This is a genomic window from Bombella favorum (assembly GCF_014048475.1).
Taxonomy (GTDB): Bacteria; Pseudomonadota; Alphaproteobacteria; order Acetobacterales; family Acetobacteraceae; genus Bombella; species Bombella favorum.
On sequence record NZ_NWUS01000001.1, the window covers coordinates 460,014 to 690,699 of the forward strand.

Annotated in this window: 196 protein-coding genes and 3 tRNA genes (2 of these 199 only partly in view); 73 read left to right on the top strand and 126 right to left on the bottom strand. The window is 56.4% G+C overall.

Annotation, left to right across the window (positions count from 1 at the left end):
* Positions 1–297, top strand: partial view of an RlmE family RNA methyltransferase gene (locus CPA57_RS02185; RefSeq protein WP_182081110.1) — the 3' portion only. The gene continues 495 nt to the left of window position 1, outside the view; 297 of the gene's 792 nt are visible here — the last part of the coding sequence; its start codon lies off the left edge, out of view; the stop codon is at positions 295–297.
* Positions 263–1,150: a glycosyltransferase family 32 protein gene (locus tag CPA57_RS02190; protein ID WP_182081112.1), complete on the top strand. Its 888-nt coding sequence runs from the start codon at positions 263–265 to the stop codon at positions 1,148–1,150. Before CPA57_RS02185 ends, CPA57_RS02190 begins: the two co-directional genes overlap by 35 nt.
* Before the next feature lie 14 nt (positions 1,151–1,164).
* On the opposite strand, the gene CPA57_RS02195 is transcribed toward CPA57_RS02190, so the two are convergent.
* Positions 1,165–1,623, bottom strand: a complete 459-nt coding sequence (locus CPA57_RS02195; RefSeq protein WP_182081770.1) for an RrF2 family transcriptional regulator — start codon at positions 1,621–1,623, stop codon at positions 1,165–1,167.
* 220 nt (positions 1,624–1,843) lie between these two features.
* Here CPA57_RS02195 and hmpA point away from each other — a divergent pair, with 220 nt between their 5' ends.
* Positions 1,844–3,058: an NO-inducible flavohemoprotein gene (gene hmpA, locus CPA57_RS02200; protein WP_182081114.1), complete on the top strand. Its 1,215-nt coding sequence runs from the start codon at positions 1,844–1,846 to the stop codon at positions 3,056–3,058.
* A gap of 85 nt (positions 3,059–3,143) precedes the next feature.
* On the opposite strand, the gene mfd is transcribed toward hmpA, so the two are convergent.
* A complete protein-coding gene (gene mfd / locus CPA57_RS02205) occupies positions 3,144–6,638 on the bottom strand; it encodes a transcription-repair coupling factor (protein WP_182081116.1) in 3,495 nt (1,164 codons plus the stop codon).
* 114 nt (positions 6,639–6,752) lie between these two features.
* Here mfd and recG point away from each other — a divergent pair, with 114 nt between their 5' ends.
* Entirely contained in the window at positions 6,753–8,855 is a 2,103-nt protein-coding gene (gene recG, locus CPA57_RS02210; RefSeq protein ID WP_182081118.1) for an ATP-dependent DNA helicase RecG, read from the top strand.
* A 280-nt stretch (positions 8,856–9,135) separates the two neighbouring features.
* Entirely contained in the window at positions 9,136–9,831 is a 696-nt protein-coding gene (locus CPA57_RS09025; protein WP_326831333.1) for a cold-shock protein, read from the top strand.
* An 87-nt stretch (positions 9,832–9,918) separates the two neighbouring features.
* Here CPA57_RS09025 and smpB read toward each other — a convergent pair whose 3' ends face one another.
* The 4 genes from smpB to CPA57_RS02235 all read right to left on the bottom strand — a co-directional run bounded on the left by smpB (position 9,919) and on the right by CPA57_RS02235 (position 13,013).
* Entirely contained in the window at positions 9,919–10,422 is a 504-nt protein-coding gene (smpB, locus tag CPA57_RS02220; protein ID WP_182081122.1) for an SsrA-binding protein SmpB, read from the bottom strand.
* Positions 10,423–10,433: 11 nt separating this feature from the next.
* Positions 10,434–11,333 (bottom strand): 4-hydroxy-tetrahydrodipicolinate synthase, encoded by a 900-nt coding sequence (gene dapA, locus CPA57_RS02225; RefSeq protein WP_182081124.1) that lies wholly within the window; start codon positions 11,331–11,333, stop codon positions 10,434–10,436.
* A gap of 100 nt (positions 11,334–11,433) precedes the next feature.
* On the bottom strand, positions 11,434–12,273 hold the full coding sequence (locus CPA57_RS02230; RefSeq protein WP_182081126.1) for a prephenate dehydratase: 840 nt from the start codon (positions 12,271–12,273) through the stop codon (positions 11,434–11,436).
* Complete coding sequence (locus CPA57_RS02235) at positions 12,264–13,013, bottom strand: 3-deoxy-manno-octulosonate cytidylyltransferase (protein WP_182081128.1); 750 nt, start codon at positions 13,011–13,013, stop codon at positions 12,264–12,266. The genes CPA57_RS02230 and CPA57_RS02235 overlap by 10 nt, the downstream gene beginning before the upstream one ends.
* A 66-nt stretch (positions 13,014–13,079) precedes the next feature.
* Between CPA57_RS02235 and CPA57_RS02240 the strand changes: the two genes are divergently transcribed.
* From CPA57_RS02240 to CPA57_RS02250, 3 genes are all read left to right on the top strand, one after another.
* A complete protein-coding gene (locus CPA57_RS02240) occupies positions 13,080–13,874 on the top strand; it encodes an inositol monophosphatase family protein (RefSeq protein WP_182081131.1) in 795 nt (264 codons plus the stop codon).
* A gap of 82 nt (positions 13,875–13,956) precedes the next feature.
* The gene (serA, locus tag CPA57_RS02245) at positions 13,957–15,222 is read left to right on the top strand and encodes a phosphoglycerate dehydrogenase (RefSeq protein ID WP_182081133.1); all 1,266 of its coding nucleotides are present in this window, start codon (positions 13,957–13,959) and stop codon (positions 15,220–15,222) included.
* 94 nt (positions 15,223–15,316) lie between these two features.
* Complete coding sequence (locus CPA57_RS02250) at positions 15,317–16,813, top strand: YifB family Mg chelatase-like AAA ATPase (RefSeq protein WP_182081135.1); 1,497 nt, start codon at positions 15,317–15,319, stop codon at positions 16,811–16,813.
* A gap of 2 nt (positions 16,814–16,815) precedes the next feature.
* On the opposite strand, the gene metC is transcribed toward CPA57_RS02250, so the two are convergent.
* A complete protein-coding gene (metC, locus tag CPA57_RS02255; RefSeq protein WP_182081771.1) occupies positions 16,816–18,048 on the bottom strand; it encodes a cystathionine beta-lyase in 1,233 nt (410 codons plus the stop codon).
* A gap of 526 nt (positions 18,049–18,574) precedes the next feature.
* On the opposite strand from metC, the gene CPA57_RS02260 reads away from it, so the two are divergent.
* Positions 18,575–19,246, top strand: a complete 672-nt coding sequence (locus tag CPA57_RS02260; protein ID WP_182081137.1) for an endonuclease/exonuclease/phosphatase family protein — start codon at positions 18,575–18,577, stop codon at positions 19,244–19,246.
* On the opposite strand, the gene CPA57_RS02265 is transcribed toward CPA57_RS02260, so the two are convergent.
* The 12 genes from CPA57_RS02265 to hpnA all read right to left on the bottom strand — a co-directional run bounded on the left by CPA57_RS02265 (position 19,243) and on the right by hpnA (position 33,903).
* Positions 19,243–20,664: a phospholipase D-like domain-containing protein gene (locus CPA57_RS02265; protein WP_182081139.1), complete on the bottom strand. Its 1,422-nt coding sequence runs from the start codon at positions 20,662–20,664 to the stop codon at positions 19,243–19,245. The two genes, CPA57_RS02260 and CPA57_RS02265, sit on opposite strands and share 4 nt — an antisense overlap.
* Before the next feature lie 87 nt (positions 20,665–20,751).
* Positions 20,752–22,962, bottom strand: coding sequence for a DNA topoisomerase IV subunit A (gene parC, locus CPA57_RS02270; protein WP_182081772.1), 2,211 nt, complete (start codon positions 22,960–22,962; stop codon positions 20,752–20,754).
* A gap of 40 nt (positions 22,963–23,002) precedes the next feature.
* Positions 23,003–23,773 (bottom strand): DNA repair protein RecO, encoded by a 771-nt coding sequence (gene recO, locus CPA57_RS02275; RefSeq protein ID WP_182081141.1) that lies wholly within the window; start codon positions 23,771–23,773, stop codon positions 23,003–23,005.
* Positions 23,774–23,851: 78 nt separating this feature from the next.
* Positions 23,852–24,763, bottom strand: a complete 912-nt coding sequence (gene tsf, locus CPA57_RS02280; RefSeq protein WP_077395349.1) for a translation elongation factor Ts — start codon at positions 24,761–24,763, stop codon at positions 23,852–23,854.
* Between the two features lie 150 nt (positions 24,764–24,913).
* The gene (gene rpsB, locus CPA57_RS02285) at positions 24,914–25,681 is read right to left on the bottom strand and encodes a 30S ribosomal protein S2 (protein WP_077395348.1); all 768 of its coding nucleotides are present in this window, start codon (positions 25,679–25,681) and stop codon (positions 24,914–24,916) included.
* Between the two features lie 175 nt (positions 25,682–25,856).
* On the bottom strand, positions 25,857–26,495 hold the full coding sequence (locus CPA57_RS02290) for a phosphorylase family protein (protein WP_182081143.1): 639 nt from the start codon (positions 26,493–26,495) through the stop codon (positions 25,857–25,859).
* The gene (shc, locus tag CPA57_RS02295; RefSeq protein WP_182081773.1) at positions 26,495–28,468 is read right to left on the bottom strand and encodes a squalene--hopene cyclase; all 1,974 of its coding nucleotides are present in this window, start codon (positions 28,466–28,468) and stop codon (positions 26,495–26,497) included. Before shc ends, CPA57_RS02290 begins: the two co-directional genes overlap by 1 nt.
* Positions 28,469–28,524: 56 nt before the next feature.
* On the bottom strand, positions 28,525–29,829 hold the full coding sequence (gene hpnE, locus CPA57_RS02300) for a hydroxysqualene dehydroxylase HpnE (protein WP_182081144.1): 1,305 nt from the start codon (positions 29,827–29,829) through the stop codon (positions 28,525–28,527).
* On the bottom strand, positions 29,826–30,710 hold the full coding sequence (hpnD, locus tag CPA57_RS02305; RefSeq protein WP_182081146.1) for a presqualene diphosphate synthase HpnD: 885 nt from the start codon (positions 30,708–30,710) through the stop codon (positions 29,826–29,828). Before hpnD ends, hpnE begins: the two co-directional genes overlap by 4 nt.
* 119 nt (positions 30,711–30,829) lie before the next feature.
* On the bottom strand, positions 30,830–31,693 hold the full coding sequence (gene hpnC, locus CPA57_RS02310; protein WP_182081774.1) for a squalene synthase HpnC: 864 nt from the start codon (positions 31,691–31,693) through the stop codon (positions 30,830–30,832).
* A 23-nt stretch (positions 31,694–31,716) separates the two neighbouring features.
* Entirely contained in the window at positions 31,717–32,871 is a 1,155-nt protein-coding gene (locus CPA57_RS02315) for a glycosyltransferase (RefSeq protein ID WP_182081148.1), read from the bottom strand.
* A 24-nt stretch (positions 32,872–32,895) separates the two neighbouring features.
* Entirely contained in the window at positions 32,896–33,903 is a 1,008-nt protein-coding gene (gene hpnA, locus CPA57_RS02320) for a hopanoid-associated sugar epimerase (RefSeq protein ID WP_182081150.1), read from the bottom strand.
* 119 nt (positions 33,904–34,022) lie between these two features.
* On the opposite strand from hpnA, the gene CPA57_RS02325 reads away from it, so the two are divergent.
* Positions 34,023–35,048, top strand: coding sequence for a lysylphosphatidylglycerol synthase domain-containing protein (locus CPA57_RS02325; protein ID WP_229709187.1), 1,026 nt, complete (start codon positions 34,023–34,025; stop codon positions 35,046–35,048).
* 45 nt (positions 35,049–35,093) lie between these two features.
* Positions 35,094–35,984 (top strand): prephenate dehydrogenase/arogenate dehydrogenase family protein, encoded by an 891-nt coding sequence (locus tag CPA57_RS02330; RefSeq protein ID WP_182081152.1) that lies wholly within the window; start codon positions 35,094–35,096, stop codon positions 35,982–35,984.
* 124 nt (positions 35,985–36,108) lie between these two features.
* Here CPA57_RS02330 and pyk read toward each other — a convergent pair whose 3' ends face one another.
* The 3 genes from pyk to guaA all read right to left on the bottom strand — a co-directional run bounded on the left by pyk (position 36,109) and on the right by guaA (position 40,564).
* Positions 36,109–37,473 carry a pyruvate kinase gene (pyk, locus tag CPA57_RS02335; RefSeq protein ID WP_077395340.1) on the bottom strand — a complete coding sequence of 455 codons (1,365 nt, stop codon included), beginning with the start codon at positions 37,471–37,473 and terminating at the stop codon, positions 36,109–36,111.
* Between the two features lie 24 nt (positions 37,474–37,497).
* Entirely contained in the window at positions 37,498–38,340 is an 843-nt protein-coding gene (locus tag CPA57_RS02340) for an SH3 domain-containing protein (RefSeq protein WP_182081154.1), read from the bottom strand.
* A 628-nt stretch (positions 38,341–38,968) separates the two neighbouring features.
* Positions 38,969–40,564 carry a glutamine-hydrolyzing GMP synthase gene (gene guaA, locus CPA57_RS02345; protein WP_182081156.1) on the bottom strand — a complete coding sequence of 532 codons (1,596 nt, stop codon included), beginning with the start codon at positions 40,562–40,564 and terminating at the stop codon, positions 38,969–38,971.
* 162 nt (positions 40,565–40,726) lie between these two features.
* Between guaA and CPA57_RS02350 the strand changes: the two genes are divergently transcribed.
* The 5 genes from CPA57_RS02350 (at position 40,727) to CPA57_RS02370 (ending at position 45,545) form a co-directional block, all read left to right on the top strand.
* Positions 40,727–41,104 (top strand): hypothetical protein, encoded by a 378-nt coding sequence (locus CPA57_RS02350; protein ID WP_182081158.1) that lies wholly within the window; start codon positions 40,727–40,729, stop codon positions 41,102–41,104.
* A gap of 100 nt (positions 41,105–41,204) precedes the next feature.
* A tRNA-Arg gene (locus CPA57_RS02355) sits at positions 41,205–41,281 on the top strand.
* Positions 41,282–41,312: 31 nt separating this feature from the next.
* A tRNA-Arg gene (locus tag CPA57_RS02360) sits at positions 41,313–41,389 on the top strand.
* Between the two features lie 152 nt (positions 41,390–41,541).
* Positions 41,542–42,867, top strand: a complete 1,326-nt coding sequence (gene lysA, locus CPA57_RS02365; protein WP_182081160.1) for a diaminopimelate decarboxylase — start codon at positions 41,542–41,544, stop codon at positions 42,865–42,867.
* 5 nt (positions 42,868–42,872) lie between these two features.
* Positions 42,873–45,545 carry a DUF4175 family protein gene (locus tag CPA57_RS02370; protein ID WP_182081162.1) on the top strand — a complete coding sequence of 891 codons (2,673 nt, stop codon included), beginning with the start codon at positions 42,873–42,875 and terminating at the stop codon, positions 45,543–45,545.
* Positions 45,546–45,661: 116 nt separating this feature from the next.
* Here the strand turns inward: CPA57_RS02370 and CPA57_RS02375 are convergent, their stop codons facing one another.
* The 3 genes from CPA57_RS02375 to CPA57_RS02385 form a co-directional block, all read right to left on the bottom strand.
* Positions 45,662–47,173 carry a Ppx/GppA family phosphatase gene (locus CPA57_RS02375; RefSeq protein ID WP_229709188.1) on the bottom strand — a complete coding sequence of 504 codons (1,512 nt, stop codon included), beginning with the start codon at positions 47,171–47,173 and terminating at the stop codon, positions 45,662–45,664.
* A 2-nt stretch (positions 47,174–47,175) separates the two neighbouring features.
* Positions 47,176–49,308 carry an RNA degradosome polyphosphate kinase gene (locus CPA57_RS02380; RefSeq protein ID WP_182081777.1) on the bottom strand — a complete coding sequence of 711 codons (2,133 nt, stop codon included), beginning with the start codon at positions 49,306–49,308 and terminating at the stop codon, positions 47,176–47,178.
* Positions 49,309–49,544: 236 nt separating this feature from the next.
* On the bottom strand, positions 49,545–50,249 hold the full coding sequence (locus CPA57_RS02385) for a DnaA/Hda family protein (RefSeq protein ID WP_182081778.1): 705 nt from the start codon (positions 50,247–50,249) through the stop codon (positions 49,545–49,547).
* Between the two features lie 166 nt (positions 50,250–50,415).
* Here CPA57_RS02385 and purM point away from each other — a divergent pair, with 166 nt between their 5' ends.
* On the top strand, positions 50,416–51,474 hold the full coding sequence (purM, locus tag CPA57_RS02390; protein ID WP_182081164.1) for a phosphoribosylformylglycinamidine cyclo-ligase: 1,059 nt from the start codon (positions 50,416–50,418) through the stop codon (positions 51,472–51,474).
* An 8-nt stretch (positions 51,475–51,482) separates the two neighbouring features.
* On the top strand, positions 51,483–52,067 hold the full coding sequence (purN, locus tag CPA57_RS02395; protein ID WP_182081166.1) for a phosphoribosylglycinamide formyltransferase: 585 nt from the start codon (positions 51,483–51,485) through the stop codon (positions 52,065–52,067).
* Between the two features lie 99 nt (positions 52,068–52,166).
* Here purN and ndk read toward each other — a convergent pair whose 3' ends face one another.
* Positions 52,167–52,589 (bottom strand): nucleoside-diphosphate kinase, encoded by a 423-nt coding sequence (gene ndk, locus CPA57_RS02400; RefSeq protein WP_182081168.1) that lies wholly within the window; start codon positions 52,587–52,589, stop codon positions 52,167–52,169.
* 113 nt (positions 52,590–52,702) lie between these two features.
* Between ndk and CPA57_RS02405 the strand changes: the two genes are divergently transcribed.
* Together CPA57_RS02405 and CPA57_RS02410 are read left to right on the top strand one after the other, a co-directional pair.
* Positions 52,703–54,616 carry an ABC-F family ATP-binding cassette domain-containing protein gene (locus CPA57_RS02405; RefSeq protein ID WP_182081170.1) on the top strand — a complete coding sequence of 638 codons (1,914 nt, stop codon included), beginning with the start codon at positions 52,703–52,705 and terminating at the stop codon, positions 54,614–54,616.
* Between the two features lie 70 nt (positions 54,617–54,686).
* Positions 54,687–55,865: an AI-2E family transporter gene (locus CPA57_RS02410; protein ID WP_182081173.1), complete on the top strand. Its 1,179-nt coding sequence runs from the start codon at positions 54,687–54,689 to the stop codon at positions 55,863–55,865.
* Between the two features lie 37 nt (positions 55,866–55,902).
* Here the strand turns inward: CPA57_RS02410 and CPA57_RS02415 are convergent, their stop codons facing one another.
* The 4 genes from CPA57_RS02415 to CPA57_RS02430 all read right to left on the bottom strand — a co-directional run bounded on the left by CPA57_RS02415 (position 55,903) and on the right by CPA57_RS02430 (position 59,488).
* Positions 55,903–56,313, bottom strand: a complete 411-nt coding sequence (locus tag CPA57_RS02415) for a hypothetical protein (RefSeq protein ID WP_182081175.1) — start codon at positions 56,311–56,313, stop codon at positions 55,903–55,905.
* A complete protein-coding gene (locus CPA57_RS02420; protein ID WP_182081176.1) occupies positions 56,297–57,451 on the bottom strand; it encodes a DegT/DnrJ/EryC1/StrS family aminotransferase in 1,155 nt (384 codons plus the stop codon). Before CPA57_RS02420 ends, CPA57_RS02415 begins: the two co-directional genes overlap by 17 nt.
* 4 nt (positions 57,452–57,455) lie before the next feature.
* Positions 57,456–57,857, bottom strand: coding sequence for a MarR family transcriptional regulator (locus CPA57_RS02425; RefSeq protein WP_077395833.1), 402 nt, complete (start codon positions 57,855–57,857; stop codon positions 57,456–57,458).
* A gap of 239 nt (positions 57,858–58,096) precedes the next feature.
* The gene (locus tag CPA57_RS02430) at positions 58,097–59,488 is read right to left on the bottom strand and encodes a leucyl aminopeptidase family protein (protein WP_182081178.1); all 1,392 of its coding nucleotides are present in this window, start codon (positions 59,486–59,488) and stop codon (positions 58,097–58,099) included.
* A 99-nt stretch (positions 59,489–59,587) separates the two neighbouring features.
* Here CPA57_RS02430 and CPA57_RS02435 point away from each other — a divergent pair, with 99 nt between their 5' ends.
* From CPA57_RS02435 to fdxA, 3 genes are all read left to right on the top strand, one after another.
* Complete coding sequence (locus CPA57_RS02435) at positions 59,588–62,170, top strand: helicase-related protein (RefSeq protein WP_182081180.1); 2,583 nt, start codon at positions 59,588–59,590, stop codon at positions 62,168–62,170.
* Positions 62,167–62,454: an RNA-binding S4 domain-containing protein gene (locus CPA57_RS02440; protein ID WP_077395324.1), complete on the top strand. Its 288-nt coding sequence runs from the start codon at positions 62,167–62,169 to the stop codon at positions 62,452–62,454. Before CPA57_RS02435 ends, CPA57_RS02440 begins: the two co-directional genes overlap by 4 nt.
* A gap of 102 nt (positions 62,455–62,556) precedes the next feature.
* Entirely contained in the window at positions 62,557–62,889 is a 333-nt protein-coding gene (gene fdxA, locus CPA57_RS02445; protein ID WP_077395831.1) for a ferredoxin FdxA, read from the top strand.
* Between the two features lie 166 nt (positions 62,890–63,055).
* Here fdxA and cyoD read toward each other — a convergent pair whose 3' ends face one another.
* The 5 genes from cyoD to CPA57_RS02470 form a co-directional block, all read right to left on the bottom strand.
* Positions 63,056–63,394 carry a cytochrome o ubiquinol oxidase subunit IV gene (gene cyoD / locus CPA57_RS02450; protein WP_077395323.1) on the bottom strand — a complete coding sequence of 113 codons (339 nt, stop codon included), beginning with the start codon at positions 63,392–63,394 and terminating at the stop codon, positions 63,056–63,058.
* Positions 63,394–64,008: a cytochrome o ubiquinol oxidase subunit III gene (cyoC, locus tag CPA57_RS02455; protein WP_077395829.1), complete on the bottom strand. Its 615-nt coding sequence runs from the start codon at positions 64,006–64,008 to the stop codon at positions 63,394–63,396. The genes cyoD and cyoC overlap by 1 nt, the downstream gene beginning before the upstream one ends.
* An 18-nt stretch (positions 64,009–64,026) precedes the next feature.
* Positions 64,027–66,024 carry a cbb3-type cytochrome c oxidase subunit I gene (locus CPA57_RS02460; RefSeq protein ID WP_077395322.1) on the bottom strand — a complete coding sequence of 666 codons (1,998 nt, stop codon included), beginning with the start codon at positions 66,022–66,024 and terminating at the stop codon, positions 64,027–64,029.
* 14 nt (positions 66,025–66,038) lie between these two features.
* Entirely contained in the window at positions 66,039–67,031 is a 993-nt protein-coding gene (cyoA, locus tag CPA57_RS02465) for a ubiquinol oxidase subunit II (protein ID WP_229709190.1), read from the bottom strand.
* A 432-nt stretch (positions 67,032–67,463) separates the two neighbouring features.
* Positions 67,464–68,228 carry a Bax inhibitor-1/YccA family protein gene (locus CPA57_RS02470; RefSeq protein ID WP_182081184.1) on the bottom strand — a complete coding sequence of 255 codons (765 nt, stop codon included), beginning with the start codon at positions 68,226–68,228 and terminating at the stop codon, positions 67,464–67,466.
* 152 nt (positions 68,229–68,380) lie between these two features.
* On the opposite strand from CPA57_RS02470, the gene CPA57_RS02475 reads away from it, so the two are divergent.
* Positions 68,381–68,971 (top strand): 2'-5' RNA ligase family protein, encoded by a 591-nt coding sequence (locus CPA57_RS02475; protein WP_182081186.1) that lies wholly within the window; start codon positions 68,381–68,383, stop codon positions 68,969–68,971.
* Here CPA57_RS02475 and CPA57_RS02480 read toward each other — a convergent pair.
* Both CPA57_RS02480 and CPA57_RS02485 read right to left on the bottom strand, forming a co-directional pair.
* Positions 68,968–71,010: a lysylphosphatidylglycerol synthase domain-containing protein gene (locus CPA57_RS02480; protein ID WP_182081188.1), complete on the bottom strand. Its 2,043-nt coding sequence runs from the start codon at positions 71,008–71,010 to the stop codon at positions 68,968–68,970. The two genes, CPA57_RS02475 and CPA57_RS02480, sit on opposite strands and share 4 nt — an antisense overlap.
* 5 nt (positions 71,011–71,015) lie before the next feature.
* A complete protein-coding gene (locus tag CPA57_RS02485; protein WP_182081190.1) occupies positions 71,016–72,644 on the bottom strand; it encodes a lysine--tRNA ligase in 1,629 nt (542 codons plus the stop codon).
* Positions 72,645–72,751: 107 nt separating this feature from the next.
* Here CPA57_RS02485 and CPA57_RS02490 point away from each other — a divergent pair, with 107 nt between their 5' ends.
* Entirely contained in the window at positions 72,752–75,745 is a 2,994-nt protein-coding gene (locus CPA57_RS02490; RefSeq protein ID WP_182081192.1) for an ATP-dependent DNA helicase, read from the top strand.
* 105 nt (positions 75,746–75,850) lie between these two features.
* Here the strand turns inward: CPA57_RS02490 and groL are convergent, their stop codons facing one another.
* Positions 75,851–77,512: a chaperonin GroEL gene (gene groL, locus CPA57_RS02495; RefSeq protein ID WP_182081194.1), complete on the bottom strand. Its 1,662-nt coding sequence runs from the start codon at positions 77,510–77,512 to the stop codon at positions 75,851–75,853.
* A 48-nt stretch (positions 77,513–77,560) separates the two neighbouring features.
* Positions 77,561–77,851, bottom strand: a complete 291-nt coding sequence (gene groES, locus CPA57_RS02500; protein ID WP_043560528.1) for a co-chaperone GroES — start codon at positions 77,849–77,851, stop codon at positions 77,561–77,563.
* A gap of 320 nt (positions 77,852–78,171) precedes the next feature.
* Here groES and CPA57_RS02505 point away from each other — a divergent pair, with 320 nt between their 5' ends.
* Entirely contained in the window at positions 78,172–78,960 is a 789-nt protein-coding gene (locus tag CPA57_RS02505) for an SDR family oxidoreductase (protein WP_182081196.1), read from the top strand.
* Positions 78,961–79,034: 74 nt separating this feature from the next.
* Here CPA57_RS02505 and CPA57_RS02510 read toward each other — a convergent pair whose 3' ends face one another.
* On the bottom strand, positions 79,035–79,931 hold the full coding sequence (locus tag CPA57_RS02510) for an S-methyl-5'-thioadenosine phosphorylase (RefSeq protein ID WP_077395314.1): 897 nt from the start codon (positions 79,929–79,931) through the stop codon (positions 79,035–79,037).
* 261 nt (positions 79,932–80,192) lie between these two features.
* Between CPA57_RS02510 and hemF the strand changes: the two genes are divergently transcribed.
* Positions 80,193–81,098, top strand: coding sequence for an oxygen-dependent coproporphyrinogen oxidase (gene hemF, locus CPA57_RS02515; RefSeq protein ID WP_182081198.1), 906 nt, complete (start codon positions 80,193–80,195; stop codon positions 81,096–81,098).
* An 89-nt stretch (positions 81,099–81,187) separates the two neighbouring features.
* On the opposite strand, the gene galE is transcribed toward hemF, so the two are convergent.
* The 8 genes from galE to CPA57_RS02555 form a co-directional block, all read right to left on the bottom strand.
* The gene (galE, locus tag CPA57_RS02520) at positions 81,188–82,177 is read right to left on the bottom strand and encodes a UDP-glucose 4-epimerase GalE (RefSeq protein WP_182081200.1); all 990 of its coding nucleotides are present in this window, start codon (positions 82,175–82,177) and stop codon (positions 81,188–81,190) included.
* 48 nt (positions 82,178–82,225) lie between these two features.
* Entirely contained in the window at positions 82,226–83,023 is a 798-nt protein-coding gene (locus CPA57_RS02525) for an ABC transporter ATP-binding protein (RefSeq protein ID WP_182081202.1), read from the bottom strand.
* A 1-nt stretch (position 83,024) separates the two neighbouring features.
* Entirely contained in the window at positions 83,025–84,071 is a 1,047-nt protein-coding gene (locus tag CPA57_RS02530; RefSeq protein WP_407647559.1) for a FecCD family ABC transporter permease, read from the bottom strand.
* A 37-nt stretch (positions 84,072–84,108) separates the two neighbouring features.
* Positions 84,109–85,293 (bottom strand): ABC transporter substrate-binding protein, encoded by a 1,185-nt coding sequence (locus CPA57_RS02535; protein WP_229709191.1) that lies wholly within the window; start codon positions 85,291–85,293, stop codon positions 84,109–84,111.
* A gap of 112 nt (positions 85,294–85,405) precedes the next feature.
* Positions 85,406–85,981 (bottom strand): Smr/MutS family protein, encoded by a 576-nt coding sequence (locus tag CPA57_RS02540; protein ID WP_182081206.1) that lies wholly within the window; start codon positions 85,979–85,981, stop codon positions 85,406–85,408.
* Position 85,982: 1 nt separating this feature from the next.
* Positions 85,983–86,828 carry a DNA-methyltransferase gene (locus CPA57_RS02545; protein ID WP_182081208.1) on the bottom strand — a complete coding sequence of 282 codons (846 nt, stop codon included), beginning with the start codon at positions 86,826–86,828 and terminating at the stop codon, positions 85,983–85,985.
* Positions 86,825–87,994: a murein transglycosylase A gene (gene mltA, locus CPA57_RS02550; RefSeq protein WP_229709251.1), complete on the bottom strand. Its 1,170-nt coding sequence runs from the start codon at positions 87,992–87,994 to the stop codon at positions 86,825–86,827. Before mltA ends, CPA57_RS02545 begins: the two co-directional genes overlap by 4 nt.
* A gap of 166 nt (positions 87,995–88,160) precedes the next feature.
* Positions 88,161–88,856, bottom strand: a complete 696-nt coding sequence (locus tag CPA57_RS02555; RefSeq protein WP_182081212.1) for a Tim44/TimA family putative adaptor protein — start codon at positions 88,854–88,856, stop codon at positions 88,161–88,163.
* A 275-nt stretch (positions 88,857–89,131) separates the two neighbouring features.
* On the opposite strand from CPA57_RS02555, the gene secB reads away from it, so the two are divergent.
* Complete coding sequence (secB, locus tag CPA57_RS02560; protein WP_077395820.1) at positions 89,132–89,650, top strand: protein-export chaperone SecB; 519 nt, start codon at positions 89,132–89,134, stop codon at positions 89,648–89,650.
* A gap of 41 nt (positions 89,651–89,691) precedes the next feature.
* Here the strand turns inward: secB and CPA57_RS02565 are convergent, their stop codons facing one another.
* Positions 89,692–90,393 carry a uroporphyrinogen-III synthase gene (locus tag CPA57_RS02565; RefSeq protein WP_182081214.1) on the bottom strand — a complete coding sequence of 234 codons (702 nt, stop codon included), beginning with the start codon at positions 90,391–90,393 and terminating at the stop codon, positions 89,692–89,694.
* Positions 90,394–90,396: 3 nt separating this feature from the next.
* Entirely contained in the window at positions 90,397–91,446 is a 1,050-nt protein-coding gene (hemC, locus tag CPA57_RS02570; protein ID WP_182081216.1) for a hydroxymethylbilane synthase, read from the bottom strand.
* A 69-nt stretch (positions 91,447–91,515) separates the two neighbouring features.
* Between hemC and tsaD the strand changes: the two genes are divergently transcribed.
* Genes tsaD through murJ form a run of 4 tightly spaced genes read left to right on the top strand, consistent with a single transcriptional unit; the run spans position 91,516 to position 95,720 of the window.
* Positions 91,516–92,643 carry a tRNA (adenosine(37)-N6)-threonylcarbamoyltransferase complex transferase subunit TsaD gene (tsaD, locus tag CPA57_RS02575; protein ID WP_182081218.1) on the top strand — a complete coding sequence of 376 codons (1,128 nt, stop codon included), beginning with the start codon at positions 91,516–91,518 and terminating at the stop codon, positions 92,641–92,643.
* Complete coding sequence (locus CPA57_RS02580; protein WP_182081220.1) at positions 92,640–93,611, top strand: NAD(P)H-dependent glycerol-3-phosphate dehydrogenase; 972 nt, start codon at positions 92,640–92,642, stop codon at positions 93,609–93,611. Before tsaD ends, CPA57_RS02580 begins: the two co-directional genes overlap by 4 nt.
* 52 nt (positions 93,612–93,663) lie before the next feature.
* Positions 93,664–94,161 carry a glutathione peroxidase gene (locus CPA57_RS02585; RefSeq protein ID WP_077395303.1) on the top strand — a complete coding sequence of 166 codons (498 nt, stop codon included), beginning with the start codon at positions 93,664–93,666 and terminating at the stop codon, positions 94,159–94,161.
* Between the two features lie 2 nt (positions 94,162–94,163).
* Positions 94,164–95,720, top strand: coding sequence for a murein biosynthesis integral membrane protein MurJ (murJ, locus tag CPA57_RS02590; RefSeq protein WP_182081222.1), 1,557 nt, complete (start codon positions 94,164–94,166; stop codon positions 95,718–95,720).
* Here the strand turns inward: murJ and CPA57_RS02595 are convergent.
* Positions 95,717–96,184 carry a GAF domain-containing protein gene (locus CPA57_RS02595; protein ID WP_182081224.1) on the bottom strand — a complete coding sequence of 156 codons (468 nt, stop codon included), beginning with the start codon at positions 96,182–96,184 and terminating at the stop codon, positions 95,717–95,719. The genes murJ and CPA57_RS02595 overlap by 4 nt on opposite strands.
* Positions 96,185–96,375: 191 nt before the next feature.
* Between CPA57_RS02595 and mutS the strand changes: the two genes are divergently transcribed.
* The gene (gene mutS / locus CPA57_RS02600; RefSeq protein ID WP_229709192.1) at positions 96,376–99,099 is read left to right on the top strand and encodes a DNA mismatch repair protein MutS; all 2,724 of its coding nucleotides are present in this window, start codon (positions 96,376–96,378) and stop codon (positions 99,097–99,099) included.
* Positions 99,089–101,968 carry a [protein-PII] uridylyltransferase gene (locus CPA57_RS02605; RefSeq protein ID WP_229709193.1) on the top strand — a complete coding sequence of 960 codons (2,880 nt, stop codon included), beginning with the start codon at positions 99,089–99,091 and terminating at the stop codon, positions 101,966–101,968. The genes mutS and CPA57_RS02605 overlap by 11 nt, the downstream gene beginning before the upstream one ends.
* Positions 101,969–102,020: 52 nt before the next feature.
* Here CPA57_RS02605 and CPA57_RS02610 read toward each other — a convergent pair whose 3' ends face one another.
* Positions 102,021–104,255, bottom strand: coding sequence for a TonB-dependent receptor (locus tag CPA57_RS02610; RefSeq protein WP_182081225.1), 2,235 nt, complete (start codon positions 104,253–104,255; stop codon positions 102,021–102,023).
* Positions 104,256–104,458: 203 nt separating this feature from the next.
* Here CPA57_RS02610 and CPA57_RS02615 point away from each other — a divergent pair, with 203 nt between their 5' ends.
* The 6 genes from CPA57_RS02615 (at position 104,459) to CPA57_RS02640 (ending at position 112,478) form a co-directional block, all read left to right on the top strand.
* Entirely contained in the window at positions 104,459–105,913 is a 1,455-nt protein-coding gene (locus tag CPA57_RS02615) for a PepSY-associated TM helix domain-containing protein (RefSeq protein ID WP_182081227.1), read from the top strand.
* Positions 105,910–107,268, top strand: a complete 1,359-nt coding sequence (locus tag CPA57_RS02620; RefSeq protein ID WP_182081229.1) for a hypothetical protein — start codon at positions 105,910–105,912, stop codon at positions 107,266–107,268. The genes CPA57_RS02615 and CPA57_RS02620 overlap by 4 nt, the downstream gene beginning before the upstream one ends.
* Positions 107,269–107,295: 27 nt before the next feature.
* Positions 107,296–108,702, top strand: coding sequence for a threonine synthase (gene thrC, locus CPA57_RS02625; RefSeq protein WP_182081231.1), 1,407 nt, complete (start codon positions 107,296–107,298; stop codon positions 108,700–108,702).
* A gap of 164 nt (positions 108,703–108,866) precedes the next feature.
* On the top strand, positions 108,867–110,135 hold the full coding sequence (locus CPA57_RS02630; RefSeq protein ID WP_182081233.1) for a M16 family metallopeptidase: 1,269 nt from the start codon (positions 108,867–108,869) through the stop codon (positions 110,133–110,135).
* Positions 110,132–111,481, top strand: coding sequence for a TldD/PmbA family protein (locus CPA57_RS02635; RefSeq protein ID WP_182081235.1), 1,350 nt, complete (start codon positions 110,132–110,134; stop codon positions 111,479–111,481). The genes CPA57_RS02630 and CPA57_RS02635 overlap by 4 nt, the downstream gene beginning before the upstream one ends.
* A 4-nt stretch (positions 111,482–111,485) precedes the next feature.
* Positions 111,486–112,478: a Tim44 domain-containing protein gene (locus CPA57_RS02640; protein WP_407647560.1), complete on the top strand. Its 993-nt coding sequence runs from the start codon at positions 111,486–111,488 to the stop codon at positions 112,476–112,478.
* A 221-nt stretch (positions 112,479–112,699) separates the two neighbouring features.
* On the opposite strand, the gene CPA57_RS02645 is transcribed toward CPA57_RS02640, so the two are convergent.
* From CPA57_RS02645 to CPA57_RS02655, 3 genes are all read right to left on the bottom strand, one after another.
* Positions 112,700–113,665, bottom strand: coding sequence for a heme o synthase (locus tag CPA57_RS02645; RefSeq protein WP_182081239.1), 966 nt, complete (start codon positions 113,663–113,665; stop codon positions 112,700–112,702).
* An 11-nt stretch (positions 113,666–113,676) separates the two neighbouring features.
* Positions 113,677–114,921, bottom strand: a complete 1,245-nt coding sequence (locus CPA57_RS02650) for a heme-copper oxidase family protein (RefSeq protein ID WP_182081241.1) — start codon at positions 114,919–114,921, stop codon at positions 113,677–113,679.
* Between the two features lie 64 nt (positions 114,922–114,985).
* Positions 114,986–115,642 (bottom strand): class I SAM-dependent methyltransferase, encoded by a 657-nt coding sequence (locus CPA57_RS02655; RefSeq protein WP_182081243.1) that lies wholly within the window; start codon positions 115,640–115,642, stop codon positions 114,986–114,988.
* Between the two features lie 184 nt (positions 115,643–115,826).
* Here CPA57_RS02655 and CPA57_RS02660 point away from each other — a divergent pair, with 184 nt between their 5' ends.
* Positions 115,827–116,114, top strand: a complete 288-nt coding sequence (locus CPA57_RS02660; RefSeq protein WP_182081245.1) for a hypothetical protein — start codon at positions 115,827–115,829, stop codon at positions 116,112–116,114.
* Between the two features lie 74 nt (positions 116,115–116,188).
* On the opposite strand, the gene gshB is transcribed toward CPA57_RS02660, so the two are convergent.
* Genes gshB through uvrB form a run of 4 tightly spaced genes read right to left on the bottom strand, consistent with a single transcriptional unit; the run spans position 116,189 to position 120,766 of the window.
* A complete protein-coding gene (gene gshB / locus CPA57_RS02665) occupies positions 116,189–117,175 on the bottom strand; it encodes a glutathione synthase (RefSeq protein ID WP_182081247.1) in 987 nt (328 codons plus the stop codon).
* A gap of 59 nt (positions 117,176–117,234) precedes the next feature.
* Positions 117,235–117,735 carry a transcription elongation factor GreB gene (gene greB, locus CPA57_RS02670; protein ID WP_182081249.1) on the bottom strand — a complete coding sequence of 167 codons (501 nt, stop codon included), beginning with the start codon at positions 117,733–117,735 and terminating at the stop codon, positions 117,235–117,237.
* Between the two features lie 5 nt (positions 117,736–117,740).
* Positions 117,741–118,646 carry an aldose 1-epimerase gene (locus CPA57_RS02675; protein WP_182081251.1) on the bottom strand — a complete coding sequence of 302 codons (906 nt, stop codon included), beginning with the start codon at positions 118,644–118,646 and terminating at the stop codon, positions 117,741–117,743.
* Between the two features lie 2 nt (positions 118,647–118,648).
* Complete coding sequence (gene uvrB, locus CPA57_RS02680; RefSeq protein WP_182081253.1) at positions 118,649–120,766, bottom strand: excinuclease ABC subunit UvrB; 2,118 nt, start codon at positions 120,764–120,766, stop codon at positions 118,649–118,651.
* A 180-nt stretch (positions 120,767–120,946) separates the two neighbouring features.
* On the opposite strand from uvrB, the gene CPA57_RS02685 reads away from it, so the two are divergent.
* The gene (locus CPA57_RS02685; RefSeq protein WP_182081255.1) at positions 120,947–121,303 is read left to right on the top strand and encodes a hypothetical protein; all 357 of its coding nucleotides are present in this window, start codon (positions 120,947–120,949) and stop codon (positions 121,301–121,303) included.
* Positions 121,304–121,372: 69 nt separating this feature from the next.
* Here CPA57_RS02685 and CPA57_RS02690 read toward each other — a convergent pair whose 3' ends face one another.
* The 4 genes from CPA57_RS02690 to CPA57_RS02705 form a co-directional block, all read right to left on the bottom strand.
* Entirely contained in the window at positions 121,373–122,731 is a 1,359-nt protein-coding gene (locus CPA57_RS02690) for an ABC1 kinase family protein (protein ID WP_182081258.1), read from the bottom strand.
* Positions 122,732–122,802: 71 nt separating this feature from the next.
* On the bottom strand, positions 122,803–124,662 hold the full coding sequence (locus CPA57_RS02695; protein ID WP_229709194.1) for a M3 family oligoendopeptidase: 1,860 nt from the start codon (positions 124,660–124,662) through the stop codon (positions 122,803–122,805).
* A 96-nt stretch (positions 124,663–124,758) separates the two neighbouring features.
* On the bottom strand, positions 124,759–129,318 hold the full coding sequence (gene gltB, locus CPA57_RS02700; RefSeq protein ID WP_182081260.1) for a glutamate synthase large subunit: 4,560 nt from the start codon (positions 129,316–129,318) through the stop codon (positions 124,759–124,761).
* On the bottom strand, positions 129,318–130,748 hold the full coding sequence (locus CPA57_RS02705; protein WP_182081783.1) for an NAD(P)-dependent oxidoreductase: 1,431 nt from the start codon (positions 130,746–130,748) through the stop codon (positions 129,318–129,320). Before CPA57_RS02705 ends, gltB begins: the two co-directional genes overlap by 1 nt.
* Before the next feature lie 364 nt (positions 130,749–131,112).
* Between CPA57_RS02705 and CPA57_RS02710 the strand changes: the two genes are divergently transcribed.
* The 6 genes from CPA57_RS02710 (at position 131,113) to lptB (ending at position 135,321) form a co-directional block, all read left to right on the top strand.
* Positions 131,113–131,199 (top strand) — tRNA-Leu (locus CPA57_RS02710).
* Positions 131,200–131,260: 61 nt separating this feature from the next.
* Positions 131,261–131,911: a ribonuclease D gene (locus CPA57_RS02715; protein WP_182081262.1), complete on the top strand. Its 651-nt coding sequence runs from the start codon at positions 131,261–131,263 to the stop codon at positions 131,909–131,911.
* A gap of 12 nt (positions 131,912–131,923) precedes the next feature.
* On the top strand, positions 131,924–132,901 hold the full coding sequence (locus tag CPA57_RS02720) for a KpsF/GutQ family sugar-phosphate isomerase (protein WP_182081264.1): 978 nt from the start codon (positions 131,924–131,926) through the stop codon (positions 132,899–132,901).
* Positions 132,898–133,638: an LPS export ABC transporter periplasmic protein LptC gene (gene lptC / locus CPA57_RS02725; RefSeq protein ID WP_182081266.1), complete on the top strand. Its 741-nt coding sequence runs from the start codon at positions 132,898–132,900 to the stop codon at positions 133,636–133,638. The genes CPA57_RS02720 and lptC overlap by 4 nt, the downstream gene beginning before the upstream one ends.
* Positions 133,639–133,645: 7 nt before the next feature.
* Positions 133,646–134,578 (top strand): LptA/OstA family protein, encoded by a 933-nt coding sequence (locus tag CPA57_RS02730; RefSeq protein WP_229709195.1) that lies wholly within the window; start codon positions 133,646–133,648, stop codon positions 134,576–134,578.
* Complete coding sequence (gene lptB / locus CPA57_RS02735) at positions 134,575–135,321, top strand: LPS export ABC transporter ATP-binding protein (protein ID WP_182081268.1); 747 nt, start codon at positions 134,575–134,577, stop codon at positions 135,319–135,321. The genes CPA57_RS02730 and lptB overlap by 4 nt, the downstream gene beginning before the upstream one ends.
* A 323-nt stretch (positions 135,322–135,644) precedes the next feature.
* On the opposite strand, the gene CPA57_RS02740 is transcribed toward lptB, so the two are convergent.
* Both CPA57_RS02740 and CPA57_RS02745 read right to left on the bottom strand, forming a co-directional pair.
* On the bottom strand, positions 135,645–135,908 hold the full coding sequence (locus CPA57_RS02740; RefSeq protein ID WP_229709196.1) for a DUF1150 family protein: 264 nt from the start codon (positions 135,906–135,908) through the stop codon (positions 135,645–135,647).
* Entirely contained in the window at positions 135,895–136,377 is a 483-nt protein-coding gene (locus CPA57_RS02745) for an Hsp20 family protein (protein ID WP_143280649.1), read from the bottom strand. The genes CPA57_RS02740 and CPA57_RS02745 overlap by 14 nt, the downstream gene beginning before the upstream one ends.
* A gap of 205 nt (positions 136,378–136,582) precedes the next feature.
* Here CPA57_RS02745 and def point away from each other — a divergent pair, with 205 nt between their 5' ends.
* From def to truA, 3 genes are read left to right on the top strand one after another with little or no spacing between them, the layout of a single operon-like run.
* A complete protein-coding gene (gene def, locus CPA57_RS02750; protein WP_077395814.1) occupies positions 136,583–137,134 on the top strand; it encodes a peptide deformylase in 552 nt (183 codons plus the stop codon).
* 5 nt (positions 137,135–137,139) lie between these two features.
* Positions 137,140–138,072, top strand: a complete 933-nt coding sequence (gene fmt, locus CPA57_RS02755) for a methionyl-tRNA formyltransferase (protein WP_182081272.1) — start codon at positions 137,140–137,142, stop codon at positions 138,070–138,072.
* On the top strand, positions 138,065–138,856 hold the full coding sequence (gene truA / locus CPA57_RS02760) for a tRNA pseudouridine(38-40) synthase TruA (protein ID WP_077395273.1): 792 nt from the start codon (positions 138,065–138,067) through the stop codon (positions 138,854–138,856). Before fmt ends, truA begins: the two co-directional genes overlap by 8 nt.
* A gap of 14 nt (positions 138,857–138,870) precedes the next feature.
* Here the strand turns inward: truA and CPA57_RS02765 are convergent, their stop codons facing one another.
* Positions 138,871–139,746: a sulfotransferase family protein gene (locus CPA57_RS02765; RefSeq protein WP_326831334.1), complete on the bottom strand. Its 876-nt coding sequence runs from the start codon at positions 139,744–139,746 to the stop codon at positions 138,871–138,873.
* A 181-nt stretch (positions 139,747–139,927) separates the two neighbouring features.
* On the opposite strand from CPA57_RS02765, the gene rfaE2 reads away from it, so the two are divergent.
* Positions 139,928–141,412, top strand: a complete 1,485-nt coding sequence (gene rfaE2, locus CPA57_RS02770) for a D-glycero-beta-D-manno-heptose 1-phosphate adenylyltransferase (protein WP_182081276.1) — start codon at positions 139,928–139,930, stop codon at positions 141,410–141,412.
* A 2-nt stretch (positions 141,413–141,414) separates the two neighbouring features.
* Positions 141,415–142,548 carry an AGE family epimerase/isomerase gene (locus CPA57_RS02775; protein WP_182081278.1) on the top strand — a complete coding sequence of 378 codons (1,134 nt, stop codon included), beginning with the start codon at positions 141,415–141,417 and terminating at the stop codon, positions 142,546–142,548.
* Positions 142,549–142,556: 8 nt separating this feature from the next.
* Here the strand turns inward: CPA57_RS02775 and CPA57_RS02780 are convergent, their stop codons facing one another.
* From CPA57_RS02780 to rpoZ, 28 genes are all read right to left on the bottom strand, one after another.
* Positions 142,557–144,335: a chloride channel protein gene (locus CPA57_RS02780; RefSeq protein ID WP_229709197.1), complete on the bottom strand. Its 1,779-nt coding sequence runs from the start codon at positions 144,333–144,335 to the stop codon at positions 142,557–142,559.
* Positions 144,336–144,441: 106 nt separating this feature from the next.
* Entirely contained in the window at positions 144,442–145,587 is a 1,146-nt protein-coding gene (gene dapE / locus CPA57_RS02785; protein WP_182081280.1) for a succinyl-diaminopimelate desuccinylase, read from the bottom strand.
* Between the two features lie 8 nt (positions 145,588–145,595).
* Complete coding sequence (gene dapD, locus CPA57_RS02790) at positions 145,596–146,426, bottom strand: 2,3,4,5-tetrahydropyridine-2,6-dicarboxylate N-succinyltransferase (RefSeq protein WP_182081282.1); 831 nt, start codon at positions 146,424–146,426, stop codon at positions 145,596–145,598.
* 59 nt (positions 146,427–146,485) lie between these two features.
* Positions 146,486–147,424 carry an acetylglutamate kinase gene (argB, locus tag CPA57_RS02795; RefSeq protein ID WP_182081284.1) on the bottom strand — a complete coding sequence of 313 codons (939 nt, stop codon included), beginning with the start codon at positions 147,422–147,424 and terminating at the stop codon, positions 146,486–146,488.
* 25 nt (positions 147,425–147,449) lie between these two features.
* Positions 147,450–148,103 carry a ribosome biogenesis GTP-binding protein YihA/YsxC gene (gene yihA, locus CPA57_RS02800; RefSeq protein WP_407647561.1) on the bottom strand — a complete coding sequence of 218 codons (654 nt, stop codon included), beginning with the start codon at positions 148,101–148,103 and terminating at the stop codon, positions 147,450–147,452.
* Positions 148,103–149,881 carry a membrane protein insertase YidC gene (gene yidC / locus CPA57_RS02805; RefSeq protein ID WP_182081286.1) on the bottom strand — a complete coding sequence of 593 codons (1,779 nt, stop codon included), beginning with the start codon at positions 149,879–149,881 and terminating at the stop codon, positions 148,103–148,105. The genes yihA and yidC overlap by 1 nt, the downstream gene beginning before the upstream one ends.
* Positions 149,882–150,006: 125 nt before the next feature.
* Positions 150,007–150,159 carry a membrane protein insertion efficiency factor YidD gene (gene yidD, locus CPA57_RS02810; protein WP_326831353.1) on the bottom strand — a complete coding sequence of 51 codons (153 nt, stop codon included), beginning with the start codon at positions 150,157–150,159 and terminating at the stop codon, positions 150,007–150,009.
* A gap of 74 nt (positions 150,160–150,233) precedes the next feature.
* Positions 150,234–150,584: a ribonuclease P protein component gene (rnpA, locus tag CPA57_RS02815; RefSeq protein WP_182081288.1), complete on the bottom strand. Its 351-nt coding sequence runs from the start codon at positions 150,582–150,584 to the stop codon at positions 150,234–150,236.
* Between the two features lie 2 nt (positions 150,585–150,586).
* A complete protein-coding gene (gene rpmH, locus CPA57_RS02820) occupies positions 150,587–150,721 on the bottom strand; it encodes a 50S ribosomal protein L34 (protein WP_018979184.1) in 135 nt (44 codons plus the stop codon).
* A gap of 174 nt (positions 150,722–150,895) precedes the next feature.
* Positions 150,896–151,291: a lactoylglutathione lyase gene (gloA, locus tag CPA57_RS02825; protein WP_077395263.1), complete on the bottom strand. Its 396-nt coding sequence runs from the start codon at positions 151,289–151,291 to the stop codon at positions 150,896–150,898.
* 15 nt (positions 151,292–151,306) lie between these two features.
* A complete protein-coding gene (locus CPA57_RS02830) occupies positions 151,307–152,146 on the bottom strand; it encodes an LpxI family protein (protein WP_182081290.1) in 840 nt (279 codons plus the stop codon).
* Positions 152,143–152,997, bottom strand: coding sequence for an acyl-ACP--UDP-N-acetylglucosamine O-acyltransferase (gene lpxA, locus CPA57_RS02835; RefSeq protein ID WP_182081292.1), 855 nt, complete (start codon positions 152,995–152,997; stop codon positions 152,143–152,145). The genes CPA57_RS02830 and lpxA overlap by 4 nt, the downstream gene beginning before the upstream one ends.
* A 5-nt stretch (positions 152,998–153,002) precedes the next feature.
* Positions 153,003–153,422 carry a 3-hydroxyacyl-ACP dehydratase FabZ gene (gene fabZ / locus CPA57_RS02840; RefSeq protein ID WP_195805412.1) on the bottom strand — a complete coding sequence of 140 codons (420 nt, stop codon included), beginning with the start codon at positions 153,420–153,422 and terminating at the stop codon, positions 153,003–153,005.
* A 171-nt stretch (positions 153,423–153,593) separates the two neighbouring features.
* Complete coding sequence (gene lpxD / locus CPA57_RS02845) at positions 153,594–154,625, bottom strand: UDP-3-O-(3-hydroxymyristoyl)glucosamine N-acyltransferase (RefSeq protein ID WP_182081787.1); 1,032 nt, start codon at positions 154,623–154,625, stop codon at positions 153,594–153,596.
* Between the two features lie 11 nt (positions 154,626–154,636).
* Complete coding sequence (locus tag CPA57_RS02850; protein WP_182081294.1) at positions 154,637–155,572, bottom strand: OmpH family outer membrane protein; 936 nt, start codon at positions 155,570–155,572, stop codon at positions 154,637–154,639.
* An 83-nt stretch (positions 155,573–155,655) separates the two neighbouring features.
* The gene (gene bamA, locus CPA57_RS02855) at positions 155,656–158,151 is read right to left on the bottom strand and encodes an outer membrane protein assembly factor BamA (RefSeq protein WP_182081296.1); all 2,496 of its coding nucleotides are present in this window, start codon (positions 158,149–158,151) and stop codon (positions 155,656–155,658) included.
* Positions 158,152–158,375: 224 nt separating this feature from the next.
* Positions 158,376–159,461 (bottom strand): RIP metalloprotease RseP, encoded by a 1,086-nt coding sequence (gene rseP / locus CPA57_RS02860; RefSeq protein WP_182081297.1) that lies wholly within the window; start codon positions 159,459–159,461, stop codon positions 158,376–158,378.
* Complete coding sequence (gene dxr, locus CPA57_RS02865; RefSeq protein WP_182081299.1) at positions 159,454–160,638, bottom strand: 1-deoxy-D-xylulose-5-phosphate reductoisomerase; 1,185 nt, start codon at positions 160,636–160,638, stop codon at positions 159,454–159,456. The genes rseP and dxr overlap by 8 nt, the downstream gene beginning before the upstream one ends.
* Positions 160,639–160,733: 95 nt before the next feature.
* Positions 160,734–161,504 carry a phosphatidate cytidylyltransferase gene (locus CPA57_RS02870; protein ID WP_182081301.1) on the bottom strand — a complete coding sequence of 257 codons (771 nt, stop codon included), beginning with the start codon at positions 161,502–161,504 and terminating at the stop codon, positions 160,734–160,736.
* Positions 161,501–162,238: a polyprenyl diphosphate synthase gene (uppS, locus tag CPA57_RS02875; protein WP_268235200.1), complete on the bottom strand. Its 738-nt coding sequence runs from the start codon at positions 162,236–162,238 to the stop codon at positions 161,501–161,503. The genes CPA57_RS02870 and uppS overlap by 4 nt, the downstream gene beginning before the upstream one ends.
* A gap of 11 nt (positions 162,239–162,249) precedes the next feature.
* On the bottom strand, positions 162,250–162,816 hold the full coding sequence (gene frr, locus CPA57_RS02880) for a ribosome recycling factor (RefSeq protein ID WP_182081303.1): 567 nt from the start codon (positions 162,814–162,816) through the stop codon (positions 162,250–162,252).
* Positions 162,817–162,887: 71 nt separating this feature from the next.
* Positions 162,888–163,625 (bottom strand): UMP kinase, encoded by a 738-nt coding sequence (gene pyrH, locus CPA57_RS02885; RefSeq protein WP_077395807.1) that lies wholly within the window; start codon positions 163,623–163,625, stop codon positions 162,888–162,890.
* Positions 163,626–163,718: 93 nt separating this feature from the next.
* Positions 163,719–164,621 carry a GTPase Era gene (gene era / locus CPA57_RS02890; RefSeq protein WP_182081789.1) on the bottom strand — a complete coding sequence of 301 codons (903 nt, stop codon included), beginning with the start codon at positions 164,619–164,621 and terminating at the stop codon, positions 163,719–163,721.
* Positions 164,622–164,646: 25 nt separating this feature from the next.
* Positions 164,647–165,399, bottom strand: coding sequence for a ribonuclease III (gene rnc / locus CPA57_RS02895; protein ID WP_182081305.1), 753 nt, complete (start codon positions 165,397–165,399; stop codon positions 164,647–164,649).
* On the bottom strand, positions 165,399–166,238 hold the full coding sequence (lepB, locus tag CPA57_RS02900) for a signal peptidase I (RefSeq protein WP_229709198.1): 840 nt from the start codon (positions 166,236–166,238) through the stop codon (positions 165,399–165,401). Before lepB ends, rnc begins: the two co-directional genes overlap by 1 nt.
* Before the next feature lie 121 nt (positions 166,239–166,359).
* The gene (acpS, locus tag CPA57_RS02905; RefSeq protein WP_182081307.1) at positions 166,360–166,770 is read right to left on the bottom strand and encodes a holo-ACP synthase; all 411 of its coding nucleotides are present in this window, start codon (positions 166,768–166,770) and stop codon (positions 166,360–166,362) included.
* Positions 166,771–166,774: 4 nt separating this feature from the next.
* On the bottom strand, positions 166,775–169,096 hold the full coding sequence (locus CPA57_RS02910) for a RelA/SpoT family protein (RefSeq protein WP_182081309.1): 2,322 nt from the start codon (positions 169,094–169,096) through the stop codon (positions 166,775–166,777).
* A 104-nt stretch (positions 169,097–169,200) separates the two neighbouring features.
* Positions 169,201–169,566, bottom strand: coding sequence for a DNA-directed RNA polymerase subunit omega (rpoZ, locus tag CPA57_RS02915; protein ID WP_077396630.1), 366 nt, complete (start codon positions 169,564–169,566; stop codon positions 169,201–169,203).
* A 310-nt stretch (positions 169,567–169,876) separates the two neighbouring features.
* Between rpoZ and CPA57_RS02920 the strand changes: the two genes are divergently transcribed.
* The 3 genes from CPA57_RS02920 (at position 169,877) to CPA57_RS02930 (ending at position 172,242) form a co-directional block, all read left to right on the top strand.
* Positions 169,877–170,479: a LabA-like NYN domain-containing protein gene (locus CPA57_RS02920; protein ID WP_182081311.1), complete on the top strand. Its 603-nt coding sequence runs from the start codon at positions 169,877–169,879 to the stop codon at positions 170,477–170,479.
* A gap of 116 nt (positions 170,480–170,595) precedes the next feature.
* Entirely contained in the window at positions 170,596–171,468 is an 873-nt protein-coding gene (locus CPA57_RS02925) for an NAD(P)-dependent oxidoreductase (protein ID WP_182081313.1), read from the top strand.
* A gap of 165 nt (positions 171,469–171,633) precedes the next feature.
* Positions 171,634–172,242, top strand: a complete 609-nt coding sequence (locus tag CPA57_RS02930) for a superoxide dismutase (protein WP_182081315.1) — start codon at positions 171,634–171,636, stop codon at positions 172,240–172,242.
* Between the two features lie 101 nt (positions 172,243–172,343).
* Here CPA57_RS02930 and yajC read toward each other — a convergent pair whose 3' ends face one another.
* Positions 172,344–172,694 carry a preprotein translocase subunit YajC gene (yajC, locus tag CPA57_RS02935; RefSeq protein WP_182081317.1) on the bottom strand — a complete coding sequence of 117 codons (351 nt, stop codon included), beginning with the start codon at positions 172,692–172,694 and terminating at the stop codon, positions 172,344–172,346.
* Positions 172,695–172,780: 86 nt separating this feature from the next.
* Here yajC and CPA57_RS02940 point away from each other — a divergent pair, with 86 nt between their 5' ends.
* The gene (locus CPA57_RS02940; RefSeq protein WP_182081319.1) at positions 172,781–173,656 is read left to right on the top strand and encodes an ATP-binding protein; all 876 of its coding nucleotides are present in this window, start codon (positions 172,781–172,783) and stop codon (positions 173,654–173,656) included.
* A 58-nt stretch (positions 173,657–173,714) separates the two neighbouring features.
* Here CPA57_RS02940 and CPA57_RS02945 read toward each other — a convergent pair whose 3' ends face one another.
* Positions 173,715–176,273, bottom strand: coding sequence for a TonB-dependent receptor (locus tag CPA57_RS02945; protein WP_229709199.1), 2,559 nt, complete (start codon positions 176,271–176,273; stop codon positions 173,715–173,717).
* A 214-nt stretch (positions 176,274–176,487) separates the two neighbouring features.
* Here CPA57_RS02945 and mutT point away from each other — a divergent pair, with 214 nt between their 5' ends.
* Complete coding sequence (gene mutT, locus CPA57_RS02950) at positions 176,488–176,907, top strand: 8-oxo-dGTP diphosphatase MutT (RefSeq protein WP_182081321.1); 420 nt, start codon at positions 176,488–176,490, stop codon at positions 176,905–176,907.
* A 72-nt stretch (positions 176,908–176,979) separates the two neighbouring features.
* On the opposite strand, the gene CPA57_RS02955 is transcribed toward mutT, so the two are convergent.
* Positions 176,980–177,900, bottom strand: coding sequence for an SMP-30/gluconolactonase/LRE family protein (locus CPA57_RS02955; protein ID WP_229709200.1), 921 nt, complete (start codon positions 177,898–177,900; stop codon positions 176,980–176,982).
* Between the two features lie 110 nt (positions 177,901–178,010).
* Between CPA57_RS02955 and CPA57_RS02960 the strand changes: the two genes are divergently transcribed.
* Positions 178,011–178,772, top strand: a complete 762-nt coding sequence (locus CPA57_RS02960; RefSeq protein ID WP_182081323.1) for a competence/damage-inducible protein A — start codon at positions 178,011–178,013, stop codon at positions 178,770–178,772.
* Between the two features lie 70 nt (positions 178,773–178,842).
* Here the strand turns inward: CPA57_RS02960 and CPA57_RS02965 are convergent, their stop codons facing one another.
* The 3 genes from CPA57_RS02965 to CPA57_RS02975 form a co-directional block, all read right to left on the bottom strand.
* A complete protein-coding gene (locus CPA57_RS02965; RefSeq protein WP_182081325.1) occupies positions 178,843–179,811 on the bottom strand; it encodes an acetyl-CoA carboxylase carboxyltransferase subunit alpha in 969 nt (322 codons plus the stop codon).
* 81 nt (positions 179,812–179,892) lie between these two features.
* The gene (locus CPA57_RS02970) at positions 179,893–180,852 is read right to left on the bottom strand and encodes a tyrosine recombinase (RefSeq protein WP_182081327.1); all 960 of its coding nucleotides are present in this window, start codon (positions 180,850–180,852) and stop codon (positions 179,893–179,895) included.
* Positions 180,853–180,863: 11 nt separating this feature from the next.
* Complete coding sequence (locus CPA57_RS02975) at positions 180,864–181,070, bottom strand: hypothetical protein (RefSeq protein WP_077396618.1); 207 nt, start codon at positions 181,068–181,070, stop codon at positions 180,864–180,866.
* A 155-nt stretch (positions 181,071–181,225) separates the two neighbouring features.
* Between CPA57_RS02975 and aroB the strand changes: the two genes are divergently transcribed.
* From aroB to CPA57_RS03005, 6 genes are all read left to right on the top strand, one after another.
* Positions 181,226–182,902 (top strand): 3-dehydroquinate synthase, encoded by a 1,677-nt coding sequence (aroB, locus tag CPA57_RS02980; RefSeq protein WP_182081329.1) that lies wholly within the window; start codon positions 181,226–181,228, stop codon positions 182,900–182,902.
* Between the two features lie 213 nt (positions 182,903–183,115).
* Entirely contained in the window at positions 183,116–184,270 is a 1,155-nt protein-coding gene (locus tag CPA57_RS02985; RefSeq protein WP_182081331.1) for an OmpA family protein, read from the top strand.
* 214 nt (positions 184,271–184,484) lie between these two features.
* The gene (locus tag CPA57_RS02990) at positions 184,485–184,901 is read left to right on the top strand and encodes a GtrA family protein (RefSeq protein ID WP_182081333.1); all 417 of its coding nucleotides are present in this window, start codon (positions 184,485–184,487) and stop codon (positions 184,899–184,901) included.
* A 121-nt stretch (positions 184,902–185,022) separates the two neighbouring features.
* The gene (alaS, locus tag CPA57_RS02995; RefSeq protein WP_182081334.1) at positions 185,023–187,662 is read left to right on the top strand and encodes an alanine--tRNA ligase; all 2,640 of its coding nucleotides are present in this window, start codon (positions 185,023–185,025) and stop codon (positions 187,660–187,662) included.
* A 302-nt stretch (positions 187,663–187,964) separates the two neighbouring features.
* Positions 187,965–188,657 (top strand): carbonic anhydrase, encoded by a 693-nt coding sequence (locus CPA57_RS03000; protein WP_182081336.1) that lies wholly within the window; start codon positions 187,965–187,967, stop codon positions 188,655–188,657.
* 151 nt (positions 188,658–188,808) lie between these two features.
* A complete protein-coding gene (locus tag CPA57_RS03005) occupies positions 188,809–189,585 on the top strand; it encodes an endonuclease/exonuclease/phosphatase family protein (protein ID WP_229709201.1) in 777 nt (258 codons plus the stop codon).
* A 65-nt stretch (positions 189,586–189,650) separates the two neighbouring features.
* On the opposite strand, the gene CPA57_RS03010 is transcribed toward CPA57_RS03005, so the two are convergent.
* Complete coding sequence (locus CPA57_RS03010) at positions 189,651–191,192, bottom strand: peptide chain release factor 3 (protein ID WP_182081340.1); 1,542 nt, start codon at positions 191,190–191,192, stop codon at positions 189,651–189,653.
* A gap of 90 nt (positions 191,193–191,282) precedes the next feature.
* Positions 191,283–191,900, bottom strand: a complete 618-nt coding sequence (gene rpsD / locus CPA57_RS03015) for a 30S ribosomal protein S4 (protein ID WP_077396611.1) — start codon at positions 191,898–191,900, stop codon at positions 191,283–191,285.
* A 333-nt stretch (positions 191,901–192,233) separates the two neighbouring features.
* Here rpsD and CPA57_RS03020 point away from each other — a divergent pair, with 333 nt between their 5' ends.
* Positions 192,234–193,436, top strand: a complete 1,203-nt coding sequence (locus tag CPA57_RS03020; RefSeq protein WP_182081342.1) for an MFS transporter — start codon at positions 192,234–192,236, stop codon at positions 193,434–193,436.
* Positions 193,437–193,455: 19 nt separating this feature from the next.
* Here CPA57_RS03020 and CPA57_RS03025 read toward each other — a convergent pair whose 3' ends face one another.
* From CPA57_RS03025 to CPA57_RS03045, 5 genes are all read right to left on the bottom strand, one after another.
* Entirely contained in the window at positions 193,456–195,204 is a 1,749-nt protein-coding gene (locus CPA57_RS03025; protein ID WP_182081344.1) for a TolC family protein, read from the bottom strand.
* The gene (locus tag CPA57_RS03030; RefSeq protein ID WP_182081346.1) at positions 195,204–197,084 is read right to left on the bottom strand and encodes an FUSC family protein; all 1,881 of its coding nucleotides are present in this window, start codon (positions 197,082–197,084) and stop codon (positions 195,204–195,206) included. Before CPA57_RS03030 ends, CPA57_RS03025 begins: the two co-directional genes overlap by 1 nt.
* On the bottom strand, positions 197,062–198,114 hold the full coding sequence (gene mdtN, locus CPA57_RS03035; RefSeq protein WP_077396607.1) for a multidrug transporter subunit MdtN: 1,053 nt from the start codon (positions 198,112–198,114) through the stop codon (positions 197,062–197,064). Before mdtN ends, CPA57_RS03030 begins: the two co-directional genes overlap by 23 nt.
* Before the next feature lie 10 nt (positions 198,115–198,124).
* A complete protein-coding gene (locus tag CPA57_RS03040; protein WP_182081348.1) occupies positions 198,125–198,424 on the bottom strand; it encodes a YtcA family lipoprotein in 300 nt (99 codons plus the stop codon).
* 295 nt (positions 198,425–198,719) lie between these two features.
* Positions 198,720–200,117 carry an MATE family efflux transporter gene (locus tag CPA57_RS03045; RefSeq protein ID WP_229709202.1) on the bottom strand — a complete coding sequence of 466 codons (1,398 nt, stop codon included), beginning with the start codon at positions 200,115–200,117 and terminating at the stop codon, positions 198,720–198,722.
* Between the two features lie 92 nt (positions 200,118–200,209).
* On the opposite strand from CPA57_RS03045, the gene cysS reads away from it, so the two are divergent.
* From cysS to CPA57_RS03060, 3 genes are all read left to right on the top strand, one after another.
* The gene (gene cysS, locus CPA57_RS03050; RefSeq protein WP_407647553.1) at positions 200,210–201,598 is read left to right on the top strand and encodes a cysteine--tRNA ligase; all 1,389 of its coding nucleotides are present in this window, start codon (positions 200,210–200,212) and stop codon (positions 201,596–201,598) included.
* Positions 201,599–201,606: 8 nt separating this feature from the next.
* Complete coding sequence (locus CPA57_RS03055; protein WP_077396605.1) at positions 201,607–202,389, top strand: RNA methyltransferase; 783 nt, start codon at positions 201,607–201,609, stop codon at positions 202,387–202,389.
* A gap of 69 nt (positions 202,390–202,458) precedes the next feature.
* Complete coding sequence (locus tag CPA57_RS03060; RefSeq protein ID WP_182081350.1) at positions 202,459–203,442, top strand: ion channel; 984 nt, start codon at positions 202,459–202,461, stop codon at positions 203,440–203,442.
* 29 nt (positions 203,443–203,471) lie between these two features.
* Here CPA57_RS03060 and gltX read toward each other — a convergent pair whose 3' ends face one another.
* From gltX to CPA57_RS03080, 4 genes are all read right to left on the bottom strand, one after another.
* Complete coding sequence (gltX, locus tag CPA57_RS03065) at positions 203,472–204,809, bottom strand: glutamate--tRNA ligase (RefSeq protein ID WP_182081352.1); 1,338 nt, start codon at positions 204,807–204,809, stop codon at positions 203,472–203,474.
* 77 nt (positions 204,810–204,886) lie between these two features.
* The gene (locus tag CPA57_RS03070; protein ID WP_182081795.1) at positions 204,887–205,300 is read right to left on the bottom strand and encodes a hypothetical protein; all 414 of its coding nucleotides are present in this window, start codon (positions 205,298–205,300) and stop codon (positions 204,887–204,889) included.
* A 140-nt stretch (positions 205,301–205,440) separates the two neighbouring features.
* A complete protein-coding gene (locus tag CPA57_RS03075; RefSeq protein WP_229709253.1) occupies positions 205,441–206,520 on the bottom strand; it encodes a nicotinate phosphoribosyltransferase in 1,080 nt (359 codons plus the stop codon).
* A 150-nt stretch (positions 206,521–206,670) separates the two neighbouring features.
* Positions 206,671–208,050: a class II 3-deoxy-7-phosphoheptulonate synthase gene (locus CPA57_RS03080; protein WP_182081356.1), complete on the bottom strand. Its 1,380-nt coding sequence runs from the start codon at positions 208,048–208,050 to the stop codon at positions 206,671–206,673.
* Between the two features lie 281 nt (positions 208,051–208,331).
* Between CPA57_RS03080 and CPA57_RS03085 the strand changes: the two genes are divergently transcribed.
* Complete coding sequence (locus CPA57_RS03085) at positions 208,332–208,763, top strand: hypothetical protein (RefSeq protein ID WP_182081358.1); 432 nt, start codon at positions 208,332–208,334, stop codon at positions 208,761–208,763.
* Positions 208,764–208,841: 78 nt separating this feature from the next.
* Here the strand turns inward: CPA57_RS03085 and CPA57_RS03090 are convergent, their stop codons facing one another.
* From CPA57_RS03090 to CPA57_RS03100, 3 genes are all read right to left on the bottom strand, one after another.
* Complete coding sequence (locus CPA57_RS03090) at positions 208,842–210,929, bottom strand: FUSC family protein (protein WP_182081360.1); 2,088 nt, start codon at positions 210,927–210,929, stop codon at positions 208,842–208,844.
* Positions 210,930–210,956: 27 nt separating this feature from the next.
* On the bottom strand, positions 210,957–212,348 hold the full coding sequence (gorA, locus tag CPA57_RS03095) for a glutathione-disulfide reductase (protein ID WP_182081362.1): 1,392 nt from the start codon (positions 212,346–212,348) through the stop codon (positions 210,957–210,959).
* Between the two features lie 194 nt (positions 212,349–212,542).
* Positions 212,543–213,436, bottom strand: coding sequence for a ferredoxin--NADP reductase (locus CPA57_RS03100; protein ID WP_077396597.1), 894 nt, complete (start codon positions 213,434–213,436; stop codon positions 212,543–212,545).
* Between the two features lie 193 nt (positions 213,437–213,629).
* On the opposite strand from CPA57_RS03100, the gene CPA57_RS03105 reads away from it, so the two are divergent.
* On the top strand, positions 213,630–216,122 hold the full coding sequence (locus tag CPA57_RS03105) for a helicase-related protein (protein WP_182081364.1): 2,493 nt from the start codon (positions 213,630–213,632) through the stop codon (positions 216,120–216,122).
* A 67-nt stretch (positions 216,123–216,189) separates the two neighbouring features.
* Here CPA57_RS03105 and CPA57_RS03110 read toward each other — a convergent pair whose 3' ends face one another.
* The 9 genes from CPA57_RS03110 to CPA57_RS03150 all read right to left on the bottom strand — a co-directional run bounded on the left by CPA57_RS03110 (position 216,190) and on the right by CPA57_RS03150 (position 226,090).
* On the bottom strand, positions 216,190–217,296 hold the full coding sequence (locus tag CPA57_RS03110) for a hypothetical protein (RefSeq protein ID WP_182081365.1): 1,107 nt from the start codon (positions 217,294–217,296) through the stop codon (positions 216,190–216,192).
* 196 nt (positions 217,297–217,492) lie between these two features.
* Positions 217,493–218,758: a serine--tRNA ligase gene (gene serS, locus CPA57_RS03115; protein ID WP_182081367.1), complete on the bottom strand. Its 1,266-nt coding sequence runs from the start codon at positions 218,756–218,758 to the stop codon at positions 217,493–217,495.
* Between the two features lie 75 nt (positions 218,759–218,833).
* The gene (gene tatC, locus CPA57_RS03120) at positions 218,834–219,622 is read right to left on the bottom strand and encodes a twin-arginine translocase subunit TatC (protein WP_182081796.1); all 789 of its coding nucleotides are present in this window, start codon (positions 219,620–219,622) and stop codon (positions 218,834–218,836) included.
* A gap of 127 nt (positions 219,623–219,749) precedes the next feature.
* Entirely contained in the window at positions 219,750–220,364 is a 615-nt protein-coding gene (gene tatB / locus CPA57_RS03125; protein WP_182081369.1) for a Sec-independent protein translocase protein TatB, read from the bottom strand.
* Between the two features lie 16 nt (positions 220,365–220,380).
* Positions 220,381–221,013, bottom strand: a complete 633-nt coding sequence (gene scpB / locus CPA57_RS03130; RefSeq protein ID WP_182081371.1) for an SMC-Scp complex subunit ScpB — start codon at positions 221,011–221,013, stop codon at positions 220,381–220,383.
* Positions 221,006–221,767 carry a segregation and condensation protein A gene (locus CPA57_RS03135; RefSeq protein ID WP_182081373.1) on the bottom strand — a complete coding sequence of 254 codons (762 nt, stop codon included), beginning with the start codon at positions 221,765–221,767 and terminating at the stop codon, positions 221,006–221,008. The genes scpB and CPA57_RS03135 overlap by 8 nt, the downstream gene beginning before the upstream one ends.
* A gap of 18 nt (positions 221,768–221,785) precedes the next feature.
* Complete coding sequence (locus CPA57_RS03140; protein WP_182081375.1) at positions 221,786–222,943, bottom strand: SPOR domain-containing protein; 1,158 nt, start codon at positions 222,941–222,943, stop codon at positions 221,786–221,788.
* Positions 222,944–222,946: 3 nt separating this feature from the next.
* Positions 222,947–224,758, bottom strand: coding sequence for an arginine--tRNA ligase (gene argS, locus CPA57_RS03145; RefSeq protein WP_182081377.1), 1,812 nt, complete (start codon positions 224,756–224,758; stop codon positions 222,947–222,949).
* Between the two features lie 156 nt (positions 224,759–224,914).
* Complete coding sequence (locus tag CPA57_RS03150; RefSeq protein WP_182081797.1) at positions 224,915–226,090, bottom strand: deoxyguanosinetriphosphate triphosphohydrolase; 1,176 nt, start codon at positions 226,088–226,090, stop codon at positions 224,915–224,917.
* 149 nt (positions 226,091–226,239) lie between these two features.
* Between CPA57_RS03150 and erpA the strand changes: the two genes are divergently transcribed.
* Both erpA and xth read left to right on the top strand, forming a co-directional pair.
* A complete protein-coding gene (gene erpA, locus CPA57_RS03155) occupies positions 226,240–226,575 on the top strand; it encodes an iron-sulfur cluster insertion protein ErpA (RefSeq protein WP_182081379.1) in 336 nt (111 codons plus the stop codon).
* A gap of 31 nt (positions 226,576–226,606) precedes the next feature.
* Complete coding sequence (gene xth, locus CPA57_RS03160) at positions 226,607–227,377, top strand: exodeoxyribonuclease III (protein WP_182081798.1); 771 nt, start codon at positions 226,607–226,609, stop codon at positions 227,375–227,377.
* On the opposite strand, the gene CPA57_RS03165 is transcribed toward xth, so the two are convergent.
* The 3 genes from CPA57_RS03165 to CPA57_RS03175 form a co-directional block, all read right to left on the bottom strand.
* Complete coding sequence (locus CPA57_RS03165; RefSeq protein WP_182081381.1) at positions 227,374–228,189, bottom strand: nucleotidyltransferase domain-containing protein; 816 nt, start codon at positions 228,187–228,189, stop codon at positions 227,374–227,376. The genes xth and CPA57_RS03165 overlap by 4 nt on opposite strands.
* Positions 228,190–228,359: 170 nt before the next feature.
* Positions 228,360–230,180, bottom strand: coding sequence for an aspartate--tRNA ligase (gene aspS, locus CPA57_RS03170; protein WP_182081799.1), 1,821 nt, complete (start codon positions 230,178–230,180; stop codon positions 228,360–228,362).
* 192 nt (positions 230,181–230,372) lie between these two features.
* Positions 230,373–230,686, bottom strand: the 3' end of a protein-coding gene (locus tag CPA57_RS03175; protein ID WP_182081383.1) for a GNAT family N-acetyltransferase. 637 nt of this gene lie beyond the right edge of the window; 314 of the gene's 951 nt are visible here — the last part of the coding sequence; its start codon lies beyond the right edge, outside the window; its stop codon occupies positions 230,373–230,375.

The following is a 230,686-nucleotide window of genomic DNA, read 5'->3' on the forward strand; positions in this document are numbered from 1 at the left end:
CTCGGCGGGCGGGCTGATCTTGTCATGTCCGACATGGCCCCCAATACGACCGGCCATGCCGCAACGGACCATATCCGCATTATGGACCTTGCTGAAAATGCCCTTGATTTCGCTCTGAAAATCCTTGCCGAAGGTGGTGCCTTCATCGCCAAGGTCTTTCAGGGTGGTTCTGAAAAAAGCATGCTAGACCTGATGAAGCGTAACTTTGCGGTCGTCAAACACGTTAAGCCGCCCGCCTCCCGCAAGGAATCGAGTGAGCTGTATGTCATTGCCACAGGGTTCCGTGGTGAGTCGTAATTTTTCCGATTACCCGACTCTATATTCTGACCTATTTAATGGCGCCCTAAACGGTGATCAGGGCGCCTGCTTCAACCTGCTACCACTGGGTATAGAGGAACGTCTGTTCCCCAATATGCCCCGCTGTGTTCCGCAAGATTTCCCTCACACCATTCCCAAACATATCGTGCAGTTTTGGGACAAACCTGTCCCACCGGGGGATGTCCGCACAGCGATGGAGAGCATCCGGCGGGATCACCCGGACTTCACCTACTATCTGGAATGTGATGAAACAGCCCGTGCCTTCATTCAGGCCCATTATGGTGCGGAAATCACAACACTTTATGACGCCTGCCCTCATCCCGCCATGCGGTCGGACTTCTGGCGGCTTTGCTATCTGCACGTAAAAGGTGGGGTTTATATTGATGCTGACGTCATCAGCCGGGCCCCACTGACGGAGATCACCAAAGGGACATCCTTCAAGGCACTACTGTCCTATTCCATCGGGCAGCCATGGTGTCTTGATAATGATGTCCTCATCTGTGAGGCGGGCAACCCCCTGATGCAACACATCATGGAAACCATGTTCCAACGGGTCCAACACATTCTGGACACGGGATATTTTGAAAATATCTGGGTCTCGACCGGCCCGGGGGCCATGGTTGTTGGCACAATGCGTTGGATCGCTGGGATGCTAAAAGAACAAAACATCCCCTTCAATATGATCAACACCGCCCTATCCGATGCGGGACTCGCCTTCATACACCATCATCAGGTTGAGCAGGTGCTAGATACATGCTCACGGTTTGCCTATCAGGGCACATGGGCCAACTGGCGGTCCCTTTTACAATGGCCTAGCCGCCCGGCGGGCTAAAACCGCTCTTACCGCTACGGTTTGCTACTCAGCTCCTGCACCGCCTGCATCAGTACCTTACGCTCATGTGGGGCCGTGACATCAGCCAGCGTGACCTCATCCAGCACGTTCATAAAGGCAAAGCGAGCTTTCAGGAGGGTCTGTTTCAGGCGGCACCCTCCCACAAGAATACAGCCTGAAGCCTCCTCATCCTTCCGCATACAGCCGACAAGAGCGAGATCATCTTCTGTGCAGCGGACGATGTCGCCAAGATAAATATCTTCCGAATTTTTCCCCAAACGAAGCCCGCCATTGCGCCCACGCAGCGTCTTGATGAAACCATGACGCCCTAGCCGATGCACCACCTTGACCAGATGATTCTCCGAAATCCCATAAACACGGGCTATTTCCCCAATGGAAACAAGGCGGTCCTTCTGCGTTTCCAGATAGATCAGGGATCTAAAAGCATAATCGGTATAGAGGGTCAGACGCATTCCGGGAGCTTCCTTCCGGTCGTAACTCAAATGATCCGGCGTCACTCCGAACCAGCCTGCAAGACAGGCGGTATAACGGCAGCGGCTCCTCCTCCAAAACTAACAGAAAGATGACCATTGCCAACCAATTTCCTCACATCTTCTCCCCCGGCTTGACAGCATCGCCTACTGACCTATCATAAACATGTATTTTTTATACATGTTTTAGGAATATTACCCAATGCCTGCTTCCCTCTCCCCGCAAACGCGCTCCATCGTCAAAGCTTGCATCCCCGCACTGGAGGCCCACGGCCTCGCCATCACGCAGGAAATGTACCGGCGGCTTCTAAGTGACGAAGCCATTCGTGATCTCTTCAACATTTCTCACCAGAAAAGTGGCGACCAACCCAAGGCTCTGGCGTTTGCCGTCCTCGCCTATGCACGCCATATTGATGATCCCACGCCCCTGAAGGACATGATTGAACGCATTGCCGAGAAACATGTTGGGCTGAACATTCTGCCGGAACATTACCCCTTTGTCGGCACGGCTCTCTTGGGGGCTATTGCCCACGTTCTAGGGGATCAGGCCACACCCGACATCATGGAGGCCTGGAAAGAAGCCTACGGTTTTCTCGCTGATGTGCTGATCAACCGAGAGCAACAGATTTACCATGCCCATACCGCAGAAAAAGGCGGCTGGACGGGATGGCGTCCCTTCCGCATCGCTAGCCGGTCAATGGAGACGGCTGATACCGCCTCCTTCACCCTCACCCCTGTGGATGGCCAACCCGTCATGAAACATCGGCCGGGCCAATATCTCAGCTTCCGGCTAGACATACCCGATGTTGGGTCAGAGCGGCGCAATTACAGCATTTCCTCCGCCCCGGCTGATAATCATTACCGCATCACCATCAAAAAGCGTGAAGACGGTCTGGTCTCTCGCTGGTTCCATGATCATGCACAAGAGGGAGATATACTGGAAGTCTCTGCCCCGGCAGGTGATTTCTTCCTAAACCCTTCCTCCGAGAGGCCTCTGTGCTTCATCTCCGCCGGTGCAGGCATCACCCCCATCATGTCCATGATGGAGACACTGGCTGCACGCAATGATCGCCGTTCCATCCATTTCATTCACGGCACACAGTCCACACAGACAACAATCTTTGCCGATAAGATTTGCACTCTGGCGGCTAATGGCACCATCAAGGCAGACCTGTTCTATAGCCAGATGAACAGCCTCCCCCCGCAGATGAAAGGGGTGGACCTCCATACCGGACGTATCTCACCATCTTGGCTGAAAACTCATGAGGACAAACAAGCAGATTTCTACATCTGCGGTCCAACAGAATTCATGCTCAGCATGATCCACACACTGAAGGAACAGAATATTCCTATGGAGCGAATCCATTATGAAATGTTCGGGTCCGCTGCTGACCCCTCTCTTGTTACACAGGCCTGAAGAGGGCTCATCCAATAGCATCACGCACATGGGGCGGCTTCATTATTGCCGCCCCATGTCTACGTCAGGTTATAAACCGTGATCATCAACCTGCGTCTGCCGGGCGGACCTTATCCAACAGTTTGGTCAGGGAGGCCAGAATCTTCCGGGCCATGCTGATCCGCACAGCATTGGTCATTTCCCGCACCATAGCCAGCTTATGGTCAGGCCGTATCTTAACCCCGGCCTTCTCATTACGGGCAGCCCAGCGGATCAGACCATCCGGATTACCGAACTTATTCTTACGGAACTGGAGGACCATGCCTTTCGGCCCGGCCTCCAACCGTTCCACGCCCGTCTCACGGCAAAGCTTCTTGATCATCACAACATCCAGAAGATTCTCTACCTCCTGCGGCAGAGGGCCGAAACGGTCCACCAGCTCGACCCGCATGGCGTCCACATCCGCCTCATCCTTCAGAGCGGCTATGCGGCGGTACAGGCCGAGACGGACGGGTAGGTCCTTCACATACTCTTCCGGCAGTAGCACCGGCAGGCCGAGAATGATGTTCGGCGTCCAGCCCGTATCTTCCTCCTCACTCTCATTCCGCATCCGGCGCAGGTCCGTCACAGCGTCCTGAAGCATTTGCTGGTACAGCTCGATGCCGACTTCCTTGATATGGCCGGACTGCTCATCGCCCAGAAGATTCCCGGCCCCCCGCAGGTCAAGGTCATGGGATGCCAGCGTGAAGCCTGCCCCGAGAGAATCAAGCGTCTGCATGATCTCCAGCCGTTTAACGGATGAGGCGGACAAAACATGCGTTTGTGGCCATGTCAGATAGGCATAACCCCGCTGCTTGGCCCGCCCGACACGGCCCCGCAACTGGTAAAGCTGCCCCAGGCCGAACATATCAGCCCGGTGAATGATGATCGTATTGACCCGGGGCATGTCCAGCCCACTCTCCACAATGTTGGTGGAGAGCAGAATGTCGTATTTCCCTTCCGAGAACTCCGTCATCACCGTTTCCAGCTCGGTAGGGGTAAGGCGGCCATGAGCCTCCGTGATGCGGGCATCGGGTACGATCTCCCGCAGCCGGTCGGCCATGTGCCGCATGTCCGTCAGACGAGGTACCACGCAGAAGACCTGCCCACCCCGGAAGCGTTCCCGCTGGATGGCCTCATGAATCATCACCCGGTCAAAAGGCGTGATGAAGGTACGCACGGACAGGCGATCAGTCGGCGGGGTAGCGATCAGGCTCATTTCCCGCACGCCGGAAAGGGAAAGCTGAAGTGTCCGTGGTAGAGGCGTGGCAGACAGCGTCAGCACATGTACGTCTTCCCGCAGGGCCTTCAGCTTCTCCTTATGGGACACACCAAAATGCTGTTCCTCATCAATGATGAGCATTCCCAGCCGCTCGAAGGACACGGCTTTCGAGAGCAACGCATGGGTACCGATGACGATATCTACCGTCCCATCGGCCAGCCCTTCCCGCACTTTCGTGGCTTCCTTGGCCGTGACCATGCGAGAAAGCTGCTCCACCTTCACAGGCAGCCCCTCGAACCGCTTCTTAAAGCCGATATAATGCTGCCGGGCCAGAAGGGTCGTAGGCACGACAACCGCCACCTGCATCCCGGACATGGCCGCTACGAAAGCAGCCCGCAAGGCCACCTCCGTCTTGCCAAAGCCCACATCACCACAGACGAGCCGGTCCATCGGTTTGCCGCTGCTCAGGTCCTCCAGAACATCCGCAATGGCCCGTGACTGGTCTTCTGTCTCCATAAAGGGGAAACGAGCGCAGAATTCATCCCACATCCCTTCTGCCGGGGCCATGATGGGAGCTTCCTTCATGGCACGGGCCGCCGCTGTGCGGATCAGCTCTCCGGCCATTTCCCGCAGGCGCGTCTTCATCTTCGCCTTACGGGCCTGCCACGAGCTGCCACCCAGACGGTCTAGCTGCACGGTTCCCTGCTCGGAGCCAAAACGGCTCAGCAGGTCGATATTTTCCACGGGCAGAAGGAGACGCTGCTCACCATCATACAGGATGGAGAGATAATCATGGGCCACACGCCCTTCCCGCACCGTCTCCAACCCAACATAACGGCCAATACCATATTCCTCATGCACGACGAGATCGCTTTCTGAAATCTCGCCGATCTGCGTGATGAAGTCATTACCCTTGCGCCTGCGCCGGGGTGGACGGGCCAGACGTTCCCCTAGCAGGTCCTGCTCGGACACAAAGGCCAGACGCTCCCCGGTAAAGCCCCGCTCCATACCCAGCACGACAAGCCCGACAGCCCCACGGGCCATACCCGCCGCCTGTGCCCAATCATCGAAACTTTCGCAGGGAATGTCATGATCCCGCAGCAAAGTGCTGATGCGCTCCCTAGAACCATTGCTCCAGGCCGTCAGATAGGTGCGCCGCCCCTGCTTCGCCCAGTCCTGCACATGGAGAGAAAACTGCTGGAAAACCCCTTCCCGTCCAGCACCACCCATACTCGCAAAAACCGGCCCCGGCCTGTACCCGGCATCTACGCCCTCGGCACCATCAGGCTGAGCAAAAGGTGACAAAAGAACTGTAGGATGCCCCTGCAACATCCCATCCCAGCCATGACGGTTCAGATAAAGCCTGTGCGGTGGCAGAGGTCGATAGGGCAGCTCCCCCTCATGCCCCGCAGCACAACGGGCCTGATAATGATCGGCGATCATGTCCAGCCGTGCCGTCAGGATGTCCGGCGTATCCCGCTCGAAACTCAGGGCAGCATCCGGCAGATAATCCAGCAGGGTTTCCATATGCTGACCATCGCCATCATGGAACAGTGGCAGATAATGTTCCGCTCCGCTGGCCCTGCGTCCTTCCAAAAGCTGGCGGTAGAGAACATCCTCCATCGCCCCGACACCAAACACATCCCGCCAGCCTGTCTGAAACCGGCTCAAGCTGGATTGATCCAGCGCATATTCCGAAACAGGCGTCAGGCTGAAACCTGTCCGTTTATCCGTGGAACGCTGGGTAGCCGCATCAAAACTGCGGATATTGTCCACCTCATCACCGAACAGATCCAGCCGGACAGGCTCACCTGCATCCGCAGGATAAAGATCGAAGATGCTGCCCCGCATGGCGAATTCGCCACGCTCCATCACCGTATCTACACGGCTATAACCGCTGGCAACGAGCTGTTCTGCCAATTTCGCTACATCCAGCGTATCGCCAACCTTCACATGAATAGTCTGTCCCGCAAAAGCCGCACGAGGTGGCACACGCTGAAGCATGGCGTGTACGGTCGTCAGGACGATGCGCCCCGTTTCTGGTCGTGGTTCTAGCAGGTGGCTCAGCGTGGAGACACGTTCAGCCACGATGGAAGGGTTAGGCGAAATACGGTCATAAGGCAGACAGTCCCATGCCGGGAAACGTAGGACAGAAACCTCCGGCACCAGCCAGCCCAGCATGTCCGCCAGAGACGCAAGGGCGGCATCATCATGGGCCACATGCACCAGCGTCCCCTTATGTTCAGACAAACGCTGACGAAGCAGAAATGCCACCGCACCATCAGGCACCCCCCAGACTGTCGGACCAAAGGACGCAGTGACGGAACGATCGGCAGGCATCAGCGCAAGCTCTCCACTCGTGAAAAGGACATTTTTATTATTAGCCGGTTTTGCTACCCTATAGCCCTCCCTAAGCCCCCTGTCAGCCCAGAAGCCGCTACACCTCTCGATGCCATGCCCCTAGCTCCCCCTTCCGCACGGATCGCCCCCCTTCTGGCTCCCATAAGCAGTTTGCCAGGGATAGGGCCACGCCATGCCACAATGCTCAATAAAATCAGCGGCGGGAAACGAATTATCGACCTGCTCTTTACCCTACCGGAAAAGCTGATCGACCGGCGCAGGCTCATGACCCTTGCCGAGGGCAAAACATTACTGGCAGGCGATATCCTGACAAGCCATGTGCATGTCGTTGGCGTCCGCCGCCCTACCCGTGCCTCCCAGCCAACCATCCTAACCACCCGAGACAATACCGGCACACTGGAAATCACCTTCTTCCAAAAAGGACGTCTTTTCCTACCACCAGAGGGGACGGAAATCCTCGTCTCTGGCCGGGTAGGCCATTATCACGACCGGCTAACCCTTTCCCGCCCGGATCACATCATGGCTTGGGAGAAGAAAGACAACTTCCCATGGCTGGAACCGGTATGGCCCCTAACGGCAGGTCTGTTCCCTTCCACTGTACGACGGGCCATGCAGGCAGCTTTAGCCCTAGTCCCTACTGATCTACCAGAATGGCTGGACCCACCTCTTATAAAAAAGCGAGATTGGCCTGATTTCGTCACAGCACTAGGATTGATGCACTTTCCCGAAACTCTCCCTGCGGACCAAGACCCCACGCCCATTCTTGAGCGTGCCCGTGCTCGGCTGGCAGCTGATGAAGTTCTGGCAGACCAGCTCTGCTTGGGGCTGGCCCGTATGCAGGCTAAAACACGGGCAGGCCGCTCGCTGGGGGGCGATGGCTCCTTACGTCACGCTTTACTGGAGCATTTCGGCCATAAACCAACCCCGGCCCAACATCGTGTCATGGCCGAAATCGCAGCGGACATGGAACGTCCCGCCCCCATGATGCGCCTGCTACAGGGCGATGTCGGAGCTGGAAAAACCCTTGTTGCCATGATGGCCATGCTCCAAGCTGTCGAAGCCGGAACACAGGCCGCCTTCATGGCCCCAACGGAAATCCTGGCCCAGCAACATGCCAGTACGTTCGAGGCCCTATGCCCCGTACCGTTCGTGTTTCTCAGCGGGTCTGTCAAAGGGAAAGCACGGCGGGTTGCATTAGCAAAACTGGCCGATGGTCATGCAAAAATCGCTATCGGCACCCATGCGCTTTTTCAGGATGGCGTCACTTTTGCCGATCTTGGACTCGCTGTGATTGATGAGCAACACCGCTTCGGGGTGGAGCAGCGCATGAAACTAGCCAGTAAAGGCCCCGCTACGGACCTGCTTGTTATGACCGCCACTCCCATTCCCCGTACTCTCCAGCTTACAGAATGGGGAGAAATGGGGGTAAGCCGACTAGATAGCAAACCAGCCGGACGCCAGCCGATTCATACAACCGTGCATAATATGGGTAAGCTGGATGATATTTTTGCCGGGATAAAACGGGCATTGGATCAAGGAAAACAGATATTCTGGGTCTGCCCACTCATAGAAGAAAGTGAGACCCAGAGTGCCGCAGCAGCAGAAGAACGCTGGGCCGAGCTGACAAAACGTTTTGGCTCCATCATCGGGCTAGCGCATGGCAAACAGGACATCGACACACGGCAAAACGCCCTGACGGCCTTCCAGAAAGGACAGACCCGCCTGCTGGTCGCCACGACAGTCATCGAGGTCGGCGTGGATATTCCTAACGCCACCATCATGGTCATCGAGCAAGCTGAACGCTTCGGCCTTGCCCAGTTGCATCAGTTGCGTGGCCGTGTCGGCCGGGGGGCGCAGAAGTCCTTCTGCCTGCTACTGCACAGTGAGGGCACCAGCTTCACGGCTCAGCGGCGGCTCCACCTCCTGCGAGATACAGAAGATGGCTTCCTTATTGCCGATGAAGATTTCCGCATCCGTGGTGGGGGAGACCTGACGGGGAACCGTCAATCCGGCATGCCCGGGTTTCGTTTGACGGATCCAACCCGCCTCTCCCTGCTTCTAACAGCCATGCGGCAGGACAGTCAGCGTGAGCTAACCCGTGACCCTGAGCTAACCAGCCCCAGAGGGCTGGCCCTTCAGGACCTTCTACATATATTTGACCGGGCCATGCCCAGCAGGCTGCTTGTATCGGGCTAAACAACCCGAAAAATACATACAAATCGTTAATTACTATCAGTACAGCTACAAACTTACATTATCACTATCTGCAAAACCGACTTCCGGACAAATATTCCTTAGAATACAGCCCACAATAACGACGGAAAAAAATTATCATAATTTCATCTTTTTCCTTATGGCGTAATTAGAAAAACATGCTACCGTCAGCAATGGAACATGCAGGCATGTTTCAACATAAGACCCCGAGGGGGCAGACCAACTGCTCCCTCCCTGATGACCCCAGTACGGGACGAGACCCTTGAGAAATAATAGATCCGACCGCAGCTCCTTTTCCTCTCGCCGCGGCGGCTTTGACCGCGATTTCATGACCCAGCCTTCTTACTTTGACGATCGCGGCAGTTACGATGCACCGCGCGGTGGTGGTAATTTTGGCGGTGGTGCACCCCGCCGTGGTGGTGGCCGTGGTGGCCCGCAGATCACCCCGACAGGCCCGGAGATCACCGGCACTGTTAAATGGTTCAACACAGAGCGTGGCTTCGGCTTCGTAGGGTTGAGCGATGGCAGTGGTGATGTGTTCCTCCATGCCAACACTATCAGCGCCCTCGGCCATGCCGAGCCAGCACCGGGTACGACGGTCGTCGTCCGCGTTGGTCAGGGCCCCAAAGGCCGCCAGGTGGCCGAAGTGCTTTCTGTCGATGCCAGCACAGCTACAGCAGAAGCCCCCCGCCGCCAATCTGCTCCTATGCGCCAGGAGCGTTTTAGCCCCGCTCCCGACCTCTCCCAGGCTGAAGAGATGCGCGGGATCGTCAAGTGGTACAACACCACAAAGGGTTTCGGTTTCATCACGCCGGAAACTGGCGGCAAGGATGTGTTCGTTCACGCCTCCGCTCTGGAGCGTTCCGGCCTTCACGGCCTCTCTGACGGCCAGCCGGTCGGCATGAAGGTTGTTCAGGGACATAAAGGCCCTGAGGCTGTACAGATTACTGCCGAATAAAATAGCGGTATAAGCTGTTCAAAGAAAAACCCCACGTTCTTATTAGAGCGTGGGGTTTTTCATATTGGCTACTTTGCCAGCGGGGAATCAGTAATCCCCCCGCCCTTTATTTCTCAGAAGACGGGCCTTGTCCCGCTGCCAATCACGGTCGGCGATGGCGTGCCGCTTATCTTCTTTCTTACGCCCCTTACCAAGACCAAGCGTTACCTTGGCCATACCACGGGCATTGAAATGAATATCCAGCGGTACCAAAGACGCCCCCGCTTTGGTGATCTCCCCGATATATTTCGCCAGCTGCTTACGGTGCAGCAAGAGTTTGCGAGGGGCCCGTGTATCAAACCGGGACAAAACGCCCCCCTGATATTCAGGAATATACGAGTTGATGAGCCACAACTCACCATCCCGCTCGATAGCGTAAGCCTCACTCAAGGTCGCACGCCCCATGCGCAGACTCTTGACCTCTGGTCCTTTGAGGACGAGCCCCGCCTCCACAGTTTCCAAAATACTATAATTAAAACGGGCTTTACGATTCTGTGCGGCAATGCCGTGCGAAATCAGCCCGCCTTTTGTCTTTTTCTTGCTGGCTGCCATGACGTTACGTCTTAATCCAGAAGGCCAAGTGAATGCAGGGCAGCATCCACACGCTTCTTTGTGGCTTCGGTAGGCTCCACCATAGGCAGACGAAGCGTTGATTCGCACAACCCAAGACGGGACATCGCATATTTAGCCGGGGCCGGGCTGGTCTCGGCAAACAGGGCATCATGCAGTGGCATCAATCTGTCCTGAAGGGCGATAGCTTCCTGCACCTTCCCCTCCTGCCACAAACGATGCATCTGCGAGCAGAGGTCCGGCACCACATTAGACGTCACACTAATGCACCCATGCCCACCGGCGGCCAGGAAAGACAGAATCGTCCCATCTTCACCTGAAAGCTGATTAAACTCCGCACCAGCTTCACGCCGTACGGCGATCGGGCGTGTCAGGTTGGCCGTGGCATCCTTCGTCCCGACGATATTCGGGTGCTTAGCCAAACGGCCCAGCGTCTCCGGGGTTAGGTCCACAACGGAGCGACCTGGGATACAATACAGCCAAAGCGGCAGCGGTGTCGCATCAGCTACCGTCATGAAATGACGATACAGCCCTTCCTGTGTCGGCTTGTTATAATAAGGAACAACCACCAGCAGAGCATCCGCCCCCACCTTATGGGCGTGGCGAGCCATACCTACGGCCTCATGCGTGCTGTTGGAGCCTGCACCGGCCATCACCAGGGCACGGCCAGCGGCCACCTCCACACAATGTTCAATAACCCGGCCATGTTCTTCATGAGAAAGGGTCGGGCTTTCCCCTGTCGTGCCAGAAGGAATGAGACCTGTCGTGCCCCCCTGAATCTGACGTTCAATCAGCCGGGTGGCGGCCTGCTCATCGAGCGTGCCATCCTTCTTCATGGGAGTGATTAAGGCGGTCAGTGAACCGTGGTAACGCTCATTAATAGTCCGTGCCATTTCTTTACTCTCCGCCCTCATCCCTGCGCGTCAATCTCATAAGTTGGCCTAACCAACCAATATCTGACTATTATAGTGAGACCTCCTCTTTGGAGAAAGGTCACATATCATTCCGAAACGAGCTCCGGGGGTACGTCCCCAGAACGTGATACCCCTGACTGGCTTCAGCCAGTGCCAAAAGAGCATCCTGCACCCGCTGGTCATTCAACGCTCCTTCAATATCCATCAGGAAGCGAGATGCCTCGAAGGAGCCCCCCAGCATATAGCTCTCAATCCGTGTCATGTTGACCCCATAGCGGGCAAAACAGGTCAGCACATCACACAACGCCCCCGGAACATGACGGACATGGACGATCAAAGTCGTCATCATAAGGTGTCCTGTTTCAGGTTCCACGACAGCTTCAGGCGGTGCAACACGGTAAAAACGGGTCGTGTTATGGGCGGCATCCTCCACATTGCGGCGAAGAATCTCAAGCCCATTCAGCTCTCCAGCAAGAGAGGAAGCAACGGCGGCATCTTCCTTGCGCCCCCAGCTTGCTACCAGCTCAGCAGCCCCTGCCGTGTCGAACTCCGTCACCGGCTCCAGGTCATATGTTTCCAAAAGGCCCCGCACCTGTGCCATGGCAACAGGATGGGTATGGACACGCTTTACATCCTCAATCCGTGCCCCTTTTACTCCCAACAAACAATGTTCCACCCGCTGAAAATGCTCTCCCACAATTTTTAGCCCTGCCTCTGGCAAAAGAGCATGAATCTCCGCCACACGGCCGGCAAGTGAGTTCTCACAAGGCAGCAGAGCTTCATCTGCCAGCCCATCCCGCACGGCTTCAATCGTTTCGGCAAAACTGCGGCAGGGTAATGTCTCCCAGCCCGGACGTGTCGCCCGACAGGCAAGGTCAGAATAGGCCCCCGGCCGCCCTTGAAATGCAATTACTGGCATAATGCCTGCTCCCTGACACTCGCTCTGACCCGTGCAAGGTCCTCTGGCGTATCCACACCCAGCGGGGCGGTTTCAATCCGAGCACAACCGATCGTCATGCCAGCCTCCAGCGCACGAAGCTGCTCCAGCTTTTCCCGTACCTCCAACCCGGATGGCGGCAATGTGACAAACCGAGCCAGCGCCTCGCAACGCCACGCATAAACACCCACATGGTGCCAATATGCCCCCTCCCCCCACGGAATCACGGACCGGGAAAAATAGAGTGCCCTCGCCACATCCTCATCATTCCGAAAGGTGCACGCGACCTTCACGACCGAATCGGCATCTCGTTCTGCCGGGCTCTGCACTGGGGCTACTAATGTCCCAATATCAAACTGCCCTTCTTCCAGCGGGCGTAGGGCCTGCCGGAGAGTGGTCGGCTCCACAAGGGGAAGATCACCCTGCAGATTGATAACACAATCATAGTGCCCCTGTGGGTCATAGGCTTTCAAAGCCGCCTGCACCCTGTCCGACCCGCTAGGCAGAGCGGGGTCTGTCAGAAGGGCTTCCACACCCGCCATACCGGCTACGGCCTGCCGGATTTCCTCATCACCTGCGGCAACGAGAACAGGCCCCAAACCAGCCGCCACAGCCCGGCGGGCGACATGAACGACCATGGCTTCACCATCAATCTCGGCCAAAGCCTTGCGTGGAAGCCGTGTGGAGGCAATTCTGGAGGGAATGACAATAATCGGTCGCATAACTTCCTGATTGCCGTGTGGACTCGCCTGCGTCAATCAGCCCATCAGGAAAAAGGCGTAATCCTCATGAGTCGGTCTAATCTTTCCTCCTACCTGGCCCTTGCCCAACATTGCGCCGATGCGGCCCGGCACGTCATCCTGCCTTACTTCCGCCAGTCCCTGACCATCCTCTCCAAAGAAGATGACAGCCCCGTCACGCGGGCGGACCGAGAGGCCGAAGCAGCCATGCGGGCTATTCTGGAAGAGCATACCCCCCATCATGCCATTCTGGGTGAAGAGGCCGGCGCTTCTGGTGCGTTAGGGAAAGACTGGCTCTGGGTGCTGGACCCCATAGATGGCACACGCTCCTTCGTCACCGGGCGGCCGAGCTTTACAACGCTAGTATCCCTTTTCCATGAAGGCCGCCCTGTACTAGGGCTGATCGACCAGCCTGTTACCAACGAACGCTGGCTCGGGCTGGTAGGAGAGCCCAGCCGCTACATCGCCCCTCATCTACCCGGTACCATCGGCACCCGGCAGGATGTTCCTCTCAGGGAGGCAGAACTCTCCTGCACGGCACCAGAAATCTTTCGCCCTGTGCAATTCCAACAATTCCAGAGGCTTCAGAAAAAGGTCCGCCGGACATCATGGGGTGGTGATGCCTATGCTTATGGATTGCTGGCCCTTGGCCAGATCGACCTCATTGCTGAAGATACGCTCAAACCGTGGGACTGGGGGCCACTCTCACCCATCATCACTGGGGCCGGTGGTAGCCTGACAGACTGGTCCGGTACTCCCCTGACACTAGAAAGTGAAGGGGCCATTCTGGCCTGTGCCAATGCAACCCTGCGTGATGAGGCCATACAGGCCCTTTCCTCTTAACGATCTGTCCGTTACAGATAAATAACGATTCTTCATGCGGTCACATCTGCTGGCCCGGTTACCACGATGAGGTTACCTGAACATGCCCCTCTCCCTCGCCAAGAACAGAATCAAGATTCTTCTGCTGGAAGGCATTCATGACAGTGCTGTCAATTATCTGGAGCAGCAGGGCTATGCCTCTGTCACCCGTCTAAAAGGTGCACTGGAAGGTGATGCCCTTAAAGAGGCCCTTGATGGTGTCCACATAGTCGGCATCCGCAGCCGGACACAGCTTACAGCCGATGTCATCAACTCCGCCAACCGCCTCATGGCCATTGGCTGCTTCTGCATCGGCACTAACCAGGTGGACCTCAAGGCTGCCCGGATGGCTGGTATTCCTGTCTTTAATGCACCTTTCAGCAACACCCGTTCCGTAGCTGAACTGGTCATGGGCGAGATCGTGATGCTGCTACGCCGCATCCCGTCCCGCTCCGATGCCTGCCACAAAGGTGGTTGGGAAAAATCTGCCAATAATGCATGGGAAGTCCGTGGCAAGACGGTCGGTATTGTCGGCTATGGTTCCATCGGGTCGCAGCTTTCCGTTCTGGCCGAATCCTTTGGGCTGCGGGTTCTCTATTACGATATCGCCCCCCGCCTTCCGCATGGTAACGCCATTGCCGTCAACTCTCTGGAAGAGCTGCTAGGTCAGTCCGATATCGTGACGCTGCATGTTCCCGAAACCCCGGAAACACAGAACATGATCGGCGAAGCCGAAATCCGGGCCATGAAGCCGAACTCCATTCTGCTCAACAATGCCCGTGGCACCGTTGTGGACCTTGAGGCTTTGGCCCGTGCCCTGAAGGACGGCCACCTGATGGGTGCCGCTATTGATGTCTTCCCCGTGGAGCCAAAGAGCAGCCAGGAACGCTTCACCACCCCGCTTCAAGGGCTGGAGAACGTGCTGCTGACCCCGCATATCGGTGGGTCCACAATGGAGGCGCAGGAGCGCATCGGCGTGGAAGTCGCTCAGAAGCTGGTCGATTATTCTGATGTCGGTTCCACTGTTGGGGCGGTCAACTTCCCGCAGGTTCAGCTCGGTGAACGCCCCGGCGGGATGCGCTTCATGCATGTCCATTCCAACCAGCCGGGCATCCTTGGTCAGATCAACGACATTTTCGCTAAAGCTGCCTGCAACCTGACAGCCCAGTTCCTTCAGACAGATGGTGAACTTGGCTACGTTGTGACAGAAGCCGAAGCACAGGAAGGCCAGAACATCCCCGAGCTTGAAAAAAACCTGCTGGAGCAGCTGCGCAGCCTGAAGGGTACCCTGCGTGCCCGCTCCATCCGTCCCTTGCCGACCGAAGACTGAACCTCTACGGCTCTATTCGGTTCGCCTCTGACAACCGCCCGGCAGTTCCACTGTCGGGCGGTTTCGCATCCGGCCCATAAGGATTCCTGAAAGCATGGCCGCTCTCCCGCCCACTCTTGCCCGCATCCAAAGCTTCACCTTCTCCGGGATAGACGCCCTGCCTGTCATGGTAGAGGTTCAGATTTCCAGCGGCCTGCCCTCCTTTATCATTGTCGGTATGCCGGCCCGAGCCATTGCCGAATCACGCGAGCGCGTCAGAGCTGCCCTTTCTGCTATGGGGCTAGCCCTGCCGCCCAAACGGATTCTCGTTAACCTCACACCGGCTGACCTCCCTAAAGAAGGAGCACATTTCGATCTCCCCATCGCCCTTGGTGTGCTAATTGCCATGGGCGTCATCCCTGCCGAAGCCATAGCCAATCTGGCAGCTCTGGGTGAAATCGCTCTTGATGGGACGATCAACCCCATCAATGGTATTCTCTGCGCTGCCCTGACGGCTTCCACACAAGGACAGGGGCTGATATGCCCCGCTTCGCAGGGAGCAGAAGCACGCTGGGGCCATCCTGACCTAGAGATTGTTGCCACGCCGTCCCTCAAAGCCCTGATCGGCCACCTCCGCAAAGAGCAACCCCTGCCTGATGAGCCACCACCCGCTCCTCAGCCTCCCGATTACGGCCCGGACCTACGAGATGTAAAAGGCATGATGCAGGCCCGCCGTGTATTGGAGATCGCCGCTGCGGGGCGTCACTCTCTGCTCATGTCCGGTCCGCCGGGGTCTGGCAAGTCCATGCTCGCTAGCCGCCTACCCGGTATCCTGCCCGACCTCACCGCCGCAGAAATACTAGAAACCAGCCGCATCCACAGCATCGGCGGCCTGCTACCTGCTGGACAGCTCGTCAATCGGCCACCCTACCGTGCCCCACATCATAATACGACTCTTCCCGCCTTAGTCGGTGGTGGCCCCAAGGCCATGCCCGGCGAGGTTAGTCTTGCCCATAATGGCGTGCTGTTTCTGGATGAATTCCCCGAGTTCCCCCGCAATTGCCTCGAGGGGCTGCGCCAGCCTGTTGAATCAGGCGAAGTCACGATCTCCCGTGCGGCACGCCATACGCACTATCCGGCCCGCTTCCAGCTTGTAGCGGCCATGAACCCCTGTCGCTGCGGCTATGTTCACGACACCGAGCGAGCCTGCAACCGGGCACCCCGCTGTGCGCAGGACTACACGGCCCGCATCTCCGGCCCGATGTTAGATCGTATGGATTTATGCGTGCACATCCATTCTTTATCCCCGCTGGCTATCAGCCGTGCCCCTACGGGAGAAAGCAGTGCGGACGTCCGGGCCAGAGTGCAGAAAGCCTATGACCGGCAGATGGAACGGCAGGGAGCCTGCAATGCCGTAATGCCTCCCGAAGGTTTCCATTTCGAACCCGATGCTCTGACCCTTGCCGAACAGGCCGCCTTACGCATGAAGCTCTCTCATCGAGGCATCACACGCATGTTCCGTGTCGCCCGCACGATTGCCGATCTGGACGGCACGGAAACGGTAAAGAAACACCATGCGGCAGAAGCTCTCTCCTACCGCACACCTCTCTGATCTCAGCGTTTCAGCCCATCCAACCCACGGGTTAGATCAGCCTTCAGGTCCGCTACGTTCTCCAACCCAACCTGAATACGGAAGGCCGCCCCCTTGGGCAGGCCATCCTTATGATGGCGTGTCAAACCACCAGATGTAGGCAGAACGAGACTTTCATACCCGCCCCAACTGGCCCCAATGCTGAACAGGTGCAGCCCATCAAGCATAGCAATCATCGCTTCCTGCGTAATTCCTACATCTAACTCCACACCAAAAAGGCCACTGGCATCGGTGAAATCACGCTTCCATATTTCATGGCCTGGACAACCGGGCAGAGCTGGATGCCGCACATGGGCTACTTCTGGCCTGCTTTCCAACCACAAGGCCAGCTCATAAGCAGAACGGGCCTGCTGAGAGAGACGGACCGCCATCGTCTTCAACCCCCGCAGGGTTAGCCAGCAGTCGTCTGGGGCACCACACGCCCCTAGCTCAATCGCCGTACGCCGTAAGGCCTGCCAGTGTTCCTGCCGCTGAACCGTAATCGAGCCCAGAATAACATCTGCATGACCGCTGGGATATTTTGTCAGGGCCTGAATGGACACATCCACCCCAGACGTAAAAGGCTGAAAGGCCCCAATCCCCCATGTATTATCTAACAGCACCCGTGCCCCTGCTCCATGAGCCAGCCTCGCAATCATGGGAATGTCCTGAACCTCAAATGTGTGGCTTCCCGGACTCTCCGCAAAGATCACAGCTGTATTGGGCCGAATGTGCGCCCGCAACGTAGCTTCATCAGCACGAGGCGGGTAGAAGCTCGTCTCCACCCCAAAACGGGCCAGTGTACCAAGTGCGAAACGCCGGGTTGGACCATAGACCGAATCAGGTAAAAGCAGATGGTCGCCCCCTTTAAGAAAAGCCAGAAGGGCAACTGTACAGGCCGCCAAACCGGAATTGACAACCTGCGTATGGCTTCCCCCTTCCAAGGCCGCAATCACTTGCTCCAGTCTATGCTGAACGGGATTACCCATAGCCCCATAGACGAGCTGATGCTCGTAAGCATGCCCGCCCTGTGCTCCCATATCCTCAACGGTTGGGAACACGACCGTTGAGCCACGCTCAACCGGCATGTTGACAAAACTGCCCCGTTTATCCGGCTGCTGCCGGCCTGCATGTGTTAGAAAAGTTGCGAATTTCTGCCATCCTGCACCAACGACAGGCCCTACTGCTGCCTCTTTATCCTTATTACCTTTGTGCATATGTTTCATACCCGTCACTCCTACTGCATTACATTAACCATACTGACTAAAAATAACGATATGTAGATATTTGCTTAGGATATTCAAAAACTTCCATCCAGCACATTAAGTGTCTATCGCTGGATAGGGAAAACTTGAGAGGAATTTCCAATCAAATAAATTTCTAACAAGAACAGAGCGATTCACCATTCTCATTTAGCGAGACTCTAACATCTTTCTCCTCAACCCAGAGGCATTTATAGTCTTATTGTGCAAGAGTACGCCACATATACAGCGAATGATATTAATATTTATAATTAATTTTAATAACAAAAATAGGATTATTTTAAAAATGATATTTATATCCTCCCATATTAATTCCAAAAATACCTCACATTTATGTATATAATTAAGGACTATACATCCTTAATCTCCATCTCACTCTCAACCACGATATGCTTTTGCATCGGGATTCTATATAATAGAATCCTTCTCTCGACCCGTACTGACAGGTCCCATCTCTGTTTCTCATCAGGTTCTTCCAATAATGTCGGCCCCGCTATCATCATCTCCTCTTCCTCATAGTCTCCGGCTTGTAAGCTGGAACCTCTTCCATGAGGATGGCGCTACGCTGGAAGATATCCGTCTTCTCATGCGGGTTACAAAACCTGATATTCTGCTCATGCAAGAATGTCGCCTGTTTACCAACCGGCTTCCCGAACTTGTGGGGGGGCATTTCAGCCGGTTAGCATCAGAAGGACGTGTCCATGGCACCGCCTGTTGGAGCCGCCATCCGTTTCTGTCACCACCACGACTGCAGATGCTCCCCCCGGGGTTAGCTGCACATCGTTCCGCTCAGATTCTGGAATTTGATACAGGGTTCGGGCCGTTCAGTCTCGCCAACGTCCACCTATCCCACGGCCCTATCCTCAACCGCCGCCAACTGCGTCTCATCCGGCAAACCCTATCGGATCGAGCCATCATTATTGGAGACTTCAATCAGGTTGGCCCTGCTATGCTACGGGGCTTCGAGGATGTCGGCCCACGGGAGCAGACCCACCGTATGTTGGATAAAGTCCCCCTTCGGCTGGACCGCTGTCTTGTCCGTGGTTTCTCGCTGCTGGACAGACGAGTCTATCCCCGTTTCGGCTCCGATCACCGCCCCATTGCTGTTACTTTGCAACCGGAACTATCGGACAACGCCTCCCTTTCCGTTTAAAGATAAGGCAGGAAAAGACAGTAGACCGCATTCCGCAGTCGAACCGGCAATGACCATGAATCAATCTCCTCTAGCGTCAACTGCTGATTGCAATGGCTAAGGATGAATTCTTCCAAATGTTCTGTTGTCTCTGCATCATGCAGGGTCATGTTACATTCAAAATTGAGACGCAAGGAACGCCTATCTAGGTTAGCACTCCCTACAAAGCTCCAGACCTGATCCACCGTCATAAGCTTAGAGTGATTGAAAGGCGGCTCCCCCAGCCAGACACGACATCCCGCCTGCACGAGTTCTTTCAGGCAAGCATTACGGGCATAATCTGTCACCGGATGGTTGCTATGCTGCGGCACAACAATATCCACCCTCACCCCCCGCAACGCTGCCAATCCGAGTTCTGTTGCGAAGCGATTATCTGGAATGAAATAGGGCGTCATGAAGCAGACATGACTACGAGCCAGAATGACCGCTTGAAGAATAGTATATTCAATCTTCTCTACGTCCATATCTGGCCCTGAGGTCACAACACGGGCCGGGATGGTTCCCCCCGCCACAGGTGCCGGAAAATAACGCTCTCCCTCCAATGTCTCCCCTGTCGTGAAAGCCCAATCCCGCACGAAGACCTCAGAAAGCTGCTGGACCACCGGGCCTTCTAACCGAAAATGTGTATCCGCCACCGGGATGCGTCGCCCTCTGGGTCGATTAAGTAGATTTTCCGCCCCGATATTCAACCCACCCATGAAGCCTATTCGACCATCAACAACCAATATCTTGCGATGATCCCGCAAATTGATAAATGGCATCCGCCACGGCCAGAGAGAATGCATGAAACGGGCACAGGGTATGTTCTCACGCTTCAGCCTCTGGATGATCGGGCTATAGAGATAGCCACTCCCGATACCATCCACCAGCACGCGGACCTCAACCCCACGCTGCCGGGCCTCTACCAGAGCCGCCACAAACTGCTTGCCGATCTCATCATGTCGAAAAATATAAGAGCACAGCAGAATGGACCGCTCCGCCTGAGCAATGGCCTCCAGCATCTTTGGGTAAGCACGGTCGCCATCATGCAGACAATCCACACTGTTCCCCTTGAGCAGGGGCAGGCCTGTCAGCTCATCCAGCATCTTAACCAGAGGTGCCATGAAACTATCCGAAGCATCATGAGACCATGTCGCCAAAAAGGTGGTCTCCTCCGGGCTGACATCCTCCCGCAGCTTCTGCGCCCGACGATGGACACGATTGATCCCCAAGCAAAGATAAAGCAGCGACCCAAAATAGGGCATGACCCAACAAAAGCCGATCCAGCCCGCAGCGGCGGCCGTATCCCGTTTCGTCAGCAGGATATGGGCTGTGACAAGAAGGGAAAGACCGACATGCAGCGTTCCCAACAGGAACGTCTGCCAAACAAGTGCCTCCATCTCCCCTCCTTCTCATACGACCATACCAGACAGCCCACCACACCCTACCCACTGGGAAGGAAGGTAGGCCGCCCATAAGCATCCACCTTATTTACGCAACATCCATTGTGGAGCTACCCGCCCGACTGCACCACGCCGCCCTTCCAGCTGGGCCAGATCATCAGGAGAACGGGATCGCTGCCCCTCCCGCCAGATGAGGCCATCTTCCAAGCGGAAAAGGCGTATCTGGCTAATCGTTACACCCTCTCCCAACTTCTGGAGACTAACGCCACCACCCTTGGCTACCTCAGCAACTTGTTCCAACGGGAAGATAAGGGCCCGCTTAGCCGTTGTCAGACAGAGAACATGTGTCCCCTCCGCAGGTAGGACAAGCTGCACCTGCGCCCCATTACGCAGATTAAAGACCTGTCGCCCTGTCCGCTTTTCAGCCGCAAGGTTCCCAGCGGCAACCTGCATCCCCCGACCATCTGTGCTGGCCAGAAAATACCGTGCGTTATCATCACCAAAGGCAAAGAAAGCCACGACCTGATCATCCTGCGCCAGATCAGCCAATGTCCGCACGGGCTGACCAAAACCACGCCCACGGGGGAGGTCCGCTGCCTTTAATGTGAAAGCCCGGCCCCCAGCGGCCATCAGGCAAAGACGGTCGGTACTCTGACATTCCACATGATAGGCCAGACCATCCCCTTCCTTGAAGCGGTGGTTCTCCACATCATGCCCATGCCCCTTAACGGCACGGATCCAACCTTCCTGCGAGAGCAGGACTGTCACTGGTTCACGTTCTACCGCCAGAGCGGCAGACGTATCAATGCTGGCCGGTGCCTCACCCATGATCGTACGCCGCTGCCCATACGGGCCACCTTCGAACAGAGCCTGCATCTTCTGAAGGTCTTTGCCGATCCGGGTCCAGCGTCGCTTTTCGGACCCCAAAAGAGCTTCGAGTGATGCCTGCTCCTTGCCCAGTCCGTCCCACTCCTTGCGGATTTCCATTTCTTCCAGCCGCCGCAGGGAGCGCAGACGCATGTTCAGCACATAATCCGCCTGAAGCTCACTCAAGGAGAATGCCTTCATCAGGGCAGGTTTCGGTTCATCCTCTTCCCGGATGATACGAATAACCTCATCGAGATTCAGATAGACCTTCAGAAAGCCTTCCAGAATCTCCAATCTTTTCAGAACGGCATCCAAACGGTGCTGCGTACGGCGGACCAAAACGTCATGTACATGCTCCAACCATGCCCTCAATGCGTCCTTGAGAGACAACACACCGGGGATTTTCCCCTGGGTGAGCACATTCATGTTCAGGCTGAAGCGGCTCTCCAGCATAGTGTGCTTAAAGAGCGTCTCCATGAGCACTTCCGGCTCGCAGCTACGGGTTCTAGGTTCCAGAACCAACCGAATATCCGTTGTACTTTCATCACGCACATCAGCCAGAAGAGGCAGCTTCTTCTCCTCCATCTTTTTGGCGATGTCTTCGATCAGCTTGCCCTTCTGCACCTGATACGGAATTTCCGAAACGATGATAGTCCAACTGCCGTTACGGCCTTTCTCGACCGCCCAACGTGCCCGGATACGAAAACTGCCCCGCCCCGTCTCATAAGCCTGAACGAGCGTCTGCCGATCTTCCACCAGCAGCCCACCTGTGGGAAAATCAGGCCCCGGCACAACATCCAGAAGCTCTTCCGTACTGCATTCCGGCTTCTCAATCAGTAGACGGGCAGCCTGATAAAGTTCGGCGGCATTATGGGGTGGGATACTGGTCGCCATACCTACAGCGATACCAGCAGCCCCATTAGCTAAAAGATTAGGGAATAGTCCCGGCAGGACAACCGGTTCCTGATCCTCGTTGTCGTAGGTCGGGCGGAAATCAACCGCATCATCGCTGATGCCTTCCAGCATGATGCGGGCCGTGTCTGTCATGCGGCTTTCGGTGTACCGCATGGCAGCCGCACCATCACCATCAATCGACCCGAAATTGCCCTGCCCTTCCACCAGCGGATAGCGCACGGCAAAATCCTGCGCTAAGCGCACCAATGCATCATAAACGGACGCATCACCATGGGGATGGAACTTACCGATAACATCACCCACCACACGGGCACATTTCTTGAAACCGGAACTCGGGTCCAGCTTCAGTTGTTGCATGGCATAGAGTAAACGACGATGTACTGGTTTAAGGCCATCCCGCACATCCGGCAGAGACCGTGACGTGATGGTGGACATAGCATAGGCCAAATAACGCTCACTAAGCGCCTCAGCCAGCCGTGTATCTTCAATATGCCCGGCGAGATCGCCCGTCATAAGGTCTCCTGATTCATAATCGCCTGTTAGTGGGGACAGGTTAGACACGCTCTTCCTCCTCCTGTCCAGAGGGCCGCTCTTCCGCTAGCCGATACAGTGTCGTCATCAGGCGATCCCGGGCAGAGGGCAGCGGGCGATGACAGGCAGCAAAAACAGCCCGTTGCAGAAAATGACCACTCAGCCGTGCCCCAGCGAGCCAATCAGCTGGAGTGCCTTCTTCATCATCATTCAAAAGGCACGAAGGCAGAGGCAACAGGCGGTCTTTCCACTCTCCAGCCCCCGCCTCGCTAACAGCACGCCCCGTTCGAGGTGATACATAAACCAGCCCTTCCCGCACCCCTGTAACAGCACATTGATCCAGCGTGAGGCCATAACCCAGCTGTTCCAGAAGGAGCAGTTCCCAACGCAAATAAAGGGCAACCGGTGGCTGAGATGCAGAAACACTCACCACCCCCATGAAGTGAGCCAAAGATGCAAATAACACCTCTTGTGGCTCTCGCTCTGCCAGGGCCTCACTGCACAGGCTACAAGCACTGCCCAACAAGGACAAAGCCAAGGGGTGATCCAACAGAAAAGAAGCCGTAGGCCGTACCAGCTCCGCCGTCATATAACCTAACTGCTCCGGCAGGCGGGCTTTCCAACGGGCCATGATCAAGCTGCCCTCCTGCCAGAGAGCCGACTGTCGGCGGGACTGCCCTCCCCGGACCAGCGCATGATAAACGCCTCGCTGCCTTGTCAGCACACGGACTAGCAGGCTGCTTTCTCCATGAGGAGAGAGACGCAGGATGATGGCTGGTTCTTCCCACTCCATGACGATACCCTCAAAATAGAAAAAGGGCCTCCGTCATCATGACGAAGACCCTTCCTCTAGCAATAAACCGTTAATGGCTTATTTCTTCTGGCCAGAAGCCGCAGCCACTTCAGCAGCGAAGTCCGTCTCAGCCTTCTCGATGCCTTCACCCAGCTTGTAGCGGACGAAGCCAACCAGCTTAGCACCGGCCTTCTTAACAACTTCCTTCACGCGGCTCTCACCGTCATGCACCCAGACCTGTTCCAGCAGAACTACTTCTTCGTAGAACTTGCGGATGCGGCCTTCCACCATCTTCTCGATGATAGCTTCCGGCTTACCAGAGCTACGAGCCTGGTCTTCCAGCACCTTACGCTCGTGAGCAACAGAAGCGGCATCCACGCTGTCCACATCCAGAGCTGTCGGGCTGGTAGCGGCAACATGCATACCAATCTGACGGCCCAGTGTCAGCAGAGCCTCGCTCTCGGACGGAGCCTCAATAGCGGCCAGAACACCGATGCGGCCAACGCCCGGACGCAGAGCACCATGAACGTAGCTGGCCACAACACCAGACGGCACGCTCAGCACGTCAACACGACGCAGGCTCATATTCTCACCGATGGTGGCGACCAGATGGGTCAGCTCATCAGCAACGGTACGGCCAGACGGCATCTTAGCAGCCTTAACAGCCTCCAGATCACCACCGACCTGCAGAGCTACCTTAGCGATGTCTTCCACAGCCTGCTGGAAGGCCTCGTTACGAGCCACGAAGTCGGTCTCGGCATTAACCTCGACCATGGCAGCTTTCTTGCCATCAACGGCAACGCCCACCAGACCTTCAGCAGCCACACGGCCAGACTTCTTAGCAGCCTGAGACAGACCCTTCTTACGCAGCCAGTCGATAGCAGCCTGCATGTCGCCGTTAGCTTCTGTCAGGGCCTTTTTACAATCCATCATGCCTGCGCTTGTTGCATCACGCAGCTCACGCACCATTGCAGCGGTAACTTCTGCCATTCTCTATCATCCCCGATAAAACACCCATGCAGCCGGGAAATAATCCACGGCTGCATGAGCTTCATGTCACATATCCATCATCCGGCTCGACTTCACGAAAAAGCAGGCCGGATTTTCTGGCATGGCCACAAGGGCCATAGCTGGAGAGACTTATTCAGCCTTCTCTGCCACAACGGTTTCTTCAACCGGCAGCTCAGCCGCAGCGCCGATGTCCTGACCGGAGGCTGCCAGTTCAGCAGAAATACCATCCAGCACAGCGCCAGACACCAGATCACAGTAAGTAGCGATGGCACGAATAGCATCATCATTACCCGGGATCGGGAATGTAACACCCTTCGGGTCGGAGTTGCTGTCCAGCACGGCAATCACGGGGATGCCCAGCTTGTTGGCTTCTTCAACAGCCAGCTTTTCCTTGTTTGTGTCGATAACAAACAGCAGGTCCGGCAGGCCGCCCATGTCCTTGATCCCACCGAGGGAGCGTTCCAGCTTCTCACGGTCACGGGTGATGTCGAGGACTTCCTTCTTGGTCAGACCAGTTGTGTCGCCAGCCAGCATTTCATCAATGCCACGCAGACGCTTGATGGAGCCTGTGATGGTCTTCCAGTTGGTCAGCATACCACCGAGCCAACGATGGTTCACATAGTACTGGCCGCAACGCTGAGCAGCATCAGCAACCAGATCAGCAGCAGAGCGCTTCGTACCAACAAACAGCACGCGACCACCGGAGGCCACGGTGTCACGCACCTGCTTCAGGGCGCGATCCAGCAGCGGAACAGTCTGCTGAAGGTCAATGATATGAACCTGGTTACGAACACCGAACAGGTACGGTGCCATTGCCGGATTCCAGCGACGTGTGTGATGGCCGAAGTGAACACCAGCTTCCAGCAGCTGACGCATCGTGAACTGTGGCATTGCCATAGTCTAAAACTCTCTTTCTCTGGTTTATCCTCCGCATGGCAACGCCCCTTAAAATACGGGACACCAGGCAATCCGGGCCATGCGTGCGAAATATACTCTCCGCCCCATGTGGGGCTGAAAAATACCGCCTCTATCTAGAATAAGCTGAAACGAAACGCAAGTATCTCCCTGCCCTTCATCCCTGTGCGACTGGGAGGCCACGCAGAAACTGCGCCATAGCCTTATGGGCACGGGCGGCATCACGCCCAAGCCCTATCAAGGCGCCGACCTGAAACGGATGCCGCAGGATAGACCCAAGCAAAGCCGGGACATGCACCTGCCCTTCCTTAAGCCCTTCCACGGCGGCAGGCGGCAGGTCCCTCCCTGCCTCATCACAGATCACGCGCAACACAGCAAAAGGCAAGCCAGAACGGGCCACAAGACCGCTTTCCATATCCACGGCATGACATCCCGTCCGGGAAAAAAGAGCCGCTTTTTCTGTAGCCGTTCCAATCATAACCGGACTATGCAGGATGCCCTCACGCACTGCGGCCTGTGCCGCACCAAAACGGGCACTCAGTGCTGGATCAGCCCTGTAATTTTCACCATCAACCTGCACATACTCGGCTACCTGCACACTTCCCGGTGGCAGGGCTGCATCCAATGCCCCAGAGCAGCCAAAGGACAGAAGTTCCGTCACGCCTGCCTCACGAAGGGATAGCAAGGCACGCCGTGCACCAACTTCACAAGCATGACTCAGCGCAATTTTTGCCTCGGGGAAAAATTGCCTTGCTAGCCGTGCTTCCTGTTTCAGCCCTACCAGAATACCTAACATCAGAAGCCGAACTCTACCTGCCCTGAGTTACTACTGGACAGGTTACGATACCGGGACAGTGCCATGAGCGGGAAAAACTGCTTGTACCCATGATAACGCAGATAGAAGACTTTGGGGAAGCCAACAGCATTATACGGTGCCTCGTGCCATTCGCCCTGCTCATCCTGTGCCTGCATGAGGTAAGCCATACCACGACGGACCGCCTCACTATCGTGACGACCAACCGCCATCAACCCCAGCGTGGCCCAGGCCGTCTGGGTTGGTAAGCTCTCCTTATAGACACCCTGCGGTGCTCCCTCGTAACTGGCGCAGTCTTCACCCCAGCCACCATCATCATTCTGCACACTTTCCAGCCAAGCGACAGCCCGCTTCACCATCGGATCATCATGGCTGACACCAGCGATATTCAGCGCACAAAGCACAGACCATGTACCGTAAATATAGTTCGTGCCCCAACGTCCGAACCAGCTGCCCGACTTCTCCTGCTCGGCACGGATATAATCCAGCCCTTTGCGGATCACCCCCATATCCTCCGGATGACCCAACTGAGACAGGAAAGAAATGCAGCGTGCGGAAACATCCACCGTTGGCGGATCCAGCAGGGCACCGTGATCAGAGAACGGAATGTGGTTCAGCACCTCAAGATTGTTATCAATATCAAAGGCACCCCAGCCGCCATTGCTGCTTTGCATCCCGATAATCCATTCCCGGGCACGCTCAATAGCTGTACGATTTTTCTCTGGATCAATCCGGTGCAGTAGCATGCCGACAACAGCGGTATCATCAACATCCGGGTAGTAATCATTCTCGTACTGAAAGGCCCATCCACCCGGACGCAGGTCCGGCGCATTGATGGCCCAGTCGCCTTTAACATTCAAAATCTGACGATCCCGAAGCCACGCTGCTGCCTTCTCCAAAGCTGCCTTTGTCTCGGCTGGCATCACGCCCTTAGCTCCTGTCGAAGCCTCCAACATGGCAAGACCTGACAGACCCGTATCCCAGACAGGCGACACACAAGGCTGGCAGTAAGCCTCATGTTCCTTCACCACCAGTAGTCCTTGCATGGCCTCCCATGCCTGAACAACCCGTGGATCATCATCCGGCACGCCAAGCGTGCGATACATCATGATGACATTGGCCATGGAGGGGTAGATAGCCCCCAGCCCACCACCGCTCAGTCGTTTTTCGATAAAATCAACCGTAACACGGATGGCTTTCTCATGAACGGAATGGGGAATGAGCGGAACGAGTGGCCGTATGACTTTATCCAGACCGGAAAAAACCCGCCCCCAGACCGAACGATACGGACCACGGATCCAATCCTTGATAGTCGCTGGCGGCTCTCTGAACAGCTCCTGCACGCGCACTCCACGAGGATTCAGGGCAAGAGGTTTATACGCAGCCAGAATGAGGAGCGGTGCAATAACAGTCCGGGACCAATAGGACATATTCCAGACAGAAAAGAAGGCTTTGCGAGGCAGCAGCATCAGCTCCACCGGCATAACAGGCACGGCAGACCACGGCACCTCCCCGAACAGAGCCAACTGAATACGGGTAAAGACATTGCTCCTCTCCGCCCCGCCATGATGAAGAATGGCGGCCCGGGCCTTGCGCATGTGCGGTGCTTCCGGGTCGTCCCCTATCATCTTCAGGGCGAAATAGGCTTTCACGCTGGCAGAAAGGTCGAACCGACCATCCGTATAAAGTGGCCACCCACCATGTTCACCCTGCGTCCGGCGCAGATAGACACCGATCTTCTGCTCCAGCTCCACATCGCTACAATCAAGGAAATGGCGCAGCAGGACATATTCCGATGGAATGGTTGCATCGGCCTCCAGCTCAAAGACCCAATGACCGTCACTCTTCTGACGCTTTCCCAGAGCGGCATGAGATGCTTTGACAGCCTGCTCCACCACGGTGGCATCGATGTTATGACGGAACAACGTCTCGTTCACTGAACTCTCCTCCAACATCCTCGCACAGCAGGTCTTATGCCTGTCCAGCATGTGCGGAGACCATAAACCAGTTTTCAGGCGTGCGCCGCTCCAGCAGAAGCCGTGCGAAAACCAAGCGCTCCCACCGCTACCACTCCGGACTGGATAGCACCTTCAATTGTGGAAGGCAGGCCAGTATCCGTCCAGTCTCCAGCGAGAGCAAGATTGGCATAGGCGGTTTTTGCCCCAGGACGCTTTTTATCCTGTTCCGGTGTAGCTGCAAAGGTTGCTCGCTTTTCCCGGATCAACCGGGCAACGGGCATCACTTCAGGCAAGGGAACTTCGACGAGTGGGTCCAGCGTCCGGCGCAGCTCTGCCCAGATATGCGTCAACATATCCTCCTGCCCCCAATCAGCATAACGATTGGCTGCACTGACTGTGACAGACAGAACCTCATCATGCAGGAAAACCCACTCTGCCACGCCACCGACAAGCCCGATAAAGCCAGCCTGCTTCAAGGCACCACGGGGTTTCAGGGGCTGTGCCAAGCGGTAATGAGCATTGGCGATACTCTCAAACTCATCCGGCCCCTCTAGACCCGGCAGAAGCCCGGCAGCCACTGGCGAAGGAACAGCCAAAATTACTGAATCCTCCGCACCCAGTGTCACGGGGCCGTTGGATGTCTCCAGTGCCGTCACACGTCCCGTTCCCTCATCAATCTGAAGAGCAGACACACGTGTGCTTGTCAGGACCTCTGCATGGAAACGCTCTAGATAGCGAAGAGCCGGTGCGACGAAACTTTCCGATAGCCCTCTAGCTGCCATCCACGGGCAACAGGCATTACCACCTTTAGCCAGCGTCCGCCGCACAATATTCCCCAAAAGACGGGCACTACCTCTTTTCACATCCGTATTCAGCCCGGAAACAGCCAACGGTTCCAACAGGCGGCGAGCGAGCTGCCCCGGCAGAAGGCAGTCCGCCACGCAGGCTTGCTCATCAGCCTTCATTAGACGGAACAAGGCCCTTACATCCCCAAGACGCATGCCCGGAACACGGCTACCTCGCTGCAAAAGCCAAAACGGAATACGCCCCGGGGAGAGCCGCAACGTCCATGCCAGATCCTCTTGCAGATCATACCACGGAAAAACGGGTACCCCCGGTCCTTTCAGCGTATCCCGTGCGCCTAGATGGTCGAGGTAACGAAATGTGGCAGGATTAGCGGAAAGAAGCAGGTGGTTGCCATTATCAATGACCGTGTCCAACGCCTTGTCATGAAAGGAACGGGCCCGCCCACCGCAGGCGGGTCCGGCCTCATACACAGTCACCTGCGCCTGCGGAGCAAGCTCCACAGCGGCGGAGAGGCCCGCAAGCCCACCGCCAATGATATGCACATGGCTCACAATGTCACCCCGGCCGCTGCCAGTGCCATCGTCAATGCCTTGCGGATAGAACAGACACGCAGCGGAGCCTCCGGATTGCGCCAGCCACGGCGGCAAAGTGCAGCCAGTGTAACCTTGTAAGAGGCAGCCATGATTCGAGCAGGGCGTACTGTCGCTGCCGGGCACTGCTTCATCAACGCTGCAGCCCTACGGAAATGATCTTTTGCTCGCCCTGCGAGAATACGGCACAACCCATCCAGCCCGATAGCGTAAAGAGCTTCGGCAGGGTCAGTAGGCACGCTGTATCGACGCAGAAGCTCAGCAGGCAGATAAAGCCGCCCACGGGCTGCATCTTCAGCAATATCACGCAGAATATTTGTCAACTGAAGGGCACGCCCCAGATGATAAGCGATCTTATCCCCATACTCTTCTGGCGTTCCAAAAATACGTACGGACAGCCTCCCAACAGCCGAGGCAGCACGGTCGCAATAGAGGTCCAGCGTCGCCTCATCCGGGGCTACAATCGGTTCGCCACAATCCATCTGCATCCCATCAATGATGGCGATGAAATCTTCCTGCTTCAGGTCGAACTGCTTGATGGCCTCTAGCAGGACACGTTCTAATGCCGCGTCTGCCTGCCCCTCATAAAGAGCTGCAATGCGCCCCTTCCACTCCTCCAAGGCCGCTGCGGGATCATCGTGCGGAATATCACCATCGGCAATATCATCCACGACACGGCAGAAGGCATAGACGGCAAACATACCATCCCGGCGCATGGGAGGAAGAATCTTCATCCCCCGCCCGAACGACGTGCCGGAACGGGTCACGATCTCCTCCACCTCTCTCAGGTCAGACGGGGCGCATGACAGACCTTGAGGCGTGTTGTGACGAGCAGAGACCATAACCTTCCTCATATTCCTTCAATGGCCGCAGCCAAAACCGTAAGCACAGGCCGCATCAACGGCCTGCCCTCTTCTAGCGACAAAGTCTGCTGCGGCAAAGAGCCCGCATGAAACCTGTCTCAGCGCATATACCGCATGGCATAGCCCAATGCCTGGAGACCATCCAATTTAGTCAGTGCTACCCGCTCGGCTATCGGGTCCTGCCGATGCAGACGCTCTGTCAGACGGCGACAGAGTGCGACAATCACAGCGGCCTCCAACCGCATGCGACGATCCTTCACCAGAGCAGGAAGGCGGGCAGCCTCCTCATTCAAGGCATCAACATGGGTAAGCATACGATCGAACACACGCCGCACACCCGGCTTACTCCGGGCCAAAATGAGGTCCTTCAGCCGAACATTCTCAGCCGCTAGCCATGGGAGAGGTATGTAGCAGCGGTTCAACGTCTTCAGATCGCTGCTGACATCCTGCATATGATTGACAATCTGAAGTGCCGTACACAGTGCATCCGATGGACCGAATGTCTCCTCCCCTTCGCCATGCAGCATCAACAGGAAACGCCCTACCGGATTAGCAGAATACTGGCAGTAATGTAGAAGCTCCGACCAGTGCTCGTACCGTGTTTTCTCTGCATCCATGATGAAGGCCGTTAGCAGATCGCCCCCTAATGTCAGCGGCAGCCCTCGTTCCTGAAGCACCGCCCGAAGGATAACGGCACTCCATGCGTCAGCCCGTCCAGCAGGCGGCTTCCGCTCACCATACAGCACCTCGCGCAACGCCTTTAGGCGATCCACCTTCTGCGCAGGGGACAGGCGCGTATTATCCACCATATCATCCGCCACACGGGCAAACCTGTAATAGGCATGAACGGCAGGACGGTGTTTAGCTGAGATTAGAAAAGACCCGACCGGGAAATTTTCATCCTTCATACCCTTGCTAGAGGAAACATCCTGCTTCCCCCAGAGATGAGCATCATCCTGCATAGTTGGCCCACCAGACTGTGACATCATGATTCTGCTCCTTCATACGACCGCCCACGCCAGCTGACGCCTTTGCCCCGATAATAATTCACTGCGGAACCAACAGTTGCCATCATATAAAAAACAGCCACTAGAGGCAGTGAAAGGACACGCCACCATGACAACCTGAACCAGCGCAGGGTCGGGACGAACGTAATGCAGCTAAGAGCATATGCACAGCCACCTACGATACGGTTTTTCCCCCGGCCGAACAAAAGAAGGCGAGCTGGCAGAAGCCATATCAGAACCATTCCGACCAAGGCTTTCAGAAGGTTCCAAGGCGAAAAATCAAGCTGAACATAAGCGTTGCGGGCAATCATATGCCATATTTCACTCACGCTCTGATAAGTGCGGATAGACCATGCCTGCTCACTGCAGCCAAGATAAAGCCGCCCCCCAGCACGCTTGACATAAGCACCCAACGTGCAGTCATCAATCAAGGCACCTTTGAGAGACTGTATCCCTCCAATTTTCTCCAGCATATTGCGGCGGATCAGCACCGTTCCACCAGCTGCCCCAGCGGTCGAAGAACGAGGATCGGCAACCTTCCGGAAGGGGTATAGCATCGCAAAAAAATACACAAAGGCTGGGACTAAAGCCTTTTCCCAGAAGCTGGCGCAATTCAGCATCACCATTTCGGAGACCATATCGAGTTTTTCGTGCTGTGCTCGCTCCACCAGAGTGGAGACATGGTCTTCCTGATGGATAATATCAGCATCAGTCAGCAGGACATAGCCATCCCGAGGAAGCTGCCGCAAGGCCTCTTCCTGCCCTTGCTTGACAGCCCACAGCTTACCGCTCCACCCTTCTGGGTGAGGCTTCCCCGCAAGAACGGTCAACCGTCCTGTCGGGTCCGGCAGGCGTCGAGCAATGTCCCCGGTCCCATCGGTGCTTTCATCATCCACAAGAATGACGTGATAAGCTCCCTGATAATCCTGCTCCAACAAGGACGATAGACAGGCCGTAACAGAGGCCGCTTCATCCCGGGCAGGCACGATCACGGTAACGGCTGGCAGAACATTCTTCCGACTACCTGTCTTCGTCCCCCTTTTCAGCCAGGGGCCTCCAACCCAGAACAAACCATGAAAAAAAGTCAGCCCCAACCAAGCCAACAGAGAAAACAACGCCGTTACAAAAGTCATTACCGTGTCAGCCTGTCCCACCTCTTATGATGAAAAATGGCCCCACCCATGTTGACGGAACCACGCCACAGAATCAGCAACAGCCTGACGGGCGGCACGTGGCCGATAGCCTAAGTCCTGTTCTGCCTTGGCAGAAGAAAAAAACATCAACTTTTTGGACATGTCCAGCATCTCCTTTGTGACACGTGGCTGAATACCAAAGGCTTTTGCCAACATTTCGGAGATATAAGCCACAGGATAAAGCCATGACTGCTTTAGCTGAATACGAGGCGGACGGCGGTGGGCAAGCTCTGCAACCATGCGGAACAGGTCGCCCAACATAAGGTTTTCACCACCCAGAATATATTTCTCACCAATTGTTCCTCGCTCGAAGGCAAGAACATGGCCTTCTGCCACGTCATCGACATGGACAATATTCAGCCCGGTTTCCACATAGGCAGGCATACGACCCGTTGCACAATCCAGAATCATTTGTCCGGTAGGGGTCGGTTTGATATCCCGAGGGCCTACAGGCGTAGACGGATTCACGATAACAGCAGGCAGCCCCTCCTCCCGAACGAGACGCAGAACCTCCTGCTCTGCCCGGTATTTGGAGCGCTTATACGCCCCTACAATCTGATCCTCTGTGACTGGAGACGATTCCGTAGCTGGGATACCATCATGAGCTGTGGCCAAAGCCGCAACGGACGAACAATACACAATCCGCTTTACACCTGCCTTCATGGCAGCAAGCATCAGGTTTCTTGTCCCTTCAACATTGGCCCGCATCATCACTTCCGGGTCCGGCACCCAGAGGCGGTAATCTGCAGCGACATGGAAAAGATACGTCACACCTTCCAGCGCCTTTGCCATGCTCTGGGGGTCTGCCAGATCACCAACAACGAACTCCACAGGCAGGTCGGCCACATTACGGCGGTCTGACGTCTGGCGGACCAGAAGACGCAGACGATGGCCACGCTCCAAAAGTGTGCGTGCAACAGCCGATCCTACAAAACCGGTTGCTCCGGTAACCAGAGTTATATCCTCTGACATCTTCGTCCCTCCCTCGCTTCAAATAGCCTTCCTCTGCCGGATATAGGCCCCGTTATCATAACGGGTAAAGCCCCGAGAGATTGGACGTCCGCCACAGAGTAGCCTAGAAAGGCAGAAACATGGATTTCACGTTGATGGCGGCCACCTTGAAAAAAATACTTCCTTTTATCCTTTCACTGATAGGTGTCGTCCTTTTCTGTTTTCTGACGTTACGCACGGGCATACATCCGATTCTTGCTTCCCTTGCTAAGGTCGGCTTCGGTGGGTTTATCCTGCTGGTCATTAGCCAGCTCGCCGTTAGTGTCCTTCTTTGTGTCGCCTGGAAAAGCAGTATTCCAAACATTAGTTTCCTGCGCCTGACGTTCTCACGATTTGTCCGAGATGCTGCGGCGGCCTGTCTGCCTTTTTCTCAACTTGGCGGCATGCTCATCGGCATACGAGCCACCACAGCGGGGCACCCACGCCATACAACGGATGGCCAGTCCGTCAGCTGGACGGAAGGCGTAGCAGCCAATATTGTTGACATCACAATGGAAGTTCTGGGCCAGCTTGCCTTCATCATCATCGCCCTACTCTGCCTTATCGGACAGGCCGATGCGGGGCGGTTCATCTGGCCACTGACAGCCGGAATCACCCTTCTGAGCATCGGCGTTGCTGGCTTCATATGGACCCAGCAACGCAGCGGCAACGCCCTTCAGGCTCTGGCCCGCTTTCTCTCCAGATATATCTCTACCAAATGGCATGATGCACTGGCCGATAACAGCGAGCACTTCCAAACCTATATTAAAAGCCTATGGGACCAGCCGGCACGTATCGGTCTGGGGGCAGCGCTGCATCTGCTCGGTTGGATCGGCGGTGCGCTGCTGACATGGCTTTCCCTTATCCTACTGGGCACGCACTGCTCTTTCCTCAATGCATTGGCCATTGAAGGGGCCGTCTGTGGTATTATGTCCGCTGGTTTTCTAGTTCCCGGTGCATTAGGAGTACAGGAAGCAGGCTATGTAGCGCTGGGACACCTGTTTGGCATCAGTCCCGATATTTCTATTAGCATTTCCCTGTTGCGGCGTGGCCGAGATATCATCATCGGCATTCCTATCCTGCTCCTTTGGCAGTTCTACGAATTCCGCCAGCTACACCAGGCCTGAACACCACCGCCTACACGCCCCTTACAAGATGAGACGACACTTACCATGGCTGAAGCCCCTCTCTTCGATACCCTAACCATCGTTGGACCGGGGCTGATTGGCTCCTCCCTTCTCCGCCGTGCCCGCCAAACCGGTACGCTGGCTCGTCATCTCATCGCTGCCGACTGCTCGCCAGATGTTCTGAACCGGGTAAGAGAACTGGACATTGCCGATGAGGTTACCGCTTCCCTGACTGAGGCAGCGGCAAAGTCTGATGCCGTCATCCTCTGTATTCCAACGGGGGCTATCCGGCCGGCGGCCACCAAAATACTTCCTTTCATGCAGCCAGGAAGCATCCTTAGTGATGTAGCCTCCGTCCGCAGCACATTAGGGCCGGATATTAGTGCCTTCCTGCCGGATGGGGTGAGCTATGTCCCAGCACATCCCATGGCCGGAACAGAATATTCCGGCCCGGATGCTGGCTTCGCCACCTTATTTGAAGACCGCTGGACCCTACTTGTTCCCCCGGAAGGAACCGCCCCTGAGGCTATAAGTCTGATGAAACGATTCTGGCAGCGGTGTGGTGCCCGCACTCGGCAGATTACCGACCAGTATCATGACCAAGTCTGCGCTATGGTCAGTCATCTGCCTCATCTGCTGGCCTTCACCATCTGCGACACGGCAGACCGACTTTCAGCTGATCTTCGTGGCGACGTGCTAGAATATGCTGCTTCGGGCTTCCGGGACTTCACCCGTATCGCCGCATCCGACCCGACCATGTGGCGGGACATCTTCCTGACGAACAGGGATGTTCTACTCGCCACGTTCGAACGTTTCGAGAAGGATGCCCACCTCATGGTCGAGGCCATCCGTAACGGAGATTCCGAGGCCATCACGGAGCGCATCCAGCGGGGTCGCCGCATCCGGCAGAGCCTGCTAGACAACCGGCAAGCCTGACCCGCAACCTCCCCCCCTATACGAAAGAAGCCCGGCAGGTGATCAATCTGCCGGGCTTCTTCTTTTTTCTCCCCTTCCCGGACGGCCGAAGCCATCAGGGAAGCAAGAGACGCATCAGCAAGGATCAGGCCTTGACGATGCGCAGGTTCTTGGAGCTGTCGAGCAGAACAACGTGCTCGCCGTCCTTGGCGAATTCGCCAACGGCCTTCACGTCATCCTTGCTGGACACAACCTTCGGGAACACACCCCAGACCACACACAGGCGGCGGGAAATGGTTTCGTTCGTCAGGGCCACGATTGGCTCATGCGGACGCTCACGGGAGACCAGAACAGCACTGCGGCCATTCTCTGTATGCACGGCCAGAGCAGACGCACGAGCATTGCGAGCCACATCAAATGCAGACTTGGCCTGTGCACCCTGAATTGTGTGCTCGGAAACCGGGCGCATACGATCCATACGGGCACGCCATTCCGGGTCCTGCTCCACACGGGCAGTCACGCGGGCCATCGTGGCCACGGCTTCCGGACCGAAGGAGCCGGCAGCACTCTCGGCGGAGAGCATGACAGCATCGGCACCATCATAAACGGCATTAGCAACGTCGGAGACTTCCGCACGGGTCGCAACCGGGCTGCTGATCATGCTTTCCATCATCTGCGTTGCCACGATGACCGGGCGGCCCTGACGGCGAGCTTCAGTGATGGCACGCTTCTGAATGACCGGCACATCCTCAGCCGGCAGCTCGACACCGAGGTCACCACGGGCAACCATCAGCGCATCGGAGAGACGGATGATCTCATCAAGGCACTCAACAGCCTGCGGCTTCTCCAGCTTTGTGACAATCCATGCACGACCCTTGACGATGTCACGGGCTTCCTGAATGTCAGCCGGACGCTGCACGAAGGAAAGGGCGATCAGGTCCACACCGATGGAGAGGGCGAACTGGAGGTCCTTATGATCCTTCTCTGTCAGGGCCGGGATCGGCAGGGCAACGTCAGGAACGTTCACACCCTTACGCTCGGAGAGCTTACCGCCCACGAGCACTTCTGTCTCCAGCGCTTCTTTGTGCTTCTTAACGACACGCAGAGCCAGCTTGCCGTCATCCAGCAGCAGGCGGTGACCGACATCAACAGCCCCGATAATTTCCGGGTGCGGCAGGTTAACACGGTGAGCATCACCGGGGGTCTTGTCCAGGTCCAGAGTGAACTTCTGACCAACCTTCAGCTGGACAGGACCATCCTTAAAGACACCAACACGCAGCTTCGGGCCCTGGAAGTCGGCCAGAACGGCCAGCGGGCGACCCAGCTTTGCTTCAGCTTCACGCACGGCCTTGTGACGGGCAGCGTGTTCATCATGAGCACCGTGGGAGAAGTTCAGGCGGAAGACATTCACGCCAATCTTGGCAAGATTAAGAATCTGCTCGGCGGTTTCTGATGCCGGCCCGAGGGTCGCAACAATCCGAGTGCGGCGATGATGGATGTTGGCTGTCATAACATTCCTCGACTTTTCATTTGTTCAGTCAGGCTGAATGATTTCACCGGGTTGCACCCCCCATAACAGGCGGCGTTCGATCCACCCGTCATAGCCCCTGACTGTGACATGACACCATGATGAGCCCTGTGGACAGGCCTTGATCTTCCCGATCGCACCCGGCTCCAGCAGGGCAACGATCGTTCGGTCCGGCTTATCCGAACTCATCAGAGGGACGTCATGATTCTGGCCCCGTGCCACCTCCCCCGCTGGCATATACGCCACAATGCGGGAATCAGCGTGACCCGTGGTCGAAACTTTAGACGCATCCCCATCATAGGACACGGAACCGGGTATGATAAAGGAACGGCTGCCATGCAATGTTACCTGATGTACCCAGCCCTTCTGGCCCTCTGGGTCTTCCACAAGACGCCAGACGCCAAATTCTCGCTCAATCATCACAGGGTAGCCACGGCGATGATAGACCCAGTCTATCGGGTAGCGTTCACCCGGGCCGCGCCGCATATAGACACGATCCGCCCGCATGGACGCATAACGTGGCAGGGGCAGCTTCGTCTCCGTTCCGACATTCTCCGGCACTGATGGCTGCGCTGACTGAGCCGCCTTTGCTGCCCCGGCCGCCGCTGCGGCAGCCGCCGCTTTATGCGCCATAGCCCGTTTATGCTGGGTAGATGCCTCATGCGCATGCCCGGCAACGTGATGCTTTTCGTGCTGTTTGCTGTGATGATGGGAATGATGGGGTTTATGAGATGTACCCTGCTCCCCCGCTTTCGCCTTATGAGCGGGCACAGATGCCAGCAGGGTCACCACCACCGGCAAAACCCCCTGCACATACTGCTTACGGGAAAAAGGAACAGGTACTTTCATCCCCTTATCCCTGCCAAGGGATAGCCTTTTGAGCAAGCCGTATTCCCCCTCTTATGTTCAAAAAATACGCCCACAGACAGCAACCCTGCCCTGCCAGAAAAGCGTGGCACATCTGCCAGATGGCTCAGCTCGCCCTATAAAGCCCAAGACACATTTACACCACAAGCAGAGACAACAATAAGCCCGATAAGAATCTCTGCCGTGCCCCGAACCAATGAACCCGCCTTGCAATCCTGTTTCTGGGGCGGTTGTTTTTTACGGCCTCATTACGCCTCTCGCCTGTCTAATGACCCTTTTCGCCTCCATCCTCATGGGTAGGCTAGGGGAAAAACCGGGATCACCTTCCTCCAACCTATCCCCGGAAAGAGCGGTATCCATACCGGCTTATTGTTACCACTAACGCTTTTCCTTGCAGCATCATAATGGCTCATCTGTTCGCCATGTTCAGCAACTCTCCCCTCTCGGCTTGGCTTTATAAACGAGTAAGGCCCTCTACCACCGTGGGAGTGACAGTTCTGTTCATAATACTTTTGTTCTGGAAGGCTCTGCGGCACATCTAGAAAAGGGAAGAAAAAACTCCCACAAAAAAGCCCGCATCACTGCGGGCTTTTTATAATAATCTACAAAATCACTCCCATTCAATCGTGCCCGGGGGCTTGGAAGTAATATCGTAGGTAACACGGTTGATGCCACGCACCTCGTTCACGATACGACCGGCGACACGGTTGAGGAACTCGAAGGTGAAGGGATAGACCTCAGCGGTCATACCGTCCGTACTGGTGACGGCACGCAGAGCGCAGGCCTGATCGTAAGTACGGTCATCACCCATCACGCCCACCGTGCGAACCGGCAGAAGAACGGCAAAAGCCTGCCAGATTTCATCATACAGGCCAGCCTTGCGGATTTCTTCCAGATAGATGCTATCCACCTTCCGCAAGAGGTCCAGCTTCTCCCGTGTGATGTCACCGGGGATACGAATGGCCAGCCCCGGCCCCGGGAACGGATGCCGCCCAACAATATGCTCCGGCACGCCGATCTCACGACCCAGCGCACGGACCTCATCCTTGAAGAGCTCACGCAGCGGCTCGACCAGCTCCATATTCATACGTTCCGGCAGACCACCCACATTATGGTGGGACTTAATGGTCACGGACGGCCCACCATTGAAGCTGACACTCTCAATCACATCCGGATAGAGCGTACCCTGAGCAAGAAACTGTGCTCCGCCCAGCTTGGCAGCTTCCTGCTCGAAGACCTCAATGAAGAGACGACCAATGGTCTTGCGCTTCACTTCCGGGTCCGTCACGCCAGCCAGTTCACCCAGGAACAGATCGGACGCATCACGATGGACCAGCCGAATATTGAAGCGATCCCGGAAGGTCTTCACAACCTCATCGGCCTCACCGGCACGCAGGATGCCAGGATCAACGAAGATGCACGTTAGCTGATCGCCGATCGCATCATGAATCAGCTTCGCAGCAACGGAACTGTCCACACCGCCAGAGAGACCGCAAATCACCTTGCCATCACCCACCTGCTTGCGGATACGGGCAATTTCGAGATCACGGAAACCAGCCATCGTCCATGTGCCAGAGCACCCCGCCACATCATGCGTGAAGTTGCGGATCAGCTCTGCACCATGCGGCGTATGCACCACCTCGGGGTGGAACTGCACACCATAGATGCGGCGTTCCTCATTAGCGATAATGGCAAATGGCGCCCCCTCGGAATAAGCAACAGCCTTAAAGCCAGGCGGCAGGGCAGCAACACGATCGCCGTGGCTCATCCAGACCTGCTCACGCCCGCCCTGTGCCCAGAGACCATGGAAGAGTGCACATTCCTCGGCAACATCAATGTAGGCACGACCAAATTCACGATGATCATGCGTTTCCACACGGCCACCCAGCGTATGGCAAAGAACCTGCTGGCCATAGCAAATACCCAGAATAGGGCGGTTCAGTTCCAGCAACCCTTCTGGCAGAGTTGGTGCATTGTCATCATGCACACTGGCCGGACTACCAGAGAGAATGATGCCCCGTGGGTTAAACTCACGGATTTTCTCCAACGAAGACGTGAACGGCCAGATCTCGCAATAAACCCCGCTTTCCCGCACACGGCGAGCAATCAGCTGGGTTACCTGACTACCGAAATCCAGAATCAGGATGCGGTCTTCATGGAGAGTTTCATCAAGCTGCTGAAGGGTATCTGCGTTTTTCTGCGTCAAGTTTCGGGCCTCGCCTACTGGATATGGCACAATGCTCAATTCGTGCTAATCTCTATAGGACGATAGACCGCCAACGTCATCCTTATTCTCCACCGGTTTTTACCTTTTGGAAAAGATTTCTACGGCGACTTAGACTCTCAAATGTACATTCAGGAACTGCGCATGCGTCCCGCCTTTCTTACCTGCCTGCTAAGCCTCTGCACTCTTGGGGCCTGCTCTTCCCTTCCTAACCCTGCCTCTGACCCCTATGGGCTGTGGATGGGCAAACTTGTGACCGAACAGGGCCTCTGCCCGACTGATGAAATGTCCTCTCTCCGTATTCGTGGGCATGAGATTGTCTTCAATCCCGGTATGAACTCATCCATCCTCCGGGGTACTTACGAGAAGGGCCAACAGCATTATCTGGCAGAGTTGGTCGATAAAGGAATGAACGGCACCTCTTACCGGCAGATTTTTAACGGATATCCGGTTGGTACCGCTATTGGCGGAACATACACATCCCCACGCTGCCGTGCTCATGTCTCTCTGGTCCGCCGCTAAACCTCATCATCGGGCATCCCACTGGAAAATATTTAAAAAAAACTTCTTCAGTGGGGTTGCACCACAGGTCGAGACCGGATAGAAGCCTCCTCAACACGGCGCACCCGTAGCTCAATTGGATAGAGCACCAGACTACGAATCTGGGGGTTAGAGGTTCGAGTCCTCTCGGGTGCACCATGCTATTATAAGCCCGTTAGAATGGGCTGCTGCACCCGTAGCTCAATTGGATAGAGCACCAGACTACGAATCTGGGGGTTAGAGGTTCGAGTCCTCTCGGGTGCACCACATTCCTTTATATCTCCAAAATAGTCGCTCCATCCTGCTTCCTGCCTATGGCAAAGAGTTTGGCATTGCTCTTACGGAATCTCCATTAAGGTCTCCGGTTTCCTACGGGTTACACCTTCCCATTTCGGCTGCTGGTCTGTAATCATGCAGTTATGACTTCGACACGTCCCGACCCGACATTACAGACCCTCCTAAACAACCATTCCAATCTGTCCTACGAAGGCAGCAAAGGACTGGTGATGGATGGCACCTCCCTTACAGATATTGCCAAGCAGCATGGCACGCCTAGCTGGGTTATCAGTGCTGAAACGCTGCGTCGCCGTGCCCTTGCCCTGCAAGATGCCTTCACGACGCAAAATCTTCCTGTTCATTGCCATTTTGCTGTCAAAGCACAAGACCACCAGGCCTGCTTAACCGTATTGGCTCATTGTGGGTTTGGGGCCGATGTCGTCAGCGGTGGAGAGCTGCACCGTGCTCTTGCCGCAGGCATGAAAGCCCGTGACATCGTCTTCTCCGGCATCGGCAAGACTGATGAAGAGCTGGAACTGGCCATTTCCCACCAGATTGGCCAGATCAACGTCGAGAGTGTGGAGGAGCTACACCGTCTTGATGCCATAGCACGGAAAATGCAACGCCGTGCCCGCATTGCCTTCCGGGTCAATCCCGATATTGATGCCCAAACACACAGCAAGATCACGACAGGGCGGGCAGAAGATAAATTCGGCATCGCTCATGATGCCATCCCTGCCCTCTACCGCAAAACCCAAACAGAAATGACCGGCATAGAACTGGTCGGCCTTGCGGTCCATCTCGGCAGCCAGATGGTCACAGAAGCCCCCTTCCGCAAAGGCTATGAACGGATCGCTTCTCTGGTTCGCACCCTACGGGCAGATGGCCTGGATGTCAGCGATATTGACTGCGGCGGTGGCCTCGGCATTGCCTACCGGAACGAACAGGCCCCACCACCTGCCATGCTAACGAACATCATTGCCGAAACGCTCGGCAACCTGGATGTGCGGCTGCATGTCGAACCGGGCCGTTGGCTGGCTGCCCCTGCGGGCGTTCTTCTGGCCCGTGTTATTGATGTAAAAGACGCCGCACGCCGCTTTATCATCATTGATGCTGGCATGAATGAGCTAGTCCGCCCGGCGATGTATGATTCATGGCATGGAATCCTGCCCCTCCACACACCTGAGGACCTCACCGCAGAGGAAGTTGTGGATGTCGTTGGCCCCATTTGCGAAAGCAGCGACATCTTCGCCCGCCAGCGGCATCTCCCCCCTCTGAAGAAAGGCGATATGGTAGCCCTTCTGGATGCTGGCGCTTATGGAACGGTCATGAGTTCTACATATAACTCACGGCCTCTTGCCGCCCAGATCATGATTGATGGCGACCGGCAGGCTGTCATCCGCAAACGCCAGACACTGGATGAGCTTCTTGCACAGGAAGCCATCCCCGACTGGCTGCCCCGCACCTGACGCCCGTGAAGGCCGCACTTCTCCCTCCTCGGTTTGCCCGTATCCAACGGAAGGCCTACCGTCGGCTCCGGCTGGAACAATGCTGGCACTATGCCCGCTGGCCCGTGCTGCTGGCTGGCCTCTGGGGGTGTGCGGCCCTTCTCCATCTCCCGCAATCACTCCCCGATGGTATTCATCTCCTACTGGAAGGCCTCACCTTCGGGAGCGTGCTGATTTGGGCAGGGCGGAAAATCTACCACCTTCTCCCACCTTCCGCAGAGCAAATTGATCACCGGATTGCCAATGATTCCGGGCTTAGTTTTCCACCTCTTGCTGCTCTAACTGACCGCCCTGCCTTGCCTGAAAGTCTCTCGGAAGACGAGATACACAAGGAAGGACAGCTCTGGACCATCCACCGGCAAAGGCTCCTCGACTCTCTGGCGGCACTCCGCCTTCGCCCCCCACATCTCTTTCCTCATTGGACAGGATGGCTAACAGCATCCATTGTTGCCCTCTGCTTATTTACACTCGGGGGGATTGCCGGACCGCAAGCAGGACTGCGCTTTAAGGCAGGGTTTATCCCCGGTATGGATGATGATGCTGCGGCTCTCCCCGCCATGCAGGCTTGGATCGACCGCCCTACCTATGCACCCGGCCCACCTCTATTCTTAACGGCACATAACCTTCCCCTCTCCCTGCCGGAAGGTGCACAGCTACATGTTGTCGTGGAATCCTCATCCGCCTCTCCTCACCTGCATGGGGCTATCCAGAACCGCCGGACTTATCTAAAAAATGGCAGCTGGCAGATTGAAGGCATCCTACGAAAGAGCGGAACCGTCAGCCTCTCTGTCCGCGGCCGTAGATTGGGCCGCTGGCATCTTCAAATCAGCACCGACACACCGCCAGATGTTCAGTGGACCGCCAAGGCCGGTGCCACATCGCAAGATTGGTATACCAATTTTCCATGGTCTGTGGCCCAGCCTCACGGTGTCGCCACGCTGGAGGCCAGATTACAGCCCATCATTCCTCCAGCACACAAACCAGACCCAGCCCACGCTGTGACCATTCCTCTACCGTTGGAGAAGCAGCCCACCAACGCAACAGGAACAACTCGGCTTGACCTCTCCGACAGCCCCTTTGCCGGGCTGAAAGTTGTCGGGCAACTCTGTGCCCGTAGTGGCTCGGGAAAGCAGAATTGTTCCCCGTTCCAGACATTCCGCCTTGGTCATCGTCCTATGCACGATCCGCTAAGCCGTGCGCTGCTGGACCTACGTCTGCATCTTGCCGTTGGTCAGATAGACCAAAAACAGGCCGCTCATATTCTGGCTCTTCTGACAGAACTCCCCCTCTCGCCGGACCTCTCCACACCGCTTGTTTCACTCCAGCGGCAGGCGACCCTCGGTATGTCAGACCAATCGTTAATGGAACAGCTCTGGTTCACAGCTCTTTATGCTGAGGATAAAGCACAGTCGGGGCAAGCCATTGCAGCCTCCATGCTGCACGTGCGAGCTTTGCAGAATGCCATCCGGCTGCATCTTCTCGCTCTTGGGGAACATCCCTCTCCGCCCCCTTCGGATGAACAGCAGAAGCTGCATGACGAGCTAGGAGCCCTAAAAACCGCTCTTGATGAGCACATGGCGTTCATCTTCCAGAAAGCCAGCCAGAATGGTCTTGTAATGCCCCTACCCGGTGGCAAAGGCATGCCTTGGATCCGTCTCGCCGGACAGGTCCAGTCCGATGCCCTTGCTGGACGGACGGCGCAGGCCCTCGAACATCTACGCAACATGGTGGAACCCGCCGAACAGCTCCGACAAGCCACCTTGCCCGACATGCAGGCACTGGCAGCCTCCATGCAGGCACAAGCCGAAGCCCGTACACAACGTCTGGCCTTGCGGGACCTCATCCGACAAGAAACAGACCTTCTGAATCATGCTCAGAAACGCCTTTCTTCGGAGCAGCCCAGTTCAGACGATAGGGAAAGCCAGCACAAGGATGTCTCCCAGATGTCCACAGCCGAGCTACTCAGTCAGCTGGGCATGGCCCCCGCAGCGACTGACAAATCTTCTTCCACATCCCCGTTAAATCAGGATGTCGTTCTGCTTCATGCAGATGATCGGCAACAGGACCACGCCACACAATATGCTCTGCGCCTTCTAGCACAGGCACTCAACCACCGTGGTGAAACGCTGACGAAGAAGAAAATGCCCAATCTGCTAAAAGCAGAAAAAGATATGGGGTCTGTCCTGAACAGCCTTGCCACGCGTCAGGATGAGGAGAGCGTAAAGAACATTCAAACCGTTCTGAACGACCTTTCCCAATCCCGGCATGACATGAGCAAAAACCAGTCTGAGGCCAGCCAAAACAGCAAGGGACGCTTGGGCTTCATTCCGCCGCCCTCATCATCCACCGCCCCGGATGAACAGAATGGCAGCCCCGCCGCCTCCCCGGATGATGACCCAAACAGCGGGCAGGATGAGGATAACCATGACGAAGAACAGAAACAGCCGGATAATCAGGACCCATTAGGCCGCAAGATGGATGACAGCCCCGATTCTGATGCCCATATCCCGGACCATGAACGCAATCGTACCCACGACATTGAGCGTGAACTACAACGGCGTGCCTCCGACCGCACCCGTCCACAAAGTGAACTGGACTACCTCAACCGGCTACTGGCCCCCCTCCGCCAGTCACACTAAACAGCCCGCAAAGAAACGTCAGGCGGCCTAACAACCGCATAAACAAAAACGGAACCAGCACCTATCAATGATGCTGGTTCCGTTCCGAAACTACTTATCGTTTCAAGCAGTATCCTTTAGCGCAATAACGGCTTTCTGCCGAGTGCCTCAGCCAACCGCTCCAACTGGCGTGAAATGGCACTACCACCAGACCGCAGACGGCTGCCATGCAGGCTAAGTACCAGTTTATCATCCTTCATAGCCAGATGTGTGCCCTCCAGCAGGCCTTCTGTTCCAGCACAGAGCGTATAGACCAGACGCAGCGCCAACCCCAGCCGGACAGCCGCATCATAACGTTCCTTACTCAAAAGACGGCGTGAAGGCTCCAATACGGGGTCATCCCGATTGATTTCATACCGCACACCCAGCACAAGGGCGAGAAAGGCCCGGGCCTCGTGAGAGAACCCAACGCCATGGCAATACAAAATCCGCCGGTATGTCTGTTCCGCCCGATATTGCGGATGATCGTAAGAACCAATGTCAGACACGATACAGGCCAACCGGAGCTGAGCAGCCAAAAAGGCATCCTCTACCCAATCCAACCCGGTCAAGAAGACGGGAGAGACCCATGTAATGAGCGGTTCTGCCAGAGAGGCATTACGTCCAAGCCGCCCTGCCATCTCCCGAGCCAGAGCCTCCATAGGGTCTTCCTCTGCCACGGAGGCCGCAACCTCGCGCATGTACCACCCCTCGCGCAGACCTTCCGCACTGAAGACAACCTCCCGTGCATCCGTCCGCTCCAAAAGGGCCAGAAGAACTTGCGCTGCAAATGGTGCATCAACCATTCGCTTACGTGGCACATTGCCAACCTTTTCTATCTGCTTGCGGCTAGCACCGATGACCCAATTCGCCATCTCCTCTGCCTCGGCACGGTCAAGCCGAAAGAGATGCACCATATTCAGCGGGTAATCCATGCGGGCCACATGCAAGCGGGCCAGAGCTCGGAAAGCACCACCCACCAGATAGAGCGGCTTGCCAGCCACTGTTTCCAGCCACGACACATTCGCCAGTGTCTTCCGGGCGATTTTGCCGGCCTCTTCCATATCCTCCTGCGAACGCTCCCGCAGGCGGATCACCCCAAGCGGGGTTGTCCCGGCCTCAAAATAGGCACCATCCCGGACACGGATAAGCTCCAACGAGCCGCCACCAATATCAGCGACCACACCATCAGCATCCGGCAGAGCGCAGAGAACTCCAGCAGCTGAATAATCAGCCTCTTCCTCGCCATTCAGCACCCGAAAGCGGGCTTCAGGCATCCGGATACGGGCTTCTTTTACGAATTCATCCCCGTTACGGGCATCCCTTACGGCAGCTGTGGCCAGAACATCGAACGGTTTCACCTTCATGGCCTGACCAATGGCCTGATAGCGGGCCAGCACCTCCAATGCACGGTCGATGCCTTCCTCGCTCAGCATACCCGTGGCCTCTAGCCCGGCACCAAGGCGTAGCGTGGCCTTTTCGTTAAAGATGGGAACGGGATTGCGAGCAACCCCCTCATACACCACCATCCGCACGGAGTTTGAACCAAGGTCCACGATTGCAGACCGGCGAGACGGCCTGTCCTCCCACTGCGCTGCCATATGCACCATTCTTACGCCTCCTTCGCAGGCCCTTCCCCATCTTCGGAGTCCGGCCGGGGATTCGCCGGAGTATCTACCTCTCCATTTGACGCAGAGGCTTGTTCCATAAAATAGTCGTGAGCGGAAAGGGGAGATTCACCGGGTTCGACACGTTCCCACCGACCATCCGGCAGCATGACCCAGCTCTGCAATGTGTCATGCACATTCACAACCATGATCTCATCAAGAATGCGAGCATGGGCGTTCGTGTCCGTAATAGGCACCATAGCTTCAATGCGACGGTCCATATTCCGTTTCATCCAGTCCGCCGATGCAATGAAGAGCTTTGCCTGAGGGGAAGGCAGTTCATGGCCATTCCCAAAGGCGAAGACACGCGCATGCTCCAGATACCGCCCGACAATGGAGCGTACCTCAATCCCTTCGGAAAGACCCGGCACACCCGGCCGCAAGCTACACATACCCCGCACCACGATGGTGATCTTCACACCAGCCTGTGCAGCCTCGTAAAGCAGATCAATCAGCTTCCTGTCTACAAGGCTGTTCATCTTGAGCCATATCTGCCCAGGACGCCCAGCACTGACATGCTCCATCTCCGCCCGCACCAATTTTTCCAACGTTGGCCGGATGGTCAGCGGGGAAAAAGCTACAGCCTGAAGCTCTGGCACGGCAGCACCGGTGATGCAGTTGAATAGCCGGGCACAGTCATCAACAAGTGCAGGATTACAGGTAAAATAGGAAATATCGGTATAAATCTTAGCCGTATTGGGATGATAATTGCCTGTCCCGTAATGGGCATAAGACTGGAGATGGTCACCTTCCCGCCGGACTACCAAAATCATCTTGGCATGAGTCTTATAGGCAGCCAGACCATATACGACCTGCACACCTCTAGTCTCCAGCATACGAGCAAGACGGATATTGGCCTCTTCATCAAACCGGGCCCGTAATTCCACCTCGGCCGTAACGGCTTTACCGGCTTCAACTGCCTCAATCAGCGCATCCACAATCGGGCTATCGTGCGATGTCCGATAAATGGACTGCTTAATAGACAGGACATCCGGATCTCTAGCTGCCTGCTTGAGGAAATGAACGACCGTATCGAATGTTTCGTAAGGATGATGGACAACTAGGTCCTGCTCCCGAATCGTAGCGAAGTAATCGCCATCATGCTTCAAGACACGCTGCGGAATACTGCCATGATACGGCTTAAAGAGCAGGTCCGGCCTGTCGGAAACAATAAGCTGTTTGACATCGCCCACCCCTACCATTGTGGGGAGATGGACCACATCATCCTTAGCGACCCCCAGCTTGCGGATGAGATGCCCGGGCAAATGGCCATCTATCTCCAGATGAATGCAAGCCCCACGCCGCCGCTCCTTCACAGCCTTTTCAAAGCTATCGAGCAGGTCTTCGGCGTCCTCTTCCAGCTCCACATCAAGGTCCCGGACCAGACGCAACATACTGGCACGGACCGCATCAAGCCCCGGATAGAGACGCTTGGCAAAATGGGAGATGACATCTTCCAGCAAAACGAAACGGATTGTCTCATCCTTATCCGGCAAACGGATGAAACGAGGCAGCTTCTCTGGCAGAACCACCATGCCATCCAGCATGTGGCGATCTGTCTTCGGGTTTTTGAGGCGAAGAACCAGAGCCTGCCCACCACTGAAAATGAATGGTAATGGATGGGTAGGATTCAAGGTAAGTGGCGTCAGGACAGGAAAAAGCTGCTTATCAAAATAGGTGGAAAGCCATTCCTGATCATGATGATGGAGCTTCTCAACATTCTTGATGAGAATGTTCTCACCCCGCAGCTCCTTCACCATGTCACCCCAGATACGCTGCTGCTCCTTCTGAAGGTGCCATGCCTGATGGCGGACCGTTTCAAGCTGCTGGGCCGGGGTCAACCCATCCGGGCTTTTCTTGCTGGAACCAGCCTTCAGCTGGTCCACCAGCCCCGCAACACGGACAGCGTAAAATTCATCCATATTGCCAGCACTGATGGAAAGAAAACGCAGCCGTTCTAGGAGAGGGACATCCGGGTTTTCAGATTCGTTTAAAACACGCTGGTTAAAATCCAACCAACCCAGCTCACGATTGATGAAACGGGCCGGATGTTTCTTATGCACGGCCTCGCTCGCCATATTCGTCTCTGTAAACGCCATATTCTCTATACCGGACATGACAATCTCCTCACCTGACTGGTCAGCGGGCATGATCCTGCCCATTTTTACCCCGATTAAGACCGTATTCCTGTCGGCATGACAATTATTAACATAGTATTTCAGCCTTGCAGGCCCCTTAGGAGATTAGGGCTGGACAGGCCTTCACCATCGCAGAAAACTACGAACTGCACCACTTGAATTACGCCCCCTCCCCGTCACTCTTCCTCACCGAGAAGGTCACTTAAAACATCCACGGCAAGGGCACGGCTTATCGCACTACCCCGCCTCATGGCAGCATCATCCAGTCGTTGCACGGCCTGCACCAAAGCATCGCCTGTCCTAGGCAGACGCCGCCAAAGCCAGTCCGTAACGGATTGAGGCACGATCAGCTGCCGCTCGGCCAGTAGGGAAAGCAGCAAGGTTGCCCGCAACTCATCCTCCGGCTCTTCCAGCCCTGCCGTCATGGTCGCCCGAAGCCGACTCGCAAGGTCCGGCAAGTGGAAGAACCGACGCGCTGGTGGATGCCGTGAGGCCATAAGAACCCGCCGCCCCGCCGCATGGGCACGGTTGAGTAGGTGCAGCAAAGCTACCTCCTGCGTCAGCCCTTCCAGATGGTCGATCACAAAAGGCGTCACGTCTGGTTCCAACTTCTGCCCAGCTACCAGCAAAGCACCGTCACCATCGCAGGTTAGAGCATCAGCATCGAACTGCACCGCCCGATGCTGATGCGCCCAGACATGTAGCAGATGGCTCTTGCCTGTTCCCGCAGGCCCCCAAAGCCACAGCCGCCCCTCCGGCCAGCGAGGGCGTGCTAGCCAAACCCGTGCAGACACATTGGAAGACCCGGTAATAAACCGTTCCGCTGAGAAAGGACGGTCCTGTTGAAGGTCCAACGCCAGCTGTACCCGTGCGCCTGTCATCGCTGCTCCATCCGTCCCCTCATTACGGCCCGCCCCTTCCCATCTTGGGATAAGGTTTCCCATTCTTTCACAGAACCGAAAGGATTTGACGGTCCTGCACATTCCGTCTTTATGCAGGATGCTCTATAAAGGGGCCAGCATCAACCAGCAGGAACACCATACCCCCATGACCAAGACATCCGCCTCCCCCAGTGCCAGTTATGCCGCCGCCGGTGTGGACATCGAAGCCGGAGACGCTCTGGTTGACGCCATTAAGCCGGCGGCCAAAGCCACGGCTCGCCCCGGTGTCATGGGCGGTCTGGGAGGCTTCGGCGCTCTCTTCGACCCCAAAGCCGCTGGCCTGAAGGACCCTGTCCTCGTCAGCTGCACGGACGGCGTCGGAACAAAACTTCTGCTCGCTATCGAAAGTGGCCTGCATGACGAAATCGGCATTGATCTCGTCGCCATGTGCGTCAATGACCTGATCGTACAAGGTGCTCAGCCGCTCTTCTTTCTGGACTATATGGCAACGGGCAGTCTTTCCGTTTCCGTGGCACAACGCATCATCAAAGGCATTGCCGCCGCCTGTAAGGAAAGCGGCTGCGCCCTCGTAGGTGGAGAAACGGCCGAAATGCCGGGCCTCTATGGCAAGGGGCATTACGACCTTGCGGGCTTCAGCGTTGGTGCTGTGGAACGTGACGCCATGCTGCCCGCCACCATTCATGAAGGCGACAGCCTGATCGCCCTGCCATCCTCTGGCGTTCACTCCAATGGTTTCTCTCTCGTCCGCCACATCGTGGATGCCGCCGGCCTGAGCTGGAAAGACCCCGCCCCCTTCTCTCCGAAGCAGACATTGGCCGAAGCCTTCCTGACGCCCACACGCCTCTACGTCAGCACTGTTCTTGCCCTGCATGAGAAGAAGCTGATCAATGGCTGTGCCCATATCACCGGTGGTGGCCTGCCGGGGAACCTCCCCCGTGTTCTACCCGAAGGTCTCGGCGTGGAAGTGGACGGCCAGAGCTGGCCAATCCCCGGCATCTTCTCATGGCTGGCCGAACAGGGGCCTGTCAGCGAAGAAGAAATGCTGAAGGTCTTCAACTGTGGCATCGGCATGGTGCTGGTCACCAGCGAGCCAGAGAAGGTCATGGCAGAACTGGAGCAGCGTGATGAAGAAGCCATGCTGATCGGCCGTGTCGTCCGCAGTAGCACACCATTCCGTCTCACGTCCCCGCTGAATCTGGGCTGAGCCGGACCATGGTGAAGAAGACACCCATCGCCGTTTTCATCAGCGGTCGTGGTAGTAATATGGTCGCCCTGATGGAGGCCTGCGCTCGCCCGGACTTCCCCGCCGAGATTGTTCTTGTCCTGAGTAACAAGGCCGATGCTGCCGGGCTGGAAACAGCCCGCAAAGCAGGCATCAAAACACTTTGCGTCCCTCATAAGGAGTATGGCAAAGACCGTGAGGCCCACGAGAGGGCATTGGACAAAGCCGTGCGGGATTCCGGGGCAAAGCTGATCTGCCTTGCTGGATACATGCGGGTTCTGACCCCTTGGCTGGTCCAGCAGTGGGAAGGGAAGATGATCAACATTCATCCCAGCCTGCTTCCTGCCTTCCCCGGCCTACATACACACGAAGCCGCCCTGAAGGCTGGAGCCAAAGAACATGGCTGCACCATCCATCTCGTGACAGATGGTGTGGATGAAGGCCCCATTCTTGCGCAGGCCCGTGTTCCCGTTCTGCCCGGCGATGATGCAGATACTCTAGCCGCCCGTGTTCTGGAGCAGGAACACCGCCTTTACCCAGAAACACTGCGTCAGTTCCTTGAAGAGCGCTTCTGATTAGCCTTCATAAAAACGAGCAACAAAAAAAGGGAGCCATTTCTGGCTCCCTTTTCCTATGAGGCCTGAGCCTCAACCTGTTTCCATTTAAAGAATGGATCAGGGCAGGATTTCTGTCTCAGCAAAGAAGAAAGAAATCTCACGCTTGGCGTTCTCGAGGCTGTCGGACCCATGAACGGAGTTCTCGCCAATGCTCTGGGCATAAAGCTTACGCACGGTACCTTCAGCAGCTTCAGCCGGATTTGTGGCACCCATCACGTCACGGTGGTGAGCAACGGCATTCTCGCCTTCCAGAACCTGCACAACTACCGGAGCAGAGCACATGAAGGACACCAGCTCACCAAAGAAAGGACGCTCCTTGTGAACTTCGTAAAAAGCACCAGCCTGCTTCTCCGTAAGCTGGATGCGCTTCTGAGCCACGATACGCAGACCGGCGTTCTCGAATACAGCATTCACCTTACCCGTCAGGTTGCGGCGTGTGGCATCAGGCTTGATGATGGACAGCGTACGTTCCAGAGCCATAAGACCCTCCTCAATAATCAATGTCTATAATCAGCCTCCCCTAGAGGAAAAAACCCGGTTCTGGTAGTGTTGCGGGTATCTTTTTTCATATTTTCATGTCCTGAGGGGCCTGCGTGAGCTTACTGACCATTACCGACCTTACCTTACGCATCGCAGGCCGCACCCTGCTGGATCAGGCGTCCCTTACCATCGAACCCGGGCGGCGCATCGGGTTGATCGGCCATAATGGGGCCGGAAAATCCACCCTTCTAGCGGCCATTGCAGGGGATATTGCACCCGATGGCGGCAGCATTACCTTTTCCGGCCGTGCCACGATGGGGCGGGTGAAGCAGGAAACACCATCAGGCGACCTCTCTCTGCTGGAAACAGTGCTAAACAGCCACGAGGAACGCACCCGCCTTCTGGCCGAGGCTGACAACACGACCGACCCAACCCGCCTAGCAGATGTGCATGAACGCCTCCTTGCCATTGATGCCCATAGTGCCCCAGCCCGGGCCAGCACCATTCTGGCCGGTCTGGGGTTCGATCAAGAGGCACAGAAGCGGCCTGTTAATGATTTTTCTGGCGGCTGGCGGATGCGTGTAGCCTTGGCCAGTGCGCTCTTTCTGGCCCCCGACCTGCTATTGCTGGATGAGCCAACCAACCATCTGGACATCGAAGCCACATTATGGCTGGAAAACTGGCTCGCCCGCTTCCCCGGTGCCGCCTTGATCGTCAGCCACGACCGTGCGCTGTTGGATAACAGCGTGCAAGCCATTGCTCACCTGGACCAGAAGAAACTTTCCCTCACTCCCGGCGGGTATGAACGCTTCGTGCAGATACGCACGGAACAGCGGCTCCAACAGAATCGTCAGGCTGAAAAGCTGGCAGACCAGCGGGCAAAGATGGAAGCCTTTGTGGCCCGCTTCCGGGCCAAAGCCACAAAAGCAAAGCAGGCCCAATCCCGCTTGAAGGCTCTAGCCCGCCTCCCGCAGATTGATTCGGTCGTGGAGGACACACCCACCCGCTTCTCCTTCCCCGATCCCGGTGCCTTGCCACCGCCCATGCTGAAACTGGAGGATGTCTCTGTCGGCTATGGCGAGACAGCCATTCTGCGCCGCCTCTCCCTCCGGCTGGACAGTGACAACCGGATCGCCCTGCTCGGGCGGAACGGACATGGTAAATCGACCTTTGCTAAATTGCTGGCGGGTCAGCTTTCCCCTATGTCGGGCGAAGTACAGGCCTCATCCCGCCTGAGGGTTGGCTATTTTGCCCAGCATCAAACGGATGAGCTCATTCTGGATGAAACGCCCGTCCAGCATATGGCCCGCACACTGAAAGATGCCACGCCGCCACAAGTCCGTGCCCAACTGGCCCGTTTCGGCCTGGATGCTGAACGGGCAGAAACACCTGTCCGTAATCTCTCCGGTGGTGAAAAGGCCCGCTTGCTCCTCGCACTAGCGACCCGCCATGCCCCTCATCTCCTACTCTTGGATGAACCAACCAACCATCTGGACCTTGATGCCCGTGATGCGCTCATCCGTGCTCTTGGAGAGTTTGAAGGGGCTGTCATTCTTATTAGCCATGATAGCCATCTGGTAGAATCCGTTGCTGATCAGCTCTGGATTGCCGAGAATGGCACAATCACACCTTTTGATGGCGACATGGATGATTACCGTTCATGGCTGGATGAACGGGCCAAGCAGGCCACGCAGGACAATCAGCGTCAGGCGGCCCGTTCCCAGAAGGACACCGCCAACACTACACAGCCGGACAAGAACCAACAGCGCGCCCAGCGCAAAGAGCAGACCCGCCAGCTAGCCCCACTCCGCCGCAAAATCCGTGATTTAGAAACCCGGCTGGAACGGTTGGAAAAGGCTAAATCTCAGCTGGAAGCTAAGCTAGCCGACCCGAACCTTTATCAGTCCAGCCGTGCGGAAGATATTGCTACGTTGAACAGTGACCTTGCCCTTGTCAGCCAGAAACAGGAAGAGACAGAAATGCACTGGCTCGAAGCACAAGATGAACTTGAAAATGCTACAAATTGACCTGACGTGAAATAACCCACATTATTCTCTGCGTCATTTCTGCCGCCTCTTACAGGAATCTCCCCCGCCAATGCCGTTCTTCTTCAGCCGCCCGCCCGTTCCTGTAGCCCAGCAGACCCCTACCAATGCCTTAGACCGCATCTACGGCATAATACGTTTAACACTCTGCCTATCACTCATCATGCTGGCTATCTGGCTGCTGGGGGAGGTTCTGGCTGTCCTGTTCGCTGCCACGCTGATGGCTATTGTCCTGCATGGGTTGGCCCGTATCCTACGGCGACACATGAAATTCATCCCCTATCCGATTGCCGTCAGTCTTGTGGCTCTCTCTGTCATCGGGCTTATGACAGCTCTTGTATGGAGCAACGGCCCCGCCATCGGGGAGCAGTTTGTCGGCCTCAAGAATGCATTGGTCGTGCAATCAGGTGATATGCGTTACCACCTCTCCCAGACAACCATCGGCCAGATGGTTCTAAATCACCTGCCCGTTTCTCTGGGAGGTAACGATAGCACCACCCCGCTAAGCAGCTTCGGTTTCGGGATTGCTGGGTCCGTTACTGGCCTACTGGGCAGTGCCTTTGGCCTAGTGGGCACGCTCTTTGTTGTGCTGATCTCGGCCTTCTATTTCGCCGTGTCCCCCTCTCTCTATATTAACGGGGTTCTTAGACTCGTACCGCCCCATCAGCGAGAGTCTGCCCGTGACCTCCTCTATAGTGCGGGTAATACCCTTTGGGCATGGACAGCGGGACAGGCTCTGGACATGCTGGCTGTGGGCATTTTCTCCGGTATTGGGCTGTATCTGATCGGCGTGCCGCTAGCTCTTGCTCTGGGCGTTGTGGCAGGACTGTGTAACTTCATCCCCTATATTGGGGCCATTCTCGGCGCCGTGCCTGCCCTACTGATAAGCCTTTCCCTCGGCACACGAGAGGCTCTTTTCGTTGCGATTCTCTATAGTGTTATCCAATTCTGCGAGGGGAATATCCTTGCCCCGCTTATCCAGCGGCGGGCTGTCCATATGCCGCCTGCCCTGGCTATTCTATCCCAAAGTGTTTTTGGTTCCATCCTAGGGGTACCGGGGCTGGTTCTAGCCTCACCTATCACCGCTGCACTACTGGCTGTGTTTGATAAGGCAACCCCGCCACTTGCCGATGCAACAAAAACCCAACTGGAAACCAATGAATTAACCCAGCAGGAAATCATCAAGAACAAACAGGAGAAATCTGACGCCACGAAAAGCAGGAGTGAATAACAGGTCTTAGCAAAACACAGTTTTGCACGTGCCCCCCCTAATCAGGCAGGTGAAGCGTTCCACGCTCAAATGAGCGCATCCGATACGTTCCACCAGCCTGAGTCTGAATACCCACCACGTCAACGCCATGCCGAAAATGCCATGCTGATAAAATGATGGTCTGCCCATCGGCACTGGTAAGCTGATAAACAGCTTCCGCCGGTGTGTCCTTCGGCGGTACTTCACCAGCAATACCCCATCCTGTCTGATGCTGATGCAACCACTGGTTCATGGCTCCAATCTCGTCTGCCATGAGGTTGCGTTCATCTCCGGCCTCATGCAGGACCCCACGGGTAACATCGGGCAAATTCCATGGCCGCAGGATAGGCCATGCAACCGTCCAGATCAGCACGACCGGCACGATCACCGCCACCGCAAAAACCAGAAGAAACTTATTGTTGCGGCTCATCCTGTTCCTCCGCCCATTGACCAATCACCGCCAGTACATACGCCACTGCCTCATCTGAAAGATCAGCATGAATCGGCAGAGCCAACACATGCTCTCCTATCCTTTCTGCAACTGGCAGGGCAATCCCATCATGCTGCGCCTGATAAGCAGGCTGCTGATGCAAGGGCTTAGGATAATAAATGGCCGTAGCAATTTCAGCCTCGGTGAGACGATCACGCAGACTGTCCCGCAAGATACGGGATGGCAGGCTCACGCAATAAACAGCCCAAGCACTCTGGCTATCTGGCACCCGCACGGGCGGACGAACCAAAGAAGGAAGGCCAGCATCATAGGCCCGTGCCACACCCTCACGCCGCTTTAGCTCATCCTCAAAAACATCCATCTTGCTCAGCAAAACAGCCGCCTGAAAGCTATCAAGCCGAGCATTCAAGCCGATCCGCTGCACTTCGTAACGCTGGTGCCCCTCTCCATGACTGCGCAATGAGCTATAAAGAGCCGCTTTTTCATCATCATCTGTCAGTACGGCCCCACCATCACCATAACCGCCCAGCGGCTTGGAAGGGAAAAAGGACAATGTGGTGGCCCCAGCCTCATGGCCCAGCTTCCGCCCCTTATAGGAGGCTCCAAAAGACTGGGCACAATCCGCCGCAAGAAACAGCCCCTCCCGGGCAGCAAAACGATTCAGTTCATCCCACGGAGCCGGCTGCCCGAATAGATCCACGCCTATAATCGCCTGCGGTCGTAGCTGCCCTGCCTGACGGATGTCCTCAAGACGTTGCTCTAGCGAGGGCAGGCTGATCTGAAATGTCTGTGGGTCCACATCCACAAAAACAGGCACGGCCCCTAGCAGAAGAACCACCTCTGCCGTGGCCGTATAGGTGAAAGCGGGTAAAAACACCGCCATACCGGGGCCGATGCCCTCTGCCATCAGAACCATCAGCAAAGCATCCGTGCCAGATGACACACCGATAGCATGACGGGCCCCGCCATAACGGGCCAGACGTTCCTCTAGCTCCGTTACTTCCGGCCCCATCACGAAACGACAATGCGCAAGGACACGATCCAGCCGCTCCCGCAGGGCCGCACCAAGACGCTTCTGCTGGGCAGGTAGATCGAGAAAAGGAACAGGCCCGGACAAGAAATCAGCCAGCTTTACGCGTCTGGAGAGACGCTACAGACGACAGGACAGGCGCACGGACGACCACATCATCCCCGCTAGCTTCCTCCATGACACTCCGCAGCCCCCGCAGATAGGCAGACCCCTTCAGCGTGCGCTGTACAAGGACAGAGCGGCGGTCTAGCGGGTCCACCTTGCGGCGAGCAAGGTCTAATTCACTCAGGCGGTCCAATGCCCGGGTGATGGCCGGTTTAGACACGTTGAGCGACTGGGCAAGGCCCCGCACTGTATGTGCCCCATCTTCCAGATAACAGCTCAGAAACACAGCCAGCTGGCGGGCGGACAGGTCCGGCCCCTCACCACGCACTGTGGAAACGATCGTATCACGCAGCAATTGAAGCATGCGGTTATCAGCATTCCGACTCATAATAAAAGCCCCATCGTTTCCGGTTTCAGATGCCCCCATACACCCAGCATGACCATCCGCCTCTCGGCCATACCTCATAATGTAGTTACACGGGGACTTTGCTTTTCGCCCAGTTTGTGACGCTTTTGCATCGAAATGACAAGCACTCTCAATGCAGGGCAGCTATTCCCAAACCTGTTTTCCATTACATTTTGTAGGGAAAACAGGTTTCTGTACCAAATGTTACAAATTGTTTCTTCTTAGAAACTTTCCGAAAACGCACGGAAAAGTGCTCTCAGAGCAAGCACCTCTCCCCCTGCGGGGCGACCGGGACGGGTCGTGTCATTCCATGCGTAGGTGTCCACATGCGCCCATGTCTGCCCTGACGGCACGAAACGCTGTAGAAACAGGGCCGCCGTGATGGCCCCTGCCATCGGGCGGGAAGACAAATTGTTACAGTCGGCAATCGGGCTGTTCATCCAATCATCATACTCTGCCCAGAGAGGAAGCTGCCAAAGAGGATCGTGCGTTTCTTTTCCAGAAGCAAGAATATGTTCTGCCAGTTCTTCATCATTACTGAACAAGGCGGGCAGATCAGGCCCTAAAGCGACACGGGCGGCACCGGTCAATGTTGCGGCATCCAGCAGCACGTCAGGTTGGCTCTCGGCGGCTTCGGTCAGAAGATCTGCCAAAACGAGACGCCCTTCCGCATCCGTGTTGCCAACTTCGACACGCAACCCCTTGCGGGTCGTCAGTACGTCACCCGGCCGCATGGCATGGCCGGAAATACTGTTTTCTACACAACCAAGGCGGATCTCCAACGCAATGTCAGCTTCGGAATCTAGCAAGGCACAGGCCAGTGCCAGCATCAGAGTGGCCCCGCCCATATCCTTCTTCATCTTCGCCATGGAGGAACCGGGCTTTAGATCGTAACCGCCTGTATCGAAACAAACGCCCTTCCCTACGAGAGACAAGCGTGGCGCATCTTTCGTCCGGCCGGCCTTACGACCAATCACGACCACGGCAGGTCTGTCAGACCCGGCCCCGACCGCCGCCAAACAAGGATAGGCCGTCTCCAGGGCCTCACCTTCAACCAGCTCTACAGAGGCCTTCCGTTCTGTCAGCATCTTGCGGGCAGCTTCGGCTAGTTCTGTTGGCCCCATAAGGTTGGCGGGCGTATTGATGAGGTCCCGCCCAAGCCATGCCGCCCGTGCTAGAATCCGAGCCTCCCGCCCCAACTCTGTCGGGACGCAGAGCTTTGCACTTGTCTTTTCTGCTTGGGCCGCTCCTTTAAGCTGGTATTCATAAGCACCGAGGCAAAAACCAAGAATCAACTCTTCCAAAATGGAAGCATCAAGCCCTTCAGGCTGCGGTATCCAGCATCCTTCCCTCAGGTGGGTAGGCAAAGCACCATACGGCATGGGGCCTTTCCCTGTTTCCACACAGAAGACAGCGCCGGATACACCATCCTGCCCCGGCAACAAGGTGAACTGCCCGGCACGCCCCTCGAAGCCCTGCTTCCGCAAGAACGCCTCATGAGACCCCAGCAGGCCGGACAATGTTACCTCATCACCTGCCTTCACTACATAGAGGGGCAGAGCCGAGCCTCCCTCATCGGGAGTGCAGAGGGGCAAAAACGGAGCGTCAGACATATGAATACCGTCCCATCAGCCAGAGTGTGACTCTGGCTTTGCTGAAAAACTCTCTGGAATGTCTTGCTTTTATCCCATTCAAGCAAGATCATTCCAGCCATGACGGGACCATATCCATCCTTTACCACGGCGGCCTCCCAGCCACCGGGCCCAATCCACGCCGTACTCGGCCCCACCAATACTGGCAAGACTCATTACGCCCTTACCCGCATGATGGCCCATCAGAGCGGTATTATCGGCTTTCCCCTCCGCCTTCTGGCGCGGGAGAATTATGAACGTCTCGTCAAGCTGAAAGGCGAACGTCATGTCGCCCTGCTAACAGGTGAGGAAAAGATCATTCCCCCCGGTGCCCGCTGGTTCTCCTGCACAGTTGAAGCTATGCCGTTGGACCGGAAGGTGGATTTTGTCGGGATTGACGAGATACAGCTCGCTGCCGACCCCGACCGTGGGCACATCTTCACCGACCGTCTCCTCCACGCTCGTGGTAAAGGTGAAACTCTCTTTTTAGGGGCCGAGACCATCCGTGGGCTGCTGCGGCAGCTCGTACCCGGCATCACGATCGAGACCCGTGCCCGCCTCTCCCAGCTCACAAATATCGGGCCGGTCAACCTCACCCGCCTGCCGCCCCGCTCCGCCATCGTGGCTTTTTCCGCCACGGAGGTTTACGCCATTGCTGAAGCCATCCGCCAGAAACGGGGCGGCTGTGCCATCATCATGGGGCGTCTTAGCCCCCGTACCCGCAATGCGCAGGTCGCCCTCTACCAGAACCGGGATGTGGACTATCTCGTAGCGACTGATGCCATCGGTATGGGGCTGAACATGGATGTGGACCATGTCGCCCTTGCCTCCCTCCACAAATTTGACGGCCAGAACTCTCGTGCTCTCACACCGCAAGAGGTCGCCCAAATTACCGGGCGAGCTGGCCGGGGCATGAGAGACGGCACGTTCGGCACCACGGCGTCTTGCCCACCTATGAGCCAGGACCTCATTAAAGCGGTGGAAGACCATCATTTCGAGGCCATCAAAGCCATCTACTGGCGGCAGACCAACCTTGATTATAGCTCCCCTGAAAAGCTCTTCCACAGCCTGATGAGCAAGCCGCCCCGCCCCGGACTGATTACCGGGCGTACAGCGTCCGATCTGGACGTGCTGAGCGGCCTTATGCAGATGGAGGATATCCGGGACGTAGCCCGAGGGCACAAAGCCACAGAACTGCTCTGGGAAGTTTGTCAGATTCCAGACTTCCGCAAGCTCGGCGATGGCAGCCATACACGGCTTTGCGCTCGCCTTTTCCTTGATCTGTTAAAACATCGCCGTATTCCTCCAGCATGGATGGAAGGGCAATTACGGGGACTAGACCGGCTGGATGGAGACATGGACACGCTGATGCACCGCCTCTCTGGTGTGCGGGTTTGCGCCTATGTGGCGGCCCGAACGGGCTGGATGCATCAGAGCCGCCAGTGGCAGGAGCGTTGCCGTGCGGTGGAAGACCGCCTCTCCGACACGTTACATGAGCGACTAAAGGAACGTTTCGTCAACAAACGGGCCACAGCCCTGCTTCGCCGGCCTGAAGCAGGCTCGGCCTCCGATGCCCTCTATGCCGTTACACCCCAAAACCGCATCATCGTGGAAGGCCATGAGATAGGCCAGATTGTCGGTTTTACAATGCAAATCGATACCCCCACCGACAGTCGGGAAGGTGAACTGCTGTTACGGGCCGGCAAAAGAGCGTTACGACAAGCTATGCCCGCCCGGATACGCCATTTCCTGCAACAAGATGCCAGCCAACTGACACTGAGCGATGATAGACAAATTCACTGGGAGGGAAGCGCCATTGCCACACTCACCCGTGGCGATGATCTATTCCATCCCCTCATCCAGCTTCTGCCCGGAGAGTTTCAGGACAATCACCAAAGCCGACAGGTACAGACGCATCTTCAGGCCCTGATTACAGAACGAATCAACGGCATACTGGCTCCCTTTCTCCGACTGGCAGAGCAACTACAGGGCAATCCAACCCTACGGGGCCTCTATTACCGCCTGCGGGAAGATGGTGGTACCACACCGACCCTGCCTGAAGACCGGCGGCTCTCCCCGGTAGATAGGAAACGCCTCTATCGCAATGGGGTACGTATCGGAGTGCGTCAGATTTATTATCCGCTGCTCTTCCGCCCTGCCAGCTTACCTATGATGATCCTGCTTCATAATGTCTGGCACAACCGCCACCAGAAGACGCCAAACGCTGCCCGAATCTGCCTGCCGGTTGCAGACTATCCGACACCCCCGCCGGGATGGGAAGAGACCGGCCCTGTCCATACCCGCCTCGATAGGCTGGACGCCCTCCTCTCTACTCTTCGCCCACATGGGCGACAGCCGAACCGCTCTTTCATCGCACCGGATACGCTTGCTTCATCCCTTGGGATAAAAACAGCCCTATTACCCGCCCTCTTGAAGAGCCTGAGCATCCCTCACCATGCCCCACAGCCTCTTACAGCTGATCAGTACGGCCCAGCCTCTCCGCTTATCATTCTAGGACGAGCAAACCGCAAAGGGACAAAGCCTATCAAGCACACACGCCAGAACCGAAAGACAAACCCTCCCCGCAAAGAACAAAAGAACACCCGCAAACTGGCCGACTCTCCTTTTGCTGCGCTGCAGAAATGGTCATCCGGTAAATCATGATGGAAGAACAGCGGCTTGACCTCTGGCTCTATTACACACGGCTTGCCAAAACCCGTGGCCTTTGTGCTGCTTTCATCCGCAAGGGGCGGGTTAGAATCAATGGGCAACGGACACACAAAACTCATGCCCGCCTCAGGCTCGGTGATATCGTCAGTTTCGCTTCCCCTCACCGTGAGAGAGAGGTGTGTGTTTGGCGTGTCATGCAGCTAGGAGAACGCCGGGGCCCCGCCAAAGAAGCGGCTCTACTTTATGAACGGATAGAGGAAAAGACGGCTAATTTCTGACAATAGGCTTGCAAAAGGCCCTCCCCTTTCGGCATATCAGTGCTGGAATCCTTGAAATGGGCCGTTTGGCTGGCCTGCAACACCAAACCGGAGACGCCAATAATGGCCTATGTGGTCACTGAAAACTGCGTTCGCTGCAAGTTCATGGACTGTGTGGAAGTCTGCCCCGTTGACTGCTTCTACGCTGGTGAGAACTTCCTTGTCATCAACCCTGATGAATGCATTGACTGCGGCGTGTGTGAGCCCGAATGTCCGGCAGAAGCCATCTTCCCCGATAGCGATGCCCGTGCTGCTGACTGGATGGAAATCAACGCCAAATATTCAACCATCTGGCCGAATATGAGCCAGAAAGGCACACCGCCCGCCGACCGTGAAGAATGGAACGGCAAGGAAGGCAAGCGTGAGATGCTCTCTGAAGAGCCGCATAAAGACTAATCAGCCTTCTCGCTTAGCAGCTGACAAAACCCCCGGAGGATGCCCATCCTCCGGGGGTTTTTCTTTGCCAGTGATCCCGCCCCTTTTTAGCAGGTTCACATAAAAAAAGCCGGCGGAGGTAATCCCCCGCCGGCTTCTTCATAGTGCTGACATGATAGGCTGACTATTAGCCAGCCATCATGTTTGCCTGTGCGTCCCAAAGAACAAACAGGTAACCAGCCACCACGATCAGAACCATCAGAGCCGTCACGATGAAGGCTGCCAGATTCTGCCGCTGTGAGAGGCTCTTCGCACCCATGTGCAGGAAGAAGATCAGATGGACAACCATCTGCACTGCAGCCAGCACACCAAGAATGGCAATCGTCTGCCAGAAGGAGAAGGCCTTGCTGAGGACAGTGGCGAAGGACGCCACTGTCAGGATCACGGCCAGAACGAAACCTACAATGTAGGAACCATAGGAACCGTGATTCTCACCTTCGTGCGATGTCGTATGATTCTCGCTCATTAGACAACACTCCCCAGGTAAACGAAGGAAAAGACGCAGATCCAGACGATATCAAGGAAATGCCAGAACAGGCTCAGGCATGTCAGTTTCGTCTGCATCCGGGTGCTCAGCCCCTGCTTGCCCATGATCTGGAAGAACAGGACCAGCATCCAGATCAGACCGATCGTGACGTGCAGCCCGTGCGTGCCTACCAGCGTAAAGAAGGAAGACAGGAAGGCGGACTTGTCCGGACCAGCACCATGAGCCACGAGCTCATTGAATTCCCTGATCTCAAGAACCACGAAGGAAACACCGAGCAGGAAGGTCAGCAGCAGCCAACCCAACACGGCACCCTTGTTCTTCTTGTGGGCGTTGATGGATGCAAAGCCGTATGTGATGGAAGAGAAAAGCAGGATGGCTGTTTCGATCTCAACATTCTTGATATCGAACAGGTCCTTACCCGTCGGCCCACCAGCAAAGTGATGGCAGAGTGTAGCAAAGACGGCAAACAGCGTGCCGAAAATGATACAGTCCGTCATCAGGTAGATCCAGAAACCAAAAATCGTGGTTTCCTGCTGATGGTGCTCATGCTCATCGTGATGAGCAGAGGGTGCGTGAGTTGCGTCGTAAGACATGGTTTTCATCGCCTCCCTTTACTCTGCTGCCTTGGCAGCGGCAAGCCGCCGGGCAAAAGCTTCTTCATCAGCCCGGATCTCTTCTACAGGAACGTAGAAATCCACATCCAGGTTCGCACTGCGATGAACAACGGTGAAGAAAGCCACAACCAGCCCCACAACAACGGCCCACCAGATATGCCAGACCAGCGCAAAGCCAATCAGCAGACCGCAAGCACCCAGTACGGGACCAACAGCCGAATATTTCGGCATATGGATCGGCTCCAGCTCGGAGACCGGTGCCGGACGTCCCAGCTCCTTCTCGATATGGAATGTATCCAGACCGCGAATGACCGGCAGACGTGCGAAGTTGTAGTGCGGAACCGGAGATGGAATTGACCATTCCAGCGTACGACCAGAACCCCAGTTGTCACCCGTCAGGTCCAGTGCATCCGGCTTTTTGTTGACAGCGTCAAACGCAGCCAGAACAAACTGGATGACCTGGCAAGCTAGACCAGCAGCCAGAACGAACACGCCAACGCAGGCCACGAGCAGCCAAGGGTGCCAGTCCGGGTTGTCGTAATGGTTCATACGACGGGTCATACCCTCCAGACCAACAGCGTAGAGCGGGATGAAGGAGAGGTAGAAACCAACGAACCAGAAACGGAACGCCCATTTACCCCAAACATCACGCATCTTGTAGCCAAAGGCCTTCGGGAACCAGTAGCTCAGACCAGCCACGTAACCAAAGAATACACCACCGATGATCACGTTGTGGAAGTGTGCCACCAGGAACAGGGAGTTATGAATAACCCAGTCTGCTGCTGGCATAGCCATCATAACACCGGTCATACCACCAATGGAGAAGGTGATCATGAAGCCGACGATCCAGTGCATCGGACCTTCGAAGCGGACACGCCCCTTATACATGGTGAAGAGCCAGTTGAAGATCTTCACACCCGTCGGCACGGCGATGAACATCGTCATGATACCGAAGAAGGTGTTCACATCAGCGCCGGCACCCATCGTGAAGAAGTGGTGAACCCACACGATGCTACCCAGGAAGGTGATGATACCCGTTGCAATGACCATCGTAGCATAACCGAAAAGCGGCTTGCCGGAGAAGGTTGCTGCAATTTCAGAGAACACACCGAAGGCAGGCAGAATGAGGATGTAAACCTCTGGATGCCCCCAAGACCAGATCAGGTTCAGGTAGAGCATAACGCTACCGCCACCATCATTGGTAAAGAAGTGCATCCCGACATAACGATCCAGAGCCAGCAGAGCCATGGAAACCGTCAGAACCGGGAAGGTCGTCAGGATCATGATGCAGGCAAAGAAAGCCGTCCATGTAAAGACGGGGATATGCATCCACTTCATGCCGGGGGCACGGAGCTTGATGATCGTTGTCAGGAAGTTCATCCCAGTCAGCAGCGTACCGATACCGGAGATCTGCACGGACCAGATGTAGTAATCCACACCAACGCCGGGGTTGAACTGCAGTTCGGAGATCGGCGGATAGCCGAGCCAACCGACGTTGGAGAACTCACCAATGAAGAGAGACACATTGATGAGAATGGCACTGACGAGCGTCATATAGAAGCTGATCGAGTTGATCAGCGGGAACGCAACGTCGCGCGCACCAATCTGCAGAGGCACCACGAAGTTGAACAGGGCCTGCATCATCACCATGGCCATGAAGAAAATCATGATCGTACCATGGGCCGAGAAGACCTGGTCATAGTGGTGCGGAGGCAGATAACCAGGGTTACCTGCGTAAGCAAGGGCAAGCTGTGTACGCATCATCAAGGCATCGGCAAAGCCACGCACAAGCATGACGAGGCCGAGAATGACGTACATGATGGCGAGTTTCTTATGGTCGACAGTCGTCAGCCACTCACGCCACAGATAACCCCATTTTTTGAAATAGGTGACCGCCGCAAGAACGGCAATCCCGACTACGGCCACACCGATGAACGTACCGACAAGAATCGGCACATCATACGGTATGGCAGAAAGGGTAAGTTTTCCGAGCATCTTTAGATCAGTCCTCACATGCCGGTATTGGAAGGTGCAGCCTCATGAGACTCAGCTGGCATGTTCATGGACTTTTCACCCATGTCCTTGCCGTGATCCTCATGGCTCATGCCGACATTGTATTTCGCAACAATGCCCTCAAACAGCCCAGACTGTACGCTAGAGAAATATACGACCGGAGCCGGCTTTGGTGCCTCATCATGCGGGGCAGGCGGTGCGGTGTGATATTTCGGGTATGTCTGTGCGTCCAGAGCCTCTTTGGCTACAAGCGGATTGTCGCCGCTGCGTACATTCTGCACCCAAGCGTCAAACTGCTCCTGCGGCATGGCAATGGCACGGAAGCGCATATCGGAGAAGCCCGGCCCTGTATACTGGGCGGCCTCACCCTGGAAGTTACCTGGGCGGCTTGCCAACAGGTGGAGCTGTGTTTCCATCCCGGCCATGCTGTAGATCTGAGACCCAAGCTGCGGAATGAAGAAGGATGTCATCACACTATCAGACGTAATCCGGAAATCCAGAGGTGTCTTTGTGGGGACGTCCAGCTCGTTGATGGTTGCAATTCCGAGGTCTGGGTAAATGAACAACCATTTCCAGTCCAGAGAAATTACTTCCACATGGAGCGGTTTTGCATCAGGCGCACCGACTTTTGCCTGCATCTCCTTGGAGATCGGCTTATACGGGTCGTAATCGTGCGTGCTCTTGTAGTTAAAGACACTCAGAACAAGAATGATCAGAATGGGCACGCCCCAAATGAACACTTCAATCTTGTTTGAATGTGACCAGTTCCGCAGATATTCCGCCTTCGTATTGGAAGCCCGATATCTCCAGGCAAATACGAGGGTCGCAATAATCACCGGAACCACAACGCACATCATGACGGCCCATTCAAGCACCATCATGTCGCGATTACCTTCCCCGATCGGGCCGGCCGGCTGAAGAAGATCAACCGTACAACCCGACAGCATCAATGCAGGCAACGCCGGGAAAAATCGCCAGAGTCTTTTCATGGATCCTGCCTCTATCTGTTGTTCCGCCATAAAAAGGCCGAAACACTTTCTGACACAGTCAGGACAGCGCAATCGCCACCGAACGTTGTCATCTTATATGTGCCTTTCCCGTTCGTATCCTGACAACAGAAGGGAACTCCCTCCTTACTCAATATGAAATATGGGGCCCTGAGACCCCAGTGCCGACCACTTTATTCAGCCTGAATAACGGAGATTACAAGGGGGCAATCCTCATAAAAAAAAAGAACCCCATAGGTCTTGTTTTAAGAAAGACCGGTTATCTGCCGTTTCTTAGAAAACACCATAAAATTGCGGAAAACAAGAACACATCCATTTAATTTTTCATTTTCTTTTCAATCGCAAAAAATCGCAACAAAAAAAGGGCCCGAAGGCCCTTTCCTATATTCAGATACAAACCCGACTCATCAGATCTCAATCACGCCCATCAGACCGTGTCCCGGTGAACTGAAGCAGAAACTGAAAGAGGTTCACGAAGTTCAGATACATCGACAGGGCATCATAGACCCCCATCTTCCCCAGCTCCTCCGCAGGGAGGACAGTCGCATATTGCTGGTAAGAAAACTTGATACGCTGCGTATCGTAAGCCGTCAGCCCCGTGAACAGAAGCACCCCGACAAAAGAAATCAGCACTGTCAGACCATGAGCAGGGAGGAACATATTAACCAGAGACGCAATGAGCAGTCCGATCAGCCCCATTGTCAAAAAAGACCCGAAACCCATCAGAGACCGGTTTGTTACATACCCCCAGAAGGACATCACCCCATAAAGAGACGCTGTAATAAAGAAGGTACGAACCACCGAAGCCCCGGTATAAGCCATCAGCAAAGACGCCATGCTGATACCCATCACCACACTGAAGAGCAGGAAGAGCAGCTGCACCGTAGAACGGGAAAGACGGTTCACACCGAAGGACAACACCAGCACGAAAGCCAGAGGGGCAAAAATGCTCAGCATCCCCAAGCCAGTAGGGGCCAGCGTGAAAACATCACCCCGCTGCACGATATGGAAGAATAGTGCCCGGAGAGACGTATGGACCACGGCATAAGCCGTTATCCCCGTCAACGCCAAAGCAAGAGCCATCCAATTATAAACACGCAGCATATAAGCCCGTAGGCCTGCATCAAAAGCGGCAGCTGCCTGCCCCCGTGTCGTCTCAAAATCCGAATGGAAAGCCATAACACCCACTTACTGCGGAAGATCTACGGAAGAGGCCTAGCCCCCCCCCCTATCGTTTCCATAAGATGTGGGGTAGTTTCCTCTCAAGTCAAGAAGGTGGAAGATCCCCTCGACTCTCTTTTTGTTAATCTCCCTTTCTGCGGGAGGTCTGTATGAACCTTTCCCTCGCCATCACGCTCTCCTCCACCCTTCAGGCTGAACTCGGCCTATTGCGTGGCAGTCTGGATGACGTCCACTGGACACCAGCAGAACAGAGCCTGATTCCGCTCCAGCACCTCGGCCATCTCTCCAGTCGTCATCAACTAGAAGAGCTGGATATGGCCCTCTCTCACTTGCGGTGGGAGCCATTCCCTCTAGCACTGCATCACGTGGCCCATCAGATGGGAGATGTAGAAGACCGGCTGACAGTTGGCGTCACACCGCAGCAGCCACTTCTTACTTTGCAAAAACGCCTTGCCACCGCCTTAAATCGGGTAGGCTTCCCTCCGTCCCGCCGCACTGTCGTGCCGGAACTAACAATCGCCCGGCTAGCACCGGCATCACCGACCGATCTCATCCCATGGATACAGCGTCACAATCTGTTCCACAGTTCGGAAATGATGGTGGATCATATAAGCCTCATGGAGCATCTGCCCTCCAGTAGCGGCACGCATCTCCGCCTAGTGGAAAACTACATGGCCGGACCTGAATTCATCCAACCACCAGTGTCACTATCTTCCCATGAAGAAGACGAACTCTTTTAGACACCCAGCAACAATTTCAGAGCGTGATAATCTTCCGGTCGGCAGACCAGGAACCACCCCTCGTCACTCTCGAGAGAGAAAAGCCCGAGACCAAAAGAAGCGTAGATATCCGCTTGCCGTGCCCCATATTGAAGGACGGCAAGCTGGCACCCTTCCTGCACGGCATAATCCCGCAAACGCCATATAGCACCACCCCGCCAGCCCCGTGCGCCTACAGCGCCTCCCAAACACAGTAAAACCGGCTCCGAAAGCAGGAATGGTTTCAGCCGGAGGACAGCACACGCAGCCTTACCTGTGGCATCCGTTAGCATACCATCCGGCACGAAAAGACGCTCCAACGGCAAGGACAGGGCAAAAGCTGATTCTTGCAGGCAGGCATAACGCACACGGGTATCCATATTCCACGGCAGAATATGAATCCGTGTCTTCCTAAGTGCCAACCAAAGGCCCACAACGCAGCAGAGTGCCGCCCCTCCCAGAAACCAGCGGCCTACAGCCGTATGGGCATCATAGACCATTGACCTCCACCAAACATGCCCGAGATGACGTTGCCGAGCAATCCAGCTGACACCGGCAAGGCCACACAACCAAAGCGAAAATGGTGCCAGAATAAATGGAGAAAACGGCTCAACCCGCCAGTAAGCCTGACGGTAATAATTCTTGCGGAATGGCAGAAGCACGAACAAAACGGCCAACACCACGACAAAAGCCACCCAATGAGCTTGCCGCACAGCCAGTATTGCCAGCGTGGCATAAAGAGCACCAACCGAAAGCCGCCATGCCAGTGCCACCCTCTGGGATAACCCCAAAGACAGGCCAACAAGCATCACCCCAATAAGAGTAAGCAAAAAGGCCGCCCCCTGAAGGATGACTGCCTCCCAGAAGGAATGAAACCGAGGCAATGGTGCCAAAAGGGCATACACCACAATAACGATGCCCAGCATAGCCTGACTGCCCGTCGCCACAACTGTTGAGAAGTCCGCTTCGGACGAACGCAAGCTCTGGCTATGCTCTACGGTCTTACCAAACCGTGCCAACAGAGGGGCACCCTTGATAAAGAGCTCATGCCCGGCGAACATGGCCCCCGCCAGAAGCAAAGGAATGATATAGTAAAACAGCCGAAAAACCAGAATACTCGCCATGATATGGGGTACGGAAAACCACGGCGAGAGAGCGAGCAGCATAGTGCTGTCGAACACCCCCAACCCACCCGGCACATTAGCCAAAAGCCCTGCCGTATAAGCTCCGAGATAGATGGCCAGAAAGCCACCAAAAGTCAGGCTGCTCCCCTGTGGCAACGTATCCAACACACACCAGGCAATCAGGGCTGTGGCAGACATGTCCGCCATACTGGAAAATATCTGCCCTAACCCAATCCGCCAGTCTGGAAAACGTAACGTCCATTTATAGATACGGACTTCCTGCTTCCAGCAAGGCAGAAGCACATAAGCTAGCAGAACAGCAAAACAGCCACTCCCGCCTATAGTCGTCATCCAGTGTGGGACATGGCGAACGTAAGGAATGATACCCGGTTGGTCCAGCAGGATAAAACCCACTAACCCCAACATCCCTAGCCAGTAAGTAACCGAGCAGAACGCCACGATTGACGCAATCTTAAGCCCCGGCACGCCCCAATTACGATACAGCCTGTACCGCACTGCCGTGCCAGAAATAGCGGCACACCCCAGATTATGGGAAAGGACATAGGAACAAAACGCCACAAAGGCAGCGCGCCCCCACGAAACCCCCGCCTTTACGTGCAGGCAGGCTAAACCATCATAAAAAGACAGAATGGCGTAAGAGAGGAGCGTAGCCCCGGCCCCCTTCCACAAAGCGGATGTCGGAATAGCATGAAGCCCGCTCATCACCTGCTGAAGGGAAAGGTGCTGAAGCTCACGCCAGATCACCCAACCAGCAACAATCAGCAGGACTAACCCCACCAATGCGGGCAGGCGTGTTAGCAGGAGCCTCAGCCACCCTCCGCCAGAGGGCGGAGACACGGCCTCCGCATTATCCGGCACACCGGAAGGACCCGTCATGCCTTTTAGCCCCTGTTCTCCTCTGCCACGGTCTCTTCTGCAGCCTCAACGGGGCGGGCCAGAGCCTCATCAATAAGGGCAATAGTCTCTTTCAACCCAAATAAAGCCGCAAAGATACCAAAACGAGGCCCTTCCTTCTGCCCCAGCAGCACCTCATACAGGCACCCGAACCATGACCGCAGCTCCGGCTTGGCAAAATAGCGTTTACCAACTTCAAAAACGACATTCTGCACGTCATCCGGGCTGGCATTCTCTGGCACGGTCTTCAGGGTTGCAGCAAGGTCTTCAAGCGCCTTGCGCTCTGTTGCTGTCGGCGCGCGGAAGACCTTGGTCGGGCGGACACGTTCATTGAAGTAATCGAGGGCATGCTGAACCAGCCCGGCCACATATGGGTGTGTCTCCGGCGACAGGCTGGAATCATAACGCCGGAGGAACTTCCAAAGCGTTTCCACCTCACGAGCATTAGCCACGCTGGCCAAATTCAAAAGAGCTGTGAAGGAAACCGGGCTGGTATCCTGCGGGCGCAACTTACCTTCATGGACGAACCATACCGGATTGGACAGGAACTCTTCTGCACTCTGCTGCTCCCCCTTCTGCACGAGGGCAAGATATTCGTCCGTCGCTCTGGGGATCATATCCGTATAAAGCCGCTTAGCACGGGTCGGCTGCTGGAACATATAATGCGCCAGACTCTCCGCAGGGCCGTAACGCAGCCATTCCTCAACGGAAAGACCATTCCCCTTGGACTTGCTAATCTTCTGGCCGTTAGCATCCAGAAACAGCTCATAGGTCAGGTTCAGCGGGGGCTCACTGCCAAGGATGCGGCAGATTTTGGAGGACAGCTTCACACTGTCGATGAGGTCCTTACCAGACATCTCGTAATCGACACCCAGCGCATACCAGCGCATGGCCCAATCGGCCTTCCACTGCATCTTGGCCTGCCCGCCATAGACGGAAGTCTCGAAGCTTTTGCCTTCTTCGTCCTTCCAGACCACCGTTCCGGCATCCGGGTTGACGCTGATAATAGGCACCTGCATGACACGACCCGTCTCAGGGTGGATAGGCAACACAGGGGAATAAGTCGCACGGCGTTCCTTACCCAGCGTAGGGGCAATCACCTCGATAATGCGGTCGTGCTCCTCTAGAACACGCTTCAGGGCCGCATCAAAAATGCCGGACGTGTAATAATCAGTGGCAGAGGCGAATTCGTAATCAAAGCCAAATGCATCAAGGAACTGCCGCAGTCGGGCATTATTGTGGGCGGCAAAACTTTCATGCGTGCCAAATGGATCGGGAATACGGGACAATGGCAGCCCCAGATGCTCTGCTAGCATTTCCTGCTGCGGCACATTCCCCGGCACTTTACGCAGAGCGTCCATATCATCAGAGAACGCCAGAAGGCGCGTCGTGCGGCCTGTTAGCTCCTGAAAGGCCTGTCGAACCCATGTTGTCCGAGCCACCTCACCAAATGTGCCGATATGAGGCAGGCCGGAAGGGCCATAGCCTGTCTCCATCAGAACCGGTTTACTAGGGTCCCTGTCTGCCACACGGGCGGCCAGTTTGCGGGCTTCCTCAAACGGCCAGAGCTTGGGAAGGGACGAATCATTCTGGGGAGAAGGCGTTTTTTTCTGCATAGGACCATGTTAATTATGAACCCTCCCCCCTCTGGTCAAGTATTCAGGCGTTCCGTCTGCCGCTTTCCCCCTCGCAGGCAGGGGCCTTCCTGTGTATGAGTCTGGACATGTCCAGCCTGTTCCGCTCCTTCTTTGACGCTCCGGCCCTGATCGCACGGCATGGCCTCTCCTCCATCATTACCCCCGATGGTGAGGTGCTGGACATTCCCCTTGCCGAGGTCCGAGATACGCTTCGACAGCTTCCTCCGCCTCTGCTCATTCATGGGCCTGCTACGCTCCGCCTGCTGGAGCTCCCCCCCGAGCCACTCCCCGCCCCTTGGCTGGACTTGCTAGAGCTTTTCCTGCTCGTCCACCCTGCCCGCAACGTCACCCCGACTGCCCGTGGTCTGGCTCTTGAGCTGAAGCTCATCCCCCCGGATGACACCACCCCCTTACAGGCTGACATCCTTTACAAAATCGCCCAGCATCTTCTGGATGAACTAGCAGAACAATCCACCCAGAAAATCGCCACGCTCCGCCTTCTGCTCCCCACATTACGACAAGCCGGGTGGAGCTGGCATGACATCGTAGAGGACGCCCTTCCTGCAGCAGGAAACACGACACAACACAACAACCGGGCAAAAGAAGTTGATGCTCTAAAAATATGGAAGCGCCTACCCCAATGGGAGGAGCGTGCACCTCGCCCCCCTGCTGGCAGCCACTCTGTCAGCCAACAAGAAGCCCGCAAACGCCTCTCTGTCCTGCTGGGTAAAGATGCCGAGCCACGGCCCGGTCAGGCTGATTTTGCCTCAGCCACCAGTTACGCCTTTACGCCCCGTGATGTTGCCAACACCCCCAACATCATGCTGGCAGAAGCAGGAACCGGTACCGGCAAAACCATGGGCTATATCGCCCCCGCCAGCCTCTGGGCCGAGAAAAACGACGGAGCTGTCTGGGTCAGCACCTATACACGCCATCTACAACGGCAGATCGAACAGGAACTGACCCGCCTCTACCCCGACCCAACAAAACGGCACGAGCTGGCTGTCATCCGCAAAGGGCGGGAGAATTATCTTTGCCTGCTGAATCTGGAAGACATTACGACCACCCTGCTCAATCGCTCACAGCAAGGGCAGAGTGGCCTTATTCCGCTGGCTTTTCTCGCTCTCTGGGCCGAAGCTACAGAAGATGGCGACCTAATGGGCGGTGATCTACCCGGCTGGTTTGGCGATCTCTTCCAATCAGGATTACTGAACATGATTGCCGACCGGCGGGGTGAATGCATCCATTCTGCCTGTCCGCATTATCAAAGCTGCTTCATTGAACATGGCATCCGTCGTGCCCAACACGCTCAATTCGTCATCGCCAACCATGCGCTCGTTCTATCGCAAGCGGCGTGGAATGCCATGCTGCCGCAGGACATAGCCCCCGGCAATCTAGCAGACGAAAATGGCGTCCCCACCCGCTATATCTTTGACGAAGGGCACCACATCCCCGATGCCGCTGACAGCGCTTTCTCGCTGGTCTTTTCCGGGCTGGAAGCCGCCGACCTGCGTCGCTGGATATTGGGAGCCGAAGGGGGACGCTCCCGTGCCCGTGGGCTGATGCGCCGTATGGAGGACCTGATGGAGCGTCTTCCCTCCCTCAAGGAGACCCTCCAAGAACTTATCTATGCCACACAAAAAGGGCTGCCACGCCCCGGCTGGAGTGGCCGCCTGCACGAGGCTCGGCAGGCCCGTCTGACACCACAATTTGAGGACACAAACCTACCAGAAGAAGAACCCTCTGCCCTACCTCCTGATGATACTGATGAAGAGACGCCTGCTCTCGAAGCCATAGAGCAAGCCCCACTTGCCCAGCCGGCTGAAAACTTCCTTCAAATGCTGGACATGCATCTTGATGCCCGTATAGCCGAACTACAAATGCTGACACGGGGCGAACATGGCCATTATCCACGACAAGAATGTGACCTGCACCCTATCCCCACCCCGCTACGAGACCGAGCCGAAGACCTGCTAACAGCACTTCAGGACATCGTAACCCCGCTGGACCGGGTCATCAAACATCTACAAAATGCTCTAGAAGAACAGGAAGAAGAGCCAGACACTGCCTTTCAGCAACGGCTAGAGGGCACCATCCGCAGCCTCCATCGCCGGGCCCTCTCCCGCCTGCAAGGCTGGATCAACATGCTACGGGCGATCATCGACCAGCCCATAGCCCAGCCGAGCTTGCCCACTTATGTGGACTTCATCCACCGTGAACCCCTCCCTGCCACACGGATTCTACAGGAGGGGCACGACATTGCCCTGAACCGCCACTGGCTAGACCCGACCATTCCCTTTGCCAGCACTCTGCAAAGCACCACACACGGGCTGCTCATCACCTCCGCCACATTGCGGGACCGCAGCCCAGATGAGGACGGAGACACCGGATGGGAAAAAGCCGAACGGCGACTAGGAACGGCCCACTTTCTCAATCCCCCCATGCGGGCAGCCCTGATGAGTCCATTCGATTATGCTCACCAGACACGAGCTTACATCATCACCGATGTTTCCAGAGACCCGGCAATACAGGCACAGGCTTTTCAGGCCCTATTCGAGGTTGCTAATGGTGGGGCTTTAGGGCTTTTCACAGCCATCCGGCGACTGAAAGAGGTTCATCGTCGCATTCATGAACCACTGGGTATGAAGAACATCCCCCTTTATGCCCAGCATGTCGATGCTATGACCAACGCCACACTAGTTGATGTTTTCCGTACTGAAACCAATAGCTGCCTACTGGGAACAGATGCCATGCGGGATGGTGTGGATGTCCCCGGTGAAGCCCTCCGCATGGTGGTGATGGAACGCACCCCTTGGCCCCGCCCTGACATTCTACACCGGGAACGCCGCCGCCATCTCTCTGGTGGCAGACCGGGCGATTATGACGACCTCATCACCCGGATGCGCCTGCAACAGGCCTTCGGGCGGCTCATCCGCCGTGCCGATGACCGGGGCGTGTTTATCATTCTAGACAACCGGATGCCGTCCCGCCTGCTCTCGGCCTTCCCGAACGGTGTGCCCATCCAGCGTCTACCACTGACCGAAGCACTGGCAGACATTGACGACTTCCTAAACCGATAACCCACAAAAAAGCCCCGCTCCCAAAAGAGCGAGGCTTTTCTTTTTGCCTGTACGGGACAGGAGGCCACCCCGGCCAAAGTGACCGGGATGGGGAAGAATGAGCGATCAGAAGCCGCCCATACCACCCATGCCACCCATTCCGCCCATGCCACCCATACCGGCACCAGCAGCATCGTCGGACTTCTTCTCCGGACGCTCGGCAACCATGGCTTCGGTGGTGATAAGCAGGCCAGCAACAGATGCAGCATCCTGCAGGGCTGTACGGACAACCTTTGTCGGGTCGATGATACCGGCAGCCACGAGGTCCTTGTACTCACCCTTCTGAGCGTCAAAGCCTTCGTTGTAGTTGCTCAGTTCCAGCACCTTGCCAGCAATCACAGCACCATCTTCACCGGCGTTGTGGGCGATCTGGCGCAGCGGAGCCTGCAGAGCCTTACGGACGATCTGGGCACCAGCACGCTGGTCGTCGTTCTCGAAGGTCAGGTCATCGAACAGCAGGCTTGCACGGGCCAGAGCCGTACCACCACCCGGGACGATACCTTCTTCAACAGCGGCGCGGGTTGCGTGCAGGGCGTCATCAACGCGGTCCTTACGCTCCTTCACCTCGACCTCGGTGCTGCCACCAACGCGGATGACGGCAACGCCACCAGCCAGCTTGGCCAGACGTTCCTGCAGCTTCTCACGGTCGTAGTCAGATGTCGTAGCTTCGATCTGGGAGCGGATCTGAGCGCAACGGCCCTTGATACCCTCAGCAGCACCGGCACCTTCAACGATGGTGGTGTTCTCTTTGTCGATATGCACCTTCTTGGCTGTGCCAAGCATATCCAGCGTGACGGATTCCAGCTTGATGCCGATATCCTCGGAAACAACCTGACCACCAGTCACGATGGCGATGTCTTCCAGCATAGCCTTGCGACGGTCACCGAAGCCCGGAGCCTTAACGGCAGCGATCTTCAGGCCACCACGCAGCTTGTTCACGACCAGCGTTGCCAGAGCTTCACCATCGACTTCCTCAGCGATGATCAGTAGCGGGCGACCGGACTGCACAACGCTTTCCAGCAGCGGCAGCATCGGCTGGAGAGAAGAAATCTTCTTCTCATGGATCAGGATGTAGGGGTTTTCCAGATCAGCCGTCATCTTCTCCGTATTCGTCACGAAGTACGGGGAGATGTAGCCACGGTCGAACTGCATGCCTTCCACAACATCCAGTTCGGTATGCAGGCCCTTAGCCTCTTCCACCGTGATGACGCCCTCATGGCCGACCTTCTCCATAGCTTCGGAGATCATCTTGCCGACTTCGGACTCACCGTTAGCGGAGATCGTACCAACCTGGGAAATCTCATCCTGAGAGGAGATCTTCTTGGTGCGGGTCTTCAGCTCGTCCACAACACGCAGCACGGCCTTGTCGATGCCACGCTTCAGGTCCATCGGGTTCATGCCAGCGGCAACAGCCTTGGCGCCCTCACGGATGATAGCCTGAGCCAGAACAGTAGCGGTCGTGGTGCCGTCACCAGCCACATCGTTGGTCTTGGAGGACACTTCACGCACCATCTGTGCGCCCATGTTCTCGAACTTATCGGCCAGCTCGATTTCCTTGGCGACGGAAACGCCGTCCTTAGTGATGCGGGGAGCACCGTAGCTCTTATCCAGAACGACATTGCGGCCCTTCGGACCGAGTGTCACCTTCACGGCATTGGCGAGAATATCCACACCACGGAGCATACGCTCACGGGCATCAGCACCAAATTTTACGTCTTTAGCAGCCATTATACCTAATTCCTTTAAAGATGGTCAGAGAGAGTTCTGAAAAGCGGCTCAGCCAACGATCCCCAGAATGTCGCTCTCTTTCATGATCAGCAGGTCTTCACCGCCGATCTTCACCTCAGTACCGGACCATTTACCGAACAGGACACGGTCGCCAGCCTTAACATCCAGCGGTACAACCTGGCCCTGCTCGTTGCGAGCACCGGAACCAACAGCCAGAACTTCGCCTTCCATCGGCTTTTCTTTGGCTGTCTCAGGAATGATGATGCCACCGGCGGTTTTTTCTTCACCGTCCAGACGGCGGACCACTACACGGTCGTGAAGGGGACGAAACTTCGTCATGGATCACTCCATTCTAGGCTGGCCCTTCTATAAAGCAGCACAGCCGGGTTATTGCGCTCATTTCAGCAGCGCACCAATAAACTCCCCGATCAGACGGGGCGAGTGAGAGATAGTGATGGCCCCTTCCAGCGTCAAGAACTCACCCCCCTGAGGTAGCTGACATTTTTAATCGTTCTTACCTGAAAATTTTACCATTATAATATATCAAATCTATCATAGGCCCTTTGCCGCTAAACCTCTTGCCCCGAGCTATAAATGGGGTGAAAAATGCTTCTACCGCCCCTAAAGGGGCATCTCCCCAGAGGACAGGAGAGTCCATCATGGAACTGCATCTGCAAGGACGGTCGGCCATCATTATGGGAGGGAGCCGAGGCCTTGGGCTAGCCATTGCCCGATCACTGGCCCGGGAAGGTGTCCGCCCCTGCTTGCTGGCCCGTGATGAGAATAGGCTGCGGCAAGCCGCCCACGACCTCGCTGCCGAAAGTGGCATCACACCGCATTGGTATGCCGTGGATTTTTCGGAGCCGAACAGCGTACAGACCTGCCTGAATGCCCTGCGGGACATTGTGCCAGAAGCAGACATCATCATTGGCAATGGTGGCGGCCCGCCTCTGGGGCCTGCTACAGCATGCGACCCAGCACTCTGGCAGAAAGAAACCGCCACAATGCTACTGCCTGTCATGCAGATGACGGACCAATACTTACCAGGCATGAGGCAACGGCAGTTCGGGCGGATCATCATGGTGTCTTCCACCAGTATCGTAGAGCCCATCCCCAACCTCGTCCTCTCCAGTGCTTTACGCTCTGCACTGGCAAGCTGGGGCAAGACACTGGCCCGAGAGGTTGCCCGTGATGGCGTGACGGTTAACACACTCCTGCCCGGCCGCTTTGAAACAGACCGCATCACTTCGCTAAATGCGATACGGGCGGAAAAAGCCGGCATCCCCCTTTCTGAATTCCGCAGGCAGAAAGAGGACGGCATTCCCATTGGCCGTTATGGGCAGCCTGAGGAGCTCGGCCATATGGCCGCTTTCCTCGCCAGCCCACTGGCAGCTTATATTACTGGCACCTGCATCCCGGTTGATGGAGGGCTGCTTCACGGTTTCTGAGGCACCCCTATACAAAAGGCCTCCCCGCTAACTAGCAGGGAGGCCTCTTTTCATAAGTCGTTCAGACGCTCTGTTCAGCCAAACAGCACACGTCCAGCAACAGCGTCCAGACGGGCCAGAACGGAGAAGTCTCTAGCTTCCGGCGGAGTGATGATGGCGTTATCCAACGCACGCTCGGCAGCACCGGGCCCCGTGCAGATAGGCCGAGGCTTACCAAGAGCAGGAATAGCACGACGGACAAGCTCCCGTGCGTGTTTGGAGTTGCTCTTCATGGTGCGGACCACAGCCTCTACCGTGACATTCTCATGTTCCTCATGCCAACAGTCATAGTCTGTTACCATGGCGACCGTGGCGTAGTTCATCTCGGCTTCACGGGCCAGACGGGCTTCCGGCATGTTTGTCATGCCAATGACGGAGGCCCCCCATGAACGGTACAGCTCACTTTCAGCACGGGTAGAGAACTGCGGCCCTTCGATCACAACATAGCTGCCGCCTCGTGCAACGGTGATCCCCAGCTTCTCGGCCTCATCCGCCAGCGTGCTGGCCATGCGGGCAGAAACAGGCTCGCCCATGCTGACATGCGCCACGCAGCCTTCCTCAAAGAAAGTACGAGGGCGGCCCTGTGTCAGGTCGATGAACTGGTCCACCAGCACGAAGTTACCCGGTGCTAGCTCTTCCTTCAGAGACCCCACAGCGGAGAGAGAAATAATATCCGTCACACCGGCACGTTTGAGGGCATCAATATTCGCACGATAATTCAGACGGGATGGCGGAATGGGGTGCCCACGGCCGTGGCGGGGCAGGAACACGCACTTCACACCCTCCAGCGTGCCAAACAGCAGCTCATCAGAGGGGGAACCCCAGGGAGACTCACAACGGCGCCATTCCCGGTTTTCCAACCCATCAATCTCATACAGGCCCGAGCCCCCGATGACACCAATGACAGGCTCGATCGTCTTGTCTGCTACCATAAATCCTCACTTCATCCTGCCTCGACCCGGTCGCCGCTCGCAGGCACTCTATCCCGCACAACCCTTCCGGCAGTCTCTCATCAGATAGCGGAGACTGTTTCAGAAGACCAACCCAAAAATCAAGGGCAAGATCTGTCCCGCCTTTTTACAGCTGCAAGAAAAGTCAGTAAGCCAGATAGACGCTTTTAGCTTATGAACAACCATGGTCCTCTCGAAAGGCCGCGTTACTGAACTCTACCACATCATGATCAGGAGAGGCTCATGTCGTCCACATCACCCTTTACCCTCCCAGACGTCCCTCATGCCAGCCTGCAGGATGAAGCCCAAAACTGGTTCAAAAGTCTACGGGACAGGATATGTGCCGCTTATGAGGCCCTAGAAGACGAAGCCGCCAGCGGAGAGTCTCCCACCCTGAAAGGGCATGGACAGCCAGGGCGTTTCCAGCGGACATCATGGGACCGGCCTGAAGGCGGCGGCGGTGTCATGTCCATCATGAAAGGGCGTGTTTTTGAAAAAGTGGGCGTAAATATTTCCACGGTCTGGGGTGAATTTTCACCCGAGTTCCGCAAGACTATTCCCGGCGCAGAGGAAGACCCACGATTCTTCGCCACGGGTATCTCGCTGGTGGCCCATCCCTGCAACCCGCATGTCAGTGCGGCGCATTTTAACACCCGCATGATCATCACCTCCAAAGGCTGGTTTGGTGGCGGTGGGGATATTACCCCCATGTTCCCCACACGTGCAGAAGCCCATGAAGACGCCGCAGAGTTTCACCGAGCTTTTCAGAAAGCCTGCGACAAGCACGACCCGGAGTATTACCCCCGCTTTAAAAAATGGTGCGATGACTATTTCTTCCTGAAGCACCGCAATGAGCCCCGGGGGCTGGGAGGTATCTTTTATGATTGGCTGGACAGCCAAAACCTCGCCAATGACTTCACCTTCACCCGTGACGTAGGGGAAGCCTTCCTGAACAGCTATACCGGGATTGTCCGCAAACGGATGTTCACACCATGGACCGATGAAGACCGACTGGCCCAGCTCCAGCGGCGTGGACGGTATGTGGAGTTCAACCTCCTTTACGACAGGGGCACGCTGTTCGGCCTGAAAACGGGTGGCAATACAGATGCCATCCTGATGTCCATGCCGCCGGAAGTCATCTGGCCATAAAAAACGACCGCCAGAAGGAAGACTATGGGCTTTCCCGTTCCAGACCTTCTGGCGGCCCTAAAATCTAGTCTGCCTTATGCCCACAAAGGTCAGTCGTCATAGCCCTGCGGATGTTGTTCTCGCCACCGTAGAGCGGTCTCAACAATCTGATCAAGTTCTAGAAACTGCGGTGCCCAGCCCGTATCAGCACGCAGTAAAGCGGGATCAGCCACTAACTGCGCCGGGTCTCCATCCCGCCGCGGGGCTGCCTCCCATGGCACGTCCCGACCGCTTACCCGCTCGACACTGGAGATGACCTCCAGATTTGAATAGCCCCGCCCGGTACCGACATTGTAGCACACGCTACGCTCATTAATCTGGTCAAGTGCCTTAAGGTGAGCATCCGCAAGGTCACTAACATGCACATAATCCCGAATACAGGACCCGTCATGGGTGGGATAATCCGTACCAAAAAGCCTGAGAGCAGGCCGAATCCCTAAAGCGGCATCAATGGTCAAGGGAAGCAGATGGGTTTCTGGCTGATGATCCTCACCGGCACGCCCGGCGGGGTCCGCCCCAGCGGCATTAAAATAGCGCAAACACGCACTCCGTAGGCCGTAAATCCTATCCGCCCAATGCAGGATGCGTTCAATCATGAACTTGCTTTCTCCGTAAGGAGAGCCGGGTTCAACGGATGCAGTTTCAGAGATGAGGCTGGGACAGTCATCTGCCCCTCCGAACAAAGCGGCTGTTGATGAGAAAACGAACTTCCTCACGCCATGCGCCACGCAGGCCTCAACGAGATTGAGGGTGGTGAGGCTGTTACGCCGCAAATAGTAAAAGGGCCTCTCTACACTATCGGCAACCAAAGAGAGCGCAGCAAAGTGCAGCACCCCATCCCACGGCCCCTGCGCCATGATGTCAGATGTGGCCCCATAATTCGCTAGATCAACCTGGAACAAAGGCACATCAGGAGGGACGGCAGAGCGGTGGCCCGTACTCAGGTCATCAAGAACTGCCACCTCATGCCCTGCATCCAGCAGAGCCAGAACGACATGACTACCAACAAAACCAGCACCACCCGTGACCAGATAACGCATCAAAGCCTCTTATCCATTACATGCACTGTAAAGAGGCAACTGACCGTATCAGGCACTGTCCCCCATAATACCGTCCACCAACACATGGGGCAGCCCACGGGGGCAAACCTCAAGGCGGGTCTGGACACCGTAGACCTGCGCCAGAACCGCTGGCGTTGTAACGGCCATGACCGCTCCCTGTGCCACAAGCTGGCCATCCCGCATATAGACAACATCATGAGCTCGTTGCAGAGCTATGTTCAAATCATGAACAACCAGTAGCGTCACGATATGACGTTTTCGTGTTTCACGTCGGACGACATCCATGACGGCAAATTGATAGCGCAAATCCAACGCACTCAATGGCTCATCCAGCAGCAGCATAGCCGGGCGGCGGACCAGAGCTTGAGCCAGTCCCACCATCTGCCTCTGCCCACCAGACAGCTCATCCATATAACGCAGGGCCAGTTGGCCAATGCCCAATTCCTCCAGAACATCCGTGCTTTCCCGCAGAGCACATTCAGCAGAGACAGCTTCCCCCGCACGGCGGGCGACCATCACAGCCTCAATCACCTGAAGATGAACAGCCGGCGGAAGGCTCTGCGGCAGATAGGCTGCCAGTCTAGCCCGCTCCCCTACGCCAAGCTTTGAGAGGTCCTGCCCAGCAAGGCGGATCTGTCCCTCTGCACGAGTCAGGCCAGCAATACCCCGCATCAGCGTGGATTTACCCGAGCCATTCGGCCCCAGCAGAGCCGTCACACGGCCTGCCCGCATGGGGGCAAATGTCATGTTATGCAGCACCTGCCGCCGCCCATAATGGACGCTGATCCCCTCGACCTCAAGCTGATGTGTCGGACAGTTCACCATCTCAGGCCCCCTTTCTCAGAACCACAGCAAGGAAGAAGGGAATCCCCACCAGAGATGTGACGATCCCAACCGGAATCACAACCCCCGGAAGAATATTCTTGGCAGCGATAGAGGCCAGCGACATGATGAGCCCCCCGCACAACGCCGAACCGGGTAGATAGAAACGATGATCCTCCCCCAACAGGCGGCGAGCAATATGCGGTGCTACCAGACCCACAAAACCAATCGTCCCCACAAAAGAAACAGCTAGGGCGGACAATATACTAATACGCAAAAGGGACATCATCCGCAGGCGTTTCGTATCGACGCCATAGCTAGCGGCCCTATCCTCCCCAAGGCGCAGAGCTGTCAGAGCTGGAGCAGCCCGGAAACAAAATGGCAGAACCAGCAAGCAACCAATGCTCATGACGGAGATCTTGCCCCAGTCGGCCCGTGTCAGGCTTCCCATCGTCCAGAATACGAGGTCCTGCAGCGCATCTTCATCAGCGATGAACTGCATCAATGCCACAAACGCATGGAAGGTGAAAACCAGTGCAATGCCAAACAACACCACCATGGCCGTAGAATGGCCCCGAGCCCGAGCCACCAGTTCCAAAAGGCCAGCAGAACCTACGGCAAACACGAAGGCATCCAGCGGCACCATCCAATTCTCTGGCACGTAAGGGATATGCCAATGTAGTACGATAGCCAAAGACGCCCCAAAGGCCGCCGCCGCAGACACGCCGAGCGTGTAGGGGCTAGCCAATGGGTTATCCAGAACAGTCTGCATCTCCCCGCCAGATATCCCCAGAGCCACCCCAACCAGAGCGGCCATCAGGGCATATGGCAAGCGGATATGCCAGACGATAACAGCATTGGTCCCGGAGGAAGGATTTAGAAGGGCATGCAACAAGGCCGAAGGGCCAAGCCCTGCCGGGCCAAGGGAAAAGTCCAGCAGAATGGAAAAAAGAATTAGTCCTGCCAAAAGGCAGAGAAGCCCCACCCTGTGGCGGGTCAACTTTACATAAGATGCCTGTATACCTGTCAGCCGTGCAGCAAGGCGGGCCATCTCGGTTGATGACCCGCCTGTTGTAGTCTCTTTCTCTTTAGTGGGCATCCGCCTTAATCCAATACGTCCCGCTGTTAGGCATCACTGTAAAACGGCTCTGTATCAGACTGCGGTCGGCATCCGGATCCAGATCCTTGAAGCGTTCGGGATAGAACCATTTAGCCATGACCTCAATGGCAAGAATGTTGAACGGGCTATCGTAGAATGTATGCCAGATGCCATAGGCACGCCCGTTACGCACGGCACTCAACCCGGCAAGTTCCGGTGCCTTCAGCAGGGCCTTGAGGGATTCCTGCGCCAATTCCGGCGTCACCTGAGAGCCCATCTTCAGTCCCGGCCCGCTGTTACCTGGCCCCCGTGTCCCATCAAGGATTAAAACATCTGGGTCTTTCGCAATGACCATTTCAGCTGAGACATCACCAATATAACCCGGCAGAAGGTCGGCAGCGATATTGCGACCACCGGCAGCCTCGATGAAGGCCCCCATATTACCCCGCCCAGCCGTATGGCAGCAGCTCTGCCGTGCCCCGGCCAGCATATTGATAAACACGGTAGGGCGTTGGCTCTCCGGAATAGAACCCACAACAGACTGGATGAGCTTCAACCGACTTTCGTAAAAATCAGTATAGGCTTTAGCCTCTGCCTCACGACCGAGAGCATGCCCGAGAATCAACATGCTGGGCACGGTCGTCTTTACCGGGTCCTGACGGAAATCCACAAACAAAACGGGAATATGAGCCGCCCTTAGACGGGCCGTAACATCACCAGCCTGCCCCGGCCCGTGGCCAGTCGTGCTAAAAATAGCAAGGTCCGGGTGCAAATCCAGCACCTTTTCCGGGCTGATCGTATCAGCCGTCGTCCGACCAATCACGGCCACCTTGTCCGCCTCCGGGAATGTCTTGAGCATCTGCTCGTAATTCTGTTTATCCGCTTCCCGGAATTCACCCTGCCACCCTACGATGCGGTCGAAAAGATGTCTGCCTTCCAGCGGCTCCAGAGCGTAAATCAGCCGCCCTTCCCCCAGAATGATACGCTGAGGATGGTCGGGTACGGATACAACCTCCCCCGTGATATCACGCACATCTTTTGCCTGAGCTTGATGGACCGGCACTACACTGCTTGCCAAAGCCGCCAGCATAACGCCAGCAGGGCCGAACAGGTTCTTCAATGAAACCATGATGTTACGCCTTTCACCAGAAAGATCACCCCGCGAGGATACCATATCCCCTGCCGGACGAGACTCCCTATCTCAATTGATAATCATTCTCGATACGAATTGTTATAGAAAACCTCTTCCGCTTCTCCAAGGTCGGAATAGCTTTCCTCGCACACCTCTAGCGTTTTTTCCGTAAAAGAAGCCGTAAAGCCCCCCGATTTCCCTGATGGCTATGCACCACCCCCAGCACCATGGGGGCAATATCTGCTCTATGAAGCCAATGGGGCAACTCCCGGCGGATACTTCCCCCACGGGCACCACTGCCCAACCCTGTAACAATCTCAACACAACGCCAGCCCATGACACGACTACGCTGCATGAAACGATGAAACTCCTCAAAAGCTTCCTGAACGATATAACCATGTAGGTCGAGCCTGGCGTCAACCCGAAACTGCCCACGGGAAAGACGACGCCACTGCGTATCATCCAGACCGGGCGCACGAACCCCCACATGAGGCGCAGGCCGGACCGGCGATGCGGCTTGAGCCGGTGGAGCCCCCCTCACCAGCCGCACGGTCACCATGCCCGTCATCCGTCCCCCCGCTGGCTGGCGAGGCGATGCGCCCGCTCCCTGCCCGGGTGATGCCTCAGCTGGTGCTTTCGCCGCGTCCTTCCGGCCACGCAGAGGTGCTACACCCTGTACAAAAGCACGCCATAATGCGGCTTCATCATCACCGAGAACCCGTTTTGCCACCTTATTGCGCCCCGTCTTCCATCAGTGCATCGGTACCATCACCCTGCGCTATCATGGCACGCAGCCGTTTGCGTGCAAACCGGACATAGGTCGTATCCGCCTCAATCCCGATGGAACGTATCTTCAACGACTCTGCAGCAATAAGGCTCGTACCCGTCCCCATGAACGGATCTAGCACTATCATATCCGGTTTCACCCCATGCAGGCGGATGCAGCGTTCTGGCAGAGCAACCGGGAATGTTCCCGGATGACTATAGCGGGCCTGCCGACTCCGGACTGTCTCATAAGGGATAAACCATGTATCTCCCCGGCAGCGGCGATCCTCCCGGTGCTGCCGGCGATGGATATTGCTCTTATCCGTGAACGGCACACCCGCGCCGAGCCTATCCAGCTCCACATCGCCTTGTTTCGTCAGATGGAAAATATGTTCATGGTTCCTGTTAACATAACGGAGAGAATTGACCGGCTTGAAATGCCCATGTGTCACCTCCCCCACCGCTACAGATTTAATCCATGAAATATGGTTCTGAAGGGTGAAGAGCTTTCGCAACCGGACCATCAGCTCGAAGGGTAACCACGGCTGGGCAGAAGACCCCGCAATATTGAGGAAAAAAGAGCCATCATCCCGCATGACACGGGCCACTTTGGAGCAGATAACCTCCATCCAGTCGAGGTAACTCTCCTCGGACAGGCTGTCTTTGTAGCTCCGATAGGCCAAGCCAAGATTATAGGGGGGGGATGTTACCACCACATCCACACTGCCTGCGGGCATACGCCGCATGACACTCAGGCAATCCCCCCGGATGAGCGTATGCATCCCCAGCGTCTCACGACGCGCACGTATCATCTGGCCGTCTGCCCTACCCCTGCTGGAATGCTCCCAGCCACGGTAGCAGTGGGCTGATCATCCCCCGCCCTTTTTGCTTCAGGCAGAGGAACCAGAACCATCATACGGCCATGATTCTTCATATCTCCGGCAATATTTGCGGCTCTATCACCCCAACCAAGGAAGAGGTCCCCTCGTGCGGCACCTCGTATGTCACTGCCTGTATCCTGTGCAAAGACCATCCGTGACCATGTCACAAAACGCCCCTGCGCATCCTTCCCGCTAATATCTACCCAAACAGGCATCCCATAACCGATGAACCGTCTATCCACGGCGAGGGATCGTTGTGGTGTCAGCGGCAAACCGAAAGCACCTGTCGGCCCTTCATTCTCTGTGCGCTGCGTACGACGGAAGAAGACGTAACTTGGATTTGCCTCCAGAATGGAAGTTGCTTGAGCCGGATTATTAGCCAGCCAGTCCCGGATGCTCTGAGCATTAACCTCTTCCGGCTTCATCAGCTTGCGTTTGATCAACACACGACCAATCGGAACATAAGGCTGCCCGTTGCGTCCATCATATCCAAGAAACACCTGCTGCCCATCTGGCAGACGCAAACGGCCAGACCCCTGCGTCTGTAAGAACAGCAGATCGACCGGGCTTTTCAGCCAGGCAATTTCGAGGCCTTTGCCCTCCAAAGAGCCTGCATCAATGGCTGCTCGGTCATCATAGGGGCGAAAAACGGAGTCCACCCAATGGCCATATTCCAGTTCGCCCTTCTGGTTCCGGCCCCGCAGAAGGTCCTTCGGGCGACCATAAACGGGAATCTGATACTCACCACCCCGTGTCAGCGAGGCCGGCACTTCCGGGTCATAATAGCCTGTGTAGAAAGCATCCTGCTTTACAAAGTAAGGCTGAAACCAACTTTCAAAAAACTGTTTCGCCTCTGCCCTATTGGTAGCCTGTACGGAGGACACTGCCGTGCAGACATTTTGCCAGTCCTTCATGTTGCGGCCGTAAGGCAGGGTTGTAGCCCCACCAAGGGACGTATCCGCTGGTAGGTGGGCAATGCGTAAACATTCCATCCTCACCATACCAACAAGCCCGGTATGGTCCTCGCTCTCCCACCCCGATAGCTGCCCAAAACTAACGGGGGTGATATCCACCTTTCCCGTCGGCACGCCAGGCATACACCCAGACAGAGCCAGCGCCATCAAAGGGGCCAATATCGGACCAGCAGAGGAAAAACAGCGTTTTATCATAACAGAGCCACCCGCCCCGGTATGAACAGTACCGGGCCTTCATCATACCCGGCCTCCCCGTACGGGAGACCAACCTTATCAGAGCGGGGTAGCCTCACTCGGCCTCTGTTGCAACCACCTTCCACTGGCCATTTGCACCCTGTTCAAAACTCCAGCGGTCACGAAACTCTGTCAGAGCTTCCGTCCCCTCAACGAGTGTACCCTGCTCATCCCGGCAATAACTGACCTGCCACGACACAATGCGAACACAGAGGCGGCAGACATCACTACCCTCACCTGCCGCAACGGCAGACACATAATCCAGCCGCTCAATACGCCGTAGCTCCAAATGCACCTGCTCTTGGCGTTTCTGCCGTTCCTCCAGCGCATGACGGAAAGTAGCCAGCACGTCGGGAGCCAATACCTTCTCCAGCGTAGCGACATCAGCGCAAGCAAATGCCTTGACGGTACGGGCAAAAATATCCTCGGCCTTCTTGAGGAAATATTCAGCCGAAAACCCGCTGACCTCCGTACCGACTCGAACAAGCGATTGCCCAAGCTGCGTATCAGCCTGTGGCAACCCGTATTCTGTCGCTTTCTGCTCCACCCCAGAGCGGCCAGGCAGTGGCGGGGGCTTGGGAGCCTCTGCTACGCCGCCTTCCTGCTTCCTGCCAACTGTATGGGCTGTCGGTATCTGCTCCTGCCGAATGGCCTGTGCCCCCACACGGCGCCCCAGAACAAAAAATACGGTACTGCCCACCGCTACAGCCAGCAGAGCCCACAAAACGATATCCCAAGGGAAAGCCGTCATCTTACGTCCTAATCATCACATCCGGGTACAGACCTACGCAGCCCTACCCGTACCATGCCTTAAAGGTAGGATGCTCCAGCAGCAATCTCAAGACGTCCCACCTATCCTGCCTTATTGGGGAGACAAAGGCGGCCTCCCTGCTTGGCCCCTCCCCCAAGACATGCTACCGGCTGGGAGGACACGCCCATGCAGGATATAGGCCTTGTCCCCCGTACTGGCGGACAGCTTTTTCCGCAGGCACCTTACGCAGGCACATTCACACAAGGATGATTCAGATGCCCGATACAAAAAACCCGGAAACCCCGCAGGACAACACGCCGCCATCCCTGCCGCTGGCCATCAATTTGCAATACACCAAGGACCTGTCCTTTGAGGTTCCCCGTGGTGCAGCCACTTTCACGTCTCTTCAGGCCCCGCCGCAGGTTAACGTGAATATTGATGTGCAGGCCAATCGTATCGAGCAGGAACAATCCATCTACGAGGTCACGCTGATCATCCGTACCGAGGCGACTGAAGCCCCGCTGGAAGGCAGCAAGGAGCCGGGGCCGGTCGTCTTCATCGCAGAACTTGCCTATGCCGCTATCGTCACGCTGGACAACCCGCCGCAGGAAATCATTGAACCGATTCTGCTAGTGGAAGTGCCCCGCCTGATCTTCCCCTTCGCCCGGGCCATCATCAGCGATGTGACACGGGATGGCGGCTTCCCGCCGGTTGCTCTCCAGCCGATTGATTTTGCCGCTCTGTGGCAGGCCAAGCAGGAACAGAACTTCCCTGAGCCAGAAGGCGAAGCCTGATCTACAGGCCGTCACGGTCTTAGTATGGATAAGGCGGGCCTTTAATGGTCCGCCTTTTTTTCATGTCTCTCCCCAAGCACCGTAAGGGGTGAACCAACCTCAATACACCCCCATTGCCCCATCGCCTCAGCACGTTTGGCAATAGCCTGTGAGAAGCAAATAGCCCGACACTGGCCGAGCTGGTCGTAAAACTCTGGCGGGCATAATTCCATAAACAGAGCCACTGTTTCGCTAGAATAAAAAAGAACAGCTTCCAGCTCTCCGGTAGCCAAAGCCTCCAACGCTGCCCTAGAAAGATGCTCTACAGGCTGCACCTGATAAGCTTCGACCCACTGCGCCCCCAACCTTGCTGCTAGATCAACCCCGTACGGCTGGCCGTGCCGCCCCCGTCCGCAGGCCAGCAAAAGGCCAGAACCACACAGATTTTTCTGGCGACACAGTGCTTCCAACCCTTCCTGCGTGCCAGAAGCCGCTTCAACACGCTGGAAACCCATCGCCTCGGCCCGCTGTGCCGTACGGTTGCCTACCGTCAGCAACAAACGGTCCCGGTCCTGATTCACCAGAAACGGCAGAGCCTGACTGCTCGTCACCAGCATAGCCCGACAGGGATGATCCGCTATCGGAGGCATCTGACGCATCGTCATGAGGGGGCTGGCAATAGCCCGCCACCCCTGCGCCTGCACGGCACTAACCGTTTCGCTCAGACCCGGTTCAGGCCGTGTGACCAACACTGCCTGACGCATGATTTACGGTTGGACAATCTTAGCAAAAATGTCAGGCGGCGTATCTCGCCGCAATTCGCACGCCAGCTCATACCCCATCCGTGCCGCATCCTCCGGCAGGCCCTCACATTCCCGGCGCAGCAGGAAGGTGCCGTCCTCACTAGCTACCAGACCAGAGAGATAAAGCCGCCCATCTTTCAACTGGGCATAGCCACCAATTGGTGTCCGGCAGGAACCATCAAGCTCCGCCAGCAGGGCACGTTCTGCCGTGGCCACAGCACGAGCTTCCGGGTCCTCAATAGCAGACAGAAGCTCCCGCAGCTCATGGTCGCTCTCACGCACGGTTACGCCAACAATACCCTGCCCGGATGCAGGCAACATCACATCGGGGGAAAGCGGCACATCGATGCGATCTTCCATGCCAAGGCGTTTCAGCCCAGCATAAGCCAGCAAGGTCGCATCGCACTGGCCCGCACCTAGCTTATCCAACCGGGTTTGCACATTGCCACGCAGCAGAGTGAATCGCAGGTCTGGCCGGACATGCAGCATCTGCGCCTGACGGCGAACAGAAGCACAACCAACCAATGCCCCTTCTGGCAGGCAGTCGAACGGCCTTTCAGGGTCAACCGTTACACCACGTTTCCGCAGCATCAACACATCACGGGCATCTTCACGCTTCATCGTGCAGGCCAGCACCAGCCCCGGCGGCAGATGCGTCTCAAGGTCCTTAAGGCTATGGACGGCAAAATCAATGCCCCCTACGGCCAGAAGCTCGTGAATCTCCTTGGAGAACAACCCCTTCCCGCCGATCTCTGCCAAGCGGTCCTTGAGGTTGAGGTCCCCGGAGGTTTGCATCTGCTCCTCCTTAAAGGCCCCCATGTCCCGCAGAACAGGGCAGAAACGGGTCAGACGGGTCAGAAAATGCCGTGTCTGCACCAGCGCTAGCGGGGACGCCCGTGTCCCCACCCGCAGAGGAAGTTTACGGCGGTCCGGTGGCGCCTGAACGTGGGAGCGGCGGGCCGCTTCGGCAGCAATTTTCTGGAGAGCTGCGGAGGAAAAGTTTGAAGCATTCATGGTGTTCCCTCCATAACCGATTCTGGAAGGGGTGTCATGCTCCGAAGAATCCGCCATAATGAACCAATCATGTCTGACATTTCCCACCTGACACCGCTCCTCGCCATAGAGACCTCATGCGATGATACGGCCTGCGCCATTTTGGATGCTCATGGTACCCTGCTAGGGGAAAGCGTTCTCTCGCAAGAAGATCATGCCGCTCTGGGCGGGGTTGTGCCGGAACTGGCCGCCCGTGCCCATCTGAACGCTCTACCAGAATTGGTGGACCTGACCCTCCAACGGGCGGGGCTGACCTTGAAGGACATCGCCCTCTTCGCCGCCACAACCGGCCCTGGCCTCATTGGCGGGCTGATTGTTGGTAGCTCCTACGCCAAAGGGTTGGCCATGGCTTGTGGAAAGCCTTTCATGGGTATCAACCATATTGAGGGGCACATCCTCACCCCCCGCCTGCCCGCTGCCCTGCGCCCGGACGAACAGGCACCAGCTTTCCCCTATCTGGCACTTCTGGTCTCTGGTGGTCACTGCCAGTGCATCACCGTGGAAGATACGGGCCAATATCGCCGCCTTGGTGGTACGATTGATGATTCCGCTGGTGAAGCATTCGATAAAGTCGCCAAGATGCTAGGGCTGGGCTGGCCCGGTGGCCCAGCCCTGGAAAAACTGGCACGGGAGGGCAACCCGCAAGCCTACAGCCTGCCCCGCCCGCTGAAAGGCCGCCCCGGTTGCGATTTTTCGTTCTCCGGCCTCAAAACGGCAGTCTCACGCCATATTGAACCTTATGGCCGGGAGGCCCTGCCTCGACAGGTCGCTGCTGACCTCGCCGCTTCCTTTCAACAGGCCGTAACGGATGTACTGGCGGACCGTATCACCAACGCACTGGCCATAGCCCCGCAGGTGACAACCCTTGTGGTCGCCGGTGGCGTTGCCGCCAATACAGCCCTGCGTCAGCGGCTGGAACGCATTGCCGAGGCTCATAAGATCGCCTTCCTCGCCCCACCGCTGCGGCTCTGTACCGACAATGCCGCCATGATAGGATGGGCCGCTCTGGAGCGGCTAAAGCAGGGAGAAGTGCCGGATGATATTTCCCTTGCCCCCCGCCCCCGCTGGCCGCTAGATGAACGCCAACCTTACCAGCCACACACACCGCAGGAAACGCCCCCCGTTGGGCACTCCCCTCTGATGGAACCATCCGCATGACTAGCCAGCCACGCATTGCCGTCATCGGGGCCGGAGCATGGGGTATTGCTCTGGCCTGCACCCTATCCCGGATCGCCCACGTCACCCTCTGGACACGTACCCCCGTGCCAGACGGTACACGCACCATGCCCCACCTGCCGCAGGTCACCCTGCCAGACGGCATCACGGTGACCAGCACTCTGCCTTCCGAGGCGGATATTGTCCTCCTCGTCGTTCCCACGCAGGGGCTGCGTGATACGTCACTAGCTCTCCAGCAACGCCTGAAGCCTGATGTTCCTGTTGTTACCTGCTGTAAGGGTATGGAACAGGGAACCTTCATGCTCCCACTGGAGATTATCGCCCAAACCATGCCCGGCCGTCCGGCAGCTGTTCTCTCCGGCCCCAACTTTGCCATTGAGGTCGCACAGGGTATGCCAGCTGCGGCCACTCTGGCAGCCGCCGACCTGCCCTTCGTGACGGAGCTGACCCGGCGTCTCACCACCCCTACGCTGCGCCTTTATGCCAGTACCGACCCTTTGGGCGTTCAGCTCGCCGGGGCAGCCAAGAATGTAATTGCCATTGGGGCGGGTATCAGCGTTGGGGCCAAGATGGGAGAAAATGCCAGAGCCGCCATCATCACCCGTGCCCTGGCCGAGACAGCCCGCCTTGTAAATGCCATGGGTGGCGAGGGCCGCACCATGTACGGTCTGGCGGGTATGGGGGACCTGATCTTGACCGCTACGGGGGCAGGCTCCCGCAATTACAGTCTGGGCGTAGCCCTAGGCCGTGGGGAGAATGTCGAGGATATTCTTGCCAAACGTGATACAGTCGCCGAAGGCGTGCTAACTGCCCCCACTCTGAAGAAACTCGGCCAGCGTTTTGACATCGAAACCCCCATTATCAATGTCATCACCCGCCTCATTTCCGGCGAGCTTACGCCCCATCAAGCCAGGGATGAACTGTTAGACCGCCCACCCTGTTTTGAATAACCTGCCCGACTGGATGCCCCAGCCTTATATCACCCTATCAGGATGACCCTTCATGACCCGTTTCCATGATTTCCGGCTACCTGCCCTTGAGGGCGGGGAGATTGACTTTTCCCAGTGGCGGGGACGCCCGGTTCTGATTGTCAATACAGCTTCGGAATGTGGTTTCACCAAGCAGTATGAAGGGTTGCAGAAACTATGGCGGGAGATGGGCCATTCCACACCGGATGGGCTCATCATCCTTGGGGTGCCCAGTAATGACTTTGGCAAGCAGGAACCCGGCAATGCGCAGCAGATCAGCCAGTTCTGCCAGCGGCGTTACGGCGTTAGCTTCCCTCTAGCGGCCCGGTCTGTCGTCCGAGGGACGGAGGCTATTCCGCTCTTCAAATGGCTAGCCAAAGAAGGCGGCTTTCTCTCTCTTCCCCGCTGGAATTTCTATAAATATCTCATCGACCGTCAGGGCAGACTGCATCGCTGGTTCACACCGCTGACAGACCCTCAGTCCCCCCGTCTTCTGGAAGAAATCCGGCGGGTGAGCCAGAAACACGCCTGACCATGCTCAGACACCTTCTTACCGTTGGCGGTTGGACCATGCTCTCCCGCCTGCTAGGGCTCGTGCGTGACCAGCTTCTGGCCATGTTTCTGGGGGCTGGCCCAGTGCAGGATGCGTATCAAATCGCCTTCCGCCTGCCGAACATGTTCCGCCGCCTCTTTGGGGAAGGCGCACTAAACGCCGCCTTCGTGCCACTCTTTACCGCCCGATACGAGAAGGAAGGCCCCAACAAAGCACTGCTGCTGGCAGGGCAAGCTTTCTCTCTCCTGCTCCTCTGGCTCAGCCTGCTGACTGTTCTGGCAGAAATCTGCATGCCGTGGGTGATCGACCTCATCGCACCCGGCTTTCGGACGCAGGGGACGGGACGCTTTACCATTGCCGTGCAGCTTACCCGTATCACCATGCCCTATACGGTGCTGATCTGCGGGGCGGCACTTGTGGCGGGCCTCCTGAACGCCCGCCAGAAATTTGGCGCAGCCTCAGCAGCCTATATCGCCTTCAATATTGTTGGCATTATCGCCATTCTGGTTGGTGCCTTCCGAGGGCACGAATATGTAGCGACGGCCAGTGCGTGGGGGATCACTATTTCTGGTGTCTTCCAGCTTGCCGGGCTACTTTGGGCTGCCAGAAAAGCAGGCCTCATGCTGCCGCTGGTCCGCCCTACCCTCTCAGCAGATATCAAGCTACTGATCCGCCGCATGTTGCCGGGGCTAGTCGGTTCGGGTGTTACACAAATCAACCTGACCATTGATACTATTATCGCCACTCTGCTGCCGACAGGCTCCATCTCGTGGCTCTATTTTGCAGACCGGGTCAACCAGCTTCCTCTTGGTGTACTGGGGGCCGCTTTGGGAACAACCCTGCTGCCTCTCTTCACCCGCCACATCACCGCCAATGACCGTCCCGCTTTGCAGGCCAGCCTAAATCAGGCCATGAATTATGCCCTGCTGCTGAGCCTGCCTGCCATGATCGGGCTGTTCAGTCTGGCACCGGAGATCATGGCCACATTGTTCGGCTATGGGCATTTTTCTCTGCTAGATGTTCATAATTCCGCTGCGGCACTCCGCATGTATGCGCTAGGCCTGCCTGCCTTCATCATCATCAAACTGCTGGCCCCGGCCTTCTTTGCCGAAGGCGATACTTCAACGCCCGTTCGCATCGGCTTCGTGACGATGGGGATCAATCTGGCCCTCAACTTGCTGCTCTACCGCACATTGGCCCATCTGGCCCCTCCGCTGGCGAGTGCATTGGCCGCTATCATCAACATGATTGCACTGGGCTGCTTACTCTGGCAGCGGGAGTCCTTCCGCCCTACCTTCCAGAGCGTGACACGGGCTACCCGCATCATGCTAGCGGCCCTTGTTATGGGCATGTGGGCATGGGGTGGTGCCAATCTACTCACCACCAATCTGCCCGAGTGGCATGCCCTACCCCGGCTTTTCATGCTGCTCTGCCTCATCGGCAGTAGTGCAATACTCTATGGTGGGCTGCTCATCGCTCTACGGGTCCTGAGCCTAGAGGAGCTCCGCAGCCGCCTGCTCCGGCGTCTGAAACGCTAGAGATGCGCTTCCAGAAGCCGGACAAGAGCCTCCAGTTTTTCCTGATCCTCCGCTGAGAACCGGTTCTTCACGGGGCTGTCGATATCCAGCACGCCATGAACCTCACCATTCTTCATGATGGGCAGGACGATTTCTGATTCAGAAGCACCATCACAGGCAATATGGCCGGGGAAGGCGTGAACATCCGCCACACGCTGCACGGCCCGTTCTGCCACGGCGGCCCCGCAGACGCCCTTGCCCACGGCAATTCTCGTACAGGCGACCCGCCCCTGAAACGGACCAAGCACCAGCTCGCCCCCTTTCATCAGGTAAAAGCCAACCCAATTAACCTGCGCCATCGCCTCGAACAGCAGAGCAGCAATATTGGCTAAGTTGGCGGTTTCGTCCCGTTCTGCCTCCAGCAGACCTTGAGCCATTGGGAGGACATCATCAAAAATAATGTGATTTTCTGGTGCAGTACTCATGCGGAGCACCATGCCGCTACAGGGCAGGTTATGGCAAGAGGCAAGAAAAACGACTCTTCTGGCACATCACCGTGAAAGTCAGCCTTCCCCTCAGCGTGTCATAATGAGAAAATGGTCGCATTTCCATTTAAACACCTGTTAACTTAAACGGGACATCCAATCCCGATAAAACGGTGAGGTCTTTTCCCTGCATGGTCGATCAGAAACCATCCGTCCCTCCCATTCCCCCGCAGACAACGGGGAAGGTCACCCCGACCATGGAACAATGGTTCAGCCTGAAAAATCAGGAACCTGATGCCCTCCTCTTTTTCCGCATGGGGGATTTTTACGAACTCTTCTTTGGCGACGCTCAGGCAGCGGCCCTTGCACTAGATATCACCCTAACCCACCGTGGCACGCATGATGAGGAACCCATCCCCATGTGTGGTGTCCCTGTTGGGACAGCACAAATCTATCTCTCCCGGCTCATCCGCCGTGGCTTCCGTGTAGCCGTAGCCGAGCAGACCGAACTTCCCCGCAAAGGCCAAAAAGGCCCACTCCGCCGGGAGATTGTCCGTGTCGTCACCCCCGGTACACTGACAGAAGATGAGCTGCTAGATGCCGGACGGGCCAATACCCTCCTTGCCATCGTAGCACCGGACAAACGCCATAAAGACCGCCTTGGTGCGGCGTGGATTGATATTTCCACCGGCACGCTGGAGCTACTCCGTCTAGGAGCGGACACACTGGCTGAACTGCTGGCCCGTCTTGCCCCTTCGGAAATCCTGTCCGACCCAACACTCATTCCGACCGAACATGCAGGCATCATCACCCCCTCCACGGCCCATCCAAATCGTGAGGTTGCAGAACGCACCGTAACGGAGGCCTATCAGGTTGCCCAGATGGATGCTCTGGGAGATTTTAGTGATGAACAGATCGTCGCCTGTGCCGTGCTGCTGGACTATGTCCGCCGCAGCCAAGCGGGCAAACTGCCCCGGCTAGCTCCGCCCATCGACCACGGGCTGGACAGCATCATGGGGCTGGACCCCGCTACCCGTAGCAGCCTCGACATTCTCCAGTCCCGTGATGGCGGCAGCAAACACACGCTCTTCTCCAGCGTCAACCAGACAGCCACAGCCGCCGGAACTCGCCTTCTAGCCCACTGGGTTAGCACCCCCAGTACGGACCTTGCCCTCATCACCGGGCGACAGGATGGCTGGCACTGGCTGCACCATCAGCCCAAGCCCACGGGGGTCTTACGGGATATCCTCAAGCACGCTCCCGATTCGGCTCGTGCCCTAGGCCGCATTTCCAGCGGGCGTCCCCTCCCACGGGACCTTGCCGCCATCCGTGACACGCTCCGTGCTGCCAACAAAATTACCGAAACACTCGGCACGCTAGCCGAAACCGGCATGCCGGAACGCATCCGCCATATCGGGGCCAGCCTGTATGGGCGGGCTGATGCTCTGCTGGAACGGCTGGAAGCTGCCCTAAATACGGAGCTACCCGTCAAGATTGAGGATGGCGGGGTCATCGCTCCCGGTTTTGATGTCGAACTGGACCGCCAGCGTGACCTCCGGGACAATAGCCGCCGCCTAATCGCCCAGTTGCAGGTTCGTCTGGCGGAAGACTACGGAATTTCCAACCTTCGCATCCGCCATCACAACCAGCTTGGCTATGTCATTGAGGTTCCCGCTGCGGCAGGGCGCAAGCTCCGCCAACATGAAGGATTGAGCCTGCGGCAGGGCACGGCCAGCCTCGCCCGTTTCTCCAACGAAGAACTAACCTCGCTCAATCAAGCCATTCTGGAAGCCTCCGAAAAGGCCGACCAGCTGGAGCGCCACCTCTTTGCCGACCTTGCCCAGCACTGCCTGAATACGCCGGCCCTTGATGATATCGGCCTCGCCCTTGCCGAGCTGGATGCGTTGATCTCCTGTGCCCGCATCATGGATCGTGGCACATGGTGCCGCCCAACCATGACAAATGGGCAGGATTTTAACCTTCAGGCCTGCCGTCATCCCGTTGTGGAAGCGGCCCTGCATGAGAGTGCAGCGCATGATACGGCTTTCATCGCCAATGACTGCGCCCTGCCACCAGAAAAACATGCCATCCTGCTGACAGGCCCTAATATGGCGGGGAAATCGACATTCCTGCGCCAAAATGCTTTGGCCGTCATTCTCGCACAGGCGGGGCTGCCCATCCCGGCGAAAACAGCTACGATTGGCATTGTGGACCGTCTCTTCTCCCGTGTCGGTGCGGCGGATGATCTGGCCCGTGGCCGCTCCACCTTCATGGTAGAGATGACCGAAACCGCCGCCATTCTCAATCAGGCAGGACCTCGCTCCCTCGTGGTTGTGGATGAGATCGGACGAGGGACATCCACCCTTGATGGCCTCTCCATTGCTTGGGCCACGCTGGAGGCCCTTCATTCCCAGCTGCGCTGCCGCACTATTTTTGCCACGCATTTTCATGAGCTCGGTGCTCTACTGAAAACCCTCCCTCGCCTGGCGGCCTGCACCATGGCCGTTAAGGAATGGAAAGGCCATGTCGTCTTCCAGCATGAGGTCCGCCCTGGGCTTGCCCAAAAAAGCTGGGGCCTACATGTGGCCCAATTGGCAGGCATCCCGGCTTCTGTCCTCTATCGGGCACGAAATCTTCTCACTCGCCTTGAAAATGAGCGTGGCCAGAGCAACCAACCTGCCAACCTCCCCCTCTTCGAACAGGCTGCGATAGAGCCCCCCATTCCGCAGAATGATCCGCCTTCTGCTAGCAACTGCTTGCCTGATGGCACATTATCAGCCCTCCAAGCTCTGCATAAGGAACTTGAAGCACTAGACCCGGATTCCCTTTCCCCTAGAGAGGCCCACTCTGCCCTCTATCAGCTAAAAAGCATGATTGACGGCCTTGCAAAAATGGATGTTACGGATGAAAAATGACTCTCCGGATATCCTGACGAACCCGCCAGAACCAGCTGCCAATAAGAGAGCCGTCATGTCTGCTCACCCCACCTCCACTGCTCCATCTCGTCCTGATCTGTCGGGTCGGCACCCTGCTGTTCCCCGTCAAGACGCTCTGGAACAGTTACGGACGGAACTTGGCATACAGCGGGAAACCATCCGCCAGCAATTTGAGCAGCGTGAAACAAACGGTGTAGAGACCGCCCGCAATCTCGCCCTGCTGATGGACCGTATCATTGAGAAACTGGCCCGCTATGCGGGGCTGCCTCATCCCCTGCAGGAGAATGACACGGATGAGGTGTTCTGCCTCTGTGCCACAGGAGGTTACGGGGCAGGGCTGCTGGCCCCTTTCAGCGATGTGGACCTGCTTTTTCTAACAGCGGAAGCACCATCTAAAGACCTCATCGAGGCCATTGAATATATCCTTTATACACTCTGGGACCTCGGGCTGCGGGTCGGCCATGCTACACGCACTATTGAGAGTGCGCTGGAAATGGCCAGAACGGACCAGACGTCCTGCACGACCCTACTGGATATCCGGCCCCTCTATGGGCAAAAAACACTTGTTCTTACCTTGCAGGAAAAGCTGGAAACCCACCTGAAAGGCCCTGCGCTGGAACAGTTCGTCCTCCAAGCCATCGCCCAGCGAGAAGACCGGCATCGGAGATTTGGCGACACACCCTATCTCGTGGAGCCACACATCAAGGAAGGTAAGGGAGGGTTGCGGGACCTTCAGGTCCTCAACTGGATTGGCTATGCCGTTCTGGGGAACGGACTTTCCGTAAAATCCAACCTCCAACGTGCCCAAGGGCTGGCACCTGCCTGTACCCTGCTCGGCCTTCTGACAAAGCGGGAAATATCGCGCACCCATAGCCTTTGGAACTTCCTTTGGACGGTCCGGCTCAACCTTCATTATATCACTGGACGGAATGAAGAGCGGCTGACTTTTGACGTTCAACCCATCATCGGTGCCCGTATGCGATATGGCAATCATGGCCATCAACGAGGGGTAGAACGCTTCATGCGTCATCACTTCCTTATGGCCCGGGCTGTGATGCGGCTAACCCATGTCTTCCAACCAGCCATTCTTTTGCACCTGCGTAACCAGCTCCAGCAACGCCCTCCACGGGTAGAACCCGGCCCGGATGGTTTCCAGCGCATTGATGGTTGCCTGAGCCTGCCCAATCCGCTGGCCCTCGTGCGGGAGCCTGTAACAGTCTTCCATTTTCTGGACTGTGCACGTCGCCATCAACTAGCCCTCCATCCGGCTGCCATACAGCAGATCATCCGTTTCGAGCGGCATAGTGCGTCACTCCGCCATGATGGAGAGGCCTCGGCACTTTTCATCAAGCTGCTCTGCGACCCAGCAGCGGAACTTCCCTCCCCTGCTGCTGCCACACCACCCCCCAGTAATGACCGGGACCACAGGCAGGACCGTATCTTCTGGCTACCACTGCTCAATGAAACGGGGATTCTCTCCCATCTGCTCCCCGGTTGGTCTCGCATCCTCGGGCGGACACAGTTTGACGGCTATCACATCCATACTGTGGATGCGCACACGATTGAGGCTGTCCATATCCTGCGGATGGTCGAACAGGGCCGCATGGCGGATGAGCTACCGCTAGCCTACAGGCTAGCCCGCACCATGACACAGCGTCCTCTGCTCTATCTTGCCACCTTGCTGCATGATATCGGCAAGGGCCGTGGGGGGAACCACTCCGAAATCGGTGCGGACATCGCTACGCAGATCTGCCAGCAACTTGGCCTCTCCGCTAGCGATACCGATACAGTCTCGTGGCTCGTACTGCATCATCTTCTGCTCTCACGCACGGCCTTCAGCCGAGATATTGATGACCCACAGACCATTCTAGACCTCGCCGATACCATCCAATCCCCTAAACGGCTGCGGATGCTCCTGCTGCTCAGCATTGCCGATATTCGCGCTGTTGGCCCCCGGGCATGGAATGCATGGAAAGCCACGCTGCTCGGCCGCCTCTATACCCGCATCGCCGATGTGTTGGAGGGCGGGTTGCAAGCACAGGAAGATGACGAGCGGGTCGACCATAATAAGGCCTTCATCCAACAGGCCCTTAGAGATGAAGGCATGCCTGACGCCGATATTATCCATTTCATGAAACTGGGGCGGCCCGGTTACTGGCTGGGGTTCGCCCCCCAAAGCCATGTCCGCCATGCCGGGCTTGTCTGCCGCCATCGGGCTGAAGGGCGGGAAGATGCCATAATCGTGGACATCGCCCCACTCCCTGACCGAGGCATCACAGAACTCACTGTCTTCTGTAAGGATCAGCCCGGCCTCTTCTCCCGCATTACCAGTGCGTTAGCCCTCTGTGGGGCATCCATTGCCGATGCCCGCATCCATACCCTCAATAACGGCATGGTTCTTGATACATTCTGGTTCCACGACCCCTACGGGCAGGCCTTTATGGAGACCGAGCATCTCGACCGGCTGCACAGCACCATCGTGCAGGTCATGGAAGGAACGATTGATCCTAAGGAAACGCTCAGCGCGGCCAACTTCCCGCTGCCCCGCCGGCTAGAGGCCCTCCATATCCCATCCCGTGTCCTGATCGACAGTGATGCTTCCGAGAATTATACCATCGTGGAAGTCAACGGGCGGGATAGACCAGCCCTACTACACAACATTACCACCACGCTCAGCCGCCTGAAGCTGCATATTTCCTCGGCCCATATCATGACCTATGGCCTGCGGGCTGTGGACGTCTTTTACGTGACCAATGCAGAAGGCCACAAGCTGACCGCCTCGGCAGAAGACGAAGTTCAGGCTGCTCTGTTAGACACGCTCCATACTATGGAGACAGATTCCGACTGAAAATGACAGGGCCATGCCGGAAAAGGACATGGCCCTGTTATTTCTTTCTGCCTTACATATCCGTTGAGAAGGAAGCCTTAAACGTCCTTGGCAGCCCTTGGGTCAGATACCCATTCACACTGCTGAAGGCCGTATAAGATGACGCCCAATAATGGCTGTTGGTAAGGTTCTCCACACCAAAACGGAACGTCATGGGGCGCTTCGGTGTCATCAAGAAGGTATAGCGGGCTCCGAGATCGTAGGTGGTCCAGTTCGGAATCTTCAAAGAATTCTGGACATTAACCCACTGATGGCCCGTATGGGTGACACGGCCTGTCAGGGTCAGCCCTTTGACGAAGGGAACGTCATATTCCAGATTTCCATTGATCGTATAACCCGGAATACCAACCGCCTTGTTGCCGAGATAATCCCCCTTAACCTGCTTGGCTTGGATCAGGGCACTCCCCCCATTAAAGCGTAGCCCCTTGATGATCTCACCATTGAGATTCAGCTCAATACCTTGATTCCGCTGACGCCCATTGGCCTTGAAAATCTGTTCATTCCCATAATCCTCTACGATCCCCGTAGGACGATCTAGCCGGTAGAAGGCCAAAGAGGCACTAAAGCGGCCAATGTCGTATTTTCCGCCAACCTCATACTGAACGGTCCGTGTTGGAGCTAGAAACTGCTGGGCGTTCACCAGATTAGGATAAAGCGAACTCTTCGCCGGTGCCTGAAGCCCCTGATTCAACCCTTCCACTCGATTGAAATAGAACGAAACATGACGGGACGCATGAACAACCAGCCCAACCACAGGCGTAATGGCATCCCGGCTATAATGGGTTGGCGTGTACTGATAGCTGTTTTGAAGAATATGCTGATACCGGAAACCACTCGTCACAGCGATGCGGTCGTGCCAGAAGGACATCGTATCCGAAAAAAACAGACTATAAAGCTGCGTCTTTGCACTGCGAGTTGCGGAAATACGATGAATTGAATCCGGCTTTTCCTGAATACCGGGGCTATAAATATTCGTACTGCCAAGGTAACCGCCTGCATACCCTGTAGAAGCATCCGACCAAAGTGCTGACCCGCCCGCATTGACCTCATGTTTCAGAAAACCTGTTCTGAAATGGGCACGAACGCCGCCGCGGGTACTTTCGTTAGTCTGCTGATACGGAATGTATGACCCGTAGCCAAAGCCATCGCCCGTCCGCCCGTCTGAGACATAGACAGTATCGTAATTTCCTTCCTCATGGCCAGTCATGCCACCAAAGCTGCCATAGAGCATGACATGGCTATTCAGGTCATGTTCGACATTCAACAAGCCGAAGACATAATGCATGTCCTCATAGCTCCAGCCCTGGCTCCAGTTGCGGCCCGGTCTCGTGGGCCGGGGAACAGTCGTCAGACCGGAATTCAGAACGACAGAACCACGCCCCTGCTGAACATTCTGGTTCTGATAATTGATATCAAGGCTGATGCGGGTATTGTCATTGTGCCAGTCCGTATCAAGCCCCAACGCAACGGAGTGGCGTCGCTCGCCAGAAATGGATGTCTGCCCATCCATCCCTGCCGCATTGAAGCGGATGCCGAACTGATCATCCTTGCCAAAACGACGCCCTACATCCAAACTTCCCCCACCCTGGCCTTTGCTGGTGTAATCCCCTGTCAGCCGTGCAACGGGTTCGCTCCCAGCATGTTTAAACTGGAGATTGATATTCCCACCAACAGATGTTCCCCCCGGTGCTGCGCCGTTGATAAAGGCACTAGCCCCATTCAGGACCTGTACTGAATCATAAAGCTGGGGAGAAATCAGCTGCCGGGGGCTGATCCCATACAACCCATTAATGGCCACATCATCCCCATAAACTGGCAACCCACGGATAATGAAGGTCTCCGAGAAATTGCCGTAACCGTAGGTCGTCCGTACGGAAGGATCATTCTGAAGCACCTGCCCCAATGTCTGGGACTGCTGGTTCAGGATCATGCTGGACGTGTAACTGCGCAAATTGAAGGGCAGGTCCAACCCCTTCTTATTGCCAAGGACACCAGCCTGCCCCCCTAGCTTTACTTCCATTCGCTCCCGCCGCCGTGCCTTGACGAGTATGGTCTCCTTAGGGGCCTCTGCCTTCTTGCGGGCTTCAATCTTCCCACCTGGCCGATCAGACAGTTTTGTCGGACCTTTTACAGAGTGTTCTCCTCCTTCATCTCCGGCAGCCCAGACAGGATTCCCGGCGAGTGTGCTGCCTGCCAGCAGGCACCAAAGACCGGCTGTTCTGCAAGAAAAACGAAAAGAGGTAGCCATATATGCTCATCCTGAATTGCAAGACTGAATGAGCGATGCCTTATATGGCAATGAAAATTATTCTCAACAACTTTCCATAAAAAAGACGTGATATTTTTATCTTTCGTGCATTTTTTCCCAATTTCGCAGCTTTCCCATTTACATCCGCCTCAACGAACAGTAGGGGATGAGAATAATTATTAATATTAAGATGCCGTACCCGTATGTCTCCCAGACTCCGTTCCATCCTGCGTCTTTTCCATCGCTGGATTGGCTTCCCGGCTGGAGTCTTTCTCTTTATCCTCTGCTTCACCGGCTCTCTGGCCTGTTTTTCACCCGAAATACAGGACTGGATGCAACCCAGCACGACGTTACACGCCCCCTTACCTCCCATGACCTCATCCGGCCTCACCGAGGCCGGACGAAGGCTGAAAGAACAGCTTAACGCAGGCCATTTTGCCTTTCTAAGGCTCCCTTCCCCCCGCGATCCCGTTTTCCGGCTCTGGCATTATGACGGCCATATATTCCTTGGTCCTGCCCTTGCACCCGATACCGGCCTCCCTCTGCCCGGCCGGGACGTCCCCGGTGGCACTTTTTTCGTTACCCTGCATAGCCACCTCTACTTACCCACCCCGTGGGGGCAGGTAGTGATAGTAGTCGCTGGCACTGCATTACTCGCCACATTGCTCACTGGCCTCTGGCTCCAGCTCCGCCGTTTTCTGCCGGACCTGCTGCTCTTCCGTCCTCACGCTGCCCGCCAGCGTCGCTGGTTAGACCTCCACCTACTGGGCGGAACACTCAGCCTGCCCATCCTTTTCATCATTGGGCTGTCGGGTACGGTTCTACAGGCACAAAAGCTTTTTCAGCTTGCCAGTCCCCCACATCATCCATCCGGCCATGCCAGTCGTCATCAAGCCCAGAGTGCCGCTCCTCTCTCCATCCCTGCGGACACCCTGCCCACACTGGCTAGAGCCGGACAGCAGCAGTGGGGCACCGTGGCCGAGGGCTTCTTTATGCAAACAGGCCACGACCTCAGCCTTTATGCGCCGGACAATCTGCATTTCTGCCTCCAACGGCAGGCCCTAACCGCCACACATACCACCATACCCGCCCGCCCCCTTTGCCCCACCCTCCACAGTCTTGTTCTGGGGCTGCATAATCTGCGCTGGGCAGGGCTGACGACACGTTGGTTCTACTGTCTCAGCGGTCTACTAGGCTGCATCATCATCGGTTCCGGTATGATCCTTTTCCTTCAATCGGAACAAAACAGCCTCGCCCATCTTTCCACGGTTTCCATAGCCCAACGAAGCCTCCAGCAGGGCTATGCCGCCCTCACTACCGCCACCATTCTGGGGCTGCCGCTGGCAACGCTGGCCTTGTTCTGGAGTACACGCCTGCCTGCCCCTTCCGCTCTTCCCCCACTCTTGTGGGAGGAAGGCCTGTTCTTTGGCCTCTGGGGCCTCTCCCTACTCCACGCCTGCGTGTCCCGCCACGCTGCCACGTGGCAGCTTGCCCTATTGGCCACACTAGGGGCAGGCACCACAGGCTTAGACCTGCTGACACGCCCATTTCATACAGGCCGCCCTCTCCTCTTCAGTGCTGTGGATGCCCTAGCAACCTGCATCGGGATAACCTGCCTGTCTGTTCTTCTCCGGCCTATCCACAAGAGGTCAACATGATCCTTTCCCTCATCCTCATGAGCTTATGGACCATTATCTGGCTTCTCTATCTCAACCAGCTTCCAGCCCACAGGCGGCGGAATCCCTGCCGCCTTCCCCCTGCCAATGCGCTACAGAAATATCTCCGCCTGCTTCTGCTCCCCTGCAGCCTGACAACAGCCTACCTGCTAAATGGGCTGGATGGGCTGTTCCTCTGGGCTTTCACAGCCCCACTTACGGGCTTTCTGCTGGCCCTGATTCTCCCATATCCCCAGCATCCAAACCGTCCCCACCGAAGGGAGCTTGCAAAACGCTCCCAAAGCCCCCAGATACCTGCCATGCAAATACGTCTGTCCTCATTGCTGACTTCAGCCTTCATCGTATCGGCCGCTTTTCTGGGGCTCAGCCCTGCCGCCAGAGCGGACCGCCCATGGCAGGATGCCCATGTGCAGGCGCAGATCACTGCCGAGCATGAGCTAAGCCTACCTCTAGCCACTTCGCTCAGCTCACTCCCAGATGGCTCCCCCTTTGCCTTAGGCGTAACCGGTAAGCTCTACAGGCTGGACCCCGTGGATGGGCACCTCACCACCCTCATGGACGAATTGCCCCCCATCACAGCTTTGACGGCTACAGCCCAAGGTCTCTGGGCCGTGACGCAAGCCCCCAAACCTGCTTTGTTGAATATCGCACCAGATACAGGGGTCATCCTCAACCATATCGGTTTTGGCTCCGCTCTGGCGGTTGGTAGCCATATTTCAGCCCTTCAGGTAACGGACAATAAGGCCTTTCTGGTGGATGATGGCGCCCCAGCTTTTGTCGTCATCGACCTGCAAAGCGGACATGCGGAACGCCTGCTAGAGGGAGCTCCTTCTCTAAGCAGTCACGCCCCCCTCATACGCCACGGGCAGCCTGTCACCACCGCACAGGGACAGTCCAGAACGGGCGGCAACGTGCATTTTCTTCTGTTAGACCATAGCAAGAACTGGCTGTTCTATCAGACACCGACAGGACCACTTTACCGAATCGGCACCACTATCCTGACCGATTCTAGCCTCGGTCCGGCTGAGCGCATAGAGGCTATGACGAACTGGCGGCGGACCCCCAGCCTAGGCGGTATGGCCATCACCCGGGATGACACACTCTATATGGTCGATATTGACCACGGAGACCTCTTAGCCTTCGGTGCCGACCGTTTGCCCTGGCGTCTTCTTCATGATGACAGACTCTACGATGCGCAGGCCATTTCCCTACTCAAAGGCCGCACAGGCGCACAAGAGAAGCTGGCTATTCTGACAGAGCCTACAGCACCAACAAACGGTGTGAATCCTGCTTCCACAACCAATCACCAGCATCTACTGGAAATTACCCTGCCCTGATGACATTTCGGTGTTATAGTGAAGCCTATGCGTTATCGATCTACCCGCGGCACACTGGATGCCGCTGCCCCCGACTTTTCCGATATCCTACTCAGCGGTCTGGCTGATGATGGCGGGCTTTACATGCCCGACCACTGGCCACACATCCCCCGTGAGACCCTGACTAGCTGGCGTAGCCTCTCCTATGCTGACCTAGCAGCGGAAGTTATTGGCCTCTTCACCGAGGGCAGCATAGACCGTGACACGCTCCGCACCATGGCACGGGATGTATACGGCAAGTTCGACCACGCTGCTGTGGCCCCCTTGGTGGAAGTGGAAGACGGCCTCTTCTCGCTGGAACTGTTTCACGGCCCGACACTGGCCTTCAAGGACATGGCCATGCAGATGCTTGGCCGCCTCTTCGAATATGTACTGAAACAGCGTAACCGCCACGTTACTATTGTCGGCGCAACATCGGGCGATACAGGGTCCGCCGCTATCGAGGCCTTCCGTGGGCGGGAACATGTCTCCATCGTCATCCTCCATCCCTATGGTCGGACATCGGACGTCCAACGGCGGCAGATGACCACCGTGCTGGAGGATAATGTCCTCAACATCGCCGTAGAAGGCGACTTTGACGACTGTCAGGACATGGTTAAAGCCATGTTCGCTGATGAGAAATTCCGTACGGACTGTTCCCTCTCCGCCGTCAACTCCATCAATTGGGCCCGTATTGCTGCGCAAATCCCCTACTATGTGCGCTCTGCCCTTGCCCTTGGTGGGCCGGACCGGCCGGTCTCCTTTGCTGTACCGACCGGCAACTTTGGTAACATCCTCGCCGCTTGGGCTGCCAGCCAAATGGGCTTGCCCATCGACCATCTCTGTGTCGGTTCCAACAGGAATGACATCCTCACCCGCTTCCTGCTCAATAACGACATGACCAAGCGGAAGGTCGAACCCAGCCTATCGCCCTCCATGGATATTCAGGTATCCTCCAACTTTGAACGCCTCCTGTTCGAAATGCTGGGCCGTGACCCCAACCGGTGCCGGGCCATCATGGAGGAGTTCCGTCAGACAGGCTGCATGGCCGTACCGCACGATGCCTGGGAGCAAATCCGTGAGACCTTCCACGGCGTTGCCCTGAGCGACGAGCAGACAACCGCCACGATGAAGCAACTTTTCGCCGAGAGCCACTATCTGGCCGATCCTCATTCAGCGATCGGGCTGGCGGCAGGGCGCCGCTTCCGTGAGGCGGGCATACCGATGGTTGCCGCCGCTACGGCGCATCCAGCCAAATTCCCCGATGCCGTGAAAAAGGCCACAGGCATTCATCCAGAATTGCCACCCCATCTAGCAGACCTCTTCTCCCGCAAGGAGCGTTATGAGGTCCTCCCCAACGACCTTGAAAAGGTCAAAGCGGCTGTCCGCAAACATCGGGACAACCAGACCACATAGGCCTGACGGATCAGGCACCATAAAAGGGGGGTGGCCTTGCAGGGCTGTCCCCCTTTTCCATCCCTACCTCCTCCCTCTGGGCAACAGGGGCTGGAAAAAGACCCCCGACACACCATATTGCAGGCACCTCAGCCTCTTCTTTCAGAATGGACACACAGAACTGCATGAGCGAACAGATCAGACGTACGACTCTTGAAAATGGCCTCAACATCGTGACGGAACGGATGGAGCGTGTCGAAACCGTCTCTTTCGGGGCCTATGTTGCAGCTGGTACCCGTCATGAAAACGAAGCTACCAACGGGGCTGCCCATTTTCTTGAGCATATGGCCTTCAAAGGAACAAAACGCCGCTCTGCCATCCGCATTGCCGAAGAGGTCGAAAATGTGGGCGGTTATCTCAATGCCTATACAGCGCGGGAAAACACGGCCTATTACGTCAAGCTTCTAAAAAATGACCTGCCCCTCGGTGTAGACCTGATCGGCGATATTCTCACCCACAGCACCTTCCTACCGGAGGAAGTGGAGCGGGAACGTGGTGTCATTCTTCAAGAAATCGGTCAGGCCAATGATACGCCGGATGACATCGTCTTTGACCATTTTCAGGAATGTGCCTATCCCGACCAGCCCATGGGCCGCCCCATTCTCGGCACAGAAAATGGCATTGCCAGCATGAGCCGAGAAACACTGATGGCCTATATGCACGAGCATTACAGCACGCAGAACATGGTCATCGCTGCGGCAGGTAATCTGCATCATGATGATGTGGTCGAGCTCGTCCGTACCCATTTTGCAGACCTGCCCACACATACGCCCCCACAGGCCGTACCGGGCCACTATGTCGGCGGACTAAAGCAGACAGAGCGCAAGCTGGATCAGGTCCATATCCTCATGGGTTTTCCAGCCCCCGGCTATCGGGAAAAGAGCTATTACAGTGCGATGATCCTCTCCACCCTGCTGGGTGGCGGCATGTCCTCTCGCCTATTTCAGGAAATCCGGGAACGGCGGGGATTGGTCTATAGCGTTTACAGCTTTGCCAGCCCGTTCGCAGATAGCGGCATGTTCGGCATCTATGCCGGTACAGGGCCAGACAAAACGGATGAGCTCATCCCCGCTGCGCTGAACGAACTCCGCAACCTTCAGAATGGCATCAGCAAGGAAGAGCTGGACCGTGCTCGTACCCAGCTCAAAGCATCCCTCCTCATGTCGTTGGAAAGTACTGGCAGCCGCTGCGCCCAGATAGCCCGCCAAATTCAGGTGCATGACCGCATCATCTCCACAGGGGACATGATCCGCAAGATTGATGCCGTCACCGAGGATGATGTCCTCGCCATCGCCCGGACCATCTTCAATGGCGCACCGACCCTGACAACAATGGGGCCAGCCCGTAACATTCCCGGGCCGGATGCCATTCATGCCGCACTGAAATCCGCATGACCAGCCTTCTCTCCCACCTTGATGATGCTCTGAAACTCGCCCGCCAGCATGGGGCCGATCAGGCTGATGCGGTGGTAATTCGTGGGCAGAGCCGCTCCGCCATGATACGGCAAGGCAAGGCCGAAGGCATCCGCCATGCCGAAAGCCTATCCCTCGGGCTGCGGGTCTTCCATGAAGGCCGTGTGGCCACGGTTGCAGGCAACGACCTAACCCCGGAGGCCCTTTCCCAACTGGCAGAACGGGCCTGCGCCATGGCGAAGGTCGTGCCCCCCTCCCCGGATGATGGGCTAGCTTCCCAGCCCCTCATTCCCGTTCCGGCCAGCGCTATTGAAACGCTTGATCTCCTTGACCCGGCCACTCCACCCAGTATGGAAACTCTGCTGGGCAAGGCACAGGAAATGGAAGAGGCCGCCCTCTCGCATGATGGTATTACCAACAGTAGCGGAGCCTCTGCCAGCACAAGTCTGCATGACGTTGCTCTTGCCACCAGTGCAGGCTTTACCGGACAGTATCAACGCAGTGGCCACGGCTATGGTATCAGCGTTCTGGCCGGGGCAAGCGCACAGATGCAACGTGACTATGCCTTCCATAGTGCCGTGCATCAGGCAGACCTTGAAAATCCCGTCAAACTGGGTCACGAGGCGGCCCGCCGTGCCCTCGCCCGACTAAACCCCACACGACCGAAAACAGGCCTCTATCCTGTTTTATTCGCCCCCCGTGTGGCTGGCTCCCTGTTGGCGCACCTTGCCGGGGCAATCAACGGGTCTGCCATCGTGCAGGAGGCTTCTTTTCTCAAGGACAAGCTGAACCACGCTGTCTTTAGCCGGGGCATCACCATTACTGATGACCCGACCCTGCCACGTCTTGCCGGTTCCCGCCCCTTTGATGGCGAAGGTACAGCCGGCCGGCCTCTCAACCTTGTGGAGGATGGGCAGCTCCGTCACTGGCTGCTAGACAGCCGGTGCGCCCGCAAGCTGGGCTTACCCGCCAGTAATGGCCGGGCCAACCGTAGCGGCGGGGGAAGTGTTCACCCCGGTACGTCCAACCTCCTCCTTCATGCAGGCCAGCACTCCCCTGAAGAACTAAGACATGATATCAAAGAGGGTGTGCTCATCACTGAACTGATGGGCAGTGCCATCAATATGTTGACAGGGGATTACAGCCGGGGTGGGTCAGGCTTCATGATCCGCAATGGTGAGATTGCCGAACCTGTTTCAGGCATTACAGTAGCCGGCAATCTGCTTGACATGTTTGCACGGCTCATTCCCGCCAATGACATCAACCTGATGATGGGCCATCATGCCCCGACCATCCGTATTGACCAGATGAGTCTTGCTGGAGATTGACCAGATTATGCGTATTCGTCTTCTTCCTCTTGCAACGGCAGCATTCTGTCTGCCGCTCTTTGCCCTCGCCCCGGCGGCCGATGCCAGAGCAGGCATGGGGTCCTCCATGGGTAGCCGTGGTTCCCGCACCTATACGCCACCACCCCGCACCAGTGTTACACCCAACTGGACCCGCCCAATGGACCGCAGCATGACACCCCGCTCGCCGTCCTATTCCTCTCCCGCACCAGAAAGCAGCTTGGGCCGTTCGGCTCCCGCTTTCGGCAGCAGCGCACGCCCTCCCTTTGCCATGCGTCATCCCTTCCTGACGGGGCTGGCTGGGGGCTTCCTTGGTGCCGGCCTGTTCGGAATGCTGAGCGGACATGGCTTCTTCAGCGGCTTTAGTGGAGCTGGTGGAGGGGGCGGCTCCTTCTTCGGCTTCATCATTCAGGTACTGGTTGTTGCTTTCATCATCAATCTGATCATCAAGTTCTGGCGGAAGCGGTCTGCCAACAACACTTCATCCGGCAGCACTGGTAGCTCCGGCATGTTTGGTGCTGCTGGTGAGGCTTCTCCTTTCTCTAACCAGCCGCAGCAGGCTCCTTCACAGGAGGTGACCCTGACACCTGACGATTACAGTGCCTTCCAGCAGCTACTGATCAACATTCAGGCCGCATGGAGCGCACAGGACATGATGTCCCTACAGCGCATGGCTACACCGGAAATGGTCAGCTACTTCAACAACCAGCTTTCCGAGCTGACAAGCCGTGGTGCCCGCAACATCGTCTCTGATGTCCAGTTCCTGCGTGGCGACCTTTCCGAAGCATGGCGGGAAGGCACCATCACTTACGCCACGGTTGCCCTGCAATACTCCGCCATTGATGTCACAACCGACAGCATGGGCAATGTTCTGGATGGCAGCAAGACCGAACGCCAGACGGTAACGGAACTCTGGACGTTCCTCCGTGCTGATGGCCGGGGTAACTGGATCCTCTCCGCCATCCAGCAGGCTGGGTAATCCCCCCTATCGGGAGAGGTCATAACCGCCCTCTCCCGATAACAAAAAACCCCGCTTTCCTACGTCCGTATAGATGTAAGGAAGCGGGGTTTTTTCATAGCCATCAGACCAATGTCACAGCCGATACAATGCCACCACGAACAGAGCCAGCGTGAAGAAGGAAAGCCCCAGAACAATACCAAAGAGACGCCCCTGACGGCGGGAAGGAGTGTTATGATCGCTCATGCCAAAAGAACCCGATCAATCAGAAGGCCACAGAAAAGAAAGAACAAATAAGCAAGTGAATAGCGAAACGCATAACGAGCTGGTTTATCTTTCGTCAGGCTATTCCCCTTATCATCTTGCTTGTCGAACAGAACCCGCAAACCATAATAAATAAAGCCGAGGTCCAGCAGGCTAGCACAAACCGTGTAAAACCAGCCGCATTGCCCTACCACACTCGGCACAAGAGACACCGCCCCGAGGATAAAGGTGTAGATAACGATCTGCCAACGTGTATGCCGAGCCCCCTTCACGACCGGCAGCATAGGGATGCCTGCACTCTCATAATCCTTACACGCATAAAGCGAGAGCGACCAGAAGTGCGGAGGTGTCCATAGAAAAACAATGGCGAACATCACAACCGGCAACACATCCAGCGACCCCATCGTAGCGGCCCAGCCGATCATGGGAGGAAAAGCTCCGGCGGCCCCGCCAATCACAATATTCTGCGGCGTACTGCGCTTGAGCCACATGGTGTAGATCACACCATAAAAGAAGATAGAAAAGGCCAGAATACCCGCTGCTAACAGATTAGTCGCCAGCCAGAGCAACACAACCGAGGCCACGGACAACACAACGGCATAAACCAACGCACTGGCTGGCTCCACCCGCCCACCGGGCACAGGGCGGACACGAGTACGCTTCATGATCGCATCAATATCGCGATCATACCACATATTGATGGCACCGGCGGCACCAGCGCCGATACAGATGCAGGCGATAATGACTAATCCAACCGGTACGGACGGCCATTTCGGTGCTACGGCCATACCAGCCAGCCCAGTGAAGACCACAAGCGAGATCACCCGTGGCTTGAGCAAAGCTACCCAATCCTGCAAAGCAGCATCACCATCATGCCCCTCCACACGCAGCACTCCCAGAAAACGGGTCAGTGGAGATGCCAAAAGGCTAGATGATGCCTGCATGGAAAAACGCCTTACTGTTTACGAAGAAGTCCCGTTACCTCTTGGGTCCGCTCAACGAGCATACCATACCACACCATCCCGGCAGGCAAAGCGAACATGAGCAAACTACCCCCCATCAGCAGGGTGGCGGGCATAACCAACTGCGGCAGGACCGAGCACAGTGCCCCGACAAACGTGACCAGCGTATGAGCCATACCAAAGGCTGCAAAAAACCGCCCATGAGAGGCCAGTCTTGCCCCGCACCAACCATAGAATGCCGCACTCAAGGCCAACAGACTACCGAACATGACTAACTGATGCCCTGCTGCACCCAACATAAAAGCAGCGGGCTGTACACTCCCCCCTGCCCAAAGCGGTTCCGTCAACATGGCGGCCCAACCAGCAAGCAGCAGAACCAACCCACCAGAGGCCCAGCCTGCAGCAGGACCGGAAGGCAACGCCGCACGCCAGAGGTCTCGGGCAAACGCTACTAACAGAGCCAGACAGGGCAGAACCAGCCCTACCGTTAGGCTAGCCTTATAAGCAGAAGATGGAAGGTCACCGAACAAGTGATCTGCCCAGAACAAAACAGGCACCAGCCCCATGACACCAAAAGCATAAGGAGCACACCGGGGCACCCAGCCCTGCTCCGTCTGCTCCGGCAAGAGAGCGGCTATGATGATGCCGAGTGAAGGCACGCTTAGCAGGGTCATTTCCACAGGTCCACGCAGGACACTTAGTAGAGCATCAGGCCCGGCATTGGCTAACCCGCCCCGCAGCAGGAAAGCCAGCAGAACAGGAGCAATAACGAGCATGGAAAGGGCATTAGCCAGAAAGGCCCAAACCAGCGGCGGGAAGCTACGGAAAGAAATGGAGCGCATTTCCAGCACGGTGGCCACTACATTGAAGGCCAGAGCCAGCACGCCGATACTCCAAAGGGCTAACCCTCCATACGGCATAACAGGCAGCAAAAATGCCCCTACTGCCAGCACACCGAAACCGATGCGAGTAGCAGAAGGCAGGGCCATCCCCTCACCCTTCAGCAGGTCCGGCAAAAACCACTGAGCCATACCACCAAGAAAAACCGGAGCGACAACATAAAATGTCATCAACACGGCATGGGAGACAACAACACCCGCCGAAGGATGCACATGTAAGAAAGGCAGCCCCATAACGCCGCCTAGCATACCGGCGAAGAGCGCCAGCAGGAAAAAGGCCCCGCCACTCCCGCCACGATGGAATGAAGATGCTCTCTGGAATAACGGCCCTGAAGTCACTCTATTCTGCCAGCCTGTTACATTCATGGAATACCGCCCTTCATCAAAAGGGCGGTGGTCTACCTTACTTAGTCTCCTCAGGAGGCAATGTCACGAGGGTGAAAAGTCCGGCGGGTGGTACGGGGGTAATGGTCGCACGAGCCATATCTTCCGGCGGAAGGAGAGATTCAATAGCAAAGTCAGGGTGCCAGCCCAATGCACGGGAGGCACGAGCCATGATCTTCTCCACCTTCAGGCGGATACCACCACGGGCAAGGAAATGATTGACAAAAAGGATGTGCCCGCCGGGTTTGACGACCCGTTTCAACTCCGCCAGAAGCAAGTCCGGGTGAGGCACGACAGAGGCCACGAACATACCGACAGCAATATCAAAACTGTTGTCGGCAAAGCTGGTATTCTCGGCGTCCATCACCATAAGTTCATCTACATTACGCAAACCTTCCCGCTTCACTCGCTCCCGTGCGAGGGCGAGCATGTCTTCCGAAAGGTCGATTCCCGTAATGTGTTTTTCTGGCTTATAGGAGGGTAATGCCAACCCTGTCCCGACCCCGACTTCTAGCACACGTGTCCCTGGGAGGGCATTAACGGCCTCCACAGCCCGCCGACGCCCAAAGGCAGATACACCGCCAAAAACTTTGTCATACATACGGGCCCAGCGACGATAAGCGTCACGCACGCTATCCGCATCGAGAGAAGAACGAGGTTTAAGGGAAGACACCATGAAAATGCAGCCTCAACAGTCTGCCCCCAACAAAGCGGGGAGCCTTATCGCTACTGATACCAATCAGTCCGCCCCTTTCTTGCCCCCCAACGCCCTTTGCTGACAAGGCATACAAACGATATTATGCGAAAAAATTTGGTTTACCTGCCATATGCAGGACCAGACCTCATAGCTGGATTACATAATGAAGCATCTTAACCTCATACTAGCCCTTCTCTGTCTGTTCTTCTGGATAGCCCTTTATGTCGTCTATTATCATGAAAAACTGTTCCCCTGGCTTGTAAACCGTTTTACCCGGGACAGGCTCCCCAAAGATACAAAAGTAGAGAATGGCTACTTCTCCGATGGCGTGCCAATTCCATTCAGAGACAATCTTTATCCCTCATCGGAGGGAACAGACAATAAACCCACCGAGACAACGCAACAGCCTCACGATGAGACCATAAAACCAGACGATAAACGCCACGACTGAAGGCACTACGCCCCCTAAAAAACGAAAAGCCCGGCAATGCCGGGCTCCCCACTCCCCATAACTATCGAACCGTATCAGGCAAGACGGCCTTCGATACTGTCCCAGATCATCCCGGCACTATTAATACCATCGAAGCGATCCAGCTCCTGAAGGCCCGTCGGGGATGTGACATTAATTTCCGTCAGCCAATCCCCGATCACATCAATACCCGTAAAGATAAGGCCATGTTCCTTAAGATAAGGGCCGATGGCTTTACAGATTTCCTTATCCCGTTGCGTCAGCTCCACGCGCTCGGCACGACCGCCGACATGCATGTTGGAGCGGGCATCACCCTGCGCCGGAATACGGTTAATCGCCCCAATCGGCTCGCCATCCACAAGAATAATGCGCTTATCCCCCAGCCGCACGGCAGGCTCATAACGCTGGACCATCAGCGGCTCACGAGATTGGGAGAAATGCATCTCCAGCAAGGAGGAGAAATTCTCATCATCCTCCTTCACCCGGAAGATGCCCGCTCCACCATTGCCATAAAGCGGTTTCAGGATGATATCCTTATGCTTCCGCCGGAAAGCAACAATCGCCTCCCTGTCCCATGTGACTAAAGTAGGCGGCATCAGCTGAGGGAAATGCGTAACGAGCAGCTTCTCCGGGGCATTGCGTACTGAAACCGGATCATTCACCACGAGGGCCTGCCCCTCACCCGTACCGTGAATATGTTCCAGCAGATGAGTAGCCGTGATGTAACCCATATCAAAAGGCGGGTCCTGCCGCATCAGCACAACATTGAATGATCCAAGGTCCAGCACCTCTTCCGGGCCAAAAGCGGCATGATCACCCTTCTTCCGCTGCACGCTCACCTTGCGCCCCCGTGCCTGAAGGCGGCCTGCCGTGCCCTTCCCTTCCAGCAGGGAGAGGGTGGTGGGATGATAGACATATAGCTCGTGCCCACGACGCTGCGCTTCCAGCATCAAAGCGAACGTGGAATCACCATCAATATTAATGTCTTCCAACGGGTCCATCTGCACTGCAACACGACGCCGGGAGGGAGATGATTGAACCATGAAAATAACTCCACAAAAGCAGTTCAGGACCGCAGGGGTTTTTTTAATACACCACCATATCAGGCCGGTTCTGGATAGGCGATGGACAGCACTTCCACAAGCACGGGGCCAGATGGTGTCTGCATGGTGACCTCATCATGCACAGCGGCCTTCATGAGGGCACGGGCTACCGGGGCTTGAAGACTAACCTCCCCATGCTCCAACCGGGCCTCATCCACGCCAAGGATCGTCACAGTGTAATGCCGATCTTCTTCATCTGCATAGCAGACGGTAGCACCGAAGAAGACACGTTTCCGATTAGTCTGGCCTGCCGGGTCTACAATCACAGCCTGATCCAGCCGTTTTGTCAGAAAACGGATGCGCCGGTCTATCTCCCGCAGGCGGCGTTTGCCGTACTGATAATCTGCATTCTCCGAACGATCGCCATTACTCGCCGCCCATGAAACGATCTCCACGACCTGCGGGCGTTCCTTCTGGGTCAGTTCTTTCAGCTCTGCCCGCATCCGGGCCGCACCCTGTGGCGAGAGATAACGATGCAGGGCGATCTTTTCTACGGCCATCAGGCTCAGCCTTCTGCCGGGCGGCGTGAGGCCTCGGCACGGAAACGAATCATCCCGCCAAAACTCTGCCCCGGTGCCAACACATGCACGCCACGACCAGCAACTTCTGGCCTGTTGATGGCATCCGTCATACTCGTGACTGGCTCGATGGCCACATAACCATCCTTCGGCTGGGAGAAGACAACCAGATGCGAGAAAATGGAGTCTGCTTCCACTGTCAGAGCGGGCACGCCACCGGGCTGCTCCAACTGGGCATGTCCCGCAAAACCTGTAAAACCGTTATCCAGTGCTCGCCCCTCAAGGGCCTGCCCTTTGGAGAAATCCCACTCGCCTTCACAAGCCTTCTTTTCAATCGGCAGGCTGTTATCGTCCGTCAGCCAGACCGAGTCCGCTGCGAACTTCAAGCGGGAACCGGCCTCCGAATGAAAGAAAGGATGAAACCCCAGACCGACCGGCTGATCGACCTTGTCGCTATTTCTCATCACGATGGAAACATACAGCCCATCGGCCCGCAACTCGTAAGACATGACAGCCCGATAGGCATAGGGCCACTCCCCTTTAGCCGCATCATCAGCGGGCGTGTGATCGAATGTCAGGATGGCATGACTGTCCGTCTTATGCGCTATCTGCCATTCGTGCTCCCAACCATTGCCATGAATGGGATGCGGGCAGCCTTCCATATTGGGGGTAAGCCTGTATTCCTCTCCCCCAAAAGAGAAATGCCCTTCGGCAATACGATTAACGTAAGGCAGGAGCGGATAAGCCCCCACGGCAACACCCTTCTGGTTCCGCAAAGCAGGATTAGCGACCGGACGGAGCATATCATGGCCGTGCACCTGCCACTGGCCAAGGGCCGCCCCCGTCTCTGGCAGAATGGTCAGGCGCTGCCCGTCTCTTGTGAGTTCCAACATGGTCAGTCCTTCTTTTTTCGTCTGGTCGTCTTGCGTGTCTTGGTCGGCGGAGCCGCCGGGGCCGGAGCGATAAGGCCAATATCGCTGGCCTCCCGCCGGTGAATCTCATCCCGCAAGGCTGCGGCCTGTTCAAAGTCCAACTCAGCCGCTGCTTCACGCATTTTCTTACGCAGATCGTCAATGGTGAGTTGCGGGTCGGATTCGGGCGAATCCTCCTTGCCTGCCAACTCTTCCTGAAAGAGCGTATCGCTAATGCGGCTGCGGACCGTCTGCGGCGTAATGCCGTGCGCCTCGTTCCAAGCCATCTGCTTTTCCCGGCGGCGGGCCGTTTCCTCGATGGCGTAGCGCAGGCTATCCGTCTCCTTATCCGCATAGAGCAAGACACGGCCATTCACGTTACGGGCTGCACGGCCAATCGTCTGCACCAGAGAGGTCCGGGAGCGCAGGAAGCCTTCCTTATCCGCATCAAGAATCGCCACAAGGGCACATTCGGGAATATCCAGCCCCTCACGCAGCAAGTTGATGCCCACGAGAACATCAAAAGCACCCAGACGCAGGTCCCGAATAATCTCCATACGCTCTAGCGTATCAATGTCGGAATGGAGATACCGCACCTTCACGCCATGCTCGGAGAGATATTCTGTTAGGTCCTCGGCCATGCGCTTGGTCAGGGTCGTGACGAGCACACGGCCATTCTCGGCAATGGTCGCCTTGGCCTCATGCAGCAGGTCATCCACCTGCCCTTCTACAGGCCGGATGATGGTGATGGGGTCTATCAAGCCGGTCGGACGGATGATCTGCTCGGCGAAAACGCCCTCCGTCTGTTCCATCTCCCACGCCCCCGGCGTGGCGGACACGAAGATGCTCTGCGGCCGGAAGGCATCCCACTCCGCAAAAGACAGCGGCCGGTTATCCAGACAGGAGGGAAGACGGAACCCGAAATCCGCCAGCGTTTCCTTACGGGCACGGTCTCCCCGCTCCATCCCACCAATCTGCGGTACGCCGACATGGCTTTCATCTACGATCAGCAGGGCATCTTCCGGCAGATATTCAAACAAGGTCGGTGGCGGATCACCGGGGCGACGACCGGAAAGATAGCGGGAGTAATTTTCAATCCCTTTGCAGACGCCTGTCGTCTCCAGCATTTCCAAATCAAAGTTAGTCCTCTGGAGAATACGCTCTTCTTCCAGCGGCTTACCCTTATCCTTGAAATAACGAATTCGCTCCTGCAACTCTTCCTTGATGCTGACCATCGCCTGATTAAGCGTAGGCCGTGGCGTCACATAGTGGGAGCTGGCATAGAGGCTGACTTCTTCCAGATCAGCCGTCTTCTCGCCTGTCAGCGGGTCGAACTCGGTGATGCTTTCCACCTCATCCCCGAAGAGCATGACACGCCATGCCCTATCTTCGTTTTGGATGGGGAAAATATCCACCTGCTCCCCCCGCACACGGAATGACCCACGCTCGAAGGCTAGATCATTCCGCTGATATTGTAGCTCCACCAGATGGCGGATCAGATCATCCCGGTCGATGATCTCCCCCGGCACAAGGCGGATTTTCATACGGGCGTAGGATTCCGGCGAGCCAATACCGTAAATGCAGGACACAGAGGCCACGATGACGACATCGTTGCGCTCCAGCAGGGCCTGCGTGGCGGCATGACGCATCCGGTCGATACGCTCATTGCGCTGGCTATCCTTCTCAATGAAGGTATCCGAGCGGGGCACGTAGGCTTCCGGTTGATAATAATCATAGTAGGAAACGAAATATTCCACCGCATTATCAGGGAAGAACTGTTTCATCTCACTATAAAGCTGGGCCGCTAGTGTCTTGTTGGGAGCCATGATGAGCGTGGGACGCTGTGCTGCCTCAATCACCTTGGCCATAGTGAAGGTCTTACCCGACCCCGTCACGCCCATCAGCACCTGGTCCCGCTCCCCAGCCTTCAACCCATCCAGCAGGGCGGCAATCGCCTGCGGCTGATCCCCGGAAGGTTCATAATCGGACTTCACGACAAACCGGTTAATCTTCGGTTTGGCGGGCTGTTTTTCAGGGAAAAAATCCGTCTGGCGAGGTGCGACAGGTTTTTTCTTTTTGCGAGACGACGAAGAGACTGCCATGGGCCCTAAATGGGACCATTTTCCTGCTACCACAAGATGCCAGTGCCGGGAAAAGTGATACCACTCCTTTTGAAGGCCTGTTCTACATAAAAAGACTGACAGTTTTTGAGAGGTCGTTTACCATTAGCCTACCTCTTGACGGCCTATAAAGGCCCCACGCCTCGAAAAGGTTAGCCCCTTATGGATATCGAAAAGATTGAGCAGAGCTACACGCAGTTCCGCAACACAGCGCAGGAAGCCTTCCAGCTGATTGACCGGCTGATCGGCCAGATGCAGGACGCTTCCCAGAATGGGGATACACAGGCTGGTGAATGGGCGGAGAGCCTTCAGAGAATAGCTTCCATCTTCCAGAATGGTCAGGGCCATGCGGGGGACCTCGTTGGCCAGCTAGCCGGGCTTGTTAGCCATCTCGGGGAAAAATCCGGTGATGAAGGTTCCTCTGAACAGAGTGGCGGCTTTGCCAACTTTGGCAAAACGCTTCAGCAGGATGTTATTCAGGAGATCGGCAGCGGGCTGCTGAGCAAATTCTTCCGCTAAATTCCTTGCTCTCTAATAATGAATAAGGCCGGACAGGATACCCCGTCCGGCCTTTCTTTTATCGAGCCTTCATCGAGCAGGCTGTACCTGCGCTTTTCGCAGAGCTTCCTTCTGCCGGGCAGCCAGTACCTCCACATTAAAATCCTGCGTCAATTCCATGAAGAGCTGGTGCCAGTTCACCCGTGCCCCTAGCCGCAGGAAGGCACTTCCCAACCCGATGGCCGAGCGGTCTAGCATGACGAACTCCCGGGGTAGCGTGATGCCACCGGTGCGCTTCAGCCCCTCATACACATTTTCCAGCACCTTGCGGGCTTCCTGCGGATTGTTGCTCTCCTCCACATTGCAGACTTCGTCCGTCATGAGTGGACGGTAAAAGAAGCGTGCCCACTCATTGAGAACAGCCGCCCGCTCCCGTGAAATATCCTTAAAACCCCACTCATGATACGCCTCATAAGCGCGCTCTTCATCACCATCTCGCAGAGCAGCGAACAGGGAGAGGACACCCCCAACAAAACGGGGCGAGAAAATACGCACCGAGCCAAAATCAAGCAGGTTCAAACCGCCATCCTGCCGCACGGTGAAATTACCCATATGCGGGTCACCATGTACAACACCATAATGATAAACGGGCTTATACCACGCTTTGAAGAGTGCAATCGCAATGGCGTTACGCTCCTCCTGCGGTAGCTGCTCTTCCAGCACGGACTTCATGGACCGTCCGTCCACCCAGTCCATCGTCAGTAGTCGCCCCGTGACCAGCCCCGGTACAGGAGCGGGCACGGTGACCTCCGGCACATCCGCCAACATGAGCCTGTAGAGCCGCAGGTGGCTGGCTTCCCGTGTGTAATCCAGCTCTTCCCGCATCCGTTCGGCAAGTTCGGCATAGACCTCATCCTGCCGGATGGCATTACCAACGAGGCTGAACACACCCAGCCCCCGTTTTAACTGCTTGAGATCCTGCTCCATCGCCCCAGTCATACCGGGATATTGCAGCTTGCAGGCCACTTCCCGCCCGTCAGCCAGAGCAGCGCGATGCACCTGCCCCAATGACGCCGCCGCTACAGCCTCGTGACTGAACGAGCGGAAGCGGGCTTCCCATCCCGGCCCCAGCTCGGCCCTCATGCGCCGCTGGACGAAGTTCCAGCCCATAGGCGGCGCATTGGCCTGAAGATGGGCCAGTTCCTCGGCATATTCATCCGGCAGGGCACCAGGAATAGTTGAGAGAAGCTGAGCAGCCTTCATCATCGGGCCTTTTAAATTACCCAGAACGTGGCGCAACTCCTCAGCGTGGCTGTTCGCATTGCTACGCAGCCCCAGTTTATGGCCCGCCATACGTGCCGCCACGCCCCCGACCATGCTAGAGGCCCGGAACATACGCTGCATGTTATCGACAAAGCCCGTCCTGTCGATGTCACGTTCACGCGCCATAATCTCAACCCTTACCTGTTGCCCTGGTCAGACAGTATGCCAGCCTGCAAAGCGCAGGCTAGCGTTCATCTTCATGCTGCCGGTTCAGCCTCAAGCTGATCAATCAGCCCGGAAATAACATCCAGACCACGATTCCAGAATAAGGGGTCACCAGCATTCAGCCCGAACGGTGCGAGCAGCTCCTGATGGCGCAATGTACCGCCAGCAGCAAGCATCTCCTTGTATTTACCGGCAAAACCTGCCGGGCTGTCCTGATACACGCCATACAGCGCATTCACCAGACAGTCACCAAAGGCATAGGCATACACATAGAAGGGCGAATGGATGAAATGCGGAATATATGACCAATACAGGTCATAATCCGGTGTGAAATTGAAAGCCGGACCAAGACTACGCGTCTGCACGTCCCGCCAGATTTCACCAAGACGCTCGGCTGAGATTTCACCCTTGCGGCGCTCATCATGCACCTGCACTTCAAACTGATAGAAGGCGATCTGCCGCACGACCGTATTCAGCATGTCCTCCACCTTGGAGGCCAGCAGATGATGACGGCGTTTCGGGTCGCTTTCCGCATCCAGCAGGGACTGGAAGGTCAGCATCTCACCAAAGACAGAAGCGGTCTCAGCCAGCGTGAGCGGCGTATCAGAGCGGAGATAGCCCTGCTTCTTCCCAGCCAGCATCTGATGAATACCATGCCCCATCTCATGGGCCAGCGTCATGACATCACGAGGGCGGCCATGATAGTTCATCAGCAGGTAGGGATGTGCGGAAGGCACGACCGGATGGGCAAACGCCCCAGAGGACTTACCCGGCACGGCCGCCGCATCAATCCACGGATTATTGAGGAAGGTGCTAGCGTGGCGGCCCATCTCCTCATCAAAACCCTGATAGGCACGCTGGACAATAGTCGTGCCCTCATCCCAGCTCAGCCGCTTATCCTGCACATCGGGCAACGGAGCGTTACGATCCCAATGCTCTAGCTTTTCCAACCCCAACCAACGGGCCTTCATGCTGTAATAGCGATGGGACAGGCGAGGGAAAGATGACTGTACGGCACCGACCAACGCATCCACAACCTCATCTTCCACCATGTTCGCCCGGTTACGGCTGCTAACAGGGCGAGGATAACCCCGCATGGTGTCGGTCGTTGCTTTATCCTTGGCCAGCGTGTTGGTGATGCCCACCAGCAACTTATTATTGGCCGCCAGAGTGGCACTGATCGCCTTGGCTGCTTCTTCCCGCTTCGCCCGGTTACTGTCTGTCATGTAATTGAAGACATCGCCCAACGGCTGCTCTTTCCCTTCAAAGAGCACCATCAGCCCAGCCATGGTCTCATCAAACAGGCGGACCCACGCATTCCGACCAGAGACCGCCATGTCCATCAATACACGCTCGATCTCATCGGAGAGCTGATAGGGGCGGAACACCCGCAAGTCTCTCAGATAGGACTTCCAAGAGGCTAGCTCTTCATTTTCGCTGAAGCCTTTCTCAAGGGCGGCATCATCCAGCCGATTCAACTCCAGTGGGAAAAACAACAGATAGGCGGAAATGGCCGTCAGACGCTCCCGCACACTCTGGGCAAAACGGCCACAGGCGGGGTCAGTCGTATGGGCAGCAAAAAGCAGCTGAGAGTAAGAGCCGATCTTTCCCAGCCCTTCCTCAATCACCTCATAGCCCCGGAGAGCATGAACCAGATCAGCCGGGGAAGCCTTGCCTAGCGTGCCCTTCCAGCGGCTTTCAAAAGTTTTGGCCTCAGTTTCCAGCCGGATGAAGTCCGACTCAATGGTCGGGTCTTCAGGCGAGGCGTAGAGGTCAGAAAGGTCCCAACGAGGGGCGGCTACCGGTGCAGCAGCCTCCCCTTCGGGAGCAGAAACCTGCCCGCCTTCTGGCAGACGGGCCAAGGAACGTGTCGTGAGAAAAGATGTCATCATCCTTTCAGACTAGCCAAGCCGGAAGGCTGTGAAAACTCCCTTTTCCTTCACAGCCTTATCACCCAGCCCGACCCACCTGCCGATAACAGTCCGTTATCAGGCAGAAAGGCTTCTCAGATCAGCCTCCTCATAGCCAATAATGCGAGCATAATCCTTAGGCACGACGTGCCAGAATTTCGGCAGAACGTCCTCCCAATGGTGCAGAAGATCCGCCGCATAGGTACTGCCTGTTTCACGCACATGCCGTTCCACAAGGCTGCGCAGCTCGTCCTGCCAGCGTTGGGCCGTTACAGGCTGGCACATGACTGTATCGCGATTCACCCGTTTGGGGAAATCACCGTCACGATCCAGCACATAGGCCGTACCGCCCGTAAAGCCAGCTCCGAAATTGTCCCCAGCCTTGCCCAGAACGACAACCGTACCGCCAGTCATATATTCGCAGCCATTGGAGCCGCAGCCCTCGACCACGGCCACAGCACCGGAGTTCCGCACGGCGAACCGTTCCCCGGCCTGCCCGGCGGCAAAGAGTGCCCCTGCCGTCGCCCCATAAAGCACCGTGTTGCCGATGATGGAATTCTTCTCCGTGACGCACGGTGTGGCACTACTGGGCCGCAACACCAGAGTGGCACCGGAGAGGCCCTTGCCAACATAGTCGTTGGCATCGCCTTCCACCTCAATACGCAGCCCCTGCACAGCAAAAGCCCCAAGGGACTGACCAGCAGACCCACGCAGAGAGAGTGTCAGATGCCCTTCCGGCAGGCTGGCCATGCCAAAGCGGCGGGTGATGAGGGAAGACAGTCTCGTCCCCACCGCACGGTGCGTGTTGCGGACGATGTAATGCAGATGCAGCTTCTCCCGCCGCTCGAACAATGGCTGGGCATCAGCGATGATCTGCGCATCCAGCGTATCCGGTACCTCATTGCGACCTTCCAGCGTGCAGTGGCGGGCAAAACCACCCGTATCGGCCTGCACCAGCAGGGCATTGAGGTCCAGATCATCCAGATAATCAGAGCCACGATAGACCTGATGCAGCAGGTCCGTCCGGCCGATGATCTCCTCAAGGGAGCGGTACCCCAAACGGGCCAGAATGTTGCGGACATCCTCGGCGATCAGCGTGAAAAGATTGATCACCTTCTCCGGCGTGCCTTCGAACTTCTTCCGCAGCTCCTCATCCTGCACGCAGACACCGACAGGGCAGGTATTGGTATGGCACTGCCGCACCATGATGCAGCCCATCGCCACAAGAGCCGCCGTACCGATACCGAACTCCTCAGCCCCCAACATGGCAGCGATCACCACATCACGCCCGGTCTTAATGCCACCATCAACACGCAGCTTCAGCCGGTGGCGAAGACGGTTGAGCATCAGCACCTGATGAGTCTCGCTCAGCCCCATTTCCCACGGCAGACCGGCATAATAGATGGAGGACTGAGCACTGGCCCCCGTCCCGCCGGAGTGACCGGAGATCAGGATGGCATCCGCCTTCGCCTTGGCCACACCGGCAGCGATAGTCCCGATGCCTGTACGGGCCACGAGCTTCACCGTCACGGTTGCTTCCGGGTTGATCTGCTTGAGGTCGTAGATCAACTGGGCGAGGTCTTCGATAGAGTATATATCGTGATGCGGCGGTGGCGAGATCAGCGTAACGCCCGGCGTGGCATGACGGAGACGGGCAATAAGCTCCGTAACCTTAAAGCCCGGAAGCTGGCCACCCTCGCCCGGCTTGGCTCCCTGTGCGACCTTAATCTCCAGCTCACGGCAATTATTGAGATATTCCGCCGTCACACCGAAGCGGCCAGAGGCCACCTGCTTAATGGCTGAAGACGCATTATCCCCGTTGGGCCGTGGCGTGGCACGGGCCGGGTCCTCACCCCCTTCACCGGAATCGGACTTTGCCCCGATACGGTTCATAGCGATGGCCAGCGTCTCATGCGCTTCCGGGCTTAGTGCCCCGAGGGAAATGCCCGGAGCGACCAGCCTGCGGCGGATCTGGGTAATGCCTTCCACATCATCCACATCAATAGACCGTGCGCTGGAGCGGAAGTCTAGCAGGTCACGCAGGGCAACCGGCTCTTGCGCTTCCAAAGCATCAGCATAACGGCGGAACAGCTTGTAACTGTTGGCCTGCACCGCCGTCTGCAACATATGCACTGTACTAGCGGAGAAGGAATGAGCCTCTCCACCCGGGCGGATTTTATACCGCCCCCCAATGGGCAGCGGCGATACATTCACCGGCTGCCATGCCTGCTTATGCGCCTTGATGACATTCCGAGCGATACCGGGCAGACCGATCCCAGAAATACGGGAGGCCATACCGGGGAAGAACTCAGCCACGAGCGCACGGGAGAGGCCGATCGCCTCGAAATTATACCCCCCACGATAGGCCGACACGACCGAAATACCGGCCTTGGACATGATCTTAAGCAGCCCCTTGTCCACAGCCTTACGATATTGCTGCATGGCCTGCCGCAAGGTCATCTTGCCGAACAGCCCCCGGCGAAGACGATCAGCAATGCTCTGCTGCGCCAACCACGGGTTGACCGTAGAGGCCCCCACACCCACCATGACGGCCAGACTGTGCACATCCAGCACGTCCGAGGCCCGGACATTCACGGAAGTGAAGGTCCGTAGGCTATGATTGATGAGGTGAACATGCACAGCCGCCACAGCCAGCACCATAGGGACAGCCACACGATCCGCCGTGCTGTGTTCGTCCGTTAGGAACAAATGAGCACAGCCACCTCGTACGGCATCCTCAGCCTTCTGGCATATCTGCGTCAGGGCCACCCGCATACCTTCCTCGCCATCAGCCAGCGGGAAGGTACAATCAATGGTTTCTCCCTGCCCGCCACACATCTTCTGAAGGCGGCCAAATTCACCGCTGGTCAGAATGGGGCTAGCAAGCTGGAGCAACTGGCACTGGCTGGCTTCCTCGGCAAGAATATTGCCCAGATTGCCGAGCCTCGTCACAAGGCTCATGGCCCGTGTCTCACGCAGGCTGTCAATCGGCGGGTTCGTCACCTGACTGAACCCCTGCCGGAAATAATGAGACAGCCCCCGATAATGACGAGACAACACCTGAAGCGGCGTATCATCCCCCATGGACGCCAGAGCTTCGCTACCATTCTGCACCATCGGCTGGAGCGTAGCTTCCATGTCCTCATACGTCAGATTAACGGCTAGCTGACGACGGCGCAGAGATTCAGCGTCAATCCCTTCTGGCTCGTGCACCTGATCCATAAGTGGACCGACATCCTCGATGCCATCCTTGATCCAGCCTTCATAATCCTGCCGGTTGATCAGCATATCCAGCACGTCATCCGGCGTGTAGAAACGGCCTTCATCAAGGTCCAGCGCAAGGGTTTGCCCCGGCCCGAGCCGCCCACGCAAAGCGATGGCCTCATCCGGCACACGCACCATGCCCGTCTCGGACCCAACGATTAGCAGCCCATCCTTGGTAAGGCTGTAACGCAAGGGGCGCAGTCCGGCACGGTCCAAACCGGCAATAACCCAGCGGCCATCCGTCCCGCAGAGAGCTGCCGGACCATCCCACGGCTCGATAACCGCATTACAGTAGCGGTAAAAGGCTTTTGCCCGATCGGACAAGGAAGAGTTCGCCCCTGCTGAGGCCGGAATTAGCAGAGCCTTGGCAAAGGGAGCATTCCGCCCGGCAAAGGTTAGAAGTTCAAAAACATTATCCAGTGCCGCCGTATCGGACCCCGCCACCTGCACGACAGGCTTGAGGGACTCCATATGCGCATCCAAAGCAGGGCTGCTCAGCCGTGTCTCATGCGCCCGCATCCAGTTGACATTACCGGACAGCGTGTTGATCTCACCGTTATGAGCAATCTTACGGAAAGGCTGGGCGAGCTTCCATTTTGGAAAGGTATTGGTGGAATAACGCTGGTGATAGATGGCAAAGCGGGAAACGAACCGTTCATCCAACAGGTCCGGGTAAAAGTCTGTCAGATTTTCTGCCAGAAACATGCCCTTATAGATGAGAGAGCGGCAGGACAGGGAACAGATGTACAAGTCCACCTGCGCCCGTGTCGCCTCCTGCTCGATACGCCGCCGGATGACGTAAAGATCACGCTCCAACGTTTCCTCATCACGCCCCAGCGTATTGCGGATCATGATCTGTTCAATCTCGGGGCGGGTCTCATTGGCTTTCTCACCAATGCAGGCCGTATCAATCGGCACCTGACGCCAGCCATAAATGCCGTAGCCGAAACGTAGAATTTCTGTCTCGATGATCTGACGGCAGCGTTCCTGCGCCCCGAGGTCTGTACGAGGCAGGAAGACCATCCCGACAGAAATGCGTCCTTCGATCCTCAAATCGCCCGCATTATGGATGGCATCCTCGAAGAAATTCTGCGGGATTTCCACATGAATACCCGCTCCATCCCCCGTTTTGCCATCAGCATCAACAGCACCACGGTGCCAAATATTGCCTAGGGCCTCGATACCCGCCTGCACCACAGCACGGCTGGGTTTACCGTCCATCGCTGCCACAAGCCCCACACCGCAGGCGTCATGCTCCTGCGCCGGGTCATACAGTCCCTCCAGCCGCTCAACATTGGCCTGATAGGCTTTCACAAAATCCTGTGCCGTTTCTGGAGCGGATGTCACATGGGTGGTTTCATTCAGGGTGGACATCAGACGCACTCCTCGACAGATGTTGCAGCACGGGCAGCCCCGGCTGACAAATAATTCATGATGGTGTCCGCAGCATCGCGCCCATCACGGATAGCCCAGACGACAAGGCTTGCCCCCCGGACGATGTCCCCACCGGCAAACACACCCGGCAGGCTGGTTTCATGCCCCTTCCCGGAGACATCCAGCGTGCCCCACCGTGTCACGGCGAGGTCCGGCTGCCGCCAGAGTTCCGGTAGATTTTCCGGCTCAAAACCCAGCGCACAGATGACTAGATCAGCCTTTAGGTCACGGGTGTTTTCAGTTGGTTCCACAGCACGGCGGCCTTCTCCGTCAGCTGCACCGAGACGCATCTCTCGCAGGCGAACGGCCTTCACGGCATCATCCCCCAGAAAGGCCTCCGGTGTCAGCATCCACTCAAACCGGGCACCTTCTTCCTCAGCATTGCGAACTTCCTGACGAGAACCGGGCATGTTGTTCCGGTCCCGACGATAGGCGCAGACCACATCCTTGGCACCCTGCCGGATGGCCGTGCGGACACAGTCCATGGCGGTATCACCACCACCCAGCACCACAACACGCTTGCCTTTTGCTGTCAGGCCGGCGGCTGCATCCTCTGTCTGGGAGGCCTTAAGGTAAGGCAGAGCCTCCACCACATTGGCCAGCCCGGCCCCGGGCCCCTTCACCTGCCGGGCACGATACACGCCCGTGGCCAGAAAAACGGCATCATGCCGCTGGCGCAGCTCTTCCAACGGCAGAGCCCCCTCGCCATGCCCGACCGACTGCCCCAGATGGAAGATGATCCCCTGCTCTTCCAGCAGCCTCCAGCGGCGTTCCACGACGCTCTTATCCAGCTTGAAACCCGGAATCCCGTACATCAACAAGCCGCCGGGTTTTTCCTGCCGCTCATAAACATGCACCTCATGCCCTGCAGCCCGTAGCCGCTCGGCACAAGCCAGCCCGGCAGGACCGGACCCAACAATACCAACACTCTGCCCTGTTTCCTCGATTGGCAGGCGAGGCAGAACCCAGCCTTCAGCAAAAGCAGTCTCGGTAATATAACGTTCTACCGCCCCAATAGTCACACTTTTGAAACCCGGGCGAATGACGCAGTTACCTTCACAAAGGCGGTCCTGCGGGCAGATACGACCACAGATTTCAGGAAAACTATTGGTGCTGGAAGATAGCTCATAGGCTTCCTTCAGTCGCCCTTCTGTTGTCAGGCGCAACCATTCGGGAATGACATTCCCCAGCGGACAATGAACCGTGCAGTAAGGGATCCCACATTGTGAACAACGGGATGCCTGTTCCTGAGCCCGCTGCGGGCTGAAGCCGGCGTAAATCTCTCCGAAATCCTTCCGTCTTTCAGCAGCCGAGCGTTTATCCGGAAGTTTCTGGGAGCGGTTTACGAACCGCAGCATCTCTTCAGCCATCGTGACATCAATCCCTGTTTTACCTGCACCATGCTGCTGCACCTGCCACCCGGACAGACATCTGCAACTATATGGCAGGATATTCCTTACAGTTTTTATAGGATTAAACAGCCCTACCACAAAAAAACAGACAGCATTGCTTACCAAATATCTTCCACAATATCCTGAAAATGCATATGATTATCGTTTTCATTTTCTAATTTAGGGCCGAAACGGACTATTCTTCATAACGTCACAACCCTTACCTCTTTTTTTCAGGAAGATGCATTTTCCTTATTGACGATGCCCCCTCTGCCTCGTAAAAGCGTTTTCAACAGAGCCGAGGCAGCCTCCTCATGGAAACAGCTTCCTCTTACAGCTTTATGCCCAGATGGCGGAATTGGTAGACGCGCAGGCTTCAGGTGCCTGTGTCCGCAAGGACGTGGAAGTTCGAGTCTTCTTCTGGGCACCAAGGCTTTCTCCCCTGATATGCAGGGTAGAAAAATATGCACTCAGAAAAATCCGGTGACTATATGAGCACTCCGCGCAACGCCATTCATCTTTATGAGGGCGACCTCCCGGACGATATTGAGCTGGGTTCTTCCATCGCCATTGATACCGAGACCATGGGTCTCAACCCGCATCGGGACCGGCTCTGCCTCGTGCAGATTTCTGCCGGAGATGGTCAGGCTCATCTTGTACAATTCGTACCGGAGCATCTGGGTGGCCGTGGTTATGGGCATTGCCCCAACCTCAAGGCACTTCTGCAGGATAGTTCTGTCACCAAGCTGATGCATTTTGCCCGGTTTGATGTGGCTGTTCTCCAGCATTATCTCGGCATTACGCTCAACTCCGTTATCTGTACGAAGATTGCGGCACGCCTCGTTTATACATTCACCGATAAGCACGGCCTCGCCTATCTCAGCCGGGAGCTGCTGGGCATTGATATGTCCAAACAGCAGCAAAGCTCTGACTGGGGCAGCCCGAATTTGACGGAAGAGCAGCTCCAATACGCAGCTTCTGATGTGCTGCACCTCCATGCCCTTTGGGGTAAGCTGGAAGCTATGCTCATCCGGGAAGGGCGGCGTGATCTCGCCCAGAGCTGCTATGATTTCCTTCCTGCCCGTGCAAAGCTGGACCTTCTGGGCTATGATGTATCGGATATTTTCGCCCATCGTGCCTGATAAAGCTGCTCCATGAACGCATCCCCCCTCCTGACAGCCTGCCGCGCTCTCCAGACAGAACGTCAGGGGCTAGAACAGCTTGAGGGTGCCCTGCATGGCCCCATGCAGGAGGGGTTTGAAGCCGCACTGGATGCCATCCTGACAATGAAAGGCCGCCTTATCCTTACGGGGATGGGTAAATCTGGCCATATTGGGCGTAAAATCAACGCTACACTCGCATCCACGGGGACGCCCTCGCTCTTCCTTCATCCTGCCGAAGCTGCTCACGGTGATCTCGGCATGGTGGAGCCAGGGGATGTTATCCTCTATCTCTCCAATTCTGGCGAGACCAGCGAGCTCGCCGCCATTCTCCTCCATGCGGCTCGCCTCAATCTCACGCAGATCGCCTTTACAACAAAAGCGACCTCTACATTGGCACAGTCCGTCCAGATTCCCCTTATCATACCGGCCGCACCCGAGGCCTGCCCGATGGGACTTGCCCCGACAACATCATGTTTGCTTCAGCTGGCGTTAGGTGATGCTTTGGCCATCGCCCTGCTGGAGCAACGCAGCTTCAACGCCCATGACTTTGGCCTCTTACATCCAGCAGGGACGCTAGGCGCACAGCTCCGCCCTGTCGGCGACTTCATGCATACAGGCAAGGCGATGCCGCTGGGGCGTGGAGATATGTCCCTCCGGACCGTCATACTTGAAATTACTCGTAAGAGTTTCGGCTGTGTTGGGATTCTGAACGATGATGGCCAGCTTGCCGGTCTCATAACAGATGGGGACCTCCGCCCTGCCCTAGGCCGGGACCTCGACACAACCACGGCCCGAGAGATCATGAATCGCACCCCTCTGACAGGAACAGCCACCATGCGGGCGCAGGATATCCGGCACCTCATGAATGATCGCCCTGTCCCGGTGACCAGCCTCTTTATCGTGGATGATGAACACCGCCCTATTGGGATTATCCATCTTCACGATCTTTTGCGGGGGGGCTGCGCATGAGTACATTACCCCCAAACCGGGATGATTTTGACCCAGACCGCTTAGAAAAAACCCGCCAACTGGACGCCCTACGGCAAGAAGCTATGGCCAGAAGGCGCACCCCTCCTTCAGCCGAAGCTATGGCCAAACGGAGCTTGCTCCTAAAGCGGGCCAAATGGGGGCTTCCCGGTCTTGCGGTTTTCCTGCTCATTTCGGTGGGCATATGGCCGGAAATCAATCATCTGATCCATCAGAACAGCGCTATTCTAGCCAGCATGCGTCATGCCCATACGGATAGTGGCATGATGGAACATGCCGCTTATCACGACCTCGATTCGCACGGCCACCCCTATACCCTCACGGCCCGCATCGCCCGACAGAGCGAGCCTGACCGCATTGATATGACCGAGCCTGAAGCCGACATCATGCTTCATAACCAGCAATGGGTTCATGCACGGGCAGATAATGGCATGTATCTCCAACATGAACAGACACTGACACTGAACGGCCATGTCGTGATCTACCGCAGTGACGGTGTTCTACTGAACAGCCCCTCTGCCGATATTGACCTGCCGCAGGAAGTTATCGCCACGCATGATTGGGTTCATGCTGAAGGCCCCTTTGGTACACAGGATGCCGAAGGTGCCTTTATGGATCAACGGACGAACACTCTCCAATTCCTCGGCTCAGGGCGAACAGATCATTTTGAGGATTTATCCTCTTCCCCCTCTTCTCCCGCAACGCCGAACAGCCCATAAAGGAAGCATGATGCGTCTCCCTGTTTTTTCCCGCCCTCATGCTTTTCTTGCGGCCGCTGGTCTCCTTTTGGCTGAGACTCTGGCACCGTCCGTCACTGCCATAGCTGCCGAGACTGGCCCCCAGGATCAGGCACATGGGCAGGTCGTGCACCTTTTCTGGAAGAAAGAAGAAATCTACGACCATAATCGTCAGACTGTCACACTTACCGGCGGGGCTCGTGCCCAGCGGGGCAATATGACAGTCGATGCCGATACACTCGTCGGATATCTCCGCCCGAAAAAACAGACCGGCACCCCCCATACCGCCACTGGTGATAGCCAAAAAACCGGCGGCAGTGATGATATGGAGCTGTATCGTGTCGAGGCTTTCGGCCATGTCCATATCTATAATCTAGAAGATCAGGGCTGGGGTGATCACGGGCTATATGATGTCGATAAAAGCGTCTTGATGATGACAGGCAAGGCCATGAAATTCACCACACCCCGCCAACTTATGACAGCCCGGGACCTCGTGGAGTATCACCCGCAGACTCATGTCTCTATCGGGTGGGGTGATGCGACTGTCACAACCAGCGATGGAAAGCGCATTACGGCTGATGTCATGCAGGCCGTGGAACTTTCCGATGCCCAAAAAGCCGCCAACAAGGCTAGCCAGACAACTGATGGTAAAAAGTCGAAAAGTGGAAATCTGGACCGGGCCTATGGCTGGGGCCATGTTATGATCCGCACGGATCGCCAAACAGCAACCGGAGATCGTGGCGTCTATCTGGCCGGGCCGGAACTCGCACGGCTGATCGGTCATGTTCGTGTCACGCAGGGGCAGAATCAGAATAATGGGTCTCAGGCCATTGTGAATCTAAGGACCGGCATCTCCCATATGCTGTCCGGCTCCAGCGACCCCGTACAGGGGCTGATCGTTCCCAATGAGGCAGGTAAATGACCATGCAGGAAAATCAGGGTAGGCCGGGGCTGGCAGCCAAAGGCATCGGGAAAAGCTACAAAAAACGTACTGTCGTTCATGACGTATCGCTCCATGTGCAGCGTGGCGAGGCTGTTGGTCTACTCGGCCCGAATGGTGCCGGGAAAACAACCAGCTTTTACATGATTGTTGGATTGGTGCAGACAGACATGGGCAGCATCACATTGGATGGTGCAGACATCACCCCCCTGCCCATGTATCGGCGGGCACGGCTAGGGGTTGGCTACCTACCGCAGGAAGCTAGCATCTTCCGAGGGCTGAATGTCGAACAGAACATTCTTGTTGCGCTGGAAGCAGTCGAAAAAAACCGGGATAAACGACAAGCCATGCTGGATGGTCTTCTGGCAGAATTCGGCATTACCCGTCTGCGGCACTCCCCGGCTCTGGCTCTTTCTGGTGGTGAGCGTCGCCGCCTTGAGATCGCCCGTGCGCTGGCAAGCCAGCCAAACTATATCCTTCTGGATGAACCTCTGGCAGGGATCGACCCCATCGCCGTTAGTGAAATCCGTGCCCTTGTATCCCACCTAAAGGATCGTGGCATCGGCGTACTGATTACAGACCATAACGTGCGTGAGACACTAGAAGTCATCGACCGGGCCTACATCCTGCATAGCGGGCGTGTTCTCATGGAGGGTACACCGGAGGCCATCGTAGCCAATGAAGACGTCCGCAGGGTCTATCTGGGAGAAAATTTCTCCCTATAAAAACTCAAGAGACCCATATTTGCCATATTAAGCAGGCAGGCTCTCACCTTTAGGGAAGGACAGAAGCGTAACCATCTTCTACTACCGCCCTTCCCTGCGGAGGTGACGTGAAGACTTGTCTGTATGGACTGTCATTATTCTGCCTGTATTACGCCTTCATGCGGTTGGCAGAGCTCCTTACCGCAGGGCTGGCATCCCAGCTGCACATCGCAGACAGAATTGACCCATCAATCATTGCAGGCTTTGCGGCAAGCCTTGCCTATGGGGGCGTTTACTGGGTTACTCAACGCTACAAGCGAAATCATAAGCCGTAATCCCCGCCTTCATTGTAGAAAGGTCGGCACCATATCCTGCTCAAGGATGGCATCCACCGCACTATCCTCATCCTCGGCGAGGCACACGGGCGTCCCATCCGCCGCATGGATAGCAATCAGCGTGGTGCCCTCGTGCGTAATGGGCCGGAAATAGGCAACCTCTCTCATGCCCCAGTCTCGCAACTCTGCCCCTGTCATAGTACGGGCACGCTCGTATACATCCTCCGCCAGCCTATCACTGGCGGAGCTTTTTCTCTCATCATTCCCGGCCAAAAGGCTCATCCTCCGTTATGGGAGAAAGATCACGGGCCAGCTCTACATCACGGGCTGGTGATGATGGCTGCACAGCCCCATCAGAGCTACCCTGCTTGATGGTAATATGCTTCACACGTACTTCCGGCTCTGGGCGATGAAGGTCGATATGCAGCAAGCCGTTATCCAACCAAGCCCCGGCGATTTCGATCCCTTCCGCCAGCACAAATGCCTTATGAAACTGCCGGGCAGCAATCCCCCGGTGTAGGAAGACACGCCCCTGCGTATCGTCCGCCTGCCGACCACGAATGACCAGCTGATTATCTTCCTGAGTAATCTGGAGATCATCCATGACAAACCCGGCTACAGCCAAAGTAATCCGCAGAGCCGTACGGCTCAGCTGTTCGATATTATAGGGTGGATACCCATCCGATGCTGTTTTTGATGCCCGTTCAAGCATTTGTTCCAGATGATCAAACCCCAGGAACATGGGGGACGTGAAAAGCCGTCCAGATGACATGGTATTACGAGGCCTCCTCAGGGAGCGAGACGTGAGTAGAAAGGCAACCCTCACAAGGCATTGCCCACACTGGCAGATATGAGGTCAGCCCCCTCCTGATGCAAGGGTTATCCACCCTCTGACGTATTAAAGAACAGGCTGGAATTACCCATCGCCAGCCGCTAACATGCCTGCCATGAAGAATTTAGATTTTCTTGATCGGCTTGATGACATCGCCCCGACATCAATCCTTGTTGCCCCCCAGCCCGTGCTGAGCCAGGTGGCCCACGAAGTTCGCCCGGAAGACATGGCCGCCATCCGTGAGGCCCTGCCGGGCATGTTCTCGGCCATGTACAAGGCCCCCGGCATCGGATTGGCTGCTCCGCAGGTGGGGCTCAGCCAGCGTTTCGTGCTTGTCGATGTTGCGCGTGAGGATGAACCCCGCAACCCGATGGTTCTCATCAACCCGGAGATCATCGATTCCTCCGAGACACTCGCTGCACGGGAAGAAGGCTGCCTCTCCCTGCCCAACCAGTATGCTGAAGTCATCCGGCCAGAATCCATCCGGGTTCGCTATCGTGATCTGGATGGCCAGACCATCGAGCAGGAAGCATCGGACCTACTGGCAACCTGCATCCAGCATGAAATCGACCATCTGGATGGCATCCTGTTTGTCGATCATCTGTCTTCCCTAAAGCGCAACATGATCATGCGGCGTCTAGCCAAGGAACAAAAGCGGAGACGGTAAGCACCATGCGCCTCATCTTCATGGGCTCGCCGGACTTTTCCGTTCCGGCCCTTCATGGCCTGATTAAGGCAGGCCATGAGGTCGTTGCCGTTTATACCCAGCCACCCCGCCCAGCAGGCCGAGGCAAGGCTCTGCGGCGACAGCCCGTGCATGAGGCCGCCGATGCGCTCAGCATCCCTGTCCGCACGCCGGAAAAACTGCGCCACAATGAGGAGGAACTAGCCTTCTTTCAGGGGTTAAACGCTGATGCAGCCATTGTGGCGGCTTATGGCCTTATTCTGCCAGAGGCCATCCTGAATGCGCCACGGCTCGGCTGCCTGAATATTCATGCCAGCCTACTTCCCCGCTGGCGGGGTGCATCTCCCATCCAGTCCGCCATCCGAGCCGGTGATGCAGAAAGTGGCGTCTGCATTATGCAAATGGACAAAGGGCTGGATACAGGTGCGGTCATTCTCTCCGAGGCCACACCCATCACAGCGACAGACACGGCAGGTAGCCTGCATGACCGACTGGCAGACATTGGTGCCCGTCTGATCGTCCGCGCCCTGAAAGACCAGCCTACCCCTATCCCGCAAGATGATTCCCGTAGCTGCTATGCTCCACGGCTGGAGCGTAAAGACGGCCAGATCGACTGGAACCGCTCGGCCGTTGAGATTGAACGTCAGGTGCGGGCCTTCATTCCGTGGCCGGGGAGTTATACCCTTCTGGAAGGGCAGACCTACCGCATCGGTGCCGTTAGCCTACCTGATGGAGCCGAAGCTACCGCCCTCATGGCCTCAGCCCCTACTCCCGGCACTGTGCTGGATGACAAGCTGACCATTGCCTGCGGGACAGGCTGCCTACAGATCGACCGCATCCAGAAACCGGGACGGGCCATGATGGACCGGGACGCCTTTCTTCGTGGTACAAGACTAACCAAAGGGATGCGCCTTGACTGACGCCGCCCCGCCCGGCATCAGCCGCTGGGCCATCCGCATCGAGTTCGACGGCCGCCCCTATGTTGGCTGGCAACGCCAGAAAAGTGGCCTCTCCGTCCAGCAGCTCATCGAGGAAGCGGCCGAGCATCTCACACAGGGCCGTAAGGTCAGCAGCGTAACGGCAGGGCGGACTGATTCAGGCGTTCATGCGGCTGGACTCGTAGCGCATCTGGACTTTCCAGACGATGCCCCCCTCAGCCGCAAGGCCGTACGGGATGCCATCGGTTACCATCTGAAGCCCCATCCCATTTCCATTCTGGAAGCGGCCCCCGCACCAGAAGGCTGGAACGCCCGCTTCTCCGCCACATGGCGGCGATACCGCTATACCATCCTCAACCGTCCAGCCCGTCCGGCCATGCAAGAGGGCTTCGTTTGGCACATCCGTGCCCCGCTAGACATTGAGGCCATGCAGGAAGGTGCCAACCATCTACTGGGTGGACATGACTTCACCTCCTTCCGCGCAGCGGCTTGCCAAGCCCGTGATGCCCTGCGGACGCTGGATGAACTCACCATCACCCGCTCCGGCGAGTATGTGTATGTGGATGTGCAGGCCCGGTCTTTCCTGCATCATCAGGTCCGTAATATGGTCGGGACGCTGGCATTGGTCGGCCATCATCAATGGCACCCTGACCGGGTAAAAGAAGCACTAGAAGCTCGTGATCGCTGCAAAGCTGGCCCTACCGCTCCCCCCGATGGCCTGTGCCTGATGGATGTCGGCTACCCGGATAATCCTTTCCAGCCATAAAACTCTGCTGATTTTCATATGATCCGTACCGACTTCGGGTTCATGCTTCTGTCTCTCCAGAATGCACCCCCAGCCAGACGATTCACGACATCGGGTGGCAATATGAGAGGATGCTTCTGAGGCTCCACCTTCTGGGCAATGTCATGCAGCCCCGGCGTTTCCAGAGCCTTATCGTATGCCGTAGGAGGCGTGTAACGGACGTTGTCCATGTCATAAGTGGCGGCAGGAACGTTCAATTCCTTTTCCAGAAAACGCATGACGGACAGGGGCTTTGTCACCAGGCTGTCATAATCAACCAGTACCAGTTTGAACGAAAACTGTCCGAAAAATGCCTCCTGCAAGGCCTGATACGCAAAACCGAAAGCCCCCGCAGGAGACAGCAGATAATTCACCCGCTGATGTAGCGTAGCCCTATGTTCCACAGGCACGAGATAGGATGAAAACGTCGGGTCCCTGCCAATGATGCGCTCAAAGGAGTTAATCACCCAGACAGGATCACGCACACAGCAGATCACTTTTGCATGAGGGTAGAGATAGTCCAGAAGCTGAAGCTTGCTGCACCAGGCCCGGTTATTATCAATGACCAGATTCGGCTTTGATGGCATGTCATGGTATGTATCCATTGTCTTCTTAAGAAGATTCATGACCTTTTCGCCGCTAAATTCAGTTTTATATTCACCTTCTGAAATAACAGATAGCATCTTCGTCATAAGAGAACAGACAGGCGTCGAATATTCTGCACAGTAAATGTTAGGATTCTGCCCTAAAAGAACACTAAGAAGGGTGCTTCCTGAGCGAGGAAGACCAGATATAAAGTGAACATGACGAGACATTACGTACTTCCCGGCCTTGTTTTTTGTTTCGATTTGTATTTCATCAGAATGTGTCATTATTATCACTGTCAACTTTTAAAAATCATAAAAATTTATTTATTGTACTACCCCCCTTACGGACTGGATAAGACCCTTTCTCTGACGACAGAACGGTAAAAACATCCTAAACTTCCCCTTACAGACATAAGGCCACACGCCATTCACAGGCGGTGCTGTCTCCTGAAGGGAGGGATGTTTTTTGACTGATACGCTGATTGACGGTGCCATTACCATTCTGGGTGATCTACTGCTTGACCAATACATCACCGGGGATGTCACCCGCATTTCACCGGAAGCTCCCGTCCCTGTTCTGCTAAGCAGCCATCACCGTTCCACGCCCGGCGGGGCTGCTAACGTGGCTGTGAATGTCGCAGCTCTCGGTCATCCAGTCCACCTGATTGGCGTGGTGGGGGCCGATCAGGCCGCCGATACACTCCGGCAAGCTCTCTCCAGCTGGAAAGAGGTCAAGCTAGATGGGCTGGTAGAAGATGCAAGCTGGACGACCATCACGAAGACCCGTGTCCTCAGCGGGCGGCAGCAGATTGTCCGGCTGGATAATGAAAAACTCACCCCATTCTCCCGTGCAACCGAAGATGCCCTCATCGCTTCCACTATCCGCACATTGGACAGCAGCCACATCCTCATCTGTTCTGACTATGCCAAGGGCGTCCTGTCTGACCGGGTGCTGAAAACCATCATTGCAGCCGCCCGCTCCCGCAATATTCCCGTACTGGTGGACCCTAAAAGGGCCGATCTTTCCGCCTACCGGGGGGCCAGCCTCCTGACTCCCAATCGGCAAGAACTCGGCAAGGCCCTCTCTGCCGCCAACATTACCAATCCCACAGGCCCCACATGGACACTCCATGACGATGCCGAGGTGGAACAAGCCTGCGCTGCCATTGCCCCCCTTACCGGAAGCGACATTCTTCTTACCCGCTCCGAGAAGGGCATGACCCTTTGGCAACGGGGCACAGCCCCCCTACACTGCAAGGCGCATCCTTCAGAGGTCTATGATGTCTCCGGGGCGGGTGATACGGTCATCGCCACGATCGCTTGTGCGCTGGCCAGTGGTCGTCCCCTTGCCAGTGCCGTGACTATGGCCACCACTGCGGCGGCTATTGCTGTCAGCAAACTAGGAACGGCCTTCGTCACCCGTGATGAACTGCACCAGAAACTTCTAGAAGAAATTGCCGATAACGGAGCCTGCCTTCCCCTGACTGATGCCTGCACCATCGTAGAAAACTGGAAGCGGCACGGGGCCTCAGTCGTACTGACAAACGGATGCTTCGATCTCCTCCATCCCGGCCATGTCTCGCTCATCCAGTTTGCCGCTGGTCAGGGAGACAAGCTGATCGTGGCCCTCAATACTGATGCCTCCATCAAACGGCTGAAAGGCCCTCGCCGCCCCCTCCAGACCGAGCAGGCCCGTGCTACTGTCATCCGTGCGCTACGCCATGTCGATCTGGTAGTCCTGTTCGATGAGGACACGCCGCTGGACGTCATCACCGCCCTAAAGCCTGACGTTCTCGTCAAAGGGGCAGACTATAAAGAAAATGAGGTCGTTGGTGGGGATATCGTCAGAAAACATGGCGGGCGGGTCTGCCTTGCCCCACTTCTGAATGGCCATTCCACTAGCCGCATCGTCCAGACCATGGACGACACCCACCCAACAAAGGACGCCTGATCATGACACACATCGCCACATGGCGGGACTGGCTACTGCACAACGCTCTCCCCCTCTGGGCTCGGGCTGGTTTTGACGAGGACGCTGGCCTTTATCATGAACGTCTGACCTTTGATGCTGCCCCCATCGCCCTGCCCCACCGCCGCCTGATGGTGCAGGCACGGCAGATTGCCACTTACTGTCAGGCCGCCCTGAATGGCCATTACAATGCTGGGGAACAAGCTCTGACAGTACTAGACCGGGTTGCACGGCTCTACTATCGGGCGGATGGCTCTCCCGGCTGGGTTTTCGCCCTCGGGCCGGACCAAACGCCTTCCGACACGAAACGGGACCTATACGGCCATGCCTTCATTCTCTTTGCACATGGATGGGCCTACCGTTTGTCTGGTGATCCAGCTTTGCTGCATAGAGCCGAGGAAAGTCTTGCCGAGATCGACACCATCTTCCCTTCTACACATGGTGGCTACCGGGATGCCATTCCCGCCACATCAGACCGGCACTCCCAAAACCCGCACATGCATCTGCTGGAAGCCTGCCTAACACTCTTTGAGGTCTCCGGCCGGGAGGTATTCCTTGATCATGCCGAGGCTATTCTTGCCCTAGCCCTGCGCTCCTTCATCCCAGCCGGAACGGATTCCCTACTGGAATTCTTCACACCAGACTGGAAGCCGGAACAACCTACAGGGCAAAACCGAGTTGAACCCGGCCATCAAGCGGAATGGTGCTGGCTGCTGGGCGAATATCTCCGCCTCGCCCCCGAAGGCAAACATGCTACTGCGGCCAAAAAGGCACAGCATGCCCTCTATGCCCGCCTTCAGCAAACTGTTCCCGGCCCTCTTCTACCTGATGCGCTGCTGGATGATGGCACAATGCTGGAAGCCTCAACCCGCATCTGGCCCCAGACCGAAATGATGCGCCTACTTGCCCAGCACGCCCCGGCTGATCTTCAAACCCGGCACGAACGACTTGCACAAATGAGCCAGCTTTTCTTCACCCATTACGCCCCGGCCTCGCTTAAGGGCGGTTGGATCGACCGGCTGGATGAACAGGGAAACACGACCACAGACCACATGCCCGCTAGCAGCCTCTATCACATCTACAGTGCAGGGCAGGTTCTTATAAAGAACGCCTCATAAAACGCCCATTACACGGAAAAACGACCATCCCCGGCAAGGTCACGGCGGCTGCGCTCTAACTCCACAGCATAACAGCGCAGCGTATGCCGTTCACTCAGCTGGCCGACAAGCTGCCGGGACTGTCGGTCTTCCACAACTGCCAGCACGTCAGCTTCTGCCTCAGCGAACAGATCAGCCGCTTCCCGAATGGTCATATGCGGGTCCAGCATAACATCCCGATAACAGGCCAGAGTAGACACGGTTTTTTCAGTCGCAGGAGCCGCCGTGATCTCGGATACCAAAACAATACCCTGATACCGCCCATCCTCATCCACCAGCACGAGGCGTTCTTCAATACCCAGCGTCAATTGAGCCTGCGCCTGCTGGATCGTCATAGCGGCCGGAAAGCTGCGTACCTGGGCCCGCATTAGCTTCTGTACAGTCAACGCGCGCAGACGGCCGACATCCACTGCAGACCGAATTGTCTCACCACGCAGATGAAAACGCCATGTCGCAAAATTATAACCAAATAGCCGCCTGACCGTCAGTAGGGACAGAACAGCCGCCAGAACCACCGCACTGCTGATCGTCATGTTGCCTGTCATCTCCAGCACCAGACAAATCATAGTCATGGGGCCACCAATGATGGCCGTGGCCATAGCCGCCATGCCCAATACTGCACATACCTGCCCATCTGCCGGGGCCAACCCATAATGAGCCAGCAGATCACCAAACCCCTCGCCCGCCAGAACACCCAAGAACAACGAGGCGAAGAACAACCCGCCCCGGAACCCCGAGCCAATGGAAAGGCAAGATGCCACAGCCTTAAGCAACAAAAGCAACAACGCCAGAGAAGGCACCACCTTCCCTGCTAGCACCAACCCAACCCCGCCATGCCCTGCCGATAGGACTGACGGAAAAGACGCCGCCAGACAGGCTACAAGTACCCCTCCCACAACAGGCCGTAACCAGATAGGGACTGGCAGTTTCTGGAACACCCACTGTGTTTGCGTCACACAATACATGATGACAATTGCTGTGAGCGCACACAGGATTGCCAGCACACTGACACCAGGTACAGCACTCCAGCCCATATGCCAGCTCATCATCAAGGGGGGCACACCGCCCTTCACATGTACAAGATGCCGTACACCCAGCCCGGCCATTGCCGCCAGCGCAATAGGAAATAAATTGACGAGGCTGTAAGTCCCCAACACGATCTCGAATGCGTAGAAAGCCCCAGCGATGGGGGCATCAAATCCAGCACTGACAGCCCCAGCCGCCCCAGCCCCCACAAGAATACGCAGCTCTTCCCGCCGGACACGGAACAAACGCCCCAGCCACGAACCGAACGCCGCCGATATCTGCACATAGCCAGCTTCCAACCCTATGGACGCCCCTACGCCATTGGAAAGGACCGTCTGTACTGCAAGGCTGATACTATCCCGCACAGACATACGCCCCCCATGCAGGGCGTTAGCCTCTACTGGGTCCACTGGCCGGCGCACCATCCGCCTACGTAGGACTGCACCCATCACCCCCACAACGAGCCCCCCAAAACCCAAAACCATGAGACACCGCCAGAGGGGCAATGCGGGCAGTTCCGACAGGCGGCCCCCATTATGCAGGCCATACAAGACAACATGCATACCGAGGGTCACTGTGTTGATCACCAAAACACAGCCGCCCGCTAGCCCTCCCGTCAGTAATGCCAGCAGGAACAGCCCAAATCCGTCACGCCGCACGAATGACCGCAAAATGGCAGGTGCAAGCGGCATCGTGTGTGATGGCCCGTTCCGTCTGGGCATGAAGGATAATCTCCTCTGGTCAACAATGAGGCAGTTACATTCCTATAACAAAAAAACCCGCCTCATCCCGGCGGGTTTTCCCAACAATTCATCTGTCTGAACTCATTCAGACACCAAAACGCTGCATGAATTCCAGATAGACCTGCGTCAGCTGTTCTACAGAAGCCAGAGAAACATGCTCATCACGCTTGTGCATAGTTGCTCCCACCAGCCCGAACTCAGCTACCGGGCAGCAATGCGTAATAAAGCGGGCATCGGATGTACCCCCGCCTGTATCCAGCTTCGGTTGCCGGCCCGTTACCGCCTGAACAGCTTCGGAAAGCTGCCCTACCTCAGTTCCCGGGTCTGTTAGGAAGGATTCCCCGCTGACAGCCACCTCCATCGTAGCCTCTGGCGCATGATAGGAAACGACATCTCCTATCCAATTACGCAGGCTCTCGCTGGTGTGCAGATCATTAAAACGAATATTTACCCGGGCCTGTGCCATGGCCGGAATCACATTGGTGGCCGGATTGCCAACATCTACACTCGTAATCTGCAATGAAGATGGTGCAAACCACTCACTTCCCTGATCCAAAGTGCGCGACGTCAGATCGCTCAGGATAGGCACCAGACGATGGATGGGGTTATCGGCCAAATGGGGATAGGCTACGTGTCCCTGCACACCCTTGACCGTAATCACCACATTCATGCTGCCACGGCGACCAATTTTGATGACGTCACCCATCTCAGCCGGATTGGTTGGCTCACCCAGCAGACAGAAGTCAGGAGCCTCTCCCCGTTCCTTCATCCATTCCAGCACGGACTTCGTGCCATAATGGGCAGGCCCTTCCTCATCACCCGTGATGAGAAAAGCCAGACTACCTTTTAGCGGTCCAGCTTCCAGCCTACGCGCCACAGCCGCCAGAGCGGCCGCTACGCCCCCCTTCATGTCTGCAGTGCCACGCCCGTAAATATGCCCGTCTTTAATGTCACCGGCAAATGGGTCGCAGCTCCAGCCCTCACCGGGGGGCACAACATCCGTATGCCCTGCAAAACAGAGGCAGGGCTTCCCCGTCCCTAACCGAGCATAAAGATTGGGCGTTTGTTCCCCCTCCGGGCCAAAAGCGAGACGTGTAACCTCAAAGCCCATCATTTCCAACGCATGAGCTACAACGCTCAATGCCCCGTCATCTGCTGGTGTTACGGAGCGGCACCGCAGAAGGTCCTGCAGGAGTGCGATGGGGTCGGATGTAAATGATGGGTGGCTCATGGGGTTACTCAGTCACGCAGCAGCTCGTTGATGGATGTCTTGGAGCGTGTGCGCTCATCAACCCGCTTGACGATCACAGCACAAGCCAGAGACGGCCCGCCCGGTGTTTTCGGCGGAAGGGTACCCGGAACAACCACAGAATAAGCCGGAACACGACCCATATGGATCTCACCCGTCGTGCGGTCCACAATCTTTGTGGAGGCCCCAAGGAACACCCCCATGGAAAGGACAGAACCACGCTCCACAACCACGCCCTCGGCCACTTCGGAACGGGCACCGATGAAGCAATCATCCCCGATTATGACAGGAGCAGCCTGCAGCGGCTCCAGCACGCCACCAATACCGGCACCACCGCTGATGTGGCAGTTCTTACCAATCTGCGCACAGGAGCCAACCGTGGCCCATGTATCAATCATGGTACCGCTCTCGACACGGGCACCCAGATTGACGAAGCTCGGCATCAGCACGACACCCGGTGCAATGTAAGCAGAACGACGGACAACAGCACCCGGAACAGCCCGGAAACCAGCCTTATCGAACTCTTCCTTACCCCAACCAGCGAATTTCAGCGGCACCTTATCAAAACCCGGAGCCCCACCACAGGCATTGGCCATTGGCTCGGAATCATACAGACGGAAGGACATCAGAACGGCCTTTTTCAGCCATTCATGCACGACACGCTCATCTTCCTTCTGCTCAGCAACGCGGAACGTGCCATTATCCAGCCCAGCAAGAGCGGCTTCCACGACATCACGGGCCTGACCCTGTGTCTGTGAAGACAGGCTGGCACGATCTTCCCAAAGGGTTTCAATCTGCTTGCGAAGCTCTGCGTGATCCATAAAACGCTCCTTAAATTCTAAAACCATAACCCGGACAGGTCTGCGACCCGCCCCATAACTCAATCCGCCTTAATAAGCGTACCCTGCCCTGCCTTGGTGAAAAGCTCCAGCAGGCAGGTATGTGGCACCCGGCCATCCAAAATAACGGCCGCTTTAGCACCAGCCTGCACGGCCTTGAGGCAGGTTTCCACCTTGGGAATCATACCGCCGGTGATGTGTCCTTCCCGGATAAGGCGACGGGCTTCTTCTGCCGTTAGTTCTTCAATACGCTGCCCGTTCTCATCCAGCACACCGGGAACATCCGTCAACATCAACAGGCGGGAGGCCCGCACGGCACCGGCAACGGCACCAGCGGCAGTATCTGCATTGATGTTGTAGATTTCACCCTCTTCCCCAGCACCCAGCGGAGCCACGACCGGGATCAGCCCTGCACCCAAAAGGGCATAAAGCACACGGGGGTCTACACGCTCCGGCTTACCAACAAAACCGAGATCAACCGCCTCATTCTCGTTCTCATCCGTCCGATGATAATGGACAAGGCGACTTGCCTGAATCAAACGCCCATCACGGCCAGAAATCCCCACAGCCAAAGCACCAGCATGGCTAATAAGGTCCGCCACCTGTTTGTTCACCGTACCGGACAGGACCATCTCGATCACGTCGATCATTTCACGATCCGTGACACGGAGGCCATCAATGAAGCGGGACTCAACACCCAGACGCTTCATCATGCTGTTAATCTGCGGGCCGCCGCCATGCACCACAATCGGGTTAATACCGACCAGCTTGAGCAAGGCAATGTCCCGCCCAAAGGTTGCCGCAAGGTTATTCTCAACCATCGCATGGCCACCATACTTCACGACGATGGTGTCACCCGCATAGCGGCGCAGATAAGGCAGAGCCCCCGCCAGAACAGCCGCCTGCTGCTGATCGCTCAGACTATCAGGGGCCAGAAAGTCTTCTGGGAGAGAGGCAGGGAAAGAATTGGAAGAGGACATGACATTCACTCTACAGAAAAACTTTTCAGGGCTGTTCGGCGAAGCGGGCCATTATGCCACGCAGCTCTGCAACACCCAATGACGTCGCACTGCTTGTTGCCACAATATGAGGGAAAGCAGCCGCATGTGTTTTGGCCAACGCTTCCACTTCCTTTTGCCGCCCCGCCAGTGCGGAAGCCGACAGGGCATCACATTTAGTCAGAACGATCTGAAACACGACCGCTGCTTTATCCAGCAGATCGCACACTTCCTTGTCAGAAGCCTTGAGACCAACCCGCCCATCAATCAGCAGAATCACACGGGCCAGATTGGGCCGCCCCCGCAGATAGGCGAACATTGTCCGCTGCCAATCTTCTTTCACAGCTTTGGACGCCTTGGCAAAGCCGTAGCCCGGCATATCCACAAGGGACAGCCGCCCACCCAGATTGAAGAAATTGAGCTGCTTGGTCCGCCCCGGTTCGGAAGAGGCACGGGCCAGAGCCTTGCGGCCCGTCAGCGCATTGATGAGACTGGATTTACCGACATTAGACCGCCCCGCAAACGCTACCTCCGCCCGATCAGGGGGAGGTAGCTGCTCGATTGTCTGCGCTCCAAAGAAGAAATCACAGGGGCCAGCAAAAAGTCTGCGCCCTTCTTCCAGCTCTTCCTCGCTGGGCAGAACCGTCTGCATCTGCTCCATCACGGACCTTTCTTCTTTGCAGCACCGCCCTTACGGGGTGCTTTGCCTTTGCGGCTACCCAGCGGCACGGGCAGGCTCGTCCGGCGCTCGATGTAATGTTGCTGAAGGAATGTCAGCACGTTGTTCCACGTATAATAAACTAGGAGACCCGCCGGGAAACTGGACATCACAAAAACATACACGATGGGCATGAACTGCATGATGCGGGCCTGTGCGGGGTCCATGCTAACCATGCTGTGTTTCTGCAGCAGCCAGAAGGTAATACCCAGCGCTGCGCCCCAGACACTGAGGTGCAGGAACGAAAAAATATGCGTTGGTTCGAACGGCAGCAACCCGAACAAATTGAACAGGTTGGTCGGGTCCGGCACGGAAAGGTCTTTGATCCAGCCGAAGAAAGGCGCATGACGCTCATCAATGCTCAGATTGAGCATCTTATACAGGCAGAAGAAGATTGGAGCCTGAATCAGCATGGGCAGACAGCCCCCTGCTGGATTGATCTTCTCCTCCTTATACAGCGCCATGACCTTCTGATTCATGGTCATCGGGTCGCTTTTGTACTTCTCCCGAATCTCAGTCACCTTCGGTGCAATCAAGCGCATACGTGCAGCAGACTGTGCCGCTTTGGAAGCTAGCGGGAACAGTACGATCTTGACCATTAGCGTCATGACCATCAGCGCAAGACCGAAATTACCGATATGCGCATAAAGCCAATGCAGAAGGAAAAGGATCGGCTTCGTCAGGAAGCTGAACCAGCCAAAATCAATACTATCATCAAAACGAGGTAGATTTAGCTTGCGGCCATAGTAACGCAGCAGCCCCGGCTCCTTGGCCCCCGCAAAAAGATGGCTCCCCTGCCCGAGGCGGGCACCATCCTGAATCACCTGTGGCTCCTGCGAGGTGAAGGTGACACGATAAGCCCCGTGGCCTTCCGGCAGATAGCTATATTGGGCCCGCACATTGGAGGACGCATCAGCCCCGATAGCGGTCAGCCAGTATTTATCTGTAATACCGCCCCAGCCACCTTTACCGGAATCTGTCCATGACACATGGCCCGGCCCATTACCGTCTGTCCGCAGGGACTTATACCCTTCGTCAGCTAGCTTGCCATTCATAACAGCGATAGGCCCTTCGTAAGCCACGAAAGACCCCGTTTCCTCGGGGAGGTAATCACGCTGCACACGCTGGAAGGGATAGACCGAAACAGGCTGCCCAGAATGGTTCTCCACCTCCTGCTGCACGCTCATCATGTAATGACGATCCTGCGCCAGATGAATGATGAAACGCACACCAGCCCCATTGTCCCAATACAGGGTAACGGGTGTTTCGGGTGTCAGGCTGGTCTGAGTGCCATCCACCTTCCAAAGGGACTGCTCATTAGGCAGACGGGTCGTAAAGCCAGCAGCATTCTCCCAGCCAATGACCAGATAATTCGGCTTCTCACCGCCAGCCCGGTCTAGCAGACGGACCAGAGGACTATCCTTGGCGATTGTCTCCCGGTAACGGATCAGCTCCAGGTCATCAAACCGTGCCCCTCGCAGATTGAAGGAGCCCTGAACATCTGATGATACAACCTTCAGCCGATGCTCCTGATGATCATCTGCCTCTTCCACTGGGCTAGCAGACACTGGCGGTGCAGGTGGCACAACAGCCGCAGGGGCTGGAGCAGCATTCTGCGCCTCCACCGTCTTATGCCTATCTGGCGACAGGAAGAAATTAAAACCGATCAGGATCAGGGCCGACAGGGCGACGGCCAGAATAATACGTTTGCTACTTTCCATCGGGCAGGAGCCGCTCTCTCATTATGCTGGAAGGGTAGGTTGCCTCATTCACTGGCTTAAAATCGTCCCCAAAACAATAGCTGCGCCATTTTTTTTGCGTTTTCTTCCCAAGGAACGACTAGCCATCATGGGGGATAATCCACGCCGCCCGAATGAAAAGGGTGGCATCTGAAAATACGGCAGAGCGTCAGACATCCCCCTCGGATAGGGCCGTGGCGGCGGATAGCTTCTTCACCGTAGGCACTGCAACTGGGATGGAAACGGCACTGCCTACCCATAAGCGGGCTAAAAAAAAGACGGTAGAGCTTTATCAGCCCCAGTAAGAGGACAGAAAGCAGCCAACTGGCCGCCTTCACTCTCTCCCTGCCTTCTCAAGGGCCTGCAAGACCCGCCGCACATCATGTTTCAGAAGAGGGAAAGGCCGCATTCTGGTTGCGGCACGTCCGATCAGGACGATATCACCCGAGGAAGGACATCCTTCCTCCTTCACCACTAGCCGGAGGGCTTCCCGCAAGCGGCGGCGTGTACGATTGCGTATGACGGAATTACCGACCTTTTTGGTAACAGTAAAACCGGCCCGTACTGTCATGTCCCCCTGCCCCGGCAACACCTGGCCGATTAGCCCGGGAGACACGACCTTATGGCCCTTGCGGGCCACACGCAGAAACTGCGACCGCTTCTGCAGGCGGTCAGGCTGTTTCATGCTCAGGCAGAGAGCTTCTTACGGCCCTTGGCGCGACGGTTGGCCAGAACACGACGGCCACCCACTGTGGCGGAGCGTGTGCGGAAGCCGTGGCGACGCTTACGAACCAGACGGGAAGGCTGATATGTGCGCTTCATCTTTTCAATCCTCTAATCTTAACAACATGTCGATAAAGACATGTATCAGAACAGGACGCACCCAGTAACGCCCCTCCACTTAGGGAGTGGCTTTTAAGGGGATGGCCCTGCCCTGTCAATCCTGCAATTCCATGCGAAGCGCACAGACTGCTAAGCCATACCCGACTTTCGGGCTCAGGCGTCCTTCTTTTCGATCAACTCAATCTTGTATCCATCAGGGTCCTGCACAAAGGCAATGACAATACCCGTGTTACCCATTGGCCCTGCCTCACGAGTGACACGCCCGCCCCCCTGACGGACGACATCTACAGCGGCTGCAACGTCACGCACACCAACGGCAAAATGCCCGAAACCCGTACCGTGCGTATAGTCCTCGGCCTGATCCCAATTGTAGGTCAGTTCGATCTCGGCCTCACCACGGGCATTGCCCTCGTACCCAATATAAACCAGCGTGAAACGTCCTTCCGGAACTTCCAGACGGCGAAGTTCACGCATACCCAGAAGATGATAAAATGCCAGACTGCGATCAAGGTCTCGTACACGGACCATCGTATGAAGATAAATGCTCATATATCTTACATCCTTTTATTCAGAAATGGCGTCCGAACCCAGCCCGTAAAGGAACAGCCCCAGACGATCCGCCTCCTTTATACAGCGATCCGCCTCCATCACCAAGGTAAGCCGTGAGGGAAATGCCACCCCCCGCAAGCCTGCTTCTGCCGCCTTTCTGATGGTTTCTGGCCCGATAGCGGGCATATCCGCTCGCAGCTCCTGCCCTGCCTTAGGCATCTTGACCAGCACGCCACCAGCCCCTTCCTGCTTCACACTACCACAGCGCAGCAGCATGGCGTCTGTTCCCTCCAGGGCCTCAACAGCCAGTGTCAGCCCCTTTTGCACGACACAACCCTGCCCAATGTCTAGCGGCCCCATGACGGACAATATATGCACGGCCTGACGGATATCAGCCCTCGCCTGACGATCGGGCCTGACCCGCCCCCAGGAGCCACATCTATTGCTTGTTGTATCAAGAAACTCATGGGCTCCCCGCACATGGAAGCCTTCCTCTTCCAGCAACCTGACAATTGCTGCCAGAAGGCCATCGTCGCCAGCAAACAAAGCCCGCCCCAGCTTGGCAAGCAGACGCACGCCCTCTGCATCCGGCCGCAAAGACCGCCATGAAGGTCTCTTAACGGGGCCTATCAATACAAGTTCAGCACAGCCCTGCCGACGCAGAGCCTGAAGAATAGCCCCTGCTGCTGCAAGACGGATTATTTCATGCGGATAAGGGGCCAAGAGGGACTCATCTGCGAACCCCTCGAACCCTATAAGGAATGGCTCTTGCCCTTTGCTCCTAAGGGCTTCCGCCACCTGAGCCGGAAGCGGACCGCCACCGGCCAGTATCCCAACCCGAGCGGGCTGGCTCACCCTTCTACGTCCTTCTCGGGGCCACCCTGTCCCGGCCGTGTAAGCCCCCTTCGGCTGGGGGCCTCCATGAAACGCAGCATCTCGACCACTCGTCCGATATGGCCGTAACGCTGACGCACCTTATCCATGCGTTCACCTAGAAGGGCATCACCACGACCAGAACGGGGATAAAGCTCCCGAAATGCCAGACGCATCTGCTGTATCTCACTGGCCTCCACACCGGAGCGCTTAAGGCCAATCCAATTCAACCCGACCAATCTGGCCCGATTGCCCAGAACGCTGCCATAGGGGATGACATCCATCTCCACCCCGCACAGCCCGCCTACCACAGCACCATGACCGATACGGACAAACTGATGCAGAGCGGCTGAACCCATGATCCGGGCATAATCACCGATAATGACATGCCCCCCCATGACCACGTTATTAACGATGATCACGCCATCACCCAGCACACAATCATGCGCAATATGAGCGTTGGCCATAAGCAGACAATTCCGGCCGATGCGGGTTTCACCCGCCCCCTGTGCCGTCCCCCGATGGATGGTCACATTTTCCCGCACTACCGTCCCCGCACCGATGTAACAACGGGTCGGCTCATCGGCATATTTCAGGTCCTGCGGTGGGTATCCCACGGTGGAAAAGGGGTAGACCTCCACCCCTTCCTCCAACACCGTATGCCCCTCCACCATGACGGACGCATGCAGGCGGACATTATCACCCAGCTGAACATCTGGGCCAACAATACACCAAGGACCAATCCGCACTCCCTGACCAAGAGACGCCCGTGGGTCCACAAGGGCCGTTGGATGGATCCCGGTTCTATCAGGAGCCTGTCCCGGTTCTGGCATCAGGATCAGTCCACGATCATGGCACTAAAGGACGCTTCCGCAACGGTGACACCCTCTACCTTGGCAACACCACGGAACCGCCACACTGTTCCACGGGCACGTTCCTTGCTGACATGAATGCGCAGCTGATCCCCCGGCCCAACTGGGCGGCGGAATTTGGCGTTCTCCACCGTCATGAAATAGACCAGCTTCCCTTCAAAGGCTTCACCCAGCGTCAGCACAACAAGCGTAGCAGCCGTCTGCGCCATGGCTTCCACAATCAGCACACCCGGCATGACAGGACGTGCCGGGAAATGCCCTTGGAAGAATGGTTCATTAACTGTCACGTTTTTGATGCCAACGGCAGATTCCGCCGCCTTGATCTCTTCCATCCGGTCCAGCAGAAGGAAAGGATAGCGATGAGGAATCGCCTTCATAATCTGCATCACATCTACGCTCTCAGGCACCTGATGTGTCTGCCCAGCAGCATCACCCACTTATCTCATCTCCCGGCTTTCTTTGACAAAATGCGACCGTCCGCCTCTCCCAGAAAGGGAAAGGCGGTCAATGTCCGCATCTTTTACCAAAAAACATCCCGAAATACCAATCGGTTCATCTTACTTGCGTGAAAGCTTCCGCAAAGTTGCCACATTTCGGAAGAACTCACGAAACGGCATAGCTGGGCTGCCAATGACATCCGCCCCAGCCTCCACATCATTCATCACACCGCACTGCGCCCCTATGCGGGCCTTGCGACCGATATGGATGTGACCGATCAGGCCAGCCTGGGCGGCAATCGTCACGAAATCTTCAATCTCGGTAGAGCCCGAAACACCAGCCTGCGACACCACAATGCAACAACGGCCCAAACGGGCATTATGACCGATCTGGACAAGATTATCGATCCGGGTCCCTGCCCCGATGACCGTATCCCGCATGGACCCTCGATCCACCGTCGAATTGGCACCGATCTCCACCCCATCCTCAAGAATGACACGGCCAAGCTGGGGCACGGACTCAAAACCATCCGGCCCTACAGCAAAGCCGAAACCATCCTGCCCAATCCGAGCACCAGGGTACAGAATGACCCGTTCCCCCAACAAGGCGTGGCTAAGAGTTACATGCGCCCCGATCCGGCAGCCATCACCCAACACAACATGGTCTCCCACCGTTGCATGAGCACCAATGACACAGCCATTACCAATCTGCACCCCATCGCCAATAACGGCAAAGGGCCCTATCTCCACCTGCTCACCAATAATAACATTCTCACCGATAAAAGCTGTCGGATGCTGTTTTGCCTGTGCAGGCGGCAGGGGATGAAAAAGACGGGCTACGCGAGACCACGCCAGATACGGCTCCCGACTAACCAATGCCGTGCAGCCTTCTGGCGTCTTATCAACAAAAGCAGGGCCAAGTACGACAGCTCCCGCCTTTGTTTCTTTCAAGAGAGGTAGATAACGGCGATTATCTAGAAAGGAGATATGCTGCGGACCAGCTGCATGCAGCGGAGCAACGCCTACGAAAGACGTCCCCAGCGTCACCGCTCCCGGGGCCTCTGCTCCCGTTGCCTCAAGAATTCGCTCCAGCGTAAAAGGGCCGGAACGCCTGAAAAAACGAGAATCGCCTGGAAGCTGGTCCGCTGCCATCGTCACTCCCCTTACTGCTGGCGACGCAGAATCGAACCCTTGGCCGGGGCCTCGGCAGGCTGCTGCTGTTGCTGAGCCGCCTGATTCATCAGCCGCTCTTCATCTGCCGTAGTCGGCATCTTGCCAGACTTTGCCAGAACCTCGGGATCTACCCCATCGCCGGGAATGAAGACATGCGGCAGAACCTTGTTGAGGCGATCTGCTACTTCCTCAGTGATGTCCTGACCATCGACATGCAGCACAGCCTGCTCAGCATGCAGCACAAGGTTCATGCCATGAGCCGCTGCCACCTTGGCAATAATTCCGTCACGCTGCTCCAGCACGCGCTCGATCTGATGGAAAGCCACCTGATAGGCCTCCTGAATGATACGAGCCTTATTGCTGAAATCACGCTGATCTTTGGCGCGACGTTCCTGCAAATGGCGGACACGCAGCTGAAGCTGATCAGACGTCAAAGTGCGGGCCTGAACTTGAAGTTTCTGCTGCTCTTCCCGCCAGTCACCTTCTTCCTTCTGCACAGCACGGGCCAGACGATCACGGCGCTCACCCAGCACCTGCTGCATTTCCTGCGCTGCTGTGGAAAGCTGCATCACACCCTGCACGCTGATCAGCCCGACCGTCACCGGCGGCGGAGCATCTTCCTTCGGCACAGCTGGTGACGCTGGCACTGGCGGCAAAGGAAGTATCGGTGCAGCCTGCTGTCCTTCTCCTTCTTGTGCCCCAGCATCACCGGCTTCATCCATGCCAGTCATATCCGGCACAGCAGCCGGAGCCGGTGCGGGTGCAGCATGATGGTGCGACGCAGCCGGAGCTGATGGCTGGGCAGTTTTCGGCACGAACCATGCCCCGTTACCCTCACTCGCATCAGCAGCAATAGACTGTCTGACTGGCATGAATGTCAGGGCCGTTACGGTCATCAAGGTCAAAGGCAGTGTTAAGCGTGACATGAAAACCTCTTTGTAAAATCAGAACACTTCAGACCGCCATGCCACTCCCGGAGAGGAGTAGAACATGTCGGCCTGTATCTTGCTTAGAACTGCTGCCCAAAGCCAAAGCGGATCGGGTACAGCCTGTCCCCATGTTCACGATGAATCGGAACAGCGCCGTCGATATTGACAAGGCCGAAGGGGCTCTTCCAGGAGATACCAAGACCACCGGAAACACGGGGGGTCATAGTACTACCCCCAATCGGGGTATAGTACGGGTCGTTCCAGTTCCGATAATGGTTCCGGTCTTTCACACGTTTGCCAGACAGACTACCCGCATCGATAAAGCCACGGCCTGAAATGCCCAAGCTATCACCCATTGGAAGTGGGAAATTCAGCTGGACAGACGCCGTATACATAAAGGTACCACCCAACAGGTCTTCCTGCCCGGCACCTGGGCAATAGCCATTACGCGCCTGACCCAATGGAGTGTTAGCAGCACCGCTATGGCAGGCCCCCTTGTAATGGCCGCTTCGTGGCCCGACACCACCCTGCAGGAAGCCTCGCAGGTTCTGCCCACCGAGATAAAAGTTATCAACGATGTTGCGATCGCCGCTGGAGCTCCAGTCATGCATATAGCCGACACCGCCCTTGAACTGGAAACCCCAGCTATGGCTGCCTGTCAGATCATCCAACGGCAGATAGTAGCTACCATTGGCTTTGACACGATAATATTTCTCATTACCACCGAGGCCAGCAAAATCACCACCAGCACTGAGAACATAGCCCGACCGCGGATTCATACGGTTATCACGGCGGTCATAGGTAATGTTCGTCCCGATTTGTGACAGGAGAGACCAGCCGGCTGCATCACGCACATAGACAGACGGTGTATCATCTTCCCAGCCTGGATACTGCGAATTAGGAACACCATTACCGACGTGACGGTCTACAACGGTATAGGTCCAGGACTGGGACAGATACCGGTTATAGGCATAACCGAGACGAACAGAGGCACCATACTGCCCCTCATTATAACTCTGGTAGGTCTGGTAATTGTTCTGGATTGTATAAAGATCAAAACCAGCAACAAAGTTACGCCCAAGGAAGTACGGGTCCGTCACGGATAGGTCAGCCTGTTTTTCATAATAGGCGACCGTACCGGAGAAGCCGGCATCAATCCCTGTACCCAGCAGGTTATGCTGCTTCAGCCCGAGATTCCCCATAATACCGGCATCCGTCGAGTAACCACCACCCAAGGAGAACTCACCGGTCGGCTTCTCCACAACGTTGGCACTGACATTGACCTTATCTGGCGCAGACCCCTGGGACTGTTCCACATTGGTGCTGCTGAAATACCCCATATCCTGAAGGGCCAGCTTGGAATATTTACGGTTAAACGGCGTATAGGCATCGCCTTCGACCATAGGCAAGTTACGGCGAATCACATGATCCCGTGTCACCGTATTACCGTTGATGTCGATGCGCTCCACGTAGGCATGGGGCCCTTCAACAATATCAAACAGCAGGTCAACGACCTTCTTTTCCGGATTACGGGCAATTTCAGGCCGGACCATCGCAAAGGGATGACCGTTAGCCTGAAGCCATTCCTGCATATCCGTTGCATTATCCTGCACCGCAGTGCCATCGTAATACTGGTTCTTATAGACCTCGATATGCTTCTTCATCGTGTCTGCCGTGACATGATGAACATTGGAACGCACACCAATCTTGCCCAAGCGGTACCGTGGCCCCTCATGCAGGGTGTAGGTGACGTAGAAGCTCTTATGATCCGGCGACAGCTCACCAGTCGCATCAATCATGTGGAAATCCACAAAGCCGCTATGCAGGTAGAAACGTCTCAGCAGCTCGGCATCGTAACGGATGCGCTCTGGGTTATATTCATCCGAGGAAGAAAAGAAACGGTACCAGGCATGTTCCTTGGACGATACAACATGGGACAAAGCCGCTTCGCTGAAACTATCATTACCAACAAAGGCAATTTTCCGGACCAGTGTCTGCTGCGATTCATTGATGTTGAAGATCACATCAACACGGTTATGGGAAAGGCGAATGACCTGCGGCACCACCGTAGCCCCATACCGGGCACGGGCTGCATACATATTCAGAATCTTCTGACGATCTACAGCCACGGTCTGCGCCGAAAACACGGCACGGGTCCGCATACTGATTTCTTTCATCAGGTCTTTATCCTTGAGGGCATGGTTCCCCTCAAAGACAATACGGTTAACCACAGGGTTTTCTGTCAAATCTACGACAAGGGTGCTGCCCTGACGCTTCAACGTCACATCCCGGAACAGGCCGGTAGCGTAAAGCGTCTTCAACGAGCGGTTCAGAGCGTCACGGTCAAAGCTATCACCCGGCTGCACAACCATATAGGAGAGAACAGTACTGGTCTCAATCCGAGTATTGCCGTGGACTTCGATAGCCTGGATCATGCTGCCTGAAGGCACATAGCCGTCACCCGCTGGTCGCCGGACATGATGAGTACCACGCCCCTGCTGAGGAGCTGCCTCTGCAGCACAAAGCAAGGCCGGTGCCGTACAGACAGAAGCCAGCAGAGCCAGTCGAACGGCCATTGGCCGGAACCTTTTCGTACGCAATCCTGACAAAACCGGTATTCCTCGTCCCAAATTTCTACGAACGGCCATCCCACCAACATCCTGATGCAGAACGTCCAGACAGTCCCATACGCACAACCGTACCAAGCGGACTCCCCCGCACCAACGTGATGAAGGGAGCTGCCTGTTTCAGTTATATACTCTACCCTAGATGGTCTTTTCCATCATTGCAGGGGGAAAGATCAACCCCCATGAGCAAACAACCAGTGAAAAACTCCCAACCCTCTGAGATCATTCACTGTTGAGAAAATGAAAAGTGCAGCCACAAGCAGTAGACCAAACTGTAGGGCATACCCCTGTGTTCGCTCCGACAATGGACGCCCCAACACGGCCTCGCAGGCATAAAAAAGCAGGTGCCCACCATCCAGCATGGGGACAGGGAAAAGGTTCAACAGTCCGAGATTCAGGGATAGCAGAGCGATAAAGCCTATCGCACTGGCAATACCATAATCCACGGCCTGACCAGACATATGAATAATGCCGATGGTCCCGGAGAGCTGCCGAGCACTTCTCTGCCCGCTGATGATCTGCCAGATGCCTTCCAGCATATTGCCACACATATCCCATGTCTGGCCGATGGCTGCCGGCACCGCCTTATAAACCGGCAATGGCGCACTATGGCTTACCGCAAACCCAACACCCAGACGGCCTACATCATGGCCGTTTTGCTGGATGCGATCGAGCGTGACAGGCAGTTCTTCAGTCTGTCCCTTCCGCAAGAAGCCGACCTTTATAACCTCACCGGGATGAGCAGCAACCTGCGCCTGAATATCGCCAATGCTAAGAATATGATGCCCGTTCAGACGCTGGATCTCATCACCAACCTGCAATCCGGCTTTCATGGCAGCGCCATTGGGTGCCAACGTGCCGATATCGGGCCGTGCCTCCGGCTTTCCAAAGCAAGAAAGCAGAATCACAAAAAGAAGGATGGTCAGAAGGAAATTGAAAACCGGCCCTGCAACCGTCACGATAGCCCGTGACAGAACAGATTTCCGGTTGAAGGCATTCTCGTCACCTTCCTCCCGTGGGGCATCGGGCCGGTTCTCAAAACCGTGCAGCTTCACATAGCCCCCAAGCGGTAGAAGGCTGATCTGCCAACGTGTTCCCACCCGGTCCTTCCATGATGTCAGGGCAGGGCCGAACCCAATGGAAAAAACGGTCACTTGCACACCACGCCACCGTGCGGCCAGATAATGGCCCAGCTCGTGAATGAAGACGACGATCCCGAAAACGACCAGACCGGCAATGATGCTCTGAAGACTATGCATGGGCCGCCATCCGCTTTATCTGTGCCCGAGCCAGTTCACGGCCCATTTCATCCCAATGATAAACGTCCTCCAGCGACGTCGGCACGGGGTTTTCCGGCATGGCCTGGAGGCTGGCATCAATCAGCTCACCAATGCCAAGGAAGCGGATTTTCCCAGCAAGGAAGGCTTCCACGGCGATCTCATTAGCGGCAGAGAAAACAGTCGGAGCCACACCCCCCGCCCGCAAAACCTGACGAGCCAGACGCAACGGAATGAAGCGTTCCTCGTCTACGGCTTCAAAATTCATCTGTCCCAGCTTCACAAAATCCAGACGTTCACATTTCGTCTGCATTCGGGTTGGGGAGGCCAGCGTGTGGGCAATAGGAATCCGCATATCTGCCGTCCCCATCTGAGCCACGAAACTACCGTCACGGAAGCATACCATGCCATGCACAACGGACTGCGGATGCACCAGCACGTCAATCTGATGCTCTGGCAGGTCGAACAGGCGGGCAGCCTCGATCACTTCCAGCCCCTTATTCGCCATGGAAGCGGAATCAATCGTGATCTTGGCCCCCATGGACCACGTAGGATGCTTCAGAGCCTGCTCAGGGGTCGCCTTGGCCATTTCCTCCTTAGTGGAGCAACGGAACGGACCACCGGACGCTGTCAGAACAATCTTCTCGACAAGGGACATATCCGCCCCGCCAAGTGACTGCACAATAGCATTATGCTCGGAATCCACAGGCAACAGCTCGGCACCGGCATGGCGCACAGCCTCCAGCATGACATTACCAGCGCAGACGAGGGCTTCCTTGTTAGCCAAGGCCACCTGATGCCCGTTGCGCACGGCCTCCAGAGTCGGTGCTAAGCCGGCCGCCCCGGTAATGGCTGCCATCGTCCAGTCAGCTTCCAACGCACCAGCCTCAATAACGGCCTGCCGACCGGCTGCAACCTTCACATTGGTGCCAGCAAGACGCTCTTTCAGCTCGTCGTAATGTTGTTCGTCATTCAGAACTGCCAGTTCGGCATTCAACGCCTTGGCCTGCTCGGCCAGAAGGGCGGCATTCTTCCCGCCCACAAGGGCACGCACCTGGATGGAGTCTGCCTGCTGCTTCAGAAGATCGACTGTTGAAACCCCGATACTACCCGTGCTGCCGAGTACACTGATGCGCCGACGCCCAGAACCTCCCCCCATGGAATACCTCTCCCTTGATGATTTCAACATAATACGTAATGGCAGACCTGCCGTATGACAGACCTATAGCAGAGACTGCTGCTCCAGAATAACACTTAGCGGAAGAGCAGCCAGAACGGCCCTTCTCCAACCAGCAGGGCCAGAATAGCAGCGACAGGCGCAGCCAGCAGAAGGGCGTCCAGCCTATCTAGCAGCCCTCCATGACCGGGAATAAGCCGCCCGGAATCCTTAACGCCCAGCCACCGCTTAAAGGCACTTTCCAGCAAATCACCCGCCTGCGCTGCCACGGCAATGATCCCGCCCGTTAAACACGCAGACACTGACCAGCCCTGCCCAGACCAATACCCGACTAGCCCGCCAAGAATGACCGCCCCTACGATACCCCCCAGAGAGCCGGAAATAGTCTTACCCGGGGAAATAGCCGGGGCCAATTTAGGCCCCCCGATAAGACGCCCTGTCGCATAAGCACAGCTATCACTGGCGATGACAGCGAAAATGACAAAGAAGGTCTCATAAAGTCCTTCTGGCCGTCCCCGTAGCCAAAGCAGGGCAAAACCGCCCAACATAGCCACAAGAATGGGACCACAAGCCCGCCTACCGAACAGGACACTAGACACTAAAAGATACAAAGCAGCGAACCATTGCCCTTTGATGGCAATCAGCCCTCCACAGAAAGGCCAGAGCAGAAGGAGAACCCCCCGGAGGCTCTTCATCGGCTGGCCTAGCAGAGTCTCCCCTTCCCAGACGATTCCGACCATGACAAGCAGAACAAGTGCCCGGTAGGCCCAACCGCCGCACCACAGGCACAGCACAACCACCGGAATAATGACCAGGCTAGAAAGGATACGTTTCTGCAACTCTGTCATTCTGGCCGTCCACCAAAACGCCGCTGACGGCGCATGTAACGCTTCATGGCCTCGGCAAAATCTTTTTCACCAAAATCCGGCCACAACACATCAAGAAACAGAAGCTCGGCATAGGCAGACTGCCAGAGCAAAAAATTGGAAAGACGGCTCTCCCCGCTTGTCCGCATCACGAGATCGGGGTCAGGCACATCATAGGTCTGAAGGGCACCAGCAAACAGGGTTTCATCAATAGCCCCCGGGTCTAGCGTCCCCGCCCGAACCTGTTCGGCCAAATGACGAGCCGCACCGGCAATCTCGGCACGGCTACCATAAGAAAGGGCTAAGGAGAGGGTCAGACGAGTGTTATGGCGTGTCTTCTCCTCCGCCCGGCGTAACTCTTGGTAAAAATTTCCCCCAAAACGTTGAGGATCACCAATAATGCGCAGCTGAACACCCTGCTCATCCAGCTCCCTGAAACGGTGCCGCAGATAGAACCGCATCAACCCCTTCAGTTCACTAATTTCCTCACCGGACCGACGCCAGTTCTCCGATGAAAAAGCATAGAGCGTCAAATAAGGCACCCCATGCTCCATCGCTGCACGGACACAACGCTGCACGGCTTCGCCACCTTCACGGTGGCCATGGGCAACTGGCACACCACGAGCTCTAGCCCAGCGCCCATTACCATCCATGATGACGGCAACATGGCGTGGAAGGGCGCCAGCCGGATAAGAGGAGGGATGAGTGTCCGACAATGTTCTGACGATCAGACCTGTTTGATATCCCGCTCTTTATCAGCCAGCAGACCATCCACACGGGCGATATAATCATCCGTCAGCTTCTGGATAGCGGCTGTCCAGACTTTCATGTCATCCTGGCTAATGTCCCCGCTCTTTTCCAGAGCCTTGGTCTTATCCATACCATCCCGGCGGACGCCACGCACAGCCACACGGCCACCCTCAGCATAACGAGCTGCGGCCTTGGCCATTTCGTTGCGGCGTTCTTCTGTCAGCTGCGGAATAGGCACACGGATGGTCTGCCCCTCGGCTGCCGGGTTAAGGCCCAGCCCACTATCACGAATAGCCTTCTCCACGGAGGAAACAACGCTGGCATCCCAGACGGACACTGTCAGCATGCGCGCTTCCGGCACAGCAACAGACCCAACCTGAGACAGCGGCACTACGGAGCCATAAGCCTCCACACGCACCGGCTCCAGCAGGTTCGGGCTAGCACGACCAGAGCGCAGGCCGGACAGGTCACGGCGCAGGCTCTCCAGTGCACCCTCCATACGGCGTTTGAGGTCATCAAGCAGGTCGTTCAGTTCTGTGCTCATGGCAAATCACTTCCTCAATAATCGGTTCCGCTCATCAGCCTGAGCAGGCTGACATGATAATCTGGTGCCCCTCAGTCCTCAATGATCCGGGTGAAACGTCCCTCACCCTTCATCGCCGCCGCAAATGCACCCGGTGCATGCATGTTGAACACGATGATCGGCAGGGCATTTTCCCGGGCGAGACTGATGGCGGCTGCGTCCATGACCTTCAGGTTACGGGCCAAGGCATCCATGTAGGTCAGCTGCTCGTACCGCTCGGCATTGGGGTTCACACGGGGGTCTTCAGAATAGACACCATCAACCTGCGTCCCCTTGAAGAGCGCATCGCACTCCATCTCGTTCGCACGCAGGGCAGCAGCTGTATCGGTGGTGAAGAAAGGGTTGCCCGTACCTGCGGCAAAGATGACCACACGGCCTTTCTCCATATGCCGGACGGCACGGCGGCGGATATATGGCTCGGCGATGGAAGCCATATGGATGGCCGTCATCACACGGGTCTCGACATTGCGCTTCTCCAATGCGTTCTGAAGCATCAACGCATTGATGACCGTTGCCAGCATCCCGGCATAATCACCCTGCACCCGGTCCATCCCCTTGGCAGCGGCGGCCAAACCACGGAAGATATTCCCTCCGCCCACGACAAGGCAGACTTGCCCACCCATAGCGGCGACGTCTGCGATGTCAGCGGCCACCATATCCACCATTTCCGGGTCCACACCGGCGGCTCCTTTGCCCATCAGTGCTTCACCAGACACTTTGAGAAGGACCCGTTTATAAGGGAAATTCGGCGCTTGTGGGGCGGTGCTCATGGTCGTACCGGCTCTCTGGTTGATAATGTCCTGAAATCTGTCTGCTCCCTCATACAGAGCCATCCCCGCATGAACAAGCGAAACTCGTGCGGCTTAGCCATAATCTGCAAGGCCAAGAGCCCGCAGACGGGCAGTCTCCTTATCCCACGCAGCCCTCTCCTTCACATTGATGAAGAGGTGGCAGGGGGCATCCAGAAGCCCTTCAAGCTGCTTACGGGCTCTCATTCCAATCTCCCGGATGCGCTGCCCACGCTCCCCGATGAGAATAGCCTTATGCCCCGCCCGTGAGACATAAATCGTCACATCAATGCGAATGGACCCATCCTTGCGTACCTTGAAGGATTCGGTCTCTACCGTGGCGTGATAGGGAATTTCCTCATGCGTCTGGAGGAAAACCTGTTCCCGTACAATTTCCGCAGCAAGAAGACGGTCTGGCAGGTCTGTCAGGTCATCTTCTGGGTAATGATAGGGCCCAGCAGGCACGGCCTTAGCCAGCCCTTCCAGCAGACCATCCACACCTTCACCAGACCGAGCGCTCACCATATAGACCTCTTCTACAGGCAGAAGATCGGTGATGGCTTTCGTCAGAGGTAGGAGTTGATCACGCTGGATGAGGTCTGTCTTGTTCAACACAAGCCAAACAGGACGCTTGCTGCCCTTCAACTTTGCGATGATGTCTTTGATCTCATCTGTCAGACCAATGCGACTATCGATCAGCAGGAGTGTCAAATCAGCATCCTGCGAGCCGCTCCAGGCAGCATTGACCATCGCCTGATCCAGCCTCCGGCGAGGCTTAAAAATACCCGGCAGGTCCACGAAGATGAGCTGCGCTGCGCCCTGCATGACAATGCCAAGCGTGCGGAACCGTGTTGTCTGCGCCTTAGGGCTAACAATGGAAAGTTTGGCTCCGGCCATGCGGTTCAGCAAGGTAGATTTACCCGCATTAGGAGCCCCAACAAGAGCGACAAAGCCGCAACGTGTCTGGTCCACTGCCATGCTCTCCATTGGAGAGGTGATCTCTTCAGGCACGTTCTGCCTCCTGCCCTATCTTCTTTAATAAATCCGTTGCGGCTGCACTTTCCGCCAGCCTCTTACTGCCAGCACGCCCAAGCCCCGTCTGCCCCAGAGCCCGCACCTCCACACAGAAGACCGGCGCATGGGAAGGCCCTTCAGCAGAGGTCAGCTCATAATGAGGCAACGCCTCACCCCGCCCCAAAAGGAACTCCTGAAGCAATGTCTTCGGTTCCTTATGGGGCTGGCCACTTCTTTCGATGTCACGGTCCCAGAAACGGCGCACCACATGGCGGGCCGGGTCCAACCCTGCATCTAGGTAGAGTGCTCCCAGCAGGGCCTCCATCGCATCCGCCATGACGCTCGCCAGAACACGTATGCCTGCACTTTCCTCATGCTGGGCAATCTGTATCGCCCCGGATAGCCCGATCCCTTCTGCAATGCGGGCCAGAACTGGGCGAGATACTAGATGAGCATGACGTGCCCCCAAAGCACCCTCTTGCTCCTCCGGGTAACGCTCAAAGAGCCATTCGGCCATCAGCAAGCCGAGCACCCGGTCCCCCACGAACTCCAAACGTTCATTTGAGCCCTGCCCCCGTGGGGTTTTTGCCCCCTGACGCCCCCTCTGGCTTCCTCGACTGCGCCCCTGCCGCCTAGGTACTGCAGAGCGATGGGTCAGGGCTTCGTGCAAAAGGGCTGGGTCGGAAAAATGGTGCTCCAGCTTCGCCTCAACATGGCGAACAGCTTCATCACGTGTCATCATCAGTCAACACCATGCAGAAAACGGCCCCAGCGTATTTCCGTTGGCCAGTACCAGAACTGCCAAGCTGGATGGCGCATATCAACAGAAAACAGGATGATCTTAGCCCGCCCTACTAGATTAGTCACAGGGACAAACCCCAGATCATGCCCTCCGCTATCCGTCAGATAATCATTCCCTGCTGGAACGGCGCAGGTTCCGCTCTCATGCCCCCCTTGGAAGCGACTGTCTGAACTATCGTCCCGGTCATCCCCCATGGCGAACAGACAACCCTCTGGCACGGTATATTCAGGCGTGTTGTTGGCTAGATCATCATCCCGCATTTTCAAAATGTCATGAGCTACGGTCTTTCCATCCTCCCGAGGCAGCATCTCCCGGTAACGGGTGCCAGACAGCACATACCCACGCTCATCAACCACGCTGTAGGGCCCCTGGTCATTTCGTGGCACTTCCCGGCCATTAATGAAGAGACGCCCCTGCTCCATACGAATGTGATCACCCGGCAAACCAACAATCCGCTTAATGTAATCGACCGACGTATCCTTAGTGAAACGGAAGACAGCCACATCCCCACGATGCGGCATAGCAGCGAAAAAACGCCCCGGAATAAATGACGGCGAGAACGGAAATGAATAACGGGAATAGCCGTAACTCATTTTGGAAACCGCTACAAAATCCCCAACCTGAAGGGTAGGAATCATAGAGGCAGACGGAATATTGAAAGGCTCCACCAGCAATGAGCGCACGGCAACAACCAGAATAACCCACAAAAGGATCTGCCTTGCGGAGGCCCAGAGGCTTTCCGGCTGCTCTGTCTGTTCCGCCTGTCTGTCTTCGCTCATGGTCCCTGTCATCCTATTATGGCGCCTTTTGGCAGGCATGCCCCGCCTCCAGCCCTTGCCATAACCCGCCTCGCCCGCCGGGTCATGCGTTAATTCCACATTCTATAGATATTTTAAGTCGTCACACTGATTGAGCAACAGCCTGTATCAGCACCTGCGCCATGGCCATCGGTGGTTCGTCACTCATGCTGAGCAGGAGAACCGCCTTATGCCCTACTGGCAGGCGTTTCTCCAGCAGGTCCGCTGCAACGCCCGAAAGGCTGAGTACAGGCGCACCCAGCGCATCCCGCCCTACGGAAATATCCTGTAGCTGAACCCCTTGGGCAAAGCCTGTTCCCAAAGCCTTGGCGCAAGCCTCCTTCGCAGCCCAACGCTTGGCGCACGCCCCAGCACGGGCCACCCCTCGTAGGCTCTGCACATAAGCCCGCTCCTCCTGCGTGAACACACGCTCAAGAAACGCATCGCCATGACGGGACAAAGCCCTCTCAATCCGCTCGATGGAGCACAGATCAACCCCGATCCCCAGAATCATGAGGTCATCCCTTCGTCCGCTCGGCCTGCAACACACCCTTCTCGGCACGGAACCCCGCCAGAACAGTCGCCAGATGCCCCTTGCTACGAACCTCAAGGTCCACCAGAATCTCCATGAAGTCCAACTGCCGGTTCACGATCCGTAGATTGATCACGCTGGCCTCGTGCCGTGTAGCAAGGTTGGTCAGTGCTGCCAGAACGGCTGGGTCGTTCCCCGCCACGACGGAAAGACGGGCCGTATAACGGGGCGCATCCCGTCCTGTCCGCCCCATGGCCTCCTCACTCCACGAAATTTCCAGAAAACGCTCTGGCATGTCGGAGAACATGCTGAGATTATGGCATTTACGCCGATGCACAGTCACGCCCTTGCCCTGCGCAATGATGCCGACAATCCTATCCCCCGGCAGAGGGCGACAGCAGCCTGCAAAATGCAGTTCAATACCCCGCCCCACACCATTAACCAGCGTTCCTTCATAATTTTGCACCTTCCTCGGAAGATGAGGTCGCTGGTCCAGACGCCCTTCCAGACGGGGCGAGAGCCCCGGAACGATGCGAGGGACCTGCCCCTGCCGAGACAATTCGGGATAGGCTGCCCCCACAACATCCCGAGGGTCCAACTGCCCAGCCCCGACACTGCCATACAGCTCATCCAGACTGTTCTGCTTCAGCGCAGCCAGAATGCCTTCCAGCACCTTTTCGGAGCCATCCACACCTTTCTGGCGGAAAGCACGGGCGACAGCACCCCGCCCATTCTCCACATTATTCTGCCGCTGTTGGAGGGCTACAAAACGCCGCACACGGGCACGGGCCTTCCCGGTGACGACAAAACGCTCCCATGAGGGGGACGGCGTCCCGCCCCGTGCCGTCATGATATCGATCTGGTCGCCATTCTCCAGAACATGCTTCAGCGGAACAAGGCGGCCATTAACTTTGGCCCCTACACACCGGTCCCCGACCTGACTATGCACGGCATAGGCAAAATCCACCGGCGTAGCCCCTCGGGGCAGGGAAATGAGCTGCCCTTTGGGCGTAAAACAGAAGACCTGATCCTGATAAAGTTCCAGCTTGGTATTTTCGAGGAACTCATCAGGCCCCTGACTATCCTCCAGAATATCCAACAGGTCCTGCACCCAACGCAACTTGCGGGTATAGGCCCCGAATGTTTCGGAAAGGACGGCTGTCTCATGCTCGCTAGGGCTGCTCCCGTCCTTATAACTCCAGTGAGAGGCAACACCGTTTTCGGCGAGGTCGTGCATTTCCGGCGTACGTATCTGCACCTCAATCTTCTGACTATGCGGGCGGTAGAGCGTTACCCCCGTATGCAGAGACTGATATCCATTAGCCTTGGGGGTGGAAATATAGTCCTTAAACCGCCCGGCAATCATGGGATAGGCACCATGCACGGCACCAAGTGCGGCATAGCAGGCCTCTCGTGTAGGGACGAGAATACGAAAGGCCATGATGTCTGAAAGCTGCTCAAAAGCGACATTCCGCCGCTTCATCTTCTCCCAGATGGAATAAGGCGATTTTTCCCGCCCTATGACGCTGGCCCCCTCCACCCCGGCTTCCTTGCAAAGGGTGGCGAGCTCACACCGTATCTGCTCGATCATATCTGCGCCCTGACCACGCAGATAATTCAGCCGTGCCCGGATGGTAGTATCTGCTTCTGGCTCCAGGTTGGCAAAGGCAATATCTTGCAGTTCCGTCTTTACACGATCCATACCGATACGTTCGGCCAATGGAGCGTAAATATCCAACGTCTCTTTTGCGATGCGCTGGCGGCGGTCCGTCCGCTGGACATAATGCAGCGTCCGCATGTTATGCAGCCTGTCCGCCAGTTTGACGATAAGCACACGGATATCCCGTGACATAGCCAATACCAGCTTGCGGAAATTTTCGGCCTGTTTGGTTCTATCTGATTGAAGCTCCAGCCGTGTCAGCTTGGTAACGCCATCAACAATGGCGGCTACATCCTTACCGAAACGCTGCCCCAACATCTCCAGCGAGATGCCCGTATCTTCGACTGTATCATGCAGAAAACCCACCATGATAGAAACGGGGTCCATGCGGAACCCTGCCAGAATATTGGCAACAGCAATCGGGTGGGTAATGTAGGGGTCGCCATTGTCCCGGCACTGCCCCTCATGGGCTTTGGCTGCCAGATCATAGGCCGCTTCCATCATGGCCAGATCGGCGTGGGAGTCGTAACGTTTAACCCTCTCCAACAACCCATTGATGGAGGGATGAAAGTCCTGTGTGGGTGACCCTGCGGCACCAGCCACCTTCTCCGCTGGAAGAGCGGCGGAAAGTAGTGTTTCGTCAGCCATGGACCTGCCCCTATCTCTACTGATGGGAGGACCGGCTCTTACCCGCTGCCTACAAGCAGCAGAAAGACCGCTCCTCCCCCAGGGCGTGCACTAGCCGCGAAGGCTCAGCGGCGCCCCCGGCCTGATCCGGCCTCATCGGCTGCCATATTGGCAGCTTCTTCCTCTGCGGACACATCCTGAAGACCAAAGATGTTCTGATCAGTCGGGATGAGGTCCATCACCTCTTCATCGGAAGGCTCGACTTCCGGCTGATTGCTCATGGAGCGAACAATGCCGTTCTGCAGCCCTTCGAGGCTCACATGGTCCTCGGCGATTTCACGCAGGGCGACAACGGTATTCTTGTCATTGTCCCGCGGAACCTGCATCTCCTCCCCACGGGAAAGACCACGGGCGCGCTGGGCAGCCAGCAGCACCAGGTCAAAACGGTTCGGAACCTTCTCGATGCAGTCCTCTACGGTCACACGTGCCATAAAACCGGCTCTCCCCACTCACATGCTGGAATGGCCCTTCAACCATCGGGCCAGAAGCAAGCCTGCCACACAAGTAAGCAGGCCTACTCCTCTTATCTTATAATCTCGTCTTTTATTACCACAAAGGTCTTTATTGACGCAACGCAAAGCTGTAAGAAGGATCGAGAGAGGCTGTCCTGTCTTCTCCGGGACGATTATGCCATCTATAATCTTAAATCCTGTATGAATCCCATCAACATACAGAAATAGGAAAATAGCAGGACGCTTCTTTAACGACCAATTCTCGTGACCAAGACTATATGTGAGCTATATGTCCAATCTTCTTCTACGCAAAAACGATCGTACATCACTTTTCATCAACGGAGCTAGCCTGCACCACGCGGCACGCAATCTTGGTTTTGAGGTGGATTTTCTTGCCCTGCGTGACCTCTTCGAACAACAGTGTTCTTTCCAGCGGGCCTTTTACTATGCCGCCATGCCGGAAACTGAAGATTACTCCCCTCTCCGCCCGCTGACAGACTGGCTGGCCTATAACGGCTACCATCTGGTCACCAAGACGGCACGGGAATTTACCAACCAGTCCGGACAACGCCGTGTGAAAGGCAACATGAATGTCGAGCTGGCCGTTGATCTGATCGAACAGGCTCCCCGGCTGGACCATATCGTGATCGTCAGTGGTGATTCCGACCTGCGTCGTGCGGTAGAGGCTGTTCAGTCCCGTGGGGTCCGGGTTACGGTCATTTCTTCCGTTAAGACGACACCGCCGATGATCGGTGATGATCTACGCCGCCAGACAGACCACTTTGTGGAGCTGGCCGATATTGCCCATCACTTTACTCGTCGCAATGCGGACAACCGCTCCCGCCCTCCCATCCGCCACCCAGCAGATGCGGAAGATTACGACGACGAATAAGACTCCCTCCCTCTCCGACCCCGCTCCGGCGGGGTTTTTTCTTACCCCCTTTACGGCCTCGCAGCTCCACACCATCTCCACTGGAGACAAACACAAAATTGGAAAAGGAGCGGCCCATGTCCATCAGCATTATCGGCTTCATCGGTTACGGCGCCATGGCCTCGCTCATGGGGCAGAATCTGGAGCAAGCAGGCTACGAGGTCATCGCCTACACACCATCGGGCAAAGGTCATGGTGATGCGGATATTCCCATGCTGGCCTCACCACGCCTCGTAGCAGAACAAAGTGACGCCGTTATTCTTTGCGTCCCGGATGATGCCGCCGAAAATGAGGCTCTGCATGGTCCTGATGGCCTACTTGCCGGGCTGCGTGAAGGCCAACTTGTGCTGGACACCTCCACCGTCTCGCCGGAACAGGCCGATCATCTTGCTACCCTGCTTGGTGAGCGTAAGGTCGACGTGATGGACACCCCCATGTCCGGCAGCACACCAGAGGCTGAAAAGGGTGGCCTCATCATGCTGGCAGGTGGCCCTAAAGAGACACTGAAGCGAGCCCGCCCCATCTTGGACTGTATCGGCCGTATTACACTCCATACAGGCCCCGCCGGGAGTGCGGCACGGCTGAAACTGGTCGTCAACGGTATCATGGGTGGTACGTTGAACATCATTGCTGAAGGCATCGCCTACGGGCTTGCTGCGGGCGTAGACCGTAACGTGCTCTTTGATGCCCTACAGGAGCTGGCCGTCATCAGCCCCCACCACAAGCGCAAGATCGGCATGGGCAAAGCAGGGAAATTCCCATCCCAGTTCCCAACCCGGCTGATGAGCAAGGACATGGGCCTCCTCATGGAAGCAGCCCGCCGCTGCGGCGTGCCGATGCATGGTATGGCAGCCGCTTCCCAAAATCTGGCAGCCTCCAATCACTATCATGCAAACGAGGACTACGCCGCCCTCATCGCTAAGATGGAGCGGGATGCTGCAAACCGCTAGACCTATCGCAGAAGGTAGCGACTGAATTATTGGACCAGTTTACTCTTTTTTTGAGGCAGACTGCCCCATACATCTTGACGTTGCTGCCTCTCAACCATAGCTAAAGAGTGTCATGAATGGGCCGGGAGATGCTCTCTGCCCCTCATATGTTAAGGAAGATTTCACATGGCTTTTGAGCTCCCAAAACTCCCCTATGCCGAAAACGCACTGGCCGATGCCGGTATGTGCCAGGAAACGCTGGAGCTGCACCACGGCAAGCATCATCAGGCTTATGTCACGGCCCTGAATGGTTTTGTCGAGAGCAAGCCGGAACTGGCAGGCAAGGCACTTGAGGAGATCATTGCCCTCTCTCATGCTGATTCCTCTCTTACCCCAGTCTTCAACAATGCTGGACAGCACTGGAACCACTGCATCTTCTGGAACTGCCTCTCCCCCAAAGGTGGCAAGATCCCCGGCGCACTGGAAACGAAGCTGGTAGAAGATTTCGGGTCTGTTGATGCCTTCAAGGCTGCTTTCAAGCAGGCTGCAACAACACAGTTCGGGTCTGGTTGGGCTTGGCTGGTTCTGGGCTCTGATGGCAAGCTGAAGGTCACAAAGACGGCCAATGCTGCCAATCCGCTCTCCGAAGATGAGGGGCGTACACTGCTGGGTCTGGATGTGTGGGAACATTCCTATTATCTGGATTTCCGTAATCGCCGCCCGGACTATGTCAGTAACTTCCTCGACCGTCTCGCTAATTACGAGTACGCCGAGAGCTGCCTGAAGGGTGCCTGATCCACAGGTCAACCCTGTATGAAAAAGGCCCTGCCACATTATCCTGTGGCAGGGCCTTTTTTCTTCAAATCAGCCAAGCAAAATATGCGACTGATCTTACCTCATGAATCGTTGGCGACTTTCTCCTCACGGGAAAGGACAGTCGTGATGGTGCTACGGATGACCTTCACCTTCACACCCTGTGCAATCTCCACATCCACTTCCTGAGAATCATCACGGGTGTTCTGCACTGTCCCTACAATACCCCCTGCTGTGATGATCCGGTCACCACGACGCAGGCTATTCTGCTCCTCACGCAGCTGACGCTGCCGCTTCTGCTGCGGACGAATGAGCAGGAAGTAGAAAACAATGAAAACCAGGACGATCGGCGCATACTGCATCAGCGCTGCCGAATTAAAAGCACCACCGCCGACATCTGCGGCATAAGCCGTAGAGAAAAGAAGATTGTTCATAGGTAATTTTAGTTCCATCTTTGTGGGATACTCCCGGGACCATATCGTCCCGAGGGTTCACGTCAAGTTCATTATACAGGAAGACCATGCCCACAACCGCCATCCTCCCCCTCCTGACCCGTATCGCCGATAGTCTGGAGCGCATGGCGCCTCCCCCGGCAGACCCCACCATAGTAGATGACCCCACGCAGGATGCGTTCCTCTGGCAGGGAGCGGATGGCCGCCTGCTACCCATCCCCCAAATGCAGGCCGTTCCGCTTGATCTACTAAAAGGCATCGACCGGCAGATAAAGCAGGTCATGGGCAATACACGCTTCTTTGCCCACGGGCTGGCTGCCAATAATGTCATGCTCTGGGGGGCAAGAGGCATGGGCAAGTCCTCACTCGTCAAAGCCTGCCTGCTGGCCATCAATGAGGAACAACGCAAAAATGGCCAGCCCCCTCTGGCTCTGATTGAGATTCCACGGGATGATCTCAACACTCTCCCGCAGCTTCTGGCCCTGCTGCGCCGCAGTACCCGCCGGGTCATCCTCTTCTGTGATGATCTCTCCTTTGAGACGCAGGATGCCGATTACAAGTCGCTAAAATCCGTCCTTGATGGCGGCATCGCCGGGCGACCAGACAATGTACTGGTCTATGCCACCTCCAACCGCCGCCATCTCATGCCGCAAAACATGATTGAGAATGAATCAGGCGATGCTATCCATCCGGGTGAGGCCATTGAAGAAAAGGTCTCCCTCTCCGACCGGTTTGGGCTATGGATCGGCCTATATGGAGCTTCTCAACCCCATTATCTGAGCATCATTGATGCCTACGCAGCGGACCGGAAACTCCCCATCGCCAAAGATGAGCTACACCGCCGTGCGCTGCAATGGTCCATCCAGCGGGGCAGCCGCTCCGGCCGGGTGGCCTCCCAATTTATCACGGCGTTGAGTGCTGAACTGGCCGAAGAAACCCGCTAACACAAAAAAACGGCCCGCCTGAAAACAGGGCGGGCCGTTTCTCTCATTCTGTTACAAATTAGAACGCTGCGCTAATCGTTCCGAAATATTCCCGTGTCGCACCTCGCTCTAAGGACTGATAATCTCCCACGGGCGGGTTATTATTCTCACCCATCATGGCGATATATTTGTTGTTGAACAAATTATAAACATTAAAGCTAACCGTTAGGTCCCGCACACCGGCCAGCTTCTTGAAGGTGTAATTCACCCCCGTGTTGGCCAGCCAGTAGCTGCCAATAGACGTATCATTCATGAAGCTGTAATAGCGCTTACCAAAGTAATTGGCATCGAAATGCGCATTAATCCCATGCCATGTATAAGCAACAGAGGCCTTATACATCCATGACGGATAATTGACGATGTTCTTACCCCTCAAGGCGTAATGGTTCCCAGCACTGGAGGTCACATCACGGTCATATGTGCCCTTATTGTAACTGAGCGTATTGGTGATGACCAACCCCGGCAGTGGGCGGACAGAGACGCTGCCATTAGCACCCGTCATGGAAATACGCCCGAAATCGAACTCTTCAGAGATCGGGTTGAACATTGTTCCACGCGCTCCGGCCAGAAGCTCATGCATCAGAGTGGAATGATAGACCGTGGCATCCAACTGAACGATGGATGACGTAAAGCGATAGCCCCCCATATAGGTCCACGCACGGGCCGGCTTGGACTGCGCCTTCTGCCGTAGAAACTCCTGCTGATTGGGCACAGAAAACAGCGAGTTGGCCACACCTGTGCCAGATACCTCGTAGGCACGCATGTTCTTGGATACGTCGATATAGAACTCGTTTTGCCGGTTCAGACGCCAGTCCAGATTGAAATGCGGCAGAAAAGCCCCTGTGGCGTGCAACGAGCCAGACGGCAGACCGCCAGCATCCAGAGCCGCCCATGAATTGTCATTCTCATGCCCGCCACCGGATGTCTGGGAGATCAACGAACGAAAACCAGCGGTCAGGGTCAGCCCCTTGATGATGGTGTACGTATCCTGAAGGTGGGTCTGCACCACATTGGTGCGCCATTTGAAGTTATAGACCCGGTCCGCAGGCCCATAGACATCATAAGGCCCAACTGCCTTAACCGGAGCCCCTGCACCTAGCTCTGGCTCCAGATAATTATACAGCCCGGCGGTCTGGTTATTATTCTCGTACCAGACACCTGTGTCGATCCTATGATGACCCCAGCGATAATCCAAGCTGCTCGTAATACCAAAACGCTGCTGACTGTTCTTCCAAACCTCTTGATAAAGCGGCACACCATTCGGCGTAGCGACCTGAAGGTCTGGGTCGGTCGAGGCCGCAGAGGCTGCCGCCGTATAGCTGTAATTGCCAGACTGAGCATGACCGTAGGCGGTCGTATGCCATGTCAGATGGTCCGTCAGAGCAAGGTCGAGATTCAGCCCACCAAGAAAGTTGGTTTCGTGCTGGCCACCATCATAATAGGGCATCTGACAGGCATTTACCTGCCCATTTGACCCCGGATAAGCCATAAAATTGTTCGGACTATTATTGCACTGCTGTGCCCACTGATAGGCCTTCTTATAATCTGGATAGAGATGTGGCACACGCCAGCCCAGATTATTGATCATCCCCAGTGAAAGGTCTGGATAATTCTGCTGCTGAAGGTCCGTCCAGTCAAAAAAAGCCGAAATCTTGCTGCGCTCACCAAGCGGCTGCACTAGCTTGGCATTCACCTGCTGAAGGAACTGATCGCCCTTCCCCTCCCACATGCCTTCATCAGTACGGGCGTAAGAAGTATAGAATTTCGTGCCAGACTCATTCAAACGACCTGAATCAAACCGGGCATAAGTACGGTAAGACCCATAGCTGCCGAATGCCTGACTGACCTTGCCGCCCAGCGTGTCGGAAGGATCGCTGGATGTAACACGAATGGTCCCGCCCAGCGTGTTGGTGGATGCCACATCCACACCGCCGCCACCCTGCGACATGGTCATACTGCCAATATCATCAGGAATGATAGCCGAGGCGAGGCTAAGACCATTAACGGACTGATAGGTCTGATCATTCAGCGGGATGCCATCCAGCGTCACGCCCAACTGGTTCATAAAGAACCCACGGACATAGAGATTGGCCCCGAAACTATCAATGCCAAACGGGTCCGTAGAGGTGAAGCTGACGCCCGGCATACGGTCCAACGCTTTATAAGGGCTTGTACCGGGCACGTACTCCTTCATCACACTTTTAGGCACAGCCAGTTCCGAGGACCGGCTAGCATGGGACGCATGGACGGACAGGCTCTGCACACCATGAGCCGATACATATTTCGGTCGGCGATGGGTGGCCTTCTTCACCAGCCCTGCGCTGGCACTGGCCGCACTAATTCTACTATTTGCCTTACCTGCTGCTGCAACCTTGCGGGGAGTTCCTTTATGAACACCCTGCCGATGTGCCACCCCGGTGCTGCCTCGCATTGCAGCAGGTTTTCCCACTGCCTTGCTGGCAGGTGTCACTGACGTTGAGGATCGGGTCTGGGCGAAAGCAGCTCCACCACCCATTCCCAGAAAAATGGCTGCGGAGGATAGAAGAAGATGGCGGCGCAATGCGTCTGGCACTCCCATGATATCAGTACACAATAAAAAGCCCATGACAGGGGTTGTCTCCAAGTCAGGGCAGCTATCCACTCAAATTATGCCTGACTTCCTACCGGGCAGTAGCGTCCCTCGCAAAGGTCCATATGGTTTTTTTTAACGTTTCCTCTTCCCCCTGTGGCATAAAAGGCGCATTTTTGCCCCTCACTCCACACAGCATGACATTCTGGATACGGAGCCTCTCATGCCTTCACCCTTCCGTCCCCATACGCTACTTGTCACAGCAGCCATTCTCATCAAACAGGATGGAACCATCCTTCTGGCACAGCGGCCGGAAGGAAAGACCTTCGCTGGATTGTGGGAGTTCCCCGGCGGGAAAGTAGAAGTTCCAGAATCCCCGGAGGCCGCCTTGGTACGGGAACTGCATGAGGAACTGGGTATCACCGTGCAGCCGGATAGCTTAAAGCCCTTCACCTTTGTGAGCGAGGAGTGCGCCACCTTCCATCTGCTCATGGTGCTTTATCTTGTCCGGGAATGGGAAAACGAACCTATCGGGCGGGAAGGCCAGAATCTGGCGTGGGTACCAACCAACAAACTGGGCGAGTACCCCATGCCCAAAGCCGATGCCCCTCTTGTTCCCCAAATTCAAACTCTTCTGGGTTAATTAACACTACAAGCACGAAAAAAGGGGCCTATTACGGCCCCTCTCTCCTTTGGACACCATGAGCGGAACAGATCAGACAGTTTCTAGCACGAAGCTATGCTGTGGATTGCCCGGAATATCCGTGCGGAAGGCAAAAATGCCACCTGCCTGCGGCTGCGCCTCCAGCTCCTCCGGGCTTAACCCTTTGCGGGCAGTCGTCACAAACACGGTCTTGTAGTCCTCACCGCCGAAAGCCACTTTCGTAACGTTGGCAACCGGCAGAGCAATCGGCTCCATCATGCTCCCATCCGGGCGGAAACGAGTGATCTGCCCACCGGCCCATGTTCCACACCAGAGATTACCTTCACTATCCGTTACGACACCATCGGGATAACCCTTGGTGAAGGTGGCGAAAATACGCTTGTTTGTCAGGCTGCCGTCCTCGCCAATATCAAAGGCATAAATACGCTGCTGCGGACTATCGCAGGCATAAAGCACCTTGCCACAAGGGGAAATCGCTGGACCATTGGACACAGTATAACCACTGTCCCAATGGGAAATGACCAACTCACCCTTTTTATGTTCAACCCGATACAGGGAGCCACTGTCCCGGCTTTCCCCGTCATCCATCGTGCCAAACCAGATACGCCCCCGCTGATCGACACAACCATCATTCAGACGGTTCCCCTCATCTTCTGGCTCGATCACGCAGGCCCGCTCGAAATAACCCGTCTTCACATCAAACCGATGTAAGCCATCCGGCAGACCAGCTAGGAACGTCCCGTCATTAACAGGGAGCAGGAAGCCCGTACGGTTAGGCGCATTCCACACCGATAGGGACGCATCCGTCAGGCTGTAGCGATGGACATGATGGCTGACAATGTCGACAAAATAAAAAGCATTCTCAGCCTTAATCCAGACTGGCCCCTCCCCAAGCACTGCTCGAAAATCTGACAGACATACAGGCTTATGGTGTTCCAGCTTCACAGGCATCTCTCCCTTTTTAAAGGCCATACCCTCCCATATAATGGAGAGAGGTTAATTTCCACACCCCCGGATGCCACGCCCGAGGGCCAAGTCCGCACCAGAACGACGATGCGGCCAAAACAAGGTATTACAGGCTCATGGCTCCTCTCACCGCATGTTTTCTTGTCATCGGTAATGAAATACTTTCCGGCCGCACGCAGGATGCCAATATCCGTGTCCTTGCTCAGGCTCTGAATGGCCGGGGTATAAAACTGGCGGAAGTCCGCATCATTCCTGATATTCCCGAACATATCATTCGTACGGTCAATGACTGCCGAGCACGATTCGATATGCTCTTCACCAGCGGAGGAATCGGCCCAACCCATGACGACATAACCGCCGCTTGCATAGCCGAAGCCTTTGGGGTCCCGCTCCTATGCCATGAAGAGAGTTTCCGTAGGCTGGAAGCCCTCTTCCCGGCTGGGCAATTCAACAAAGCCCGTCAACGTATGGCGTGGCTTCCCAAAGGGGCCACCCCTATCGAAAACAGCGTCTCCACCGCTCCCGGGTTTTCATTGGGCAATGTGCATGTCATGGCCGGCGTGCCTCGCATCTTTCAAGCGATGGTGGGATGGCTCATGCCCCATCTGGAAGCCGGAGCCCCTCTGACAAGTGTCAGCTGGTACAGTTACGACATCTATGAAGGCGATCTTGCCGAGGCACTTACCACCATCCAGCACGACTTCCCCGTGTTGGATATCGGCTCCTATCCCTTTGATGAAGGCAAAAAACGAGGCGTAGCCTTAGTAGCCAAAGGCTATGATGCAGATGCCGTTACCAAAGCTGGAACCGCCCTACACGACCTCATCGTCACACTTGGCTTTTCACCACTGGAGGGCGATCCCCCACGGGCTGCATAACATGAAAAGCAGAAGGCCGCCCCGAAAAGGAGCGGCCTTCATAATAACTCTAGACTAGTCAGGCAATGCCTTAGCTTGCCCGTGTCATTGCCAGATAACGCTCCCGACGCTGGAGCAGCAGCTCTTCCTTCGTAAGGTCCTTCACAGAGGCCAACTCCGCAGAGATCGCTTCACCCACACGATTGATTGCCTCGGCAGGCATGCGCTGAGCACCCCCTACCGGCTCATCAACAATGCGATCAATCAGCCCAAGTTTCTTCAGGTCCTGCGCTGTCAACCGGAGAGCCTCCGCAGCGGCAGGGGCCATTTTGGGGTCACGCCAGAGGATAGACGCTGCGGCTTCTGGCGAAATGACGGAATAAATCGCATGTTCCAGCATAAGAACACGGTCACCAGCTGCAATAGCGATAGCACCACCGGAGCCACCTTCACCAATCACGGTAGCGATCAGCGGAACTTTGACCTGAAGACAGGTATCAATCGCCCGAGCGATCGCCTCAGCCTGCCCTCGGGCCTCGGCATCAATCCCCGGCCAAGCCCCTGCCGTATCCACGAATGTCAGAATCGGCAAACCGAAACGCTCTGCCATGCGCATCAACCGCTGAGCCTTACGATAACCCTCCGGACGGGCCATACCGAAATTATGCCGCAGACGGCTCTCCGTATCCGAGCCACGCTCGGTACCAATCACCATGACTGGCTGCCCACGAAAACGGGCTACACCCCCTATGAGGGCTTGATCATCACCAAACGCACGGTCCCCGGCGAGCGGCGTATAATCCGTCATCAATGATTCGATATAGTCCAGCGCATGGGGCCGCTGGGCATGACGAGCGACCTGCACCTTCTGGAGGGGTGTCAGCTTGCTGTAGAGACTACGGAGCTGCTTGTCCGCCTTCTCGGCAAGACGGGCGGTCTCCTCATCAATGTTCAGACCATCCAGACCAGCGCCATCATCCTGGCGACCAACCTGACGAAGCTCACCGATCTTGGTCTCAAGCTCGGCAACCGATTTTTCAAAATCTAGGAACTGGCGCATGATCTGCCCGATAGCACGCTAACAGGGGACAAGACAGTCCTAATTTGATCCCTTGAACCAAAACTCTGCCACTTCCGACTATTAACTGCGCTTTTCCCCTCGTTTAGCCTTCGCATTTTCTCCCATAGGATGATGCTGCTGGACAGCCTCTTTTAACCGTTCCGTCATAACCTGCGTATAAATCTGGGTCGTAGTGATATCGGCATGGCCCAACAAAACCTGCAAAGCGCGCAGGTCGGCTCCCCTATTCAAAAGATGTGTCGCAAAGGAATGACGCAGCACATGGGGGCTGACACGTTGCGGGTCCAACCCGGCCTTAAGCGCACAGGCATATAATATTTTGTCGAATCCCTGGCGGGTCAGCGGCTTGCGAGGATCACGGCCCGGGAACAGCCAAGGGCTATCCAAGATAGCATCATAAGCTACCAGTGCTTCCGCTGCTTCTCTGGCCGTGCTGGAAAACGGCACAAGCCGCTCCCGTCCGCCCTTTCCCCGCACGGTCAGCATCCCGCCCCTCTGCCGGATACAGTTTGCCGGGAGGCTCAAAAGCTCACTGATGCGCAGTCCTGTCGTATAAAGCATCTCCAACGCTACACGGGACAGAAGGTCCCGCCGCATATCTGCATGGCCACTGGTACCTTTTTCCAGCAGACGCTTGACCTCTTCTTCACTCAACGGATGTGGCAGGCCACTGTGATAACGAGGGGAAACTTGTCCAGCTGTCAGCTCATCCGCTCGCACCCCCATCTGGAGCATGAAGCGGGCAAACTGCCTGAAGCAGGACAGACGGCGGGCCTGTGTCCGGGCTGAAATGCCGCAACGCTCCTGATCAGCAAAATAGGCCCGAACCTTATTGCGAGAGACATCTGCCAGCGACAGGGGCGCACACCAGCGGGCGAAATCTTCCAGATCGGCCCGATAGGCCTCCCTCGTCCGCCCAGCAGCACCCCGCTCCGCCAGAAGGACCTCAAGAAATGCATCTATCAGGGCTCGGGATTCTACCGGGCAACGCTGGGACTCAGAGCCATCCAACTGTGCCATGGGAGGACTCTTCACTGCCCCCCAACCGGCGGCAACTCTGGCAGGCCGGAAACCGCCTTCTGAGCAGGGCCAGGGGGAGCCACGGCCTGCGGGGTCAGGTCACGATGCACCATTACCGGCGCTGGTGGCTGCTCCCCGTGAGCTGTCAGGATATATCCCCCCCCTACCAACACCACAAGAACCAGCAGGACCAGCACCAGACGGGCAACGGTTTTCATAAAACGGCTCCATGTCAAAGGATACGCCTTGCTTATAGAAGGATCATCCGCTTTTAAAAACCCTCTTCTCACCCTCTACATCCACCAACTGTTGCAGAGAGGGGGATTAAGGAGATATCTACCCCCACCTTCCTACCCATGATAGGAGGAAACCCATGTCCTGTTCCTCACCCTCTCCGCAGCCGACCAAGCTGCCTTTCCGTATTCTTGTCCTTGTCGGCCTCATGGGTGCTGGCAAGACGACTCTAGGGCGGATGCTGGCCCAGCATTACAATATCCCTTTCATTGATACTGATGCTGAAATCGAAAAGGCCTCCCGCCAGAGTATCCCGGAAATCTTTGCCAAGCACGGTGAGGCCCACTTCCGGGCTGGGGAACATCGGGTTATCCGCCGCCTGCTAAAAAATGGCCCCTGTATCCTGGCTACCGGCGGTGGTGCTTGGATGCACCCTCAGACCCGCTCCCTCATCCATAAAGCTCCAGATGTCTGCTCCATCTGGCTCCATGTCCCCATGCCTGTCCTACTCCGGCGCTTGCTCCATAATCGTGGCAGCCGCCCTCTTCTTGCTCAGGGGGACCCGGTAGAAACCCTACACCGCCTCGCCACCATGCGTTATCCACGCTATGCCGAAGCGGACATCATTATCGACTGTGGAGATGAAAGCGTGGAACAGGCAACCCAATCCATTACCGAAACCCTCGCCAGCACAACGCTGCCCCATCACGTTCCAGTTGCCTTGGCAGGCCACAGTTATGAGGTCCTCATCGGTGCTGGCCTGCTGGCTCAGGCAGGCTTGCGGATAAAAACCCACCTGCCCAACAATCACGCCATCATCCTGACCGATGAGACCGTTGCCTCCCACCATCTCGCAACTCTGGAAGGCAGTTTCCACAAGGCGGATATCCGCTTTCACACCGTCACCGTACCGCCTGGAGAAGGCAGCAAGTCTCTCTCCCGTTTCGAAGCTGTCATGGAAGACATACTCGACCGGGGCATAGAGCGCGGCACCACGGTTATCGCTCTGGGCGGCGGAGTCGTAGGTGATCTAGCCGGCTTCGTAGCGGCTACGGCACTGCGAGGGATTCCTTTCATCCAAATTCCCACGACCTTGCTGGCACAGGTTGATAGCTCCGTTGGCGGCAAAACAGGCATCAATGCCCGAGCTGGCAAAAATCTCATTGGGGCTTTTTGGCAGCCTCGCCTCGTACTGGCAGATACAGGAACACTTGCTACCCTTCCTCGCCGTCAGCTTGTTGCAGGTTATGCGGAAATCGTAAAATCCGGCCTGATTGCCGATGCTGATCTGTTTGCATGGTGCGAAACCAACGGCCATGCCGTACTCGCCGGAGACCCTGCAACCTTAGGAGAGGCCGTCCGCCGTGCCTGTGCCTTCAAAACTGGAGTCGTGCAGGATGATGAGCGGGAACAGGCAGGGTCTGGCGGGCGGGCTCTGCTCAATCTTGGCCATACCTTCGCCCATGCATTCGAAGCCGAGTTTCATTACGATGGCCGTCTTCTGCACGGGGAAGCTGTTTCCATTGGCCTACATATGGCCCTTGCCCTGTCCGTAAAGATGGGGCTTGCCCCCCGCGAAGACCTTGAACGTCTAGATGCCCATCTCCACGCTCTGGGAATGCCTGCCAGTGCTGCGGATCTGCCCCATATGCTGCATGTGAAAACGCTACTGGCCCATATGGGACGGGACAAAAAATTGCGTGACGGGAAGGTCACCTTCGTTCTGCTCCGCGGAATCGGCATGGCCTTCACCTGCCGTGACGTCACCATGGATGATGTCCGCTCCCTGCTGTTAGACGAGGGATTTGCCCCGTAATACCAGCCAGTTTTCCCGCCCTAATACCGATTATGTGTTCTATTAGTCACAGTGCCTGTCCCATCACAGGCACAGGGAGGAAAACCTCTTAACTTCCAACCGGCTTTCTACTACATCTCGGTTATCGGCCGCGCTGGCTCCATACGGTGATCGTTCTGACGCCCGCCAACCGTAATGGCCGTAAGTATACAGATTTAAGGACTGAGGAAGTAAATGCGTATTCGTAATGCACTTCTCGCCATGACCTCAATGGTGGCTCTGCCATCATTCGCCATGGCCAGCACGATCACCGGCCCGTACATTGATATGGCAGGCGGTTACAACCTGGTTCAGCATCAGAGTGCCCGCGTTGGTACAGACCGTAGCATCAAGCGTGCTGCTACGCAGGACTACGGCAAGATGCACTCCGGCACAGGCTTCAACGGCTACCTGTCCGCTGGTTATGGCTTCGGCAATGGCCTGCGCCTTGAAGTCGAAGGTGCCTACAACCAGACACACATCACCCGTCTGGGCGGCAGCTTTGCTGATGGCGTTGGCCGTCACGCTCATGGTAAGAGCGAAGGCTATGGCGCACTGGTCAACGTCCTGTACGACATCGACCTCGGCATGTTCGGCCTGAACAACTTCCCGGTTACACCGTTCGTTGGTATCGGTGCTGGCTACATGTGGCAGAACTACCGCAAGGTTTACAACCGCGGCAGCAACCCGCACTATCCTGACTTCAACAACACCACGGGTGGCCTCGCTGCTCAGGGTATCGTTGGTGCAGCTTACGACATCCCGGGCGTCCCGGGTCTGGCTCTGACCACACAGTATCGCTTCCTTGGCCAGGCTGGTTCTTCAGGTGGCGGTTCCAACGGTCGTCATTACCTGCATGAAGATGGCAAGCGCGGCGATCGCGTCGGTTACGGCACACGCTACACGCACCAGTTCATGCTCGGCCTGCGTTATGCCTTCAACAATGCTCCGCCGCCGCCGCCGCCGGCTCCGCACGTTGTTGTCCCGCCGCCGGCTCAGGCTGCTCGTACTTACCTCGTCTTCTTCGACTGGGATAAGTCCGCTCTGACAGGCCGCGCTCGCGACATCGTTGCTCAGGCTGCTCAGGCTTCCACACACGTGCAGACAACACGCATCGAAGTTAACGGTTACACCGATAACTCCGCTGCTCATCCGGGTCCGCGCGGTGAGAAGTACAACATGGGTCTGTCCCTCCGTCGTGCTAACAGCGTCAAGGCTGAGCTGATCCGTCTGGGCGTTCCGGCTACAGCTATCGACATCCACGGTTACGGCGATGCCAACCCGCTGGTTGCAACTGCTAAGAACACTCGTGAGCCGCAGAACCGTCGCGTTGAGATCATCCTGAAGTAATCTTCAGTGCTGATTTTCAGCCCGGGCCTTACGGTCACGGAAAAAGGGTGCCTTCGGGCACCCTTTTTTTGTCCGTACCGTTCCCAGAAAAACTCTTAATAAGAAAGAGTTACCTTTCCACAACGAAGCTATGCTAGCTTTCTCCCGCCTTCCACAACAATCATTACGGTCCCCTACCAGATACATGCTTGAGCACGTTATTCCCCAAAAGTTGATGAAGTTCCTTCCAATTATACAGCGCTTCTTTTATTTCGGCATTGTAGGCGTAGCTGGATTTCTCGTGGATTGGGCAAGCCTTTCCCTTTTCCGCCATGCAGTCGGACTAAGAATTGCAGCCTTGCTGGCTTATGTCGTTGCCTCCAGCAATAACTGGATTTTAAATCGTTACTGGACATTCCGGGACTGTTGCCGCCAACGCCATAAGGTTCACCATCAATGGGGCCGTTTTATACTGGCCAACCTTCCCGGCTTCATCATAAACCGTGGTATCGTGTTGGCTCTTTTCAATCTCTGGCCGCTGACACGTCATTATACCGTCATTGCTCTTGTCTTCGGTACAGCAGGTGGCATGTTCATCAATTTCACCCTATGCCATCACTTCGTTTTCCACAAAAAAAAGTCTCTGACATAACGCTCGCTCTACCGAGCATCTGCATTTTCTACTGCTCGGCTCTTCCATTCCCAATCCTTGCAAAATCGTCTAAAAGGCAAGGGCTACTCTTCCCTTCTCCGGAACCCGGACTTACAGGCTCATGATCAGTACCAACGATATCCGCGCACAATTCCTCCAGTATTTTGAATCTCACGGGCACCGTATTCTTCCGTCGGCCTCTCTGGTTCCGCAAAATGACCCGTCCCTACTCTTTACCAATGCAGGGATGGTGCCTTTTAAGAATGTCTTTACTGGGCAAGAGACCCTTCCCTTCAAGCGGGCCACAACAGCCCAAAAGGTCGTCCGTGCCGGTGGGAAACATAACGATCTGGACAATGTCGGCTACACAGCCCGACATCACACCTTCTTTGAAATGATGGGTAATTTCAGCTTTGGAGATTACTTTAAGGCTGAAGTCATTGAATTTGCATGGAACCTTCTGACCAAGGGCTTTAACATCCCAGCTGAGAAGCTGCTTGTTACTGTCTATGCAGACGACCACGAAGCTGCTTCACTCTGGAAGAAGATTGCTGGCCTTTCGGACGATAAGATCATCCCCATCGCCACGTCTGATAATTTCTGGCGCATGGGCGATACCGGCCCCTGTGGTCCATCCTCTGAAATCTTCTACGATCACGGCCCGTCCGTCGCCGGTGGCCCTCCGGGCAGCCCTGATGAAGATGGGGACCGTTTTGTCGAGATTTGGAACCTCGTCTTCATGCAGTTCTTTGAAGAAGGCGAAGGTAAGCGCACGAACCTACCCCACCCCTCCATTGATACGGGCATGGGGCTGGAGCGTTTCGCTGCTGTTATGCAGGGCAAGAAAGACAATTACGACACGGACACCATCCGTGCGCTCATCGAAGCCTCTGCTGACCTCCTAAAGCAGGATGCTGATGGACGTTTCAAGACAAGTCATCGTGTCGTAGCTGATCATCTGCGCTCCACGGCCTTCCTCATCTCTGATGGTGTTCTGCCCTCCCGTGAAGGTCGAGGCTATGTGCTGCGCCGCATCATGCGCCGTGCTATGCGTCATCTTCATCTCATGGGCTCCAAAGAGCCAGTGTTCTACCGTCTTCTGCCTGCCCTCATCCAGCAAATGGGCCATGCCTACCCCGAGCTAAACCAGCATAAGGCTCTGATCACCGAGACTATGAAGGGTGAGGAAGAACGCTTCTCCGCCCTGTTGGGCCGTGGCATGGCCCTGTTGGAAGACGAAATGAATCGCCTCTCCAGCAACGGTCATCTGCCCGGTGATGTGGCCTTCAAACTCTACGACACATTCGGCTTCCCGCTGGACCTGACACAAGATGTGCTGCGTGAACGTGGCCATAAAGTGGATGAAGCCGGCTTCGAAAGTGCTATGGCAGAGCAGCGTCAACGTGCCCGCGCCGCTTGGGTTGGCTCCGGCGATAGCACTGTGGAAACTGTTTGGTTCGATGCCCGTGACCGTTTCGGCGGAACAGAGTTCCTTGGCTATGTCAGTGAGGCTGCGGATGCTCAGGTACAAGCCATCTTCCGGGGTAGTGACGAACTGGCCGAGGCCAAAGCGGGCGATGAAGTTGCCATTCTGCTCAACCAGTCTCCCTTCTATGGGGAAAGTGGCGGTCAGGTTGGCGATCATGGCACGCTGACAGGCCCCGGCCTGCGTATCGAGATCACCGACACGCAGAAGAAGAACGGCTCCCTGATCGTCCATTATGGTCGCATCGTGGAAGGTACGCTCAAGCCGGGTATGGATGTCCATGCTGAGATTGACCACGTTCGCCGCACCGCCGTGCGGGGGCATCATTCAGCCACCCATCTGCTGCATGAAGCCTTGCGCCGTCATATTGGTGAGCATGTCACCCAGAAAGGCAGCCTGAACACGCCGGACCGCCTGCGTTTCGACATCAGCCAGCCCCGCCCGCTGACGGATGATGAGCTGAAAGCCATTGAAGCCGAGGTGAATGCCCGCATCCGCCAGAACAGCCCGGTCGAAACCCGCCTGATGACGCAGGAACAGGCCATCGAAAGCGGTGCTATGGCTCTCTTCGGGGAGAAATATGGCGATGAAGTTCGCGTCGTCTTCATGGGTAATGAGGATGAGAAGAACCGGCAGGCCTACTCCATCGAACTCTGCGGCGGAACGCATGTGAACCGCCTTGGCGAGATCGGCCTCTTCCGCATTGTTTCCGAAACGGGTGTCTCTTCCGGTGTCCGCCGTATCGAAGCTGTCTGCGGTGCCGCTGCCGAGCAGACCATCCGTACCAGTGACGATCGCCTTGCCGAGATGGCTGCCCTACTGAAGGTCACACCTGCCGAGGCCCCGGCCCGTCTGGCGGCTCTGCTAGAAGAACGTAAGGCTCTCAATGCCCAGATTTCTTCTCTTCAGCACAAGCTGGCCACGGGTGAAGGGGCATCCTCCAGCGAAACTATCAATGGTATTACGCTGGCGGCCCGCTTCCTTGAGGAGGTCAACCCCAAGGACCTCAAGGGGCTGGCTGATGGCCTACTGAAGCAGATTTCCTCCGGTGTGGTGGCTCTAATCTCCGGTGCTAACGAGCGGGGCAGCATCGTTATTGCCGTCAGCAAAGACCTGACGGACCGTTTCGATGCTGTGAAGCTGGCCCGTGAAGCCTCCGCCCTGATGGGCGGCAAAGGCGGCGGTGGTCGCCCGGACATGGCACAGGCTGGTGGCTCCGAGCCTGCAGCTGATGCCGTCTTCGCCATGATCCGCAAGACATTGGCCGAAGGCTAAGTTACAACCTCGCCATCTGGTAAGGTCATTTAAAAGAAAGCGTCAGCCCCTTTTCTCATGGGCTGGCGCTTTTTTGCTATTTGTACCTCACCACACCACCACAATACGGCCTAATTTGGCCTTGTGTTTAGCTCTCATGAAAGACATTTCATAAATCAAAGGGGGCTCAACACTGGACGTTTATTAAAAAAATTTTTAGTGTCTGATTCGCAGACAGACCTTCCCGTCTGGCCCGTAATAGTCTCTCATGGGGTCATTGCCCCGCATGATGCGATGCGTCTTTAGTCAGGAAACATAACGCTATGGTCTTCCACCGTAACACTCTTCTGGAACTCCTTGATGGCGTCCATACCTTTGAAAAAGAGGTGTATCCGCAGAAAAAGGATCTCTTCCAGAGTCTGGCTTACGATCAGACCCCGCCAACACTGTTCATCACCTGTGCCGACAGCCGCATTAGCCCCAGCTTGATCACACAAACAGAGCCGGGCGAACTGTTCCTTATCCGCAATGTCGGTAATATCGTCCCCGCTTATGGCAATATGGTTGGGGCTGTCGCCTCTGCCATTGAGTATGCCGTTGGTGCGCTGCGTGTGAAGAACATCATCATCTGCGGCCATTCCAATTGCGGGGCCATGTCCGCCCTTATCAATCTAGCCACAGACCCGGACAAACTCGCCAATATGCCGACTGTCCGCCGCTGGCTGCATAATGCTGAAGCCGCCGCTGCGACCATTAGCGACCTGCGTGCCGAAGATGTCGGACCGAAAGATGTTCGTGATCTGGCAGAAGCCAATGTCCGCTTGCAGCTCACCCATCTGAAGACGCACCCCATTGTTGCCAAGGCTCTCTCCCGCAATGAGCTAAACGTGCAAGGCTGGTACTACGACATCCAGAATGGCCGGATGTATATTCTCAATGATGACAATAAGAAGGAATATTCTGTCGAGGAAGCCATCGCACTCCTCAAAAAGACCAGCCCTACTGACAATGACTAAAAGGGTACCTTCCCCAATATGGAAAAACCGTCTGTCCCACGGGGCAGGCGGTTTTTTATGCCGTGCCTTCATCTCATGCCTGTTTGTGGGGATCAGCCTACTTCTTTCCCCTGCGCACGCATCGGAGAGCATAAAACTGAGCAGCTGGAACATGGACTGGCTCACCCTCCGCCCCGCCCATGACCATGCTTTGCCACCCAACGCTCCCACCCGCACCGCTGCCGATTTTGCCGCTCTGCGCCATTATGCGCAGCGTCTCCATAGCGACGTCCTCGCCTTTGAAGAAGTGGATAGCTTGGAAGCTGCCCGGCTTGTTTTCCCGCAAGAGGATTATGACCTTTACATCACCTCTGATGCGATCATCCAAAAGGTTGGGCTGGCCGTTCGGCGCAGTTCTGGGCTGACAGTTACCGTCAATCCGGAGGTAACAGCACTCAACATTCCTCAGCGAGGGCATCATCATGCTCTACGGGGTGGTATGGATATTACCCTACATAAGGGAGCCGCTAGCTTGAGGCTATTGGTTGTCCATCTAAAAACGGGATGCTGGGCCCAACCTCTTGAGGCAAAGAAACGCGCCTGCTCCCTGCTCTATCAGCAATTCCATGTCATTGAAAATTGGATAATGGACCGGCTGGATGATGGCACGCCTTTTGCCATACTTGGTGATTTCAACAGACGCCTGACACCCTCTGATCCTATCATGCGGCTTCTCCAAAGTGATGCAGACCTCACCTTGACGACCGCTGGGTTCACCAGCCCTTGCCGCCGTAGCGGGGACCTCTTCATCGACCATATCCTACTCGGCAATCAGGCTCGTGGCTGGTTCGTGCCGGGAAGCCTGCGTGTCATGCTGCTCCGCAACGCTCCCAAGGGGCTGACACTGTCGGACCACTGCCCTGTCTCCATCCAAATGCAGCTCCCATGACATGAAAAAAGCCCCCAGCCAATGACTGCGGGGCTTTTCCACAATCCAGAAAAGACCGAAAAGGATCAGGCCTTACCGGCCATACCGATCTGCTTAATATCATGGAAGCTCAATGCTTCATTCATCTCAACAGCCCGGTTCATCATGAAGCCTGACCCTGCGAGGAAGACCGGGTCTCCATCCAGATCATCCGCCATGGCACTCCGGTTGAGGGCCTCGAACTGCTCCAAAGCCGCCTTATCGCCTGTTACCCAGCGAGCCAGCGTAAAGGGTGTGCTCTCGAAACCAACCGGCACATTATATTCCGCCTGAAGGCGAGATTGCAGCACATCCAGCTGGAGTGTCCCCACCACCCCTACAATCGGCGGCGCACCATCCTGCGGGCGGAAGAGCTGCACGACACCTTCTTCCGCCAGCTCTACAAGAGCCTGACGTAGCTTCTTAGCCTTCATGGCATCATCCAGCCGCACACGGCGCAAAATCTCCGGTGCAAAATGCGGAACACCCGTAAAGCGCAAATCCTCGCCATCTGTCAGCGTATCGCCAATACGCAAGGTACCATGATTGGGAATCCCCACCACATCCCCGGCGAAGGCTTCCTCTACCAACTGACGATCCTGTGCGAAGAAGAACTGCGGCGTATGAAGCGCAAACTGCTTACCAGTGCGCACATGCTTCAGGCGCATGCCACGGGTCAGCTTACCAGAACAAACACGGGCAAAGGCCATGCGGTCCCGGTGATTGGGGTCCATGTTCGCTTGAATCTTAAAGATCAGCGCAGTGACAGTCTCTTCCGTTGCCTGCACATCCCGTGTTTCGGAGGGCTGAGCACGAGGCGGTGGCCCGTAGGCAGCCAGAGCGTCCAGCAGGTCCGTCACGCCAATCTCCTTCATGGCAGAGCCAAAGAAGACGGGAGTCAGGTGCCCTTCATCAAAAAATTCTTTCTCAAAAGGAGGTAGAGCAACCTCAGCCAGCTCCACCTCTTCCCGCATTAAGGCCAGCCGTTCATCATCTTCTGGCAGCTCTTCTTTGAGATGCAGGGACTTTGTGCGCAGGTCGTAAATACCGGCAAATTTCGCCGCCCGACCAACTGGCCATGTCGCTGGGGACACATCCAGGGCCAGAGCATTGGAAATTTCATCCAGCAGGGCGAAGCAATCCTGCGCCTCACGGTCCATCTTATTGATAAAGGTAACGATGGGAATATCCCGCAAGCGGCAGATTTCAAACAGCTTGCGTGTCCGGGCCTCGATACCCTTGGCGGCATCAATGACCATCACTGCACAATCTACGGCAGTTAAGGTCCGGTAGGTATCTTCGGAGAAGTCCTCATGGCCCGGCGTATCCAACAGATTGAAGACGCAGCCGCCATAATTGAACGTCATCACCGAGGTGACGACTGAAATGCCACGGTCCTTCTCAATATTCATCCAGTCCGACCGGGTACGCCGCCGCTCTCCCTTGGCCCGGACATTCCCAGCCATCTGGATAGCCCCACCAGCCCGCAGGATGCGTTCTGTCAGTGTGGTTTTACCAGCATCAGGATGGGAAATAATGGCAAAGGTGCGCCGCCGGGGGATTTCCGCAGCAATGGTAGGGTCGGACATATCAGCTTTCCTGAAAAGAGAGCGTAAGAAACGGCAAACGCCGGACGGTAAAACCGCCCGGCGCCTCCATATACAGCCAATGACCGTATCTTAGCGGGAGTAGAACTCGACCACCAGATTCGGTTCCATCTGCACCGGGTACGGCACATCAGAAAGCTGCGGAACACGGATGAAGGAACCCTTCATCTGGCGATGATCCACTTCGATATATTCCGGCACATCACGCTCGGCGCTCTGCACGGCATCCAGAACGATAGCGAGCTGCTTGGACTTCTCACGCACCTCAATCACGTCGCCTTCCTTCACCAGGTAGGACGGGATGTTGACACGCTTGCCGTTAACCAGCACATGACCGTGGCTGACGAACTGACGGGCAGCAAACGGTGTCATGGCGAATTTCAGACGGTAGATGACGGCATCCAGGCGACGCTCCAGCAGACCGATCAGGTTCTCAGAGGTATCACCCTTGCGGCGCACGGCCTCATCATAATAGCGACGGAACTGCTTCTCGCTGATGTTACCGTAGTAACCCTTCAGCTTCTGCTTAGCCATCAGCTGAACAGAGTAGTCAGACGGCTTCTGACGGCGACGCTGACCATGCTGGCCCGGGCCATACTCACGACGGTTCACCGGGGACTTAGCACGGCCCCACAGGTTAACGCCGAGACGGCGGTTAATTTTGTACTTGCTCTCAAGACGTTTTGACATCGGTTAAACCCGTATTTCTCTCAGACCGGCGAACCTGTGCGGCGGCCCTTTGTTGCACCGGTAGGCTCTTCCCCCTCCACCTAAGGCAGAACAGAAAGAACGGAACAGCCTACGAGCCTTATGAAACACTGCGCCACAGCACGCACCATTCCAGCCAGACCATCCGACATTCCCGGCAATGCACCTGCCGTTACACGAGGCCATACGGACTGTCAAGAACTGCCACTACCTCCCGCCCAGTACGCCACCATTTTACCCCTAGATGGAGATTGAAAAAACAGGGCCATATCCCCTATACCCCAGACTCCCTAATCAGACTGGAGAACTCCCTTTATGGAGCCGACCGAAACGGTTACAGGCCCACGCCTGCGTCCACCCCATGGTGTTGCCCCTGCCATTGCGGCCCTTATGCTAGGGACATTCACCATCGGCACCGGTGAGTTCGGCATGATGGGTATTCTGCCTGCTTTCTCTCATGCCCTGAATATTTCCGTTGGGCAGGCTAGTGCTGTTATCTCAGCCTATGCACTGGGGGTTGTGGTGGGAGCACCCATCATGGCCATCGCTGGGGCGCATCTGCCTCGCCGGACCATATTGCTGCTTCTGCTTTCCCTTTTCTGCATTGGCAATATCGGCACCATCCTGTTCTCATCACTGCTCCCTATTGAGGTGATGCGCTTCATCACGGGGCTGCCGCATGGTGCCTTTTTTGGCATCGCCGCCCTGACGGGGGCTTCCATGGTGGAGCGGGCACGACGTGGACGGGCGATCAGCATGGTGCTCTCTGGCATCATGTTCTCCACCGTTATCGGCGCACCGCTCAGCACGTTCCTTTCCCAGTATATATCATGGGAGGCCATTTATGGTGCTCTCTCCGTACTGGGGCTGCTCTGTGTAGCGGGTGTAGCGTTCCTCATCCCAGCGGATCGCCCGCAGGCCAACGTCAATGCCCTTTCAGAGCTGACAGCCTTCAAAAACCCCCATGTGCTACTAACCCTGCTAACAGGGGCCATCGGCTTTGGCGGCATGTTTGCCGTCTATACCTTTCTGACATCCGCTCTAGGGCAAGTGACGCATCTCAATCATTGGATGATCACGCTCTATCAGGTCATCTGGGGGTGCGGGATGGTGGCAGGCAATTCCTTTGGTGGGGCCATGATCGACCGGAACCTCGACCGTACGACCATTTTCAGTCTGATTGGCAGCATCGTCTTCATGCTTGCGTTCTGGCTCTTCCTGCCCTCCAGCATTACCATGCTGGTCGTCTGTTTCTTTCTGCCCGCTGCCACGGTCATTCTTAGCCCGGCCATGCAGTCCCGCCTTATGGAAGTTGCCGGAGATGCCCAGACACTGGCTGCTTCACTGAATCATTCAGCCTTCAACATCGCTAATGCTCTGGGGGCATCTCTGGGGGCCATGCTCGTGGAGAATGGCCTGGGTATCGGCTCGGTCGGCTGGGGGGGTGCCATTCTCTCAGCCGGTGGGCTGCTGATCTATTTCATCACGCTATACGTTGCCCACCGCCACAAAGCATGACCCAACCGGCAAGACCCCCTCAGCCGGGGGCCTGACCGTTGGAGACGGGAACGACCGGTGCCGTTTCCTCCAATGAGCCTTCAATATCGGATAGAACGCTGCTGCTACCCAGCGTACCGGCAGCATAAGCCAGAGAAGCTGCAGCACTCAGCATCCCGTAATAACTGTCCGAAACGGCCAAGCGAGCGTTGAGCAACGTATTCTGCAGTTCCAGCATACGGGTCATCGTACCATCACCAGAGCGATAGGCTGTCAGGGCGGCATCAAAGCCTGTCTGACTGGCCTTCTGAAGGCTCAGGGCGGCCTGATAGGCTGTAATGCCCGTATGGAGCATGGCCTCGGCACTCACAATGGTACGCACCGCATTATTCTGCGTATCCTGAAGGGCGGCACGGGCACTATCTTCCCGCTCATGCGCCTGACGGAGGCGATTGCGGCGCAAACCACCATCATAGATGGGCACGGTAATCCCCGCTGTAATCAGGCTTCCGAACGTATGAACCCGGTCATTAAGCGAATTCGTATTCACGAGTGGCAGATTACGGAGGCGGATATCATCAAACCCGTACCCGACATTACCGCTCATGAATATCTGCGGCCTATAGCTAGCCCGGGCCCCTTCCACTGCGCTTTGAGCGGCCCGCAAGCTCGTATAGGCTGCCAGAACATCCGGGCGACGCCCCACGGCCTCGTGCACCATGTCTTCACTGAGACGGATATCCTCAACACGGATGTTCCGCCCGGTATCTGTCTGGACATGCAAAGGCTGGGACGGATTCAAACCAACCGCTGTCAGCAATTCCAGGCGATAGGTTTTTACATCACCTTCCGTCCGGGCCAATACAAGCTCGGCCTCTGCCACGGCCTGCTCGGCCTGTGCTGTATCAATGACCGTCCCTTCCCCGTTGCGCAGATTTGCATCTGCTGCACGAGCAATAGCATGGGCATTCTCGAGGGACTGACGCACGAGCGAAACGTTATTCAACGCTGCCGCATACCGATAATACGCCAAAGCTACCTGATGAATGACCTTTTGATGTTCTCCCGTAAACAGGATGTTCTGCCCGATGCTTTTCTGAGTTGCTTCCTCCATAACGGCACGCCGCTTGCCGAAGTCGAAGAGAAGCCATTCCAATCCTACCTGCTGACGTTCCAACGTCCCATGAATACGGGTATTGGTATTGACCTTAACCCCATCAGACCGGAAACGATTATGAGGCTCCAGAACTCCATAGCCTCCTAGGGCGGTCGCTGTCAGATGAGGCAGATAGGCAGAACGGGCAATGCCGGTCTCTGCCGCACTCTCTCTCGCAGCATCCCACGCCTGACGGGTGGAAGGGTTGATGGACTGCGCCATGTCGATCAGATCCACCAGATTATAGGAATGGTCTACCTGAACGGTCCCCAGCGCAGCAGGCTGTGGCAGGGCATGATCCGAAGATAAACGGTACCCGGCAGGCATCTTCAACATACGGCCGCCTTTATGGCCCGGTGCGCCTTGTTCGTGCCCCTCAATAATATGGCCGTTTGCATCAACCGGTGCCGCCCACGGCTGGTCGGGCGCAAGAGGCATGTTCTGCATAGCTGTCGTCTGGCAGCCGCTTAGTGCACTACCACAGAGAAGAACAGTGCAAACCAGTGCGGCCCTGCGCCACATCGGCCTTCCATCCTGCTTCATAGAAGGACAACTGCCACGAGATGATGTCTGATGAGACCGCCCCTGTATCTTTCCCTGCGTCATGTCCTGTTTCCACACAAAACCATCCATCAGAGACCTCCTCCTTCGTTAAGGGAAGTGGCCTCCCCCCCCTTCAAAATCTGCCCTAGACGGAGGGCCTGTTTCTGCCGGTTTACAGCGATATCGCCGAACAAGCACCCAGCACTTACAACAGCACGCCGCAGAAACAGCATATATTGCCGCATCCGATGCTTGGTCGGGCGCATGGCCGCTGGTTCTATCATAACCTGCCGCAGCTGACTCATGGCGCCGCTAGCCGTTTCCTGCACCTTTGCGGCCTGTAGTAGACGCTGATCCTGATTCCAATCCGTCACATCCTGCGCCAGCAAGCCATCAAGAGCCTTCAACTTTTGCAGAGCACCGCCCATCGCACTGTGGGGCCAGAACAAAGTATGCACGACATAGGTAATAGCCAAGCCGATCAGAATACCGATGATACGATCACGCGGGACAGTCAGATCTGTTATAGGGGTATATTTGGCGAGATCGGACAATGTGAAGGTTACGATGATCTGCAACCCAAGATAGGAAATACGCTGATCACCAGCCTTCACCCATGCCCCGATGAAGATGACCACACCCATAACAAGCATGATTTCGGCTATATTCGTCATATGCGGCATAAGCCATATGATAGTCCCCATAGCCATGCAGCAGCCCATCAGGGCACCGACAATACGCAGACGCTGCTTGTCCAACACAGCCCCCATCGTTGGTAGAGAGACGATGAAGCAGGTAACAATGCAGGTGTGCACACCCGGCCAATTCAACATCTTATATGTGATGATGGCAATGCAGACAGATACAGTACCCTTAACGGCATAACGGATATGTTCCCGGTCCGTAAAAGCCCCGGGAAGAAAGAAGCTCGGCTTCTTCTTGGGGGGGGCGGCATTACCGGCAGGGCCAGAAGGCAACTGCACCTCTTCGGCGGTCAGTGGCTTCTCAAATTCGTTCAGCAGACGCTCTATTTCCTGCGTAATCTCACCTGAACAGACCTGAGGGCCTTCCATATCAACAGGGCGACCGTTTGTTTCAAAATAATCGGCCACCTCATTCAGGCGACCTGCCAAATAGGTACAATCTTCCCGAGAAATGGGCACATGGGGCTTCAAGCAGCGTTCAACAAATTGCAAAATGCCAAAGCTATTTAGGGCGGCGCGGCGCAGATAGGATAGATCCTCTGTGCTCCAGCGCTGCTCTACAGTAGCAGCCCCGAGCAGGCCAAACATGCCACTGACCCCCTCGCCCACAGTATCCATGACAGCATCCTGCCACGCCTGAGGGATCGGTCGCCCTTCCCCCCTCCGCCCCAAACATTTTGCCGATAGGCGCAGCCGCTCAATAATCTGATCTGTCAAAACGTGCTCTGGCGAAGGCGAAAGGCAGCTTCCCAGAAAAGCAATCATACCACCAATGATGAGGAACACACGCCACGCAGACAGAACAAGGCGGGCGATGCTATCGCCATTCTGCACACTATCCAGCGATACCAGCATATAGGATAGGATCAACCCACCAATAACACTGATCATGCCAAGAATAGTTGTTGTACTTAGAAAGAAAAAAATGAAGCTGAGTATAAGATTGAAGATCAGTGTCGCTAAAAAATTATTAATTGTCGTAGCAACGCCTACATAAAGAACACCCGTCACGCCAGAAAAGAAGATGACGTACATGACAGATACCTTCATGTTCGCCACCCTGTTCCCTTGCCAGAGCGCCCCCAGTGTAAGGGTTAGCAAGGTCAACATGGGGAGCTGCCAAATCTCGCCAATGAGGACGACCACCATACAGAGTATGGCAGTCCGCAAGGCAAGGGCCGTACGTCCACGGGTTGGCCTTATGATCAGCCGCCATAGACGCATGAAGGCGTCATAATAGGGTTTAAGCATGGCAGGCAGCACCATGGAGAATTTCCACGTTGGCTGTTGCACCCAGTCTCATCAGATATTCAGGAGCGTGATCAATCTTGATACGCACAGGGAAGCGCTGGGCGATATGCACCCAGTCCATCTGCCGCTCGACATACGGCACCCCACGGTCACTTTCCTTCATGTAGTCGGTCAGCACACCACGGCCAATACTTTCGACAACACCATGAATGGCCTTACTACGGTCGATCATGGAGTAAACAGTCACGCAGGCACCCGGGTGGACAGGCTTCAGATTGATTTCCCGGATCGGGGCCAAAGCATACCATTCGTCTTTGGAAACCAAAGTGAACAGATTTTGGTTGGCAGCCAGCACCTCACCTTCCCGAACATTCAGGCTGGTCACATAGCCATCAATATCAGCCGAAACACGGGTCTGCCGCAGCTCGTAGCGGGCATGTTCCACCGCAACGGATGCCTCCTGAAGCATGGCCTCGGCGTGTTTTACGTCACCAATGGCAACCTGACTGGCCTGCTGCTCATGCTGAGCTTCCGCCAATGCATCCACAGCAGAGTTAAACTTCGTCACGGCCTGGTCATAAACCTGCCAAGACACATAATGCTGCTCTGCCAGCGGCTTGAGGCGGGTTACCGTACGCCAGGCAAGGTCCTTCTCATCTTCTGCCTGATGCCGCCTGCGCTCGTTGCTCGCCGCATTGGCCATACGTACAGCCAGCGCACGCCGTGCATCATTCAGATCAGCCTGTGCCTGCGTCTCGCTTGCCTCAGCTTTGTGCAGAGCAATCTCATATGGCTCCGGGTCGATCTGGTAGAGAAGGTCCCCTTTATGGACGACCTGATTATCCCGGACGGAAAGCGTCTGGAGGCGTCCCCCCACCAGAGCGGCAACATGCACGCTCTCCGTATAAATAACGGCACTATCACTATTGGGGTGCTGCCCTGACTGGTGATCCACATAAAGAACACCCAGAAGAGCGCATACCAAAGTGGCCATCGCAATCGCACTTCCCACCGGGAAGCGGCCTTTAATCCGTTCTTTTTTCATGAAACCGCCCTTATTGCCCGTAGAGAAGAAGCCAAGCAATCAACCCCAGCATCGTACCCATGGAGAGATAGGTCACCAGATGGTACCGCAACAGACCATCCACATGCAGGATCATGAAAACCAGCCGCAGCAGGGCAGCACCGACTGCACCTATAAACAAGCATATAAGCCACGCCGGGAAATAGGCCCCTGCTAGAGGGAAGCTCGGCGCCCCAATGCTGGCCCAGCCTCGCACTGGGGCCATCAGCAAAGCAAGACCCAGCCATGGGGCCCCACGGGACCTAAAAGAAAATACTCCGGGCAGCTTCATGCACGCTCCTGTTTCCACCTACTGGGACGATACGCAACCCCGCAGAGCCCGCCCCCAGACACGCAGGCACTACTGCCTTCGCAAAGCATCTGACCAACCAGATCGCTCATGTTCTTTTAATACGCTGAGACGCCCGACCATACGGAACCACACCCCCTTTTTCAAACGAATTAAGGAGGGATGACACCCCAGATTCAGTCAGCCTAGGGTTTAATGGTCGAACACACCATGCGCCTTCCTGAACAATGTTCCAGATTACCTATCCTCCCACAGGGCATCACGGCAAGTGGCCTTTTTAAGGCTGGGTTGCGGCCGTGCGATACAGCAGCAGATAAAGCCGCCCCCCAAGGGCAAAAGCGGTTATGCCCAGCCCTGCGGCAAGCCCAATCCATAGACCCTGCACACCGTACCCCCATCGGAAAGCCAGCCAGTATCCCAACCCAATACCCACAACCCCATAGCTAACAATGCTAATAACCATAGGGATGAACGTATCCCCACAGCCCCGCAACGCCCCGTTGCAAACTGCCTGCACCCCATCCACGATCTGAAAAATCCCAGCAATTTTCAGCAACAGAACCGTCGTAGTAAACGTGCCGACATCTGGCGGGGCGCCCGTATAATAAAGACGGGCCACAACCTCGGGCATTAGCATAAGAACCAACCCTGTCATGATGGTCCAGCCCAATACGAGCAACAGGGCACCACTAGAGGCGCGACAGGCCTCCGCCGTTTTTTTCGCCCCCCGCCAATAGGCAACCCGCACATTCGCAGCCTGCCCAATGGCCAGACAGACCATGAAAAAGAGAGAAATAGTGTTCAATGCCACCTGATGCGCTGCAAGGCTGCGCGTTCCCAACCTTCCGGCATTCAGTGTCGTGATCTGGAACAAAAGAAGCTCAGAGGCCGCCGTAATCATCATGGGCAGGCCCAGTATCAGAAGCTCCTTTAGAAGAGGCCACCGTACCCGCACCGGCCTTAACAGCCCCCGTAAGCTAGGCCGCCAGAGGCAGAGGAGTAAAAGAACGAGGCTCATGGCCCAGCCTGTCAGCATCGTGGCGTGAGCGGACCCAAACAAGCCATAGGCAGGCAGCCCAAACCAACCATGTATCAGGGCCGCATTCAGCACCCCATTACACAAGGCCATGACAGGCATCGTCCAGAGCAACAGGGATTCTGCCCCAAGCGACGGCAATGCCACACGGCATAACCCTAGCAGAACCAGATTGGGCAAGAGCGCATAAAGCAGCACATTGATGAACTGCCCGCCCTGCTCCGTCACCATGAACGGCTCACCCATCAGCCCGAATATGCGACTAGAACAAAGCAACAGGATCAAACAGGGAATGAATGCCAGCAGGCCCAACACGGCCCCCGCACTGATGATGCTCCGTCTATCATGGCCTTCCCCATGACCATGCTCCACCCCGCCACGGGCATGAGACAGCAGCACACCGACTCCACCCAGCACGGCCTGAAAAGAAATCATGGTCGTGAAGAAGAAATTATTGGAAATCCCCCCAATGGCCACAGCGTCCACCCCGAGGCTTCCCAACAAGATAGTATCAGTCACCCCCATAGCCATCTCCGAAAGCTGAGAGAGAGCCAGAGGCAAACCAACCTGAATCAAAGTGCGGATGTGAACGGACATCCCCACAGCAGGAGCGATATGTTTCATTCTTGGTGCGGACATGAGTTTGTCTCTATCGCATATAACCCAAAGCGCAAGTGCTAAAGAGTGATTTCCCTGTTGCACCAGACGCATCTCTGTCGCATTGAACAGACATGAGCACGCAGCAGAGCAATTCAGACCCGATGTCCACCCAGTCCGGCTTGAGGCTTCATAATAGCCATCAGCGTTCGACTGTCCCTTTCACCCCCGATGATGCCACCAATGTCCGCCTCTATTTCTGTGGACCGACCGTCTATGACCGGGTGCATCTTGGTAATCTACGTTCCATGCTGAGTGCAGACGTGCTTGTCCGTCTGCTCCGTGCGCTCTACCCGCAGGTTACCTATGTCCGCAATATCACCGATATTGATGACAAAATCATTCAGCGGGCCCGAGACAATAATGAAGACATCGCCAGCCTGACAGAACGTACCACACAGGATTTTCACGACGATCTCGCCGCTCTGAACATCCTACCCCCCACTATTGAACCCAGAGCCACGCAGCATATTCCTGATATGCTGAAAATGATCGACCGTCTCATCACGCAGGGCCATGCGTACGAAGCAGACGGGCATGTGCTTTTTGATGTCACGTCATTCCCCAGCTACGGCGCCCTGTCTGGCCGCTCGCTAGACGATATGCAGGCCGGGGCCCGTGTGGAAGTCGCCGGCTATAAACGTAACCCCGGGGACTTCGTCCTCTGGAAACCCTCCAGCGAGGATGAACCGGGTTGGGATAGTCCCTATGGTCGTGGCCGCCCCGGCTGGCACATCGAATGTTCCGCCATGGCTGAACGTTACCTCGGGGAAAGTTTCGATATTCATGGCGGCGGGAATGACCTACTTTTCCCCCATCATGAAAATGAACGGGCGCAGTCTCTCTGCTGCTACCCTCACAGCCATTTTGCCCGCCATTGGCTCCATACAGGGATGCTGCTTTCCGGCGGGGAGAAAATGTCCAAGTCGCTGGGTAATTTCCACACCATCCATGAAGTACTAGACCGCACCCCGGCAGAGGCCCTGCGCCTGCTTTTCCTCGGGTCGCATTACCGCTCCACGCTTGATTTTACGTGGGAGAAGCTGGACGAAGCCCGCCGCATCATGGACCGCTTCTACCGGGCACTGGAAAAAACCACACCCACAGCAACAGATGCCATCCCGGCTGATGTACTGGATGCTCTTTGTGATGACCTCAACACGCCGCTGGCTCTCAGCGTGCTTCACCGCTATGCCGATGCTGCACTAGACGGCCAACAGGAAGCTGCAAATCTTCTCCTCGCTGGGGGACAACTTTTGGGCCTCTTTACCATGAGCCCAGCTGATTGGTTCCAGGGAGGCACAGAACTTGATCCCGCCGCCATTGAGGCCCTGATTGAACAGCGCCTTGCGGCCCGTAAGGCCCGTGACTTTGCTCTGGCTGACCAGATACGCAATGATCTGGCAGAAAAGGGCATCCTGCTGGAAGATGGCCCAGCCGGTACAATCTGGCGGAAAGGATAATATACCCCATGACAGGCCGTAACGGCGGGGCCGATCTGGCCCCACCCGCTCCTTTTGACCCCGTTGTCATTCTTGTCCGCCCTCAACTGGCTGAAAATATTGGGACTACAGCCCGGGCCATGGCTAATGGTGGATTATTCCACCTCCGCCTCGTGGCCCCGCGTGATGGCTGGCCACAACCTCGTGCTTGGTATGCCTCCTCCGGGGCTGATCGCATTCTTGAGGAAGCCACAGTCTTCGAAACAGTCGATGATGCCATCGCCGATCTACACCGTGTTTTTGCCACCTGTCCCCGCCCTCGCCATATCATCAAGCCGGTCATGACGGCTCGTGGTGCTGCGGCAGAGCTGCGAGCTACCAGCAGCCGGAAACTGAAAAGCGGTATCCTCTTCGGCCCAGAACGGGCAGGGCTGGATAATGAAGACATGGCCCGGGCCGATACGCTCATCCGCTATCCACTCAACCCCCGTTTCATGTCGCTCAATCTGGCTCAGGCCGTGCTTGTTATGGCCTATGAATGGTATCTGACAGAAGATACCGTGCCCGAGCAGTATCTCATGACCAATGAGACACATGTCGCTACGAAAGGTGAGGTCGAAAACTTCATGACCCACCTTCTGCGGGATCTTGATGAATGTGGCTTTCTGCACCACGAGCAGAAACGCCCGGGGATGATCCGCAATCTACGCCATCTGTTCGCCCGTGGCGAAATCACCGAGCAGGAATTGCGGACACTGCATGGTGTCGTCAGTGAACTTTCACGGGCACGAAAGATACGCCATACAAAATGATGCCACTCTTGCCCGGCACGCTGTCGGGCAGGGTACGCTGCCCCTTCCTTCAACCGTCCTTAGAATGCCATGCATATTAAACTGCCAGAGGCTCTACTCCACCCGCACAAACCAGTGCAATCAGCACCGGGGATGAGCCTTCTCTCGCAGGACAACGTCCTGAACATCGTTACACGCAGGAAGACACGTGGCCACCTTCTAGGGGACATGTATCATAATTGCCTGACCATGGGCTGGATGACCTTTTTTGCCACGGTGACAGCAGCCTATCTGCTGCTCAACCTGCTATTCAGCTTCGGTTTCTATCTGTTGCCACATGGGTTGAGCAACGTGAAAGCGGGTCACTTCTGGGGGGATTTCTTCTTCAGTGCCCAGACCCTTTCCACGGTTGGCTATGGCTATATCTATCCGCAGGGATTTGCCGCCAATACCCTTGCCACACTTGAAATGCTGATCGGGACGATCTCAACCGCCATCATTACTGGGCTTGTCTTTGCCCGCTTCTCCCGCCCTCATGCTCGGGTCCTGTTTAGCAACATGGTGACAATATTTCAGGACGGAGACATTACAAAGCTCAATTTCCGGTTAGGGAATCTCCGTAAAACCCCCCTGATGAACACCAGTATTGAGGCTATCCTAGCCCGCACACGCTCCGATGAGCGAGGTCATACATCGCTCCAGCTAGAACCGCTGACGCTAGGGCACAGTCACTTCCCGGTCTTCCCGGTCAGCCTTTCTTTCTCCCATAGCATCACAGAGAACAGCCCGCTCTATGGGCTGGATCGGGCAACGCTCGAGGCACAACAAGCCCGCATCTTCCTCATCCTCAACGCAACTGACCCTGTTTCAGCGCAGGATGTGTTCGCCAACCACACTTATGCAGCGCAGGACATACTCTACGGCGCACGGTTCGTCAGCCTCCTCAAAGAGACCGAGCGGGGCTTGATGGAAGTGGACTTCAGCCTCTTCCACGTGACATCCCCGGACCCGCTCCCTGCCGCTGATGAAGAACCGATCACAGTATCGGATGACCCTCCCTCCGGGACGACCTAACCACAGGCCGATCCCGGCAAAAGAAGCCCTTAATGCTGCACGGCATCCCTCAAGCGCAGTAGCACACGCTCCCGGCCCATAAGCGGCAGAAGAGCCGCCAACTCCGGCCCTGCATCTTCCCCTGTAAGGGCCAGACGCAGCGGCAGGAACAGAGCCTTGCCTTTACGGCCGGTTTCCACCTTCAGCAGATCAATCCAACGCTTCCAGACCGTATTATCCCACGGCTCTTCTGGCAGAAGGCGGGCGGCCTCACGCAGGAAATCCGCTTCTTCCGGCTGGGACGGGGCCACAATATGGCCTTTTACGACAGCCCACCAATGGGCAATCTCGACAGACAGATCAATATTGCCCCGAATGGCCAGCCAGAACGCTTCATCAGCTCCCTCGGGCAACTGCGGGCGAATGTCCTCGTAAGACATGCCATGCAGGACACGACGATTCAGCCCCAGAAGCTGAGGCACATCAAACCGGGCTGCAGAGCGGGACACATGGCTAATGTCATAGCTCTTCACGATCTCATCCATACTAGAGGCCACCTGCGGGTCATCCGAGCTGCCTAGGCGGGCCAAATAAGCAACGAGAGCACGGGGTTCTATGCCATCATTCCGCAATGTGGAAAGAGCCAGCCCGCCCAGACGTTTGGAGAGTTTCCCGCCATCCTGCCCCAGCAAAAGCGGCAGATGCCCAAAAGTGAAGTGCCCCTCTTTTGCGCCCAGAGCTTCTGCAATATCGAGCTGCACGCCTGTATTGGTCACATGGTCCTCACCCCGCAGAATGTGAGTGATGCCCATATCCAGGTCATCAATCACGGAGGCCAGCGTGTAGAGGATACTGCCATCCGCCCGTACCAGAACAGGGTCTGAGACGGCTGTCAGCTTCACATGGCAATCCCCCATCACGAGGTCCTGCCAATGACGGGTGGCACCGCTTAGCTTAAAACGCCAGTAAGGCACCTTACCGTTAGCTTCTGCCCGAGCACGCTGTTCATCGGTCATTTTCAGCATGGAGCGATCATACAGCGGGGGCTTCCCTGCCCTCAAACGCTGCTCCCGCTTGTATTTCAACTCCAGCTCGCTCTCAAAGCAGGGATAAAGCCGCCCCGTTGCTTTGAGATGTTCGATCACTTCCTCATAGCGGGCCAGACGTTCGGATTGTCTGGCATATTCATCCCAGCTCAACCCCAACCATTCCAGGTCTCGGCGGATGGCCTCCTCATAGGCCTTATTGCCACGCTGAGTGTCCGTATCGTCCATCCTCAGTAGGAACTGACCACCATGCCGCTGCGCAAACAACCAGTTCGCTACGGCAAGGCGGGCATTACCAACATGAAGATGCCCTGTCGGAGAGGGGGCAAAACGTACTTTCATACCGTACTCTGTTCTCATTCTTTCAACGGGGGGGGTAATCCCCCTGCCATCCATAAGGCTGATCTTCAGGAACGCTTTCACTGCTCCTGCTGGCGGTGCCGGATGATTTCCGCCACGAAGGCATCGTCATCATCTTCATCCTGATCATTCTCGTCAGGCGGGCCTGCCAGCTCTTCATCACTCACAAGGCGGCGAGGGTCCAACGTCCGCCAGTCCCGTTCCATCGGGGTGGCCGGGCTGGAGGCAAAATCATCTAGCTCCGTGCTGGACTTCCAGCCTTCCTCACCTGCATCTACAACCTCGGCATTCTCACCAAAGGCGAACCAGCTCTGCAACACATCCCTATCTGCCGCACCGGGGACACGGCATCGCTCGATGCTGTCCCGCACATACGCACGGGCAAAAGCGTTGGCATGGGCAAGGTCGAGAAAGCCTTTCACCTCCTCCACCACGTCATCATCGCCCTCACTGGCACCAGACTGATCCAGAATACGGACGACCCAACCATCATCAGCCTGCTTTACGGTTGCCTCGGCCTCTGCCTGTGCAGCCTCCTCGGTACTCTGGTCGCTTCCTCCTCCCCGGATGCCATTGATGAAAGCCCGTCTAGCTTCTCTATCCTCGTCATTCATCATCCGGTCCTTTCCTGAATTTTCTGAAGAAGGAATTCACGCCCGATCTTCACACGTGGTTCGCCATCATAAGAGACAATATCAGCCGTGGCATAGGTTTCTGACCAGCGGTCCGGCAGGAACGAGCCTGTCCCCACAATATCAATCGGAGCGGACGCATCATGCATAGCCATGCATTTGGAAATACCAAAGCCCGAGGATACGACAATCTTCACCTTCGGGAAGCCTGCTTCATCCAGCGCTTCCCGCATCCGCCAGATGGCAGCAGCGGAAACACCTGTTCCGACCAAGTAGCGCAGCTCTTTTTCCGACCGATAACGGCGAATGGTGCCCGGCGTATGGCGCTCCAGCACCTCATAAGAACGCTGTGGGTCTAGCCCTTCGAGAAAGCGGCCGCCATGCGTATCCAGCCGCACGCTCAACTCACCTGCTGCTGCACGGTCTGGAAAGCGACGACAGACTTCCAGCATGTCCGTCACTTCCTGCCCGAAATAATCCACCAGAACAGTCAGAGGTTCATCGGGGAAGCGTTCCACATACATTTCCGCTGCCCGCAGGGTAGAGCCTGCATAACCGATAAAGGCATGAGGCATAGTCCCTAGTCCCCGCTCCTGCCCGAAGAAACCTGCCGTAGCGTGGTTCGCATTACCAATGAACCCGACAGCCCCCTCCTGCTGTGCAGCCCGAGACCCCACAGCGGCGGCATAGGCCATCAGCTCCTGCATCTCGCCACCGGCACAGTGGCGGGCATCCATCGCCAGAAAAGGAACTTCTGGCAAAGCAAGAGCCATTTGATAGGCATTATGCGCCGCCACACAGGCCGCACCCGTCTTCTGAAGCAGCAAGGTTTCCAACGGGGCCAAAGAGACTAAAGAGCCCGTCAGATAGAAAAGCGGGTCACCCGCACCGACCCATGTGCCTTCTGGATGCACTTCCGTGATCTCAACAGGGAACCCCTGATGATGGGCGACATTCTGCACCCATTGCAGGGCGAGCCCATACGCCGCCACAACCGGACGACGCACAAACACAGCATAGGTCACCCGACAGTCACCAAACTGGCTGACAATATCCCGCATCCGCAGGAAATAGGCATCCGTTCGCCCCTCAATCTGAGGTATATCCAGTACTTCCCTCGGGCTATGAGCCTGCTCAAGAGCTTGTTTCCAACTCACCACGCTGTCTCTCCCTGAAAGAACTGGGCCAGTGCTGCCTCTTGGCAGAGGCCTTCAGCGTTTCTCAAAAATGCGCTTCAACCGGTCTGAAAGCTGGAAGGCAATCTCCAGAGACTGCTCGGCATTCAGGCGGGGGTCACAGAATGTCCTATAACGGGCAGGCAGGTCAGCGTCTGTCAGGCAACGTGGGCCGCCCGTGCATTCTGTAACGTCACTCCCTGTCATCTCCAGATGAATGCCACCCGGCGTTACCCCGGCCTGCTCAAACACTTCCAGGAAGCCCATGATTTCATCCAGAACATGCGCAAAAGCACGGGTCTTATATTTGTTGGATGATGTCGTGGTGTTGCCATGCATGGGGTCGCAGATCCATGTGACGGTCCGGCCTGTCTTACGCACGGCCTCCAACAACGGCGGCAGGAGATCACGCACCTTGCTATGCCCCATGCGGGAAATCAGCGTGATACGTCCGGCCTCATCCTCCGGATTGAGGATTTCCAGAAGCTTCTGAAGGTCCTCAATGGTCGTGGTTGGTCCAACCTTGATGCCGATCGGATTATCCACCCCTCGCAGGAACTCCACATGCGCCCCGCCCGGCTGGCGGGTACGATCGCCGATCCATAGGAAATGGGCCGAAAGACCATAATGGCGGCCTGTTGCCTCATCTACACGGGTCAAAGCCTGCTCATAGGGCAGGAGTAGGGCCTCATGAGAGGTATAGAACTCCACCTCATCATACTGCGGGGCGTTATCCTCTACCCCACAGGCCTTCATGAAGGCCAGCGTACCCTCAATCTGAGACGCCAGCTCTTCATAACGCTCCCCCTGTGGGGAATTGCGGACGTAATCCAGATTCCAGCGATGGACCTCATGTAGGTTAGCAAAGCCACCACGGGAGTAGGCCCGCAACAGATTCAGCACACCCGCTGCCTGAAAATACCCCATCTCCATACGGGCCGGATCGGGCTTGCGGGCTTCTGCCGTAAATTCTGGGCCGTTGACGTTATCACCACGATAGCAGGGCAGCTCCACACCGTCCCGTGTTTCGATATCGGATGAACGAGGCTTGGCATACTGCCCGGCCATACGCCCGATCTTCACCACAGGTACTTTGGCAGAATAGGTCAGCACGGCGGCCATCTGCAACAACACCCGGAACGTATCCCGAATGATATCTCCCGTGAATTCACCAAAGCTTTCAGCACAGGGGCCACCCTGAAGGATGAACGCCTCCCCCCGGGATGCCGCAGCGAGACGCTCTTTCAGGCGGCGTGCCTCACCTCCGAAAACGAGGGGCGGATAGCCATGCAGGCGTTCCTCCACGGCGGCAAGGGCGGCCCCATCCTCATAGTGTGGGGCCTGACGGATCGGGCGCGTACGCCAGCTGGCCGGTGACCATTCCGCCGTACTGCTATGTCCGTCTGACTGCTGCATCTTGTTCTCCTGCGACGAGGGAAGCGGCCTTTTTCTCATCAGGCCGTCCGTGGATACTGGTTGGACCCGTAACTGTAATGGGCGATTTTATGACCGAAATGCTACTCCAATGGTAGAGTAGGCTGAAAATTATTCAAGCCGCCCCTGTGTAGCCGGGCCTCGTGCCATGGCCGCATTGCAGCTTCATCATCATTTTACCCTGAAAAAGCTTGATCATCATACCCTCTCAAAGGATATATGGAGGAAAGAAGCACCCCTATCGGTACAGGAACAGAACACACATGGCTTCGCACCTTTCTTCTTTCAAATGGCTGACAGCGGTAACGGCGGCCTTTGGTTTTGCAGCTCTTGTTCCAGCTGCTGCCCCCTCCGCCGTGGCCCAGACAGTCCATTTTAACACGCCTTATCAGGATACTCCCACGTCCTCTTCCAAGCAGGAAGCACAGAAGAACACCTCTAAAGGTGGTGAACACTTCCATGCACGGGGGCACCGCCCACCGCCGCCGGGCTATCAAGATGTGCCTTCAACGGAATTTGAAAACGGCCCAGACCCCGATCACGAGGCCCATCTCCGTTCCAACCGTGATGCCGTCACAGGCAGCAATCTCGGCAAGTTCGGTAGCTCCTATCAGGATACCAATCCTGTCCAGAGCGGTCAGATGGGTGATGCCACTGGCAACGGCTGGGTCGCCCCTCGTGGCAATGGTTTCTGATCCGAGCGGCCTTCTATAACTGTTCGTTCTAAATCACACAGGCCCCGCCTTTCCCCACGGGAAAGGCGGGGTTTTTTATCAAGCTGCAGGCTCCAGCACGGAAGCCTTACCGCCCTGCAAGAAGAAGGTTCGGCTTGTCTGATACTCAAAACGAATGATCCTAAGGCAGCCTATCCCGGCCGCCAGATCACGCCGACGGGAAAAAGCCCGACTACCATGGAAGACCATCTCCAGATGAGTCTGCTCCTGTAGGAACTGCTCGGATGTCATCGGGTTATCCTCCCGCCCCTGCTCTGTGAGATGGATAATATCCCTCACCATATGCTCCCCTGCCTTCAAGGCACTAGGGGGCAGGCGACCGAGCGTAACAAGGTCCCGCAAGGTCAGCAGGTTACGCCCGACCGTCATAACGGCCAACGTACCACGGATCATACTATCAATCTCATTCTGTGGAATCTGCCCTGCAAAGCGGATGATCTGCTCCATTCGCAATGTTGTCTCGTTTGTCCAGAGACGTTGGGTCTGGGCACGGCCCCTTAGCGGTTCTTTCAGCTTCTGAATTTCCTTAACCAGCTGCCGCCGCAACTGCGCCCATGCCTGCGTTACAGAGAACGGCAGAACCGTACGGAAAACCTGAATCCCGCTCAACAAGGCTAGAAGCAACACAAAGGACTGGTTGAACCATGTCACTTCATCAACCCGCCCCTGATTATCCAGCCCCATGATCCACGGAAAGAAATTAACGTAGGACGCTGCAATACCTGCCAAGGACGGCACACGCAGGGCCAGCCCACCTAGAAACATCAGTACAGAAAAGGGCAGAGCAAATACGGCATATTCGGAACTCATGGGCATGATCAGAAAAACCGGAATAATGCTAGCCAGCACCGAACACACCGCCCCATAGAAGAAATACTTACTGACCAGAATCATATTGTTCATGATGGCAAAACGGGCACAGACCACACTAAGCAGGCTCATATAAGCCCCACCATAAGACCAGGCAGTCACCTCCCACACCAGAGCACCAATCAATATAGCCACGGCTGCACGGATAGCGTTGATGGCGGCAAGCCTCCCATCGGCCCTACGCTTTATGCGATGCCGTTCTTGCCCCGGTATCTTCCGCAAGCCAGCATAGTGAGATTCCACAGCGGAGCGGAAATCAATAAGCATGATCTCCACACCAACCCCGACAATACTCTGCTGGAGAGCATCCTCATCATCCCTTGGCAGGCAGCGTTCCAGCTCCGCATGATTTTCTTGAAGCATCGTCTCGAGCTGCCCTAGCCCATCCATAACATGGGCCACGTCCTGCCGTAGCAAAGCCGCTATATCATCCAGCTCTCCAGCGACACGCTCCAACCCCACGGCCAGCCGGCCTGGCAGATGTGGTGCCGAAGCCAGCCGGGACCGGACCCCCACGCCACGAGCCAGAACGAAAGACACACGTTCAAGCGTCACATAGGCCTGATCAGCCTCCTCACCAGCATGGCGGGAATCAATACGGATGAACTCAAGCTGATCATTGAGCCCCTGCAATGAGCCAAGAATCCGGGTCATCTCTGCCACGCCTCGCTCATCCCGACGCAGGACGAGGGCCAACGCAGAAGCCGTCTCGCTAAGCAGAGTGGCCATGCGCTTTTGAAGGTCCGCACGGGCCAGCCGGTCGGCTCCTGGCACGGTGACCATTCCTGCCACCATCTCGCACACGACACCCAGCAGGATATAAGACCCTCGCGCCATGGCGATATAAAAGACCTGATCGGGTTGCTCTGCTGCCCCAACGGCAATGATAGCCCCGGTATAACCGGCCAGCACCATCGCATAGCCCCGAAAATTTTCCAGCATGCAGGCCATGCCGGTACACCAACCGACCCACCCCGCCAGTAGAACAAAGAAAATCCACGGATGCTGCGGGGCCACCGCTATCAGGCTGATACCCCCCACCATGCCCAGCAGCGTTCCAGCAATACGCCACCGCCCCTTGGAAAGGCTCATCCCACGGGAGTTTTGCGCTACGATCCAAACCGTCATGGCCGCCCATTGGGGCGATCCCATTTCCATCCAGAAGGCAATAGCCAGAGCCACGAGCGAAGCGATGGTCGTCCGCAGGGAGAACAGGACGGCACTCAGAGTATTCGGCTGTAACTTAAGCCAGCTCATGATCCGCCCTCTCCTCCTGCTGTCTGTTTAGTGGCGGTCTACCAGACGAGTGGGCGTCCTCATGGTCACAAACTCTTCCGCCGTGCTGGGATGCAGAGCCACGGTCTGATCCAGCTGTTTTTTGGTCAGCTTTGCCGTAACGGCAATGGCCAGCATCTGGATGATCTCTGGCGCATCCGGCCCGACCATATGCGCCCCCAACACCACATCACTGTGACGGTCTACCACCAGCTTCATCAGGATCTTGCCTGCCCGTTTCGGCAATGTCTGACGCATAGGCGTAAAGCGAGAGGTATAGATGGCAAGGTCGTGGTCTTTGGCTGCTTCTTCCTCGCTCAGCCCCACGACACCCACAGGGGATGAGAAAAAGACCGCCTTTGGCAGAGTCTCGAAAGACCATGTCCGCCCTTGCGGGTTGAAGAGCTGCTCGGCCAGCATGTGGCCCTCTGCAATGGCGGTGGGGGTCAGATTGTACTGGTCCCTAATATCCCCGATGGCATAGATAGACGGCACATTGGTCTTGCCATCCACCCCAGCCACAACATGCCCTTTCTCCATCGCCACGCCTGCGGCCTCAAGCCCTAGCGAATCTACAGCAGCCCGGCGGCCTGTTGCCATGATGACGGCATCGACCTCGTAGGACACTCCATCATCCGTTACCAGGCGGACAGCCTTGCCCCCGCCAATATCTTCCAGACGGACCGGCGTAGTCCCCGGGTGCTGGGTAATGCCGTGCAGGTCGATCAGCTCCTTGAGATGGGTACGGACTTCTTCATCAAACCCACGCAGAGGGAGAGGCTGGCGATAGAACAGATCGACCTGAGACCCCATGCCCGCCAAAATCCCGGCGAACTCCACCCCAATATAACCACTACCAATGATGGCGACCTTCTGGGGACGCTCCGGCAGGTGGAACAGCTCATCAGATGTGATGGCCAGCTCACTCCCCGGGATATCCAGCCGCACCGGCGTGGAGCCCGTGGCAAGAACGATCGTCTTAGCCCGGATACGCTGGACCGGGACCTCCGGTGCTAGAACGGAAGGGCCAATCTCCAGCGTGTTCGCATCAAGCAATTTGGCATCGCCCGTGTAGAGGTCGATACCGGCCTTCTCCAACATGGAAATATAGATGCCGTTCAACCGCTCGATCTCCCGATCCTTAGCGGCGATAAAGCTGTACCAGTCGAATGAGGATGGACGCTGCACGTCCCACCCAAAGGCTGGTGCATCCTCAATCATTCGGCCCGTTTCTGCGGCATAGACCATCAGCTTCTTGGGCACACAGCCCAAATTCACGCAGGTCCCGCCCCAGTGCCTCCGTTCGGCAATGCCCACACGGGCACCATTCTGGGCGGCAATGCGGGCACAACGCACCCCGCCTGAACCTGCACCAATCACGAAAAGATCATAATCCTGCATAGCATCCCTTCCCGCCTGCCGCTCCACCTACTGGCAGCAGCAGGCTCCGATTATCCCTGCATCCGCATGACCCGTTTCTACCAGATAGCAGAACGGGCAGGTCTGGGGGGCTTCAACGATGCGTGAGGAAGCCTTGCCCTCACACCGTCCGTTCGTACCCTCCCGAACCTGCCCGCTTAACGGATAGCTACAGCTTACCGCTCGGCAAAAGCCTTCTCGACTACATAAGAACCCTGACGGCTCATATTGCCTTCCTCAAAGCCACGTTCTTCAAGCAGCTTCTGGGTATCGGCCAACATCTCCGGAGAACCACAAATCATCACACGGTCATGCTCGGGGTCTAGCTCATCAATGTTCAGATCACGGAAGATACGCCCATTATTGATGAGAGCCGTGATGCGCTCCTGCACGGGGAACTCCTCACGGGTGACAGCCGGATAATATTTCAGCTTGGCAGCTACATCCTCACCGAGGAACTCATGCTTGGGCAGAATGTTCGTGATGTAATCACGATAGGCCAGCTCGCCACGTTCACGCACCGTATGAGTGAGAATCACATTCTCGTAACGATCGTAAGCATCCGGGTCCTTGATGAGGCTCAGGAACGGTGCAAGGCCTGTCCCGGTGGAAAGGAAATACAGGTTACGGCCCGGCTTCAGATTATCCAGCAACAGGGTCCCCACCGGCTTACGGCCGATCAGCACCGTGTCGCCTACCTTGACGTGGCGCAACCGGGAGGTCAGCGGGCCATTCTCCACAGCAATGGAGAGGAACTCCATCTGATCCTCATAATTGGCAGAAGCCAAGGAGTAGGCACGCAGCAGCGGCTTGCCCTCTACCTCGATACCAATCATCGCAAACTGGCCGTTAGAGAAACGCAGACCGGGGTCACGAGTCGTAGTGAAGCTGAAAAGGCGGTTCGTCCAATGATGGACCTGTTGAACCTTAGCCGGATAAAGGTGACTATATTCCTTTGTCGGCTCGGCAAGGCGATACTGGCCCTCATGCCCTTCAAAAGGAACAAGGCCGGTCAGCGGCTCATCAATCACAGGTGTGGGGGCGGATTCAGCGGGGTAAGGCGTGCTCATGATCCGTCTTCATCTCCAAAAATGTAAAAATCACATTCGGTTAGTCAACAGGAAACGGCATCTCCCGGCAACCGGGGACACCGACCAATATGGCTAACAACATGCCTTCCTTTTACCCGATTGTCACCAGAAACGGGACAGCATCCCCCCTTTTCTCTTGACTTCCCTGCCCTGCGCTCCTGAAAACACCAGCATGACAGACAGTTCCCAGCCCCATGACCCATCCTCCATCCCCCCTTCTTCCCCGGCAGAACGGGCCCTTGAGCAGGCCGAAACTGCCTTCGGGGCGCATCTGGCCATCACCCCCCGGGAGCGTGCCGCCCTGCTACGGCAGGTCGCCCGCCGGCTAGGAGCGGACAAAACAGAGATCAACGAAGCTGAGCTGCTCCATGCGCTTTGCCAGGTCCGCCGCCGCAGCTGGGCCAATGGCATGATGAACCGGGCCCACCGCAACGGGGATGTGTGGGTCCGCAAGGCGGATGTCCTTCTAGCCGCCGAACGCATCAGCGACCCGCTGATTAATGAAGACGGCCAAAGTGCCGTACTGGAAAGCGTGCTGGAAGAACGCTGGCGGGACATGGCCGATACCCCCCTGCGTGTTCTGGATGACATGCGGGCCGATCTGGCCGATGTCGGCACCTTCCTCTCCGGCACGCAGATTGAACGGCTCTCCCACAGCATTGCCCGAGCCTTTGGCGGCGTGGACCTTGGCTTCGAGGATGAAATGATCCTTGAGGAAGAACGCCGGGCACGGGAGCAGGAAGACATCCGCGCCAAGGCCGAAGCCCGCCGGGCGCGGGAACTTCAAAAAATTAAGGACTGGGAAGCTACCCTTGTCAGCTTCGAGAAAGTCCCAGCCTTACTGCACTGTTCCCGCCGGGAAGCCCTGCGCTGGATTGCTGAAAACCGCCTTCCCATCGCCAAACGGGACACGCAGCCGGACGGACTGGAAATTTTCTATTTCGACCCCGCCGAGCTGAAAAAATGCCGCCCCCTGCTCAATAGCTGGCGGCGTGGTTCGGGGCAGAAAAACGATGATGGCTATGATGACAGCCCGCAGGCCCGCAAGGGCAATGCCGCCATCGCCCGTGTAGCCGCACTGGACCGCTTCGCTGCCCATTTCCGCACCGCCCGAGCACTCAACCGCCGCATCACGCTCGTGACCGGCCCGACCAATTCCGGCAAGTCCCACACGGCATTGGAGGCCCTAGCACAGGCAGAAAGCGGGTTGGCCCTTGCCCCGCTGCGGTTGCTAGCTCATGAGTTCCGGGAAGCCATGCTCAGCCGGGGTGTCCCCGCCTCGCTGACGACTGGGGAAGAGCGCATCATCGACCCCACAGCCCGCCATCTTGCCGCCACGGTGGAGATGTGCCCGTTCAACAACCCTGTCGATGTGGCCATCATCGACGAAGCCCAGATGCTCAGCGACCCGGACCGGGGAGCGGCATGGACAGCGGCTATCATGGGGGTTCCGGCACGGCATGTCTTCATTCTCGGAGCCGCAGACTGCATCCCGCTCGTCAAGCGCATCGCCGAACTCTGCAACGACCCGGTCGATGAGATCCATCTGGAGCGCAAAAGCCCCCTCCGCCCCGCCGGGACGCTAGCCCTAACAGACCTGCGGGCCGGTGATGCCCTCATCGCCTTCTCCCGGCGGGATGTGCTGGACCTCCGGGCCGAGCTGATGGCCCATAACCGCCGTGTTGCCGTCATTTACGGTGCCCTCAGCCCAGAGGTCCGCCGTGCCGAGGCAGCACGCTTCAACCGGGGTGAGGCCGATATCCTCATTGCCACCGATGCCATTGGCATGGGGCTCAACCTCTCCATCCGCCGGGTGGTGTTCAGCACGCTCCGCAAATATGACGGACGGCAGACCCGCAATCTTGTCTCGCAGGAAGTCAAGCAGATCGGTGGCCGTGCAGGCCGTTTCGGCAAGCATGAGGAAGGGCTGGTCTGTGTGCTGGAAGGCGCAGGCCGCCCCAGCTTCATCCGCCACATGTTGGATGCCCCGCCAGAACCCACGCTGGAGCTCCGCCCCCTCGTCCAGCCCGATGCTGACATCGTGCAGGCCGTGGCGCAGGAAATGGAATCAGACAGTCTCTACGGTGTGCTGACCCGCATCAAGCGGGCTGTCCTCCGCCCGGATGACCCCAATTACCGTCTGGCCGACATGGAGCAGGCGCTGGAAATCGCCGCTGCGCTGGAAGGTGTGGACGGGCTGGACCTCTCCACCCGCTGGACCTACGCCATGTGCCCGATCAACACACGGGACAACGGCATCCCCCGCCTTGTGGAATGGGCCGCCCTCCATGCCCGTGGTCAGCGCATCTTCCCACCCGGCACGGGCCGCCTTCCCGCTGCCGCCACCGCCGGACGGGAGGAGCTGGAACGAGCTGAGAAACGCCATCGCCGCCTTGTAACATGGCGGTGGCTGGCTATGCGCTTCCCGGAGAATTATCCGGAACTCATCGTAGCTGAACGGAACGCTGCCATTCTGGATGAATGGATTGAGCAGGTGCTCCGCACCCAGAGCCGGATGCGTGAATCCTCCCGCCGCTATCAGGGCCGCCGCAACGGGGGTGCCCCCACCCGGCAACGCGAAGGGCATAACCGCCCCAAAACCCCACGCAGCAAAGCGGGTGGCTTCGGTAAGAAAAAACCGCACGGCAAACGCAAGAAAGACTAAATCGGCACAAAAAACGGGCGTGTCATCCAACGACACGCCCGTTCTACTTCAAGTCAGCCCATCAGTCTTAGCGGCTCGGAATGGTGACCATTGCCCCTTTGACCGAGGCTGTCTCGGCAATAGCGTGAATAAACTGAAGCATGGAGAAAGCCAGCTTACTGGCTAGATCATCCTTGGCAATCCAGTACCAAGACCCTTCATACTCAACAGACGTATAGGCCTGCTCATTACTGGGTCTTGTCGGGCTGCAATGAATGATAATGGCTGGCTGCGGCTCATTCGGGCCACGCACAACGGAGGGAGCCGTAACGCCCTTATCAACCATCTTCTGCGGCACTTCCATCGTGCTGGCCACATCTTCCCAGATCGACAGCATGGAGCGTGTCACCATCGCAACCTGTCCCGGATGGTCTACCGTACGGCCGTAAATGACTTCCGCCTGCTCACACCCTGTTGGAAGCTGCAACGCCTGCCGTACCTGCCCCTGTAGCTCGATAATCTCCGGCGAGCTGCTATGCGGCAACAGAATGAAGGTCCGCTCTGGCTGGGCAGGCTGCGTCTTGGTCGCTGCTGTCGGGGCAATACTGCGGATGCTCAGCGCATTACCTGCCTGCAGTTTGCGCAACGCACGTAGCAGATAAGTAAAGCGGATGGAGGCCTCCTTACCTTCCGTTCCGGCGATCGTGCTGGTCGTATTACTGGCCGGACCGATGGACTGCATCGTCATCTGCAACAACGTATCGACCGGTAGACCGCTGGAGATCAACGGTAGAAGTGTCTGTGGGGAAATCGGCCGCAAAATATTGACGGAGAACTGAATACCCGACACCGGCTGATACGTCACCGTTGGGCTATCGCTATAGGAATAACCTAGAGAGCCACCTAGTGATCCCCCTGCTCCCTGAATCCACGGTGTACCGCTGATATTAGCACTGGAGCTTGTCTCCGCCGTGTAGGCCGAGATGATCTGTGTCGGTTCGATCAATGTGGGCGACAGAGAGTAACGGAGCTGCACGATGTTAAAGAGCATCTCCTGATTCTGCTGCCGGCTCATTTCCTTCTCATAATCCAGTCGGTCCCGCCGCATGTTATGCGGCCCTATGGATGACGAACAGGACGACAGGGCCAGAGTGCCAATAGCAAAGGCACACCCTAGATAACGAAACAGTGTCATGATGTATCCTGAAAGACGGAAGTATGGCGAAGCGTTACAGCCTCACATACGGATAGTCCCAAAACGGCTACCATATGCAGCCATCTATTGACCAGAAACTTACAGACTGGCCTGAAGAAAATATCTTTTCATAAGGAATAAACTAAGCAGACTGACCATCCCCGACATGGGCAGGGATGGTCACCTCCGCTTTCCATTAAGCCCGGACGATGTCCAACCCGCCCATATAGGGACGCAGAACCTCTGGCACGATAATGCTGCCATCTTCCTGCTGGTACATTTCCATCAGAGCGATCATCACACGCCCGACAGCCAGACCAGACCCATTAAGCGTATGGACGAAAGCAGTCGTCTTTTCCTTGCGCATACGTGCATTCATGCGGCGTGCCTGAAAGTCCCGTGTGTTGGAGCAAGACGAGACTTCACGCCATGCTTTCTGCCCCGGCAGCCACGCTTCCAGATCATATGTTTTTGCGGCACCAAAGCCCGTATCTCCAGCACAGAGCAGCACCCGCCGGAAAGGCAGCCCCAGACGCTCCAACACTGTCTCAGCAGCACGGGTCATACGCTCATGCTCAGCGTCACTCTCTTCTGGTGCCACAACAGAGACAAGCTCACATTTAGTAAACTGATGCTGCCGGAGCATTCCCCGCACATCCCGCCCGGCAGACCCGGCCTCAGACCGGAAGCAGGTGGAAAGTGTTGTCATCCGCCGTGGCAGGCTTTCAGCAGGTAAGATATCGCCCATTACCGAGGCCGTCAGCGGCACCTCACCAGTCGGGATGAGCCAACGGTCATCATCCGTATGGAAGGAATCCTCTGCGAATTTCGGCAGCTTGTCCGTGCCATACATAGCAGCATCGTTAACCAGTAGAGGGACCGTCACCTCCTCATAGCCGAACTCCCCCGTATGGGTATCCAGCATAAACTGCCCCAGTGCACGCTCCAACCGAGCCAGAACACCCCGCAGCATTACAAAGCGAGACCCGGCAATCTTGCCAGCCGATGCAAAATCCATCAGCCCCAGAGCTTCCCCCAATTCGAAATGCTGTTTTGCCTCGAAGGAAAAAGACGGCACCTCACCACGCTGGTGCACAACGACATTGTCATTTTCATCCTTACCATCCGGAACGCTGGCATCCAGCTGGTTCGGCAGACGCTGCAGGACATCATCAATGCGCTTCTGAATCTCATTGGCCCGAGCCTCGAGCGTGGCGATCTGGTCACGCAGGGCGGCACCACGAGCCTCAATCTCGGTCGTATCCTCACCATTACGCTTAGCCTGGCCGATCTCCTTCGCCAACCCTTTCCGCTGCCCCTGCGCCTCCTGAAGTGCGGCCAGAGCCGCACGACGCTGCTCATCCTCCTTCACGAGGGAGTCCGCCACAGCAGGCAGGCCACGGCGGGCCAGTGCGGCATCAAAAGCGGCAGGGTCTGCACGTAGGGCTTTGAGGTCATGCATGGGTAAGGATACTCCGCTCTGTCTCTGGAACTAGTGAGGTCTGTCTCTATAGCAGTTTTGCCTGCCGGGAAATATTCAGGCTACGTCCTTACTGTCAGGTACGGCCTCTTCCCCCTCGTCATCATCTGCTGTGATGGGTTTCGGCTCCACAAGGCGGGCGGCGAGAATGGAAATCTCGTACAACCCCACCAACGGTACAGCCAACCCCAGCATGGTGATAGCATCTGGCGGGGCAATAACGGCTGCAATGGCAAAGGCACCAACATAAGCATAACGACGAATGCGCCGCAGCAGGGCCGTACCGACCAACCCGGCCCGCACCAGAAGCGTCAGTACCACGGGCAGCTCGAAGCAGATGCCAAAGGCCATGATCATCTTGGTGACGAGATTCAGATATTCCGAAACACGGGCCTGAAGCTCAATGCCCATCTGATTCTCACCACCCAGCTGCTGGAACGACAGGAAGAACTTCCACGCAAACGGGAAAACCAGATAATAAGCTAATGCAGCCCCCATAAGAAAAAGCAACGGCGTGGCGATCAAAAATGGGGCGAAGGCCTTCTTCTCATTCCTGTACAGGCCCGGCGCAATGAATATCCACGCCTGAATGGCCATCATGGGAAAGGACAAGAAGAACGCCCCGAAAACGGCCACACGCACATAAGTGAAGAAGGCTTCATACAAGGCGGTGTAGATCAGATGGGGCTGCTCACCCTTCTGCCGCATGATGCTGGCCAATGGGGCAGCAAGAAAACGGTATATCTCACCGGAGAAATGGTAGCAGATCAGAAAAGCCACCACGAATGTGGCCAGAGACCAGATGAGTCGCCGCCGCAGCTCGATCAAATGATCCAGCAATGGCATGGGGGCATCCCCGGTGACAGAACGCTCCTGCTGTGATTGCACCTCTCCCCCCGGTGGCGGGAGTGAGCCTTCAGGCTGAAGGGGCGTTTCTGGTGGTACTGCCGTCCGGGCCGTCTCATCAGATCTCTCAGGCTGAACCATGTGGCGGTTCTCCTTTCACGCTCTCAAGGGGCTGGACTTCTGTAAGGATAGCTGCACGACGGCCATTATGCAGGGCAACCTCTGGCGGCAGAAAGGCCGGACGATGCCAATAACGAGATTCTTCAATGAGCCGCAAAGCGGTGGTGGGAGGCAGCAGAGCCGGTGCCCGCTCCAGAGCCTCGGCCTGTGCCTGCATACGGGCATTATGCGGCTGCGCATAGCTACGCACCTTCCCTAGCTCTTCACTACCCGGTGCAGGCGGTGGGGGGGGAGGCGGTGGTGGGGGCGGAGGAGCCATAGGCATACCCTCCTGCCTGCCAAACTCCATCTGCCTATCCAGCGATCTATCCGGATCAATCGCTTTACGGAGCTGTTCCCGAGGGCTGAACTGTCTTATCTCCCGTAGCTGATCCCGGGCCTCGCTAAGGTCCGCCTCCTTGACCATTTCATCAATATGTTGCTGGAACTCTGCCCCCATCCGACGGATGGCCTTTATGGCTTTGGAGAGAGTCCGCATGGCCACGGGCAGGTCCTTAGGCCCGATGCAGACGAGCGCAACGATCACCAAGAGGGCAATTTCTGTCCAGCTTAGGTCGAACATTGGCGGCCATCTCCCCTCATGAAGGCTGTATGATGTCTTCTAGCCCAGTTCCTTCCTCATCGGAAGGAGACTCGAAGAGCAATTCCTCCCTACGGGGCAGGTCTGCAAGGCTTGCAAGGCCAAAAAGCCGCAGGAACTGTGGCGTTGTCCCCCAGAGGACAGGGCGGCCCGGTACTTCCTTACGCCCTTTGGGGGTTATCAACCCTTCTTCCAGCAAGGTATCGAGGATGCTCTGCCCCAGCCTGACCCCACGAATGGTCTCGATCTCCACACGGGTGCAGGGCTGATGATAGGCCACAATGGCTAGGGCCTCTAACGTCCCCTGGCTCAGCCGCCGGGGCCGTTCAATCACCCGCTCCAGCGCCGGGCCAAACATGGCCTTCGTCCGCAGCTGCCAGCCCCCCGAAATCGCCTGAAGCTCCACCGCATGGCCTCTGTAACGCTGGGCGAGGCCATCCAATACAGCACCGGGATTATCAGCCTGTGTCTCCAATCCCTGCTCCCGCAGCACCCCTACGATACTGCTAGCAGTTACCGGCCCTGCACTTGCAAAAAGCAAGGCCTCCACAAGACTGACGGCTCTGGCAAACTCATCCTGTCCGGCCATATCCGGTGGGAGTTCTTGAAAGGATGGTCCTGTCTCACTCATGCCCGGTTTCTTCCCTTTCCCGCCATTCAATATCCCCGAAGGCACTGTTCTGCCGCAGCTCTAGCCTGCCACCACGGGCCATCTCTAACCCCGCCATCAGAGCCCCGGCCAAAGCAGCACGCCTCTCCAACGCTCCACCTTCCACCAACTCCGGCAAAACATCCTTCAGAGACTGCCAACCGGCCACACGTTTACGCCCTAGCAGACGGGCCAGAGCATCCCGCGCCTGCTGGGCACTCCAATAACGGGCTACTCGGGGAGAATAAGTCCGCTTACGTCCTCCCCGCCGCCGAGCAGCCAGATAGGCCAAAACAAGGGCAGGAGCATCGCCCCTCAGTGGGGCCATTTCAACACGTGTATGATTTTCAGGCTCGGGCCGAGCAAAAACATCACGCCCCAACCGTGGCCGTTCCTCCAGCCATAAAGCCGCCTTGTGCATCTGCTCAAGGTCGAGCAGTCGCTCATGCAGCTGGCCTGCGGCATCTTCTGCCTCGTCATCCTGTTCGGCAGAAGGCAGCAGGAGGCGGGACTTCAGCCATGCGAGCCACGCTGCCATGACCAGCCAATCTGCTGCAATCTCCAGCCGCAAGGCAGCCGCCCCTTCTCGGGCCCGCTCCACAACCTCCAGATATTGCTCACTTAACTGAAGAATAGAAATCTGCTGGAGATCAACCTTCTGGGACCGTGCAAGGTCGAGCAGAAGGTCCAACGGACCTTCAAACCCTTCCAGCACGAGGTGCAATGCGTCACTCACAAGCCGATATTACCGTTCTCAGTTCGTTGCCACAGCACAGGCCTGCGCCTGCGCATGGAGCTGGACACAAAGCTGGCGGGCGGCTGCTCTGTCCTCAAAACCGCCAACACGCAGCCGGATAAAGGTTTTTCCATCCCGCTCTACCTTCCGATACACCGGCTCATAATTCCCCAGAAGATCGGGCAGCTTACGGCGCAGGCGGCTCCATTCCTGTCGGGCCTGTTCCTCACTCCCTAGGGCGGCGAGCTGGACCTCGTACCGGCCAGCTCCCCCTACTGCACCAGCATTTTTCCGATGTGCTTCCGCTGGAGCCGATGGCGCAGAAGGAGTCTTCTTTGCAGGCACTGGTGGAGGCAGCACATCCCCTGAAAGATCATCATCAGCCACAGCCTCTTTACGGGCTGGTGTGGGCTTCTTTTTCGCTACTGGCTTCTTAACGTCTTCCTGCTCAGTTTCTGCCTCTTCGGCTTCATCCTCATCATCCCCGGAAGAGGACGTAGTAGCCTTTGGCGCGGGTGTTACCCCAGCGGACGGGGTCTTCTCCGCCGTAGCTGTCTTGGCGGGTTTGTCCGCTACCGCCTCGGGCGGATGGGATGCACTCTGAGTCTGCTCATCATGTGCCACATCACCACCGGCGGCCTCGGTTTCATCCCCCTGAGAGGCCGCAGCCTGCTCGCCTCCAGCAGGTGCAGCATTATTGGTCATTCCGTTGCCAGAAGAGGCAGGAGGCGATGTCATGCGCCCTGCGAGGAGGCTGGCATCGGGCTGCTCTGGTGGAGGGGCCAGATGCACGGCTCCCCGGCCAGTTACATCACTTTTTGTCGTATCATCCCCCATGACCATCATGCCACCAGGGTCTGCTGGACGATCCTTCACAGGGTAAGGCGGCGGCCCGATAACAGGCACACCAGACGGATGATGGCTTGCTACCCAGCTCCATACTCCACCAACGCCTAGCAACAGGGCAGCCCCTGCTGCACCAAGTACCATCAGCCCCCGTGTGCCGGACTGCCCTCCCATAAGTGAAGCCAGCAGGCTCGGTCTTGCCCCGGCCCTCTCCCCCCGGTGTGCCTCCGGGCGGTAGCTACGAGGCGGCGGCCTGTAACTTCCCCCACCCAGACGGTCATCCGCCTGCGGTGGGGCTATGTCATTATGGTAATCGTCCGGCATGGACATGGCTTAGCGCAGCTCCTCTACGGCCTCGACACCGAGGATACCAAGGCCGATCCGCAAGGTTGAAGCAATGGCTGCCACAAGGGCAAGCCGTGCCTTGCTGGCCTCCGGTGCATCATCCTGAATGAAACGCAGGCTGGTTTCCTCCCGCCCACGGTTCCAAAGAGCATGGAAATCAGACGCCAGATCAATACAGTATGTGGCAATACGATGCGGCTCCCGTGCGAGGGCAGCAGCCTCGATCTGCCGGGGCAGATTGGCAATGCGGCGCAGCACAGCCAGCTCCTCATCTGCCGTCAAGATGGAAAGGTCCTGCCCAGCGAGGGCCTCTTCCGTTACCGCAGCGGCACCATAAGTTTCTTCCCCAAGCCGTAGAACGGAGCGACAGCGGGCGTGAGCGTAATTAACGTAGAAAACCGGGTTATCACGGGTCTGCGCCACAACGGCGTTCAGGTCGAACTCCATCTGAGCATCGGCCTTGCGGGTCAACATGGTGAAGCGCACGGCATCCCGCCCTACTTCATCGATCAGATCCCGCAGTGTGACGAAGGTTCCGGCCCGTTTGGACATACGCACCGGCTCGCCATCCTTCACCACACGGACGATTTGGCACATGACGACTTCAAAGTCCGTCTTACCCTCTGTCAAGGCGGCAACGGCGGCCCGCATACGGGAAACATACCCGCCATGATCGGCCCCTAGAACGTCGATCAACAGATCAGACCGGGACGCCTTACGGGCGTGGTAGCCAACATCATTTGCAAAGTAGGTGTTGGAACCATCGGACTTCCGCAGAGCACGGTCCTGATCATCCCCAAACTCCGTAGAACGGAACAGCGTCTGCGGGCGGGCTTCCCAATCTTCCAACTTCTTGCCCTTGGGGGGCTCCAGCACGCCTTCATAAAGCAGGCCACGTTTTTCAAGGCTAGCAATGGCGGCATCCACCTCGCCGCTTTTCAGCACCTCGGCTTCGCTGCTGAAAATTTCATGATGAATCCCCAATGCAGCGAGGTCATCACGGATCATGCCCATCATATGCTCAAGAGCTTCAGCACGGACAGTCTCGAACCATGTCTCTGCCGGGGCTACGCCACCATCAGCATTGGCAAGAGAGCGGCCATGCTTTTCGGCCAGAGCCTGCCCAACAGCGATGAGATACTCACCCTGATATTGCAGACCGCTCGGGGCCAGCTCTCCAAATTCTTCAGCTGGAATGTCCGTGCCGATGGCCTGAAGATAACGCCAGTATGCTGCCCATGTCAGGGCGATAACCTGTGCGCCAGCGTCGTTGACGTAATATTCCCGTGTCACCTTAAAGCCAGCAGCATCCAGCAGGTTCGCCAGTGCATCTCCCACAACGGCACCACGACAATGGCCGACATGCATCGGGCCTGTCGGGTTGGCAGACACATATTCCACATTGGCACGCCGCCCCGCCCCGAGGCTGGACCGCCCATAAGCAGCACCACGCTTCAGCACGGCTTTGGCAACCTCGTGAAACAGGTCTGGCTTCAGCGTCATATTCACAAAGCCCGGACCGGCCATTTCCACATGGGCGATTTCTGGCAGGGTGGCCAGTTCGGCAACCAGCTCTTTAGCAATTTCGAACGGCTTACGCTTTGCAGGCTTTGCGGCCAAAAGGGCGGCATTGGTGGCCATATCCCCATGAGCCGCATCCCGAGGCGGCGTAACTTCCACACGAGCAGCAACATCATCAGGCAAGTCCGGCAGAACCGCCTTAAGGGCTGTTACGACCTTCTCCCGCATGACGGTGAAAAGACAATCCGGGGATGATGCTGTCGGGGCAATGCCTGCCATATTCTATAACTTTCTCTTCAAACCTGTCAGAAGCTCCATATGGAGCCATGATCAACTACATGACAGGCCCGTTGCTCTGCCTGTCATTCCTGTGTTTGCCTACTATAAAAGCCACCGCTTCTTTTTGAAACAGTCCAGAAGGCACTCCCTGCCCCCTTAACCCAGAACGGAAAGGTCCATCAGGCGACGATGTTCCTCCATGGCAAAGCGGTCTGTCATGCCAGCAATATAATCGGCCACAATGCGGCGGGCAGCTTGTTCGTTTCCAGCTCGCCGCCGCTCCAGTGCCATTTCCTGCCACGGGGGCGGCAGCAATTCCGGTTCATTCCCCAGAATGGTGCATATCTCCGCCAGAGCGATGCGGGCCTTGCGGGTCATCCGCCGGACACGCCAATGACGATACATCCGAGCATGAAGGAATTTCCTGATCTCCTTATTCCGCTCTGCCATCTCTGTAGAAAATTCTACCACGGCACGGCCTGCATGGCGGACATCATCAGCACTCTGCGGGGCCAGCTCCTCCAGATTGCGACGGCTCTGCGTGATCAAATCACTGACCAAACGGTTGATGACACGCCGTACAGTTTCGTGCCGGATGCGCTGAGCACTGTCGAAAGCACTGTGACCGGACCAGTCCAGAGAGCGAGCCTCATCCAGGCAGGCCTTTAACAAAGGAACCTCTTCAATATCCTCAAAATGCAGCAGACCAGCACGGAGACCATCATCAAGATCATGCCCGTGATAGGCGACATCATCGCAGATGGCAGCGATCTGCGCCTCCACAGAGGCATGGCTGGTCAGGTCCATCGGGTATCGGCCATCAAAGCTAGCCAGCCACGGCGCAGGACGCCGGACAGGCCCGTGATGTTTAGCCAGCCCTTCCAACGTTTCCCATGTCAGATTTAGGCCGTTGAACCCGTGATAGCGGGCCTCAATCTCGGTAACCTGCCGGAGGGACTGGATGTTATGGTCGAACCCGCCCCAATCCTCCATGGCGGCCTGCAACGCATCCTCACCGGCGTGGCCGAAAGGCGTATGCCCAAGATCATGCGCTAGTGCGATAACTTCCGTCAGGTCCTCATTAACCCCCAACGTGCGGGCTATGGAGCGGGAAATCTGGGCGACTTCCAATGAATGGGTCAGGCGTGTGCGGAAAAAATCCCCCTCATGATTGAGGAAGACCTGCGTCTTGTACTGAAGCTGCCGAAAACCCGAAGAATGTAGCACACGGTCTCTATCCCGCTGCCACGGTGTACGGGTTTGGCTTTCAGTCTCCGCAAACTGCCGCCCACGGGCACCCTGACGCTGTACTGCATATCTGGCCATTTCCATCGTCCGTCCCCATATCCATGTGGGCCGCATGAAGCATACAGCCTTTCGGGTTTTGATTCTTGGCGGCCAGCTTTATAGTGTCAACAGCATCCTCACCATTTCGGCCGCAATGGTGGGCGAATTCATGATGATTATGGAGAGAGTTTTCCATGGCCGATTTCGACATTTCAGCGGCAGCAGCGACCCGCATTGCAGAGATCATCAGCCAGCAGGATGAACCGGGCGGCATGGCCCTGCGCGTGTCCGTCCTCGCCGGAGGGTGCAATGGGTTCCAATACCAGTTCAAGCTGGTGCGGGAAAAGCAGGATGATGATCATCTCATTGAGAAAGACGGTGCCCGTGTGTTCATCGACCCGGTGAGCTTCGACCTTTTGGAAGGAGCTGAACTAGACTTCGTCGATAAGCTGATGGGAGCCCACTTTACCGTCAACAACCCCAATGCCGCCTCATCCTGCGGGTGTGGCAGCAGCTTTTCACTCGCCTGACCTTCCCTTCCTCCCGGAGACCCTGCGCCCCATGTCCCTGACCTTTGCCAGCTGGAACATCAACTCCATCCGTACCCGCGCCCATCTGGTAAAGGACTGGCTGGACCGTAACCCGGACTGCACCCTGCTGTGCCTTCAGGAGATCAAATGCGAGGCGCATCAATTTCCCAAGCTCTTTGAGGAAGCTGGCTTTCACGTCGCCGTGGCGGGGCAGAAAGCTTATAACGGCGTGGCATTCATCAGTCGCACTCCGCTGAGCATCACGACCGATCATTTGCCGGGTTTTGAGAGTGACGAAGCGCGTTATATTGAGGCTGAGATTGAAGACATCACCATTGGCAACCTCTACCTGCCGAATGGTAATTCGGGCGGTGAAGCGGGATTTGCCAAGAAGATGAACTTCTTCGAAGCTCTTCATCAACGATCCCTGAATTTGCAAAAGGAAGAACGTTCCTTCGCTTTCATCGGGGATTACAATGTCTGCCCGACGGATGAGGATTACGCCCCCAAGGCCCTATCCTCAGGTGATGCCCTGCTCCACCCGGAAAGCCGTGCGGGATTCCGCCGCCTCCTCTGGTCCGGGCTGGCGGACGCCCTGCGCTGCCTGCACCCCACGGGGCGGCATTACACCTTCTGGGATTATCAGGCAGGGGCCTACCAGCGTAATTCTGGCCTGCGGATCGACCACGCCCTGCTCTCCCCCCGCCTTGCCGACCGCCTAACCAGCTTCATCATTGATAAAGATGAGCGAGGCCGGGAGAAGCCATCCGACCATGTGCCGGTGGTGGTGCGCCTTTCCTAACCCTGTGTTTTCACCAATTTTCGGAACAATGCTTCTGCCTGCTCATGCACGTCTGTGCCCGGCTTTGGTAGGGCCATGGCCTCGGCATGAGCAAATTCAGTTTCAATCAACTCATTCACGGCCGGGATAGACTGGCCGCTCTGCCGCTCCCGGCTTCTGGATTTCAGATGCAGCAGCTCCCGGATAGGCTCCAGAACAGAAGCCGGAAGCGCACATCCCTGACAGAGGGCCTGAAAATTCATGGGTGGCTTGCCGTTTTCATGCAGGCGCATCCAACGCAAAGCCATAGCAGGGCGTAGCGCATAGAACAGCCGCTTGTACCGGGTGCTACCATCATCATTCATGGCCCGCTTCCAGCTGTTCCGCCCCAAATTCAAATAATGCTGCTGGCAGCTTAATCCAGCCTCAACCTGACAGGCAAAAGCCGCCAGCTCGTCTGCTTCCGCCCGCCATAGATAACGCACCGGGCTGACCAGCCATTCCAACAGGGTTGGATTAGGTTTTGTCAGCAGGTTCAGCGCCTTGCGCAGGTCCCAACCATTTACGTCCAGATCATCAGAAATGGGCAGCTCGATCACATCCCGGCCGGGTTTCAAAGATAAATACCAATCCAGCCGATGGCGATAGACAAAGCGTACATCATAATCGCTATCTGGTGATGGGAAGCCCCAAGCACGGCTACCACTCTCCACAGCGAACAGAATTTCGATCCCATGCTCCTGCTCTATCTGACGCAGGCTAGCCATGACCTCCTCCCGCACAGACGGTGCAATTTCGGGCACGTAATCCGGCATGACCTCATCAAAATTCATTCGCCACAGGCTCCTTATTCATCCTTTTTCAAACCTTGCGCCAGAGCCGAGAGGAAGGGAACCGCTTGATTTTAAAAAATATTTTAATAATTGCCCTCACAAAACACAAAAAAGGCCGAAGCGGATTACACCGCCTCGGCCTTCTATCTGTATCAAATCAAAAACCTGAATCAGTCCTTCTTCTCTGGGGCTTTGTTGCCACCAGCAGAAGGCTTCGGCTTAGGCAGGTCCAGCTTGAGGGAAAGCTCCTTCAGGCGGGCAGGCTCGACCGGGGCCGGCGCTTCCATCATCAGGTCCTCGCCGCTCTGGTTCAGCGGGAAGAGAATGACCTCACGGATATTCGGTTCATCGGCCAGCAGCATGACGATACGATCCACACCCGGTGCAGCACCACCATGCGGCGGAGCACCGTAACGGAACGCATTCAGCATCCCGCCAAAGCGGGCCTCCACCACATCCGGGCCATAACCAGCGATCTCGAAGGCCCGTAGCATCACATCCGGCAGATGGTTACGCACGGCGCCGGAAGACAGTTCCACACCGTTACAGACGATGTCGTACTGATAAGCCTTAATGGTCAACGGGTCTTGTGTATTCAGAGCCTCAAGGCCGCCCTGCGGCATGGAGAACGGGTTATGAGAGAAGTCGATCTCACCCGTTTCCTCGTTCCGCTCATACATCGGGAAGTCCACAACCCAGCAGAAACGGAAGGCATTCTGCTCGATCAGCTCCAGATCGGTCGCAATCTTCGTGCGGACCACACCAGAGAACTTGACGACCTCATCGCCTTTACCAGCAGCAAAGAAGACCGCATCCCCAGCCTTCAGGCCGCAGATTTCACGGATCCTCTCGACACGGTCAGCCTCCAGATTCTTGGCGATCGGCCCCTTGCCGCCTTCCTCATCAAAGATGATGTAGCCAAGACCACCGGCCCCCTGATCCCGTGCCCAGTTATTGAGCTTGTCAAAGAAGGCACGAGGGCGGCTGCCAGCACCCGGAGCCGGGACAGCACGCACCCGGCCACCAGAGGCTGCAATGCGGGCGAACAGACCAAACCCGGAATCAGCGAACTGCTCCGTCACATCTTTGATAATCAGCGGGTTGCGCAGGTCTGGCTTGTCGGACCCATAATCCCGCATGGCATCAGCATAGGGGATGCGGGGGAAAGCCCCATCCGTGATCTTCCAACCTTCTGGCGTGAACTCATTGAAGACACCTGCCAGCACCGGCTCCAGCACGGCAAAGATATCTTCCTGCGTGGCGAAGGACATCTCAAAGTCGAGCTGATAGAACTCGCCGGGGCTACGGTCCGCACGGGAGGCTTCATCACGGAAGCACGGGGCGATCTGGAAATAACGGTCGAACCCAGCGACCATTGCCAGCTGCTTAAACTGCTGCGGAGCCTGCGGCAAAGCATAGAACTTACCCGGATGCAGACGAGCCGGGACGAGAAAGTCCCGTGCGCCTTCCGGGGAAGAGGCCGTCAGGATAGGAGTCTGGAACTCTGTGAATCCCTGCTCAACCATGCGGCGGCGCAAGCTCGTAATAACCTGGCTGCGGAGCAGGATATTGCGGTGCATCTTCTCCCGCCGCAGGTCGATATAACGGTATTTCAGGCGCAGCTCTTCAGGGTAATTCTCATGCCCAGCCACCTGAAACGGCAGCACCTCGGCACGAGACTGCACGTTAATCTCGCTGGCACGGACCTCTACATCGCCTGTCGGCAAGGATGGGTTACGCTGCCCCTCCTCACGCACCACGACCTCACCCGTCACGGTGATGACGCTCTCCACACGCAAACGCTCGGCCTGTTCCAGCAAGGCACCCTCAGAGGGGATGACGATCTGCGTCACGCCGTGGCTGTCCCGCAGGTCGATAAAAAGCAGACCACCATGATCTCGCTTGCTGTGAATCCAGCCAGACAGCCGTACGGTCTTGCCTGCATCATCAGCACGCAAGGCGTTACAGAAATGGGTACGGTACTGGTGCATGAATTCAAACCTCGTCAATTTCTTCATGGCCCGGTCCTGTGCAGGCTTTCCCTGCCCTTCCGGCTCACTGCATGGAATGGCGGCTACGCCCTGAACGCAGCTCTCCTTATAAGGCCGTTTCCTACCCTAATCGCCGTGGAAAGCCAATCTTAATTGGCAGGCATCTACCTCTCTCTGCTCCCCGCAACTGCCTCAGGACAGATCGTAACTCCGGTATTTCCGCAAGACACGACGCCGGACCATATGAATGACATAACGCTTTATGGTGTAGAGGAAGGTCTCAAAACGGACCTCCGGCCTGATGACGGGCTTCTGCCCAAAACTTGCCAGCATCTTAGCCGTACGGACGGACCCGAAACCATCAAAATCGAAAATCAGACCCCGCTTCTTGGCCTGTTCAATCGCTTTCCATATCAAAAGCATGTTCAAACCCGGCACTTTTGAGTTACGGACCCGAACAGCCTGCCAATAATACAATACGTTATCATCCCAGATGAGCAACGCTG

Excerpts from the sequence above, each read along its gene's own strand:
- CPA57_RS02190 (WP_182081112.1), top strand. The coding sequence starts at position 263 with ATGTCATTGCCACAGGGTTCCGTGGTGAGTCGTAATTTTTCCGATTAC.
- CPA57_RS02195 (WP_182081770.1), bottom strand. The coding sequence starts at position 1,623 with ATGCGTCTGACCCTCTATACCGATTATGCTTTTAGATCCCTGATCTAT.
- hmpA (WP_182081114.1), top strand. The coding sequence starts at position 1,844 with ATGCCTGCTTCCCTCTCCCCGCAAACGCGCTCCATCGTCAAAGCTTGC.
- mfd (WP_182081116.1), bottom strand. The coding sequence starts at position 6,638 with ATGCCTGCCGATCGTTCCGTCACTGCGTCCTTTGGTCCGACAGTCTGG.
- recG (WP_182081118.1), top strand. The coding sequence starts at position 6,753 with ATGCCCCTAGCTCCCCCTTCCGCACGGATCGCCCCCCTTCTGGCTCCC.
- smpB (WP_182081122.1), bottom strand. The coding sequence starts at position 10,422 with ATGGCAGCCAGCAAGAAAAAGACAAAAGGCGGGCTGATTTCGCACGGC.
- dapA (WP_182081124.1), bottom strand. The coding sequence starts at position 11,333 with ATGGCACGGACTATTAATGAGCGTTACCACGGTTCACTGACCGCCTTA.
- CPA57_RS02230 (WP_182081126.1), bottom strand. The coding sequence starts at position 12,273 with ATGCCAGTAATTGCATTTCAAGGGCGGCCGGGGGCCTATTCTGACCTT.
- CPA57_RS02235 (WP_182081128.1), bottom strand. The coding sequence starts at position 13,013 with ATGCGACCGATTATTGTCATTCCCTCCAGAATTGCCTCCACACGGCTT.
- CPA57_RS02240 (WP_182081131.1), top strand. The coding sequence starts at position 13,080 with ATGAGTCGGTCTAATCTTTCCTCCTACCTGGCCCTTGCCCAACATTGC.
- serA (WP_182081133.1), top strand. The coding sequence starts at position 13,957 with ATGCCCCTCTCCCTCGCCAAGAACAGAATCAAGATTCTTCTGCTGGAA.
- CPA57_RS02250 (WP_182081135.1), top strand. The coding sequence starts at position 15,317 with ATGGCCGCTCTCCCGCCCACTCTTGCCCGCATCCAAAGCTTCACCTTC.
- metC (WP_182081771.1), bottom strand. The coding sequence starts at position 18,048 with ATGCACAAAGGTAATAAGGATAAAGAGGCAGCAGTAGGGCCTGTCGTT.
- CPA57_RS02260 (WP_182081137.1), top strand. The coding sequence starts at position 18,575 with ATGTCGGCCCCGCTATCATCATCTCCTCTTCCTCATAGTCTCCGGCTT.
- CPA57_RS02265 (WP_182081139.1), bottom strand. The coding sequence starts at position 20,664 with ATGGAGGCACTTGTTTGGCAGACGTTCCTGTTGGGAACGCTGCATGTC.
- parC (WP_182081772.1), bottom strand. The coding sequence starts at position 22,962 with ATGACGGGCGATCTCGCCGGGCATATTGAAGATACACGGCTGGCTGAG.
- recO (WP_182081141.1), bottom strand. The coding sequence starts at position 23,773 with ATGGAGTGGGAAGAACCAGCCATCATCCTGCGTCTCTCTCCTCATGGA.
- tsf (WP_077395349.1), bottom strand. The coding sequence starts at position 24,763 with ATGGCAGAAGTTACCGCTGCAATGGTGCGTGAGCTGCGTGATGCAACA.
- rpsB (WP_077395348.1), bottom strand. The coding sequence starts at position 25,681 with ATGGCAATGCCACAGTTCACGATGCGTCAGCTGCTGGAAGCTGGTGTT.
- CPA57_RS02290 (WP_182081143.1), bottom strand. The coding sequence starts at position 26,495 with ATGTTAGGTATTCTGGTAGGGCTGAAACAGGAAGCACGGCTAGCAAGG.
- shc (WP_182081773.1), bottom strand. The coding sequence starts at position 28,468 with ATGTTGGAGGAGAGTTCAGTGAACGAGACGTTGTTCCGTCATAACATC.
- hpnD (WP_182081146.1), bottom strand. The coding sequence starts at position 30,710 with ATGGTCTCTGCTCGTCACAACACGCCTCAAGGTCTGTCATGCGCCCCG.
- hpnC (WP_182081774.1), bottom strand. The coding sequence starts at position 31,693 with ATGCAGGATGATGCTCATCTCTGGGGGAAGCAGGATGTTTCCTCTAGC.
- CPA57_RS02315 (WP_182081148.1), bottom strand. The coding sequence starts at position 32,871 with ATGACTTTTGTAACGGCGTTGTTTTCTCTGTTGGCTTGGTTGGGGCTG.
- hpnA (WP_182081150.1), bottom strand. The coding sequence starts at position 33,903 with ATGTCAGAGGATATAACTCTGGTTACCGGAGCAACCGGTTTTGTAGGA.
- CPA57_RS02325 (WP_229709187.1), top strand. The coding sequence starts at position 34,023 with ATGGATTTCACGTTGATGGCGGCCACCTTGAAAAAAATACTTCCTTTT.
- CPA57_RS02330 (WP_182081152.1), top strand. The coding sequence starts at position 35,094 with ATGGCTGAAGCCCCTCTCTTCGATACCCTAACCATCGTTGGACCGGGG.
- pyk (WP_077395340.1), bottom strand. The coding sequence starts at position 37,473 with ATGACAGCCAACATCCATCATCGCCGCACTCGGATTGTTGCGACCCTC.
- CPA57_RS02340 (WP_182081154.1), bottom strand. The coding sequence starts at position 38,340 with ATGAAAGTACCTGTTCCTTTTTCCCGTAAGCAGTATGTGCAGGGGGTT.
- CPA57_RS02350 (WP_182081158.1), top strand. The coding sequence starts at position 40,727 with ATGCGTCCCGCCTTTCTTACCTGCCTGCTAAGCCTCTGCACTCTTGGG.
- lysA (WP_182081160.1), top strand. The coding sequence starts at position 41,542 with ATGACTTCGACACGTCCCGACCCGACATTACAGACCCTCCTAAACAAC.
- CPA57_RS02375 (WP_229709188.1), bottom strand. The coding sequence starts at position 47,173 with ATGGTGCATATGGCAGCGCAGTGGGAGGACAGGCCGTCTCGCCGGTCT.
- CPA57_RS02380 (WP_182081777.1), bottom strand. The coding sequence starts at position 49,308 with ATGGCGAGCGAGGCCGTGCATAAGAAACATCCGGCCCGTTTCATCAAT.
- CPA57_RS02385 (WP_182081778.1), bottom strand. The coding sequence starts at position 50,249 with ATGACAGGCGCACGGGTACAGCTGGCGTTGGACCTTCAACAGGACCGT.
- purM (WP_182081164.1), top strand. The coding sequence starts at position 50,416 with ATGACCAAGACATCCGCCTCCCCCAGTGCCAGTTATGCCGCCGCCGGT.
- purN (WP_182081166.1), top strand. The coding sequence starts at position 51,483 with ATGGTGAAGAAGACACCCATCGCCGTTTTCATCAGCGGTCGTGGTAGT.
- ndk (WP_182081168.1), bottom strand. The coding sequence starts at position 52,589 with ATGGCTCTGGAACGTACGCTGTCCATCATCAAGCCTGATGCCACACGC.
- CPA57_RS02410 (WP_182081173.1), top strand. The coding sequence starts at position 54,687 with ATGCCGTTCTTCTTCAGCCGCCCGCCCGTTCCTGTAGCCCAGCAGACC.
- CPA57_RS02415 (WP_182081175.1), bottom strand. The coding sequence starts at position 56,313 with ATGAGCCGCAACAATAAGTTTCTTCTGGTTTTTGCGGTGGCGGTGATC.
- CPA57_RS02425 (WP_077395833.1), bottom strand. The coding sequence starts at position 57,857 with ATGAGTCGGAATGCTGATAACCGCATGCTTCAATTGCTGCGTGATACG.
- CPA57_RS02430 (WP_182081178.1), bottom strand. The coding sequence starts at position 59,488 with ATGTCTGACGCTCCGTTTTTGCCCCTCTGCACTCCCGATGAGGGAGGC.
- CPA57_RS02435 (WP_182081180.1), top strand. The coding sequence starts at position 59,588 with ATGACGGGACCATATCCATCCTTTACCACGGCGGCCTCCCAGCCACCG.
- CPA57_RS02440 (WP_077395324.1), top strand. The coding sequence starts at position 62,167 with ATGATGGAAGAACAGCGGCTTGACCTCTGGCTCTATTACACACGGCTT.
- fdxA (WP_077395831.1), top strand. The coding sequence starts at position 62,557 with ATGGCCTATGTGGTCACTGAAAACTGCGTTCGCTGCAAGTTCATGGAC.
- cyoD (WP_077395323.1), bottom strand. The coding sequence starts at position 63,394 with ATGAGCGAGAATCATACGACATCGCACGAAGGTGAGAATCACGGTTCC.
- cyoC (WP_077395829.1), bottom strand. The coding sequence starts at position 64,008 with ATGTCTTACGACGCAACTCACGCACCCTCTGCTCATCACGATGAGCAT.
- CPA57_RS02460 (WP_077395322.1), bottom strand. The coding sequence starts at position 66,024 with ATGCTCGGAAAACTTACCCTTTCTGCCATACCGTATGATGTGCCGATT.
- cyoA (WP_229709190.1), bottom strand. The coding sequence starts at position 67,031 with ATGAAAAGACTCTGGCGATTTTTCCCGGCGTTGCCTGCATTGATGCTG.
- CPA57_RS02470 (WP_182081184.1), bottom strand. The coding sequence starts at position 68,228 with ATGGCTTTCCATTCGGATTTTGAGACGACACGGGGGCAGGCAGCTGCC.
- CPA57_RS02475 (WP_182081186.1), top strand. The coding sequence starts at position 68,381 with ATGAACCTTTCCCTCGCCATCACGCTCTCCTCCACCCTTCAGGCTGAA.
- CPA57_RS02480 (WP_182081188.1), bottom strand. The coding sequence starts at position 71,010 with ATGACGGGTCCTTCCGGTGTGCCGGATAATGCGGAGGCCGTGTCTCCG.
- CPA57_RS02485 (WP_182081190.1), bottom strand. The coding sequence starts at position 72,644 with ATGCAGAAAAAAACGCCTTCTCCCCAGAATGATTCGTCCCTTCCCAAG.
- CPA57_RS02490 (WP_182081192.1), top strand. The coding sequence starts at position 72,752 with ATGTCCAGCCTGTTCCGCTCCTTCTTTGACGCTCCGGCCCTGATCGCA.
- groL (WP_182081194.1), bottom strand. The coding sequence starts at position 77,512 with ATGGCTGCTAAAGACGTAAAATTTGGTGCTGATGCCCGTGAGCGTATG.
- groES (WP_043560528.1), bottom strand. The coding sequence starts at position 77,851 with ATGACGAAGTTTCGTCCCCTTCACGACCGTGTAGTGGTCCGCCGTCTG.
- CPA57_RS02505 (WP_182081196.1), top strand. The coding sequence starts at position 78,172 with ATGGAACTGCATCTGCAAGGACGGTCGGCCATCATTATGGGAGGGAGC.
- CPA57_RS02510 (WP_077395314.1), bottom strand. The coding sequence starts at position 79,931 with ATGGTAGCAGACAAGACGATCGAGCCTGTCATTGGTGTCATCGGGGGC.
- hemF (WP_182081198.1), top strand. The coding sequence starts at position 80,193 with ATGTCGTCCACATCACCCTTTACCCTCCCAGACGTCCCTCATGCCAGC.
- galE (WP_182081200.1), bottom strand. The coding sequence starts at position 82,177 with ATGCGTTATCTGGTCACGGGTGGTGCTGGTTTTGTTGGTAGTCATGTC.
- CPA57_RS02525 (WP_182081202.1), bottom strand. The coding sequence starts at position 83,023 with ATGGTGAACTGTCCGACACATCAGCTTGAGGTCGAGGGGATCAGCGTC.
- CPA57_RS02530 (WP_407647559.1), bottom strand. The coding sequence starts at position 84,071 with ATGGCCCGCCTTGCTGCACGGCTGACAGGTATACAGGCATCTTATGTA.
- CPA57_RS02535 (WP_229709191.1), bottom strand. The coding sequence starts at position 85,293 with ATGGTATCCTCGCGGGGTGATCTTTCTGGTGAAAGGCGTAACATCATG.
- CPA57_RS02545 (WP_182081208.1), bottom strand. The coding sequence starts at position 86,828 with ATGATACGTGCGCGTCGTGAGACGCTGGGGATGCATACGCTCATCCGG.
- mltA (WP_229709251.1), bottom strand. The coding sequence starts at position 87,994 with ATGCCTGGCGTGCCGACGGGAAAGGTGGATATCACCCCCGTTAGTTTT.
- CPA57_RS02555 (WP_182081212.1), bottom strand. The coding sequence starts at position 88,856 with ATGACGGCTTTCCCTTGGGATATCGTTTTGTGGGCTCTGCTGGCTGTA.
- secB (WP_077395820.1), top strand. The coding sequence starts at position 89,132 with ATGCCCGATACAAAAAACCCGGAAACCCCGCAGGACAACACGCCGCCA.
- CPA57_RS02565 (WP_182081214.1), bottom strand. The coding sequence starts at position 90,393 with ATGCGTCAGGCAGTGTTGGTCACACGGCCTGAACCGGGTCTGAGCGAA.
- hemC (WP_182081216.1), bottom strand. The coding sequence starts at position 91,446 with ATGAATGCTTCAAACTTTTCCTCCGCAGCTCTCCAGAAAATTGCTGCC.
- tsaD (WP_182081218.1), top strand. The coding sequence starts at position 91,516 with ATGTCTGACATTTCCCACCTGACACCGCTCCTCGCCATAGAGACCTCA.
- CPA57_RS02580 (WP_182081220.1), top strand. The coding sequence starts at position 92,640 with ATGACTAGCCAGCCACGCATTGCCGTCATCGGGGCCGGAGCATGGGGT.
- CPA57_RS02585 (WP_077395303.1), top strand. The coding sequence starts at position 93,664 with ATGACCCGTTTCCATGATTTCCGGCTACCTGCCCTTGAGGGCGGGGAG.
- murJ (WP_182081222.1), top strand. The coding sequence starts at position 94,164 with ATGCTCAGACACCTTCTTACCGTTGGCGGTTGGACCATGCTCTCCCGC.
- CPA57_RS02595 (WP_182081224.1), bottom strand. The coding sequence starts at position 96,184 with ATGAGTACTGCACCAGAAAATCACATTATTTTTGATGATGTCCTCCCA.
- mutS (WP_229709192.1), top strand. The coding sequence starts at position 96,376 with ATGGTCGATCAGAAACCATCCGTCCCTCCCATTCCCCCGCAGACAACG.
- CPA57_RS02605 (WP_229709193.1), top strand. The coding sequence starts at position 99,089 with ATGAAAAATGACTCTCCGGATATCCTGACGAACCCGCCAGAACCAGCT.
- CPA57_RS02610 (WP_182081225.1), bottom strand. The coding sequence starts at position 104,255 with ATGGCTACCTCTTTTCGTTTTTCTTGCAGAACAGCCGGTCTTTGGTGC.
- CPA57_RS02615 (WP_182081227.1), top strand. The coding sequence starts at position 104,459 with ATGTCTCCCAGACTCCGTTCCATCCTGCGTCTTTTCCATCGCTGGATT.
- CPA57_RS02620 (WP_182081229.1), top strand. The coding sequence starts at position 105,910 with ATGATCCTTTCCCTCATCCTCATGAGCTTATGGACCATTATCTGGCTT.
- thrC (WP_182081231.1), top strand. The coding sequence starts at position 107,296 with ATGCGTTATCGATCTACCCGCGGCACACTGGATGCCGCTGCCCCCGAC.
- CPA57_RS02630 (WP_182081233.1), top strand. The coding sequence starts at position 108,867 with ATGAGCGAACAGATCAGACGTACGACTCTTGAAAATGGCCTCAACATC.
- CPA57_RS02635 (WP_182081235.1), top strand. The coding sequence starts at position 110,132 with ATGACCAGCCTTCTCTCCCACCTTGATGATGCTCTGAAACTCGCCCGC.
- CPA57_RS02645 (WP_182081239.1), bottom strand. The coding sequence starts at position 113,665 with ATGCAGGCATCATCTAGCCTTTTGGCATCTCCACTGACCCGTTTTCTG.
- CPA57_RS02655 (WP_182081243.1), bottom strand. The coding sequence starts at position 115,642 with ATGGTGTCTTCCCTTAAACCTCGTTCTTCTCTCGATGCGGATAGCGTG.
- CPA57_RS02660 (WP_182081245.1), top strand. The coding sequence starts at position 115,827 with ATGAAGCATCTTAACCTCATACTAGCCCTTCTCTGTCTGTTCTTCTGG.
- gshB (WP_182081247.1), bottom strand. The coding sequence starts at position 117,175 with ATGGTTCAATCATCTCCCTCCCGGCGTCGTGTTGCAGTGCAGATGGAC.
- greB (WP_182081249.1), bottom strand. The coding sequence starts at position 117,735 with ATGGCCGTAGAAAAGATCGCCCTGCATCGTTATCTCTCGCCACAGGGT.
- CPA57_RS02675 (WP_182081251.1), bottom strand. The coding sequence starts at position 118,646 with ATGTTGGAACTCACAAGAGACGGGCAGCGCCTGACCATTCTGCCAGAG.
- uvrB (WP_182081253.1), bottom strand. The coding sequence starts at position 120,766 with ATGGCAGTCTCTTCGTCGTCTCGCAAAAAGAAAAAACCTGTCGCACCT.
- CPA57_RS02685 (WP_182081255.1), top strand. The coding sequence starts at position 120,947 with ATGGATATCGAAAAGATTGAGCAGAGCTACACGCAGTTCCGCAACACA.
- CPA57_RS02690 (WP_182081258.1), bottom strand. The coding sequence starts at position 122,731 with ATGGCGCGTGAACGTGACATCGACAGGACGGGCTTTGTCGATAACATG.
- CPA57_RS02695 (WP_229709194.1), bottom strand. The coding sequence starts at position 124,662 with ATGATGACATCTTTTCTCACGACACGTTCCTTGGCCCGTCTGCCAGAA.
- gltB (WP_182081260.1), bottom strand. The coding sequence starts at position 129,318 with ATGTCCACCCTGAATGAAACCACCCATGTGACATCCGCTCCAGAAACG.
- CPA57_RS02705 (WP_182081783.1), bottom strand. The coding sequence starts at position 130,748 with ATGGCTGAAGAGATGCTGCGGTTCGTAAACCGCTCCCAGAAACTTCCG.
- CPA57_RS02715 (WP_182081262.1), top strand. The coding sequence starts at position 131,261 with ATGAGCACTCCGCGCAACGCCATTCATCTTTATGAGGGCGACCTCCCG.
- CPA57_RS02720 (WP_182081264.1), top strand. The coding sequence starts at position 131,924 with ATGAACGCATCCCCCCTCCTGACAGCCTGCCGCGCTCTCCAGACAGAA.
- lptC (WP_182081266.1), top strand. The coding sequence starts at position 132,898 with ATGAGTACATTACCCCCAAACCGGGATGATTTTGACCCAGACCGCTTA.
- CPA57_RS02730 (WP_229709195.1), top strand. The coding sequence starts at position 133,646 with ATGATGCGTCTCCCTGTTTTTTCCCGCCCTCATGCTTTTCTTGCGGCC.
- lptB (WP_182081268.1), top strand. The coding sequence starts at position 134,575 with ATGACCATGCAGGAAAATCAGGGTAGGCCGGGGCTGGCAGCCAAAGGC.
- CPA57_RS02745 (WP_143280649.1), bottom strand. The coding sequence starts at position 136,377 with ATGTTCCTGGGGTTTGATCATCTGGAACAAATGCTTGAACGGGCATCA.
- def (WP_077395814.1), top strand. The coding sequence starts at position 136,583 with ATGAAGAATTTAGATTTTCTTGATCGGCTTGATGACATCGCCCCGACA.
- fmt (WP_182081272.1), top strand. The coding sequence starts at position 137,140 with ATGCGCCTCATCTTCATGGGCTCGCCGGACTTTTCCGTTCCGGCCCTT.
- CPA57_RS02765 (WP_326831334.1), bottom strand. The coding sequence starts at position 139,746 with ATGACACATTCTGATGAAATACAAATCGAAACAAAAAACAAGGCCGGG.
- CPA57_RS02775 (WP_182081278.1), top strand. The coding sequence starts at position 141,415 with ATGACACACATCGCCACATGGCGGGACTGGCTACTGCACAACGCTCTC.
- CPA57_RS02780 (WP_229709197.1), bottom strand. The coding sequence starts at position 144,335 with ATGCCCAGACGGAACGGGCCATCACACACGATGCCGCTTGCACCTGCC.
- dapE (WP_182081280.1), bottom strand. The coding sequence starts at position 145,587 with ATGAGCCACCCATCATTTACATCCGACCCCATCGCACTCCTGCAGGAC.
- dapD (WP_182081282.1), bottom strand. The coding sequence starts at position 146,426 with ATGGATCACGCAGAGCTTCGCAAGCAGATTGAAACCCTTTGGGAAGAT.
- argB (WP_182081284.1), bottom strand. The coding sequence starts at position 147,424 with ATGTCCTCTTCCAATTCTTTCCCTGCCTCTCTCCCAGAAGACTTTCTG.
- yihA (WP_407647561.1), bottom strand. The coding sequence starts at position 148,103 with ATGGAGCAGATGCAGACGGTTCTGCCCAGCGAGGAAGAGCTGGAAGAA.
- yidC (WP_182081286.1), bottom strand. The coding sequence starts at position 149,881 with ATGGAAAGTAGCAAACGTATTATTCTGGCCGTCGCCCTGTCGGCCCTG.
- yidD (WP_326831353.1), bottom strand. The coding sequence starts at position 150,159 with ATGGGTAGGCAGTGCCGTTTCCATCCCAGTTGCAGTGCCTACGGTGAA.
- rnpA (WP_182081288.1), bottom strand. The coding sequence starts at position 150,584 with ATGAAACAGCCTGACCGCCTGCAGAAGCGGTCGCAGTTTCTGCGTGTG.
- rpmH (WP_018979184.1), bottom strand. The coding sequence starts at position 150,721 with ATGAAGCGCACATATCAGCCTTCCCGTCTGGTTCGTAAGCGTCGCCAC.
- gloA (WP_077395263.1), bottom strand. The coding sequence starts at position 151,291 with ATGAGCATTTATCTTCATACGATGGTCCGTGTACGAGACCTTGATCGC.
- lpxA (WP_182081292.1), bottom strand. The coding sequence starts at position 152,997 with ATGCCAGAACCGGGACAGGCTCCTGATAGAACCGGGATCCATCCAACG.
- fabZ (WP_195805412.1), bottom strand. The coding sequence starts at position 153,422 with ATGCAGATTATGAAGGCGATTCCTCATCGCTATCCTTTCCTTCTGCTG.
- lpxD (WP_182081787.1), bottom strand. The coding sequence starts at position 154,625 with ATGGCAGCGGACCAGCTTCCAGGCGATTCTCGTTTTTTCAGGCGTTCC.
- CPA57_RS02850 (WP_182081294.1), bottom strand. The coding sequence starts at position 155,572 with ATGTCACGCTTAACACTGCCTTTGACCTTGATGACCGTAACGGCCCTG.
- bamA (WP_182081296.1), bottom strand. The coding sequence starts at position 158,151 with ATGGCCGTTCGACTGGCTCTGCTGGCTTCTGTCTGTACGGCACCGGCC.
- rseP (WP_182081297.1), bottom strand. The coding sequence starts at position 159,461 with ATGCATAGTCTTCAGAGCATCATTGCCGGTCTGGTCGTTTTCGGGATC.
- dxr (WP_182081299.1), bottom strand. The coding sequence starts at position 160,638 with ATGGGGGGAGGTTCTGGGCGTCGGCGCATCAGTGTACTCGGCAGCACG.
- CPA57_RS02870 (WP_182081301.1), bottom strand. The coding sequence starts at position 161,504 with ATGACAGAGTTGCAGAAACGTATCCTTTCTAGCCTGGTCATTATTCCG.
- frr (WP_182081303.1), bottom strand. The coding sequence starts at position 162,816 with ATGAGCACAGAACTGAACGACCTGCTTGATGACCTCAAACGCCGTATG.
- pyrH (WP_077395807.1), bottom strand. The coding sequence starts at position 163,625 with ATGAGCACCGCCCCACAAGCGCCGAATTTCCCTTATAAACGGGTCCTT.
- era (WP_182081789.1), bottom strand. The coding sequence starts at position 164,621 with ATGGCAGTGGACCAGACACGTTGCGGCTTTGTCGCTCTTGTTGGGGCT.
- rnc (WP_182081305.1), bottom strand. The coding sequence starts at position 165,399 with ATGATGACACGTGATGAAGCTGTTCGCCATGTTGAGGCGAAGCTGGAG.
- lepB (WP_229709198.1), bottom strand. The coding sequence starts at position 166,238 with ATGAGCGAAGACAGACAGGCGGAACAGACAGAGCAGCCGGAAAGCCTC.
- acpS (WP_182081307.1), bottom strand. The coding sequence starts at position 166,770 with ATGATTCTGGGGATCGGGGTTGATCTGTGCTCCATCGAGCGGATTGAG.
- CPA57_RS02910 (WP_182081309.1), bottom strand. The coding sequence starts at position 169,096 with ATGGCTGACGAAACACTACTTTCCGCCGCTCTTCCAGCGGAGAAGGTG.
- rpoZ (WP_077396630.1), bottom strand. The coding sequence starts at position 169,566 with ATGGCACGTGTGACCGTAGAGGACTGCATCGAGAAGGTTCCGAACCGT.
- CPA57_RS02920 (WP_182081311.1), top strand. The coding sequence starts at position 169,877 with ATGTCCAATCTTCTTCTACGCAAAAACGATCGTACATCACTTTTCATC.
- CPA57_RS02925 (WP_182081313.1), top strand. The coding sequence starts at position 170,596 with ATGTCCATCAGCATTATCGGCTTCATCGGTTACGGCGCCATGGCCTCG.
- CPA57_RS02930 (WP_182081315.1), top strand. The coding sequence starts at position 171,634 with ATGGCTTTTGAGCTCCCAAAACTCCCCTATGCCGAAAACGCACTGGCC.
- yajC (WP_182081317.1), bottom strand. The coding sequence starts at position 172,694 with ATGAACAATCTTCTTTTCTCTACGGCTTATGCCGCAGATGTCGGCGGT.
- CPA57_RS02940 (WP_182081319.1), top strand. The coding sequence starts at position 172,781 with ATGCCCACAACCGCCATCCTCCCCCTCCTGACCCGTATCGCCGATAGT.
- CPA57_RS02945 (WP_229709199.1), bottom strand. The coding sequence starts at position 176,273 with ATGGGAGTGCCAGACGCATTGCGCCGCCATCTTCTTCTATCCTCCGCA.
- mutT (WP_182081321.1), top strand. The coding sequence starts at position 176,488 with ATGCCTTCACCCTTCCGTCCCCATACGCTACTTGTCACAGCAGCCATT.
- CPA57_RS02955 (WP_229709200.1), bottom strand. The coding sequence starts at position 177,900 with ATGGCCTTTAAAAAGGGAGAGATGCCTGTGAAGCTGGAACACCATAAG.
- CPA57_RS02960 (WP_182081323.1), top strand. The coding sequence starts at position 178,011 with ATGGCTCCTCTCACCGCATGTTTTCTTGTCATCGGTAATGAAATACTT.
- CPA57_RS02965 (WP_182081325.1), bottom strand. The coding sequence starts at position 179,811 with ATGCGCCAGTTCCTAGATTTTGAAAAATCGGTTGCCGAGCTTGAGACC.
- CPA57_RS02970 (WP_182081327.1), bottom strand. The coding sequence starts at position 180,852 with ATGGCACAGTTGGATGGCTCTGAGTCCCAGCGTTGCCCGGTAGAATCC.
- CPA57_RS02975 (WP_077396618.1), bottom strand. The coding sequence starts at position 181,070 with ATGAAAACCGTTGCCCGTCTGGTGCTGGTCCTGCTGGTTCTTGTGGTG.
- aroB (WP_182081329.1), top strand. The coding sequence starts at position 181,226 with ATGTCCTGTTCCTCACCCTCTCCGCAGCCGACCAAGCTGCCTTTCCGT.
- CPA57_RS02985 (WP_182081331.1), top strand. The coding sequence starts at position 183,116 with ATGCGTATTCGTAATGCACTTCTCGCCATGACCTCAATGGTGGCTCTG.
- CPA57_RS02990 (WP_182081333.1), top strand. The coding sequence starts at position 184,485 with ATGAAGTTCCTTCCAATTATACAGCGCTTCTTTTATTTCGGCATTGTA.
- alaS (WP_182081334.1), top strand. The coding sequence starts at position 185,023 with ATGATCAGTACCAACGATATCCGCGCACAATTCCTCCAGTATTTTGAA.
- CPA57_RS03000 (WP_182081336.1), top strand. The coding sequence starts at position 187,965 with ATGGTCTTCCACCGTAACACTCTTCTGGAACTCCTTGATGGCGTCCAT.
- CPA57_RS03005 (WP_229709201.1), top strand. The coding sequence starts at position 188,809 with ATGGACTGGCTCACCCTCCGCCCCGCCCATGACCATGCTTTGCCACCC.
- CPA57_RS03010 (WP_182081340.1), bottom strand. The coding sequence starts at position 191,192 with ATGTCCGACCCTACCATTGCTGCGGAAATCCCCCGGCGGCGCACCTTT.
- rpsD (WP_077396611.1), bottom strand. The coding sequence starts at position 191,900 with ATGTCAAAACGTCTTGAGAGCAAGTACAAAATTAACCGCCGTCTCGGC.
- CPA57_RS03020 (WP_182081342.1), top strand. The coding sequence starts at position 192,234 with ATGGAGCCGACCGAAACGGTTACAGGCCCACGCCTGCGTCCACCCCAT.
- CPA57_RS03025 (WP_182081344.1), bottom strand. The coding sequence starts at position 195,204 with ATGGATGGTTTTGTGTGGAAACAGGACATGACGCAGGGAAAGATACAG.
- CPA57_RS03030 (WP_182081346.1), bottom strand. The coding sequence starts at position 197,084 with ATGGTGCTGCCTGCCATGCTTAAACCCTATTATGACGCCTTCATGCGT.
- mdtN (WP_077396607.1), bottom strand. The coding sequence starts at position 198,114 with ATGAAAAAAGAACGGATTAAAGGCCGCTTCCCGGTGGGAAGTGCGATT.
- CPA57_RS03040 (WP_182081348.1), bottom strand. The coding sequence starts at position 198,424 with ATGAAGCTGCCCGGAGTATTTTCTTTTAGGTCCCGTGGGGCCCCATGG.
- CPA57_RS03045 (WP_229709202.1), bottom strand. The coding sequence starts at position 200,117 with ATGTCCGCACCAAGAATGAAACATATCGCTCCTGCTGTGGGGATGTCC.
- cysS (WP_407647553.1), top strand. The coding sequence starts at position 200,210 with ATGAGCACGCAGCAGAGCAATTCAGACCCGATGTCCACCCAGTCCGGC.
- CPA57_RS03055 (WP_077396605.1), top strand. The coding sequence starts at position 201,607 with ATGACAGGCCGTAACGGCGGGGCCGATCTGGCCCCACCCGCTCCTTTT.
- CPA57_RS03060 (WP_182081350.1), top strand. The coding sequence starts at position 202,459 with ATGCATATTAAACTGCCAGAGGCTCTACTCCACCCGCACAAACCAGTG.
- gltX (WP_182081352.1), bottom strand. The coding sequence starts at position 204,809 with ATGAAAGTACGTTTTGCCCCCTCTCCGACAGGGCATCTTCATGTTGGT.
- CPA57_RS03075 (WP_229709253.1), bottom strand. The coding sequence starts at position 206,520 with ATGCGGGATATTGTCAGCCAGTTTGGTGACTGTCGGGTGACCTATGCT.
- CPA57_RS03080 (WP_182081356.1), bottom strand. The coding sequence starts at position 208,050 with ATGCAGCAGTCAGACGGACATAGCAGTACGGCGGAATGGTCACCGGCC.
- CPA57_RS03085 (WP_182081358.1), top strand. The coding sequence starts at position 208,332 with ATGGCTTCGCACCTTTCTTCTTTCAAATGGCTGACAGCGGTAACGGCG.
- CPA57_RS03090 (WP_182081360.1), bottom strand. The coding sequence starts at position 210,929 with ATGAGCTGGCTTAAGTTACAGCCGAATACTCTGAGTGCCGTCCTGTTC.
- gorA (WP_182081362.1), bottom strand. The coding sequence starts at position 212,348 with ATGCAGGATTATGATCTTTTCGTGATTGGTGCAGGTTCAGGCGGGGTG.
- CPA57_RS03100 (WP_077396597.1), bottom strand. The coding sequence starts at position 213,436 with ATGAGCACGCCTTACCCCGCTGAATCCGCCCCCACACCTGTGATTGAT.
- CPA57_RS03105 (WP_182081364.1), top strand. The coding sequence starts at position 213,630 with ATGACAGACAGTTCCCAGCCCCATGACCCATCCTCCATCCCCCCTTCT.
- CPA57_RS03110 (WP_182081365.1), bottom strand. The coding sequence starts at position 217,296 with ATGACACTGTTTCGTTATCTAGGGTGTGCCTTTGCTATTGGCACTCTG.
- serS (WP_182081367.1), bottom strand. The coding sequence starts at position 218,758 with ATGCATGACCTCAAAGCCCTACGTGCAGACCCTGCCGCTTTTGATGCC.
- tatC (WP_182081796.1), bottom strand. The coding sequence starts at position 219,622 with ATGCCATTGCTGGATCATTTGATCGAGCTGCGGCGGCGACTCATCTGG.
- tatB (WP_182081369.1), bottom strand. The coding sequence starts at position 220,364 with ATGTTCGACCTAAGCTGGACAGAAATTGCCCTCTTGGTGATCGTTGCG.
- scpB (WP_182081371.1), bottom strand. The coding sequence starts at position 221,013 with ATGAGTGAGACAGGACCATCCTTTCAAGAACTCCCACCGGATATGGCC.
- CPA57_RS03140 (WP_182081375.1), bottom strand. The coding sequence starts at position 222,943 with ATGTCCATGCCGGACGATTACCATAATGACATAGCCCCACCGCAGGCG.
- argS (WP_182081377.1), bottom strand. The coding sequence starts at position 224,758 with ATGGCAGGCATTGCCCCGACAGCATCATCCCCGGATTGTCTTTTCACC.
- CPA57_RS03150 (WP_182081797.1), bottom strand. The coding sequence starts at position 226,090 with ATGGAAATGGCCAGATATGCAGTACAGCGTCAGGGTGCCCGTGGGCGG.
- erpA (WP_182081379.1), top strand. The coding sequence starts at position 226,240 with ATGGCCGATTTCGACATTTCAGCGGCAGCAGCGACCCGCATTGCAGAG.
- xth (WP_182081798.1), top strand. The coding sequence starts at position 226,607 with ATGTCCCTGACCTTTGCCAGCTGGAACATCAACTCCATCCGTACCCGC.
- CPA57_RS03165 (WP_182081381.1), bottom strand. The coding sequence starts at position 228,189 with ATGAATTTTGATGAGGTCATGCCGGATTACGTGCCCGAAATTGCACCG.
- aspS (WP_182081799.1), bottom strand. The coding sequence starts at position 230,180 with ATGCACCAGTACCGTACCCATTTCTGTAACGCCTTGCGTGCTGATGAT.